At 68.7% G+C, this 227,759-nt stretch carries 218 protein-coding genes and 1 pseudogene (1 of these 219 running past the window's edge); 96 read left to right on the top strand and 123 right to left on the bottom strand.

Annotated features, from left to right (window positions below):
- Positions 1-180, bottom strand: the start of a protein-coding gene (locus AC0662_RS01095) for a hypothetical protein (protein WP_452195791.1). It extends 270 nt beyond the left edge of the window; the window shows 180 of its 450 coding nt (coding positions 1-180); its start codon is at positions 178-180; its stop codon lies beyond the left edge, outside the window.
- 36 nt (positions 181-216) lie between these two features.
- The gene (locus AC0662_RS01090) at positions 217-528 is read right to left on the bottom strand and encodes an STAS domain-containing protein (RefSeq protein WP_452195790.1); all 312 of its coding nucleotides are present in this window, start codon (positions 526-528) and stop codon (positions 217-219) included.
- A 184-nt stretch (positions 529-712) separates the two neighbouring features.
- Between AC0662_RS01090 and AC0662_RS01085 the strand changes: the two genes are divergently transcribed.
- The 3 genes from AC0662_RS01085 to AC0662_RS01075 are packed head-to-tail and all read left to right on the top strand — an operon-like array spanning position 713 to position 3,368.
- Positions 713-1,414, top strand: coding sequence for a response regulator (locus AC0662_RS01085; RefSeq protein ID WP_452195789.1), 702 nt, complete (start codon positions 713-715; stop codon positions 1,412-1,414).
- Entirely contained in the window at positions 1,411-2,778 is a 1,368-nt protein-coding gene (locus tag AC0662_RS01080) for a sensor histidine kinase (protein ID WP_478297668.1), read from the top strand. Before AC0662_RS01085 ends, AC0662_RS01080 begins: the two co-directional genes overlap by 4 nt.
- A gap of 5 nt (positions 2,779-2,783) precedes the next feature.
- The gene (locus AC0662_RS01075; RefSeq protein ID WP_452195787.1) at positions 2,784-3,368 is read left to right on the top strand and encodes a GerMN domain-containing protein; all 585 of its coding nucleotides are present in this window, start codon (positions 2,784-2,786) and stop codon (positions 3,366-3,368) included.
- Between the two features lie 13 nt (positions 3,369-3,381).
- On the opposite strand, the gene AC0662_RS01070 is transcribed toward AC0662_RS01075, so the two are convergent.
- The 3 genes from AC0662_RS01070 to AC0662_RS01060 are packed head-to-tail and all read right to left on the bottom strand — an operon-like array spanning position 3,382 to position 6,201.
- Positions 3,382-3,900, bottom strand: a complete 519-nt coding sequence (locus AC0662_RS01070) for a MarR family winged helix-turn-helix transcriptional regulator (protein WP_452195786.1) — start codon at positions 3,898-3,900, stop codon at positions 3,382-3,384.
- Between the two features lie 55 nt (positions 3,901-3,955).
- A complete protein-coding gene (locus tag AC0662_RS01065; RefSeq protein ID WP_452195785.1) occupies positions 3,956-4,414 on the bottom strand; it encodes a nitroreductase family deazaflavin-dependent oxidoreductase in 459 nt (152 codons plus the stop codon).
- Positions 4,411-6,201 carry a chloride channel protein gene (locus AC0662_RS01060; protein WP_478297665.1) on the bottom strand — a complete coding sequence of 597 codons (1,791 nt, stop codon included), beginning with the start codon at positions 6,199-6,201 and terminating at the stop codon, positions 4,411-4,413. The genes AC0662_RS01065 and AC0662_RS01060 overlap by 4 nt, the downstream gene beginning before the upstream one ends.
- A 200-nt stretch (positions 6,202-6,401) precedes the next feature.
- Between AC0662_RS01060 and AC0662_RS01055 the strand changes: the two genes are divergently transcribed.
- Positions 6,402-6,737, top strand: coding sequence for a hypothetical protein (locus tag AC0662_RS01055; protein WP_478297663.1), 336 nt, complete (start codon positions 6,402-6,404; stop codon positions 6,735-6,737).
- Positions 6,738-6,823: 86 nt separating this feature from the next.
- On the opposite strand, the gene AC0662_RS01050 is transcribed toward AC0662_RS01055, so the two are convergent.
- The 4 genes from AC0662_RS01050 to AC0662_RS01035 all read right to left on the bottom strand — a co-directional run bounded on the left by AC0662_RS01050 (position 6,824) and on the right by AC0662_RS01035 (position 11,054).
- A complete protein-coding gene (locus AC0662_RS01050) occupies positions 6,824-7,141 on the bottom strand; it encodes a hypothetical protein (RefSeq protein ID WP_478297661.1) in 318 nt (105 codons plus the stop codon).
- 240 nt (positions 7,142-7,381) lie between these two features.
- Positions 7,382-8,938 carry an ABC transporter permease gene (locus tag AC0662_RS01045; RefSeq protein ID WP_478297659.1) on the bottom strand — a complete coding sequence of 519 codons (1,557 nt, stop codon included), beginning with the start codon at positions 8,936-8,938 and terminating at the stop codon, positions 7,382-7,384.
- 41 nt (positions 8,939-8,979) lie between these two features.
- A complete protein-coding gene (locus tag AC0662_RS01040) occupies positions 8,980-9,912 on the bottom strand; it encodes an ABC transporter ATP-binding protein (RefSeq protein WP_478297657.1) in 933 nt (310 codons plus the stop codon).
- Positions 9,909-11,054 carry a TetR/AcrR family transcriptional regulator gene (locus AC0662_RS01035; RefSeq protein WP_478297655.1) on the bottom strand — a complete coding sequence of 382 codons (1,146 nt, stop codon included), beginning with the start codon at positions 11,052-11,054 and terminating at the stop codon, positions 9,909-9,911. The genes AC0662_RS01040 and AC0662_RS01035 overlap by 4 nt, the downstream gene beginning before the upstream one ends.
- Positions 11,055-11,212: 158 nt before the next feature.
- Here AC0662_RS01035 and AC0662_RS01030 point away from each other — a divergent pair, with 158 nt between their 5' ends.
- Genes AC0662_RS01030 through AC0662_RS01020 form a run of 3 tightly spaced genes read left to right on the top strand, consistent with a single transcriptional unit; the run spans position 11,213 to position 14,150 of the window.
- Complete coding sequence (locus AC0662_RS01030; protein ID WP_478297653.1) at positions 11,213-11,659, top strand: CBS domain-containing protein; 447 nt, start codon at positions 11,213-11,215, stop codon at positions 11,657-11,659.
- Between the two features lie 19 nt (positions 11,660-11,678).
- Entirely contained in the window at positions 11,679-12,968 is a 1,290-nt protein-coding gene (locus AC0662_RS01025) for an ArsB/NhaD family transporter (RefSeq protein WP_452195777.1), read from the top strand.
- A gap of 12 nt (positions 12,969-12,980) precedes the next feature.
- Entirely contained in the window at positions 12,981-14,150 is a 1,170-nt protein-coding gene (locus AC0662_RS01020) for a cation:proton antiporter (protein ID WP_478297651.1), read from the top strand.
- Between the two features lie 114 nt (positions 14,151-14,264).
- Here AC0662_RS01020 and AC0662_RS01015 read toward each other — a convergent pair whose 3' ends face one another.
- The 3 genes from AC0662_RS01015 to AC0662_RS01005 form a co-directional block, all read right to left on the bottom strand.
- Positions 14,265-15,863 carry an ABC transporter permease gene (locus AC0662_RS01015; RefSeq protein ID WP_478297649.1) on the bottom strand — a complete coding sequence of 533 codons (1,599 nt, stop codon included), beginning with the start codon at positions 15,861-15,863 and terminating at the stop codon, positions 14,265-14,267.
- Positions 15,860-16,774: an ABC transporter ATP-binding protein gene (locus tag AC0662_RS01010; RefSeq protein WP_478297647.1), complete on the bottom strand. Its 915-nt coding sequence runs from the start codon at positions 16,772-16,774 to the stop codon at positions 15,860-15,862. Before AC0662_RS01010 ends, AC0662_RS01015 begins: the two co-directional genes overlap by 4 nt.
- Before the next feature lie 81 nt (positions 16,775-16,855).
- Positions 16,856-17,536 (bottom strand): TetR/AcrR family transcriptional regulator, encoded by a 681-nt coding sequence (locus AC0662_RS01005; protein ID WP_478297645.1) that lies wholly within the window; start codon positions 17,534-17,536, stop codon positions 16,856-16,858.
- 85 nt (positions 17,537-17,621) lie between these two features.
- Between AC0662_RS01005 and AC0662_RS01000 the strand changes: the two genes are divergently transcribed.
- The 3 genes from AC0662_RS01000 (at position 17,622) to AC0662_RS00990 (ending at position 20,029) form a co-directional block, all read left to right on the top strand.
- Positions 17,622-19,073 carry an amino acid permease gene (locus tag AC0662_RS01000; RefSeq protein WP_452195775.1) on the top strand — a complete coding sequence of 484 codons (1,452 nt, stop codon included), beginning with the start codon at positions 17,622-17,624 and terminating at the stop codon, positions 19,071-19,073.
- A gap of 15 nt (positions 19,074-19,088) precedes the next feature.
- Positions 19,089-19,520, top strand: a complete 432-nt coding sequence (locus AC0662_RS00995) for a hypothetical protein (RefSeq protein ID WP_478297643.1) — start codon at positions 19,089-19,091, stop codon at positions 19,518-19,520.
- 158 nt (positions 19,521-19,678) lie between these two features.
- Positions 19,679-20,029: a hypothetical protein gene (locus AC0662_RS00990; RefSeq protein ID WP_478297641.1), complete on the top strand. Its 351-nt coding sequence runs from the start codon at positions 19,679-19,681 to the stop codon at positions 20,027-20,029.
- Between the two features lie 377 nt (positions 20,030-20,406).
- Here AC0662_RS00990 and AC0662_RS00985 read toward each other — a convergent pair whose 3' ends face one another.
- On the bottom strand, positions 20,407-21,135 hold the full coding sequence (locus AC0662_RS00985) for a sulfite exporter TauE/SafE family protein (RefSeq protein WP_452195772.1): 729 nt from the start codon (positions 21,133-21,135) through the stop codon (positions 20,407-20,409).
- Positions 21,136-21,362: 227 nt separating this feature from the next.
- Here AC0662_RS00985 and AC0662_RS00980 point away from each other — a divergent pair, with 227 nt between their 5' ends.
- The gene (locus AC0662_RS00980) at positions 21,363-21,668 is read left to right on the top strand and encodes an NAD(P)/FAD-dependent oxidoreductase (protein WP_478297639.1); all 306 of its coding nucleotides are present in this window, start codon (positions 21,363-21,365) and stop codon (positions 21,666-21,668) included.
- An 83-nt stretch (positions 21,669-21,751) separates the two neighbouring features.
- On the opposite strand, the gene AC0662_RS00975 is transcribed toward AC0662_RS00980, so the two are convergent.
- Both AC0662_RS00975 and AC0662_RS00970 read right to left on the bottom strand, forming a co-directional pair.
- Positions 21,752-22,921 (bottom strand): MFS transporter, encoded by a 1,170-nt coding sequence (locus tag AC0662_RS00975; protein ID WP_478297637.1) that lies wholly within the window; start codon positions 22,919-22,921, stop codon positions 21,752-21,754.
- A gap of 62 nt (positions 22,922-22,983) precedes the next feature.
- Complete coding sequence (locus AC0662_RS00970; RefSeq protein ID WP_452195768.1) at positions 22,984-24,384, bottom strand: FAD-dependent oxidoreductase; 1,401 nt, start codon at positions 24,382-24,384, stop codon at positions 22,984-22,986.
- Positions 24,385-24,488: 104 nt separating this feature from the next.
- Here AC0662_RS00970 and AC0662_RS00965 point away from each other — a divergent pair, with 104 nt between their 5' ends.
- Positions 24,489-24,851 carry an ArsR/SmtB family transcription factor gene (locus tag AC0662_RS00965; protein ID WP_452195767.1) on the top strand — a complete coding sequence of 121 codons (363 nt, stop codon included), beginning with the start codon at positions 24,489-24,491 and terminating at the stop codon, positions 24,849-24,851.
- A 5-nt stretch (positions 24,852-24,856) separates the two neighbouring features.
- A complete protein-coding gene (locus AC0662_RS00960; protein WP_478297634.1) occupies positions 24,857-25,897 on the top strand; it encodes an ArsO family NAD(P)H-dependent flavin-containing monooxygenase in 1,041 nt (346 codons plus the stop codon).
- Here the strand turns inward: AC0662_RS00960 and AC0662_RS00955 are convergent, their stop codons facing one another.
- From AC0662_RS00955 to AC0662_RS00940, 4 genes are read right to left on the bottom strand one after another with little or no spacing between them, the layout of a single operon-like run.
- Positions 25,898-26,305, bottom strand: a complete 408-nt coding sequence (locus tag AC0662_RS00955) for an arsenate reductase ArsC (RefSeq protein ID WP_452195765.1) — start codon at positions 26,303-26,305, stop codon at positions 25,898-25,900.
- Entirely contained in the window at positions 26,302-27,051 is a 750-nt protein-coding gene (locus AC0662_RS00950; protein WP_452195764.1) for an aquaporin, read from the bottom strand. The genes AC0662_RS00955 and AC0662_RS00950 overlap by 4 nt, the downstream gene beginning before the upstream one ends.
- Entirely contained in the window at positions 27,048-27,719 is a 672-nt protein-coding gene (locus AC0662_RS00945) for an arsenate reductase ArsC (RefSeq protein WP_478297632.1), read from the bottom strand. Before AC0662_RS00945 ends, AC0662_RS00950 begins: the two co-directional genes overlap by 4 nt.
- Positions 27,716-28,408 (bottom strand): arsenate reductase/protein-tyrosine-phosphatase family protein, encoded by a 693-nt coding sequence (locus AC0662_RS00940; protein ID WP_452195762.1) that lies wholly within the window; start codon positions 28,406-28,408, stop codon positions 27,716-27,718. Before AC0662_RS00940 ends, AC0662_RS00945 begins: the two co-directional genes overlap by 4 nt.
- A gap of 128 nt (positions 28,409-28,536) precedes the next feature.
- Between AC0662_RS00940 and AC0662_RS00935 the strand changes: the two are divergent.
- Positions 28,537-29,438 (top strand): annotated as a pseudogene (locus tag AC0662_RS00935) (IS3 family transposase); the annotation flags it as partial.
- 329 nt (positions 29,439-29,767) lie between these two features.
- Here AC0662_RS00935 and AC0662_RS00930 read toward each other — a convergent pair.
- From AC0662_RS00930 to AC0662_RS00920, 3 genes are read right to left on the bottom strand one after another with little or no spacing between them, the layout of a single operon-like run.
- Positions 29,768-30,577, bottom strand: coding sequence for a rod shape-determining protein (locus AC0662_RS00930; protein ID WP_478297630.1), 810 nt, complete (start codon positions 30,575-30,577; stop codon positions 29,768-29,770).
- Positions 30,547-30,912: a TraR/DksA family transcriptional regulator gene (locus tag AC0662_RS00925; protein WP_478297628.1), complete on the bottom strand. Its 366-nt coding sequence runs from the start codon at positions 30,910-30,912 to the stop codon at positions 30,547-30,549. Before AC0662_RS00925 ends, AC0662_RS00930 begins: the two co-directional genes overlap by 31 nt.
- Positions 30,913-30,941: 29 nt before the next feature.
- A complete protein-coding gene (locus tag AC0662_RS00920) occupies positions 30,942-31,283 on the bottom strand; it encodes a TraR/DksA family transcriptional regulator (RefSeq protein WP_452195759.1) in 342 nt (113 codons plus the stop codon).
- Positions 31,284-31,474: 191 nt separating this feature from the next.
- Here AC0662_RS00920 and AC0662_RS00915 point away from each other — a divergent pair, with 191 nt between their 5' ends.
- From AC0662_RS00915 to AC0662_RS00905, 3 genes are all read left to right on the top strand, one after another.
- Complete coding sequence (locus AC0662_RS00915; protein ID WP_452195758.1) at positions 31,475-32,431, top strand: HAMP domain-containing sensor histidine kinase; 957 nt, start codon at positions 31,475-31,477, stop codon at positions 32,429-32,431.
- On the top strand, positions 32,421-33,083 hold the full coding sequence (locus AC0662_RS00910) for a response regulator (RefSeq protein WP_452195757.1): 663 nt from the start codon (positions 32,421-32,423) through the stop codon (positions 33,081-33,083). The genes AC0662_RS00915 and AC0662_RS00910 overlap by 11 nt, the downstream gene beginning before the upstream one ends.
- A 176-nt stretch (positions 33,084-33,259) precedes the next feature.
- A complete protein-coding gene (locus AC0662_RS00905) occupies positions 33,260-34,216 on the top strand; it encodes a tyrosine-type recombinase/integrase (protein WP_478297624.1) in 957 nt (318 codons plus the stop codon).
- 145 nt (positions 34,217-34,361) lie between these two features.
- Here AC0662_RS00905 and AC0662_RS00900 read toward each other — a convergent pair whose 3' ends face one another.
- Both AC0662_RS00900 and AC0662_RS00895 read right to left on the bottom strand, forming a co-directional pair.
- A complete protein-coding gene (locus AC0662_RS00900) occupies positions 34,362-35,570 on the bottom strand; it encodes an acyl-CoA dehydrogenase family protein (RefSeq protein WP_452195755.1) in 1,209 nt (402 codons plus the stop codon).
- Positions 35,570-36,874: an acyl-CoA dehydrogenase family protein gene (locus AC0662_RS00895; protein WP_452195754.1), complete on the bottom strand. Its 1,305-nt coding sequence runs from the start codon at positions 36,872-36,874 to the stop codon at positions 35,570-35,572. The genes AC0662_RS00900 and AC0662_RS00895 overlap by 1 nt, the downstream gene beginning before the upstream one ends.
- An 82-nt stretch (positions 36,875-36,956) precedes the next feature.
- Here AC0662_RS00895 and AC0662_RS00890 point away from each other — a divergent pair, with 82 nt between their 5' ends.
- From AC0662_RS00890 to AC0662_RS00880, 3 genes are read left to right on the top strand one after another with little or no spacing between them, the layout of a single operon-like run.
- Positions 36,957-37,937, top strand: coding sequence for a LacI family DNA-binding transcriptional regulator (locus AC0662_RS00890; protein ID WP_478297622.1), 981 nt, complete (start codon positions 36,957-36,959; stop codon positions 37,935-37,937).
- Positions 37,938-37,995: 58 nt separating this feature from the next.
- Entirely contained in the window at positions 37,996-39,003 is a 1,008-nt protein-coding gene (locus AC0662_RS00885) for an alcohol dehydrogenase catalytic domain-containing protein (protein ID WP_478297620.1), read from the top strand.
- Positions 39,000-39,977, top strand: a complete 978-nt coding sequence (locus AC0662_RS00880; protein ID WP_478297618.1) for a Gfo/Idh/MocA family protein — start codon at positions 39,000-39,002, stop codon at positions 39,975-39,977. Before AC0662_RS00885 ends, AC0662_RS00880 begins: the two co-directional genes overlap by 4 nt.
- On the opposite strand, the gene AC0662_RS00875 is transcribed toward AC0662_RS00880, so the two are convergent.
- The 8 genes from AC0662_RS00875 to AC0662_RS00840 form a co-directional block, all read right to left on the bottom strand.
- Positions 39,964-41,199, bottom strand: coding sequence for an RNA polymerase sigma factor (locus AC0662_RS00875; RefSeq protein ID WP_478297616.1), 1,236 nt, complete (start codon positions 41,197-41,199; stop codon positions 39,964-39,966). The two genes, AC0662_RS00880 and AC0662_RS00875, sit on opposite strands and share 14 nt — an antisense overlap.
- A 127-nt stretch (positions 41,200-41,326) precedes the next feature.
- Positions 41,327-41,734 (bottom strand): TIGR03668 family PPOX class F420-dependent oxidoreductase, encoded by a 408-nt coding sequence (locus AC0662_RS00870; RefSeq protein WP_478297614.1) that lies wholly within the window; start codon positions 41,732-41,734, stop codon positions 41,327-41,329.
- Positions 41,731-43,323 (bottom strand): phytoene desaturase family protein, encoded by a 1,593-nt coding sequence (locus AC0662_RS00865; RefSeq protein WP_452195748.1) that lies wholly within the window; start codon positions 43,321-43,323, stop codon positions 41,731-41,733. Before AC0662_RS00865 ends, AC0662_RS00870 begins: the two co-directional genes overlap by 4 nt.
- Positions 43,324-43,332: 9 nt before the next feature.
- Positions 43,333-44,160 carry an HpcH/HpaI aldolase/citrate lyase family protein gene (locus tag AC0662_RS00860; RefSeq protein ID WP_452195747.1) on the bottom strand — a complete coding sequence of 276 codons (828 nt, stop codon included), beginning with the start codon at positions 44,158-44,160 and terminating at the stop codon, positions 43,333-43,335.
- A gap of 28 nt (positions 44,161-44,188) precedes the next feature.
- Positions 44,189-45,376, bottom strand: coding sequence for a CaiB/BaiF CoA transferase family protein (locus tag AC0662_RS00855; protein ID WP_478297612.1), 1,188 nt, complete (start codon positions 45,374-45,376; stop codon positions 44,189-44,191).
- The gene (locus AC0662_RS00850) at positions 45,373-47,361 is read right to left on the bottom strand and encodes an SUMF1/EgtB/PvdO family nonheme iron enzyme (protein ID WP_478297610.1); all 1,989 of its coding nucleotides are present in this window, start codon (positions 47,359-47,361) and stop codon (positions 45,373-45,375) included. The genes AC0662_RS00855 and AC0662_RS00850 overlap by 4 nt, the downstream gene beginning before the upstream one ends.
- Positions 47,358-48,269 carry a ribokinase gene (locus AC0662_RS00845; protein WP_478297608.1) on the bottom strand — a complete coding sequence of 304 codons (912 nt, stop codon included), beginning with the start codon at positions 48,267-48,269 and terminating at the stop codon, positions 47,358-47,360. Before AC0662_RS00845 ends, AC0662_RS00850 begins: the two co-directional genes overlap by 4 nt.
- Complete coding sequence (locus tag AC0662_RS00840; RefSeq protein ID WP_478297606.1) at positions 48,259-49,554, bottom strand: ADP-ribosylglycohydrolase family protein; 1,296 nt, start codon at positions 49,552-49,554, stop codon at positions 48,259-48,261. Before AC0662_RS00840 ends, AC0662_RS00845 begins: the two co-directional genes overlap by 11 nt.
- A gap of 80 nt (positions 49,555-49,634) precedes the next feature.
- Between AC0662_RS00840 and AC0662_RS00835 the strand changes: the two genes are divergently transcribed.
- Together AC0662_RS00835 and AC0662_RS00830 are read left to right on the top strand one after the other, a co-directional pair.
- Positions 49,635-51,200, top strand: a complete 1,566-nt coding sequence (locus tag AC0662_RS00835; protein WP_478297604.1) for an alkaline phosphatase D family protein — start codon at positions 49,635-49,637, stop codon at positions 51,198-51,200.
- Between the two features lie 12 nt (positions 51,201-51,212).
- The gene (locus AC0662_RS00830) at positions 51,213-52,025 is read left to right on the top strand and encodes a discoidin domain-containing protein (protein ID WP_452195741.1); all 813 of its coding nucleotides are present in this window, start codon (positions 51,213-51,215) and stop codon (positions 52,023-52,025) included.
- A 3-nt stretch (positions 52,026-52,028) separates the two neighbouring features.
- On the opposite strand, the gene AC0662_RS00825 is transcribed toward AC0662_RS00830, so the two are convergent.
- The 8 genes from AC0662_RS00825 to AC0662_RS00790 form a co-directional block, all read right to left on the bottom strand.
- Entirely contained in the window at positions 52,029-53,177 is a 1,149-nt protein-coding gene (locus tag AC0662_RS00825) for an ADP-ribosylglycohydrolase family protein (RefSeq protein ID WP_478297602.1), read from the bottom strand.
- Positions 53,177-54,457: an ABC transporter substrate-binding protein gene (locus AC0662_RS00820; RefSeq protein ID WP_478297600.1), complete on the bottom strand. Its 1,281-nt coding sequence runs from the start codon at positions 54,455-54,457 to the stop codon at positions 53,177-53,179. The genes AC0662_RS00825 and AC0662_RS00820 overlap by 1 nt, the downstream gene beginning before the upstream one ends.
- A gap of 8 nt (positions 54,458-54,465) precedes the next feature.
- Positions 54,466-55,299, bottom strand: a complete 834-nt coding sequence (locus tag AC0662_RS00815) for a carbohydrate ABC transporter permease (RefSeq protein WP_478297598.1) — start codon at positions 55,297-55,299, stop codon at positions 54,466-54,468.
- A complete protein-coding gene (locus AC0662_RS00810; RefSeq protein WP_452195737.1) occupies positions 55,296-56,219 on the bottom strand; it encodes a carbohydrate ABC transporter permease in 924 nt (307 codons plus the stop codon). The genes AC0662_RS00815 and AC0662_RS00810 overlap by 4 nt, the downstream gene beginning before the upstream one ends.
- A complete protein-coding gene (locus AC0662_RS00805; RefSeq protein WP_478297596.1) occupies positions 56,216-57,205 on the bottom strand; it encodes a LacI family DNA-binding transcriptional regulator in 990 nt (329 codons plus the stop codon). Before AC0662_RS00805 ends, AC0662_RS00810 begins: the two co-directional genes overlap by 4 nt.
- 117 nt (positions 57,206-57,322) lie before the next feature.
- Positions 57,323-58,273, bottom strand: coding sequence for a potassium channel family protein (locus tag AC0662_RS00800; protein WP_452195735.1), 951 nt, complete (start codon positions 58,271-58,273; stop codon positions 57,323-57,325).
- Complete coding sequence (locus AC0662_RS00795; RefSeq protein ID WP_452195734.1) at positions 58,245-59,354, bottom strand: GNAT family N-acetyltransferase; 1,110 nt, start codon at positions 59,352-59,354, stop codon at positions 58,245-58,247. The genes AC0662_RS00800 and AC0662_RS00795 overlap by 29 nt, the downstream gene beginning before the upstream one ends.
- 82 nt (positions 59,355-59,436) lie before the next feature.
- Positions 59,437-59,838 (bottom strand): hypothetical protein, encoded by a 402-nt coding sequence (locus AC0662_RS00790; protein WP_452195732.1) that lies wholly within the window; start codon positions 59,836-59,838, stop codon positions 59,437-59,439.
- A gap of 375 nt (positions 59,839-60,213) precedes the next feature.
- Between AC0662_RS00790 and AC0662_RS00785 the strand changes: the two genes are divergently transcribed.
- The 7 genes from AC0662_RS00785 to AC0662_RS00755 all read left to right on the top strand — a co-directional run bounded on the left by AC0662_RS00785 (position 60,214) and on the right by AC0662_RS00755 (position 68,538).
- Complete coding sequence (locus AC0662_RS00785) at positions 60,214-60,819, top strand: hypothetical protein (RefSeq protein WP_452195730.1); 606 nt, start codon at positions 60,214-60,216, stop codon at positions 60,817-60,819.
- A gap of 421 nt (positions 60,820-61,240) precedes the next feature.
- The gene (locus tag AC0662_RS00780) at positions 61,241-62,008 is read left to right on the top strand and encodes an ABC transporter ATP-binding protein (RefSeq protein ID WP_452195728.1); all 768 of its coding nucleotides are present in this window, start codon (positions 61,241-61,243) and stop codon (positions 62,006-62,008) included.
- Positions 62,005-64,659, top strand: coding sequence for an ABC transporter permease (locus AC0662_RS00775; RefSeq protein WP_478297593.1), 2,655 nt, complete (start codon positions 62,005-62,007; stop codon positions 64,657-64,659). The genes AC0662_RS00780 and AC0662_RS00775 overlap by 4 nt, the downstream gene beginning before the upstream one ends.
- Positions 64,660-64,705: 46 nt before the next feature.
- Complete coding sequence (locus AC0662_RS00770; RefSeq protein ID WP_478297591.1) at positions 64,706-65,428, top strand: hypothetical protein; 723 nt, start codon at positions 64,706-64,708, stop codon at positions 65,426-65,428.
- A gap of 112 nt (positions 65,429-65,540) precedes the next feature.
- On the top strand, positions 65,541-67,319 hold the full coding sequence (locus AC0662_RS00765) for a glycerophosphodiester phosphodiesterase family protein (RefSeq protein ID WP_478297589.1): 1,779 nt from the start codon (positions 65,541-65,543) through the stop codon (positions 67,317-67,319).
- 107 nt (positions 67,320-67,426) lie between these two features.
- The gene (locus AC0662_RS00760) at positions 67,427-68,164 is read left to right on the top strand and encodes a HipA family kinase (RefSeq protein ID WP_452195720.1); all 738 of its coding nucleotides are present in this window, start codon (positions 67,427-67,429) and stop codon (positions 68,162-68,164) included.
- Positions 68,161-68,538: a DUF3037 domain-containing protein gene (locus AC0662_RS00755; RefSeq protein WP_452195718.1), complete on the top strand. Its 378-nt coding sequence runs from the start codon at positions 68,161-68,163 to the stop codon at positions 68,536-68,538. Before AC0662_RS00760 ends, AC0662_RS00755 begins: the two co-directional genes overlap by 4 nt.
- Here the strand turns inward: AC0662_RS00755 and pgm are convergent.
- Both pgm and AC0662_RS00745 read right to left on the bottom strand, forming a co-directional pair.
- Positions 68,535-70,157, bottom strand: coding sequence for a phosphoglucomutase (alpha-D-glucose-1,6-bisphosphate-dependent) (gene pgm, locus AC0662_RS00750; protein ID WP_478297586.1), 1,623 nt, complete (start codon positions 70,155-70,157; stop codon positions 68,535-68,537). The two genes, AC0662_RS00755 and pgm, sit on opposite strands and share 4 nt — an antisense overlap.
- Before the next feature lie 40 nt (positions 70,158-70,197).
- Positions 70,198-70,761 carry an HdeD family acid-resistance protein gene (locus tag AC0662_RS00745; RefSeq protein WP_452195714.1) on the bottom strand — a complete coding sequence of 188 codons (564 nt, stop codon included), beginning with the start codon at positions 70,759-70,761 and terminating at the stop codon, positions 70,198-70,200.
- Between the two features lie 151 nt (positions 70,762-70,912).
- On the opposite strand from AC0662_RS00745, the gene AC0662_RS00740 reads away from it, so the two are divergent.
- Both AC0662_RS00740 and AC0662_RS00735 read left to right on the top strand, forming a co-directional pair.
- Entirely contained in the window at positions 70,913-71,296 is a 384-nt protein-coding gene (locus tag AC0662_RS00740) for an SHOCT domain-containing protein (RefSeq protein WP_452195712.1), read from the top strand.
- A 30-nt stretch (positions 71,297-71,326) separates the two neighbouring features.
- Positions 71,327-72,667: a hypothetical protein gene (locus tag AC0662_RS00735; protein WP_452195711.1), complete on the top strand. Its 1,341-nt coding sequence runs from the start codon at positions 71,327-71,329 to the stop codon at positions 72,665-72,667.
- A 67-nt stretch (positions 72,668-72,734) separates the two neighbouring features.
- Here the strand turns inward: AC0662_RS00735 and AC0662_RS00730 are convergent, their stop codons facing one another.
- From AC0662_RS00730 to AC0662_RS00705, 6 genes are all read right to left on the bottom strand, one after another.
- Positions 72,735-74,249 (bottom strand): DUF2252 domain-containing protein, encoded by a 1,515-nt coding sequence (locus AC0662_RS00730; protein ID WP_478297584.1) that lies wholly within the window; start codon positions 74,247-74,249, stop codon positions 72,735-72,737.
- A 135-nt stretch (positions 74,250-74,384) separates the two neighbouring features.
- Positions 74,385-75,971, bottom strand: coding sequence for an MFS transporter (locus AC0662_RS00725; protein ID WP_478297582.1), 1,587 nt, complete (start codon positions 75,969-75,971; stop codon positions 74,385-74,387).
- A gap of 15 nt (positions 75,972-75,986) precedes the next feature.
- The gene (locus AC0662_RS00720; protein WP_478297580.1) at positions 75,987-76,283 is read right to left on the bottom strand and encodes an SHOCT domain-containing protein; all 297 of its coding nucleotides are present in this window, start codon (positions 76,281-76,283) and stop codon (positions 75,987-75,989) included.
- Positions 76,284-76,293: 10 nt separating this feature from the next.
- Positions 76,294-76,740: a DUF6325 family protein gene (locus AC0662_RS00715; protein ID WP_452195704.1), complete on the bottom strand. Its 447-nt coding sequence runs from the start codon at positions 76,738-76,740 to the stop codon at positions 76,294-76,296.
- A 120-nt stretch (positions 76,741-76,860) separates the two neighbouring features.
- Positions 76,861-77,112 carry a hypothetical protein gene (locus AC0662_RS00710; protein ID WP_452195702.1) on the bottom strand — a complete coding sequence of 84 codons (252 nt, stop codon included), beginning with the start codon at positions 77,110-77,112 and terminating at the stop codon, positions 76,861-76,863.
- On the bottom strand, positions 77,099-77,365 hold the full coding sequence (locus AC0662_RS00705; protein WP_452195700.1) for a hypothetical protein: 267 nt from the start codon (positions 77,363-77,365) through the stop codon (positions 77,099-77,101). The genes AC0662_RS00710 and AC0662_RS00705 overlap by 14 nt, the downstream gene beginning before the upstream one ends.
- A gap of 246 nt (positions 77,366-77,611) precedes the next feature.
- Here AC0662_RS00705 and AC0662_RS00700 point away from each other — a divergent pair, with 246 nt between their 5' ends.
- Both AC0662_RS00700 and AC0662_RS00695 read left to right on the top strand, forming a co-directional pair.
- Positions 77,612-80,233: a helix-turn-helix transcriptional regulator gene (locus AC0662_RS00700; protein ID WP_452195698.1), complete on the top strand. Its 2,622-nt coding sequence runs from the start codon at positions 77,612-77,614 to the stop codon at positions 80,231-80,233.
- 43 nt (positions 80,234-80,276) lie between these two features.
- Positions 80,277-80,891, top strand: a complete 615-nt coding sequence (locus AC0662_RS00695; protein WP_452195696.1) for a hypothetical protein — start codon at positions 80,277-80,279, stop codon at positions 80,889-80,891.
- Here AC0662_RS00695 and AC0662_RS00690 read toward each other — a convergent pair.
- The 7 genes from AC0662_RS00690 to AC0662_RS00660 form a co-directional block, all read right to left on the bottom strand.
- Positions 80,888-81,463, bottom strand: coding sequence for a phosphatase PAP2 family protein (locus AC0662_RS00690; RefSeq protein WP_452195694.1), 576 nt, complete (start codon positions 81,461-81,463; stop codon positions 80,888-80,890). The two genes, AC0662_RS00695 and AC0662_RS00690, sit on opposite strands and share 4 nt — an antisense overlap.
- A complete protein-coding gene (locus AC0662_RS00685) occupies positions 81,460-81,678 on the bottom strand; it encodes an amphi-Trp domain-containing protein (protein WP_478297577.1) in 219 nt (72 codons plus the stop codon). Before AC0662_RS00685 ends, AC0662_RS00690 begins: the two co-directional genes overlap by 4 nt.
- Positions 81,678-82,973 (bottom strand): diacylglycerol/lipid kinase family protein, encoded by a 1,296-nt coding sequence (locus AC0662_RS00680; protein WP_478297575.1) that lies wholly within the window; start codon positions 82,971-82,973, stop codon positions 81,678-81,680. The genes AC0662_RS00685 and AC0662_RS00680 overlap by 1 nt, the downstream gene beginning before the upstream one ends.
- Positions 82,974-82,998: 25 nt before the next feature.
- Positions 82,999-83,484, bottom strand: coding sequence for a DUF7144 family membrane protein (locus tag AC0662_RS00675; protein ID WP_452195688.1), 486 nt, complete (start codon positions 83,482-83,484; stop codon positions 82,999-83,001).
- A gap of 116 nt (positions 83,485-83,600) precedes the next feature.
- Positions 83,601-84,104 carry a hypothetical protein gene (locus tag AC0662_RS00670; protein WP_452195686.1) on the bottom strand — a complete coding sequence of 168 codons (504 nt, stop codon included), beginning with the start codon at positions 84,102-84,104 and terminating at the stop codon, positions 83,601-83,603.
- A gap of 2 nt (positions 84,105-84,106) precedes the next feature.
- Complete coding sequence (locus AC0662_RS00665) at positions 84,107-84,610, bottom strand: DUF1269 domain-containing protein (protein WP_478297573.1); 504 nt, start codon at positions 84,608-84,610, stop codon at positions 84,107-84,109.
- 104 nt (positions 84,611-84,714) lie between these two features.
- On the bottom strand, positions 84,715-84,987 hold the full coding sequence (locus tag AC0662_RS00660) for a hypothetical protein (RefSeq protein WP_478297571.1): 273 nt from the start codon (positions 84,985-84,987) through the stop codon (positions 84,715-84,717).
- 206 nt (positions 84,988-85,193) lie between these two features.
- On the opposite strand from AC0662_RS00660, the gene AC0662_RS00655 reads away from it, so the two are divergent.
- A complete protein-coding gene (locus AC0662_RS00655; protein WP_452195680.1) occupies positions 85,194-85,925 on the top strand; it encodes a hypothetical protein in 732 nt (243 codons plus the stop codon).
- Here AC0662_RS00655 and AC0662_RS00650 read toward each other — a convergent pair.
- The 4 genes from AC0662_RS00650 to AC0662_RS00635 are packed head-to-tail and all read right to left on the bottom strand — an operon-like array spanning position 85,922 to position 88,765.
- Positions 85,922-86,278 carry an MmcQ/YjbR family DNA-binding protein gene (locus AC0662_RS00650; protein ID WP_478297569.1) on the bottom strand — a complete coding sequence of 119 codons (357 nt, stop codon included), beginning with the start codon at positions 86,276-86,278 and terminating at the stop codon, positions 85,922-85,924. The two genes, AC0662_RS00655 and AC0662_RS00650, sit on opposite strands and share 4 nt — an antisense overlap.
- 13 nt (positions 86,279-86,291) lie before the next feature.
- Positions 86,292-86,942, bottom strand: coding sequence for a response regulator (locus tag AC0662_RS00645; RefSeq protein WP_452196099.1), 651 nt, complete (start codon positions 86,940-86,942; stop codon positions 86,292-86,294).
- Positions 86,932-88,131, bottom strand: coding sequence for a sensor histidine kinase (locus AC0662_RS00640; protein WP_478297567.1), 1,200 nt, complete (start codon positions 88,129-88,131; stop codon positions 86,932-86,934). The genes AC0662_RS00645 and AC0662_RS00640 overlap by 11 nt, the downstream gene beginning before the upstream one ends.
- 13 nt (positions 88,132-88,144) lie before the next feature.
- Positions 88,145-88,765: a hypothetical protein gene (locus AC0662_RS00635; RefSeq protein WP_478297565.1), complete on the bottom strand. Its 621-nt coding sequence runs from the start codon at positions 88,763-88,765 to the stop codon at positions 88,145-88,147.
- A 238-nt stretch (positions 88,766-89,003) separates the two neighbouring features.
- On the opposite strand from AC0662_RS00635, the gene AC0662_RS00630 reads away from it, so the two are divergent.
- Positions 89,004-89,543: a hypothetical protein gene (locus AC0662_RS00630; RefSeq protein ID WP_478297563.1), complete on the top strand. Its 540-nt coding sequence runs from the start codon at positions 89,004-89,006 to the stop codon at positions 89,541-89,543.
- Positions 89,544-89,659: 116 nt separating this feature from the next.
- Positions 89,660-90,151, top strand: a complete 492-nt coding sequence (locus tag AC0662_RS00625) for a hypothetical protein (protein ID WP_478297561.1) — start codon at positions 89,660-89,662, stop codon at positions 90,149-90,151.
- A 95-nt stretch (positions 90,152-90,246) separates the two neighbouring features.
- Here the strand turns inward: AC0662_RS00625 and AC0662_RS00620 are convergent, their stop codons facing one another.
- Positions 90,247-90,798, bottom strand: coding sequence for a YceI family protein (locus AC0662_RS00620; RefSeq protein ID WP_452195669.1), 552 nt, complete (start codon positions 90,796-90,798; stop codon positions 90,247-90,249).
- 160 nt (positions 90,799-90,958) lie between these two features.
- Here AC0662_RS00620 and AC0662_RS00615 point away from each other — a divergent pair, with 160 nt between their 5' ends.
- The 4 genes from AC0662_RS00615 (at position 90,959) to AC0662_RS00600 (ending at position 92,925) form a co-directional block, all read left to right on the top strand.
- Positions 90,959-91,348, top strand: a complete 390-nt coding sequence (locus tag AC0662_RS00615; RefSeq protein WP_478297559.1) for a hypothetical protein — start codon at positions 90,959-90,961, stop codon at positions 91,346-91,348.
- A gap of 110 nt (positions 91,349-91,458) precedes the next feature.
- Positions 91,459-91,947, top strand: coding sequence for an FBP domain-containing protein (locus AC0662_RS00610; RefSeq protein WP_478297557.1), 489 nt, complete (start codon positions 91,459-91,461; stop codon positions 91,945-91,947).
- A 90-nt stretch (positions 91,948-92,037) separates the two neighbouring features.
- Positions 92,038-92,292, top strand: coding sequence for a hypothetical protein (locus tag AC0662_RS00605; RefSeq protein WP_478297555.1), 255 nt, complete (start codon positions 92,038-92,040; stop codon positions 92,290-92,292).
- Between the two features lie 114 nt (positions 92,293-92,406).
- A complete protein-coding gene (locus tag AC0662_RS00600) occupies positions 92,407-92,925 on the top strand; it encodes an orotate phosphoribosyltransferase (protein ID WP_478297553.1) in 519 nt (172 codons plus the stop codon).
- Here the strand turns inward: AC0662_RS00600 and AC0662_RS00595 are convergent.
- Together AC0662_RS00595 and AC0662_RS00590 are read right to left on the bottom strand one after the other, a co-directional pair.
- Positions 92,914-94,167, bottom strand: coding sequence for an exonuclease domain-containing protein (locus AC0662_RS00595; RefSeq protein ID WP_452195661.1), 1,254 nt, complete (start codon positions 94,165-94,167; stop codon positions 92,914-92,916). The two genes, AC0662_RS00600 and AC0662_RS00595, sit on opposite strands and share 12 nt — an antisense overlap.
- Positions 94,168-94,272: 105 nt before the next feature.
- Positions 94,273-94,905, bottom strand: coding sequence for a hypothetical protein (locus AC0662_RS00590; RefSeq protein ID WP_452195659.1), 633 nt, complete (start codon positions 94,903-94,905; stop codon positions 94,273-94,275).
- An 18-nt stretch (positions 94,906-94,923) separates the two neighbouring features.
- Here AC0662_RS00590 and AC0662_RS00585 point away from each other — a divergent pair, with 18 nt between their 5' ends.
- Positions 94,924-95,079 carry a hypothetical protein gene (locus tag AC0662_RS00585; RefSeq protein WP_452195657.1) on the top strand — a complete coding sequence of 52 codons (156 nt, stop codon included), beginning with the start codon at positions 94,924-94,926 and terminating at the stop codon, positions 95,077-95,079.
- 85 nt (positions 95,080-95,164) lie between these two features.
- Here the strand turns inward: AC0662_RS00585 and AC0662_RS00580 are convergent, their stop codons facing one another.
- Both AC0662_RS00580 and AC0662_RS00575 read right to left on the bottom strand, forming a co-directional pair.
- Positions 95,165-95,656 (bottom strand): metallophosphoesterase family protein, encoded by a 492-nt coding sequence (locus AC0662_RS00580; RefSeq protein ID WP_478297551.1) that lies wholly within the window; start codon positions 95,654-95,656, stop codon positions 95,165-95,167.
- An 11-nt stretch (positions 95,657-95,667) separates the two neighbouring features.
- Complete coding sequence (locus AC0662_RS00575; protein WP_478297549.1) at positions 95,668-96,657, bottom strand: NAD-dependent epimerase/dehydratase family protein; 990 nt, start codon at positions 96,655-96,657, stop codon at positions 95,668-95,670.
- 191 nt (positions 96,658-96,848) lie between these two features.
- On the opposite strand from AC0662_RS00575, the gene AC0662_RS00570 reads away from it, so the two are divergent.
- Complete coding sequence (locus AC0662_RS00570) at positions 96,849-97,160, top strand: hypothetical protein (RefSeq protein ID WP_452195651.1); 312 nt, start codon at positions 96,849-96,851, stop codon at positions 97,158-97,160.
- Between the two features lie 107 nt (positions 97,161-97,267).
- Here AC0662_RS00570 and AC0662_RS00565 read toward each other — a convergent pair whose 3' ends face one another.
- From AC0662_RS00565 to AC0662_RS00530, 8 genes are all read right to left on the bottom strand, one after another.
- Positions 97,268-97,663 (bottom strand): hypothetical protein, encoded by a 396-nt coding sequence (locus AC0662_RS00565; protein WP_452195649.1) that lies wholly within the window; start codon positions 97,661-97,663, stop codon positions 97,268-97,270.
- A complete protein-coding gene (locus tag AC0662_RS00560) occupies positions 97,660-97,905 on the bottom strand; it encodes a hypothetical protein (RefSeq protein ID WP_452195648.1) in 246 nt (81 codons plus the stop codon). The genes AC0662_RS00565 and AC0662_RS00560 overlap by 4 nt, the downstream gene beginning before the upstream one ends.
- A gap of 278 nt (positions 97,906-98,183) precedes the next feature.
- Positions 98,184-99,254 carry a hypothetical protein gene (locus AC0662_RS00555; protein WP_478297547.1) on the bottom strand — a complete coding sequence of 357 codons (1,071 nt, stop codon included), beginning with the start codon at positions 99,252-99,254 and terminating at the stop codon, positions 98,184-98,186.
- A 3-nt stretch (positions 99,255-99,257) separates the two neighbouring features.
- Positions 99,258-99,518, bottom strand: coding sequence for a hypothetical protein (locus AC0662_RS00550; RefSeq protein ID WP_387776346.1), 261 nt, complete (start codon positions 99,516-99,518; stop codon positions 99,258-99,260).
- Between the two features lie 16 nt (positions 99,519-99,534).
- Positions 99,535-100,212: a hypothetical protein gene (locus AC0662_RS00545; RefSeq protein WP_478297545.1), complete on the bottom strand. Its 678-nt coding sequence runs from the start codon at positions 100,210-100,212 to the stop codon at positions 99,535-99,537.
- Positions 100,209-102,959, bottom strand: a complete 2,751-nt coding sequence (locus AC0662_RS00540; protein WP_478297543.1) for an FtsK/SpoIIIE domain-containing protein — start codon at positions 102,957-102,959, stop codon at positions 100,209-100,211. Before AC0662_RS00540 ends, AC0662_RS00545 begins: the two co-directional genes overlap by 4 nt.
- A gap of 107 nt (positions 102,960-103,066) precedes the next feature.
- Positions 103,067-103,462, bottom strand: coding sequence for a VOC family protein (locus AC0662_RS00535; protein ID WP_452195640.1), 396 nt, complete (start codon positions 103,460-103,462; stop codon positions 103,067-103,069).
- Positions 103,463-103,517: 55 nt separating this feature from the next.
- Positions 103,518-103,739 carry a hypothetical protein gene (locus AC0662_RS00530; RefSeq protein ID WP_452195638.1) on the bottom strand — a complete coding sequence of 74 codons (222 nt, stop codon included), beginning with the start codon at positions 103,737-103,739 and terminating at the stop codon, positions 103,518-103,520.
- Positions 103,740-103,861: 122 nt separating this feature from the next.
- Here AC0662_RS00530 and AC0662_RS00525 point away from each other — a divergent pair, with 122 nt between their 5' ends.
- Together AC0662_RS00525 and AC0662_RS00520 are read left to right on the top strand one after the other, a co-directional pair.
- The gene (locus AC0662_RS00525; RefSeq protein ID WP_478297541.1) at positions 103,862-106,933 is read left to right on the top strand and encodes a PD-(D/E)XK nuclease family protein; all 3,072 of its coding nucleotides are present in this window, start codon (positions 103,862-103,864) and stop codon (positions 106,931-106,933) included.
- Positions 106,926-110,480 carry a UvrD-helicase domain-containing protein gene (locus tag AC0662_RS00520; RefSeq protein ID WP_478297539.1) on the top strand — a complete coding sequence of 1,185 codons (3,555 nt, stop codon included), beginning with the start codon at positions 106,926-106,928 and terminating at the stop codon, positions 110,478-110,480. Before AC0662_RS00525 ends, AC0662_RS00520 begins: the two co-directional genes overlap by 8 nt.
- Here the strand turns inward: AC0662_RS00520 and AC0662_RS00515 are convergent.
- A complete protein-coding gene (locus AC0662_RS00515; protein WP_478297537.1) occupies positions 110,477-111,118 on the bottom strand; it encodes a LysE family transporter in 642 nt (213 codons plus the stop codon). The genes AC0662_RS00520 and AC0662_RS00515 overlap by 4 nt on opposite strands.
- Before the next feature lie 188 nt (positions 111,119-111,306).
- Between AC0662_RS00515 and AC0662_RS00510 the strand changes: the two genes are divergently transcribed.
- Both AC0662_RS00510 and AC0662_RS00505 read left to right on the top strand, forming a co-directional pair.
- Positions 111,307-112,161, top strand: coding sequence for a phosphotransferase enzyme family protein (locus tag AC0662_RS00510; protein WP_478297535.1), 855 nt, complete (start codon positions 111,307-111,309; stop codon positions 112,159-112,161).
- Positions 112,162-112,566: 405 nt separating this feature from the next.
- On the top strand, positions 112,567-113,193 hold the full coding sequence (locus AC0662_RS00505) for a DUF6308 family protein (RefSeq protein ID WP_452195629.1): 627 nt from the start codon (positions 112,567-112,569) through the stop codon (positions 113,191-113,193).
- Positions 113,194-113,241: 48 nt separating this feature from the next.
- Here the strand turns inward: AC0662_RS00505 and AC0662_RS00500 are convergent, their stop codons facing one another.
- Positions 113,242-114,771 (bottom strand): LLM class flavin-dependent oxidoreductase, encoded by a 1,530-nt coding sequence (locus tag AC0662_RS00500; protein WP_478297532.1) that lies wholly within the window; start codon positions 114,769-114,771, stop codon positions 113,242-113,244.
- A gap of 76 nt (positions 114,772-114,847) precedes the next feature.
- Positions 114,848-117,877, bottom strand: coding sequence for an AfsR/SARP family transcriptional regulator (locus AC0662_RS00495; RefSeq protein ID WP_478297530.1), 3,030 nt, complete (start codon positions 117,875-117,877; stop codon positions 114,848-114,850).
- A 94-nt stretch (positions 117,878-117,971) separates the two neighbouring features.
- On the opposite strand from AC0662_RS00495, the gene AC0662_RS00490 reads away from it, so the two are divergent.
- Together AC0662_RS00490 and AC0662_RS00485 are read left to right on the top strand one after the other, a co-directional pair.
- Positions 117,972-118,535 carry an NADPH-dependent FMN reductase gene (locus AC0662_RS00490; protein ID WP_478297528.1) on the top strand — a complete coding sequence of 188 codons (564 nt, stop codon included), beginning with the start codon at positions 117,972-117,974 and terminating at the stop codon, positions 118,533-118,535.
- A 13-nt stretch (positions 118,536-118,548) separates the two neighbouring features.
- Positions 118,549-119,088 carry a dihydrofolate reductase family protein gene (locus AC0662_RS00485; RefSeq protein ID WP_478297526.1) on the top strand — a complete coding sequence of 180 codons (540 nt, stop codon included), beginning with the start codon at positions 118,549-118,551 and terminating at the stop codon, positions 119,086-119,088.
- A gap of 62 nt (positions 119,089-119,150) precedes the next feature.
- Here the strand turns inward: AC0662_RS00485 and AC0662_RS00480 are convergent, their stop codons facing one another.
- The 9 genes from AC0662_RS00480 to AC0662_RS00440 all read right to left on the bottom strand — a co-directional run bounded on the left by AC0662_RS00480 (position 119,151) and on the right by AC0662_RS00440 (position 130,052).
- A complete protein-coding gene (locus tag AC0662_RS00480) occupies positions 119,151-120,515 on the bottom strand; it encodes an FAD-binding oxidoreductase (protein ID WP_478297524.1) in 1,365 nt (454 codons plus the stop codon).
- Positions 120,516-120,707: 192 nt separating this feature from the next.
- The gene (locus AC0662_RS00475) at positions 120,708-121,376 is read right to left on the bottom strand and encodes a GntR family transcriptional regulator (RefSeq protein WP_452203140.1); all 669 of its coding nucleotides are present in this window, start codon (positions 121,374-121,376) and stop codon (positions 120,708-120,710) included.
- Positions 121,377-121,422: 46 nt separating this feature from the next.
- The gene (locus AC0662_RS00470) at positions 121,423-122,331 is read right to left on the bottom strand and encodes a D-2-hydroxyacid dehydrogenase (protein ID WP_478297522.1); all 909 of its coding nucleotides are present in this window, start codon (positions 122,329-122,331) and stop codon (positions 121,423-121,425) included.
- Positions 122,328-123,149: a carbohydrate ABC transporter permease gene (locus tag AC0662_RS00465; protein ID WP_452203144.1), complete on the bottom strand. Its 822-nt coding sequence runs from the start codon at positions 123,147-123,149 to the stop codon at positions 122,328-122,330. Before AC0662_RS00465 ends, AC0662_RS00470 begins: the two co-directional genes overlap by 4 nt.
- Positions 123,149-124,045, bottom strand: a complete 897-nt coding sequence (locus AC0662_RS00460) for a carbohydrate ABC transporter permease (RefSeq protein ID WP_452203146.1) — start codon at positions 124,043-124,045, stop codon at positions 123,149-123,151. Before AC0662_RS00460 ends, AC0662_RS00465 begins: the two co-directional genes overlap by 1 nt.
- On the bottom strand, positions 124,042-125,337 hold the full coding sequence (locus AC0662_RS00455; RefSeq protein ID WP_478297519.1) for an ABC transporter substrate-binding protein: 1,296 nt from the start codon (positions 125,335-125,337) through the stop codon (positions 124,042-124,044). The genes AC0662_RS00460 and AC0662_RS00455 overlap by 4 nt, the downstream gene beginning before the upstream one ends.
- 10 nt (positions 125,338-125,347) lie before the next feature.
- Positions 125,348-127,168, bottom strand: a complete 1,821-nt coding sequence (locus AC0662_RS00450; protein WP_478297517.1) for an alpha-amylase family protein — start codon at positions 127,166-127,168, stop codon at positions 125,348-125,350.
- Positions 127,165-128,013: a 2-hydroxy-3-oxopropionate reductase gene (locus AC0662_RS00445; RefSeq protein WP_452203149.1), complete on the bottom strand. Its 849-nt coding sequence runs from the start codon at positions 128,011-128,013 to the stop codon at positions 127,165-127,167. The genes AC0662_RS00450 and AC0662_RS00445 overlap by 4 nt, the downstream gene beginning before the upstream one ends.
- On the bottom strand, positions 128,010-130,052 hold the full coding sequence (locus tag AC0662_RS00440) for an alpha-amylase family protein (RefSeq protein ID WP_478297514.1): 2,043 nt from the start codon (positions 130,050-130,052) through the stop codon (positions 128,010-128,012). Before AC0662_RS00440 ends, AC0662_RS00445 begins: the two co-directional genes overlap by 4 nt.
- An 81-nt stretch (positions 130,053-130,133) precedes the next feature.
- Here AC0662_RS00440 and AC0662_RS00435 point away from each other — a divergent pair, with 81 nt between their 5' ends.
- Complete coding sequence (locus tag AC0662_RS00435; protein WP_452203151.1) at positions 130,134-130,931, top strand: hydroxypyruvate isomerase family protein; 798 nt, start codon at positions 130,134-130,136, stop codon at positions 130,929-130,931.
- Here AC0662_RS00435 and AC0662_RS00430 read toward each other — a convergent pair.
- Positions 130,906-131,820, bottom strand: coding sequence for a LysR family transcriptional regulator (locus tag AC0662_RS00430; protein WP_452203152.1), 915 nt, complete (start codon positions 131,818-131,820; stop codon positions 130,906-130,908). The genes AC0662_RS00435 and AC0662_RS00430 overlap by 26 nt on opposite strands.
- A gap of 78 nt (positions 131,821-131,898) precedes the next feature.
- Here AC0662_RS00430 and AC0662_RS00425 point away from each other — a divergent pair, with 78 nt between their 5' ends.
- A complete protein-coding gene (locus AC0662_RS00425; RefSeq protein ID WP_478297511.1) occupies positions 131,899-132,837 on the top strand; it encodes a DMT family transporter in 939 nt (312 codons plus the stop codon).
- A 108-nt stretch (positions 132,838-132,945) separates the two neighbouring features.
- Here the strand turns inward: AC0662_RS00425 and AC0662_RS00420 are convergent, their stop codons facing one another.
- Positions 132,946-133,656 carry a hypothetical protein gene (locus AC0662_RS00420; RefSeq protein WP_478297509.1) on the bottom strand — a complete coding sequence of 237 codons (711 nt, stop codon included), beginning with the start codon at positions 133,654-133,656 and terminating at the stop codon, positions 132,946-132,948.
- A complete protein-coding gene (locus AC0662_RS00415) occupies positions 133,653-134,006 on the bottom strand; it encodes a hypothetical protein (protein ID WP_478297507.1) in 354 nt (117 codons plus the stop codon). Before AC0662_RS00415 ends, AC0662_RS00420 begins: the two co-directional genes overlap by 4 nt.
- Before the next feature lie 155 nt (positions 134,007-134,161).
- Here AC0662_RS00415 and AC0662_RS00410 point away from each other — a divergent pair, with 155 nt between their 5' ends.
- Both AC0662_RS00410 and AC0662_RS00405 read left to right on the top strand, forming a co-directional pair.
- Entirely contained in the window at positions 134,162-136,114 is a 1,953-nt protein-coding gene (locus AC0662_RS00410) for a sensor histidine kinase (protein ID WP_478297505.1), read from the top strand.
- Entirely contained in the window at positions 136,111-136,773 is a 663-nt protein-coding gene (locus AC0662_RS00405) for a response regulator (protein WP_478297503.1), read from the top strand. The genes AC0662_RS00410 and AC0662_RS00405 overlap by 4 nt, the downstream gene beginning before the upstream one ends.
- Before the next feature lie 85 nt (positions 136,774-136,858).
- Here the strand turns inward: AC0662_RS00405 and AC0662_RS00400 are convergent, their stop codons facing one another.
- Entirely contained in the window at positions 136,859-137,869 is a 1,011-nt protein-coding gene (locus AC0662_RS00400) for a helix-turn-helix transcriptional regulator (RefSeq protein WP_478297501.1), read from the bottom strand.
- A 55-nt stretch (positions 137,870-137,924) separates the two neighbouring features.
- On the opposite strand from AC0662_RS00400, the gene AC0662_RS00395 reads away from it, so the two are divergent.
- The 7 genes from AC0662_RS00395 (at position 137,925) to AC0662_RS00365 (ending at position 145,302) form a co-directional block, all read left to right on the top strand.
- Complete coding sequence (locus tag AC0662_RS00395; protein ID WP_478297499.1) at positions 137,925-139,055, top strand: epoxide hydrolase family protein; 1,131 nt, start codon at positions 137,925-137,927, stop codon at positions 139,053-139,055.
- 158 nt (positions 139,056-139,213) lie between these two features.
- On the top strand, positions 139,214-139,579 hold the full coding sequence (locus tag AC0662_RS00390) for a hypothetical protein (RefSeq protein ID WP_452203160.1): 366 nt from the start codon (positions 139,214-139,216) through the stop codon (positions 139,577-139,579).
- 60 nt (positions 139,580-139,639) lie between these two features.
- A complete protein-coding gene (locus AC0662_RS00385) occupies positions 139,640-139,987 on the top strand; it encodes a hypothetical protein (protein ID WP_478297497.1) in 348 nt (115 codons plus the stop codon).
- A 95-nt stretch (positions 139,988-140,082) separates the two neighbouring features.
- Entirely contained in the window at positions 140,083-140,442 is a 360-nt protein-coding gene (locus AC0662_RS00380) for a hypothetical protein (protein ID WP_478297495.1), read from the top strand.
- 32 nt (positions 140,443-140,474) lie between these two features.
- Positions 140,475-141,035 (top strand): hypothetical protein, encoded by a 561-nt coding sequence (locus AC0662_RS00375; RefSeq protein WP_478297493.1) that lies wholly within the window; start codon positions 140,475-140,477, stop codon positions 141,033-141,035.
- 93 nt (positions 141,036-141,128) lie between these two features.
- Positions 141,129-144,227, top strand: coding sequence for a DEAD/DEAH box helicase (locus AC0662_RS00370; protein WP_478297491.1), 3,099 nt, complete (start codon positions 141,129-141,131; stop codon positions 144,225-144,227).
- A gap of 97 nt (positions 144,228-144,324) precedes the next feature.
- Complete coding sequence (locus AC0662_RS00365; RefSeq protein WP_478297489.1) at positions 144,325-145,302, top strand: aldo/keto reductase; 978 nt, start codon at positions 144,325-144,327, stop codon at positions 145,300-145,302.
- A gap of 177 nt (positions 145,303-145,479) precedes the next feature.
- Here AC0662_RS00365 and AC0662_RS00360 read toward each other — a convergent pair whose 3' ends face one another.
- A complete protein-coding gene (locus AC0662_RS00360) occupies positions 145,480-146,367 on the bottom strand; it encodes a LysR family transcriptional regulator (protein ID WP_478297487.1) in 888 nt (295 codons plus the stop codon).
- Positions 146,368-146,724: 357 nt separating this feature from the next.
- Here AC0662_RS00360 and AC0662_RS00355 point away from each other — a divergent pair, with 357 nt between their 5' ends.
- From AC0662_RS00355 to AC0662_RS00280, 16 genes are all read left to right on the top strand, one after another.
- Positions 146,725-147,615, top strand: coding sequence for an SEC-C metal-binding domain-containing protein (locus tag AC0662_RS00355; RefSeq protein WP_478297485.1), 891 nt, complete (start codon positions 146,725-146,727; stop codon positions 147,613-147,615).
- Between the two features lie 40 nt (positions 147,616-147,655).
- Positions 147,656-148,042 (top strand): hypothetical protein, encoded by a 387-nt coding sequence (locus AC0662_RS00350; RefSeq protein ID WP_478297483.1) that lies wholly within the window; start codon positions 147,656-147,658, stop codon positions 148,040-148,042.
- A 242-nt stretch (positions 148,043-148,284) separates the two neighbouring features.
- Positions 148,285-148,857 carry a GNAT family N-acetyltransferase gene (locus AC0662_RS00345; protein WP_478297481.1) on the top strand — a complete coding sequence of 191 codons (573 nt, stop codon included), beginning with the start codon at positions 148,285-148,287 and terminating at the stop codon, positions 148,855-148,857.
- 236 nt (positions 148,858-149,093) lie between these two features.
- Positions 149,094-149,708 carry a L,D-transpeptidase family protein gene (locus tag AC0662_RS00340; protein WP_478297479.1) on the top strand — a complete coding sequence of 205 codons (615 nt, stop codon included), beginning with the start codon at positions 149,094-149,096 and terminating at the stop codon, positions 149,706-149,708.
- Positions 149,709-149,737: 29 nt separating this feature from the next.
- Positions 149,738-150,082: an effector-associated constant component EACC1 gene (locus AC0662_RS00335; protein WP_452203170.1), complete on the top strand. Its 345-nt coding sequence runs from the start codon at positions 149,738-149,740 to the stop codon at positions 150,080-150,082.
- On the top strand, positions 150,072-151,097 hold the full coding sequence (locus AC0662_RS00330; RefSeq protein ID WP_478297476.1) for a caspase family protein: 1,026 nt from the start codon (positions 150,072-150,074) through the stop codon (positions 151,095-151,097). The genes AC0662_RS00335 and AC0662_RS00330 overlap by 11 nt, the downstream gene beginning before the upstream one ends.
- 40 nt (positions 151,098-151,137) lie before the next feature.
- Positions 151,138-151,479 (top strand): DUF2200 domain-containing protein, encoded by a 342-nt coding sequence (locus tag AC0662_RS00325; RefSeq protein WP_478297474.1) that lies wholly within the window; start codon positions 151,138-151,140, stop codon positions 151,477-151,479.
- Between the two features lie 344 nt (positions 151,480-151,823).
- Positions 151,824-153,101: an ABC transporter substrate-binding protein gene (locus tag AC0662_RS00320; protein ID WP_478297472.1), complete on the top strand. Its 1,278-nt coding sequence runs from the start codon at positions 151,824-151,826 to the stop codon at positions 153,099-153,101.
- The gene (locus AC0662_RS00315) at positions 153,101-154,057 is read left to right on the top strand and encodes a carbohydrate ABC transporter permease (protein WP_478297470.1); all 957 of its coding nucleotides are present in this window, start codon (positions 153,101-153,103) and stop codon (positions 154,055-154,057) included. The genes AC0662_RS00320 and AC0662_RS00315 overlap by 1 nt, the downstream gene beginning before the upstream one ends.
- A gap of 9 nt (positions 154,058-154,066) precedes the next feature.
- The gene (locus tag AC0662_RS00310; protein ID WP_478297468.1) at positions 154,067-154,936 is read left to right on the top strand and encodes a carbohydrate ABC transporter permease; all 870 of its coding nucleotides are present in this window, start codon (positions 154,067-154,069) and stop codon (positions 154,934-154,936) included.
- 7 nt (positions 154,937-154,943) lie between these two features.
- Positions 154,944-156,887: a family 43 glycosylhydrolase gene (locus AC0662_RS00305; protein ID WP_478297466.1), complete on the top strand. Its 1,944-nt coding sequence runs from the start codon at positions 154,944-154,946 to the stop codon at positions 156,885-156,887.
- Positions 156,888-156,965: 78 nt separating this feature from the next.
- Complete coding sequence (locus AC0662_RS00300; protein ID WP_478297464.1) at positions 156,966-158,033, top strand: LacI family DNA-binding transcriptional regulator; 1,068 nt, start codon at positions 156,966-156,968, stop codon at positions 158,031-158,033.
- Positions 158,034-158,121: 88 nt separating this feature from the next.
- The gene (locus tag AC0662_RS00295) at positions 158,122-159,864 is read left to right on the top strand and encodes a glycoside hydrolase family 35 protein (protein ID WP_478297462.1); all 1,743 of its coding nucleotides are present in this window, start codon (positions 158,122-158,124) and stop codon (positions 159,862-159,864) included.
- A gap of 105 nt (positions 159,865-159,969) precedes the next feature.
- Positions 159,970-160,470 (top strand): hypothetical protein, encoded by a 501-nt coding sequence (locus AC0662_RS00290; protein ID WP_478297460.1) that lies wholly within the window; start codon positions 159,970-159,972, stop codon positions 160,468-160,470.
- A gap of 111 nt (positions 160,471-160,581) precedes the next feature.
- Entirely contained in the window at positions 160,582-161,061 is a 480-nt protein-coding gene (locus AC0662_RS00285; RefSeq protein ID WP_452203180.1) for a CBS domain-containing protein, read from the top strand.
- A 42-nt stretch (positions 161,062-161,103) separates the two neighbouring features.
- Positions 161,104-163,488, top strand: a complete 2,385-nt coding sequence (locus AC0662_RS00280; protein WP_478297458.1) for a glycoside hydrolase family 65 protein — start codon at positions 161,104-161,106, stop codon at positions 163,486-163,488.
- Here the strand turns inward: AC0662_RS00280 and AC0662_RS00275 are convergent.
- Complete coding sequence (locus tag AC0662_RS00275; protein WP_452203182.1) at positions 163,458-163,694, bottom strand: DUF5652 family protein; 237 nt, start codon at positions 163,692-163,694, stop codon at positions 163,458-163,460. The two genes, AC0662_RS00280 and AC0662_RS00275, sit on opposite strands and share 31 nt — an antisense overlap.
- Before the next feature lie 92 nt (positions 163,695-163,786).
- On the opposite strand from AC0662_RS00275, the gene AC0662_RS00270 reads away from it, so the two are divergent.
- On the top strand, positions 163,787-164,953 hold the full coding sequence (locus tag AC0662_RS00270) for an ROK family transcriptional regulator (protein ID WP_478297456.1): 1,167 nt from the start codon (positions 163,787-163,789) through the stop codon (positions 164,951-164,953).
- A gap of 122 nt (positions 164,954-165,075) precedes the next feature.
- Positions 165,076-166,869, top strand: coding sequence for a bifunctional metallophosphatase/5'-nucleotidase (locus AC0662_RS00265; protein WP_478297454.1), 1,794 nt, complete (start codon positions 165,076-165,078; stop codon positions 166,867-166,869).
- Between the two features lie 35 nt (positions 166,870-166,904).
- On the opposite strand, the gene AC0662_RS00260 is transcribed toward AC0662_RS00265, so the two are convergent.
- The 8 genes from AC0662_RS00260 to AC0662_RS00225 all read right to left on the bottom strand — a co-directional run bounded on the left by AC0662_RS00260 (position 166,905) and on the right by AC0662_RS00225 (position 175,732).
- A complete protein-coding gene (locus tag AC0662_RS00260; RefSeq protein WP_478297452.1) occupies positions 166,905-168,275 on the bottom strand; it encodes an amidase in 1,371 nt (456 codons plus the stop codon).
- 82 nt (positions 168,276-168,357) lie between these two features.
- On the bottom strand, positions 168,358-169,119 hold the full coding sequence (locus AC0662_RS00255) for an SDR family NAD(P)-dependent oxidoreductase (RefSeq protein ID WP_452203186.1): 762 nt from the start codon (positions 169,117-169,119) through the stop codon (positions 168,358-168,360).
- Positions 169,120-169,130: 11 nt separating this feature from the next.
- Positions 169,131-170,588, bottom strand: coding sequence for an aldehyde dehydrogenase family protein (locus tag AC0662_RS00250; protein ID WP_478297450.1), 1,458 nt, complete (start codon positions 170,586-170,588; stop codon positions 169,131-169,133).
- Positions 170,585-171,448, bottom strand: a complete 864-nt coding sequence (locus tag AC0662_RS00245; RefSeq protein WP_478297448.1) for an ATP-binding cassette domain-containing protein — start codon at positions 171,446-171,448, stop codon at positions 170,585-170,587. Before AC0662_RS00245 ends, AC0662_RS00250 begins: the two co-directional genes overlap by 4 nt.
- The gene (locus tag AC0662_RS00240; RefSeq protein WP_478297446.1) at positions 171,441-172,394 is read right to left on the bottom strand and encodes an ABC transporter ATP-binding protein; all 954 of its coding nucleotides are present in this window, start codon (positions 172,392-172,394) and stop codon (positions 171,441-171,443) included. The genes AC0662_RS00245 and AC0662_RS00240 overlap by 8 nt, the downstream gene beginning before the upstream one ends.
- A 76-nt stretch (positions 172,395-172,470) precedes the next feature.
- Positions 172,471-173,289 (bottom strand): ABC transporter permease, encoded by an 819-nt coding sequence (locus AC0662_RS00235; RefSeq protein WP_478297444.1) that lies wholly within the window; start codon positions 173,287-173,289, stop codon positions 172,471-172,473.
- On the bottom strand, positions 173,286-174,233 hold the full coding sequence (locus AC0662_RS00230) for an ABC transporter permease (protein ID WP_452203191.1): 948 nt from the start codon (positions 174,231-174,233) through the stop codon (positions 173,286-173,288). The genes AC0662_RS00235 and AC0662_RS00230 overlap by 4 nt, the downstream gene beginning before the upstream one ends.
- Positions 174,230-175,732 (bottom strand): ABC transporter substrate-binding protein, encoded by a 1,503-nt coding sequence (locus AC0662_RS00225; RefSeq protein ID WP_478297442.1) that lies wholly within the window; start codon positions 175,730-175,732, stop codon positions 174,230-174,232. Before AC0662_RS00225 ends, AC0662_RS00230 begins: the two co-directional genes overlap by 4 nt.
- Before the next feature lie 251 nt (positions 175,733-175,983).
- Here AC0662_RS00225 and AC0662_RS00220 point away from each other — a divergent pair, with 251 nt between their 5' ends.
- From AC0662_RS00220 to AC0662_RS00210, 3 genes are read left to right on the top strand one after another with little or no spacing between them, the layout of a single operon-like run.
- Positions 175,984-176,715: a FadR/GntR family transcriptional regulator gene (locus tag AC0662_RS00220; RefSeq protein WP_478297440.1), complete on the top strand. Its 732-nt coding sequence runs from the start codon at positions 175,984-175,986 to the stop codon at positions 176,713-176,715.
- Between the two features lie 53 nt (positions 176,716-176,768).
- Positions 176,769-178,418 carry an NAD(P)/FAD-dependent oxidoreductase gene (locus AC0662_RS00215; protein WP_478297438.1) on the top strand — a complete coding sequence of 550 codons (1,650 nt, stop codon included), beginning with the start codon at positions 176,769-176,771 and terminating at the stop codon, positions 178,416-178,418.
- Entirely contained in the window at positions 178,418-179,803 is a 1,386-nt protein-coding gene (locus AC0662_RS00210; RefSeq protein WP_478297436.1) for a sensor histidine kinase, read from the top strand. The genes AC0662_RS00215 and AC0662_RS00210 overlap by 1 nt, the downstream gene beginning before the upstream one ends.
- A gap of 108 nt (positions 179,804-179,911) precedes the next feature.
- On the opposite strand, the gene AC0662_RS00205 is transcribed toward AC0662_RS00210, so the two are convergent.
- Both AC0662_RS00205 and AC0662_RS00200 read right to left on the bottom strand, forming a co-directional pair.
- The gene (locus tag AC0662_RS00205) at positions 179,912-180,493 is read right to left on the bottom strand and encodes a hypothetical protein (protein WP_478297434.1); all 582 of its coding nucleotides are present in this window, start codon (positions 180,491-180,493) and stop codon (positions 179,912-179,914) included.
- A 138-nt stretch (positions 180,494-180,631) separates the two neighbouring features.
- Positions 180,632-183,202 carry an MXAN_6230/SCO0854 family RING domain-containing protein gene (locus AC0662_RS00200; RefSeq protein ID WP_478297432.1) on the bottom strand — a complete coding sequence of 857 codons (2,571 nt, stop codon included), beginning with the start codon at positions 183,200-183,202 and terminating at the stop codon, positions 180,632-180,634.
- A 398-nt stretch (positions 183,203-183,600) separates the two neighbouring features.
- Here AC0662_RS00200 and AC0662_RS00195 point away from each other — a divergent pair, with 398 nt between their 5' ends.
- On the top strand, positions 183,601-184,872 hold the full coding sequence (locus AC0662_RS00195; RefSeq protein WP_452203198.1) for an MFS transporter: 1,272 nt from the start codon (positions 183,601-183,603) through the stop codon (positions 184,870-184,872).
- Positions 184,873-184,917: 45 nt separating this feature from the next.
- On the opposite strand, the gene AC0662_RS00190 is transcribed toward AC0662_RS00195, so the two are convergent.
- Positions 184,918-185,106 (bottom strand): DEAD/DEAH box helicase, encoded by a 189-nt coding sequence (locus AC0662_RS00190; protein ID WP_452203199.1) that lies wholly within the window; start codon positions 185,104-185,106, stop codon positions 184,918-184,920.
- A 299-nt stretch (positions 185,107-185,405) separates the two neighbouring features.
- Between AC0662_RS00190 and AC0662_RS00185 the strand changes: the two genes are divergently transcribed.
- Positions 185,406-186,590: a GGDEF domain-containing protein gene (locus AC0662_RS00185; protein ID WP_452203200.1), complete on the top strand. Its 1,185-nt coding sequence runs from the start codon at positions 185,406-185,408 to the stop codon at positions 186,588-186,590.
- Here AC0662_RS00185 and AC0662_RS00180 read toward each other — a convergent pair.
- A complete protein-coding gene (locus tag AC0662_RS00180; protein ID WP_478297430.1) occupies positions 186,580-187,536 on the bottom strand; it encodes a zinc-binding dehydrogenase in 957 nt (318 codons plus the stop codon). The two genes, AC0662_RS00185 and AC0662_RS00180, sit on opposite strands and share 11 nt — an antisense overlap.
- Positions 187,537-187,641: 105 nt before the next feature.
- On the opposite strand from AC0662_RS00180, the gene AC0662_RS00175 reads away from it, so the two are divergent.
- Positions 187,642-190,464: a DEAD/DEAH box helicase gene (locus AC0662_RS00175; RefSeq protein ID WP_478297428.1), complete on the top strand. Its 2,823-nt coding sequence runs from the start codon at positions 187,642-187,644 to the stop codon at positions 190,462-190,464.
- Positions 190,457-191,719 (top strand): SWIM zinc finger family protein, encoded by a 1,263-nt coding sequence (locus tag AC0662_RS00170; RefSeq protein ID WP_478297426.1) that lies wholly within the window; start codon positions 190,457-190,459, stop codon positions 191,717-191,719. Before AC0662_RS00175 ends, AC0662_RS00170 begins: the two co-directional genes overlap by 8 nt.
- 290 nt (positions 191,720-192,009) lie before the next feature.
- Here the strand turns inward: AC0662_RS00170 and AC0662_RS00165 are convergent, their stop codons facing one another.
- From AC0662_RS00165 to AC0662_RS00150, 4 genes are all read right to left on the bottom strand, one after another.
- On the bottom strand, positions 192,010-192,369 hold the full coding sequence (locus tag AC0662_RS00165) for an iron chaperone (protein ID WP_478297424.1): 360 nt from the start codon (positions 192,367-192,369) through the stop codon (positions 192,010-192,012).
- Complete coding sequence (locus AC0662_RS00160) at positions 192,362-193,015, bottom strand: maleylpyruvate isomerase N-terminal domain-containing protein (RefSeq protein WP_452203205.1); 654 nt, start codon at positions 193,013-193,015, stop codon at positions 192,362-192,364. The genes AC0662_RS00165 and AC0662_RS00160 overlap by 8 nt, the downstream gene beginning before the upstream one ends.
- Positions 193,016-193,121: 106 nt before the next feature.
- Complete coding sequence (locus AC0662_RS00155) at positions 193,122-194,102, bottom strand: GDSL-type esterase/lipase family protein (RefSeq protein ID WP_478297422.1); 981 nt, start codon at positions 194,100-194,102, stop codon at positions 193,122-193,124.
- A 55-nt stretch (positions 194,103-194,157) separates the two neighbouring features.
- The gene (locus AC0662_RS00150; RefSeq protein ID WP_478297420.1) at positions 194,158-194,949 is read right to left on the bottom strand and encodes a TrmH family RNA methyltransferase; all 792 of its coding nucleotides are present in this window, start codon (positions 194,947-194,949) and stop codon (positions 194,158-194,160) included.
- Positions 194,950-195,231: 282 nt separating this feature from the next.
- Between AC0662_RS00150 and AC0662_RS00145 the strand changes: the two genes are divergently transcribed.
- From AC0662_RS00145 to AC0662_RS00125, 5 genes are read left to right on the top strand one after another with little or no spacing between them, the layout of a single operon-like run.
- A complete protein-coding gene (locus AC0662_RS00145) occupies positions 195,232-196,422 on the top strand; it encodes a hypothetical protein (protein WP_452203208.1) in 1,191 nt (396 codons plus the stop codon).
- On the top strand, positions 196,419-197,063 hold the full coding sequence (locus AC0662_RS00140; RefSeq protein ID WP_478297418.1) for a hypothetical protein: 645 nt from the start codon (positions 196,419-196,421) through the stop codon (positions 197,061-197,063). Before AC0662_RS00145 ends, AC0662_RS00140 begins: the two co-directional genes overlap by 4 nt.
- Entirely contained in the window at positions 197,056-197,721 is a 666-nt protein-coding gene (locus tag AC0662_RS00135) for a hypothetical protein (RefSeq protein ID WP_452203210.1), read from the top strand. Before AC0662_RS00140 ends, AC0662_RS00135 begins: the two co-directional genes overlap by 8 nt.
- Positions 197,718-200,831, top strand: coding sequence for a coiled-coil domain-containing protein (locus AC0662_RS00130; RefSeq protein ID WP_478297416.1), 3,114 nt, complete (start codon positions 197,718-197,720; stop codon positions 200,829-200,831). Before AC0662_RS00135 ends, AC0662_RS00130 begins: the two co-directional genes overlap by 4 nt.
- 31 nt (positions 200,832-200,862) lie before the next feature.
- Positions 200,863-201,780, top strand: a complete 918-nt coding sequence (locus AC0662_RS00125; protein ID WP_478297414.1) for an SAM-dependent methyltransferase — start codon at positions 200,863-200,865, stop codon at positions 201,778-201,780.
- Positions 201,781-201,785: 5 nt separating this feature from the next.
- Here AC0662_RS00125 and AC0662_RS00120 read toward each other — a convergent pair whose 3' ends face one another.
- The 3 genes from AC0662_RS00120 to AC0662_RS00110 form a co-directional block, all read right to left on the bottom strand.
- Positions 201,786-202,013: a hypothetical protein gene (locus tag AC0662_RS00120; protein WP_452203212.1), complete on the bottom strand. Its 228-nt coding sequence runs from the start codon at positions 202,011-202,013 to the stop codon at positions 201,786-201,788.
- A 69-nt stretch (positions 202,014-202,082) separates the two neighbouring features.
- Positions 202,083-202,286, bottom strand: coding sequence for a KTSC domain-containing protein (locus tag AC0662_RS00115; RefSeq protein WP_452203213.1), 204 nt, complete (start codon positions 202,284-202,286; stop codon positions 202,083-202,085).
- Between the two features lie 62 nt (positions 202,287-202,348).
- On the bottom strand, positions 202,349-202,702 hold the full coding sequence (locus AC0662_RS00110) for a helix-turn-helix domain-containing protein (protein WP_452203214.1): 354 nt from the start codon (positions 202,700-202,702) through the stop codon (positions 202,349-202,351).
- 141 nt (positions 202,703-202,843) lie between these two features.
- On the opposite strand from AC0662_RS00110, the gene AC0662_RS00105 reads away from it, so the two are divergent.
- Positions 202,844-203,137 carry a hypothetical protein gene (locus AC0662_RS00105; RefSeq protein WP_478297412.1) on the top strand — a complete coding sequence of 98 codons (294 nt, stop codon included), beginning with the start codon at positions 202,844-202,846 and terminating at the stop codon, positions 203,135-203,137.
- A 74-nt stretch (positions 203,138-203,211) separates the two neighbouring features.
- Here AC0662_RS00105 and AC0662_RS00100 read toward each other — a convergent pair whose 3' ends face one another.
- Complete coding sequence (locus tag AC0662_RS00100; RefSeq protein WP_478297410.1) at positions 203,212-204,291, bottom strand: hypothetical protein; 1,080 nt, start codon at positions 204,289-204,291, stop codon at positions 203,212-203,214.
- 222 nt (positions 204,292-204,513) lie between these two features.
- Positions 204,514-205,143 (bottom strand): hypothetical protein, encoded by a 630-nt coding sequence (locus tag AC0662_RS00095; protein WP_452203217.1) that lies wholly within the window; start codon positions 205,141-205,143, stop codon positions 204,514-204,516.
- A gap of 199 nt (positions 205,144-205,342) precedes the next feature.
- On the opposite strand from AC0662_RS00095, the gene AC0662_RS00090 reads away from it, so the two are divergent.
- Entirely contained in the window at positions 205,343-206,167 is an 825-nt protein-coding gene (locus tag AC0662_RS00090; RefSeq protein WP_478297408.1) for an aldo/keto reductase, read from the top strand.
- Positions 206,168-206,247: 80 nt separating this feature from the next.
- Here the strand turns inward: AC0662_RS00090 and AC0662_RS00085 are convergent, their stop codons facing one another.
- The 3 genes from AC0662_RS00085 to AC0662_RS00075 form a co-directional block, all read right to left on the bottom strand.
- On the bottom strand, positions 206,248-209,187 hold the full coding sequence (locus AC0662_RS00085; protein WP_478297406.1) for a vitamin B12-dependent ribonucleotide reductase: 2,940 nt from the start codon (positions 209,185-209,187) through the stop codon (positions 206,248-206,250).
- 135 nt (positions 209,188-209,322) lie between these two features.
- Positions 209,323-209,817, bottom strand: coding sequence for a transcriptional regulator NrdR (gene nrdR, locus AC0662_RS00080; RefSeq protein WP_452203220.1), 495 nt, complete (start codon positions 209,815-209,817; stop codon positions 209,323-209,325).
- 279 nt (positions 209,818-210,096) lie between these two features.
- Positions 210,097-211,683, bottom strand: a complete 1,587-nt coding sequence (locus tag AC0662_RS00075) for a GH39 family glycosyl hydrolase (protein ID WP_478297404.1) — start codon at positions 211,681-211,683, stop codon at positions 210,097-210,099.
- A gap of 88 nt (positions 211,684-211,771) precedes the next feature.
- Between AC0662_RS00075 and AC0662_RS00070 the strand changes: the two genes are divergently transcribed.
- Positions 211,772-212,722 (top strand): nucleoside hydrolase, encoded by a 951-nt coding sequence (locus AC0662_RS00070; protein ID WP_478297402.1) that lies wholly within the window; start codon positions 211,772-211,774, stop codon positions 212,720-212,722.
- Here the strand turns inward: AC0662_RS00070 and AC0662_RS00065 are convergent.
- Positions 212,715-213,305 carry a TetR/AcrR family transcriptional regulator gene (locus tag AC0662_RS00065; protein WP_478297400.1) on the bottom strand — a complete coding sequence of 197 codons (591 nt, stop codon included), beginning with the start codon at positions 213,303-213,305 and terminating at the stop codon, positions 212,715-212,717. The two genes, AC0662_RS00070 and AC0662_RS00065, sit on opposite strands and share 8 nt — an antisense overlap.
- A gap of 74 nt (positions 213,306-213,379) precedes the next feature.
- On the opposite strand from AC0662_RS00065, the gene AC0662_RS00060 reads away from it, so the two are divergent.
- A complete protein-coding gene (locus tag AC0662_RS00060) occupies positions 213,380-213,949 on the top strand; it encodes a GNAT family N-acetyltransferase (protein ID WP_452203224.1) in 570 nt (189 codons plus the stop codon).
- 12 nt (positions 213,950-213,961) lie between these two features.
- Here AC0662_RS00060 and AC0662_RS00055 read toward each other — a convergent pair whose 3' ends face one another.
- Positions 213,962-214,543 carry a LysM peptidoglycan-binding domain-containing protein gene (locus AC0662_RS00055; RefSeq protein ID WP_452203225.1) on the bottom strand — a complete coding sequence of 194 codons (582 nt, stop codon included), beginning with the start codon at positions 214,541-214,543 and terminating at the stop codon, positions 213,962-213,964.
- A 369-nt stretch (positions 214,544-214,912) separates the two neighbouring features.
- Between AC0662_RS00055 and lexA the strand changes: the two genes are divergently transcribed.
- Together lexA and AC0662_RS00045 are read left to right on the top strand one after the other, a co-directional pair.
- Entirely contained in the window at positions 214,913-215,743 is an 831-nt protein-coding gene (gene lexA / locus AC0662_RS00050; protein WP_452203226.1) for a transcriptional repressor LexA, read from the top strand.
- 48 nt (positions 215,744-215,791) lie between these two features.
- Positions 215,792-216,301: a glutathione peroxidase gene (locus AC0662_RS00045; protein ID WP_452203227.1), complete on the top strand. Its 510-nt coding sequence runs from the start codon at positions 215,792-215,794 to the stop codon at positions 216,299-216,301.
- Positions 216,302-216,475: 174 nt separating this feature from the next.
- Here AC0662_RS00045 and ligD read toward each other — a convergent pair whose 3' ends face one another.
- From ligD to macS, 6 genes are all read right to left on the bottom strand, one after another.
- Complete coding sequence (ligD, locus tag AC0662_RS00040; protein WP_452203228.1) at positions 216,476-217,453, bottom strand: non-homologous end-joining DNA ligase; 978 nt, start codon at positions 217,451-217,453, stop codon at positions 216,476-216,478.
- Positions 217,450-219,447, bottom strand: coding sequence for an ATP-dependent DNA helicase (locus AC0662_RS00035; RefSeq protein WP_452203229.1), 1,998 nt, complete (start codon positions 219,445-219,447; stop codon positions 217,450-217,452). The genes ligD and AC0662_RS00035 overlap by 4 nt, the downstream gene beginning before the upstream one ends.
- Positions 219,448-219,558: 111 nt before the next feature.
- Positions 219,559-221,859 carry a protein translocase subunit SecD gene (gene secD, locus AC0662_RS00030; RefSeq protein ID WP_478297397.1) on the bottom strand — a complete coding sequence of 767 codons (2,301 nt, stop codon included), beginning with the start codon at positions 221,857-221,859 and terminating at the stop codon, positions 219,559-219,561.
- A 512-nt stretch (positions 221,860-222,371) separates the two neighbouring features.
- Positions 222,372-222,956 carry a dihydrofolate reductase family protein gene (locus tag AC0662_RS00025; protein ID WP_478297395.1) on the bottom strand — a complete coding sequence of 195 codons (585 nt, stop codon included), beginning with the start codon at positions 222,954-222,956 and terminating at the stop codon, positions 222,372-222,374.
- Between the two features lie 190 nt (positions 222,957-223,146).
- Positions 223,147-223,788 (bottom strand): response regulator, encoded by a 642-nt coding sequence (locus AC0662_RS00020; protein ID WP_478297393.1) that lies wholly within the window; start codon positions 223,786-223,788, stop codon positions 223,147-223,149.
- On the bottom strand, positions 223,785-224,909 hold the full coding sequence (gene macS / locus AC0662_RS00015; protein ID WP_452203233.1) for a MacS family sensor histidine kinase: 1,125 nt from the start codon (positions 224,907-224,909) through the stop codon (positions 223,785-223,787). Before macS ends, AC0662_RS00020 begins: the two co-directional genes overlap by 4 nt.
- A 187-nt stretch (positions 224,910-225,096) precedes the next feature.
- Between macS and AC0662_RS00010 the strand changes: the two genes are divergently transcribed.
- Positions 225,097-227,466, top strand: coding sequence for an immune inhibitor A domain-containing protein (locus tag AC0662_RS00010; RefSeq protein WP_452203234.1), 2,370 nt, complete (start codon positions 225,097-225,099; stop codon positions 227,464-227,466).
- A 69-nt stretch (positions 227,467-227,535) separates the two neighbouring features.
- Here the strand turns inward: AC0662_RS00010 and AC0662_RS00005 are convergent.
- A partial coding sequence (locus tag AC0662_RS00005) for an IS30 family transposase (protein ID WP_478297390.1) occupies positions 227,536-227,759 on the bottom strand: 224 nt, incomplete at its 5' end.

The following is a 227,759-nucleotide window of genomic DNA, read 5'->3' as shown; positions in this document are numbered from 1 at the left end:
CTCCGACCAGGCGGCTTCGACCAATGGGTCCGCCAACGCAGCGACATCGGTCCCGGGGCGTGGTGTCAGCAGATATCCGATCCCGGTCAGGGGGTCGAGGTAGGCGGTGTGGGCCGCGAACTCGACGATTGTGACGTCGACGTACCGCGGCGCGGCCTGTTCGTTGTCGGGCGGGTTCATGTCCTCAGCTGTTCTTGGTCAAACGGAGCGTGTTGATCAGGCGGCTTCGACGTCGAACACTCGGTCGAGGCCGGTACGACGCAGGACGTCGCCCATCTTCTTGCTCGCGTGCCGGATCACCACGCCGCCGCCACGTCGGCGGCACACGCGATGCGTGTCGAGCAACGCGGCCAGCACTGTCGAGGAGATCTGGTCGGCATCGGACACGTCCACGATCACCAGGCATACCCCGTCCATCACCAGATCACGCAAGCGCCAGCGAAGCGACGCCGGCCCACCGGCCAGCTCTGTGTCGGACAGCGTCACGATCGCCCGCTGCGGATGTGGGCTGTGAGCTGTGTCGGTCATCGGGGTCCTTCGTGCCGGCTGCAAGGGTGCTCTTACCACTGTGGTGCCCCGAGTTTGAGATCGGAGCTGCGCGCAGTTGACGATCGGATGACGGACCACGCACGGCCGCCACGGTTCTTTACGATCGGATGACTTGAGCGACCCCGAGGTCACGACCCGGCGGCGGGGTTGCCAAGATGGGATGATGCCGATGCTGGTCCTGGTCGTCGAGGACGACGACCGTATCCGTACCGTGCTGCGGCTGGCCCTGGAGGACGAGGGGTACCGGGTCGCCGAGGCCGCCGACACGTCCACCGCGCTCGAACTGGCCCGGGCCGAGCTGCCGGATCTGATGATGGTCGACCTGATGCTCGGCGAGGTCGACGGGTACACCTGCATCCGGGAGGTACGGCGGATCAGCGACATCCCGATCGTCATCGTGAGCGCGCGTTCCGACACGCACGACATCGTCGCCGGCCTGGAGGCGGGCGCGGACGACTATGTCACGAAACCCTTCCAGGTGAAGGAGATCACCGCGCGGCTGCGGGCGTTGCGCCGCCGGCTGCGGACGAGTACGGACGCGGTCGAGCCGGACATCGTGCTCGACCGGGACCCGGAGCACTACCTGGTGCTGTCCACCGCGCGCGGTGCCGCCGTACTCGAAGGGAAGGATGTCCCGCTGACCGTCACGGAGTACCGGCTGCTGGCTGAGCTCGCGCAGCCGACCGGGCGGGTGCTCAGCCGGCCGTCGCTGCTGGAGTCGGTCTGGGAGCACGGGTACTACGGTGACGAGCGAATCGTCGACGTCCACATCCGGAGGCTGCGCACGAAGATCGAGCGCGACCCGGGCAAGCCGCAGATCGTTGTCACGGTCCGCGGGATGGGTTACCGGCTGGATCCCCGATGAGGCTCGGGTTGCGCCGCCGGTTGACGCTCGCCTTCGGGTTGATGGCGTTGCTGGTGTCGGCGGTGTTCGCGACGAGTACGTACCTGCTGGCGCGCGGGTACCTGCTCGCGCAGCGCGAGCGCGTCGTACGGCATCAGGCGTTCGAAGACGCAATCTTCGTCCAGCGCCGGCTGGAGAGCGCGGGCGCTGACGTGTCGGACATCCTGACCGCGTCCGGTACGCCGGCGGGGCACACAATCATCCTGCAGTGGCGCGGGCAGTGGTACGCGTCGGCGCTCGATCAGGGACGGGACGTCGTACCGGCCGGTGTACGGCAGCAGGTCGGGAACGGACAGGCAGCCGTGCAACGGTTCCGGAACAGCGACGGCCCGGCGATTGTGATCGGCGTACCGGTGCCGTCAGTGGATGCGGGCTTCTACGAGATCGCGCCGTTGACGGAGCTGGACGGAACGCTGCGGTTGCTCTCCAGCATCCTGATCGGCGGTGCGTTGCTGGCCACGACTGCCGGTGCGGTGCTGGGTGCGTGGGCCAGCCGGTCGGTGGTGACGCCGCTGAATCGGGTGGCGGTGACGGCCGCGTCGATCGCGGGTGGTGAGCTGGACGATCGGCTGTCGGCGACGGACGATCCGGAGCTCGCGACGATCGTTGGTTCGTTCAACAGCATGGTCGACACGTTGCAGCAGCGGATCAATCGGGATGCACGGCTGGCGGCGGATGTGAGTCATGAGCTTCGGTCGCCGTTGACGACGCTGGTCGGAAGCGTCGACCTGTTGAACGCGCGACGCGACGAACTGTCCGAACGCTCGCAACGGGTCCTCGACCTGGTAACGGCTGATCTGCAACGCTTCCGGCGCCTGCTCGACGACCTCCTGGAGCTCGCCCGCGCCGACGCCGGCCTCGACCGCCGGCCGACCACCCTCGTCGATCTCGACGAACTGCTGCGACAGGTACTCGGCGAGGTCGGCGGCAATCCATCGGCCCTGGACGGGGCTGGGCAAGTCTTCGTGGCCGCGGACAAACCACGCCTCAGCCGTCTGTTCCGCAATCTCTTCGAGAACGCGGCAACTCACGGCGGCGGCCTCACTAGCGTGCAGGTCACCCGAGCCGACAGCGACGTACTGATCCTGGTCGACGACTCCGGTGCCGGAATCCGGCCCGACGATCGCGAGCGCGTCTTCGAGCGTTTCGCCACCGGTGCTACCCAACGCCGTTCCTCGTCGGGCACGGGCCTCGGTCTGGCGCTGGTCGCGGAAACCGCGGCCGCCCAGGGCGGAGCCGTGTGGTGCTCCGCCGCGCCCGGAGGCGGGGCCCGGTTCGTCGTACGACTCCCCGAGGCTCAGCCGCTGCCGGAGGCGACATCATGAGAGCCGTGTCGCAAGCGGTCGCCGGCTTGCTCACAGCGATCCTGACACTTGCGGCCTGCGGCGTTCCCGTCCAGTCGGGGCCCGAGCCCATTGAGCCCGGATCTGTCCCGTCGCAGCTACGCGACAGCGGACAGGCCCCGTTGCCACAGCCAACCGCAACGACCCGCAAGTTCCCGCTGCAGGTCAACTTCGTCCGCAACGACCAGCTGGTCAGCATCCGGCGAGATGTGCCGGCTGGGACACCGGCCGATCGCCTGTCGACCGTGATCGACGACCTGATCGCCGGTCCGACGAAGACCGAACAAGCCAACGGCATCACCACCGCCTTGCCGCCCGGCCTCACGCTTTCGATCGCCAAGATCCAGGGTACCCAGGTCGTCCTCGAACTTTCCGGGGACACAGAGGGACGCTCGGCAGCCGAGAACGTCCTGGCAGTCGGTCAGATCGTGCTCTCTGCAACCGCGTTGCCGTCCGTCGACGAGGTCACGTTCTCCAGAGACGGCGTGCCCGTCGAGGCACTGCTCGCCGACGGCGCGCTGACGACCGATCCGTTGAGGGCAGCCGACTATGCATCGCTGCGCGCGCGGTGACGGACCAACGGAGTTACCAGCCGAGGCGGCTCGCGGCCTCCGCAACGACGGCCGGCTCGTCTGCGGCACCCGCGAACGACAGCAGCGCCCGGACCAGCTCTCGCCGTCGGCCGACGGGCATCCCGAGCACGATTCGCTCGATCTCCGTCCGGCGTTTCCTGGTGACCTTGCGTACCAGCTTCCGCCCCTCGGCGGTCAGGTCGATGACGACCTCACGGCGGTCCTGCACGTTCTCCCGGCGGTCGACCAGACCGGCCGCGATCAGCCGGTCGACCATACGCAGCGCGGTCGACGCAGTGACGTCGAGCCGTTCCGCCAGCAGGTTGAGCCGGCTCGGTCCGTGACCGTCGAGGACGACGAGGGTACGGAACTGGGTCAGCGTCACCGACTCCTCGACCTGAGCCAGCGACCTGGCCGAGACACCGACCAGCACGCGTGACGCGGTCAGGACAGCGGCCACCACCTCGTCGACTGTCTCTTCGGACGCAGCATGGGACGCAGCGTCGGCCGCCCGGTTGGCTGCACCGGTCACGGATCCACCTCCATGACTCGTTCTGGCTGATCCTTGCAGAGGCTAATCGATCGGCTCACCGGGTTCCGAACTCGATCCGCACCAGCGGCAACCTCGACCCGACATCTGCGGGCACCGGGCCGTCACCCGCGAGATCCGGTAGCTCAAGGGTCCGCCCGAGCGCCTTCGCCGCTCGCCGATGGTGCTCGCGATACCGCTCCAGCCGCACCGGGACCTCATCGGCGGGTACCGGTTCACCGGTCGCCTGCGCTCCACGTCGAAATCCGGTCCACACCCGCACCCCTGGATGCGCCAGGACGTTGCGGTACCACTGCGAGTCGCGGCCGTACCCGGACACGATCACCAGCCCGTGCGCATCGCGTTCCAGCACCTCGAGTACGACGTACCGCCGCAACCCGCTGCTCCGTCCGACGTGCTCCAGCATCATCAGCCGCCGCCCGAACACGAAACCGAACCCGGCCCGGAACACCGGGATCGGCGACCGCGCGAGTCCGCGAGGAATCCGCCGTGTCATGGCTGCACCTCGATCGTCTTCGTGACCGGTCTTGTTCGTATCCTCGCCAGCGCGACACGGTAGCTGATCCACCCGGCGATCCGCCGGTCCTGGAGAACCGGAACAGCGGCACATCCACTACCGTCGAGCGCCTCTATCGCCTGGTCGAGGTGATCGTCGGGGGTGACCACGATCGGCAGTTCGAGTACCAGCGACGCCGGCGCGGTGTCGTGGCGCCCGTCGGCCAGCGCCTCGGCGACCACGCGTGCCGTCACGATGCCGACGTACTCACCGCCGTCGTCGACAACGGGCAGCACACCGGACACCGAACGCGCCAGTACTGCCGCGACGTCCCGCAGCGGGCTGTCGCCGCGGACAGCGTCGGGTACGTCGGTCATCACGTCGGCGACCACGATCCGCGGCGCCGCGGAGATAGTCTCGGAGCGGCCGAGGTCGACACCCCGACGGCGCAGCTTCAACGTGTAGATCGTGTCGCCCGACAGCAGATGGCTGACGCCGGTGGCCAGCACGATCGCGGTCATCAGCGGCAGGATGATCGAGTACTCGCCGGTCAGCTCGAACATGATCACCACCGCGGTGATCGGAGCCCGCGCCGCCCCCGCGAAGACCGCACCCATCCCGATCAACCCGTACGCGCCGGCGGCCCCCGCCGTCCCCGGCAGCGCCTGGTGCGCCACCGCACCGAAAGCCGACCCGACCATGGCGCCGACGAACAGGCTCGGCGCGAACACACCGCCCGACCCGCCGATCCCGATCGTCAGGCTGGTGGCGACCATCTTCCCCACCGCCAGCAGCAGCAGGAACGCCACGCCGTACACACCCACGATCGCGTGCCCCAGCACCGGGTAGCCCACGCCGTACATCTCGGGCAAGGCGATCAGCAGCAACCCCAGCAGCACACCACCGACCGCCGGCCGCAGCCATTCCGGACCGCGCCACAGCGCATCGCAGATGTCCTCGATCTGATAGAGCACCCGCGTGAAGATCACGCCGACCACTCCGGCGACGAGTCCGAGGACTGCGAAGAGCCCGTACTGCGCGACGTGGTCGAGGTGGAACTGCGGCAGGGCAAGGAACGGCACGTCACCCAGCACCGCCCGGCCGATCGCAGCCGACGTGACCGCGGCGATGACCACCATCCCGAACGACTGCGCGGTGAAATCGGCCAGGATCAGCTCCATCGCGAAGAACACGCCCGCCAGCGGCGCGTTGAAGGTCGCCGCGATCCCGCCCGCCGCACCACACGCGACCAGCACCCGCAACCGCGGCTCCGGCACCCGCACCAGCCGACCGATCGTCGACCCGAGCGCCGAACCGATCTGCACGATCGGTCCTTCCCGGCCCACCGATCCCCCGCCGCCAATACACAACGCCGAGGCCAGCGCCTTCACCGCCGCCACCTGAGGCGGGATCCGGGCGCCGTTTCGGCTCACCGCATACATCACCTCCGGCACACCGTGCCCACGCGCCTCCCGCGCGAAGAAGTGCACCAACGGCCCATACAGCAGCCCGGCCAGCACCGGTACAACCAGCAGAAACCAACGCCCCAGCCCGAGCAACCCAGGATGCGCCGCACCCGGTGACGCCGCGTAATCGGCGTGCCCGGTCGCGAGTGTCGTGAAGGTCGTGATCAACCAACGGAACAACACCGCGAAGCCCGCCGCACCAGCACCCACCACCAGCGCCAGCACCAGCACCAGCAGCCCCGAGTTCTCGACCCGCAACGACTGGCGCAGGCCGGCTCGGTACGACGCACCACGGGCAACGGTCAACATATCGGCGGACATGAATTGCATTATGCAACAGTTAGCCCTACTAACTCCAACCGTCTCGCCCCTGGCCTGAGTTGGCGACGACACTGCGGTGACTTTGAGATCAGATGACGTTCGGCGCCGGCAGCGGGACCGAACACGCCGGCCGGGCTAGACAGATGGCGAGAACATCGTGGGAGCGGTCTCAGGCACAGGCGGGAGCAGTGGAGCGGAAGATGGGATCTCGCCGTACGATTCGCTCGAGGCTCGCTGCGGCGACCCGGTCGCTGATGCGAGGACGCCCCAGGCGGCCTCAGGCCGACCCGTCGAAATACGGCGTACTGTCGGACTGGACGGACGCGGAGCTCTACAAGGTCTGGTGCGCAACCGCGGCGGAGCTTCTCAAGGCGTTGCGCACCGAAGAAGCCGACCACACCGACACGGCCGCCGAGGCTCGGCGGTACCTACTGGCCGAGATCGAACACCGCCATCCCGCGGCAACGGCTGCCTGGCTCGCCTCCGACGCCATCCTGTACGGCGAACCGCCGAAGTTCCTGCTGCACGACAGCTGAGCACATCCAGAAGACCCGGACCGGCCGCTACGGGGAAACGCGGCCAGCCTGGGCAGCCAGAAACCGCTCGTGCCGGAGGTCGGCACTCACATGCAGACACAGGGCCAGGCGACCTCGATGAACCAGTCATCAGGAGCTGCCACATCCGTGTCAGGTCGGGGCGCCACGAGCAGGCCGATTCCGGTCTCCGGCTCCAGATAGGCAACGTGCGCAGCGAACTCAGCTACCGTCACGACTGTTTCCGCCCGCATGCCGTCGAAGGTCACACAGACGGTACGCCGGCGCCCGGCGATCTGCGCTCCACGACTGGGCGCAGCGTCGCCGGTCAGGTTCCGCCGGTAGTAGTGCGTCAGCGCGGACAGCGGAATCCTGCACGTCGACAGACTGTGGACACGCTCCGCCATCAACATCCTTCCGTTCGAGACCCCTCCAACCTTCTCCACCGCGCTTTGAGATCGCCCGGTCACGCTCTTTACGATCCGATGACTCCACGTGGCCGCGGCTGCCGGTGAATTGGCCTGTGGAGCATCGACCGCCACCGGTATCGAAGCCCTCACCGATATTGCCGGCCTCTCCCGTTCCGCAGCCGCCGCTCTGATGCGCAGTTCAGCCCGCGCTCTACTACGCGACGCTCTGCGCCCGGACTAGGCCTGGGGCATGTCGCGGCGATTGAAGGTGATGAAGCCGAGGTACAGAAGTGCCGCGGCCACGATGGTCAGCGCGGACATACCGCCGGCGTCGATCGTGCCGAGCGGAGGGTTTCCGACGTGGGCCGTCGGTGCGATGTCGAGCACCCACTGCGAGAGCTTGAGTCCCGGCCCCAGGAAGGCGATGAAGGTGACGACGGCGTACGCCGCCCAGGCGAGCCCGAAGCGGCGGGGCCATGATCCGAACAGGAACAGTGCGAGACCTGCGAGGACGAGTTCGGCCGGCAGATAGTCGAGGCCGGCCGTGATGAACGCGCCGATATCGTGGGTGTCCCCAACGGACCAGGCAGTCGTGAACGCGAGCATGCAGGACCCAACGACGACGATGAGTACGAGTCCGGCTGCGACGACGGCGGCGTGGACGGTCAGCCAGCGGATCCTGGACAGTGTGCCGGCGAGACGCGTCTCCAGGCGTCCGTCAGCTTCTTCGGCACGGAGTGTCCCGACGGCCTGGATCACGTACCCGCCGGCGAGGACGGCCAGGTACAGCTGAGTCGCCGCGATCAGACCGTCGAGGTGGCGGCCGCCTTGGACGCCCATGGACTCGGCCAACGCGGGATTCCCGGCCATTGCTCCGAGCAACTGGTTGGCCAGGGAGCCCATCATCGCGGCCAGCAGGACGCCGCCGGCCAGCCAGCCCAGCGCCGCCGGGCGGTGGATCCAGATCGCGAGACCGGCCGGCCGCCGCAGCCAGGTCGCCCGGGCAGGCCCGGCACCTTCCCGCAGCAGGGCGCTACCGAGGTCGCGTCCGGCTGCCAGCCACACCGCCGAGCCGCCGAGTACGACCCCGACGAGCAGTGGAATCGCGAGCGCCCACCACCGCTGGACTCCGAACGGCGCCGTCTTCTCCGCCCACCCCAGCGGAGACAACCAGGTCAACCAACTCTTGGTCACGTCACCGATGCCCCGGAGCACATACGCGACGGCCAGCACGATCAAGCTCCAGAGATAGACCCCACGCGAATGCAGTACGAGCTGCGCCACCAGTGCGGCGAAGCCTGCGAACACGAAGGCCAGTCCGCCGAGCGCCGCGCCGTACAGGATCGCCCTGGACTCCTGCACTCCCGCGAGAACGAGTCCGCCCGCGAACAGCATCGCCGTCGCCAGGATCCCGCCGGTCGCGAGCCCGAGCGCTGCGAGCGTGGGCTGGTAGCGCGCGATCCGGCCACCGAGCGTGGTCTCCAACCGGCCGGACTCCTCCTCACGCCGCGTCGAGCCGACGACCAGCCCGATACCCAGCAGCGGCAGCAGGAAGGACGCCAGGAACCCGAACTCGTCCTGGATGACGCCGCCCAGGCTGTCGATGCCCTCGACGTGCCCGTTGATCGCGGCCAGTGCGCTGCCCGCGGTGACCGCCGCGGCGTAGGTATGGATCTTGGCCGGAGTGTCGTACATGCCCGCGACCGCCGCGGCCGTCGCGACCATGCCGGCCGCCAAGGCGATCACCCACACCAGGATGCTTCGCCGGCGTGTACGCCAGACGATCGCAGTCATCACGCCCAGGCCGCCGCGACGGGCCGGTCGGCCGGCGACGTTCATTGCGCTGCCCCGGCGAGCTTCTCGCCGGCCTCCACCGTGTCCGCATAATTGCGCAGGAACAGTGCGTCCAGACTCGGCGGCGTGACGGTCAACGTGTGGATGCGCGCGGCGTGCAGCAGGCCGATCGCCTCGTCCAGGTGATCCGCGTCGATCGTGAACCGGGTGTCGGTCTGTTCGGCCACTCGCTCCGAGACGCAGTCGGCGACCCCGGCAGCGCTGGCCAGTCCGTCGGGTTGAGCGCCAGTGACCGCATGGACCGCCGTACGGGTGTGACGTCGCAGGTCCGCGAGACTGCCGGTGGTGACCGTACGCCCGCGCCGGACGATGCTGACTCGGTCGGCCAGCGCCTCGACCTCACCGAGGATGTGACTGGACAACAACACGGTCACGTCGGCCGCTCTCCGCTCGCGCACACACTGCTGGAAGGCCTGCTCCATCAGCGGATCCAGCCCGGCCGTGGGTTCGTCGAGGACGAGCAGTTCAGCCTCCGCAGACAGTGCGGCCACCAGGGCGACCTTCTGCCGGTTGCCTTTGGAGTAGTCGCGGATCCGCTTCGTCGGATCGAGTTCGAAGCGCTCGATCAACTGTTCGCGGCGCTTCAGGTCGACGCCGCCGTAGGTCGTACCGATCACGTCGAGGCACTGACCCCCGGTCAGACCGGGCCACAGCGCGACATCCCCGGCGACGTACGCAAGGCGCTCATGAAGACCGGCAGCTGCTCGCCAAGGATCGGCGCCGAACAGTTCGACGTGGCCGCTGGTGGCCCGGATCAGGCCGAGCAGGATCCGGATGGTCGTCGACTTGCCCGCCCCGTTCGGACCGAGGAAGCCATGCACCTCCCCCGGCCGAACAGTCAGGTTCAGGCCGTCGAGAGCGCGCACTTTCCCGAAGGTCTTGGTCAGTTCGCGGACCATGATGACGTCGCTCACGACTTCTCCTTCTCAGGTACAGCCAGGAACACGCCGTCCTGGTAGATGGCGGCCACCTCTCTGGCCCAGCGGGACATCCCCTCCGGGGTGAGCGGGTCGACCCCGATCGCGGCGGCGACGTGATTGCGCAGCAGCAGTACCGCCAGATCGTTGGCCAGCAGAAACGCCGCACGAACCGCCGGATCCTCACCCGGCCGGGTGGCACCGAGATCGGCCATGGTGTCCATCAGTTGGCACGTCTGCGCGAACCAGCGTCCGAACAACGCCGCACCCGCCGGATCGTTGGTGAGCAACAGACGACCCAGGTACGCCGGCAACGGCGAACCCGGCGGGAACGCACGAGCGAACATCTCCGCAACCGACGTCCAGTTGTCGCCGGTCATCGCGTCGACCAGGTCCCCCTCGTCCATCGCGAACAACGAGTCGAAGGCCCTCCCGGCATACTCGTCCACGGCGGCCCGCAACCCTTCCTTGCTGCCGAAGTGATGGACGACGAGGGCCGGCGAAACGCCCGCCGCGGAGGCGATCTCCCGCATCGTGACGGCATCGTGCCCACGCTCGGCGAAAAGCCGCAGCGCGGCGTTTCGGATGTTCGCCTTGCCAGTCAGATCACCGTCATCCATGACTGAACTCATGTTCAGCACACTAAACACATGAACAGCTTCGGTCAAGGGATCAGCGGCCCGCACCGGTGAGCTCACCCCGATCAGTCGCCGGCCCGGGGTGGCGCCAAGGCGTTCAAGGGTTCGGCATGTGTTGCGTCGGCGGAGCGCAGCAGCAACACCGCTTTTGTGATGAGCGCGTGGAACACGCCCAGGCTCACCGAGCACCAGAACGACTCGCCGTACCACCACCTGAACCGCACCGCGAGCAGCAGCGCAACCGCACTCCGTCACCAGGCTGAGCCGGATCCGCTGGACTGTCGTCCAGTCGTACGACGTGAGACCCGCGAGCCACAGTCCGCCCTGGCTGACGCGGAGTGCGACCTTGGGCAGGTGGCCATCGGTCCAGACCTGGCATCGCGCAAGCGCTGCGAAACACTTGCCGCTGACAACGGCCACCGCAGCCACGAGAAGCAACCGCACCGCCGTCAGGACAGGCAACTCGTCGCTGCGGAGCGTTCGGATCGTTTGCGCTCGCACCGGCCCATGAGGGAGGCTTGGGCCCGGTGCGCCGGGAAGTCTGGTCGGCAGTGCCCGTCTCCGACCGGGGTGCGGGCTGGTCGACGACCCTGGAGGCGGCGTGGCGCTGACGTGCGGCAAGTCAGGTTCCCGGCCCGGCTCCGGCGTATCCTGCCAGTGTGCATGCAGAGCAGATGGCCGAGGACTACCCGGTGGTCAGCCTCGACACCACCGCTCAGGAGGCTCTGGAGCAGCTGGCGTCCCGGCGTCTCCCGGGCCTGATCGTCGGGGACGAGAAGGGCAAGCCGCATTCGGTCCTGCCGGCCTCGCAGGTTGTCCGTTGCCTCGTGCCGACGTACGTGCAGGACGACCCCTCGCTGGCCCGGGTCATGGACGAGACGCTCGCCGACGAGACCGCGAAGAAGCTGGCGGCCGTCACGGTCCGCAAGCTGCTGCCGTCCGAGCCGGTCGAGCTGCCGGTGGTGGAATACGACGACACGGTGATCGAGGTGGCCGCGATCATGGCCCGGCTCCGCTCACCGCTGGTCGCGGTCATGAAGGACAACAAGATCATCGGCGCGATCACCGCCTCCCGGCTCCTGGAAACGGTCAGCGCAACGAACTGAGCTCCAAGTCGGTGATCGCGTGACCGTGATCGCCGTGGCGGTCTTCGTGGTCGCGTACGTGCTGATCGCGACCGAGTGGACGCACAAGCTCATCGCAGCGCTGGGCGGCGCGGGTCTGCTGTTCGCGCTCGGCGTGACCGACACCGGCCACGCGTTCTACTCCGAAGACACCGGGATCGACTGGAACGTCGTGTTCCTGCTGCTCGGGATGATGATCATCGTCGGCATCCTCCGCCGTACCGGTGTCTTCGAGTACGTCGCGATCTGGGCTGCGAAGCGCGCGAAGGGATCGCCGCTGCGGGTGATGATCCTGCTGACGCTGATCACCGCGACCGCGTCGGCCTTCCTCGACAACGTCACCACCGTCCTGCTGATCGCCCCGGTCACCCTGCTGGTCTGCGACCGGCTCGGCGTCAAACCCGTACCGTTCCTGGTCGCCGAGGTGATGGCATCGAACATCGGCGGCGCCGCGACGCTGATCGGTGACCCGCCGAACATCATCATCGCGAGCCGCTCGGGCCTGACGTTCAACGACTTCCTGATTCACATGACGCCGCTGGTGGTCATCGAACTGGTGGCATTCACGCTCGTGCTGCCCAGACTGTTCAAGGGCGCGTTCGACGCCGACCCCGACAAGGTCGAGGACGTCCTGCGGCTGAACGAACGCGAAGCGATCCACGACACCCAACTGCTGATCAAGTGCGGAGTGGTGCTGCTCGCGGTCTTCACCGGCTTCATCGGCCACGCCCTGTTCCATCTCGAGCCCGCTGTCGTGGCATTACTCGGTGCGGGGGTCCTCGTACTCATCTCGCGCGTCCCGACGAAGGACTACATGGGCAGCGTCGAGTGGCAGACGTTGCTGTTCTTCGCCGGGTTGTTCGTGATGGTAGGCGCACTCGTCAAAACCGGCGTCATCGCCGAGCTCGCCGACCTGGTCGGGGACGCGACCGGCGGCAAGCCACTGCTCGCGGTGCTGCTGATCCTCGTGGTATCGGCCCTGCTGTCGGGCATCGTCGACAACATCCCGTACGTCGCCACCATGAGCCCGATCGTCTACGACCTGACCAAGACCATGACCGACCCCGCGCATGCGCACGCGTTGTGGTGGGCACTTGCCGCCGGCGCGGACTTCGGCGGCAACGCGACGGCGATCGGCGCCAGCGCCAACGTCGTCGTGATCGGCATCGCGTTGCGCGCCGACCATCCGATCAGCTTCTGGGAGTTCACCCGCAAGGGTGTGGCGATGACCGCCGTCACGATCCTCGTCGCAGCGCCGTACCTCTGGCTGCGCTACTTCGTCCTGGCCTGAGGGAGGGTCCTGATGTTGCTGATGAGCTTCGCCGCGGTCCTGCTGCTCGCGGTTCTGGTTTCCAGCCTCGCGCACCGGACGATCCTGTCAACCGCGGTGCTGTTCCTCGTCGCCGGCTTCGTTCTCGGTCCGGAAACCACCGGCGTCCTCCACCTGGAGCCGGGCTCGCCGGTGGTGTCCGTCCTGGCCGAGCTGGCGCTGTTCGCCGTGCTGTTCACCGATGGCATGCGCGTGGGCTGGACCGACCTGCGCTCGGCCTGGCGATTGCCTGGTCGCGCGCTCGGCTGGGGCCTGCCTCTGACGCTTGTGATCACGGCGCTCGCCGCGCATTTCATCGTCGGTCTCGACTGGCCGGCCGCCCTGTTGATCGGCGCGATCCTGGCCCCCACCGACCCGGTTTTCGCCTCGGCCCTGGTCGGTAACGAGAAGGTGCCGGCCCGGCTGCGGCACCTGCTCAACGTGGAATCGGGCGTGAACGACGGCCTCGCGCTCCCCTTCGTGATGGTCTTCCTCGCAGTCGCAGCCCACCACGACAGCCTCCACCTCGGTGAGCTCGCGCTGGAGCTGGGCGTCGGGATCATCATCGGCGTCGCGGTACCGTGGATCGCCATCCGGCTGGAGCGCACGCGACTGTTCGCGGCGTCGACGAAGTACGAACCACTGAACGCGATGGCGATCGGCCTGCTCGTGCTGGCGCTGGCCATGACCCTGCATGGCAACCTGTTCCTGGCTGCCTTCGCGGCCGGTATCACCGTCGCCACGTTCGGTCCGGCACAGCGCACCGCGTTCGAACAGTCCGGTGAATTGATTGCCGAAGGCCTCAAACTCGCCGCGCTGCTCGTCTTCGGCGCGCTGATCTCGGTGGAGTTTCTGGGCGAGATCAGCTGGCAGGGTTGGGTTTTCGCGCTCGTCGCACTGCTCGTCGCCCGCCCGGCCGCCCTCGCCCTGTCCTTCCTGCGTTCCGGCTTGGGCGCCCGCGAGCAACTCGCCGCAATGTGGTTCGGGCCGAAGGGCTTCGCGTCGGTCGTCTACGGCCTGCTCGTCCTCGAGTCAGGCATCCCGGCGGCTGACCAGGTCTTCCATCTGGTCGCTCTGACCATCGTCGTATCGATCGTCGCCCACTCGTCGACCGACATCCTGGTCGCCCGCTCCTTCGAACACGCCGACCTGTCTGTGCCGTGACAACGGCCCGGCCGCCACGGGGACAGCGACCGGACCGATCACGACCGTAAACGAGCCGTCGGCACAGTCCCAACAAGCCGCCGAGCATTGTGATCCGACACCAACACTCCGACCTCAGGACAGGTCGAGGTCCCGCCGCTCGAAGTTCATGCTTCCGGCAACAGTCAGGAGGGCCGCGATCGCGGTCAGCACGATCAGCGGGAGTACGCCGATACCGGACACGGGCATCGCGGTGGTGTGACCGAAGGGCGAGAGCTTCACGAAGACGTCCGGCAGGTCGAGCAGTGGCCCGAACATCCCGAAGAAGAACGCGTACGCGACCACCAGCCAGGCCCACGTGGCCGCCGCGGGCCGTACGGCGAACAACACGGCGGCGACCCCGACGACCACCAGTATCCCTGGCAGGTAAGCGAGCATCGCGACCGTCACGTCACCGATCACACTCGGGCCCTCCGCGCCGGTCGCCGCGCCCAGTCCGACGCCCAGCCCACTGATCACGAGCAGGACGGCGGAGGCCAGTACCGTGAAGCCCAGCCACGCCATGATCCAGCGACGGCGGGCAACGGCGGTCGCCAGCGCGGCCTCGGTGTGACCGGAGCGCTCCTCGGACTTCAAGCGCAGTACGGACGTCACGGCGAAGGCCGCGATCGTCAGTGAGAAGAACAGCGCCATCGCGGCGAAGAATCCGTCCGTCGGCTGCTGTCCGTTCGCGGCGAACATCACGCCCAGATCAGGGTTCTCCTCGACAGCCTTCGTCACCGAGTCGCTCAACGAGCCGCTGGCCAGCGCGAAGACGAACAAGCCAACGCTCCAGCCGATGACACTGGTGCGCTGCTGGCGAGCGGCCAGTCCGAACGGGGTCGACAACGACGGCGCAGCATCAGCCCTGCCCAGCCGTGCAGGCAGCAGCCCCGCCCCCACGTCTCTCCGCCCGGACAAGGCGTACGCGGCTGCCACCGCAGCAAGCACCACGCCCGCCGACAGGAGGAGCGGCCACCAACGCAGTTCCACGAACGGGCGCATCTGTTGCGTCCACGCCAGCGGCGACAGCCAGGACAACCAATTGCCGCCACGCTGTGCCGAATCGCCTATAGCACGGAGAAGGAAGGCCGCACCGACGACCGCCATCGCCAGACTCGACGCCGATCGCGCATGCGCTGTCAGTTGAGCCGTCATGGTTGCGACGGCGGCGAACACCAAGCCGGTCAGCCCCAGTCCCAGGCCTACCGCGAAGGAGTCCGCGGCGGACAAGCCGCCGCTCATCATCGCCAGTGCGGTCAACAGCGCGACGCCGACGTTCGCGATCACGGCGACGATCAATGCCGCTAGCGGAGCGGCGTACCGCCCGACCACTGCCGATCGGACCAGCTCGGCCCGGCCTGTCTCCTCTTCGGCTCGAGTGTGTCGTACGACCAGGAAGATGCTCATCATCGCGGTCGGTACGGCGAGCCACAGCACCATCTCGTTCGTGATCATCGCGCCGAGCGTGTAGTCGTCCAGACCGTAGCCCGGGCCTGACATCATCGTCGCTGCGGGCGAGTCCATCAGGCGTGCGCGGACCTGCCGCTGCTCCGGCGTCGAGTACACGGTCGGCAGTGCGCTGACGGCGTACAGCATGCCGAGCCCAATCCCACCGACCCAGACCGGCAGCTTCACCCGGTCGCGGCGCAGCGCGAACCTGGTCAGATCAGCGGTCGCGGTGAACCGCCTCATGATTCCGCTCCGACCAGTTCGTCGCCGTACTGGCGGAGGAACAGTTGCTCCAGCGAAGGCGGAGCGCTCGTCAGACTCCGTACACCGAGACCGCCGAGCACCTGTACTACGGATGCGAGCTCGTCATGGTCGACGTCGAACGTGACGACGCCGCCATCGGTCCGCAGGTCATACACACCCGGAACTGCGGCCAACCGTGCAGAGCCACCGTCGAGCGACGCCGTGATCGTCGTCCTGGTGAGGTGCCGCAACTCGGCCAGTGTGCCGGACTGCACCGCGCGACCGGCGCGGATGATCGTCACCGTGTCACACAGCTTCTCCACCTCCGCGAGGATGTGGCTCGACAACAGGACGGATCGGCCGGCGGCCTTCGCCTCCGCAATGCATTCCTGGAAGACCGTCTCCATGAGCGGATCGAGTCCCGACGTCGGCTCGTCCAGCACCAGCAGGTCGACATCGGCTGCGAGCGCAGCGACCAGGGCAACCTTCTGCCGGTTGCCCTTACTGTAGGTGCGGCCCTTCTTCGTCGGGTCAAGTTCGAAACGCTCCAACAGCTCGGCCTTGCGGGTCTTCGAGGCACCGCCGCGCAGCCGCGTCAGCAAGTCGATCGCCTCACCCCCGGTCAGGTTCGGCCACAGGCTCACGTCACCTGGGACGTAGGCGAGACGCCGGTGCAGTTCCACGGCGTCGTGCCATGGGTGCATTCCGAGCGCCTCGACGTGCCCGGAGTCCGCGCCCAGGAGGCCGAGAACGATTCTGATCGTGGTGGATTTGCCGGCGCCGTTCGGGCCGAGGAAGCCGGCCACCTGGCCTGTCCCGACGGTCAGATCGAGACCGTCGAGCGCCGTCACCTGGCCGAAGGACTTGTGCAGTTGCTGGATCGTCAGAGCATTTTCACAGGCAGCAGTCATCGCTGAACCTCTTCGAGATAATCCGGGATGATCCCGGCGTGATGTCGTACTGGAAACAGCACACGGAGGCGCGTGGTCGGCTTACGGCTTCGCGTCGCCGGCCGGCGGATCGCAGACGTACATCAGGTACTCGTCGAGCATCTTGCGGTCGGTGAACAATCCCTCAGAGAAGATCTCCAGCGCGGGCAACGTGATCTCGTTCGAGATCTGCCGCAACTCCTTGCGGAAGTCGTCGATCTCGCGGAAACCGGGATGCAGGGAGAGCCACAACAGCAACGACCCCATCGCCTGGGACGCCAGGTACCGCGCGCGGGCAGCCGGGTCCCGGCTCGGTCGGATCAGCCCACTCGCGACGCCGGCCTCCAGGTACTCCTGAGCGTCGCGATACATCTGCTCCATGAATTCGCCCGCAAGCTCACCGCCGGCCTGCAGGCTCCGCAACGAGTACAACGCCATCGGCGCGTACGCCTCCACCTCGGCCAACTGCGCGATAGCGGCCGCCGGACCATCTGTCGCCGCCTTGAGCTTCGCCGAGCGGATGACACCCAGCACGTACTCGTCACAGGCCTTCCGCAGCCCGTCTTTCGACCCGAAGTGATGCACCACCAGCCCAGCGGTCACACCGGCATCCGCCGCAACCGCCCGCAGCCCCACCGTGAACCCGTCCCGCCCGTACCGCCGGATCGCCGCATCCCGAATCCGCGCAGTCGTGCCCCGCCCAGCACCCTCAGCCGGGCCGACGGGGTCGTCCTTTGAACGCACGTTCAAAGCCTAAACACCCGTTCAATCCTTGCGCAAGTAGTGGGTGCCGGCGGGTCGTGCGGGGGGTGTAGCGTGTCCTGTTGGTGTGCCGGGAAGTCTGGTCGGCGAGATGCACATCCATGCCGAGTGTCAGGATCTTGTGATGCCCAAACCGCCGACGTCCGCTACTGCCGCAGCCGAGGTGCCGGTACGTAAAGTGCCACCCCGCTGGGTGCTGTTCTTCGCTTTCGCATTCGCAGTGATCGCCGACCCGGTCTCCTCTGTGGCTTACGCCATCGAAGCGGCGCTGCGGGCACTGCATGGTGACTTGTCGCGCCTGCTGCCGACGATGATCCTGGTCGTCGCACTGGTGACGGTGGTGACGGCCAACTACTGGCAACTCGTCGCGCGCTTCCCGCGGGGCGGGGGCGCCGCCGCGGCGGCGGGCCGTGCGTTCGGGCCCCGATGGACCTTCCTGCCGATCGGCGCGCTGGTCGTCGACTTCGTGCTGACCATCGGTATCTCCATCTCGGCCGCGGCCAGCGCCGTCATCGCGCTGGCACCGGCCTTGGCTCCATGGCGCATCGTCTTCGCCTTGCTCCTGCTGGTGGTGGTGGCCGGGCTGACCTGGTTCGGGCACGGCGGACGGCTCCTGTTCGCCCTGATGACCGCCTTGTTCGTCCTCGTCGCACTGGCTGTGCTGGTGATGGGCTTCGCTGCCCCACACTCCATGGGGCACGCCCCGGCGACCCCGCACCCCGGCGCGCACTCGGCGACGCTGGCCGTACTACTCGCATTTCCGGTGGCGATGGCCTTGGCGACCGGCGTGGAAGCGCCCTCAACCGCCATCGCGCAGCTCGGCCAGCTCGACAACACCGCTCGACGGCGCTTCGGGCGAGGCACGCTCGCCCTGTTGGTCGTGATCGTCGGTGGCCTGACTCTCGCACTGACCGCGCTGGCCGGACGGCTGCACATCGGCATACCCGCAAACGACTCCACGCAGATCGCCGACATCGCCCACGCATCAACTGGGCCTGGCTGGTTGTACGCCGCCTTCCAGCTCACCAGTTCTCTGCTGTTGCTCGCCGCCGCCAGCTCGTCATTCCAGGCCGGTCCCGGCCTGCTCAAAGCCCTTGCCGGCAGCAAGCAGCAGCCCGGCGTCCTACCCGCCTGGCTGGGACGAACCAACCAGCACCACACGCCATATTTCTCGGTGGTGGTCTATCTCGTGGCCGCAGGCCTGATCATCGTGGCTGCGGCCGGGCAGGAACAGGAACTCGTCCTGTTCTATGCGGTCGCCGTCTTCGTCAGCTTCCTGGTTGGCCTGGTCGCCATGACGCACTTCGCCCGAGCCGAGCGCAAGCCCGCTCTCGCGATCGTCAACGCGACGGCTGCGGTCGCGGTTGCGTTCACGCTAGCCGTCAATCTCACCCGTGGCTGGCCGATCCTCTCGCTACTGAGCACGGTTCTGATCGCCGGCGCTCTCTATTTGCGGTGGACGCGCGCCGGCCGGCCCAGCGGACTCGAGGATGTCGAGGCCAGAGCTGAAGCCGACTGAGTACTGTCCTGGATCATGAACGACGGCATCATCACCACTCCGGAGCCGGAGAAGGTGCTGCCCACGACTATTGACACGATCCAGGACGCCACGGGTGTGGACGTCGCTCGTAACCAAGCCGCGTACGATCTCGTCGCCGCCCGCCTGCGTGTTGATCCAACCGGCAAGGTCGCGGCCAGCCTGAAACCCGAGCTACTGGAGCGTCACGCGAGCGGCGGACTCCACTTGAAGGAACTCGCACGCTTGACCTCGAATCAACGGGAGGCGCGTCAGACCTGGGCCGTCCACGCCGCGGGTGACAGCTATCTCAGGGACTACACCACTTCTTTCGGCAATTACTACACATTCGCCGAGAGGGTGAAGAACGGGCCCGAGGCGTTCCGGAACTATGTCAACGCACCCACCAGGACTGAACCAGTGACGAGTCAGGGGACCCCAACACGATGAGGACGGCCTCCTCTTTCACAATCATGGCGGCTGTAACAGGGTCGACAATCTTGGCGGTCGCTGGATGCACCTCGTCCGGCGCAGATCATCCTGCGACGCAGCAGCCGGCAAGTTCGACCACCCCGTCGCCCAAGTCGACTGCGTTGATCCCCACGGCTGTGACTGTGGAGATCCGGCCGACCGGCGGAACGCTGGCTCCCCGTCAGGAGCAAGTCCTGGCGGCCTTCTCCGAGTTCATCAATGCGCAGTTTCGGCACTGGTCGCACCCTTGGGTCATTGATCCTGTCTACGCGCGCAGCGTGCTCCCCGATTCCCCCTACACGCCGCTGGCGACCGACAACATCGGCCAGACCGGACCAGTTGTCGTCCAACTCCTGTCTGTAGACGCCGACACGGCACAGGACGCGAAGGTGACCTACTGCCTCGATGCGCGGTCGGTTCGCTACCTCGGCCGAGACGGTGCAGTCGACGTACCCGGCCCGCCGGCGACCGGCTGCGTGGCGCGGTGACACTCGAAGAGACAGACTTGTCGGGATTGATCTCCGAAGGGTGGCTGATGGCCGACCGAGGCTGGGCGCCCCGGCCGGCCCAGAGAGGGTGCGTTGGTCACTGACCGCCGGTGGCGATCGTGCTGGCCTGGCGGTTCTTCTGGACTGCGGTGGCCGCATTCGCCAGGTCGGTCTCGATGGCCGATGTTCTTCTGGCACTGCGCCCAAGCCTGCCGGAACTCGTTTGCGTGCTTGCCGGTCCACTGAGTGCACCTGACCTGCGGCTTTCTCGCTCGTCGGTGATCAGCGGTGATCATGGTTTGCCAGCGACTCACGGAGCAGGGACGGAGCATTTAGTTGCTTCCAGCAACTTTTACGGACGAGCGTGGATTGGGGTTTTAGAGGCCGACGAGAAAGAGTACGCCGGCGACGAGGAGGCCGGCTTCGACGAGTACGACGAACACGCGGTCGCTCATCTTTCCGACGAGGTGTTTGCCGGTCCATGCTCCGAGCAAGGTTGCCGGCGTGAGCGCCAGGCCGTACAGCAAAACCCGGCGGGTGAGGAGGTCGCCGGTTCCATACGCAGCCAACTTGGTGAGATGCATGATCAGTGCGCTGCACGCCTCGGTTCCGATGTAGGCGGCGCGGGTCAGCCCGTACGCCAGGAAGAAGGGCGCGGTTAGCGGACCGACCGACCCCAGGAGCGCCGACCCGAGGCCCGAAGCGGCGCCGACAGCCGCGAACGCGGGATCGGACGGCTTGGCTGTTGTCGGCGTGAACCGGCGCCAGACCACCACGATGATCAGAAACGCTCCCAGCACCCGCTTCAGCGGAGTCAGCGGCGCGTGAGACAGCAACAGACCACCGCCGGCAGCCAGCGGGACCGCACCCAGGGCGAACCATCCGATCAAGCGCCAGCGCAGGTGCCCGCGATTGAGCCAGGCCCGAGCCCCGTTGCTCGTCAGTTGGGCGACTGTCAGCATCGGTACGGCGGCCTTGAGGCCGAACAGCGCCGTGAACACCGGCAGCAGTAACACCCCGCCGCCGAACCCCGCCACGGCCGACAGTACGGCGAGACAGTACGCAGCCGCAGCGGCGAACAGAAACGGAAGGGCGGCGATCAGCACGAGCCCAGCTTGCCCTACCTGCCACAGATCTCGCCGAGCACCTGGCCGACGCTACAAGCGCCGTCCCGGCATGCGGTGGTCTGTCTGTCGCCGATGCCCACCGGGTGTAAAACGCACATGTCGTTGCAGTCGATGCCGGCCGGCCTGCTCATCCTGATCGCCGCCGCGCTCGCAGCCAATCACCTGGGAGTGATTCCTGCGTCCCACCTCCCGAGTGCGGTGTCGAAGTGACCTGCGGTACGACGGTCACCGAGGTCGTTCGCGGCGGCGATCGGCTCGCGGTCGTCGCCGACGACGGCAAGCGGACTGCGGACTGCGGACTGGTCGTAAGCGGGGTCACCCCGTCGAGCTCACTGGCCGCGTCGGCCGGCGTCGAGGTGAACGGCCACGGCGCGATCGTCGTCGACCGCAGGATGCGCACCAACCTACCTGATGCGTGGGCCGCCGGTGACTGCGTCCACACGCATCACGCCCTGCTCGCCGAACCGACGTACGTCCCGCTCGGAACCACCGCGCACAAGCGGGCCGGGTGACCAGGGCGTCGGATGCCACCTCAGTCCCCGCCTGGGGGACGCGGACTTCTCCAGACACCACGACGCGTTGCCGCCGTCATCCTTCACGAACGAGATGCCGACCGAGCAGTAGGCAGGCGGGCAGCTGCCAACAGCAGCAGGCCTGCGAGCACACATGCCGACGCGACCAGTACGACGAGGCGCGCGTAGCCGACAGCTGCGGCGATCACGGCTCCGCCGAGCGGCGCCGAAGCTCTGGCAACGAGAACCGGTGCGGCCAGCGTTCCCGCGATGGTGCCGTAGCCGGTGGCGCCGTACCGGTCGAGCAGGATCGCGGGTGTCGCGATCGAGGCGATCCCGAAGCCGAGACCGAACAGCACCAGGCACACGATCGCCCCCGTCAGCTGCCGCCCGACCACCGGCAGCAACGACAGTGCCGTCCCCTGAACGATGAAGATCGCCCCAGCGATGGTCGTCATCGGCAACCATCGGGTGGACAGCGTGCTGACGATCCGCCCGGTGACCGACAAGATCCCGAGCAACCCGGCAAGCGTCGCGGCCAACGCGGCCGAGTGGCCGAGGCTGGTCAGATACAGCACCAGGTGTACGGCGATCACCGCCAGCGCGGCACCCTGCAGCACAAACGTTGCTGCCAGCAACCAGAAGGCCGGATCGCGGAGCGCCCGCCGCGGTGACGGGCGTTGGCGCCGCCCCACTCGCTCACCTGCCGGCCCCGCATGCCGCAACGCCAGGCCATGCAGCGGCACCGTGATGACCGCAAGCAGAACCGCCAGCACAAGCAGCGAGGACCGCCACTCGAGCCGAGCCACCAGCTGGCCGGTCAGCGGGATGAAGATCGAACTCGCGAATCCCGCGACCAACGTGATACCGAGCAGCGCCTTCGCACGCCGAGCCGGCTCGGTGACGGCGACGACCACGGCGAACGCCGGCTCGTAGAGCACCATCGACGAGGCGACACCGATCAGTACGAACACGGCGTACAACTGTGTCGCGGTCTGCACCTGCGACCAGGCCAGCACGGCCGTCGCGCCCAGGGCCGAGCCGACCGTCATCAGCGCATGACCGCCGCGGGCGTCGAGCCATCGGCCGACTGGGATGGACAGTAGGCCCGACACCAGGACGGCGGTGGTCAACGCACCGGCGGCCATGGCGTTCGAGATGTCCAGGTCCCGGCTCATCGGTCCGAGGATCACGCTGAAGGCGTAGTACAGAACGCCGTACCCGACGGTCTGTGTGACGGCGAGGGCTCTCACCAGCCGCCGTGGTCCAGGCCTGGCGGCGACCATTCGAGCCGCCAGACCTGAACTGAGCGACATCAGTTGCAGCAGCCCGACTGGGTGGCAGGCTTCGCGTCGACCACGGTCAGCAGCCCGCCGCTGATACCGGTGGCCAGACCACGCCCGGCAGGCGCACCGATCGTGACAGCCTGCGGAGCCGGGCCGCAGCAACCACCCGCGGACTCATCGGCAGAGTCGCCATAAGCGAGGTTCGACGAACACACGCCGGTTTCTGGCAGGTTCAGCTGTACGTCGCGGGCCGCGTCCCAGTCACCGGCCAACGCAGCCACCACCGATCGAGCCTGCTCGTAGCCGGTAGCCAGCAGGAACGTCGGCGCCCGTCCGTACGACTTCGCACCGACGGCGTAATAGCCGGGCTCCGGATGTTGCAGCTCGTCGACGCCGTGCGGCGGGACCGTGCCACAGGAGTGCTGGTTCGGGTCGATCAGCGGAGCCAGCGCCCGTGTGGAACCGAGGATCGGGTCCAGGTCGAGGCGCAGCTCGCCGACGATGTCGTGGTCCGGCCGGAAGCCGGTCGAGTTGACGATCGTGTCGGCCACCACCCGGCGCTCCCCCGCGGCCAGCTCGACCCGGCCGTCCGCCGTACGGGCGATCGACTCGATCCGGAAGCTGCTCACCAGCTCCACCCGGCCGGACTGCACCAACGCCTTCAGGCGGCTGCCCAGCGCGCCGCGCGCGGGGAGTTCGTCGGCATCACCGCCGCCGTAGGTCCGGGCCTGGTCCGCACCGCGCACCACCCACAACACCTCGGTGCCAGGCTCCTGAGCGACCAGATCACCTAGCTCCAACAGCGTCGTCGCAGCCGAGTGACCCGCACCGACAACCGCCGTACGCCGACCCGCGAAACGCTCACGGTCCCTCACGAGAACATCCGGCAGCGCAGACGAGATCGCGTCCGCGACCTCCGCCTCGCCGCGGGCGGGAATGCCGGAACCGCCTAGGACGTTCGGACGCCGCCAGGTACCAGCCGCGTCGATCACGGCCGCGGCGAGCAGCTCGTCGCCGCCTGCCAGCCGGACCAGGAAGGGCGCGTCCTCGCGGCCCGTCGTACGGATCCGGTCGAATCCCACCCTGGTCACCGCGGTCACCTCGGCGCCGTACCGGATGCGGTCCGACAACTCCTTGGCCAACGGTGCGAGGTAGGAGTCGATCAGGTCGCCACCGCTCGGCAGCTGGTCCAGGTCCGGCTCGATCCACTCGGTCCGCTCCAGCAGACGGCGCGCGGCACCGTCGATGTCGTAGCGCCAAGGGCTGAACAGCTTGACGTGCCGCCACTCCTCGATCGCCGCGGCCACGCTCGGGCCGGACTCGAGGACGACGAAGTCCAGGCCACGGTCGGCGAGGTGAGCCGCGGCCGCGAGGCCGACCGGCCCCGCCCCGATCACGACGACCGGCAGATCCTTCGATCCAACGCTCATTGCTTGTCTCCAAAACTCTGCGAAGCCCTGAGGGCTGAGTTGACGTTCATCTAATCAGCGACACCCACCTTGCCTCCTGATTAGACATAAGTCAAGATAGACGTATGTCAAAACAGGACGTCGTCATCGGGGCCTCGAGTGGCTGTTGCACGCCGATCATGGATGCCGCACTCGACAGTGCCGGCGCGACCGAGGGTGCGGCGGTGTTCAAGGCGCTCGGCGACCCGATCCGGCTGCGCCTGTTGTCGATGATCACCTCGGCCGGCGAGGAAGTCTGCGTCTGTGACATCACCCCGCAGTTCGACGTCTCCGGCCCGACCATCTCGCATCACCTGAAGGTGCTGCGCGAGGCCGGCCTGGTCGACTGCGAGCGCCGCGGCACCTGGGTCTACTACTGGCCCCTGCCCGAGCGCCTGACCTGGCTCTCGACGCTGCTGGCCGTCCCGGCGCCCGCGACCGTCAACTGAACGACGTGCGGGTAGTGATCGTCGGCGGTGGCCAGGCGGGTCTGGCCACCGGGTTCTACCTGCGTCGCGCCGGGCTCGTCCCGGGCCAGGACTTCGTGATCCTCGACAGCGCCGAGCAGCCGGGCGGCGCCTGGGCGCGGATGTGGCCGACGTTGCGGACGTTCTCTCCGACCCAGTACTCCTCACTGCCAGGCTGGATGATGCCGCCCTGGACCGGCGACCGCGGTTACCCGTTGGCCGCGCACGTCGTCGACTACCTCACCCGCTACGAGCAGCGCTACGACCTCGTCGTACGGCGAGACACGCAGGTCAACGCAGTACGACGAGGCGACGACGGGCGGCTGCTCGTGAAGACCGGAGACGGCGATTGGTCCGCAGAACACGTCGTCTCCGCGACCGGAACCTGGAGCCGGCCGTTCGTTCCGGCGTACCCGGGCTCCTTTGCCGGCAGGCAACTGCACACCGCCGGTTACCGCCGCGCGTCCGACTTCGCCGGTCAGCGGGTGCTGATCGTCGGAGGTGGCAACTCGGCCGCACAGATCCTCGCCGAGGTCTCGACCGTCGCCGACGCCACCTGGTCCACCCTGCGACCGCCTCGATTCCTGCCCGACGAGGTCGACGGCCGGGCGCTGTTCGAGATCGCCACCAAACGGCACCAGGCCCGCGAGGCCGGCGAACCCGACGACGGCGGAGTCGCCGGGCTGGGTGACATCGTCATGGTCGCGAGCGTCCGCGAGGCCCGGAGTCGCGGAGTACTGCAGGCTCGCGGTCCGTTCCGCCGCCTGGTCGATCACGGAGTCCGCTGGCCGGACGGCCGCGAGTCGTCGTACGACGTGATCATCTGGTGCACCGGTTTCAGGCCGGCCCTCGGGCATCTCGCCCCGCTCGGCCTGCGCGGACCCGACGGACTCATCCCGACCAACGCCACCCACGCCATCAAGGAACCCCGTCTGCACCTCATCGGGTACGGCGACTGGACAGGGCCTGCCTCCGCTACGCTCATCGGCGCCGGCCGGACCGCCCGCGAGCTCGTCGCGCACCTGTGATCAGGCAGGACCAACCTGCAGTTCGCCGACGAGCTTCTCCACCCGGCTGCGGATCTCGTCACGGACCTGGCGGACGACCTCGATCGGCTGACCAGCCGGGTCGGTGAGCTCCCAGTCCTCGTACCGCTTGCCCGGGAAGATCGGACAGGCGTCGCCGCAGCCCATGGTCACGATGACGTCGCTCTCACGAACGGCCTCGGTCTCCAACAGCTGCGGAACCGCCCCGGTGATGTCGATGCCGATCTCGTGCATCGCCTCGATCGCGACCGGGTTGATCTGGTCGCGCGGCTCCGAACCGGCCGACCGGACCTCGACCGAATCACCCGCCAACTGCCGCAACCACCCGGCAGCCATCTGAGACCGGCCGGCGTTGTGGACACAGACGAACAGGACACTTGGCTTGCTCACTTCGATGCTCCAGTACTCGCAGTGGTGTCGACATGAGGTGTGACAACTTCGTCCGCGGCCCGTCCGGCTCGCGGGTACAGCAGCGCCAGCAGACCCACTCCGACAGCGGCACCGACGAGCTGCGCGATCATGAAGCCCGGCAACGACGCGGGCGCGATCCCGGCAAAGGTATTGCTGAAAGCGCGCCCGATCGTGACCGCCGGGTTGGCGAACGAGGTCGAAGAGGTGAACCAGTACGCCGATCCGATGTACGCGCCGACCGCGGCCGGAGCCAACGCGGCCCGCCCCGCCGATGCGAGCGCGAAGATCAGCACGACCAACCCGCCCGTCGCAACGACCTCACCCAGCCACAGATGCCCGGCGCTGCGGTCCTTCGTCGACCACGACACCGCCGCTTCGCCGTACATGAGATTCGCCAGGATGGCACCGATCACCGCACCGACCACCTGCGCCGGAACATAGGCGCCGAGATCACGCGCGGTCAATCCGCTGCCGCTGCTCCGGCCGAGCCACCAATCGACCGCCGAGACCACCGGATTGAAGTGTGCGCCGGACACGGGTCCGACCATCAGGATCAGTACGGCGAGTCCGAGTGCGGTGGCGAAGGCGTTCTCCAGCAACTGCAGCCCGACATCGTTCGGTGACAGCGCCGCAGCCGCGATGCCGGAACCGATGACGACCGTCACCAGCAGCCCGGTACCGATGCCTTCGGCAAGCACCCGCCGCCACAAGGGAACCGTGGTCACGCGCGCCCACCAGCAGCCGGTACGGCGAGCTCGTCGAGCAGCACACGAACCCGACGCTCGATCTCGTCGCGAATCGGACGCACGTCGGCGACATCCAGGCCGGCCGGGTCGTCAAGGACCCAGTCCTCGTACCGCTTGCCCGGAAAGATCGGACAGGCGTCACCGCACCCCATCGTGATCACCACGTCCGCGGCCCGAACCACCTCATCGGTCCACGGCTTCGGGTACTCGGTCGAGATATCGATCCCCCGCTCGGCCATCGACGCGACCGCGGCGGGTTTCACCTCGATACCCGGCTCAGAGCCACCCGACCAGGCGATCGCACGATCGCCCGCCAGCCGCTCGAAGAACCCCAGCGCCATCTGACTGCGGCCGGCGTTGTGGACGCACAGAAACAGTACGACCGGCTTCCCATCATCGTGATGTCCCTCAACGCGCGCGAGCGCGCTGAGACGTTGCCGCGCGAAGCGCTCCGCCAGCAGCGGCAGGAAGTTCGGCACCGTGCTCCCGGTGGCGAACTGGTCGTAGCTGGAGTGCAGGAAACGTTCGATCGTCACCGGCCCGAAGATCCCGGCGAACTGCTCGCCCAATCGCGATGCCGCCGTACGCAACGCGAGCTGCTGATCGATGGACAGGTCTTCACGGTGATACCCGGCAACCTCGGTCATGCGCCCCTCCCCTTCTGTTCTGACACCAGTGGCACCAAGCGATCGATACGGCCGGCGATCTCGTCGTACGCGGCCTCGAATGCCGCATCCGTGTCCACCGGCGCCGGATCCGGCACCGACCAATGCACCCGCGGCCTGGCGTCAGCCGGCAGATGCTCGTACGCGATGTCGCACACGGCGATCACCAGATCCTCCGGCCGGACCACGTCGCTCACCTGAGCCGTCCGCCAGCCATCTGGATCCAAGCCACGCCGCCGCGCCACCTTCACCGCTCGCGGATGCACCCGCTCCGCAGGCCGCGTCCCCGCCGACACCGCCGGCACATGACTCCGCCGCGCCCAGATCGCCGCCGCCAACTGCGACCGCGCCGAGTTGTGCGTACACACGAACACCACCCGCGGCACCTGGCTCAACGAGGGACTCGCGATCTTCGCCAACATCTCCGGCACCAGCCGCACGTACGTACGCCGGTGATCCCCCTCCGACCTACCCCGCACCACCAACCCGGCGTCCTCCAGCACCTTCAGGTGGTGAGCCACCAAATTGGTCGGCATCTCCAGAATCGCCCCCAACTCCCCCGGCGCCGCATCCCCCACCCCCAGCGCATCCACAATCGCCAACCGCGCCGCATCCCCGAGCGCCGCGTACGCCCGAGCCCGCTCCACCAGTGACGTACGCTCAACGTTCATTGCCTCAATAATCACTGAGCTATCCCGAACTGTCAACCACAGGCGCCCCGCACCTCGGGCAACAACGGCCACACCACTGAACCACCCCGGGTTTGATGCACACCTCCTTCGTTGGGAAGGTGGCATTCATGCCGAGCAAGTACGACGAGCAGACCCGCGCGAAGGCGGTTCGTCTGGTCCTCGATCATGTTGATGACTATGACTCTGAGTGGGCGGCGATCAAGGCGGTCGAGATCTTGAAGGCGGCGACAAGTTTCTTCGCGCGGGAGAGCGACCCGCGACAGCGGTGATCTGCCGGTTCATCGCCGAGCACAAGACTCGGCTCGGGGTCGCTCCGATCTGCCGTGCGCTGTCCGCGCACGGCAGCACGATCGCCCCGAGAACCTACTACGCCTGGGCCACCCGGGCGCCGTCGAAACGGGCCTTGTGGGACACCACGGTCACCGAGTTGCTGGCCGGGTACTACGAACCCGGCCCCGACGGCCGGCGCCCGCCGGAGTCGCCGTACGGGTCGCTGAAGATGTGGGCCCACCTGCAACGGCAAGGCATCCAGGTCGCGCGCTGCACCATCGAGCGGCTGATGTGCACCAACGGCTGGCGTGGTGCGACCAGGGCCAAGAAGGTCCGCACCACCATCGCGGACCCGGCCGCGACCCGGGCACCGGACCTGGTCAACCGGCAGTTCGCCGCCCAGGCACCGAACCGGCTCCTGGTCGCGGACTTCACCTACGTACGCCTGGCCGCCGGCACGTTCGCCTACACGGCCTTCGTCATCGACGCCTTCGCCGGGCGGATCGTCGGCTGGGAATGCTCCACCAGCAAGCACACCACGTTCGTCGAACGCGCCATCGCCCAGGCCGCCGCCTTCCGCGCCAGACAAGGCAACCCTGTGAATGCCCCGCAAAACAAGGCGATTCACCACTCAGACGCCGGATACGCTCACTTCAACAGCCCGGTGTTGCATCGACCGGTTGAACTCGCCCAGTACACCTCGCTGCACTTCGCCGAGACCCTGCAACTCCACGGCCTCAGCAACCTCGAGGCCATCACCGCCGACTGGGTCCACTGGTACAACACCACCGACACGGTGTCGGAAAACGACAAGCGGAGATCCCCCGACGACCCGCGCTCCCGTCCAACGTCCCCGGACAACCGCGTTCGACGACGGTCTACTGAGCTCGGAGCACCAACTGGCGCCGGCGGTCGGTGCCGACCGGCAAACTGGCAGGTTCGCGCGCGTTCCCGTGTGAGCGCGCGCCTCGTCTGTCCCGACGGGGCCGCCAGGAGTTCCCCGCCGTACCTTGGCGCCGGCCCCTGCTATCACCCCGCACCGCCGACCCGGGCGACGGCTGCTCCGAGTCACACAGCACCTGGGTGTCGGCGGGCGGACTGGAGGACGGCTCCGGCGCCACGAAGCGCCGCCAGGTGTGGGGCGGGCGCGGGCTGGACGGTCGCACCCAGCTGTGTCGATAGTTTGAGGGTGATTTCCGGACGGAGTGCACCGCCGCCGGTCAAGAGTATGCCTCGATCAAGCGCGTCGACCATTTGCGGACCGTCGTCTCCACGCATGAGGTCGATGATCGACTCCGCCACTTCTTGGATGAGCTGCGAGGCCGGAAGGTTACGTCCTAGGTCGCTGACACCCAGCGCCGTACTGCGAGCGCTACTCAAAGCACCGCTCGCCAACAGAGCGATCTCAGTCAGCTCGGCGCCCACGTCCACGACCAGGAGCGGCCGCGCCAGGTCGGCACGGGCTCCCAGCGCGGCGGCCTTGACGCTGGTGATCGTCATTACGGTTTCGGGGTCGAGGACTTCCAGTACGGAGAGGAGTTCGAGGCGGTCAACCTCGTCGCAGGCAACCGGGATCGTCGCCACAACAGTAGGACGCCCGCGTCCACGCGCTCGAGGACAGACAAGGTTACCGAGAACGTCTGCCATCGCATCCGCGTCGATGATCTTGCCTCGGTGCACCGGCTTCCTCGTCGGACCGCGGGCCACCGTGGGCGCATCGACTACCACACCGTGCTCCGGCGTCCAAGCCCTGGTCCGTGCGCTGCCCACATCGATGGCAATGCCCGCGGTAGTCCGTGCGGTCAAGTCGTTCAGCCGCCGCGACCGAACGACGGCGGGCAACGAAGTCACCGACCGGATTCCCGCAGTCGGTGACATTCGCCGCAGTACAGGCACTGTGGGCAGATCCGCAGCCGTTGCACCTCAACGGTACTGCGACATCCGTGGCACCGGCCGTAGTGGCCGGTATCCATCCGGTCGAGAGCGGCTTCGACGTCCGCCAGGACTAGCCGCGCCGCGACAGTAAGTTGGTCCTGCACCTCGACCAGCGCCGATCCCCGACCACCGCTCGACTGCTTCGGCCGGGCCGACCGGCGGATGGCGCTCAGCTGTTCCCGGCGGAAGGCTCGCTGCTCGAGTAGGTTCACTCGCAGGGTCGCCAACTCCTGCCGAGACAGTCCGGCATTGATGACGGTGGCCGCATCGATCGTCATGGGCTCGACTCCTCGATGATTCGCCGATGTCAGAGTGCCAGCTGCTGACAGCGCACGCAGTAACGCACGTAGGGCAAGATCTCCAGCCGTCCAACCGGGATTCGCCCCTCGCAGCGGTGACAAACGCCATACGTACCGTCGTGCACGCGAGCCACGGCTGCATCGATCTCGGCCAGGACCTTCCGGATCGCCGTGGTCTGTACGGTCACCAGGTCCTTGTTCGCGTTGGGCTTGTCCGATTCCATGGCTGTCACCTGGGCGAGACGGGTGTTTCGCTCGTGCTGCAGCCTCTGCAGGATCTCGTGCTTGCGCGCCAGGCCGGGCTGACCGGCCGAACCGCCGCTGCTGGAGATCGTCCGTGGTGGGTTCATGCCTCCACCATCGCCACTGGCGCTCGCATTTCCCATCGGGACCAGCACCCATCTTTGCCTCTGGTCCTCAGATGGGTGTCAGCACCGATCGACATCCTGGCGGCAAGGGAGCATCCTGACGGCGTGGGCAGCAGACTCGACGGACTCGCGAGATAGTGGAGGCTGTTGGTCAAGAAGAAGGGATCCTGGCGGTGTCGTTGTTCTGGCGGATCTTCGCGCTGAACGCCATCGTGCTCGGAGCGGCGACCGCGTTGCTCCTGTTGGCGCCCGTAACGGTTTCTGTACCGGTTCTGCTCACCGAGGCCGGCGTTCTGATCGGTGGCCTGGCGGTCATGCTCGTCGCGAACGCGGCGCTACTGCGGATCGGGCTCGCCCCGCTCGCGCGGCTGACCCGTCAGATGTCAACCGTGGACCTTCTCCGCCCCGGTCAGCGCCTCTCCGTGAGCGGCCACGGCGGAGTACCCAACCTGCTCCGCGCGTTCAACGCCATGATCGAGCGACTGGAGCGCGAGCGAGCCACCAGCGCTGCCCGAGCCCTGTCGGCGCAGGAGTCCGAACGTCGGCGGATCGCCCGGGAGCTTCATGACGAGGTCGGCCAGAGCCTCACCGCCGTGCTCCTCGACCTCAAGCGCGCGGCGGACCTGTCAGTCGATCATGCTCTGCGTGTCGAACTCGCACAGGCTCAGGAGACCACCCGATCCAGCCTGGATGAGGTACGCCGACTCGCCCACCGTCTGAGGCCCGGCGTACTCGAAGATCTCGGACTGGTCAGCGCACTCACGGCCCTTACGACCGAACTGTCAGACCACACTGGTCTGCTCATCCGCCGGCACTTCGAAGCCGGCCTTCCGAGGCTCGACGAGCAGACCGAGTTGGTCCTCTACCGGGTCGCGCAGGAGAGCATGACGAACGTCGCCAGGCATGCCGGTGCCGAACGCATCGATCTGTACCTCACCGGCCACGAGGACGCCGTGGTACTGCGGGTCAAGGACGACGGGCGCGGGATCGGCCTGGCGCACGAAGGCGCCGGCCTCCGCGGGATGCGCGAACGTGCCCTTCTGATCGGAGCGTCCCTCGAGCTCGCCGCTGCGCCGAACGGCGGAACAGAGGTCAGCCTGACAGTGCCCGTGCAAGGAAGTGAAGCCTGAGATGCAGCCCACCAAGATTCTTCTCGCTGACGATCACGCGCTGGTACGCCGTGGGATCCGGCTGATACTTGACCGCGAGCCCGATCTGGAAGTCGTCGCGGAGGCATCTGACGGCAGTGAGGCCGTGTCGCTCGCCCGCAGTCAACCGGTCGACCTGGCGATCCTCGACATCGCGATGCCGCGGATGACCGGGCTCCAGGCTGCCCGTGAGCTGTCCGTCGCACGCCCCGACCTGCGGGTGCTGATGCTGACGATGTACGACAACGAGCAGTACTTCTTCCAAGCACTGAAGGCCGGCGCATCGGGGTACGTCCTGAAATCAGTCCTCGACCGCGACCTGGTGGAAGCCTGCCGGGCAACGATGCGCGGGGAGCCGTTCCTCTACGCCGGCGCCGTGACCGCGTTGGTGCGCAGCTACCTGGACCGCGTCCGTCAGGGCGTCGACGTGCCCCAGCAGATCCTCACAGCACGCGAGGAAGAGGTGCTCAAACTGGTTGCGGAGGGCAACTCGTCGAAGGAGATCGCTGAGCTCCTGACGATCAGCGTCAAGACCGTCGAGCGCCACCGCTCGAACATGCTCCAGAAGCTCGGACTCCGCGACCGCCTCGACCTCACCCGCTACGCCATACGCGCCGGTCTGCTCGAGCCGTGACGTGGCGCGCCACAGCCCGATCGCTGACCCCGACCTGGTCGCTTCCATGCTCAGCACTGGCGAGTTCCCAGCCGCGCTACGCGCGCAAAGTCTCGTCTGCTCATGCGTTGAGCACGGCTGTAGTTCTGAGCCGGAGGTTGGGCGTGACGTTTGCGAAGGATCAGTGGACTCGGCCGGTGACGCTGCCTGACGGCGCGGTGAAGCGGGAGCGGAACGAGAAGCGGTGGGGCCGCGGGAAGCGGTGGTTGGCGGTTTGGACCGATCCTCATGGAGCAGAGAGGTCGAAGGCCTTCGATACGAAGACCGCAGCGCTCCGGTACGCCAATGGGCAGGAGACCGATCGGGATCGTGGGGACTACCTCGATCCGAACGCCGGCAAGGTGCGACTCGCGGAAATCTGGCCGCGGTGGATCAAGTCGCGGAGGGTAGACCCTGCGAGCGAGATTCTGTACGAGTCGAAGTGGCGGCTTCACGTCGCGCCGGTGTTCGGGCGGCGGATGGTCAAGAGCATCCTGCCGTCGGAGGTCGCAGTCTGGTTGACCGATCTCATGGGTGCCTATGGCCCGTCGACGGCCAGGAGCGCGTTCTTGGTGCTCAACGGCTGTCTTGAACTCGCCGTGGCGGACGAGCTGATCAAGCGCAATCCGGGTCAGTCGAAGATCGTCAGGAAGCCGAGTAGGCGGCTCGCCAAAGTTGTTGCCTGGCCGGACGAAACGGTGGAGCGCATCGTCGAGGCTCACCCTGAGCGGTTCAGGCTGCTTCCGACGATCGGATCGGCAGCCGGCTTGCGACAGGGCGAGATGTTCGGACTCTCGGTTGACGATTTCGACTTCAGCCTGATGCTCATCAGAGTCCGTCGCCAGGTGAAGCGCCTTGGCAAGAAGTTCGTCTTCGCGCTCCCCAAGAATGACAAAGAGCGCTTCGTTCCGATGGCACCCGTGCTCGCAAGCGCCGTCAGGAGCCACATCGAGCGGTTCGGAACCACCACCATCTCGCTGCCGTGGGAGCGGCTCGACGGCTACCTACAGTCGCATGACCTGATCTTCAGCTGGACAGACGGCCGGCACCTCACGGCGCGTCTACATGACGAGCTCGTCTGGAAGCTCCTACGACCGTGCGCGGCACGCAGTTGATCGTCGGCTGGAGCGACTTGCCCTGCGGCTGACGGAGCAGTCACGGAGCAGGGCCGATCGGAGCTCGGACTTCGATGACATCGATCGAGGTCCCGGCTTGCTCTGAGAGCAAGTCAGGGCAAGCCGGAAGCCGTTATAAACAAGGCTATTTCAGCTCGGCCGAGGTCTTACCGAGCAGGCGCCGCGCCACGATCAGCTGTTGGATCTGTTGGGTGCCTTCGAAGATGTCGAGGATTTTGCTGTCTCGGGACCACTTCTCGAGGAGTTCGTGTTCGGAGTAGCCGAGGGAGCCGGTTAGTTCTACGCAGCGGAGGGTTATGTCGTTGGCGGTGCGGCCTGCCTTCGCCTTGGCCATGGAGGCTTGGAGGGAGTTGGGGTGGCCGTTGTCGGCCATCCAGGCGGCTTGGAGGGTGAGGAGGTGGGCGGCTTCCCAGTCGGCTTCCATCGCGAGGTACGTCGCGGCGGCCGCGGGCTGCTGGTGGACGGGGCGGTCGTAGTCGATCTCGACACCTGCCTCGGCCAGCAGGTCTCGCGTCACCTCCAACGATGCGCGGGCGCACCCGACGGCCATGGCGGCGACCAGGGGGCGGGTGTTGTCGAAGGTCTGCATGACCCCCGCGAACCCCTTGTCCGCATCGACCTCGGGCGATCCGAGGAGGTTATCGCGGGGGACGCGGCAGTTGTCGAAGCGGAGCGTGGCGGTGTCCGAGGCGCGGATGCCGAGCTTGTGCTCCAAGCGCTCCACGGTCATGCCCGGCGTGTCCTTCATGACCACGAAGGACTTGATCGCGGCGCGGCCGAGGGTCTTGTCCAGGGTTGCCCAGACGACGACGGCGTCGCAGCGGCCGCCGGCGGTGACGAAGATCTTCTCGCCGTTGAGGACGTACGCGTCGCCGTCGAGCCGTGCGGTGGTCTGGATGCCGGCGGAGTCCGAGCCGCAGTCGGGTTCGGTGATCGCCATCGCAGCCCAGACACCGTCGAAGCGCTGCAGCTGCTCGTCCGACGCCACCGAAGCGATCGCCGAGTTGCCGAGGCCCTGGCGCGGCATCGAGAGCAACAGCCCGACGTCGCCCCAGCACATCTCCATGATCGACAGCACCGAGGACATGTTGGAACCGTTGACGACTCCGTCCTCGGCGGCAGCGGTACGCCGTACCCCGGACGCGCCCGCGCCGGAACCGGTGCCTGAGGCCCCTAATCCGTCGACCATCGCGGCGAGCATGTCCAGCTCGACCGGATACTCGTGCTCGGCGAGGTCGTAGCGCCGCGAGTTCGGCCGCAGCATCTCGGCGGCGACCTGATGCGCCTGGTTGACGAAGGCGCGGAACTTCCGGGGCGTCTCCAGGTTGATCATCAGACCAGCACCGCACCTTCCATCACGCCGATCGCCCGCAGGTCGCGGTACCACCGTTCCACCGGATGCTCCTTCACGAACCCGTGCCCGCCGAGCAGTTGTACGCCGTCAGTCCCGATCTGCATGCCTTTCTCGGTGCACAGCCGCCGCGCCAGCGCCACCTCACGAGCGAACGGGAGCCCTTGCGAGGCACGCGATCCGGCCCGGTACGTCACCAGCTTCATGCCCTCGAGTTCGATCCCGATGTTCGCGACCATGAACGCCACCGACTGTCGATGACTGATCGGCTCGCCGAACGCCGTCCGCTCGTTCACGTACGGCGTGACGTAATCGAGCACCGCCCGCGCCGTACCCAGGGCCAGCGCGCACCACCCGAGCCGCGACAACCGAACGCACTCGGTGTAGTCCTCGACCGTCCCCAACGGAACCGCCGGTACGTCGGTCAGGATCATCCGGCTGAGCGACGCCGCCCGCAACCCCATCGACGGCTCGGCCTCGATCGTGACGCCGGGGTGGTCCGGCTCCACCACGAACAGGCGCGGCCCCGCGTCGGTCTGCGCACCGATCACGAACAGCTCCGCGTCGGCGGCCCGCGGTACGAGCGACTTCACGCCGTTCAGCAACCCGCCCGTGCACTTCGTCCGCAACTCGAACGGGTCGAACAACGCGCGCGGCTCGAGCAGCGCCAGCGCGGCCGCCGGGACCGACGACCCCGTGAAGGCCGGCAGGTACGTCGCCTGCTGCGTCTCGTCACCCCACAACGAAATCGCCGTACTCACCGCCGACGGCGCCAGGCATGCGACGGCCTGGCCCATGTCGCCGTGCGCGAGCGCCTCGGCGACCAGTACGCCGGTCATCTCGGACCGCTCGGTCACGATGCCGCCAAGTTCCTCCGGCACCTCGATCAGACTCAGCCCGAGCTCGGCGGACGACTCGAGCACCTTGCCGTCGGTCGCGCACACCACATCGGCGGCGGACGCGGCCGGCCGCAGTACATCGGACGCGAAGGACCGGACGACATCGACCATCATCTGCTGGTCCTCGGTCGGCGTCAGATCGAACCGCCCGGTGGCGCGGGCCGCGGGCAACCGGGAGGGCGCCGCTTGCTTCGAACCCGCCGTGAACCGCCGGGAGAGCGCTCCCGCCGCCCGGAACCCGGTCTTCGTTGCCTCGAACACCGCTCGCTCGGTGGGCTTGCGCAGTCCGAGGCGGTCGATCGCCCGCGACCGCGCCAGCCGGTTCAGGAAGGCGACTCCGACGCCGATCGCGTCCCGCCGCCCCCGCGTCCGCTCGTCAAGGCTCATGCGGCTACTGTAAACCGAAGTTACAACTCAGGTCACGCCCCGCCCGTTGTAACCTGACGCATCTCGGCAGAGGGAGGGTGCGGTGGTGGCGGTCAGCATGTCCGACGTGGCGCGCCACGCGGGCGTGTCACAGCGGACCGTCTCGAACGTGGTGAACAACTACGTGCACGTCTCCCCCGCGACCCGCGCCCGCGTCCAGGCCAGCCTCGACGCCCTCGGATACCGCCCGAACACCGCCGCCCGCCGCCTGCGCACCGGCCGCACGGGCACCGTCACGCTGGCCGTCCCGACCTTCCGCGAGCGGTACTTCGCCGACCTCGCGGAAGCAATCGTCGCCGCCGCCCGCGACCGCGGTACGACGGTCCTCGTCGAGACCACCGGCGGTCGCCGCGAGACCGAACTGGAACTGCTCCGCGGCGGCGGCGAGATCCTCACCGACGGCGTGATCATGAGCGCGGTATCGCTCGGCCGCACCGATCAGCGCAGTACCCGCCCGGTCGTCCTGGTCGGGGACCGGGAGCCGGGCAGCGCGATCGACCACGTCGGGATCAAGAACCGCGAGGCGGCGCAGGCCGCGGTCAACCACCTGCTCGACACCGGCCGCCAGCGCATCCTCCTGCTCGGCGCAAACCACGGACCGAAGCGCTCGTACCAGCTCCGCCGCCAGGGCTACCAGGCCGCACTCAAGAAGCGCGGAATCACCGAGGCGCTGCTGGTCGACTGCGACTGGACGACTGCCGCGGCCGCCGAGGCCGTCACGCGGACCTTCAAGGACATGCAGCCGGACGGCATCTTCGCGATGAACGACTCGGCCGCCCTCGGAGCGCTCAGGGCGCTGCAGCGCGCCAAGATCGACGTACCGGGTGATGTGTCGGTCGTCGGGTTCGATGACATCGTCGAGTCGGGTCTGTCCACGCCGACGCTGAGCACGGTCGCTCCGCTGCTCGGTGAGATCGCGGTCAACGCACTCGACCTGCTCGAGGAGCAGCTCGACGAGGACCACGTGCCGCAGCACCGGATGGCCGGCTACGAACTCCGGATCCGGGAGAGCAGCACCCGCTGAAACCTGCTCGCGCCGACCTCTTGTGGCGCAGATTTGCTACGTAGTAAATTTCGGCGGCATGACACGTACCGCTCTCGCCCCCAGGTTCACCGGAGCCGGAAACATCGAGTTCGCGGATCACGAGTACACCGATCCCGGACCGGGTCAGCTCCTGCTCTCCGTCCAGGCCAACGCCCTCTGCGGCACCGATCGCCATCAGTACTTCGACGGCTCGTCCGTCGTCCCCGGCCACGAGGCCGCCGGCACGGTGCTCCAAGCAGGTGCAGGCACCAGCACCCCCGTCGGCACCCGAGGCGCCGTCTTCCTGATGGACTACTGCGGCGAGTGCCGCAGCTGCACCTACGGCGCCACCAACCAGTGCTTCGCGAAGCGCGCCGACATGGGTTTCAGCCACGACGGCGGCTACGGCCCGTACGAACTCGTCCACGAGTCCAACTTCTTCCCCGTCACCGACGACATCGAGATCGGCAACGCAACGATGCTGCTCGACGTGATGGGCACCAGCACGCACGCCCTCGGTCGCGCGGCGCTCGTCCGCCAGGACGTCGAAAGCGTGTACATCGCCGGCGCCGGCCCGATCGGCCTCGGCCTGACCGTGATGAGCAAGCTGAAGTACGGCGCCGACGTACCGGTCTACATCTCCGACGTCTCCCGCTGGCGCCTTGACTTCGCCGAGACGTTCGGTGCGATCCCGCTGCTCGCCGACGACATCTCCGCAGCCGGTAACCCGGACATCGCGTTCGACGCCTCCGGCAAGGGGTCCGCGCGCCGCGCCGCCCTCGACATCATCAGCAAACGCGGCGCGCTGATCTGCGTCGGCCACGGCGAGGGCGTGACGCTGAACGCCTCCGACGACCTGATCAGCCCCGAGCACGCCGTCCTCGGCAGCGAGTACTTCCGGTACGACGAGATGCCGGGCAACCTCGCGATCCTCTCCGAGCACCAGGACCTCATCTCGCGGGTCATCAGCCACCGTTTCCCGGTCGAGGAGATCAGCGACGCGTTCCGCCTGTTCATGGCCGGCGAGACGGGCAAGGTCGTCATCACACAAGAGGGCGCCCAGTGACAGTCCCAGTGAAGGTCGCGGTCGTCGGCGCGGGCGGTTGGGGTGAGCACCACGCGCGCATCTTCTCCCGTCGCCCCGACACCGACCTCCGCGCGGTCTTCGGCCGCACCCCCGAGAAGACCCGGCAGCGGGCCGAGCGGTACGGCGCCACGCCGTACACGGATCTCGATCTGATGCTGGAACGGGAGCGCCCCGACCTGATCACGGTGTGTCTGCCGAACGAGGACCACTACGACGTCACGCTCAAGCTGGTCCGGACCGGCGTACCGCTGCTGGTGGAGAAGCCGCTCGTCTTCGACCTCGCCGAGGCCGACACGCTCCTCAGCGCGGCAGGCGATCAGTTCTTCGCGATCAACTTCAACCACCGGTACGCCGAACCGGTCCAGCGGGCGAAGGCGCTGATCGACGCCGGTGAGCTGGGCGATCTCGTCTTCGCGACCTGGCGGTTCGGTGGCGAGGCGAACCGTGGCGGATCGCCGCACGCGGGTCTGATCGAGACGCAGTGCCACGGGTTCGACATGCTGGAGCACCTGGCCGGCCCGATCACCGCGGTCTCCGCGCACATGACCGACAAGACGTACGGCGCCTTCAGCACGGTCGCTCTCGCGCTCGATTTCGAGAACCGCGCGGTCGGAACGATGCTCGGGACCTACGACTCGTCGTACGCCTATCCCGACACGCAGCGCATCGAGATCAACGGGACCGCAGGCCGGCTCGTCATCCACGACACGGTCCGCGCGCTGACGTTCAGCAGGGCCGGCGATCCGGTCGAGCAGCGCTGGCACTCGACGTACTTCGACGACGAAGCCCGCAACTTCGCAGGTACCTTCGACCGGCACGTCGACGCCCTGCTGGACGCTCTCCGCGCCGGCGAGCAGCCCCCGGTGCACGCCCGCGCGGGACGGCGAGCGCTGCAACTCGCGTACGCAGCCATCGAGTCACACGAGACCGGACGAAAGGTCAGTACCGGGTGATCGCGTCGGCCTTCGCCTGTAGGTAGCGCTGCTCCGGGAGGCTCGTCGTACGGCGGGCCGCCGCAAGGTAATGCTCCTGAGCCTTGGCCGGATCGCCTGCTCGTTCGTAGAGGTGGGCGCGGACGGCGTCCAGGCGGTGGGTCTCGGTGATGTTCTTGTCGTCCTCGATGGTCGCGAGCAGGTCCAGACCCGCCTGCGGACCTTCGAGCTGGGCGAGTGCGATCGCGCGGTTGAGCGTCACCATCGGGTTCGGGGCGAGGCGCTCGAGCAGCAGGTACAGCGAGTAGATCTGCCGCCAGTCGGTCTCGTCCGCGCTCGGTGCCTCGGCGTGCACCGCGGCGATCGCGGCCTGCAACTGGTACGGCCCGACCGCGCCCTGCTTCAGCGTCTCTAAAGTCAGGTCGGCGCCCTCGGTGATCTGCGCGCGATCCCACAACGCGCGGTCCTGCTCGTCGATCGGCACCAGCCCGCCGTCGGCGGTCGTCCGCGCCGCGCGCCGCGAGTCGGTCAGCAACATCAACGCCAGCAGACCCGCGACCTCGCCGTCGCCGGGCAGCGCCGCGCGCAACATCCGCGCCAGCCGGATCGCTTCCGCCGTCAGCTCGACGCGCTGCAACTCCTCCCCCGAGCTCGCGGTGTAGCCCTCGTTGAAGATCAGGTACAGCACCTGCAGTACGACGCGGAGCCGCTCGGCCTGCTCGGACTCGGGCGGCATCTCGAACCGGCTGCCGGCCGCCTTGATGCTCTTCTTCGCCCGGCTGATCCGCGGCGCCATCGTTGCCTCGGGCACCATGAAGGCCCGGGCGATCTCCGCGGTACTCAGACCGCCGACCGCACGCAACGTCAACGCGACCTGCGAGGCCGGCGTGACGGCCGGATGGCAACACAGGAAGAGCAACGTCAACGTGTCGTCGGTGTCCGGCGCCTCGCCGATATCGGAGCCCGGGGCAACCAATTCCTCCGGCCCGGCCATCGCCGCGACGTTGTCCTCCCGGCGCCGGCGCGCGTTCTCGCTGCGGAACGCGTCGGTCAGCCGCCGCGTCGCGACCGTGATCAGCCACCCGCGCGGGTTCGCCGGTACACCGTCCATCGGCCACTGCGTCGCCGCCGCGAGCAACGCCTCCTGCACGGCGTCCTCACACAGATCGAACTGCCCGTGCCGCCGCACCAGAAACCCCAGCACCTGCGGCGCGAGCTCGCGCAGTACCTCCTCGACGTTCACCCCGCCGAGCCTACGCGCCGAACAATCGGCATTTCGACAGGACGTATACGTCCACTGAACCCGATCGGCCGGGTCGCTGAGCGTGAACGCAGGCGTGCCGAGCCGACACCTCCTGTCGAACTGCCGATCACCGGTAAGCCCACCCCGACCACCGCTCCACCCGAACCACGATCACGGGCCCGCGCGGCGGATCCCCGTCGTACTGCGGGTACTTCGCCACCAGCAGGTCGACCGCTGCGGCGTGCTCAACCGCCACGCGCGCGACCCCGTCCACGCGGACCCACCACAGGTGCGTCCAGTCCTCCTCGTACTCGTCGACCAGCACCGCGACCCGCTCGTTCGCCTCGATGTTCCGCAGTCGCTGCAGAGCGGTCGTCGTCTTCGGCTTCTGGTCGATCGCGATGAACAGCTCGTCACCGTGAACGGCGTACGTCACCGGCACGAGGTGCGGTCGCAGATCCTCCCCGACCGTCGCCAGCCGTCCGACCCGCGCGGCTGCCACCCGGGCCCTGCAGGCAGCCTCGTCGAGTTTCACCGCTGCAGGTGTCGGAGGGCTGCGGTCGGGATCCGGCGGGTGATCGGGCCGATCACTGACGCGTCGCGCAAGGCGGTCCGCGCCGCCAGGTGTCCGCAGGCGCCGTGCACGCCACCGCCGGGGTGAATCGCGGAACTGCCGAGGTACAGGCCGTCGACGAACGTTCGCGCGCTGCCCAGCCCGATCGTCGGCCGGAACACCAACTGCTGGTGCAGCTGCATCGTGCCGCCACCGAGCGCGCCGTACCCGAGGGCAGCGTTCCCCGACTCCAGCGTCGACGGCCGCTGCAGGTCGCGGCCGACGACCAGGTCGCCGAACCCGGGCGCGAACCGCTCGATCGTCCGCTCCATCCGGCCGGCCAGCTTCTCCGCCGACGCGTCGTCGGCGATACCGCGCGGCAGGTGCGCGTACGCCCAGACCGCCTCGGTGCCTTCCGGCGATCGCGACGGATCCGCCTTCGTCGTCTGCCCGATCAGCATGAACGGCTGCGACGGCACCCGCCCGGTGTCCAGATCGGCCGACAGGTGCACGAGCTCATCGGCGGTCCCACCGAGGTGGACGACGCCCGCCGACCGCGCCTCGACCGCCTTCCACGGGATCGGGCCGCTGAGCCGGAAGTTCAGCTTGACCGTCGGGTAGTCCCATTCGAACCGCTCGTCCAGATCGCGCCGCAGCCCTGCCGGGATCAGTGCCTCGGGCAACAACTCGCCGTACAGCACCGGTGCGGACGTGTCCGCGACGACCGCTCGCTCGACCGCGACCGTCTCCCCCGACGCCGTCTGTACGGCGGTCACGCGGCCCGCCGAAACGTCGACGCGGGTCACCGGCATGCCCGAGACCAGCAACGCGCCGGCCCGCTCGGCACGGCGCACCATCGCTCCGGAGAACGCGGACGAGCCACCGGTTGCGACCGGGTAGCCGACGTCCTGGGCCATCATCGCGAGCAGCCAGCCCATCGTCCCGCTGACGCTGCCCGACAACGGCGCATCCGCGTGCAGGGCGTTCCCGGCGATGATCGCGGGACCGTGCTGGCCGGCGAACAGCTCCTGACCCATCCGGTGCATCGGCATCGCCATGAACCGCGCGAAGCGCATCAGCTCACCGACCGACCCGAGCTTGCGGGCCAGCTTCACCCCCGGAACAACCGGCGGCCAGGTGGTGAGCAGCGCGTTCAGCAACGGCTCGCGCACCGACACGTACTGCTGGTACAGCCGCAGCCACGCGTCACCGTCGCCCGGGTGCTCGGCGCCGAGCGACTTCGCGGTGTCCTCGGGGTCCGGGTGGATCGCGGCTGCGGCGCCGTCCTCGTCGAGCAGGTGCACCAGCGGCAGCGGTGCGTGCGCCCACTTCAGGCCGAACTTCTCCAGCTCCAGCGCGCGGATCACCGGTGACGCGACACCCAGCGGGTAGTTCGAACTGAAACGATCGCTCGTCCAGCCGCCGTCCTCGGTCGACCGGACGGCCCCGCCAAACGTATCGGCGGCCTCCAGCACCAGGACGTCCCAGCCCGCGTCGGCGAGCGTGATCGCGCTCACCAGACCGTTCGGCCCCGAACCGATCACCACGGCATCAACACTGCGCGGCAGCATGCTTCGAGCCTAACGTGACCGGGACTCGATCTCCCGCATCAGGGTGCTGAGCTCGCGGGCGCGCCCGACCATCGCCGGGTCGACCATCCGGCCGTCCGGCAGCACGATCACTCCCCCGTCGGCGACGCCGGCCTCGTCGACCGCCGCCAGCAGCGCCTCCGCCGCGGCCACCTGGTCCGCGGACGGCGTGAACGCCTCGACGATCGTCGGCAACTGCCGCGGATGGATCGCCGTCCGGCCGACGAACCCGAGGCCGCGGCCCTCCTCCGACGTACGGCGGAGTCCGTCGACGTCCTGCACGTGCGGGAACACCGACATCATCGGCGCGCCCAGCCCGGCCGCCCGGGACGCCGAGACCAGCCGGCCACGGGCCCAGCCGAGCCCCGCCGGACCGTCCACGCCGAGCGCGCTGGACAGGTCCGCCTCGCCGAGCCCGATCGCGACCACCCGCGGGTCCGCGGTGGCGATCTCGAACGCCCGCTCGACCCCGAGCGGCGACTCGATCAGCGCGGTGATCCTTGCCGACGGCACCTTGTCCAGCACCGCCCGGACGTCGTCCGCGCTCTCCACCTTCGGCACCCGGATCCGCACCGCTGGTACGGCGGAGATCGCGGCCAGGTCGTCCTCGATCCAGGGCGAGGTCAAGGCGTTCACCCGGATCTCCACCCGGCCGTTCACGTTCGCCGCGAGCCAGGCGACCGCCCAGCCGCGGGCATCCGCCTTGTCCGCGACCGGGACCGCGTCCTCCAGGTCGAACACCACCAGATCAGGGCCCGCGGCAACAGCCTTCGCGAACCGGTCCGGCCGGTTGGCCGGAACATACAGTGCCGTCAGCACTTTCGAGGCCCCCTCCAGGCGAAAGCTTCTACACCACACCCGCGGCACGCAGCGCCGCGAGCTGGTCCGGAGTCACGCCGATCTCCGCGAGCACCTCGTCGGTGTTCGCGCCGTGCGGCCGTCCGGCCCACTTGATCGACCCCGGCGACTCGGACAGCCGGAACAACACATTCTGCATCTCGACCGGTCCGCCGAGTTCGTCGTCGTCGACGCTCACGATCGTCCCGAGCGCGGCGTACTGCGGATCGCCGACGATCCCGCGGATGTCGTGCACCGGACCGACCGCGGCCTCGGCCTTCTCGAACTCCGCCATCACGAGCTCCAGCGACCGCTCCGCGATCCACGACCCGACCGCGTCGTCGAGTTCGTCGGCGTGCTCGGCCCGCTCCCGCCCGGTCGCGAACCACGGCTCCGCGACCAGATCGGCGCGGCCGACCAGCGTCACCACCCGCTCGGCGATGCTCTGCGAACTCGTCGACACCGCCACCCACCGGCCGTCAAGCGTCCGGTACACGTTCCGCGGGGCGTTGTTCGACGACCGGTTCCCGAGCCGCGGCTGCACGTACCCGGTCTGCTGGTACGCCGTGATTCCGCCACCGAGCATCATCAGGATCGGCTCGATGATCGCCATGTCGATCACCTGGCCCGACCCGGACCGGTCCCGCTCGCGCAACGCCACCAGCACGGCGTACGCCGTCGCGAGCGCGGTGATCCCGTCGGCGAGACCGAACGGCGGCAGCGTCGGCGGGCCGTCCGGCTCACCGGTGACCGCCGCGAACCCGCTCATCGCCTCGGCTAGCGACCCGAACCCGGGACGCCGCGACCACGGCCCGACCTGCCCGAACGCCGTCACCCGCGCGATCACCAGCCGCGGGCTCGCCTCGAGCAGCACGTCCGGCCCGAGTCCCCAGCGCTCCAACGTGCCGGGCCGGAAGTTCTCGACCAGCACATCGTTCTGCTTGACCAGGTCCAGGAACACGTCGCGCCCGCGGGACAGGTCCAGCGTCGCGAGCCGCTTGTTCCGGCCGAGGGTCTTGAACCAGAGCCCGACCCCGTCCTTGGAGGCGCCGTGCGTGCGCGCGGCGTCCGGGCGGGACGGGTGCTCGATCTTCGTCACGTCGGCGCCGAAGTCACCGAGGAAGGTCGCCGCCAGCGGTCCCGCGAAGAGCGTCGCCGCCTCGAGCACCTTCACACCGTCAAGGGCTGCAGGTCTCATCCTGCGCACCTGAAGCCGATGCTTGCCGAGCGGTCGAGACCGCCACCGGTGAGCACCAGTTTGAAGCTGACCTCCGGCTCCTGCGGCCCGCCGTCGGCGTACCAGTCGGAGCCCTCGGCGACGTAGTGCGAGCCGCCCTTGAGGATGCAGAACCGGCTGCGGCCGTCGCGGTGCTCGCTCTCGGTGAGGTTCCACACGAGCGGTTCCAACCGACGGAACCCATCGACCCCAGCCGCGACCTGCCACTCGTCCTCGGTGGGCAGCCGGCCACCACGCCAGGCGGCGTAGGCCCGCGCGTCCGGCAGGTCGACGTACGTCACCGGCTGGTCCTCGGTGCCGGCCGCGGGCGCGCCGTCCACCCAGTGCTTCAGGAACCGGTTCGTCACCAGCGGCCGGTAGTCCGTCGCGGCCAGGAACGCCGCGTACTCCGCATTCGTCACCTCGGTGATCGCGACCGAGACCTCCGGCAGCGACACCTCCCGCGTCACCGTCTGGATGTCGTGCAGGCGAGGCGGCAGCGGCTTCCACTCCTCGACGTACGGCGCGGTGTCGTACAACCCGGTCTCGCGCCGCCGGTGCTTCACGGTCAGCGTCCGCTCCCCCGCCGGTACGACGACGGTCGCGCCGATCTCGGCGGGTCCGGACACTGCTGTCACCGAGACCCGCTCGGCCGGCCGCATCGGGAACGCGGACTCGTCGACATGCGGCCGCGGCATCGTGCCCAGCCGGCGGGCCGTCGCCCGGCACGAGGCGCCGGCGGTCGCGCCGACCCGGACGATGCCGGCCACGCCACGGCCGGGGACGACCAGGTGGACGCCCTCGTCGTCCGCGGTGATCGGCACGCCCGTGGTCACGTCGTACCAGTCGCCGACCTGGTCCTCGGAGCGCAGCACAATGCCGTCGAAGTCCTCCTCGTCGCGGTTGATCAGCGTCCAGAAGGTGATGTCGGCCAGGTCGAAGCGCGACCCGTACACACCGTGCTCACGCGCCTTCTCCGGGATCTCGGGCGTCAGCTGGATCCAGTCGCCGTTGATCAGCACCGGCGCGAACGCGCGCTGGGCGGCGACCATCCGGCGCAGCGTCGCACGGTCGCGGGCGTTCCAGCCGACCCACGCCGAGAACACCGACTCCCAGATCAGCATGCCGACGCCGTTCACCCAGGCCGACTGCAGCTCGTCGCTGTGGTCGCGGTTCCACCGGCGGGTGTGGTGCATCATGTGCCGGCGCTCGAACAGGTGCGCCCGCAGGACACCGGGCGCGTCGGTGTCGGCGAACCACTGCGCCCAGGACAGCGCGTGGTCCCCGATCCTTGCCATCGGCAACCGCGACTCGCCTTCGAGGGCGATCGCCGGGTTCGCCTGCCGGATCGCCCGGGTGAAGGCCGGGTCGCCTTCCTTCAGGGTGTCCAGGAAGACGCCGTCGACGGCGTAGTCGCTGACCAGGGCGGCGAACTCGTCCGCGTCCGAGCGGGCCGCGCGGCGGGTGCCGACGTCCCACGGGTTGTAGTCGAAGAACACCTTCAGACCGAGCCGGTGCAGGTCGTCGATCAGCGCGCGCAGGCCGGGGACGTCACGGTAGAAGTCGAACTGGTTCCGGTCGTCGATCCCGATCACCGGGTACGCGTGCCACAACACGATCGCGTCGTGCCCGCCGAACTCGTCGACACCGTGCTGGACGAACTTGTCCGGCGTGAACTTCCCGGTCGCGACGTCGTACAGCAGGTCGTCCCACAGCCAGACCAGCGCCACGGAGTACGCCGTCTGCGTCCATGCGCGGCCCGGTTCGTCGTAGTGCGAGCCGTCGTACCGCGTGCGTTCGAAGGCGCCGAAGCGCCACTCGGCGAGCTTGGCACGCCACCGCGGCAGTTCGGCCGGGTCCTCCGGCGCACCGAGGATCTTGGCGTCGTCCAGGAAGGACAAGTCGGCCCCGGCCCCCAGATCCACCCGGGCGGGTAGGTCGATGGGCCGCGGTTCGAGCGGGTTCACAGGTATACCTCCGCATAACGCGCGTCGATTGCATCCCCGTGCGGCACCGAGGGAATCGCCCCCGCCACCTGAACACTCAATGAAGCAGCAACGTTAGCGCGTCGGACCGCGTTCGTCAGGTCGCCTGCCGTGATCGAGTCGTTAGCTGACGCCGCAGTCAATTGGGTAGCCAAAGCTGCCGCCAGCACACCGCAGAAGGTGTCACCGGCTGCGGTCGTGTCGACGACGTCCACGGGGACGCCGGGGACCGCGATCTCCTCCGCGTGCCGGGTCAGGATCACCGCGCCGTCGCCGCCGAGCGTGACGATCGCGGCCGGCACCTTCTTCAGCAGCGCCGACCGGTCGGGCCCGGCGATCGCCTCGGCCTCGGTCTCGTTCACCACGAGCAGGTCGACCTCGGCGAGCAGTTCGTCGGACAGCTGGGCCGCCGGCGCCGCGTTGAGGATGAAGTACCCCGACGCCGCGGCCGCCGACCGCACGGTCGGGAACGGGATCTCCAACTGGGCGAGCACCAGGCGCGCGCTCCGAACCGCAGCCAGTGCGTCGGCCGACAGTGTCAGCGCACCGTTCGCGCCGGGAGCGACCACGATCGAGTTCTCACCGCTGTCCTCGACCGTGATGATCGCGGTACCGGTCGGGGCGTCGCCGGTCGTCGCCAGCGACAGGTCCACGCCGGAGTCCTCGAGCGCGGCGCGCAGCAGGGCGCCGCCGTCGTCCGCGCCGAGGGCGACGACCATCGCCGTCCGGGCACCGGCCCGCGCCGACGCGACCGCCTGGTTGGCGCCCTTGCCACCGGGACCACGGGTCATCAGACCCGACAGCACTGTTTCCCCCGGCCGCGGGATGCGCTGGACCGGAAGCACCAGGTCCACATTCGCGCTCCCCACGACCACAACCTCAGACGCCACCCCTGGCCACCTCCACAGTCCGCCGCGCCAGCTCGCCGATCGCGATCTGGTTCATCCCCGGGAGGCTGGTGGCCACCCGGTTGTCAAGTGGTGTGGACCACTCTGCCGGAACCCCGCGCGTCGCGCCAAACACAGCTCCCACCGTGGCGCCGACCGAGTCGGTGTCCCAGCCACCCATCACCGCGCGACCGACCGCGGTGCCGAAGTCCGGCGCGGTCAGCGCGTAAGCGGCCAGGGCGGTGTTGTTCACCGCGTGCACCCAGTGCAGGTCGCCGTACTCCGCGTGCAGCGCGTCGAGGGCCTCGTCGAGCTCGGCGTCGGCGAGCGTCAGCCCGAAACGGACCGCGCGGGTGATCGCGCCCTGGCCGACCACGTCCAGACCGGCGATCGCGGCCTTCACCGGATCGTCGAGGACGAGCGCCGCGGCCGACATCGCGGCCACCCACAGGGCACCGTCGACGCCGGCACCGGTGTGACTGAGCCGGGCGTCGACCAAGGCGAGCCGAGCGGCCGCCGTCAGGTCCCCCGGGTGGGTCCAGCCGTAAACGTCGGTGCGGATCTGGGCGCCGATCCACTCACGGAACGGGTTCCCGACGACGGCCGCGCGGGCCGGCTCGACGCCTTCCAGAAGGTTGCGGTAGGCAACACGCTCGGCGGTGAACACCCGGCCGGCGGGCAGGTCACTCAGCCAGCTCTGCGCCACGTCCTCGGTGCTGAGCCCACGCCCGTACCGCTCGAGCATCAGCAGTGCGAGGATCGCGAAGTTGATGTCGTCGTCCTCGGGCATGCCGTCGATGACCTCGCGCAGGCTGGTCGGCTTCGACCGCCGGTTCCACGGCCACCGCCGCTGCACGTCGTCCGGTACGCCGATCGCGGTGATGTACTGCGCCAACGGCCACTGACCGGAGCTGGTCAGGATCTCCCGGATGCCTTCGCGCGGGATCTTCTCCACCGGCTTGCCGAGCAGGCACCCGGCGGCGCGGCCGAGCCACGCGTTCAGGGTCCGGGTCTCGAGGTCGACCGGCGCACCCAGCGAGGGCAGTTCCGGGATCTCCGGCTCGGTCCACCGCGCCGTCCGGGCATCGAGTACGTCGAGCAGCTCGCGAGCCAACGCCCGCAAGGCAGGCGTCGCCGGCTCGCCCGAGGCACCGGACACCGGCGCGTCCGTCGTACCACCGGCGGCCAGCCAGCGGGCCTGGACGTCGGTGACGTCGACCCCCTCGGAACGCGCTTGGACCAGTTGGTGCGGGAGGAGGTCCTCCGGCTGCACCCAGGTCAATCTCATCGAGGCTCTTCCTTCCCCTGTTGCGCCAGGCGAAACACACACCTGGATCGTTGCGTCGGCGCGGGCCGATACTTCCGGCCATGGTCACCCGCCGCGGTCTGCTGACCGCCACCGGCGCCGCCGCCGCGCTCGCTCTGACTGGAAACCTCCCCGACCTCGCCGATGCAGTAGGAATACCGCACCGCACCGACAGCAGGCCGCTGTTCACGCTCGGGGTCGCCTCGGGCGACCCGCTCCCCGACGCCGTGGTGATCTGGACCCGGCTCGCTCCCGGACCACTCGAACCGTTCGGCGGGATGGACGACCGCGCGGTGGACGTCGAGTGGGAGGTCGCCGAGGACGCTGCGTTCCGCACGGTGGTACGACGCGGTACGGCGCACGCCCGGCCGGAGTACGCGCACACCGTGCACGTCGACGTCCGGGGCCTGCGCCCGTGGCGGCACTACTTCTACCGCTTCCGCGCCGCCGGCCAGATCAGTCCGACCGGTCGGACGCGGACCGCGCCGGCGCCGTCCGACGAGCCCGCGGTGACGATGGCGGTCGCGTCCTGCCAGGCCTTCTACGACGGCTTCTACACCGCGTACCAGGACGTCGTACGCCGGGACCACGACGTCGTGCTGTTCCTCGGCGACTACATCTACGAGGTCGGCGTCGGTCCGACCGCGGGCGTCCGTAACCAGGCCGTCCCGGTGGACTTCGCCGGCGAGATCTTCACTCTCGACGAGTACCGGGCCCGCTACGCCCTGCACAAGACCGACCCCGACCTTCAGGCCGCGCACGCGGCGGCGCCGTGGATCGTCACCCTCGACGACCATGAGGTCGAGGGCAACTGGGCCGGGTACGTGTCCGAGGACGGCCTGCCGTACGACGAGTTCCTGGTCCGTCGCGCGAACGGATTCCGCGCGTACTGGGAGCACATGCCGCTGCGTCTCGACCAGTCCCCCGACGGCCCGTCGATCCGCTTGCACCGGCACCTGCGCTACGGCCGCACCGCCGACCTGAGCGTCCTGGACACGCGGCAGTTCCGCGACGACCAGACCAGCACCGGTGGCTGGCTGCCGCCGGACGCTGTGTCGACCGACCCGGCCCGCACCATCACCGGCGCCGCACAGGAACGCTGGCTGCTGGACACGCTCGGCAAGTCGACCAGCCGCTGGAGCGTGGTCGCCCAGCAGGTCGCGATGGCCCAGCTCGACCGCAAGACCGGGCCGGAGCTCGAGCTCCCGATGGACACCTGGAACGGATACGCCGCCTCGCGCGACCGCGTCCTGTCCGGGGTCCGCGACCGGGACGTGCGGAACTTCGTCGTACTGACCGGAGACCTGCACCGCAGCGTCGCCTCCGACCTGCGCGTCGACTTCGCCGATCCGTCCACGCCCGCGGTCGGCACCGAGTTCGTCACCACGTCGATCTCGTCCGGCAAGGACGGCGTCGACGCCGACGCGACCGGGCGCGCACTGCTCGCCGAGAACCCGCACGTCAAGTTCCAGAACGTCCAGCGCGGCTACCTCAGCTGCCGCCTCGACAGTACGCACTGGACCTCCGAGTTCCGCATCGTCGACCGCGTCACCACACCCGGCGGTACGGCGTCCACCCGCGCCACCCTGGTCGTCGAGGACGGCCGTCCCGGAACCCACCTGGCCTGAACGGACCCGCTGATGAAACGCGCCGCCCTGCTGCTCCTGCTCGCCCCCGCCACTCTCGTTGCTGCCAGCAACAACAGCAACCCCATCGAGATCAGCGCTGCCCCGCAACCGGTCGAGGTCGTCCCGCTGCCCTGCTTCCCGTCCGGCAAGCTCGCCGTCGGGATGACCAACACCGGCCGCAAGGCCACGGTCGCCGACATGCGCGTCTCCGGCGACGCCGCACTGACGCTGTCCAGGCACCAGTTCTCCAGCTATCTGCCGGTCGGCCAGCTGGTGAAGGCGCCGCTCGAGATCACCGTCCCGCGCGGCACCGCACCCGCGACCCACTCCGTCGACCTCAGCGTCGGTCGCGACCACCTGAAGGTCCCGGTCGTCATCAAACCCGTCCCCGCGCGCGACAACGTCCTGCTCGGTGAACAGGCCGTCGCGTCCTCCACCAACGGCAACATGCGCCTGTGCGGTGGTGTCGACGGCAACGCGGACTCCGCGCAATGGGGTGCCAGCGGTTGGCACGACAACACCAAGGGCGTCTTCCCCGACACGTACGGCGTCGACTTCGTCCAACCGACGACCGTCGGGCGCATCGTCCTGCAGACCCTGGACTCGACCACCTACCCGGCAGCCGTGATGGGCATCCGCGACTTCGACGCCCAGGTCCTTGTCGACGGCAACTGGACGACGGTCGCCGAGGTCCGCGGCAACGTGCAGGGCCGGGTGACCCTGACCTTCGCACCGCGCCCGGTCGACGCCGTCCAGCTCGTCATCCGCGACTCCAACGACCACGGGTACTCCCGCATCGTCGAACTCGAGGCCTACAGCAACTGACATTCAGACCAGCGCGTCCAACGCGGCCGCCCGCCGGGCCCACCGCTCGGCGTCGGCCGCCCGGATGTCCCGCACCACCGAAGCCATCACCCGACCCGGCTCGTCGAGGTCGGTCTTGCTCGCCTCGGCGATGTCCGCGGCCCAGTCCTCCGGTACGCCGTCCCGGCCGCTCAACGCACCGGTGATCGCACCCGCCATCGACGCGATCGAGTCCGCGTCGCGACCGTAGTTCGTGCCGCCCAGGACGGCCCGGCGTACATCTCCCTCGGAGACCAGCACGAAACCGAGCGCCACCGGGAGCTCCTCGATCGCCTTGGTACGGCTCGGACGGCGGGCGTCCATCGACAGCTCACGGTAGTTCGGACCGACGGTGTCGTAGGGCTCGATCGCCTTGCGCAGAACAGGAATCGCCTGCTCCCAGTCGGTGACGCCGTCAGCTGCCTCGGCCACCGCCTCGACGGCCCTCCGCGTGCCGTCCTTGGCCAGACCGAGCGCGGCACCGACCGCCGACGCGGGCGTCGCGCCGGGGATCATCGCGGCGGCGACGGCGGCCGCGAACACGCCGGCCGCCTCCCGCCCGTAGCTCGACTGGTGCGCGCCGGCGACATCGAGCGCCTCGGCGTACGCGCCCTCGGGGTCGCCCGCGTTGGCGATCCCGACCGGCGCCATGTACATCGCCGCACCGCAGTTGACGATGTTGCCGACGCCGGCCTCGCGCGGATCGACGTGCCCGTAGTGCAGCCGGGCGACCAGCCATTTCTCGGCGAGGAAGACGCGCTGCAGCAGCAGCGCGTCCGCCTCGAGCTCCGGGACCCAGCGGGTCCCGTTCAGCATCTTCGGCACCAGCGACTCGGCGACCGCATAGGCGTCCAGGTGGGCCCGGCGCTCGTCGTACACCTCGACCAGTGCGTGCGTCATCAAGGTGTCGTCGGTGATGTGGCCGTCGCCCTTGTGGTACGGCGCGATCGGGCGCGCCGTCCGCCAGTCCTCGTACCACGGACCGACGATGCCGGTCACCCAGCCACCGTGCCGTTCCCGGATCGCCTCCGGCGTCCAGCCCTCGACGGCTCCACCGATCGCGTCACCGACCGCGGAACCGACGAGGACTCCTCGTGCCTTCTGCTCCAACGTGGTGTTGGCTTGTGCAGGCATCAGCTGTTGACCTGGCCCCATCCGTCGCTCAATTTCTTCCCCAGTGCCGCGGCGTCGGTCTTGTTCGCCAGGAACTCCTGGAACGCCGGCGTCGCGATCTGGTCCTTCCACTTCGGGTAGTTCTCCACACTCTGGAACGGCGCCTTGGTCAGCTCGGTGCCGCTGGCAAGGATCTGCTGCCAGCCGTTCTTGCCGCCGGTCGCCGTCTGGATCGCGTCCCGGGCCGCCTGGGTGGTCGGGATCAGCCAGTCGCCCTGACCGACCGCGGCCAGGTTCTCGGCCTTCATGAAGTAGTCGATGAACTTCGCCGACTGCTCGACGTGCTTGCCCTCGGCCGGCACCGACAGCGTCTGCGGGTTCGCGGCCTGCTTGCTGCTGGTCCCCTTCAGCGGCGGCAGCACCTCCCACTGGAAGCCCTTCGGCGCCTCTTCGGCGATCTGCTGCGCGACGTAGTTACCGGCCACGATCATCCCGTACTTACCGGCGTAGAACCCGGGCAGGACGTCGGAACCGCTCTGCGTCAGCGAGGTCGGGTCGATCGACTTGTCGTCGTAGGCCATCGCGTGGATCCGCTTCGGCACCTCGAGCTCGGCATCGCCGACGGTCGCCTTCGCGTCCTGGCCGCTGCCGTCGAAGAACTTCGCGTCGAAGTTCAGGCCGAGGTTGAGCATCGTCGCGGTCGGGCTCTTCAGGCCCCAGCCGAGACCGTACTTGCCGCCGGCGGTGAGCTTCTTCGCGTTCGCGGCCAGGTCGTCCCAGCTCAGCGAGTCACCGGCCGCGGTCACGCCGGCCTGCTTGAGCAGCGCCGAGTTCGCGAACACGACGTACGACTGCAGCAGGGTCGGGGCGGCGTACACCTTGCCGTCCTTGGAGACCGTGTCCCAGACACCCTGCGAGACGGCGTCCTTGGTCCCCTGGCTCAGGTACGGCGAGAGGTCCGCGAGGTACCCCTGGTTGACGAACCCGGTGATGTCGGCGGACTCGTCCTGGATCACGTCCGGCGCGGTCCCGCCCTGGAACTGGGTGACGAGCTGGTCGTGCACCGAGTCCCAGCTGCCCTGGACGTACTCGACCTGGATGTTCGGGTTCGCGGCGTTCCAGTCGGCGACGATCTTCTTCGTCGCGGCGACCGTCGTCTTCTGGAAGGCGAGACTCTGGAACTTCAGCGTCACCTTCTCGTTCGGATCACTCGATCCCGAACTGTCGTTGCTGTTACCACCGCAGGCCGCAAGCGTCACCAGGGCGCTTGCCGCGAGCAGCGCGGTCACTACCTTCTTCATTACTTCTCCTAACCCTTGACTGCGCCGCTCAACAAACCGGAGGTCAACCGGCGTTGGAGGAAGGCGAAGAACACGAGACTTGGCACGGTCGCCAGAACAGACGCAGCGGCGAGCGGGCCGAACTGCACCTGGCCCTCGGCACCGACGAAGCGGGCGAGTACCAGCGGAAGTGTTTTGAGCTGTGGATCCTGCAGGAGCACCAGGGCGAAGAAGAACTCGTTCCACGCCGAGATGAAGGTGAACATCGCGGTCGCGATCAGGCCGGGCCGGAGCAGCGGCATCACGATCGAGACGATCGTCCGCAACCGACTGGCACCGTCCACGGACGCTGCCTCTTCCAGCTCGCGCGGCACCGCGGCGACGTACCCCTGCAGCATCCAGAGCGCGAACGGCAGTGACCAGACCATGTACACGATCACCACACCGGGGATCGTGTTCGTCAGGTGCAGCGGCCGCAGGATCATGAACAGCGGGATCACGATCAGGATCACCGGGAACACCTGGCTGACCAGGATCCAGCCGTTGGTCAACGGGCGCAGCCGGCTGCGGAACCGGGCCAGCGCGTACGACACCGGCAAGGCGACGATCAGCACCAGGATCGTGCTGTAGATCGAGATCTGCAGGCTGTTGCCGAGACCCCGGACCAGGCCCTGCTCGTTCATCGCGTCGGTGTAGTTGGACAGGTCGAAGTGCTTCGGCAGCAGGCTCGGCGAGATGCTGGCGAACTCCTGCGGCGACTTCAGCGAGCTGGAGATCAGCCAGAGCAGCGGGAAGCCGAGGAAGACGAGGTAGCAGATGACGGCGACGTACTGCAGGAAGCGGGTGGCCGGACGCGTTCTCATGCCTCGCTCCTCAGCCGGTTCCGCAGATAGAAGAAGAGGAACACGATGATGATGACCACCATCACGTCACCCATCGCGGCGGCCATCCCGAAGTTCCCGTACCGGAAGGCCTCGTTGTAGGCGAACAGCATCGGCAGCATCGTCTTGCCGCCCGGACCGCCCGCGGTGAGCACGTAGACCAGGCCGAACGAGTTGAAGTTCCAGATCATGTCCAGGCTGGTGATCGCCACGATCACGGTCTTCAGCTGCGGGAGCGTGATGTACCAGAACTGGCTCCACGCGCCCGCGCCGTCGACGGCGGCCGCTTCGTACAGCGTTCGGTCGATCCCTTGCAGGCCGGCGAGCAGGGTGACGGTCGTCATCGGCATCCCGACCCAGATCCCGACCACGATCACCGCCGGGAGCGCCGTACTGAAGTCGCCGAGGAAGTTGATCGGGTGGTCGGTGAGGTGCAGCTTCTGCAGGATCTCGTTGACCGGGCCGTTGGTCGGGTGCAGCAGCAGCCGCCACATGATCGCGACCACCACCGGGGGCATCGCCCACGGGATCAGCGCGAGGGTGCGGGCGACACCGCGGAACTTCAGGTCCGCGTTCAGCAGCAGCGCGAGGCCGAGGGCGGCGACGAACTGCAGGATCGTCACCGACAGCGTCCAGATCACGCCGATCCGGAACGAGTCCCAGAACAGGTTGTTGTGCAGGAGTTTGCTGAAGTTGTCGAAGCCGACGAAGTTCGTCTGGACGTGCAGACCGGCGCGGGCGTCGGTGAAGCCGAGCGCGATCCCGCGGATCAGCGGGTAGACGCTGAGGATCAGTACCGGAAGCAGTGCGGGCAGGAAGAGGAAGATCGCCTCGCGGTTCTGCTTCGGCTTCCCACCGGGCTTCTTCTTCAGCTCGGTCGGCGCGGTCAGGGTCGCGGTCACGGGGTTGACCTCCGGATGCTCAAGGAGGGTTGTACGACGATGCGCCGGGGCGTCCGGTCGTTGTCCTCGATGCGGGCCAGCAACAACTCGGCAGCACGCCGCCCGCGCTCCGCCGACCCCAGGTTCACACTCGTCAACGGCGGGAAGCTCTGCTCGGCCAGCTCGCTGTCGTCCATCCCCACCACGGCCACATCAGCCGGTACGTCGAGTCCGGCCGCCGCGAGCTCGTGCATCAACCCGACGGCGAGCAGATCGTTCGCACAGACCACCGCGTCGAACCCGCCGGTGGCGAGCAGGTCGGCGGCTGCGGCGCGGCCGGCTGCGAAGGTGAAGTCGGCCGCTTCGGCGACCGCGACGGCCTGCAGGTCGTGAGCCTTGAGCGCCTCGGTGAAGCCCTTGGACCGGGCGGCTCCGGGGACAGTGTCGGCGGGGCCGTTCAGGAAAGCGATGCGCTTGCGGCCGCAGGACAGCAGGTGGTCGACGGCGAGCAACATGCCCTTCGGCGAGTTGGCGCGAACCGTGTCGACACCGGCCTTCGCGGGCACGCTACCGGCGACGACCACCGGGACCTCGCACTCGCGGATCGACTTCACCAGGTCCTCGTCGACGCGCAGCGGGCTGATCAGCAGACCGTCGGCGTACCCGCGCGCCATCCCCCGCACCAGCGCGACCTCGTCCACCACGTCCGGCCCGGTGGTGGTGACCACCAACCGGTACCCGGCTGCCGCAACGACCTCCTCGACCGCCCGCATCATCGTCACGTACACCGGGTTGCCGACGTCCGCGACCGCCAGCGTCAGCTGGAACGTCCGCCCGACCTTCAGCGACCGGGCCCGCGCGTCCGGCACGTACCCGAGCTCGGCAACCGCCCGCTGGACGCGCTCAGCCATCTCGTCGGTGGCCGGCAGGCCGTTCAGCACGCGCGACACCGACGCCACCGAGACACCGGCCGCCCGGGCCACCCCGGCGATCGTCGGACGACTCACGCCGACCTCCTGTAATCGTTCTTGTAATCGTTTACAAGCGAGACAGTAAGGCGCCGTCGGCCAGCGGTCAACCTCAGGACGGCCGGATGGCCAAGCTGTTATCTACGGTGTGACGAACTACTCGTCGTCTTCCTCGGCGCCCGGGCGCTCGGCCCACGGCGTCTCCTTGGCCGGCCGGACCACGATCAGCTTGTCCCCGGCCGCCAGCACCGACACGTTCGAGTCGTAGTACCGGTGCACCTTGCCGTCGCGGACGACCGACACCACCCGGTCCGGTACGGCGGACGGCGGCTTGCCGACCTCGCGCCCGAGCACCGGCCGCTCGGCGACCTCGAGACCCTCGCCGTACGTCAGCAAGTCCTCCATCACCTCACCGAGGTTCGGGCTGACCGCGGACAGGCCGAGCAACCGGCCGACCGCCTCGGACGAGGTGACGACGGCGTCGGCGCCGCTCTGCCGCAGCAGCGGCACGTTGTCCTCCTCGCGGACCGCGACCACGATGTGCGCGCTCGAGTTCAGTTGCCGGACCGCGAGCGTGACCAGCACCGCCGAGTCGTCCCGGTCGGTGGTCACGATCACCTCGCGCGCGGTCATCACCTCGGCGCGCCGCAGTACCGTCCGGTTGGTCGCGTCACCGTGGAACGCGGCCATCTGGTCGTTGCCGGCATCACCGATCGCCTGCGCCCGCGGGTCGATCACCACGATGCTGTCCCGCTTCACCCCGTTGCTGAGCAGCGTCTGCACCGCGGACCGGCCCTTGGTTCCGTAGCCGACGACGATGGTGTGGTCCTTCATCCGTTTCCTCCAGCGCGTGTCGCGCATGATCCGGCGACCCTCGTTGGCCAGCACTTCCAGTGTCGTACCGACCAGAACCACCAGGAACGCGATCCGCAGCGGAGTCACGATGAAGGCGTTCACCAGCCGGGCAGCGGGCGTCACCGGCGTGATGTCGCCGTACCCGGTCGTGGTGAGCGTGACGGTTGCGTAGTAGATGCTGTCGATCAGGTCGACTTTGCCGTCGTAGCTGTCCCGGTACCCGTCACGGTCGACCACCACGATCAGCACCATCACGGTCAGCAGTCCCAGCGCGACCAGAAATCGGCTGAAGAGCTGAAAGAGCGGCGAGCGCGTGCTCGCGGGCAGGTTGACCAGCAGACCGTGTGGGTTCCGACCGGTGGGAAGGGGTGGCACGGGTACGACGATATTGCACGGACGGCCGATCCATCGCATATGACAGGCTCCGGTCGGACAGTGCGACACTCACCATCAGACTGTCGCCGTCCCGCACCACCCTGGACCGCATCCGCAACCGCTCGAGGGTCCGGAGCATCGCGTGGTTCTCCGGCTGCACCATGCAGACCACCCGGTCGGCGCCGAGCGTACGGGCGGAGTCGACCACCTGGCGCAGCAGCCGCAGTCCGAGACCCTGCCCCTGCCAGCCGTCCTCGACCAGGACCGCGACCTCCATCGTCGTGCTCCCGAGCTCCTCCCACGGCGCCGCGGTCGCCATCCCGATCACCGCGCCGTCGAGGCAGGCGACGATCGAGACGCCACCGGCCGGCGCGGACAGGTGCCGCGCGGTCCGGGCGGTGAGTTTCGGCATCGGGACGTGGTACCGGCGGGTGCGGCTCTCGTACGAGCACCGCTCGTGCATCGCCACGACGGCGTCGGCGTCCTCGACGGTCGCCGTCCGCAGCACGGGCACGCCGCTCCCGGGCCGCGGCCCCGCCGGCGCCTCGAAGCGCTCGGACAGCCGCCCGGCGATCTCCACCAGCACATCGGCGCGGGCCCATTCGGCGGGCGTGTACTCCTCGAACCCCTGCAGGTTCCCGAGTTCGTCGTCCACCGACACCGGGTCGTCGATCAGCCGCAGTACGGCGCGCAGGTACCGCGTCGGGGCATCGTTCAGTACGTCGGCCTGGCACGGGCGCACCGTCGTACCGACGCATCCGGCTTCCGCGACCAGGGCCGCCAGATCGTCAGCGGTCCAGCCGACCCCGGTGGAGACGACCAGCTCGTCGATCGCGCCGGTCTCGGCGGTGAAGACCTCCAGGTGGAGGATGTTGATGTCGTCCGCACCACACCGTGCAGCGAGTTCGGCCAGGGCACCGGGCCGGTCGGCGAGTTCGGTCCTGATCTTCCAGAGCATGCGGACGCCCTCCCTCGTGGAAACGTCCTTCTACTCTCCGTCCGGCCTGTTGCTCCGCCGGGTCCGGGATGTTACGCCCGCGTCAACGTTTCCGGCGGACCTTCGGCAGGTGCGGTGTGATCTTCACCTTCCGCGCGGCCAGCACCACCGCGGTCACCCGCTGGTCCAGGTCGGCGTGCCGGAGCAACTCGGGATAGCTGCTCTGCGGCACCGGCGGGTACGTCGTCACGATCGCGTCCCCGGAGAACACGAAGAAGATCGCCGCGCCGTCCTTGATCACCTTCAGCAAGGAACCGTCGCGCACGGTGAGAGCATGTTCGACCGCCTTGCGCCGCGCGGACCGCTTCGCCCACGCGGCCTGCACCGCCTGCTGCGCCGGCTCCCGCCCGTGCCGGACCGCCTCGATGACCAGCGGCCCGTACCGCACGCCGTACTTGACGACGTTCTTGGCCAGCTTGCTATTCGGTTTCCCCGCACCCGCCATGGGTCGAGCGTACTGACCTCAGCCGGTCAGAGCGTATGCAGTTTGTCGAACGGCGACATGACGCGTAGCAGCCGGCCGCCTCCCAGGTCGACCACCACCGCGCGAGTGCCCTCGACAGCGCTGATGCGGCCGATGCCCTCCCTGTCGTGGGATACCCGGTCACCAGTCTCGAATGTCTTGATCGGGGCTGCGGTCCGGGCGGTGAAAGGACTCGTGGGCAGGTGACGACGCGTCGTCGCGCGAGAAGACTCCATCAGGACACCAGTATGCGCTCAGCTTCGTCACGTCGCTCATTTCGCACCCTCGCCGGCGCATTTCGGGGCTGCCTGTCGCGTCGGCATGCGGACGTTCGCCGCGTCAGGCACCATGGAGGCCGTGACCTCCCCCAATCCGCGTCGGCCGATCCTGCCCGGCAACAAGTTGTTCGAGTCGCTGCCCGGTGCGGCCGACCCGGCGACCGTGACCGAGGCCGCCCACCGGACCGCCGAACTGCTGGTCCGCGGCGTGCGGAAGTCCGAGGACTCCGAGGTGCACGCCCGGGTGGTCAAACTGGCCGACGAGTACGGTCTCGACGAGCTCGCCGAGCTCTGGTCCGACTCCCCCGCCGACTCCCTGCCGGGCGCGCTCTGGCGGCTCTACGTCCTGCGCTCCTGGGTGCACTCGAACGCCGAGGCCGTCTCCCGCGAGTTCGCCACCGGCCGCAAGTACGCCGAAGTCCACGCCGTCGTCGCCGGTGTCGCCGAGCCCCCCGGCCCGACCGAGGTCCGCGAGATGGTGGACGCCGTACTGCGCGGTGTCGCGACCGGTGACTTCGCGATCACCCTGGACCGGGCGGCGGCGTTCGCGCGGATCGTGGCGACCGGGCGCGCGCACCTGGCCGACGACGGGCACGACCAGGTCCTGTCCGCCTCGAAACTGGTCGAGACCGCTGACCAGCTGGAGACCGCGGCCCGCGCCGAACGCGCCGGACAGCTCTGGTAGTTGCGCCCGACGCGTCCTGGTGTTATAGCGCGTGATCGCCGTCTCGGAGCCCGAGATCTCAACAGGACAAGGGGTTTGAGCACCCGCTACACTGTTCGAGGTGTCGGGCCGGTGCAAGCCCCGGGTCCCAAAATAAGCCGCTACGAGCGGCCACGCGCCGTGAGGCGCTTCCCGGTCCGACGCCGTCACTCTTCCCCAGGCAACTGTTGCCAGTAGCAACCACGTCTGGGTTGCCTGCGGCAACGGCGAACCCATGCGCTGCAGTCCCGTTCACGGACCGCGTCGGAGTATGCCCGCCGGGTCAACGCGCCGTTCGGTCGCCGCCCGCGGGGGGGGTGGGTAGATCTGATCGCCGAGGAGGCGCACACTCGAAAGAGGTGACCGATCGGCCGGGGGGCCGCTGATCCGCCGGGGAGGGCGCATGGTCTCCGTAAATGGGCAGACAACTGATTCCGCGCGGCCGACCGAAGTCGTCCGCGCGGCCGACATCGTCCGCGTGTACGGCGAGGGGGACACCGCCGTCCGGGCGCTGCGCGGCGTGAGCGTGCAGATCGAACCCGGACAGCTCACCGCGGTGATGGGACCGTCCGGCTCGGGCAAGTCCACGCTGATGCACATCCTCGCCGGCCTGGACCGCCCGACCTCGGGCTCGGTGCGGATCGACGGTACCGAGATCACGACCCTCGGTGACGACGCGCTGACCAAGCTCCGCCGGCAGCACATCGGCTTCATCTTCCAGTTCTTCAACCTGCTCCCGATGCTCAGTGCGCGGGACAACATCGTGCTGCCGCTGACCATCGCCGGCGAGAAACCGGATCCGGAGTACTTCGACGACCTCGTCGAACGGGTCGGCCTCACCGACCGCCTCGGGCACCGCCCGGCAGAACTGTCCGGCGGCCAGCAGCAACGGGTCGCGATCGCGCGCGCCCTGGTGTCGCGGCCGACCGTGATCTTCGCCGACGAACCGACCGGCAACCTCGACTCCCGGACCAGCGGCGAGATCCTCACGCTGATGCGGTCCTCGGTGGAGAAGTACGGGCAGACCACGGTGATGGTCACCCACGACGCCCGCGCGGCCGCGATGGCCGACCGGGTCCTGTACCTGGCCGACGGCGAGATCGTGAAGGAGACCGGACGCTCCGACCAGCACGAGATCCTGCAGATCATCGACACGCTGGACCTGCAGTGATCCGCTTCGCCCTGCAGGGCCTGCTGGCGCGCAAACTCCGCACCGCGCTGACCGCGATCGGCGTCGTGCTCGGGGTCTCGCTGATCTCGGGAACCTACGTCCTGACGGACTCGATCACGTCCGCGTTCCACTCGATCTTCACCCAGAACTACAAGAACACCGACGCCGCGATCACCGGCAAGACCGCGTTCGAGGCGGGGCAGAACGGATCCGCCGCGCCGTCGTTCTCCGACACCCTGTTGCCGAAGGTCCGCGACCTGCCCCAGGTCGGGGCGGCCGGTGGTGGGGTCAGCGGTGAGGCGCAACTGATCGGTAAGGACGGCAAGGCGATCGTCTTCGGCGGCGCGCCGAACCTCGGCTTCAGCGTCGATCCCGCGCTGCCGCAGTTCAACTCGCTGACGCTGATCAACGGGTCCTGGCCGCATCCCGGCGAGGTGGTGATCGACACCCAGACCGCCCAGAAGAAGGGATTCCACTCGGGCGACGCAATCGGCGTACAGGCGCGTGGCGCGGAACAGCGGATGCGGATCTCCGGGCTGGTCGAGTTCGGAGCGGTGTCGTCGATCGGCGGCGCGACGCTGGCCGGGTTCGACCTCGGGACCGCGCAGCGACTGTTCGACAAAACGGGCAAGCTCGACCAGATCCTGCTCGCCGCCAAGAACGGCACCAGCGACCAGGAGCTCGTCAACGCCGTCCAGCAGGTCCTGCCGCCGGGGACCCAGGTCCGGACCGCCGAGCAACAGGCGGCCAACGACGCCTCGGACACCACGAGCTTCCTGAACTTCCTGCAGACGTTCCTGCTCGTGTTCGGCGCGATCGCGCTGTTCGTCGGGTCGTTCGTGATCGCGAACTCGTTGTCGATCACGATCGCGCAGCGCACCCGCGAGTTCGCGACGCTCCGGACCCTCGGCGCCTCCCGCCGGCAGATCCTCGGGTCCGTCGTCCTCGAGGCGTTCGTCACCGGACTGCTGTCGGCCGTCGTCGGGCTGTTCCTCGGGCTCGCGATCGCGACCGGGCTGTTCAACCTGTTCGACTCGATCGGCTTCACGCTGCCCAACAACGGGCTGGTCTTCAAGACCCGGACGATCGTGGTCGCGCTGGTGGTCGGCGTCGTGGTGACGATCCTCGCCAGCCTGCGGCCGGCCTGGCGGGCGACCCGTGTACCCCCGATCGCCGCGGTCCGCGAAGGCGCGTCGATCGCGCCCGGACGGTTCCACCGGTACCGTCCGCTGGGTGCCGCGCTGCTCGCCGCCGTCGGCATCGCGCTGGTGGTCGTCGGTCTGTTCGCCAACGGGTTGAAGACGCGCACGCTGCTCATCCTGCTCGGAGCCGGGGTCCTGTTGCTGTTCATCGGGATCGCCGCGTTCTCCTCGCGGCTGGTCCGTCCGCTGGCGGCCGTCGCGGATCCCGTCGCGCGCTGGTCGGTCGTCGTCCTCACGGCGCTGATCTGGCCGATCATCCTGGTACCGTTCTGGGCGATCCGGCGGCTGTTCGGCAAGCATCCCGAGTTCCCCCGCGTCCTCCCGGACCGGCCGGCGGTCGGGATCGGCGGACAGAACAGCCGGCGTGATCCGCACCGGACCGCGTCGACCGCGGCGGCCCTGATGATCGGGCTCGCCCTGGTCACGCTGGTGGCCATGCTCGGGGCCGGCCTGATCAAGCCGTTCGAGGACGCCGTCGACCGGATCTCCACCTCGGACTACGCGATCACCGCGCAGAACAACTTCAGCCCCTTACCGCCGACGGTCGCCGCCACGGCAGCGAGGGTGCCGGGGGTCCAACAGCTGACGAGTGTCCGCGGTGGTGAGGCCCATGCCTTCGACAAGACCATCCAAATCACGGCCGTCGACCAGGACGCATCCGGGTTGCTGAACTTCGACTGGCAGGCCGGCTCCCAGGCGTCGCTGTCGGCGCTGGTGCCGGACGGCGCGATCGTCGACTCCGCTTACGCCAAGGCGCACTCGCTCAGCCTGGGTTCGCCCATCAGCCTGAAGATGGTGACCGGCAAGACGGTCCCGTTCACCGTGCGCGGCATCTTCAAGCCGCCCGCGGGCGGATCGCCGTTCGGGAACGTGACGATCGCGACGGCCACCTTCGACGCCGTGAACCCGCAGCCGCAGAACATCTACACCTTCCTGAAGATGCAGGGCGGGGTCACGGCGGCCAACACGGCCACGCTGAACGATGCCTTGGGTTCGTTCCCGAACGCCAAGGCCGTGACGATCGCGGAGTTCAAGAAGGCCCAGACGGACAGCATCAGGAGCCTGCTGAACGTGCTGTACGTCCTGCTCGCGTTGTCGGTCCTGGTCAGCCTGTTCGGCATCGTGAACACACTGGTGCTGACCGTCTTCGAGCGGACCCGCGAGCTCGGCATGCTGCGCGCGATCGGCCTGACCAGGGGCCAGGTGAAACGGATGATCCGGCAGGAGAGCGTGATCACGGCGCTGATCGGCGCGGTGATCGGGATCGTCCTGGGCATGGTGCTCGCCGCGCTGCTGGCCTCCCGGCTGGAGGAGATCGCGTTCACCGTCCCGGTCGGGCAACTGGTGATCTTCGCGGTCCTCTCGGTGGTCGTCGGAATCTTCGCCGCGATCTGGCCGGCTCGCCGTGCGGCACGACTCAACCCGTTGGAGGCACTGCAGTACGAGTAGTTCTACGCAGGAGCACTAACCCCACGCGCTGCTAGCTTCGCTGCTCGTGAAACGGATTGCCGCCCTCGCAGTGCTGCTCGTCCTCGCCGGGTGCTCCACGGTCGAGTCCAAGGACATCCGCACCAGTGGAATGACGGCCACCTACGTGGTCACGCTGCCCGAGTCCACCGAAGCCGCGAAGGTAAGTGCCTCGTTCCGCGTCGGGACTCTGACGTTCGTCGAGCTCGGTGACAAGGAGTCGATCAAGGCCTCCGGTGGCGGGAAGGACGCGGGCCTCAAGCATCACCGTGCGGCCGGAGTCACGGAGTACACCGGTCAGCTCGACGGAGTGGTCGATCCGGGCACCGAGATCACGTTCGACCTGACCCGTGGCAGCAACGACGACGCGGCACCGCAGTCCACCGTCAAACTTCCCGAGCGAGTCCGTCTGGTCGCCCCGCTCGCGGCCACGACGTACTCGCGCCGCGCGGCGATCCCGGTGCGCTTCGAGAGCCAACCGTCGGAGACACCCACGATCCTCACCTGGACCGGAGGGTGCATCCAGGACGGCAGCCTGCAGCTGGAGCCCGGGCGTACGTCGGCCAGTATCCCGATCGGCTCCATCAAACCCGTCGCGGGCACACCCTCACCTGGCACCAAGCAGACGACCACCTGTCCCGTCGACCTCACGTTGACCCGGCGTACCGAAGGCACGCTGGACAAGGCGTTCAAGAACGGCGCGATCACGGCCGAGAGCCAGTCGGTACGGCGGATCACCTCCGCACCGTAGTTGTCTGGTCACCAGTGGGCCGCTTGTCGGTTACCTTCACGAGGACGTGGGTACTCCTGCGGCAGCCAGCCTCGGGGGCGTCCGCCCACCACCCCTCCGGAAGGAACCCCTCATGCGCCGCCTTCCCCGCGCACTGCTCCCGTGCGCGCTGATCGCCGGACTGCTGCTTCCGGCCGCCCCGGCCGCCGCTGCTCGCGGCACCTTCGACATCCAGGGCCACCGCGGTGGCCTCGGGCTCACGGTCGAGAGCACGATCGCGTCGTTCTCACACGGTCTGCAGCTCGGCGTCAGCACGCTCGAACTCGACGTCCAGATCACCCAGGACGGGTACGCCGTGGTCACCCACGACCGCAAGGTCGACGGCAAGAAGTGCCGCGACACCGCGCCGTACACCGCGGGCGACCCGGAGTACCCGTACGTCGGCAAGTTCATCAACACGCTGTCGCTCAAGCAGGTCAAGCAGCTCGACTGCGGTTCGCAGCCGCTCTCGAACTTCCCGCAGCAGCAGCCCGACCCGGGCGCCCGGATGCCCGAACTCAAGGACGTCTTCGCGCTCGTGCACCGCTACCACGCGAACGACGTGAAGCTGAACGTGGAGACCAAGGTCGAGGCCGGCGCGCCGTCCGAGACCGCGCCGCGCGAGCAGTTCGTCCAGGTCGTCGCGAGCGAGATCCGCAAGGCGAAGATCGCCAAGCAGGTCACGATCCAGAGCTTCGACTGGGGCTCGCTGATGCGGATGCGCCAGGTGATGCCGGAGCTGCCGCTGGTCGCCCTGGACAACTACGACTTCCTGCAGGTCGGCAAGCCGGGCAAGTCGCCGTGGCTCGGCGGCATCGACATCGACGACTTCGGCGGCGACCCGATCAAGGCCGTGAAGTCGTTCGGCGCCTCGGCGATCTCACCGGTCGACGGGTTCCCGCAGGGCGGGAAGATCAGCGACCCGGCGTTCCGCCCGTACTTCACGAAGGACACCGTGAAGGCCGCCCACGACGCCGGTCTGAAGGTGATTCCGTGGACCGTCGACGACCCGGCGACCCTCCAGTGGTTCGTCGACCAGGGTGTCGACGGCATCATCAGCGACTACCCGGACCGGGTCCGCGACGTCGTCCGCGCCAACGGGTTCCGGCTCCCGAAGGCGTACGACGCTCCGGCGGTCCGGGCGCTGCCGTCCGCGCACGCGCACAACGACTACGACCACCGCCGCCCGCTGCAGGACGCGCTGGACCGTGGGTTCAACAGTGTCGAGGCGGACGTCTGGCTGGTCGACGGTGAACTCCGCGTCGCCCACGATCTCGCCGACGCCGAACCCGGCCGCACGCTGGAAAGCCTGTACCTGAAGCCGCTCGCCGACCGGGTCCGCGAGAACCACGGGCAGGTGTACCAGCACGGGCGGGACTTCCAGCTGCTGATCGACATCAAGAGCGACGGACCCTCGACGTACGCCGCGCTCGACAAGGCGCTCGCGAAGTACCGCGGGATCAGCACCGCCTTCGTCGACGGACGGGTGCACAAGGGTGCCGTCACCTCGGTGATCAGCGGCAACCGCCCGCTCGACGTCCTGAAGGCGCAGAAGATCCGCTACGCCGGGTACGACGGACGCCTCGCCGACCTGCAGTCCGGGATGCCGGCGTCGCTGATGCCGCTCGTCAGCGACAACTGGACGAACGCCTTCACCTGGCAGGGCGTCGGCCCGATGCCGGCGGCCGAGAAGACCAAGCTGCACGACATCGTCACCACCGCCCACCACGCCGGCTACAAGGTCCGCTTCTGGGCCACCCCGGACACCCCCGGCGCGGCCCGCGAGGCGCTCTGGCGTGAACTCACCGACGCCGGCGTCGACTACCTCAACACCGACGACCTCCACGGCCTCGAAGACTTCCTCCGCGGCTGAGGACCGCCAGGCCATCACAATCCGCTCGCCCGGCCGGTCTGCCGCGTGCGCACCGGCCGGGTGGGTGATTGTGATGGCCTGGAGGTCCGCGCATTAAGCTCTGCGGCGTGAGTCTGCCTGTTGTCACCGCGACCCGGTACGTGCTGCCGCTGCGTGAGGGTGGGTCGTTGCCTGGTGTTGTCGAGGGCAACGACCTGGGCACGTACGTGATCAAGTTCCACGGCGCCGGCCAGGGGCCGAAGGCCCTCGTCGCCGAGGTGATCGTCGGCGAGTTGTTCCGCCGCCTCGGCCTGCGGGTGCCGGAGCTGAAGCTGATCGAGCTGGACCCGGCGATCGGCCGGTCCGAGCCGGACTTCGAGATCCAGGAGCTGCTGATCCGCAGCGCCGGCCTGAACCTGGCCGTCGACTTCCTCCCGGGCTCCTTCGGGTACGACGGTTCGGCCGGCAACCCCGGTGACGAGGGCATGGCGCGGATCCTCTGGCTGGACGCGTTCGTCGCCAACGTCGACCGGTCGTGGCGGAACACCAACCTGCTGGTCTGGCACAAGAACCTGTGGCTGATCGACCACGGCGCCGCGCTGTACTTCCACCACTCCTGGATGCCCGCGGAGAAGTTCGCCGGCCTCCCGTACGACGCGTCCGACCACGTCTTCTCGGTCGCGGCCCCCGGTGTTCCCGCGGTCGACGCCGAGCTGGCCGCCGCGATCACGCCGGAGTTGCTGAAGGAAGTGATCGGGCTCGTGCCGGACGAATGGATCGAAGAGGGCGACCGCGACCGGTACCTCGGTCATCTGCTGGCGCGTCTGGACAACCGGCCCGCGTGGATGCCTGGAGGTGCCAAATGACGGCGCCGTTCGACTACGTCATCCTGCGCGCCGCGCCGCGTATCCAGCGCGGTGAGTTCATCAACGTCGGCGCGGTGCTCTACTGCCGCGCGCTCGACTTCCTCGCGGCCGGGTGGGACGTCGACCCGGCCCGGCTCCGGGCGCTCGACCCGGCGGTCGACGTGGACGTGGTGTGCGCGTCCCTCGACCAGATCCGGGCGATCTGCGCGGGCGATCCGGCCGGCGGACCGGCGGCCGCCACCACGATCAGTGAACGGTTCCGGTGGCTGGCCGCGCCACGCAGTACCGTCGTCCACCCCGGCCCGATCCACAGCGGGCTGACGAGCGATCCCGCCGCGGATCTGGACCGGTTGCTCGACGCGTTCGTGCGTTAGGCGAGGGCCTCGGACACGACGTCGCGGGCCTGGGCGAACACCTGCTCCAGGTGCGCGGCCCCCTTGAACGACTCGCCGTAGATCTTGTAGAGGTCCTCGGTTCCGGACGGTCGCGCGGCGAACCACGCCGACTCCGTGGTGACCTTCAGCCCACCGATCGCGGCGCCGTTGCCCGGCGCCTTCGTCAGCCGGTCGACGATCGGCTCACCGGCCAGCTCGGTCGCGGTGACCGCATCCGCGGACAGGGCGGCGAGCTTCGCCTTCTCCTCGCGCGTGGCCAGCGCGTCCACCCGCGAGTACGCCGAGGCGCCGAACCGCTCTACCAACTTGGCGTGCGCCAGCGACGGCGTCTCCCCCGTCACCGCTGTGATCTCACTCGCCAGCAACGCCAGCAGGATGCCGTCCTTGTCCGTGGTCCAGACCGTGCCGTCGAAGCGCAGGAAGCTCGCACCGGCCGACTCCTCACCACCGAAGCCGACGGAGCCGTCGACCAGCCCGGGCACGAACCACTTGAACCCGACCGGCACCTCCCAGAGCCGACGCCCGAGGTCCGCGACCACCCGGTCGATCAGCGACGACGACACCAGCGTCTTGCCGACCGCGACGTCAGGACCCCACTGGCGGTTGCTGAACAGGTAGGAGATCGCGACGGCCAGGTAGTGGTTCGGGTTCATCAGTCCGGCGTCCGGAGTGACGATGCCGTGCCGGTCCGCGTCCGCGTCGTTGCCGGTCGCCACGTCGTACCGGTCCCGCTGCGCGACCAGCGACGCCATCGCGTACGGCGAGGAGCAGTCCATCCGGATCTTGCCGTCGTGGTCGAGCGTCATGAACGACCAGGCCGGGTCGATCCGCGGGTTCACCACGGTCAGGTCGAGCCCGTGCCGCTCGGCGATCGCGGCCCAGTAGTCGACGCTTGCGCCGCCGAGCGGGTCCGCGCCGATCCGCACGCCGGCCGAGCGGATCACGTCAAGGTTCAGCACCGACGGCAGGTCGTCGACGTAGTGGCCGACGAAGTCGTAGTCCCCCGCGTGCTGACGGGCCTGTTCGAACGGCTTCCGGCGTACCTCGCGGTTGCCGGCGACGATCAGGTCGTTGGCGCGGTTCGCGATCCAGCTGGTCGCGTCAGAGTCGGCCGGACCACCGTGTGGTGGGTTGTACTTGATGCCGCCGTCGCGCGGCGGGTTGTGCGACGGCGTGATCACGATGCCGTCGGCGTCCGCGCCGGCGCCCCGGTTGAGCCGCAGGATCGCGTGCGAGACGGCCGGGGTCGGCGTGAGCCGGTCGCCGCTGTCCACCAGCGTTTGTACGTCGTTCCCGGCCAGCACCTCGAGGACGGTGCGCCAGGCCGGCTCGGACAGACCGTGGCTGTCCCTGCCGACGAGCAGCGGGCCCGTCGTCCCCTGTCCGGCGCGATACTCGCAGATGGCCTGCGTGATCGCCAGGATGTGCGCCTCGTTGAACGCGCCGTCGAGACTCGAGCCGCGGTGTCCCGACGTACCGAAGACGACCTTCTGGGCGGGGTTCCGCACGTCCGGAGTGATGTCGTCGTACGCCTTCAGCAGGGCGTCGACGTCGACGAGGTCCTCGGGCTGTGCGGGCTGGCCTGCGCGTGGGTGCATGACCACATGCAACCACAACAGACGGTGGCGCCGAACGGTCCTAGGCCGGCGCCGGGCTGGCCGGGGCCGCCGGCGTGGGGTTGCGACGCAGCAGGAAGCCGGTGACGACGAAGACGAAGCCCCAGCAGAGCGCGATCAGACCGAGCCAGACCGCGATCCCGACGACGCCGCCGCCCGGGTTGGCGACGAAGAACACGCCCAGCAGGATCGACAGTGCGGCGCCCAGCAGGATCAGCCAGCGGGGCGTGAGCCGGTAGCTGCTGAACGCAGTGAACACCTCGAACACGCCGCGGATGATCAGCCAGAGACCCACGAGCCAGGTCAGCGTCTTCGCCGTCACGCCCGGGTGGAAGATCGCCAGCAGCCCCACGACCAGCGCGATCAGCCCCAGCACCGCGCGCAGTGGCCGGCTTCCCTCCGTGCTCGACCGGAACGCCTGCGCGATCAGGCTGACGCCTTCGAACAGCGCCCAGAAGCCCCACAGCAGCATCAGCGCGAGCGCGGTCTCGATCGGCCAGGCGATCGCCAGGATGCCGAAGACGATCGCGATCGCCCCGCGGAGCACCATCATCTTCCAGCTCGACCCGAACAGCTCCCGGTCCATCGCCAGCCCCTTCCGGCCGCCACCCCGCGCTAAGACCTCATGATCGTCCGGGTCGGCGGCCAGAAGATCATCCGGTAGAGGTGAGGACGCTCCGGGATTCGGACACCACGGTTGATACACGTGTTCCGCGCTCCGAGAAAGGACGCTCGCAATGAGTTTCTGGGACATTGTGTGGTTCATCATCATCAGCTTCGCGTTCGTCGCGTACCTGATGGTGCTGTTCTCGATCATCGTGGACCTGTTCCGCGATTCCGGGACGTCAGGATGGGTCAAAGCCATCTGGCTGGTCCTGCTGCTGTTCATCCCGCTGCTCACGTCGCTCGTCTACGTCATCGTCCGCGGCAAGGGGATGGCGGACCGGACCATGCGCAGTCACGCCGATGCCGTGCAGCAACAGGAGGACTACATCAAGCAGGTCGCGTCGTCGTCGGCCAGCCCGGCCGACCAGATCGCCCAGGCCAGTGCACTGCTCGAGAAGGGAAAGATCTCGCAGGCCGAGTTCGACACCCTGAAGGCCAAGGCGCTGGCGGCCTGACCTGTCACCCACAGCGGAGGAGGACCGGCGGTGAGTGAACGCGACGAGGTAGCCCGGCTGCGCGAGCGAGTGGCCCAACTCGAATCCGAACTGGCCACCGCCGAGCAGCCGGCGACTCGCGATCGGGCGAGCCGCCGGGGCGCCTGGCGGACCGTCGTGGCCGCCGTACTCATTACGCTGGCCTGCCTGCTCGCGCCCTTGTCGGTCACGGCCGTCTGGGCGAGCAGGCAGGTCTCGGACACCAACAGGTACCTCGCGACCGTCGCGCCGCTGGCCGACGATCCCGCGGTCCAGAAGACGATCTCGGACGCCGTCACCCGCGAGATCTTCAACGCCGTCGACATCCAGGGGATCACCAACGACGCGCTGAACGCGATCTCCCGGCAGGGCCTGCCGCCGCGGGTCACCTCCAGCCTGCAGGCGCTCAACGGACCGCTCGTCAGCGGTATCCAGGGCTTCATCCAGGGCCAGGTCTCGAGCTTCGTCGCCAGCCCGGAGTTCGCGACCGTGTGGCGGCAGGCGAACGAGACCGCGCACGCCTCGCTGGTGAACATGCTCGAAGGCAAGCAAGGCGGCGCGCTCAGCGCGCAGAACGACACCGTCACGCTCAATCTGGCGCCGATCATCGCCCAGGTGAAGCAGCGACTGGTCGCGAACGGCTTCAGCCTGGCCGACAAGATCCCGGTGGTGAACAAGTCGATCGTGCTGGTCAAGTCCGACAGCGTCACCAAGGCCCAGGGCTTCTACCGGCTGCTGAACAACCTCGGCGTCTGGCTGCCGATCATCTCCCTGCTCCTGCTCGCCATCGGGGTGTACGTCGCCAAGAGCCATCGCCGGGCGCTGCTCTGGGGCGCGCTGGGATTCGCCGCGGCGATGCTATTGCTGGGTGTCGGCCTGACACTTGCGCGCATCTTCTATCTCAATGCCCTACCGACGGATGTGATCTCCCGGGACGCCGGCGGCGCCATCTTCGACACATTGGTCCGGTTCCTGCGCTACGGCCTGCGGGCCGTCGGAGCGCTCGCGCTGATCGTCGCGGCCGCGGCCTTCTTCACCGGCCCGTCGGTCACCGCGGTACGAACCCGCGCCGGGCTCGGCAACGGCATCGGATACCTGCGGAACCGGTCGGAGTCCGCGGGACTCAGCACGGGCCGCGTCGGAAGCTGGACCTACGCGCACAAGCGGCTGCTGCTGGTCCTCAGCGTGGTTGCCGGCGCGCTGGTCCTGACGCTCTGGTCGCAGCCGACCGCGGCCGTCGTGATCGTCACCGCGATCATCGTGGTGTTCGTCATCGCCGTGATCGAGTTCATCGGGCGTCCCCCGGCCCCGGCCGGCGGACCCCCTGCCGACCCGCCCGCTGACGCTGCCTGACGCCCGACTGACAACCGACCCCGCCCGCCTGACCAGGCGGGCGGGGTACCGGTTTCAGAGCCCAGTTTCAGAGCCCGGGCTCGGCCTCGAGGCGACCGCTCTTGATGGCCGCCAGGAACGCCTCGTAGTCGCGTTCGTTCTGGTCGGCGTACGCCTCGGCGTACTCCACCATCGCGTTCGGGAAGTCGTCATTGCTGTTCAGGTACGTCGCCAGCGCGATCCGGTCACCGCTGCGCGCGTGCGCCCGGGCCAGCGTCCAGCCGCAGAGCTGGCCGTACAGCGTCATCGTGGGCGGGTCCAACTTCTCCACCACCGCCGAGCCCTTCATGTCCCGCAGCTGCCGGACGTAGAAGTCGCGGGTCTGACCATCGATCCCCTCGACCCGTTGCCAACCGAGGAAGATGTCACTGGCCGCCTGCATCAGGCGCTGCCCCACCACCACGCGCTCGCCCTCGTTGCGGGGCGCGGACCGCGGCTTGAGCGCGCTCGGCACGTTCGCCTTCAGCACCGACGGGCCGGCCTCCTTGACCTGCAGGAAGAGCGGATCGCCGTCGTCCCGGCCGCGCATCAGTACGATCCAGCACCGGGTGCCCACGCTGCCCACGCCGACGACCTTGCGGGCCAGGTCGACGAACTCGAACTGGTCGAGCAGCACCCGCCGCTCGTTCGGGAGCGACCGGCGGTAGAGCGCGAGCAGGTTCTTGAACTGGGCCTCGAGCTCCTCGCGGCCGGCGTCCGGCAGCAGGTCGGCGATCGGCATCACCAACGGCGGGTCGGCCTTGATCCGGACCCCGTCCTCGGTCATCTCGGTGAGCTTCCCGAAGGCCTTCATGCTGCCGCTCCCCCGGGCCTTCAGCAGCGTCCGGTCGACGTTCTTACGCCGGCTCCGGGACATCTTGGTGCGCAGCGTGTCCTCGAGTTCCGCGACGTCGGCGCGGGCGTACCACACGTCGAGGGCGCGCATCGTCCCGAACTCGGCGCAGGCGTCGCGGTATCGGCGTACCGTCTCCAGGACGTTCGCCTTGCGCTCCTTGCGCGAGAAGCCGTTCCCGCGGCCGGCCACCGAGATGCTCGCGACGAGCCGTTTGACGTCCCATTCCCACGGCCCCTGGTACGTCTCGTCGAAGTCGTTGACGTCGAACAGCATCCGGCGTTCGGGAGATCCGAACAGCCCGAAGTTCGACAGGTGCGCGTCACCGCACAGCTGGGCGGCGAGGCCGGAGACCGGTGCCGCGCCGAGGTCGACCGCCATCCCGAGGGCGTTGCCCCGGAAGAACGTGAACGGTGACACCATCATCCGGCCGTGCCGCACCGGCACGAGCTCGGGCACGCGGATCGCGGCCTGCTCCTCGAGCAGCGCGACCGGGTCCGGACGATCCGGTGGCAGCACCAGCTCACCCTGATCACGCGGCGCCAGCGCCACGCGGGCCGCGAGTCCCAGCCGGGCGCGGTCGGCCGGCGCCAACCGGCGTACCGCTGATGTCAGGCCGGCATCGGCGCGCGTCGCTCGCGGCCGGGGCGCGGCCTTCTTCACGGCGGTTGTGGATTTGCGGGTCGTCACCGTCGTGCTCCGTGGGGACATGCTGCCCTTCCCTTCCGTATGGTCGATCCGGGCCCGTGCAGACTCCGATCCAGGGGCCCTCAGCAAACACCGGGAGCGACCAGGCAACATCACCCCCGCTGGATGAACCGTCCGGCAGGGGCGCGTGCGATGGTCTCAGCCGCCCGGTGGAACCTGTACCTTCCTCGGATCCTGCTGGCGCGCCATCCGTAACGAAGTGATCAGACCCGCGAGTCCGGCGAGCACCGGGATGCCCAGCGCGACCTGAAGGGCGATCGGCCGCGCGGTCGTGTTGATCCGGATGATCTCGTCCTGGGTCTGCGGCGGCTGTCCGTCGAGCACCTTCTCGAGATCGGTGTTGCTCATCACCTGCGCGTCGTCCTCCAGTGCCTGGGCGACCTGGGTCTGCTCGTCCGGGCTCAGCACCGTGCTCGCATCCGACTTGGCGGTGAAGGTGAAGGACAGCGTGGCCAGCATGATGGCGCCGGTGAACGCCAGCCCGAACGACAGCCCGAACGAGCCGGCGGCCGAGTTGACGCCGGCCGCTTCGCTCACACGTTCCTCCGAGATCGGCCCGAGCGTGTAGTTGTTGAGCTGCGACACCAGCAGACCCAACCCGGATCCCGCGATGATCAGCGGCGCGATCAGCGCCCAGCCGGAGTGCACCCGCGGCACGATCGGGATCAGCAGCGCGAGCCCCACGAGCAACAATGCGAAGCCGGCGCGGATGATGCTGCTCGGGCGCCGTCGTCCCGCTCGGCGCTCGGCCAGGATTGCCATCCCGAACATGCTCAGCGACAGCGGCGCGAGGGACAGGCCGGCCTGCATCGCGTTGTACTCGAGGACCATCTGCAGATAGATCGGCAACGCGATCATCGTGCCGCCCAGCGCGATCTGCTGGAGCGTCTGACCGGACAGCCCGAGCCGGTAGACGACGGACTTGAACAGCCCCGGGTCGAGCAGCGTCGCCTTGCCCTGCCGCTTGCGCCGTACCAGCCACCAGACGAACGCCGCCATCGCCAGCGCGCCGACGGCGATGGTCAGGCCGACGTACTCCCCGCCTTCCTGCCAGACCAGGATGCCCAGCACGATGCCGCCCATACCCAGCACGGACAAGATGGCGCCGACCACGTCCACCTGCCGGGATCCGGTGTACGGCACGTCGTGCACCAGCCCCTGGCCGGCCAGCACGACCGCGATCACCACGACCTCGAGCAGGAAACCGATCCGCCAGGACAGGTACGTCGTGATGAAGCCGCCGAGCAGCGGTCCGACCGCGGCCGCCAGCGCGGCAGCGGCCCCGACCACGGCGTACGCCTTGACCTGGGCCGCTCCCTCGAAGTTCCCGTGGATCAGCGACTGCATCGCGGGCAGCAGCATGGACGCGCCGAGGCCGCCGACGAACGCCCAGAAGACGATGATCGCGGTCAGGCTCTGCGCCAGGGTCATCGCGATCGCGCCGACGGCGTACCCGAGCAGCCCGAGCACGTACGCGCGTTTGCGCCCGATCAGGTCACCGACCTTGCTGCCGATCAGGATGAACGCCGCGGACACCAGCGCCTCGAGCGCGATGGCCGATTGCACGCCGCTGACCGTCGTGTCGAGGTCGCGGACCACCGACGAGATCGAGACGTTCATCAGTGAGGTGTCGACGACGAGCACGAACATCGCCATCGCCAGCAGGACGGCCAGCTTCGGACTGGCCGTCCGCCCGGCCGACCCCTGACTCGTCTCCTCGGTCATGGCGCGGGCGCCAGGTCAGCCGGCGAGGATCTTGGCTTTTTGCGCCTCGAACTCGGCATCGGTGAGCACGCCGGACGACTTCAGTTCACCCAGTTGCTTGAGCTGGTCCAACCGGTCCGCAGTGGCGTCAGCCGGCGCCTCCGGAGGCGCCACCGGCGCGGGCTGCTGTGCGTACTGCGGGTCGTCCGCCGCCGCATCGGCGTCCTGCTGGGCGAACTTCTGGTCCTGATGCCGCCGAACGCGACCCGCGACAACCGACGCGGTGCCCGCGACGGCGGCGGTCCTTGCTATTCCTCGCAACAGTCCCGGCATGTCAGGCTCCTCAACTCGTCGATTCCATGCTTTCCAGGGCGTCGAGTGCTTCCATCACGTCCTCGGCGGGAATCCGGCCGCCGGCGACCAGCTCGCCGCCGGACTCCAGCGCCGCCGCGATGAACGGGATCGCCCAGGTGTTCTCGTAGACGATCAGCGCCGCCAGCGTGCCGGGCCGCATCGCGTTCGCCGCCTCGGCGAGGTCGTCGTCGGCGAGGATCCCGGACCGGGCGCCGCCGAGAGCCGCGAAGCTGCCTGCCTCACCGGTCGCTTCGGCCAGGTCCACGCCGTAGACGGTGCCGTCGGAGTTCTTACCGACCAGCATCACGTCGTACACCTGGACGATGCCGCGTTCGACGAGGCTGACGACTTCCTCGGCCGCCCGACCGGTCAACTTGTTGCCGGTGAACTCGAGGAGCACGTAGTCGATGGGGCCATGAACCTCTACGTCTGACATGGTTTCCGTCCCTCCACCAGGATCCCGGCGACCCCTGTACGCCGTCAGCCTGCCGCGCTGCGGTGACGGCGCCATCCCCCACGTCGGATGAAGTCAGTCGGATGAACTCACGCGCTGAAATCAGCCGGGCAGGACGGCGGGCGCCGCGGCGTCGGCCGGGGTGAGCTGCCGGATGCTCAGGATCATCAGGCCGGCGGACTGCAGCATCGCGACGAGATCGGCGATGCCCTGCCCCTCACGGACCCGCAGCCGGATCGCTCCGAAGGTCTCGTGCTCGGCGAACGGGCCGGCGCAGAACGCGAGCACGGCCGGCCGCAGATCCCCTTGCACGACCACCTGGTACGACGGGCCGCGACACTCACGTGGTTTCATCGTCTTCCCTCTCCGGATCGATATCGATCCGTTCCGTCGACGACGAGGGCGCGTCGAGCACCCGGCGTACCTCGATCACCTCGATGCCCAGGGCCCGCAGTCGCGCCAGCAGACCGTAGAGCGCGGACTGGTCGGGGATGCCGTACACGACGGTGTTGACCTGGTCGACCGCCAGTGTCTCCGCGCCCATGTCCTGAAGGTCCTGATCGGGTACGGCGCCCGCCACGCGGATCTCGTACGTCGCGTCGGCCATCGCCCCACTCCGTTCCCAACGTGTCCGTTCGACGCTCGCAAAGCTCGGGATCGGCGGCGTCATCCCTGCGGGGTGAACTGCCTTCGCAGCTTGGGGAAATCGGCCGCGGGCCGTCTCCGAATGTCCGGCAATCGGGCGGAGAACGCTGGTTTTACCAGACCTGCCGTGTTTTCGTCGAAGAGTGTGGCCTCGCCGGACACCGCTCTGCCAGCGGTAGGCGAAGGCCGCGCATTGCAGGAGGGGGCAATGCCGAGCGATCAGCAGTCAGGGGCGGGGAACACCAGCACCAGTCGAGCAGCAGCACCGTTCGAGGATCACCTCAGGAACACCGCGAAGCACTGGGTGATGCCACCGGGGACGGTGCCGCGGCCGCGTCTGGTCGAACGCGTGAGCGTCGGGGTCGAGACGTCGCTCACGCTGGTCAGCGCGCCCGCGGGCTTCGGGAAGACCATGGTGCTGAGCGCGTGGACCGCGCTCTACCAGGGTCCGGCCGTGGTACGGCGGATCGCGCTGGACGCCGGCGGTGACCAGCCGGCCGTCGTACTGGACACGGTCCGCGACGCCCTGCGCGGACGCGGACGCGACGTACTCGTGCTGGTGGTGGACTGCGGCGCGTCGACGATGACGCCGGAGTTCGGGACCAGCCTGCATCGCCTGATCCGGGGGAACTCCGGGCGCGTCCGGGTGATCCTGGTGACGCGCACCGATCCGCCGTTGCCGCTGCACCTGTACCGGCTGGCGGGCACCATCGCCGAGATCCGCGCCGACGACCTGGCCTTCACGCTGGACGAGGCGGCCGAGCTGATGCGCGGGCACCATGTCGACCTCAGTACGTCGGAGGTCGCGGACCTGCATGCCCGGACCAACGGATGGCCGGCCGGACTGATGTTCGCAGCGATGAACCTGGCCGGGAAGACCGATGCGGAGCGGGTCATCCGCGAGTTCCGCGGCGACACGGGGAACGTCGCGGCGTACCTGATGACCGAGGTGCTCGAGACGCAGCCTCCGGAGCTACGCGAGTTCCTGCTCCGGACCAGCGTCGTCGACGAGGTCAAGCCGGGGTTGGCCGAGGCGCTGACCGGTCGTCCGTGCAGCCCACGGTCGCTGGAGATGCTGTCGCACGGCAACTCGTTCATCCAGCCGGTTCCGGACACCGTCGACAGCTACACCTACCAGCCGTTGTTCCGCGAGTTCCTGCGCGCCCAGCTGCTGTACGAGCGTCCTGCCGCCGTCCAGGCCCTGCACCACTCGGCCGCAGGCTGGTACGCCGCCAACGATCGGCCGGTGGACGCGATCCACCACGCGATCGCTGCCGGTGACTGGCGGAGCGCGGCGCGGTACCTGGTGGAGGACCTCGACGTCGCCGATCTGCTCGTCGGACGCCGGCGCCGGCAACTGTCGTCGTTGTTCGCCGGGTTCCCTGACGACCTGGACGACTCCGAGGCCTCGGTCGTCCGGGCTGCCCGGGCGCTGGCGACGTTCGACGTCGACCAGGCGCGGTCGAAGCTCGACCAGGCCAGGGATCGGCTGGACGCTCAGGTGTCGTCGCGAAGCCGGGCGACGCAACTGGCGATCAGTGTCCTGCAGGCAGTCTGCGGGAGCTTGGACGAGGACACCGACACGGGGTTGAGCGCCGTACTGAACGCGGAGGCGGATCTGCGCGCGGCGTCCTGGGACTCGGCCGTCACACACCCGGAACCGCGGCTCCTGGTCGCCAGTGGGAAGGGCCGGGTGCTGCTGGAGCGTGGCGACTTCCCGGCCGCCCTCGCGGCCTTCACCGACGGGATCGCGATCGCGGAAGCGGCCGCCGCGCACGAGACCCTGGCCGACCTGCTCGGGATGGCAGCTCTGGTGGAGGCGGTCTGGGGACATCTGCGGCGAGCAGCCGAGGTCGTCTCGCACGCGACCGCCCTGGCGGAGTCCGTGACGGAATCGGTGACCGAGGTGCCACAGTCCGCGATCGTGGCCGACGCCTGGGTGCAGACCGCGCGGGGCAATCTGCCGAGCGCCGAGGAGCTCGTCCAGCGTGCTGCCGACGCGGCGCCGACCCACGACTCACGCGTACTCGCTGCCGCGCTCGCGCTGGTACGCGCCCGGTTGCTGCGGGCCAACGGCGACATCGACCTTGCCGCTGCCGAGCTGCGCGCGGCCGGAACGCGGTACGGCGCGCAGGGCGGTTGGCTCAGCCAGGCGATGGTCGTCGACGAGGCGAAGATGCTCGTCGCGCAGCACCAGCCGCGTGAGGCCATCTCGGTCATCGAGCAGTCCCAGGGGCGCGACCAGACGGGGTCCCTCCTGGTGCTGCAGTGCGCCACGGCCGAGGCCGGCGAGCAGCCGCCGACGCCGGCACCGGCGTTCACGGACCGCGCTGTCCCGTTGGAGACCCAGGTGGACGGCTGGTTGGTCCAGGCCGCCGAGTCGCTGCGCAGCGGCGACACCACCCGCAGTGGTCTCTACCTGGAGCGCGCGCTCAGACTGGCCGCTCCTGAACAGCTCCGTCGCCCGTTCGCGGAGGCACCCCCGCCACTGCGCAACCTCCTGCAACCGAGCAGCGATCTGCTCCGGCAGCACCCGTGGCTCCGGGTGCCGAATACCTCGGACGGACGCGACCGTGCCGCCAGTCGTTGGGGTGTCCCACGGTCCGAGCTGGTGGTCACCGCCTCGCTGACCAGCAAGGAGCACGAGGTGCTCGAGTACCTCGCCGAACTGCTGACCACCGAAGAGATCGCGCGCACCATGTACGTCTCGGTGAACACGGTGCGGAGCCATGTACGCAGCATCCTGCGCAAACTGAGCGCATCCCGCCGGAACGAGGCCGTCCGGCGCGCCTGGGAGCTGGGACTGCTGCCCTCACGCCCGGAGCCGTGATCGGTCTCCGGGCGCCGGGTACGTCGGACAAGGGGGGATCGCCATGTGGCGATCGGTGTTGCTGCACGAGTTTCCGGACCATCAGGTCGAGACCCTGCACGGTTTACCAGGACGCTTGGCGCCGAACTCGCTGGTCCTGGAGCCGTCCGCCGGCATCGTGCTGATCGCACCGGGCCGCAGTCTCCACTACGTCCTCGACACTCCGCTGACGGAGGTCGTCGGGGTCAGCTGCCGCTTGCGGTTCGAACGCCCCGGGCTGGCGGTGAGTTCGTCCGTACCGATCCTTCGGCTCGGGAACGCGGTCGAACTGAGTCTCGAGCCGCTGACCACCTATCAGGCCTTGGTCCGGGTCCAGGTGCACCGCAAATACCACGACCTCGGCCAGCTGCCGAACGCCAGTACGCACTTCGTGGAGCTGCGTCTCGACTGGCACACCAACGGCAAGACCTATCTGCGCGCCGACGGGCGGCTCATCGGCTACCACGACGCGTTCAGCCGCGGTTCCCGGCTGACGATCGAGGACGTGACGTTCGGGCGCCCCGGGTCCGTCCCCACCGCCACCGACGCACGCTTCCAGTTGGGCGAGTTCTTCATCCGCGCGCTCAACCGCCGTACGTACTGGCCACGACGGAACGCGCAGCCGGCCGTGACGGCCTAGCGCCTGCGCCGGCCCGGCCTGCGCGGAGTGGCCACCAGACCGGCAAGGCGACCGCAGGCGGCTCCGAGCGTCGCGCCGACCAGAACATCACTCGGGTAGTGCACCCCGGTGTACACCCGGGAGAACGCGACCACGGCCGCCGCGATCCGCAGCGGCGGCCGCAACGCCGGTACGACGTGCCCGACCGCGACCGCGAAGGCGACTGCGGAGGCGGAGTGCCCGGACGGAAAGGACCCCGACTCCGGCATCCGCACCCATCGTTGCGCGGGCACCCCGAGCCCGCGCCGATCCGGCCGCGTACGTTCACCGCCGGTCTTCTTGAGCGGCTGATTCACCACCAACGACACGGCTCCGATCGCCGACAGCCCGGCGACCGCGGCACGGCGTCCCGACGGCCCGCCGAACAGCGCGAGCCCGCCCGACACCAGGAACCAGGGCTTGGAGAAGTTGGCGAAATCGGACACTCGCCGCAGCGGTTCGTCGAGCGCGGGCGTGGAGAGGTGGGCGACCGCTCGGTACAGCGCGCGGTCGTACTCCGTGAGCCGCTGCGTCGCCCGACGGATGCGCGTCACCAGGTCAGCTCGACCTCGAGCTCGCTCCCGTCGTCCCCGAGCTCGTACTCGAGCTTGAGGAACACCTCGTCGGGAACGTGCACCCGGACCACCAGGCCGCCCTGGTCGAACTCGACGTCGTTCTCCCTGGTGAGCGTGTCGGCGATCGCGTGCAGGCGAGCGGCCGCGGCCTCGCGGCTCATCGGCTCCTTCTCGTGGATCTCGATCAGATCCATCAGTGCCTCCCAGGGATCGAAGGTACGGCGTGAGCCTCGCGGCCGAGAGCGATCCGGACCAACGCGGCCAGGCCGTCACGGAAGCCCTCGGGAGCCATCGCCGACGGCGACGAGCCCGGATGCTGATGCGCGATCCGAACCCGCAGTACGCCGGGCCTGGTGGTGAACCGCAGCGGCGCGTCGAGGACGAGCGCCTCCCCGTCGATGCCCGCCGGCAAGGGGCGATCCGCGTCGACCTCGAAGGTCTTCGCCGTCCACTCACGCATCGGACGCAGCTGACGGTCCTCGCCGTCGGCCGGCGCGCCCACGACGGTGATGCCGAGCAGACCGTCGTCGATCCGCGGGCGAGTGCCCGAACCGACGGCGCGACCGAGGCGGTAGCGGTTATTGGAGATCAGTACCGCGGCGCCCCCGCGGTGTTCGTCGCCGCCCGGCCCGTCCCAGCGCAGATCGAGATCGCTGCCGCCGGCACCGAGGGCATCGGGCACGGTGTCCAGGATCGTGCGCAGTTTCGCCTCGCGGTACCCGGTCCGCTGCACGGCTTCGGCATACAGGCCGAGCGACACGTTGTTGACGAAAACCCGGCCGTTGACGTCGGCGAGATCGACCAGCCGCTCACCACCGTCGACGAAGGCGTCCAGCGCCCCGACGACGTCGTCACGGTCGACCCCGAGGTCGAGCGCGAAGTGGTTCCGGGTGCCGGCCGGTATGCAGGCGTACGGCAGTGAGCGTTCTGCTGCGATCGCGGCCACGATCGCCTGCGAACCGTCCCCGCCGGCCATCGCGAGCGCGTCGGCACCCCGCTCGACCGCGCCCCGGACCAGGGTCTCCAGATCGTCGCCGCGCTTCAGCTCGATCGGCTCGATCCCCCGGGCCCGCGCCTCCTTGGCGAGTTCGAACTTCTGCGCCTTGCCGCCACCCGAGAGCGGGTTGAAGAACAGCACCGCCCGCTTCGGTGCGGGAGCCGACGGAAGATCCATGTGCGAGGCGAAACTTGCGCGGGTCGCCGCCAGAGTGATCAGCAGGCCCACCACGACCAGGAGATCAGCGCCGAACGAACCACGGACGATCAGGATGATCACCGCGGCGATCACTGCCGCGGCGGCCACCGCCAGCCCGACGATACGGACGACTCCACGATGAAGTACGCCGTACCACGCAGCGAGCGCGGCGATGACCGCACACCCCAGCAACACCAGGCCGCGAGGGAACTCGCGCACCGAGACGACGACGCCGAGCACCAGCGTCGCCGCCCCCACCAGCAACGCGACCACCGCCGCGAGCCGCTGTCTCACAACTCACCCACCGACGCCGGCGCACTCAGCGCTGGAGCGGAGGCGTGGTCCGCTGCGGCGGTGTCGCATCGGCCATCTGCTGGCCGTCCCACGGAGCCTCACCCGTGTCCCCGAGCTGCTCGCGGACGCCCGACCACCGCGCGGTCAGCGCGAACAGGATGAAGACGTCCAGCGCGATCATCAGCAACGCCCACACCGGGTACGCGCCGATCCAGGCGACCTGGATCACTGCGTGCAGGCCGACCAGGATGATGGCAGTGATCCGCGCCCACGTCTGCGCCACCAGCAGGCCGGCGCCGACGCCCATCAGGAGCAGCCCGGAGATCAGCAGAACCCATCCCCAACCGGTGGTGTCCACAACGACCAGGTGGTTCCGCGTCAGCACCAGACGCTCATCGGAGAACAGGGCGATGAATCCCTCGAAGATGTTGATCAGCCCGATCACCAGCATCAGGCAGCCGGCGAACACGACCGTACCGGTCATGACCGGACTGCTCTCTTTCGCGGCCATCGTGGTACTCCTCTCATCGGCCGCCGCGGATTCGGCGGCACGCATCTGAAAGCTTGTTCCGGAAGGCACAACTACGCCTCACCCCGCGCGGATGAGCCCGCCGGAGCGATGGTCGATCAGCCCTGGCCCTTGCAGCTCTGGGTCAATGTCGTCGCGAACGACGACGTCGCGGTGCCGAGCTGTCTGAGCGCCGCGGTGATCTGCGGCGCCTTCTGTTTGAGCGTGTCCGCGGTCACTCCGCTCGCGGCCGTCTCCAACGCCATGAACGCCGTCTTGACGCCTTCGATGGCCGGCTGCAGGGCGGCCGACATGGCGGCGCTCGCAACGGCCAGGTTGTTCTTCACCGCAGACAGCGCGGCGTTCAGCGCGGTCAGGCCGTCCTGCGCCGGCTTCACGTTCGAGAGGTCGTCCAGCGAGGACTTCAGGGCCTGCGCGGTCGTGCAGGCCTCCGAAGTACTCCCCGTCGCCGGCGCCGAGGCGTTCCCCGACGGAGTCGACTGACCGGACGTCGAGTTGCCCGAGCAGGCGACCAGTACGACGAGCAGGGCAAGGGTGACCAGTGCGCTGGCGACCGATCGGCGTACGCCGAGGCGTGGCATGGTGTCCCCCGTCGGCTGCACGGCTACTTCGCGGTGGCGTTCTTGACCTCCGACGCGCTGTCCGCGTCGACCTCTTGCTTGGTCACCTTGGTGGCGTGCGCCAGCGCCTTGTCGACGTCCTTGACCCACACTTCCTCGAACAGCGCCACGATGCCTGAGCTGTCGGGCGGCAGCGTGTCCTCGACGTCGGCCTTGATCTCTTTCCGCTCGTGGTGCGACTTGAGGCCGCCGATGCCGAGCCCGGCGCCCGCGCCGACCAGCGCGCCCGCCAGCAGGCTGGGCGGGAAGATCAGACCGATGACCGCGCCGCCGACCGCGCCCCAGGCCGCACCCTTCCGGGCGGTGTGGAAGTCGTCGTCCACGTGGATCTTGCCGTCGGCGGCGCGGCTGACGAGAACCAGGCCGTCGACCTTGATCACGTCGTCCGACGCGGCTTGTTTGATCGCGTCCCAGTCCTGACGCGCCGCGTCCGCGTCCATGTAAGCGGCGATGTACAGGTCGACGGGAGCTTTGATGTCGGATGCCACGGGTCTGTCCTCCTGATCGGGCGTGCGCTCTCGCCCTCACGATGCCTCCGGCCGCGGCCGGAACACCTCACCCCGTGCGGACTACTCAGGACGGCGTACCGGAGTCAGTCGGCGAGCCTGCGACCGAGGCTGGCGAGATCGCGGGTGGCACCCGCGCGTACCAGTTCTGCCGACAAGGCGTCGACCGAGCAGCCCAGGCAGTCGGCCAGCACGAGCAGGAGCAGGCCCGCCTCCTCGATGTCGAGGTGGTGATAGCCGGCCAGCACTACGGTTGCTTCGTCCCGGAGCGTGGCCGTCCGGAGACTGTCGATGAACGGATCGCGGGAGGGGTCGGGTCGGCGATCGCCGCCACGGTGGTCAGCATGGTGGTCAACCATGATCTCAAGCCTTCTGACTCTTGCTCGGCCAACGGACTGTTCCCCCGAACTGTCCCTGTGCAGCGGCAGCACTTCGACTGTACTCCGCGTCGGCGATCCCGCCAGAGCGAGTTTCACCCCGGACGGAGGAGGCGCGGCCGGGCCCGCGTGGGCATGCTGGCGACCGCGGCGGCGCTATCGGGACCCCGGGGTAAAGGACTGAGAACGTGAGCGAGACGTGGCGATCATCCGACGCCGATGGGCCAGAGGCCCGGTCCTCCTACGTCGGCACACTGCAAAGTGTCCGGCTGTACTGCCTGTACCTGACCACCATCGCCGGACTGATCTGCGCGATCGGCAGCTGGGGAATCGGCGGCACTGCCATCAGCGTGGTCGTGATCGGGATGGCGGCGGGTGTCATCGCGGCGTCGGTGGCAAAGACCGAGGGGAGCGGCGAGTTCCGCCGGATCGCCCGGGTCACGTTCGCCACCGCGCTGGTCGCGCCGGCTGCCATGGGGCTGATCGCGGTCTTCGGCTTCACCGGCGTGCTGATCGTGGGGCTTCTCGCGATCACCACACCGGCCCTCACCTCGAAGCTCCCGAGGAGGCGGCCGAGGACGAAGGCCCCTCCCGCTCCACCACCGCCGATGCCGCTGCCCCCCAATCACACGGGCACCTACACGGCGGCACCTGGCGCCGACGCCCCGTCCCGTCCGGCGCGAGAACTCGATGCCCTCGACGACCAGGCGTTGTGCTGGGCCTGGCGCCGGAGCTTCCGCTTGCTGGAGGCCGCGCCGTCGGCGATCGAACGGCTCTCCGTCGTCGTCCAGCGACAGCAGTACCTCGACGAGCTCCACCGGCGGTCCCCGGAGGGACTCGCGGCCTGGCTCGCCTCCGGGGCGCGAGCCTCCGGCAACCCACTCCCGTACGTCGAGGACGCCCGCCGCCGAGCGAACTAGACCTCGTCCAGACGCGCGATCAGGGTCTTCGGCGCGACCTGGCGGAACGCGTTCTCGACCAGGTCCTCGAAGTGCTCCCAGTCCACGTCGACGTCCAGGTAGACACCGAGCCAGCCGCGATGACCGACGTACGGCGGCCGGTAGAAGTGCTCCGGATCCGTCGCGACCAGTGACTCCTGGACACCCGGTGGCGCCGCCATCCAGACGCCGAGACGGTCGTCGTGGTGATGGTCGGCGTACATCACGAACGTCTTCTTGTCGCGGACGAACCAGGTCGGCTCACCGTGGCTCGGCCGCTCGGTTGCTTCGGGCATCGCCAGGCACAACCGGCGTACCCGCTCCAGGACGTCCATCGACTCACCCTCCTCAGTGCCGCGGACCCGGTACGACCACGCCCGACTCGTAGGCGTAGACCACCGCCTGGGCACGGTCCCGCAGGTCCAGCTTGGTCAGGATGTTGCTGACATGCGTCTTCACGGTCTGTTCCGCCAGCACCAGCTCGTCGGCGATCTGCCGGTTCGACAGTCCGCGCGCGACCAACCGCAGTACGTCGGTCTCTCGCGGCGTCAGCCGGGCCGGCGCGAGCGGTACGACGGGTTGCGCGCGAGCGAAATCCTCCACCAGACGACGGGTCACGGACGGGGCCAGCAGTGCATCACCGGCGGCCACGACCCGTACGGCGGCAGCCAATTCGTCGGGTGTCGAGTGCTTGAGCAGGAACCCGCTCGCACCGGCACGCAGCGCGGCGTACACGTAGTCGTCGAGGTCGAACGTCGTCAGCATCACGACCCGCGGCGGCTCACCAGGAGTGGAGCCGGCGAGGATGCGCCGAGTCGCCGCGAGACCGTCGAGAACCGGCATCCGAACGTCCATCAGGATCACGTCCGGCTTCAGCGCGGTCGCCAACTCGACCGCCTCGGCACCGTCGCCGGCCTGACCGACCACCTCCAGGTCCGGCTGCGCGTCGAGCAGCGCACCGAACCCGGCCCGCACCATCTCCTGGTCGTCAACCACCATGACCGTGATCGCCACGCACCGCCTCCTTCACGACCGGAATGAACGCCTGCACCAGATAACCGCCTTCGGGGGTCGGTCCGGCGCTCACCGTCCCGTCGACGAGTGCCACCCGCTCGCGCATCCCGACCAGCCCCTGCCCACTCCCAGGCGCCGGTACGACGGCCCGCGGCGGCAGACCGTTCTGCACGGTGACCTCCAACCGTCCCGCGCTGTGCTGCACGCGCACTTCCACGACAGCATGCGAAGCGTGCCGCACCGCGTTGCTGAGCCCTTCCTGCACCACGCGGTACGCCGTCAGCTCCACCGCCTGGTCGAACCCCGTCGGCACGTCACCAACGAGTCGTACGTCCGCACCTGCGCGTCGCGTGCTCTCCACGAGCTCTGTCAGCTGCGCCAACCCAGGCTGCGGTCCGATCGGCGGCTGGTCGACCGGCTCACGCAGCAGGCGCAGTACCCGACGCATCTCCGTCAACGACGCCCGCGCCTCATCAGCGATCCCCGTGAACTCCGCCCGTACGTCATCCGGTACGCCGGACAGCCGGTGCGGCGCACTGTCTGCTCGGACCACCACGACGGACAAGTGGTGCGCCACCACGTCATGCAGCTCGCGAGCGATCCGGGCCCGCTCCTGCAGACGCTCTCGCTCAGCACGCTCCGCCTTGCTGATCGTCTCCTGCTCGGCCAGCCGGCGGTTCGTGTCGCGGCGCGTGTGGATCAGATCGCCAACCACCACAGCGACCGCAGACAGCACCGCCATCGTGATCAGACCGCGCCAACTGCCACGGTCCGGCGCCAGCGCGGTGGCGACCACGCCCAGAGCCTGCGTCGCCACCCACCACGCGACCTGCTCCCGCCTACCGAGCCCGCGAGCGCCCGCGATCGCGACGACGAACGCGTGGCCGAACGCGGCCGTCGTACCCCACGGCCAGGGTTCGCTCGAGCTCACCGGTGTGGTCAGCGCAGCAGTGACGGCGGTGGTGGCCAACGAGACGACCACCGCCGCGCGAGGCCGCAGCCACGCCAGACTCAGGGCCAGCGCTCGAGCGATCGCCAGCGCCAGCACAGCCCCGAGTTGTACGTCGTAGTGCTGCGCGAGATCCATGACGGTCAGCACGAGCAGCGTCGCGACGCCGAGCGCCGCCGCCCAGGCCCACCGCCCGCGGGGCCACCCGTTCGCTTCACCCGTCACGGTTGGACCTTACTCACACCTGGTGAAGCCAGGCCCAGAAGAACACCAGGGCACCGGCCGCCAACACTATGGTTGCCGGGAGCACCCACCAGCGCGAGGTCGCTCCGTAGAGCGGCCGGACGAGCTGCGACTGCAACGCCGCGATGCCTCGCAGCGCGAAGAGGAAGACGACGACGCACGGTACGGCGATCAGGCCGTGCACCGTCCATGCGCCTGCTCGGGTTGGGCCGCCCCAGGTGCCTGGCTGGACCGGACCGTGCTCGACGAAGCCCCAGAACGGCCCGCGCACCACGCACAGCACGACGAGGAACATCACGAACAAACTCGCCAGGCCCATGAGTGCGCTGATCACTCCGTAGCCGAGGACACGGGCACGGCTCGCCGGGCGCTCCTCCATTGCGGCGAGGCTGTCGGTCCCCTGCCGCCGGCCCACCACTCGCCCGTTCGCGACTCGCTGGTTCGCCAGGCGGTGCCAGCGCCGGCCGGCGGTGCGTGGATCGCGGAGGACCGCGTCCCCGATCGTCAGTACGCCGACCGGCGCGAGCAGAGCGTCGTACGCCAGCGACCTGGCCAGCCGGCCGATCCGTGCCTGCGGGCTTCGGTCCGCCCCGGGGCGGGTGAGCGTGTCCGTCATCGTCTCTCCTCAGTCTCAAGTCCTGAGATCGAGAGTAGGAATCAGGCGCGGCCGGGACATCCAGCCGCGGAGCCAACCGCGGACCAGTACTCCAGTAGGGGGTCGGGCGTGATCCAGGTCACAGTGACCACGGAGCGTTTGCTGACGTTACACGGTCAGTGCCGGACAGCCTGCACGGCTCGCTGTTGGCACCCACGGGGAACCCGCGCCCAACAGGAGGTACTCGATCATCATGCGGATGCGAAACCTGGCCGTGACCGCCACGCTGCTCCCGGTTTTGCTGCTCCCCGGCTGTGGCACCAGCGGCACCGACGTCGCCGCCGCGGCGCCCGCCGCCCACAAGGCGACCTCGACCGCCACAACCGACGAAGCGGCCGCGGACACCGGCTCGGACGACCCGGTGCTGAACGCGTACTACGCCTACCGGGTCGCGCTCGACGTGATGATGCGCAGCGGCGGCGGCAAGATCGAGCAGCTCGAGCCGGTGATGACGCCCGCGATGTTCCAGGCGATCAGCACCCAGGCGAAGTACTTCCGGACCCGGAAGCTGCACAACACCGGGGTCACCAAGGTGCTCTGGGCCAAGCGCACCCTCGCGGCGAACGGCGTCATCGTCAGCGCCTGCTACGACACCTCCGCGGCCCGCACGGTGAACGCCCGCGGCCGCGGCGTCCTGCCGAACACCACCCCGACGCGCTGGCTCGACCAGATGCGCGTCCTGCCCCAGCAGTCCCGCTGGATCGTCGACGGCGGCACCACCACCCCCAACGCCTGCTGACAACGCCTGCTGACAAGTTTGTGGCGGTGGGATCACGATTGCGTGCCCACCGGATTCCCGCGCACCACCCCGGGCACACTCTCGACCGAGTGCCGAACAGGTCTGGGGGTCCACCGATGATCGACACGCAGATCCGGCGTTGGCTGCCGGAGTGGCTCGGCGGCCGTCGTACGCCGGAGTCCTTCCGGCCACGCGGTACGAGTTCCCGGGTCAGTCGCCTCGCGGCGCAGTACGACGCCGATGTCGACGCGGCACTGCAACGCCTGTGGCCGAAGGCGCGGATCTACCACGACCGCGAGTTCACCCGGGACCGCGCCGACTACCTGCTCGTCGTGCGCGGCCGCGGCGTGATGATCGAGACCAAGGTGAAGAGCGATCCCGGGCTGTTCCGCGGCTCGACGCTGCCGCCACTCCTCGACCGACTGCAACGGGACGGCCGGCGGCTCGTCGTACTGCTCAACCAGGGCGACCCGGCGCCGGCGCGCGACCTGATCAGCACGAAGCTCGGCGACAAGGGCCGGATCGTCGTCTGGTCCGGACCGCACCACGACACCGAACTGCGCCAGGCGGTCGAGTCCCTGCTGCAGCAGACCACCCGGCACGCCTGAATCCCTGAACGCGTTCGTGGGTGCGACCGGACCCCGGCCGCACCCACGAACGTCAGCTGTTCTTGAGACAGCCCCAGCTGGTTACTGATGAAGCCTCAGGCGTTCTTGATCGCCGAGACCTCGAGCTCCAGCGTGATCTTGTCGCTGACCAGCACGCCGCCGCCCTCGAGCGCCGCGTTCCAGCTGACACCGAAGTCCTTGCGGTTGATCACGACCGAGCCCTCGATGCCGAGCCGCTGGTTGCCGAACGGGTCGGTCGCGGTGCCGGTGTACTCGAACTCGACATCGACCGGCTTGGTGACGCCGCGGATGGTCAGGTCGCCGGACACCACGAACTCGGCGTCGCCGCTCTGCTTGATCGCGGTCGACACGAAGGTGATCTCCGGGTGCTCGTCCATCGCGAGGAAGTCGTTGCTGCGCAGGTGCTCGTCGCGCTGGCCGTTGCGGGTGTTGATGCTCTTGGCCTGGATCGTCACCTTCCCCGACGAGTTCGCCGGGTTCTCGCCGTCGATGTGGAACGAGCCCTCGAACTCGTCGAACGCGCCACGGACCTTGGTCACCATCGCGTGCCGGGCACTGAAGCCGATCCGGGTGTGAGAGGCGTCGAGGGTGTAGTCACCGCTCAGGGCGGCGTACTCGTTGGACATCGCGGATCCTTCCGAAAGACTAGTTGAACTTTGCACAGTAAAGAGTTCACCCTTCTCGCTCAGAAGTCCACCCCCTACTCGGCGTGTCCGGCCCCTGGACCCTGTGTCGACGGACAATGGACCGGGCGTGACCGGTATCCGGTGTCAGGAGAGGTGTGGAGTGCAGCGGAAGGTGTTCTGCAAGTCGGGACCGAGCGACGTCTACCGGGCCGTCAGTACCTGGCACGGCCGCGAGCGGTTCTGGGCCACCGCGGCGCCGGAGACCGATGGTGTGATCTCGTTCCGGCTCGGCGACGGCCGCACCGACCAGAGCTGGATCGAGCGGGCCATCCAGGACGAGCTCTACCAACTGCGGTACTTCGGCCGGACGCTGACCTTCAGACTCACCGCCGGCGCCGCCGGCGGCACCGACCTGACCCTCAGCTCGGACGACCCCGCCGACTGCCCCGAGGTCGTCTCGCTGCTGCTCCGCCTCAAGGCCTCGGTCGACTTCGGCGTCGACCTGCGCCACCACGACGAGCACCGGACGACCGGGTACGCCGACAGCTGACCGTTGGCCCTTGGCCGTCTGCTAGCCGTTGCCCGCAGCAACGGAGTTAACGGGTTGCGCCGCGGCGCCGCAGCCGGTCTGATGGGTGGTCGAAGATCGGAGGGACCGTCGTGGAACCGCTCAGCGCCGAGGACATCAGGCGCTCGTTCGTCAACTCGTCCAAGAGCCAGGTCAAGGCGCTGGCGCTGCCGGGCCGCTTCCCCGAACTGCCCTGGGAGTCGCTCGACTTCCTCGGCTGGCGCGACGCCAAGGCTCCGAACCGCGGCTACCTGGTGGTACGCCGCGACACCGGCGTGACCGGGATCGCGGTCAGCACCCAGACCTCGGGCGCCGCCCGCCGGTTCGCGGGGCTGTGCGACCTGTGCAACACCGCCCACCACATCAGCGACGTCGCCCTGTTCGCCGCCCGCCGGGCGGGTTCGGCCGGCCGCAACGGGAACACGGTCGGGATGTACATCTGCGCCGATCTGGCGTGCTCGCTGTACATCCGCGGGCTGAAGGAACTCGACGTACCGCAGGGCGAGACCGCCACCCCGGAGGTCCGCGCGGAACGCCTCGCGACCCGCCTGGAAAGTTTCGTGCAGCGAGTCCTGGCGTGACCTCCCGGGACGCGCCCTAGGCTATCTCCCCTGAGCCGGAACCTCGGCTCCGCACAACCGGCCCGCGGGGGACAAGGAGAGCGAGTCGCGATGACCGAGTTCCGCATCACGCACGAGATCCACCAGGCCCACCCGGACATCCGCGAACGACTCACCGCCACCACCATCGAGGCGATCAACGAGTCCAGCGCCCGGTCCGCCGAGGACGCCGCCCGCGTCCTGCGCCACAAACTCGCCGAGATCGGCGTCCAGATGAGCGACCCCGCCTGCCTCGCCGCCATCGAACGCATCCGCTCCGGCAAACAACTCCGCTTCGAAATAGAACCCCTCCCCGAAGGCGACTGACCCTCCCCCGGGTTGCCCCCGGAGTTGGTGGGTTGCCCCCTCAGGATTCTCAGGGGGCAACCCTCCAACTCGCGGGGCATGCACTCGCGAGGGCGGGGAGATAGGGTTCCGGGCGTGGATCTTGCAGACTTGGGGCGGCGTGTGTACGCGACCGCGCATCTGACCGGTGAGTTCGTCCTGCGATCGGGCCAGACGACGACGGAGTACTTCGACAAGTACCGCTTCGAGGCCGACCCGGCGCTCCTCGACGAACTGACCGCGGCCATGGTCCCGCTCATCCCGGACGGCACCGAGGTCCTGGCCGGTCTGGAGATGGGCGGCATCCCGGTCGTGACCGCACTGGGCCGCCACACCGGCCTCCCGTGCGCGTTCGTCCGCAAAGAGGCGAAGACCTACGGCACTTGCCGCCTCGCGGAGGGCGCCGAAATCACCGGCCGCCGCGTCACGATCGTCGAGGACGTCGTCACCACCGGCGGCCAGATCGTCCTCTCGACCAACGAACTCCGCGCCCTGGGCGCCACCATCACCGACGCCCTCTGCGTCATCAACCGCAGCCCCGAAACCCCCGCTCCCCTCACCGAAGCCGGCCTAACCCTCCACGCCCTCCTCACCCCGGCCGACCTAACCCCCTAACCTGCACCCTGGGTTAACCGGCTTTGCGTTCGCTGGTGGGAGCAGGCGACGGAAGTCGTCGGTGGAGATGATCGGTACGTCGAACTCGCGCGCCGCCCGTGCCTTGACCGACAGGCTGTCGACGTCCGCGGCGACCACGAAGGTCGTGTCGGGGCGCACCGCCTCCTGCGGCATGAAACCCGCGGCGACCGCCCGGTCCCACCAAGTCTCCCGCGGCTCGACCATGTCACCGGTGAACACCAGCGTGCTCCCCGGCGGAAACCCCCGCGCACCAGGACGATCGGGTACGACGTACCGTCCGCCGCTCGCCCGCGTCAGCGCATCATCGACGTCCGCGGCGCGATGCCCGAGCATGACCGCGACTCGGTCCAGATCGCTGCGCTGGTCCGGCGTGATCGCTCCATCGCTCCACGACGCGGTGGCCAGGGCGGAAACGTAGTACCGATGAAGATGGTCGACCTGCGGGCGGGTCAGGCCGAGGCCGGTTGCCACCTGCACCAGTTGGTCGGCGTCGGCGGCAGTGATCTCGCGGTTGGCGAGGATCGTGTCGAGCAGAACGAGATACGAGTCGGCTTGCGGGGGCTCCGGGACGCGGGGCAACTGGTCGACGAGCCGACTCATCCAGCCATGGCGTCCGCCGGCGTGCACCGGTCGCACGGTCGGCGCGACATCCGTCCCCGGCAGGTCAGGCCACGGCATCCGCCGCACCTCTTCGTAGGCCCACTGCCACGGCGGCGGCGCCGCGAAAGCGCCCAAATACAAGGAAAACAGCTCGGCGGTCGCTCGGGTGTCGGCCAGCGCGGAGTGCCAGCCTTCGATCGAGATCCCGGCGGCCGCGCAACACGCGCCCAGCGTTCGTTTCGCACCCGGGAACAGGTAGCCGGCCAGCGCCATCGTGCACATCGACCGCTCGGTGATCAGCGGGACCGTCACGCCGAGCCGCGCGAACTCCGCCCGCAGGAACCCGAGGTCGAATTCGACGTTGTGCCCGACAACCATCCGGCCGGCGAGCAACTCCCCCAACTGCCGCGCGATGTCACCGAACTCCGGCGCCGCGAGCACGTCGGCGGTGAGGATGCCGTGAATGTGTTGCGGACCCAGATCGCGCTGGGGATTCAGCAACGTCACCCACTCGCGCTCGACCTGCCCGCGCGCGTCCAGCAGCACCACCGCGATCTCGATGACCCGATGCCGATGGCTCGGCAACAGGCCGGTCGTCTCGGTGTCGATGACCGCATACATCACGGGCCTCCTCCGGCTCGATGACCGACTGGAACAACCCAATCACACGCCGCCGACAGTTTTCGTCGCCTCAACAATCATCGCCCGAGCGGCATCGCCAATCGGTCAGGAATCCGGCAGGTCGACAGCGATCTCGGCGCCGAGTTTCGCACCGTGCGCGAGCTGCAGTTCGTCGCCGCTCCAGAACCGTCCCGGGTCGTACCAGTTCGGCCGGCGCCCCCGCAGCAGCCCCATCGCCTCGTACGTCACGGCCACCACTTCAGCGCAGTACGCCGACTCGAGTTCGAGCTCCCGGGAACCCTTCCGGAACGCCGGCACCCGGCCGCGCACCCAGCGCGACGCGAGTCGGGCCGTCGACGGGAACGGCGTACCGTCCAGCCGTGCCACGGTCTGCAGCACGGCGTCTTCCATCGCGCGCGTGACCGGGTGGTCGAGCTGCCGCAGCCACGCCTGCTGCCCGTACTTGCGGCCCCACACCAGCACCGCGTCCCGCAGGTCATGCAATTGCACGCCGCGATGGTGCTTCCCGGTCCAGACGTCGGGCAGCGAACGGCCGAGTTCGGCGTGCCACATCAGCGGTGGCAGGTCCTCGATGACGATCGCCATCCCGACGTGGTTGACCGGGCTGTTCGTGGTCAGCTGGATCGCGCGATCCGCCGCACTCGCACCGCGAAACAGCCAAATGTCACCTGTTCGTGTCAGTTCCGTAGCGTCATCCAGTGAAATCCGGCTGGTCACATCGCTAGGTTAGACCGCATGAAGGTATGGAAGGTGGTAGGGCTTGCGGGTCTCGTCGGCGTTGCTGCGACGGGTGTCGTGGTCGCGCGCGGTGAGCGGAAGCGCCGTGCGTACACGCCGGAAGAGGTCCGCGATCGCCTCAAGGACCGGGTCAAGGAAGCAGCCAACGCCTGACCCGGCGACGATCGGCCGGGCAGCGGGGTACGCCGTAACTCGGTGGTACGGCGTTGATACCGCCTGCCCGGACCGACTCGTGACCCTAAAGGTTGTGTAGGGCAACTTCTTCGAGACGGCCCGCGGTGATCGTGGCGGTCTGGTACGTGCAGTACGGCTGCCGTCTGCGGTCCGTCGGCGAGCCCGGGTTCAGTAGCCGCAACCCACCCGGACTCGTGGTGTCCCACGGGATGTGACTGTGCCCGAACACGAGCAGATCCACCCCCGGGTACGCCGCCTCGCACCGCTGTTCACGTCCCTTCGCCGACCCGGTCTCGTGGACGACGGCGACCGACAACCCGTCCAGCGTCACCCGCGCGACCTCCGGCAACCGCGATCGCAACTCGGGGCCGTCATTGTTGCCCCAGCACCCGATCAGTCGCGCCGCGCGGCTCTCCAGCTCGTCCAGCAGTCCGACGCTCACCCAATCGCCCGCATGGATGACCACGTCGGCACGCTCGACCGCATCCCAGACCGGCGCGGGCAGCTTCTTCGCCCGCACCGGCAGATGAGTGTCCGAGATCAGCAGCAGCCGCATGGGCCAACTCTCTACGCCTGCAGCGCCTCGATCAACTCCTTCTCCTTCGCCGCGCTCAGGCCGGCGCGACGTTCGCGCTCCACACCGAGTTCCCGCTCCCACGCCAGCGCGTCCACCACGAACTCGCGCCGCGACCGCTGCGTCAACCCGGCCGCGGCCGCCGCCGCACCGCTGCGGGACGACCAGCCCTCGTACCCCGGCTCGGTGATCCACATCGCCAGCGACTCCGGCCCCATGTACTGCTCGACCTTGCTGTCCTCCAGCCACTTCTGCGGCGCGAGCACCACCGGCCCGGTATGACCGCCGACGTCGCGCACCAACTCGATCCACTCCCCGAACGGCACCACCGGACCGAAGGTGTCGAACGTCCCCGTCCGGCCCTGCGTCGCGTTGTCCAGCAGCCAGCTCGCGAGATCCCGCACGTCGATAACCGCGGTCGCCAACTCGGGCGTGTCGGGCACCAGCATCGGCTCCTCGGGGGCACGCGCCGCCCGCGCGACCCAGGCACCCGCCCGATCGCTGCGGTCCCCCGGCCCACCGATCAGGCCGGCGCGGGCGATCACCAGGCGGTCCCCCACCACCTCTCGCGAGGCGAGCTCGCAGGCCACCTTGGCTTCGCCGTACAACTCCTGCTCGACGACATCCAGCTCGGTCGGCTCCCGCAACTCCGCGGACTCGTCGGCGCCGGGCGTGTCGTACTTCGCGTACGCGTTGCAGGACGACACGTACGTCCAGTGCTTCGCGCGGGCGCCGAACGTTGCGAGCGCACCCTTCACGAAGCCCGGCTGCCACGAGACCTCGAACACCGCGTCCCAGTCGCGCTCCGGCACCGCGTCGTACGCATCCGGGCGGCTGCGATCGGTCGCGACCAGCGTGGCACCGTCCGCGATCGCGCCGCTCTCGCCGCGGGCCACACAGGTCACCGAATGCCCGCGCGCGACCGCCTGCGCCGCGATCTCACGACCCAGCCATGCCGTCCCACCGAGGATCAGAATCTCCATGTGGGCAAGCCAATCAGGCCGGACCGACAAAACCCAGAGACCTTTGCCGAGGGCAGAATCGACGGCCAGTGATCCGCTGCCCCCGTCAGGTCACCGTAACCGTCCGACCCTTGCCAGGCAGGCGATCCGGGAGCAGTGTCGAACCAGTAGGACACCCAGGGGTGAGTGTCTGTGAACCACAGGGGGAAGTGATGGCTGGTTTCGTTCAGATCATCGAGTACCGGACGTCGAAACCGGACGAGATCGCGGCACTGATGGAAGACTTCGCCGCGAAACGCGCCGCCGACGCCGACGGCGCCTCGCCGGCGCGGGGCATCACCTGCGCCGACCGGGACGTGCCGGGACGCTACTTCGCGATCATCGAGTTCGACTCCTACGAGGAGGCGATGGCGAACTCGCAGCGCACCGACACGTCCGAGTTCTCGGCCAAGATGATGGAACTGTGCGACGGGCCCGGCACGTTCTACAACCTCGACCAGGTGGCCCTGATGGACTACCGCTGAGGGCCCCGGTACGGCGTACACCGGCTCGCCCGGGCGTACGCCGTACCGAGGGTTGCCGGTGCTTGGAGGGGTAGCCGGCACCGGCGGATCAGGTGGTTCTCAGCAGCTCAACGGAAGACGCGGTACGACGACCAGGTCGACGGCGGCGCAGCGCCCTGCGGCCCGAGGTCGCGATCGGAGTGCAGTGGATCGGGGTCCTGAGGCTCGGGCGCGGAATGCAGATCCGGCCAGGGCCTGGCGGTGAGGGTCTCGCGGGGCGGCAGCCTGAGATCGGGATCGGGACCCGCTTCCGGATCCAGCCACTCGATCACGGTCGCTCCGCCGTGGCCGTGGATGGCGACGACTGACTCGACGCTGTCCCAGACGGTCGTGGTCGGATAGTCGCCGTACCAGCGGAGCGCGACCGCCCCGTCGGCGAACTGGACCCCCTCGGCGACGGGTCCGGTGCCGCTCACACCGGAGACGTCCTGATGACGGATCAACCGGAAGCGCCGGGAGCTCATTTCGGGGCTACCTCCCACAGCCGCTCCCCCGGCAGCCTCCGCTGTGGTCCTGGATCGTGGTCCGGGATCGGGTCACTCGTCACCCGCAGCCCGGCGAATCTGCGCGACATGGCCTCGGCGTACCGGTCGGCCACCTCCGCCTCGGCCCGGTAGTCGGCGACCACGTGGTCCCCGAACCAGACCCGCACCCGACGACGCTCCACCCGGACCGCGGCCGGGCCCGGATCACCATCGTCGCCCATCTCAAAGCACCCGACGCCCAGTCGAGCCGGTTCCCATCAGCGACCTCGCAAGACAACCCTTCACGGCAATCACTTCCACTTCCCTGTGGGGATGGGTTCACAGGGGTGACGAACGCCGCACCACTTCATGACGCAACTTCCCCAGATTTTTCTCACAGACCGTGATCTGACGGCAGGTCGACAGGTAGAGCACCCTGAGACGCTGTACACAAAACCCACATCACGCTCAGGTGCACTACCCCCACTCCCGACACCTCCTGTCGACCTGCCGATCGCGGTCAGTCGGTACGTCGGTCCTTGGGCAGGTCGGCCTGCGGGCCTGGGACCTCCATCGGGTCCGGTTCGGGAGTGTCCTCGGGTGGGGTGTGGTTGAGGTCGGGGAGTTCGACGGTGACGACACGCGGCACGGGGAGGGCGTCGGGGTAGTCGAAGGTGGCTTCCAGGTGGTCCGCGGTGATGGTGAGTGTCGCGTGGTCCCACTGCTGGTCGTCGGACTCGGCCATGGAATCGCGCCATGCCTTGACCGCCTCGGCCAGATCTACCCCGATCTCGAAGTCCCGCTGCAACCGCTCCGCGCGCTCCTCCTCCGCCTTCTCGTCCCGCTCCTCGGCCTCGGACTCCTCCGAGTCCTCCCGCTCCACCCCGATCTCGAAGTCACGCGACAACCGCTCCGCCCGCTTCTCGTCTTCCTTCTCGTCGGGTTCCTCGAGCTCGAATTCCTCGGAATCCTTGCGGTCTACCTCGAGCTCGAAGTCGCGGGACAGGCGTTCGTTGCGCTTCTGGTCTTCCTTCTCGTCGCGCTCCTCGAACTCGAGGTCGCCGGTTTCTGCGACGGTGATCTCGAGTTCCAACAGGCGCTTGTCGTCGCGGTCCTCGTCCTCGGCGTCCTTCTCGTGGTCCTTGCGGAACTTCTCGAAGGCCTCGCGGGCGACCGTGACGACGGGCGGCTCGTTGTCCTCGGCAACTTCCACGTCGTCGTAGTCGAAGCTGAGGCGTTTGGTCCGCCCCTTGTGGTCGATGTCGACGGATCCGCCCGTCGCCTTGTTGCGCTTCGCCGAGTCCGACGAGGGACGGTTCGTCGACGGACCCGACGTACCGAGGAGTCCCTCGGCCCATCCGCGGGCCTTCGGTGGCGTCATCGACAAGAAATGAGCGGCCGTCTCGCAGGCCCGCGCGGCCGCGTCGAGCTGTTGTGCCGCGACGGTCGCCTGGCCGCGGGACGCGATCAGCGCGACCTGTGCGTTCTCCCGGCAGCGCGCGGCGGTGCGCTGGAGCTGCTCGACGACCCGCGGGATCTCGTCGAAGCAGTCGACCAGACCGCGCGCGACCCGCTGCAGCTCGGAAGGCAAGGGTCAGATCTGGTCGGCGTAGCTCTTGCAGCCGGCGGAGGCGATCTCCAGCGCCTCGGCGGCCTGTTCGACCGCCTTCCCGGCAGCTTCCAGGATCTCCGTGATGTCGCGGTCGATCCCGGTCGCGGTGCCCGCGATCAGGCTCTCCACGAGCTGACTGTGCTGGGTGAACCGGAGCTTGAAACCGGCCAGCCCGCCGGCCGCCTGCTTGGCCTCCATCGAGACCTGGTGCAGTTGTTCCTTGAGCCGCAGTACGTCGGACACCTCAACCACTCCCAAACTAGTTGCGCTTCTTGGGCAGCGCGATCGCCGTACCCGTCACCACGACCGGCACCAGGATCCCGAGCCACCACGGCAGTCCGGCCGCCATCAGGACGAACACCAGCACCGCACCGCCCCAGCCCCACCAGCGCGCTCCGGGCAGCCGGGGCAACCCGAGCAGCCGTGATGCGGCGAGCATCGTGACAGCGGCGATCGCCGCGGCCTCGACCCCGGCCAGGAACGACCCGGTGAAGACCCACACCAGCACGAACCCGACCAGTGCCAGGACCGCGCTGATGGTACGCCGCCTGCGCTGCTCCTGGAGCGCCCGGGCCGTCGTGCGGAGCTCCTCCAACTGGTCGACGCTCTCGGCGAGCTGCTTGGTGATGCGTGCGGCAACGGTCTCGATGTCGTTCAGCGCGCGGATCTCGGGCAGCGTATGGTTCGCCCGCGTCCCCTCGGCTGGCAGCCCGGCCCGCTCCAGACTGGCGGCCGCCTTCTCAGCGAGCGTGTTCAGCCGCGTCTGCAGCTTCCGTCCGCGCTCGGCCATCGCATCGGCCTCGGCCGCCGCGGTCGCCTCGGCCTTCGACTTGTTCGCGGTCAACCGGTCCTGCGCCTGCTGCGCGTCCGCACGCGCCATCGCGACCGTCCGTACGGCGCGCACGTACTCGGACCACTCTTGCTCAGGAGTCTTCATCGCCGCATCAGCTCCACAGCACGATCCACCTCGTCGGACCGCAAGGCGGCGTACGGTACGACGACCTGCGCCTCGGGATGCAGCCCGTCCCACAGCAACGCCCGATGCGGCTCGGAGGCCCACCGCACCAGCGGCCCGGCCACCGCGCGTACGCCGTCCTGTGGGTGGCGCAGGAACAGATGCGTCGCGACGTTCGCGCGACCGAACCCGAGCTGCTCCGTGCACACGTGCAGCCGGTTCCACCACCCGAACGTGATGAGTCCGTGCGCAGGCCCGTCGCGCACGATGTCCTGCAGCACGCTCGCCGGACTCTCGAAGAGCCCCTCGGCATGCAACTGCATCCGCGGCACACCATGGAACCCGAACCCGAGCAGATAGGTGCCCGTGGTCTGACCGTTCCGCATCGCGTCCCGCAGCGCGAACAACCGCGGTGCGATCTCGTCGTGCTTGTCGACCGTCTCGACCTCGCACCCGAGCTGCCGCAGTACCTGGACCAGCGCGTCCTTGCCCTCAGCAACAGCCGGCGCCGAGTTCGTACCGTCGACGAAGAGGAAGCGTGGCGGTTCCAGCGCAGAGGCCGCGGTCGACACCGCTAGCCCGGTCAGTACGCCGAGTGCGTCCGCCGGACCGTCGCCGAGCACGAGTACGCCGGCCCCGGGCTCGGGCCGTACCTCGACCTGCACCGGCTCCTCGGTGACCGCGATCGGCAAACCGGTCCACGGCCGCCCCACCTCGGGCTTCACCGCGGCGGCGGTCTCCGTCAGTCGCGCGGGCTCGGCCAGATGGAACACCCGCGGCGGCCGTACCTCGTCCCCCGCGCGCGACCACAGGTCGCTCCGCAGCGAGTCCAGCACGACCTTGTCCGCGAAGCTCACCAGCACATGCTGGTTGTCGTCGGGCGACCCGAAGTTCGCATTCAGCACCGCCTCACCGCGGAACTGCAGCTCGGCGGCGGCCGTGTTCCCGCTCCGCAGAATCGCCTGCGAGTCGGCCGGCGTGGTCTTCAGCGCGATCCGGTACGGCACCTGACCGAAGATCGAGTCCCGCCGCGTCGACAGCCGCTTCACGCCCTCGATCGTCTGCGTCGCGAGCACTACATGGACGCCGTACGCACGACCCAGCCGAACGAGTCGCTCCAGCAGTTTCGCCGCCTCGTCCGCGAGCTCGTCGTCGTCCTCGAGGAGCACCTGGAACTCGTCCAGTACGACGAGGATTCGCGGCGGCCGATCCGGTCCGGGGGTGAGCTCGGCGATGTCGGCGACGTTCCCGTGCGACTTGAAGATCTCACTGCGTCGCGCGAGCTCGTCGGACAGGTGCCGCAGTACGGCGAGACCGAACGCGCGATCGCTGTGCACGCCGAGAACGCGGATCTGTGGGAGCCAATGTGGCCGGTCCGGGCCGGGCCCGAGGGCCGAGAACTCGACGCCGTGCTTGAAGTCGAGCAGGTACATCTCCAGGTCCGCCGGGGAGTACCGCGCGGCGAGGCCGTGGATCAGCACGAGCAGCAGGTTCGACTTGCCCTGGCCGACCGCGCCGCCGACGAGAACGTGCGGAAGGGCGGGGTTGCCGCTGCGCAGCCGGATCAGCGCCGGCGTGCGGTCGTCGTACCCGATCACCGTGCCGATCTCGTCCTTGACCGGCTGCCACCAGGTCGAGCGGTCCGGCAGCGTGCGCTCGAAGTCGATGGTCGGGAGGACCGCGATGTCGGCCTGTTCGGCGATCACGTCACAGATGCCCGCGGCAACGGTCGCGTCGAACGGCGGGTCGAGTTTCGCCGGTACGCCGGTGAGTTGCGCGACCTCCACCTTGTCGCCCGTGATCACGACGGGATCGAGAAGATCGAGCAACTGCTTCGAGTCGACGTCGAGTTCGGCGGCCGTGGACTGGTCGTAGTGCACCAGGAAGCAGATGCCGCGTTTGCCCGCCGTCGCGGCCAGCCGGAGCAGGTCGCGCTGGGCGAGCGTGTCGATCCCGAACGGGTAGTCGAACAGGATGACCAGCCGGTACGGATCGGTGACCTGACCCGTCTCCTTGAGCAGGTCCTCGAACCGCTCGTGACCGAGTTGCGCCTGGCGGCTCGCGCGCAGCGAGGACACGTCGACGAGCCCGGACAGCACGGTGTGCAACTGCTCCGCCGTATGCGTTGCCCTGGGCACCAATTGTGGGTACTTCGTGGTCAGGTGACCGAGCAGACCCATCATCCCGGTCAGCTTCGGATCGAACGCGTCGATGCGCAGGCGGAACGGTTCCGCGGCGGCGACGAGGCGCAGCGCGACACTCTGCAGCAGCCGCCGCGCGGCCTCGCCACGGTCCGCGGTGACCTTCCAGCCGTTGGTCCGCAGCAGCGGCGCGACCACCGGCGTACCGGCGTCGAGTTCACCGACCCGCACGTACGCCGGGACTCCGGCGCCGACCAGTTGACGCGAACGCCAGCGGGCGTCGTTCGGCGGAATCGATCCGAGACCGGGCGCCAGGCGATCGGCGAGCAGGCGGGCCTTCGGCTCGGCGTCGGAGAGCGCCTCCGAGGTCTTCGCGTCGACCAGCGACCGGGACTCGCGGCGTGCCGTCGCGGTCTGCTCCTGCAGTTGACGATGCAGCCGTACGGCCCGCTGATGCTCGCCGTACGTCAGTCTCCGCGCGTTGTCCAGCAGCTGCCCCAGCGCGTGCTGCAGACCGCGGATCCGCGCTTCCAGGAGCTCCGGTGAGGCCGGTCCGGGCACAGTTCCCCCGTCAGGCTTCTCCGTCACGAGCACCGCCCTTTCACACTTGCCCCGTGACCCGTATTGATTGCCTGGAGTAACCATGTCACATCTGGAGTCCCATTCGTCACTCCAGGCATCTGCAGTCTCACCTGCTAGGCGGGGGCCACGATCTCGAGTTCGTAGCCGTCGGTGTTGTGGAGGAAGGCGGCGAAATGCTGGGGGCCGCCGGCGTACGGGTGGCGGTCCGCGAACATCAGGGTCCAGCCGTGCTCGGCGGCCTCATCGACGATCGCGTCGACCTCCGCCCGGGTCGCGGCGTTCAGCGCCAGATGGTTCATACCGGGGCGCATCCGGTCGTGCTCGGTGGACGACATCGCGGGGCTCTGCTCGACCACGACGTAGGAGCCGTCGGCCGCGGTCCAGGTCATCCCGCCGGGCCAGCCGTCACCGTCCTTCCAGCCCAATCGGTTGAGGACCCAGCCCCAGCTCGTTACGGCCCGGGACAGGTCCGGGACCCAGATCTCGACGTGATGCACAGCGGCGACCATCGGAGCATTATCCGCGCTCTTCATCTGTACTCGTCAGCTGCTGTCGTCGGTGCCGTCATCGGTGCTGTCGTCTGTGCTCGTTCGCATGGTTCGACAACGTCGTCGAGAGCCATCCGGCGAGCGCCCCCGAGACCAGCAGCCAGACCAGTGCCGCGACCAGCCACGGCCACCACGGACGCGCCTGCGCGGCCTCGGCCACCGCCTTGCCGAACAACCCGCCGGCGGGCGCGAGGACCAGCACGAGCAGCACCCGCGCGAACCTCGATTCCCTGGTCATTCTTTCATTGTGCGAGGCCGCCGCCGACACCGCAGAAACCTTGGCGTTTCGCGCCCCGTCACCTTTCTGTCCGTGGCAGGGTTTACCGTCTCCGGTGACAGTCGACAGATCGGGGGTTCGTGGTGGGTACCACGCGGATCGAGAGCACGGCGTACGGCGCCGCGGCGTTGGAGCGCCTGCAGACCGTCGTGTCGCGACTCAAGGCCGACGATCCGATGACGCCCGTGACCTTGCTGCTGCCGAACAACCTGGCCGGCGTGATCGCTCGTCGCGATCTGGCGGTCCGCGGCATCGCCGGGCTCTACCTGGCGACGCTCGAGCGCCTTGCCGAGCAGGTCGCCGCCGGCCTCCTGTCGCCGCGACGCCCGGCCACCCGACCGATCGTGGCAGCCACCTGGCGGACGGCGCTGGCCAAGGCGCCCGGCATCTTCCACGAGGTGGCCGAGCACCCGTCGACCATCCAAGCGCTTGCCTCCGCCCACCGCGAGCTCCGCGACCTCACCGATCCGGCGCTCGACAACGTCGCGCACGCGTCCGCGCTCGGTCCCGACCTGGTCCGGCTGCATCGCCACGTCACCACCGAGCTCGCCTCGGACTGGTACGACGAGACCGATCTGCTCCGCGCCGCCGCGTCCCGGATCACTGCGTCACCGGAGATCGTCCGCGAGCTCGGCGCCCTGGTGCTGTATCTCCCGCAGGAGCTGACGCAGTCCGAGGCCGCGTTCGTGGCGGCGCTCGGCGATGCCGCCGCGGATCTGACGGTAATCGTCGGACTGACCGACGTACGGCGCGCGGACCGCGCGGTGCGGCGATCGCTGGAGCGGATCGGGATCGATCTGCCGCCGTCGATCTCGAAGAACTACCCGGTCGCGACCGAGATCCTGAACGCGTCGGACGCCGACGACGAGGTGCGGTGCGTGGTCCGCGACGTCGTCTCGGCGCTGGAGCACACACCGGCGCACCGGATCGCGGTGCTGTACTCGGCCGCCTCGCCGTACGCGCGGCTGCTGCACGAACACCTCGGCGAGGCCAAGATCGAGGTCAACGGGCCCGGCACCCGGCCGGTGCACGAGCGGGCGATCGCCCGGACGCTGCTCGAAGTGCTGGGGCTCGTCGACCAGGATCTGCCGCGCGCGGATGTCTTCCGGGCGCTGGCGAACGCGCCGACCCGGGATTTCGCGGGTGACCGGATCCCGGTGCCGCAGTGGGAGCGGATGTCCCGCGCGGCCGGGGTCGTGCGGGGCGACGACTGGGATACGCGACTGGCGCGGTACGCCGAGTCCGAGCGCCGGACCGCCGATCAGGAAGAGGCTGCCGAGGATCCGCGACCGGCCGCGGTGCGACGCGCGCAGTACAACGCGTCCACGGCCGAGCGGTTGCACGCGTTTGCCTCCACGCTTCGGCGTCGGTTGGGCGCGCTGGCGCTGTTGGAGAGCTGGTCCGAGCTGTCGGCCGAGGTGCTGCAACTGTTCCATGATCTGCTGGGCGACTATTCGTCCTTGCCGATCGAGGAGCAGTACGCCGCGGCTGCCGTCGAGGGATCGCTGACGGGTCTGTCGACGCTCGACGAGCTCGGGACTCCGGCGAGTCTCGCGGTGCTGCGCGACGTACTGGATCTTGAGCTGCAGCAGTCGCTGCCCCGGGTCGGCACGTTCGGGACAGGTGTCCTGGTGGCGCCGATGTCGGCGAGCGTCGGCCTGTCGGTGGACATCGTGTACGTCGTCGGTCTGTCGGAGGACCTGTATCCCGGGCGGGTGCACGAGGACGCCTTGCTTCCGCATCGGGTGCGCGAAGCGGCCGCGCCCGAGTTGGCGTCGTTCCGCGATCGGCTCGACGAGAAGCAGCGCCACTTGCTGGTCGCGTTCTCGGCCGGGGCGCGAGTAGTGGCGTCGTTCCCGCGCGGCGACCTGCGGCGGTCGTCACGGCGGTTGCCGACGCGCTGGCTGCTCGGATCGCTGCGCGAGCTGACCGGCGACCACGCCCTGCCGGCGACCCAGTGGGACAGGTACGACGGGGTGCTGCAGACGTCGGCGTCGTACGCCGGTTCGTTGACGACGGCAACGATGCCGGCAACCGAGCAGGAGTGGCAGACCCGTGCCGCCGCGGCGCGGTTGTGGGTCAACGACGGCGTACTGGTCCGGGCTCGGGAGCTGCTGCGCGGGCGGGGGTCGAACGCGTTCACCCGGTTCGACGGGGATCTGTCGGGGGTGTCGGGGCTGCCCGAGTTCGCGGTGCAGGACCGGATCGCGTCGCCGACTTCGCTGGAGTCGTATGCGACCTGCCCGCACGCGTACTTCGTCGAGCGATTGCTGCAGGTGGAGCCGCTCGAGGCGCCGGAGGATCTGCTGGTGATCTCGCCGGTCCAGATCGGGAACCTGATCCACAACAGTCTGGACGCGTTCGTCTCCCGGCTGGCCGGCTCCCTCCCGGGGTACGGCGAGCCGTGGACCGAGGAGCAGCGCTCGCTGCTGCTGGCGATCGGCGCGGATCTCGCGGACCAGTTCGAAGCGGAAGGCCTGACCGGGCATCCGCGGTTGTGGCAGCGGGAGCGGTTGCGGATCCTCGGCGATCTGATGGTGCTGCTGACCGACGACGACCGCTGGCGCGCGGAGCGGTCCGCGTCGGTGGTCGCGAGCGAGCTGCGGTTCGGTTTCGACGGTGAGCCTCCGGTGGAGATCCCGGTGCCGTCGGGCCGGGTGCTGTTGCGTGGATCGGCGGACAAGGTCGACCTCGGCGCGGACGGCACGATCTACGTCACCGACGTGAAGACCGGCGGCTTCTCGCGGTACGAGGGCATCGAGTCGGATCCGGTCGCGGGCGGGACGAAACTGCAGCTCCCGGTCTACGCGTACGCCGCGCGGGCCCGCCTGGGCGAGGCGTCCACGCCGGTCGAGGCGTCGTACTGGTTCGTGCGCCGCGGCGGCAAACGGATCCCGGTACCACTGACTCCCGAGGTCGAGGCCCGGTACGTCGAGACGCTCGACGTGATCGTGTCGTCGATCGCGGCCGGGTACTTCCCACCGAAGGCTCCCGAGGTCCCGGACTTTCTGTGGGTCCAGTGCCCGTACTGCAACCCCGACGGCATCGGTCACAGCGAGGTCCGAGCACGCTGGGACCGCAAACGCCACGATCCGGTTCTGGATCGGCTGGTCCGCCTCATCGATCCCACCGCCCTGGAGGCTGCTGATGAGTGAGCAGTTGCTCGACAGCGTGGCCAGGGATCGGATCCGGTCGGACACCGACACCACGCTGTTCGTCGAAGCCGGCGCCGGCTCTGGGAAGACCCACGCCCTGGTCGACCGCGTCACCACGCTGGTGCTTCGCGACGGCGTACCACTGCGGACGATCGCGGCGGTCACGTTCACCGAGAAGGCCGGCGCGGAGCTGCGTGATCGGTTGCGGGTCGAGTTCGAGCGGGCGCGCAAGGGCGACGATCGGCAGCTCGCCGACGCGGCGCTGGACGACCTGGACTCCGCGTCGATCGGCACGTTGCACGCGTTCGCCCAGCAGATCCTGCTCGCGCACCCGATCGAGGCCGGGCTGCCACCGCTCATCGACGTGCTCGACGAGGTCGGTTCGTCGGTCGCGTTCGAAGAGCGCTGGGCCGAGCTTCAGCAGCAGCTCCTCGACGACGACTCGATCGCCGAACCGTTGCTGCTCGCAATGGCAGTCGGCGTCGAGCTCAAGCATCTGCGGTCGCTCGCGCGTCTGTTCGGCAACGACTGGGACCTGATCGCCGAACGCGTGCTGGTCGATCCACCCGATCTGGTCGCGATGCCGGATCTGTCCGGCCTGATCGCTGCGGCCGCGCAGATCGGCGCTGCGGCCGAGACCTGCCTGGATCCCGAGGACCGGCTGCTGCCGAAGGTCGTGCAGCTCCGCGAGCTCGGGCTGATGCTGGACGCCGCCTCCGATCAGGAGACCCAGCTGGCGATCCTGCAGACGTTCCGCGGCCTGAAGGTGGGCCGGATCGGCCGCAAGGAGAACTGGCCGGACATCACCAAGGTGCGCGGCGACTGCACCGAGGTCGTCGAGGTTGCTGGGTCGCTGGTCGAGCTGCTGCTTGATGCTTGCCTGCGGCACCTTTCGCATTGGATCGCCGAGCGGGTGCTGGAATCCGCGGAGCTGCGACGCGCCGAGGGGCGGCTGGAGTTCCACGACCTGCTGGTGCTGGCCCGCGACCTGCTCCGTCGCGACGCGAGTGTGCGGGCCGATCTGCAGGAGCGGTTCGGGCGGTTGTTGCTGGACGAGTTCCAGGACACGGACCCGATCCAGATCGAGTTGGCGGTGCGGATCGCCGGCGGGGCCGCGGCCGACGCAGAGGACTGGCGCGAGGTCGAGGTCCCCGAGGGGCATCTGTTCGTGGTAGGCGATCCGAAGCAGTCGATCTACCGGTTCCGGCGGGCGAACATCGCAACGTACCTGACCGCTCAGGACCTGTTGGGCGAGACCGTTGCGCTGACCACCAACTTCCGGACGGTGCCGCCGATTCTGGGCTGGATCAACACGGTGTTCGACACGCTGATCCAGGCGCACAACTCGGCCCAGCCCGCGTACCAGGCGCTCGCATCGCACCGGACGAATCCGACTGCCGGCGCTTCGGGAGGCCAGCGCTCCGGCAGTGCATCGCGCGAGTCCGGTCCTCGGCCCGGCTCGCCGTCAGGCGCCAGCTCGCCGTCCCGCCACGGCTCTCCGTCGGGCGCCGGGTCGTCGTCCCGTCGTGGAGCGGCTTCGGATGCCGAGGCCGCCCCGGTGAAGGGCGATCAGCTCTCCATCTTCGACGAACCGGCGTTCGACGAGCCCGACTCCTCCTCTGCCGAACCGGTTGCCGATCTGGCGGCGATTCTCCCGTTCCGTCGCCGGGACGACGCCATCGACGTACCGCTCGACGAAGAGCCACCGGACGACGAGCCCGCCGATCCGTCCGCCGGTCCGGCCGTCACCGTCCTCGGCGCTGAGCCGCACAACGACCTTCCCCGCGCGCAAGCCTCCGTCCTCCGCGAACGCGAAGCGACCGACGTGGCCTCCGTCGTCGAGGAGGCGCTCCGCGAGGGCTGGCTGGTGTACGACGACCGCGCCGAAACCTGGCGTCCCGCGGAAGCCGGCGACATCGCAGTCCTCGTGCCGGCCCGCACGTCCCTCCCGTTCCTGGAGGACGCTCTCGACCGCGCCGACATCCCGTACCGCGCTGAGGCCAGCTCGCTCGTCTACCAGACCGCCGAGGTCCGCGACCTGCTCGCCTGTGCCCGCGCCCTCGGCGACCCGAGCGACCAGCTCGCGCTCGTCACCACCCTGCGCTCCGCGCTCTTCGGCTGCGGCGACGACGACCTGTACACCTGGAAGCGCAACGGCGGCGCGTTCACCCTGACTGCCACGGTTCCGGACCAACTCCTCACCCACCCGGTCGGCGAGGCGATGGAGTGGCTCCGGCGTACCTACTACGCCGCACGCTGGCTCACCCCGAGCGAAGTGCTCGCGAAGATCGTCGCCGACCGCCGCATGCTGGAAGTCGCCGCGATCGGTCCGCGCGCCCGCGACGCCTGGCGCCGGGTCCGGTTCGTCGTCGACCAGGCCCGCGCCTGGTCCGAGGTCGAGCACGGCGGCCTCCGCTCGTACCTCGCCTGGGCGGCCCATCAAGGCGAGGAGACCTCCCGCGTCGCCGAGGCGGTGCTCCCCGAGACCGATGCCGACGCGGTCCGCGTGATGACGATCCATGCCGCGAAGGGTCTCGAGTTCCCGATCGTCATCCTCTCCGGCATGACCGCCTCCCCGAACCGGCAGCGCGGCGTCCAGGTCCTCTGGCCACCGGACGGCGGGTACGCGGTGAAGCTCAAGTCCTCCGTCCAGACCGAGGACTTCGACCTCGTCCAGCCGGTCGACGAGCAGATGGACGACTACGAGCGCCGCCGCCTGCTGTACGTCGCCGCGACGCGCGCCCGCGACCACCTGATCGTCTCGCTGCACCGTTCCGGCAACCGCCGCCACTCCAGCAACGCCGAGCTCCTCGCGACCGCCGGCGGCGTCGAGGCACCGCACACCACCCTGTTCACCAGCCCACCGGTCCCCGAACGCGAACCGTCCGGCAGCCCCGACGTCACCCCGCCGATCTCCCGCACCGAGTGGGAGTCCCGGGCCGCCGCGGCGCAGGCCGCAAGCCGGGCGCGTTCCGCCCAGAGCGCCTCCGGCCTCGAAGGCACGGGGCCCGACGTCGCGCTCGCCGAGATTGATCCCGGCACGGCGAAGGCGGCACGCGACCTCGAGCTGCCCCCGTGGTCGAAGGGCCGTTACGGCACCGCGATCGGCCGCGCCGTCCACGCCGTACTGCAGGTTGTCGACCTGTCCACGGGTGCCGGCCTCGAAGCCGCAGTCGCCACGCAGTGCCTGGCCGAGGGCGTCCTCGAGTACGCCGATGTCGTCACCGCGCTCGTCCGCTCCGCTCTCGCCTCCGAGGTCGTCCAGCGAGCCGCCGCGCGCGAACACTGGCGCGAGTCGTACGTCGGCACCGTCCAGCCCGACGGCACGGTCCTCGAAGGCTTCGTCGACCTCATCTACCGCGAAGACGACGGCCGCCTCACCATCGTCGACTACAAGACCGACGTCATCCCCGCCGCAGCTCTCGACAGCCGCGTCGCCTACTACACGCCCCAACTCCAGGCGTACGCCGCGATCCTGCCGAATACCGCTCCCCCGATCCTGCTGTTCCTGAACCCGAGCGGAGCGGTGGAACGCCAGGTGCCCTAGGCAACGAGCCGTGCGGCCAGCACGACGATCACCGCGGTCGACGCGAGCGCCGTCACCAACCGGCCGACATGCCCGGTCAACAGCCGCCCGAGCAGAGCGCCACCACCGGCGAGCAACAGTTGCCAACCGGCCGATGCTGCGAACGCCGCGACCACGAAGACGATCCGCTCACCGACGCCGGTGACGCTCGATCCACCGACGACCAGCGCCGCGAAGTAGATCACCGTCCACGGGTTGAGCATCGTCATCCCCAACATCCCAAGGTACGCCGTCCACACGCCGACCGGTGTCTCGTGCTGCAGTGCGACGAGCCGCTGCGCGCGATACCGCCGTACCGCCTTGACGGCACCGAGCGCCGCGAGTCCGATCAGCACCACGACGGACACCCACCGCAGGGGCCCCACGATCGGCACCAGCAACGGCGCCAACGCCGTACCGGCGATCGCAGCCACCGCCGCGTACAACCCGTCGGCCGAAGCCACTCCGAGCGCCGCGAACACCCCGATCCGCAAGCTGCTCCGCGCGGTCAACGCAACCAGGTAGGTCCCGACAGGCCCGACCGGCATGGCAACGCCGAACCCGGCCAAGAGCCCCGCGACCGCGACCCCGATCACGACTGACCGAGCATCGACCCCCACCAACGCCGCGCCTGCTGCTGGCCCCGGGCCCCAACGGCCGCAGGTCCCACCAGCATCACATCAAGCGTCAGAGTCATACCCACATGATCAGCACTCCCCCAGGTCCCCTCAACCCAATTACTCCTCGCGGGCTGTGCTCGAGGTAATGCGAAGGACAGGGCCGGATCACGGAGGTAGCGTGACCGGTCATGGAGATGCCCGAGATCAAACGCGCGATCGCGGCCGCGACATCGATCGCCGCGTCGCTCGACCTGCCGGCCGACGACGCGATCGTCCTCCACAACTCGAACAAGCTGGCGCTGCGACTCACGCCGTACGACGTCTTCGCCCGCGTCGCGCCCGTGGGGCAGGAAGTCGCCCAGTTCGAGATCGAGCTCGCTCAGCGGCTCGCCGAGATCGGATCCCCGGTGGCCGCCTTGGAGCCGCGAGTGGACCCGCGCGTGTACACGCGCGACGGCTTCGCTGTGACGCTGTGGACCTACTACGAGCCCGTGTCCCCTCAGGTCGCACCGGCCGACTTCGCCAACGCACTGGAGCGGCTGCACGCCGGCATGCGCAAGGTCGACGTTCCGAGCCCGCGGTTCACGGATCGAATCACCGAGGCGCAAGAAATCGTCGCCGACCCGGACCGCTCACCGGCTCTCGACGACGCAGCCCGCGCGTTCCTCGCCAGCAGACTGGACAGCGTGCGCCGAGCGATCGCCGTCCGCGACGCCCCTGAGCAGTTGCTGCACGGCGAGCCGCATCCCGGCAATCTGCTCAGCACGAAGTACGGGCCGCTGTTCATCGATTTCGAGACGTGCTGCCGTGGACCGGTCGAGTTCGATCTCGCCCACGTACCTGTGGCGGTCTGCGACCACTACCCGAATATCGACCGAGAACTATTGGACGACTGCCGCCAGCTCGTCCTCGCGATGGTCGCGGCGTGGCGCTGGGACGCCGACGACCAGTTCCCGAACCGCAGGCAGATGGGCGAAACCCTCCTCCGCCTACTCCGCGAAGGCCCACCCTGGCCAACCCTCGACGCCATCCCCAACCTGTAGCACCCACGCCACACCGGGCAGTCAGCTCTTAGGTGCGACGTAGATCCGCAGCGTCGGCTCCGCAACCTCCGCTCCAACTGCACCCGCCCAAACTTGTCGAGTTTGGGGTTGGGGGGAACGGTTACGGATTGGGGTGGGTGGGCTTGGGGTTCGGTAGGTTTTTGCGCGGCTAGTGGTTGAGCTGTCAGGTGTCGCGCCTGCTCTCAGTCGTGGGGTTGTTACTGAGAGTCTATGACGCTTGGTGGCTCTGGGGGGTGGATGGTTACGGGTTGTGGATAACGGGAAGTGGCCCTGGCGTGCGGGTGGCTGCGGAGTCGCTACCATCTGCGGAAACAGTGTGAGGAACGTTCGAATGATGGTCCGCCCGCTGGCGGGTTTGCCACCACGAGTGTGAGGGTGTGGCTCATGAACATCGGTACCCGGAAGATCGTCGTCGACGAGGCGATCGCGCAGTTGCGGCTGTACGCCGAGACGAACGGCGCCGTGCTGCAGTACTACGACGGGTTGCCGGGGATGACCACCGCCGGTGGCTCCGACCCGAACCAGGTGACGCTCGAGGATCTCGGCCGGCTGATGGTGATCGGTGCCGACCTGCGGGCGATGGACATTCCGTGGCTGCTCGAGGTCGAGGCGGAGAAGGAGCTCGCCGCGATCCCGGTGGACGCGCGGCTCGAGGACGCGGCGCCGGGCAGCGAGCTGTTCGACGCGGCGATGGCGCTGGACGACAAGTTCACCGGCCACCGCGGGTTCGGGCACGCGAAGAAGTCGAAGCTCCTGCACCTCAAGCGCCCGTACCTGTTCCCGGTGACCGACAGTTTCATCCGGATGACCTACGGCACCGCGTCGGCGGGGGCCGCGTTCCTGTCCGCCGTCCGCGACGACCTGGTGAACCCGGCGAACGTCCGGGACTTCAAGACGTTGCAGGTCCGCCTGATCGGTGAGCCGGCCACCAGCGCGGCCCGGCTCCTCGGCGAGGTCCCCACGCTCCGCCTCCTGGACATCCTCGCCTCACTCCTGGGCGAAGCGAAGTAGCCGGTGAGGCGAAGCAGCCCCAGCCCAAGCAAAGGCGAGGAGCCGGTCCTACAGCACCCCGAGCCGCGCCAGCGGCTCGACCAATTCGCGCTCCTCGTACGACAGGTGCGACAGCAACGTGTCGTCCAACAGGTCGACCGCCGAACGCAACCCGTCGATCGTTCCTGACCCGTCAACCAACGCGACCAGTGCCTTGTCGACACCCTCGAGTACGTCGTGAATGACCTTGTGCTCCTCCTGCAACCGGTCCACCACCGGGGCGAGCGCCGAATCCGCCCGGCGTAGCTGCGGGAAGAGCGACGCGTCCTCGATCGAGTGATGCGTCGTGACCAGTCGGCAGTACGACTCGCAGTACGTCCCCAACGTCCAGTTGTTCTGCCGCATGGTCATCGTGTTGATGTGCGAACGCGCCGCCCCGACCCCCAGCGTCCCCGCAGCGACCTGCTCGACCAGATCCCGCACCTGCTCGAGCTCACCCCGCAGATGGTCGTGTACGTCGATCAGATGCTGCCCCGACTGCAGCTGGTACGGCGTATAAGTCCGCGACGGGTCCACCGCCGGACCAGTCGGCCGCTCCGACTCGTCCAGCAGCCGTACGGCGCTCCGTCGTACAGCCGGAGGCGGAGTCGGTACGACGCTGAACCCGCCCGCAGGCACCGAAGCGGCCACCTCCACCACCGCATCTGACCCCACTGCAGCACCCGACCGCGGCGCCTCGACCGCCTCGCGGACCCCTGCCGCAACCTCGGCGAACCGCCGGATGTCGTCCGGGTTGTCAGAGGCAAGGATGTACGTGCTGATCCCGTCCCCCAGCGTCAGCTCGGTCAGCTGCTCGATCCACTGCTCCTCAGGCCCCTGCAGGAACCCGCCACCACCGCCGAACTGCCCGCCCACGTTGTACAGCCGCCGGATCGCCGCCGGATCACGCCCAGCCTCCACCGCGGCCTCGTCGATGATCTTGTTCATCGCGGCCAGCTGGTCCGGACCGGCGTACCCACTGCTCGGCAGCCAGCCGTCGGCGAGCCGCCCGGTCAGCGCGAGCATCCGTGGCTTGTACGCACCCAGCCAGATCGACACGTCGTGCGCCGGCGCCGGGCCACGCTTCGCACCGGCGATCGTGTAGTGCTTCCCGTCCAGCCGGATGCCGCCGCCCGTCGGCGTCCAGACCTCGCGCATGATCGCGATGGCCTCCTCGAGCGCGGTGATGCTCTCGCCCTTGGTCAGCCGCGGCCCGCCGTTCGCCGCGACCGCGTCGAGGAATCCGCCGGCGCCGAGTCCGAGTTCGACCCGGCCGCCGGTGATCAGGTCGAGCGTGGCGACGCTGCGCGCGAGTACGACCGGCTGTCGGAGCGGGAGGTTGGCGACGTTCGTGGTCACCGTGATCCGCTGCGTCTGGGCGGCGACGACCGACAACAGCGTCCAGGCGTCCATCAGCCGCGGCTGGTACGGGTGGTCCTGGAAGCTGACGAGGTCGAGACCGGCCTGCTCGGTCAGTTGTGCCAGCGCGATGACGCGGTCCGGGTTGTCGACAGCGGGGGTCAGGAACGTCCCGAAGACCAACTCGTGGCCGTAGTCCATGCTTCACCTTCACCTGTAGAAGTTCGCTCGCGAGCCAAACTACTTCGCTGGTCGAATAATCTCAACTACAGAACATCTACTCGCGGACGAGCAGCGCGAAGGCCTCCGCCGGCCCGAGAGCGGCGCCGCGGGAGTACGCCTCCTGGTACGCCGTCGCACCCAGCGCGGACTCCGCGGCGGCGACCGCCCGATCGACGTCCTCGGTCTCGGTCGCGGCCATCAAGTAGTTCTTAGTGGCGCGCGTGGCCGCGGCGCTGCCGAGGAGCGTCGCCGCGAGGGTCTTGTCCGGGTGACAGCCGGAGATCCCCTCCAGCGACCAGCACATGCCGCGCAGCGAGTCAAAGTCCTCCGAGACCCTGAACGCCTCGACGTGCAGCTCCAGCGCGTCGTCCAAGCGGCCCTGGAGCTCCCGGACGAACCCGAGCTCCTCCAGCACGATCGACAGGTAGAGCACGGCCTCCTTCTGCCGTCCGGCCGCGGCTATCAACCCCTCAAGCCGTTCCGACGCCTCCTCCAGCGCACCGGTACGGCGGGCCGCGAAGCCGAGCACGAGTTCCGCGAGAGCCTGCGTCGAGCGCTGCCCCTGTTCGGTGGCGAACCGCAGCGCGCGTTCGCCGTACGTCCGGGCCGCGTCGAAGCGGCCTTGCCGGATCGAGGTCCAGCCGAGCATGCCCAACGCGCTCGCGACCTCGGGCCACAACCCGATCTCCTCCGCGGCCTGCGCGCCTTCGAGGTGCAGCCGCTCGGCCTCGTCGAAGTCGCCGACGAGTTCGGCGTGCGCACCGAACCAGCCCGTCGCCTGCAGGACGCCCCACCGGTCCCCCAGCGCCCGGAAGATCCCGATGCTCTGGCACGCGTCGTCGTACAGGGCCGGCAGGTCCGCCCGCACGTGTGCGTGCTTGGCCCGGGCCGCCAGCACGGCCGCCGTACCCCACTGGTTGCCATCGGCCTCGAACTTCTTCAGTGCCCGATCGAGCAGCGCCTGGCAGGCTGCGAGGTCTCCCGCATCGGTGGCGGCGTAGCCGATCCACCACAGGCCCATGGCGTCGGCTGCGTCGGCCCAGCGGTCCCGCTCGTCGGCAGCATCCGCGTGCCCGAGCAGGTACCTGAACCCGACCCGCCACGCTCCAGCCCGAGCAGAACCCGGCACAGCCTCCAGCGACCGCAGCGCCTCGACATGGCGGCCACGCAGGAACCAGTACCACGCCAGCGCATCGACAAGCCGCTCAGCGAGGTCCGATTGACCTGTGGCCACCGCACGGTCCAGTGCGGTGCGGAAGTTGGCGGAGTCCTCGTCCAGCAGCTGCAGCCACCGACCCTGCTCACCACCGAACAAGCCGGGCCGAGCCTCCTCAGCCAGCGACACGTAGTACGACAGATGCTGCTGGCGAACGGACTCGAGCTCACCGGCGGACCGCAGCTTCTCGACGCAGTACGCCGCCACCGACTCCAGCAACCGGAAGCGAGACCCATCGACAGGTACGACGAGCGACCGGTCGACCAGCCGCACCAACACATCCAGTACGTCGTCCTCGCCACACACAGCCGCCGCAGCCTCCGCCGTACAACCATCCGCGTGTACGGCGAGGCGCCGCAGAACGGACTGCTCCTCGGGGTCGAGCAGCTCCCAGCTCCAGTCGATCATCGCGTGCAGGGTCTGCTGTCGCGGCGCAGCACCCCGATGCCCTGTCGCCAGCAACCGGAAGCGGTCGTCCAGCCGCGCAACCAGCCCACGCACGCCGAGTGCTCGCACCCGTGTCGCAGCGAGCTCCAAGGCCAGTGGGATCCCGTCCAGACGCCGACAGAGCACCGACACATCGGCCGCCGTCTCCTCGGTCAGCGCGAAGCCCCGCGACGCCGCAGCGGCCCTGGTGACGAACAGCTGGACCGCACTGCACTCGCCCACCGCGTCGAGCCCGGCAGCAGCCGACGGCACCGTCAGCGGTGGAACACTCCAGACGACCTCACCAGCCAGGCCCAGCGGCTCGCGGCTCGTCGCCAGCACACGCAGACCGGGAGCGGCAGCCAACAGGCGGTCGATCAACAGAGCAACCTCTTCGACCACCTGCTCGCAGTTGTCCAGCACGAGCAGCCGCGAGCCCATGACGGCGGCCAGCCGGTCCACGACCGCACCGGAGTCGCCGGCATCGCGCAGATCCAGTGCGGCCTGCACAGCGTCCGTGAGCGCGTTGCTGACCGACAACGCGTCAGGAGTGACGGCAGCAAGCTCAACCAGCACGACGCCGTCAGCAAACCGGTCCGACGACATAGCCCCCGCAGCGAGAGCCAGACGCGTTTTGCCGACACCACCGGGACCAGTGAGCGTCACCAGCCGGGAGGACGTCAGACAGGAGTCAACGTCAGTCAGCGCCTCGGAGCGCCCGATCAGGTCGGTCAATTGGGCAGGGAGGTTGCTGCGCGCGTGCGGCAGCTCCTGCGTGAGAATCGATTGCTGCAGCGCCACCAGCTCGGGACCGGGATCGAGACCGAGCTCGTCCAGCAACAGCTGCCGCAGCTGTTCGAAACTCTCCAGAGCCTCGCTCTGCCGGCCAGTCCGGTAGAGCGCCTTCATCTGCGCAGCCCGCAGCCCCTCGCGCAACGGATGGTCGCGCACAAGCTCAGCGAGGTCGCCCACCGACAGGTCAGCTCGCTCACACGCACTCAACCGCTCATCCGTCAGCCGGGCCACCGCTGTCTCCGCAAACGCGTCGTCAGCGAAGTCTGCGTACGCCGGGCCTCGCCACAGCGTCAGCGCCTCGTCGACCGAGCCGGCCGTGAGCAGCTCGCGGAAGCGGAGCGCGTCGTAGGTGGAGCTCTCGACCGCGATGGAGTAGCCGGCCGGGCCGGACCGCACCAGCGAACGGCTGCCGGACTCAGCGTCCTCGAAGGCTCGTCTCAGTTGGGACACCTTCGCGGACAGCGTCCCGGGCGGGTTGCCGGGCAGCTCGGAACCCCACAGGTCGTCGATCAACCGGTCCGCGGGCACCGGCCGCCCCTCGTGCACCAGCAGGTCCGCGAGCAGCGCCCGCACTTTCAGCCCCTGGATGACCACAGGTGTCCCCGCGTCCGTCCAGGCCGTCACCGGTCCCAGCACCCCGAAACGCATGTCCGCACCCTATTCCGCCCGACGGCCCGTCGACCGGAAAGAAACCGTAAACCACCTACGGCAGAGTCTGGGTCAGACGGAAGGAGGACGGACAATGCGACTGGCAGTGATCATCGGCAGCACACGGCGTGGCCGGTTCGGCCCGGTTGTCGCGCACTGGCTGGCCCGGCAGGCCGGCAAGCAGTTCGAGGTCGACCTGGTCGATCTGGCCGCGGCGAACCTGCCGACCACGCTGCCCGACACCGACGACGAGACGCCATCCGCAGTCGCCGTACTCGCGCCGCGACTAGCGAAGGCGGATGCGTTCGCAGTGGTCACGCCAGAGATCAACTGCAGCTTTCCGGCCTCGTTGAAGACCGCACTGGATTGGTACTACGCCGAGTGGCACGCCAAACCGGTCGCGATCGTCAGCTACGGGCGGGAGTCCGGCGGGTGCTACGCCGTCGCGCAGCTCCGCCAGGTGTTCGCCGAGCTCCAGGCCGTCACCATCCGCAACACCGTCACACTGCCCCGCTACTGGGAGCAGTTCACCGCCGACGGCGACTGGCCCAGGCCTTCCGCCGGCTACGAGGCGGACGCCAAACTCATGCTCGACCAGCTCGTCTGGTGGGCCAAAGCACTGCAGGACGCCCGAGACAAGCGTCCCTACCAACCCTGAGAGGAACAGACCCATGAGGAAGCTGATCGAATCCACGTTCGTCACCCTGAACGGCGTCATCGAGGAGCCGCAGCGCTGGAGCCCGCCGTACTGGGACGACGAGCACGCGGCGTACGCGCAAGGCCTGATGGAGGGCGTGGACGCGCAACTGCTCGGCCGCGTCACCTACGAAGGCTTCGCGGACGCCTGGTCGCAGCGCAGCGGTGACCCGTTCACCGACCACTTCAACGCGATGCCGAAGTACGTCGCCTCGCGCACCGTCACCGAGTGGAAGTGGAACGCGCAGCCGCTCGAGGGCGACGCGGCCGACGCCGTCCGCAAGCTCAAGGAGACCGACGGCGGCAACCTGATCAAGTACGGCACCGGCTCGTTCTCCAAGACCCTGCTGGAGAACAAGCTCGTCGACGAGTACCACTTCTGGATCTTCCCGGTGGTCGCCGACGGCGCGAACATGTTCGCCGGCGACGCGATCGACCTGACGCATCTCGCACTACTCGGGACGACGACCTTCAAGTCCGGCATCGTCGTCCACAAGCTGGCCCCGAAGGCCTGAGCACAAAGGACACAGACCCGCGGGCCGGTACGACGACGTACCGGCCCGCGGGTTTTCGTTGCCTACGGCATGATGTTCTGGTTGAGGTGGAACACGTTGTCCGGGTCGTACCGGCGCTTGGTGTCGGCGAGCCGGTCGTAGTTCTGCCGGTAGTTGTCGCGGATCCGGCCCTGGTCGTCGCCGGCCATGAAGTTGATGTAACCGCCGGCCTCGGACAGCGGCGAGACGTCGTCGTAGTACGAGCGCACCCACTCGATACCGGCCTCGTTCTGTGCCGTGTCCGGCCACATGCCCGCGATCACGGTGGCGAAGTTCGCGTCCCGGTAGGCGAACGCGGTCGCGTCCGGCGTGACCCGGTGCACGGCACCGTTGATCGGGTAGATGTGCACGGTCGAGTTCACCGCCGGCAGGCCGGCGGCGTGCCGCAGGTGCGCCTGGATCGCCTCGTCGGTCAGCTCGGTGACGAAGTTCGCCTTCCAGTAGTGCTGCAGCCCCGGCGGTACCAGGTCGTCGAACAGGGAGTTCAGCACCGGGTACGGCATCGGGCCGACCATCTCCGCGATGACCGGCGCGAACTCGCGGAACTTCGCGAGCTGCGCCTCGCCCTGGTCCAGGTCGCCGGCCCAGCAGCCGACCATCGCTGCGAACGGCTCACCGACCCGGTTCTCCGGGATGAAGGGCAGCGGCGGTGCGATCTGGAACGCCGGGAACGCGCCGAGCTGCTCCGGCGCGTCCTTGATCAGCTCGCGGTACCCGGTCAGTACGGCGGCCGCGTCGGACAGCTCGTAGAACATCGCGCCGGCGTAGACCGTCGACACCGGTGCCAGCCGGTACTCGAGCGCGGTCACCACACCGAAGTTGCCGCCGCCACCGCGCAGCGCCCAGAAGAGGTCCTCGTTGTCCTTCTCGCTGGCGACCAGGAACCGGCCGTCCGCGGTCACCACGTCCGCCGAGACCAGGTTGTCGCAGGACAGCCCGAGGCCGCGCGCGAGGTACCCGATGCCGCCGCCGAGCGTCAGTCCTCCGATGCCCGTGGTCGAGATGATCCCACCCGTGGTGGCCAGACCGAAGGCATGTGTCGCCGCGTTGAAGTCGCCCCACGTCGCACCGCCGCCGGCCCGTGCCGTCCGGGTCAGCGGATCGACCCGGATGTTGCGCAGCGCGTGCAGGTCGATGACCAGTCCGTCGTCGACCGTGCCGAACCCGGGCACGCTGTGCCCACCACCGCGCACCGCGAGTTCGAGGTCGTTCGTCCGCGCGTACTCGATCGACGCCATCACGTCGCCGGCGTTCTCGCAGCGGACGATCACCTGCGGCCGCTTGTCGTGCATCCAGTTGTTGACCCGGCGCGCCGCGTCGTACTCCTCATCGCCTACGGTGATGACCTGTCCGCGCGTGCGTTCCCTGAAGTCCTCGATCGCGCCCATGATGTGCTCTCCGAAACGTGTCGCCTGTCGCAGAGCGGCGTACGCGCAGCGCACACCGCGCAGACCGGTCGTCGCCGACGAGCGCAGCGCGATTGTTCCACCCCAGAGAGCAGCTGGACCCCCGACGGGCGACGCGATCCTCCCCCAGACCCGCCCGTTCACCCCCGACCTTCCCAACCCGGGGCAGATTCGTCAATCCCTCTCGGACAAGGTGCTGAGCAGCCGGCCCTGGGCCTGTTCGAGGTGGTACGCCAGGTGGTCGGCCGCGCTCGCCGGGTCGCCGTCCTCGATCGACCGCAGGATCGCCGCGTGCTCCTCGGCGACGGTCGACGGCGCGGCTTTCCGATGCGCCTGGTACTGCCCCATCGTCAGGTGCACCTCGCCGATGATCAGCTCGTGCATCCGGGTCAGCCGCCGGCTGCCGACCGCCGCCACCAAAGCGGTGTGAAACGCGATGTCGGCCTCGACCTGGTTCTCGAACACGTGGTCGCGCGCCGCGTACTCGATCGCGACCTGCGCCCGGGCCGCCTCGGCGGGCACCGCGCCGGTCGCGGCGAGCGCGGACACGGCCGCCTTCTCGATCGTGATCCGGCTGAAGAACAGATCCCGGATCTCGTCCTGGTCGAGCACCGGGACCACCGCGGTCTTGTGCGCCGTCCGCCGCAGCAGGCCGAGCGCGGTGAGCCGCTCCAGCGCGGCCTTCGCGGTCGGCCGGGCCACGTTGTACTCCGTCGCGAGCCGTACTTCGGTGAGCTTCTCCCCCTGCGGGATCTCGCCGTTCACGATCCGCTTGCGGACCGACGCGTAGAGCGCGTCGGTCAGCGAGGACGGCCCGAGCTCCAGGCGCGCTTCGGTCGGCACGGCACCCCCTCCAACAGGATGAAACTGGTCTGGCAAGTGTACGTGCCTAATAACCCGCGGCCTTGTCAACCACGTTGTGCAGCGGTTCGCCGGCGACGAAGCGGCGGATGTTGTCCGCGACGATCTCCTGCGAACGCCGCAGCGTCCCGTCGCTGGTGGCGCCGTTGTGTGGTGTCACGACGACGTTCGGCAGCGACCAGAACGGGCTGTCCGGCGGCAACGGTTCGACACCGTGCGCGTCCAGCCCGGCGCCCGCGATCTGCGCGGATGTCAACGCCTCCAGCAGCGCCTCGTCGTCCGCGATCCCGCCACGCGAGATGTTGACGAAGTACGCCGTCGGCTTCATCCGGGCGAACGCGGCGCGGTCGAAGACGCCAGTGGTGGCCGGCGTCCGCGGTGTCGTCACCACGACGAAGTCCGACTCCGCGAGCAGCTGGTCGAGATCGCACAGTACGTCGACGTTCGGCGACGGCTGGTCCGGACGCCGCCGTACGCCGAGGACGCGCATGTGGAACGCCTTCGCCTTGAGCGCCAGGTCGAGCCCCGAGTTGCCGAGACCGTAGATACCGACGGTCCGCCCGGCCAGCTCGCCGTGCCGGTAGTGGTCCCAACGGTGCTCGGCCTGCGCGCGCATCCACCGCGGTACGTCGCGGTTCAGCATCATCATCAGCAGCATCGAGTGCTCGGCGAGCGAGATCCCGCCGTTGCCCGCGCTCGAGGTGAGGACGACCGGCGACGCGATCATCTCCGGCGTCAGATCGGAGTCGACGCCCGCCGACGGGCTGTGCACCCACCGCAGCTCCCGCGCCTTGACCAACACGTCGGGCGGCAGGTGCCCGATCACCGCGTGCACCCCGTCGAAGGTCTCATGCTCCAGCGAGTCGACGAACCGCACCGGTACGTCGCCCGCGGCGTCGACGTACGCCGGGTTCTCTTTGCCTACGACAACGATCATTTCAGCCCCGTGGTGGCGATGCCGCGGATCAGGTACTTCTGGGCCACGGCGAAGAAGATCAGGATCGGGATCAAGGACAGCAACGACATCGCGAACAGCATTCCCACTCCATCCTGGGTCTCGGAGTCGACCATCGAGTTCAGCGCCACCGGCACGGTGAACGCCTGCGTCCTGGTCAGGTAGATCAACGGTACGAAGAAATCGTTCCAGGTCCAGATGAACGTGAAGATCGTGGTCGTCACCAAGGCGGGTCGCATCAGCGGCAGGACGACGTACCAGAAGGTCAGGAACGGGCCGGCGCCGTCGATCCAGGCGGCCCGATCGAGCTCGCGGGGCAACGTCCGGATGAACTGCACCATCAGGAACACGAAGAACGCGTCGGTGGCCAGGAACTTCGGGATCAGCAGCGGCCAGTAGGTGTTCACCAGCCCGAGCTGCGAGAAGAAGATGTACTGCGGGATGACGAGCACGTGGAACGGCAGCATCACCGAGGCGAGCGTGATGGCGAAGTACACCGTCCGCATCCGGAACTGCAGCCGGGCCAGCGCGTACGCCGTCAGCGAGCACGAGAACAGGTTGCCGGCGATCGACGCGAGCGTGACGACCAGCGAGTTCACGAAGAACGCGGAGAACGGCCGGTTCAGCGCGTGCCAGCCGTCCTTGAAGTTCTGGAACGTCAGGTCGTGCGGGATCAGGCCGGGTTCGGTGAGGATCTGCTCGGGTGGTTTGAACGCGCTCACCACCATCCAGACGAGCGGATAGATCATGAACCCGACGAAGGCCAGCAGACCGAGGTGTTTCAGCACAGAGCTCTTCATCAGCTGTCTCCGTAGAAGACCCAATACTTCGAGACCAGGAAGTGCAGCGCGGTGACGACGGCGATCGCGACCATCAGCACCCAGGCGAGCGCGGACGCGTAGCCCATGTCGAACGCGACGAAACCCTGCTGGTAGACGTACAGCGTGTAGAACAGCGTCGAGTTCGCCGGACCGCCGGTGCCGCCGCTGATGATGTGCGCCTGGGTGAAGGTCTGGAACGCGCCGATCGTCTGCAGGATCAGGTTGAAGAAGATGATCGGTGTCAGCAGCGGGATCGTCACATGGGTGAACTGTCGCCAGGTCCCGGCGCCGTCGACGCGCGCGGCTTCGTACAGCTCGTCGGGGATCTGCCGCAGCCCGGCCAGGAAGATCACCATCGGCGATCCGAACGTCCACACATTCAGGACGATCAGTGTCGCCAGCGCCGTCCGCGGGTTCTGCAGCCAGCTCTCGCCGTGGATCCCGATCAGCGCCAGCCCCTTGTTGACCAGGCCGTCGTCGCCGAAGATCTCCCGCCACAGGATCGCGATCGCCACGCTCGACCCGAGCAGCGACGGCAGGTAGAACGCGCTGCGATAGAACGCCAGCCCGCTCAGTCCGCGGTCGAGAATCAGCGCGAGCAGCAGCGCGAACGCGAGCTGCAGCGGCACCGAGACCAGGACATAGATCAGCGTGACCTTGACCGACGCCCAGAACTGGTCGTCGTGGATCATCCGCTGGAAGTTCTCCAGCCCGGTCCACTCCGGCGGGTTGAGGATGTCGTACTTCGTGAACGCCAGGTACAACGAGGCCAGCAGCGGTACGGCGGTGATCAGCAGGAACCCCAACTGCCAGGGGATCAGGAAGACGTGCGCCGCCCGCCCCTGGCGGTTGAGGTGGAACCGCGTCCTGGTCATGCGGCCCGCTTGATCCCGGCGCCGATCTCGTCGACGAGCTTCTTCGCGCCGTCCGGTACGGCGGTCTTCCCGAGCGCGATCTCCTCGCAGATCCGGCCCATCGTGGTCCGCCAGGTGCTCGAGCCGGGCGGCGCCTCGTACCGCGGTTTGCGCTCGGCGGCCCGCTCCTTGGCGACCACCGCGAGCATCTCCTTCTCGTCCGGACTCGCGAACTCCGCCGCCTGCTCGGCGACCTTCGGGTTCGTCGGCGCACCCATCGTCAGCCGCACGGTCTTCAGCATCTCGGGGTTGTTGACGTTGTAGTCGAGGACCTTGCCGGCCGCCTCCAGGTTGCCGTCGTCGATCCGCTGGTAGATCGCCATCCGCGGGAAGTACAGGTACTTGTGACCGGCCTCCGCGTCCGCCGCGACCGGCGCCGCGCGGAGCCGGAACTTCTCCTTCGGGAACATCTTCGCGTCGTCGATGATGTGGTTGGAGTTGCCGAAGTTCACCAGGACCTTCTTCCCCACCTGCGCCCAGTCCGGGCCCATCCCCTCCTGCTCGCTGAGCGACAACGCACCGCCGGCCTTGCGCAGCTTCTCCCACCAGTCGAGCCAGCTGCCCAGTCCGTCCACGGTGAACCCGACCTGGCCGTCCTCGGTCCACAGCTGCTCACCACGCTGTCGGAGCCAGGCCTCGAACGTGAGGTCGTGGTCGGGAAGGTACGGCGTACCTTTGCGCTTGCCCGGATTGTTCTTGCTGTAGGCAACGAGGAGCTCGGCGAGACCGTCCCAGGTCCAGGCCGTTCCCTCCGCGGGGATCGTGACGCCGTCGGCCTTCGCGACGGTCTCGTTGTAGCGAACCACCGGGGTGAAGATCGCGAACGGCAGCGTGTTCAGCTGGCCGCCGAGCTTGAACGTCTCCAGTTCGTCCTTGCTGTAGTCGTCCCACTTCAGCGTCGGGATGTCGTCCAGCTTCCGGTACAGCTTGCTCTTGTTGTACGTCAGCACCTGCGGCGACGCGATCCAGAAGATGTCCGGTACGTCGCGCGCCGCGATCTGCGTCGTCATCCGTTCCTGGAAGGCCGTGTAGTCGGCGAACTCCGGCTCGATCGTGATCGACGGGTTCGCCGTACTGAACTGCTTCAGCGCCTTGGTGTAGTTCTGCTGGCGGATGCTGTTGCCCCACCACGCGTACCGCAACGTGACGTCGCCGCCTCCGCCGGACGGTCCACCGCCGCTCCCGCCGCACCCTGCCAGCCCGGTCGCGGAGCCGGCCACCAGCGCGGCCTTGAGAAACCCTCGTCGATCCATCTCGCTCTCCTCACGCACAGACGAGTACTTCGAACAACCCGAGTTCCGGTACCTGCACCCACCCGTCGTCGACCGGCAGGCGCTCCCCCGCGTTGAGTGCTTCGACTTCCTGTACGCCGTCGGGCACGCGCAACCGCCCTGGCCCGATCGGCACCGGCGGCGCGAACCGCTGGTCGGTGTCGCCGGAACGGTTCAGCAGATGAACGACGTACCCCGCCGCCGACCGCCCCACGACGACCTCCACCTGTTCGGGCAGGTCCGTCTCGATCGCGCCGCCCACCTGCTCGACGAACAGATCGCGGTGCACCGTCAGCCCGACCTCGCGATACGCCTGCCCGATCGTCCACGGGAACAGCACCGCGTTCCCGCGCCGAACCATCCCCGGATGTTGCAACAGCTGATGCCCGTGACATTTCTCCGGCGGCCCGTACGGCGCCCGCGAGTACGCGAACAACCCGACCTCGTCATCCACGTCCGGCTCCACCACATGAAAGGCCCCGACCACCGGGACCCCGCCCTCGAGATGCAATCCCCGCGTCGTGCTCTCGGTCGCGTACGACGCCAGCCGCCGTACCGCCACTCGCGCCACCTCGGTGGTGCCCGTGGCAACAATGCGGCCGTCGTACTCCCCGAGCTCGACCCGCCCGAGGTCAGGCAGCACGACCACTCGATAGCGACTCAAGTCCACCTCACCGAGCCGCTCCACCGGCAGCACGTCGAACGGCACGTGCCGCTGCAGAAGCGCGAGGTAGAGGCCTTCGAACTCGGCCCGCGAGTGCACTGGTCTGACCAGTAGCGTCTCCGCGGCCGGCACCAGGTCCCGATAGACCTCCGCATGATCGCGGTGGAACCGGGTGAGCTGGCCCGCGACCTCCAAGCAGGCGTACGGCGTGGTCGCCGGAGTGCCCATGATGTACGTCGACGGATTCGCACCGCGGGCGATGGCTTGCAGGAGATATTGGGCGAAATGCTGCGGGTCCTCGCTGGCCAGCCGATAGGGCATGTCCACGAAGCCGACCGAGTTCGTCAGCACCGGAACCGACGGGCGATACGTCTTGGCCGCGCTCACGCTCTCGCTGGTCCGGTGATGCCACAACCGGCGCCCCACCGCGTTGTTCGCCTCGTGGAACACGATGTCCGCCCGATCGCCCAACACCAGCGGCGCTTCCGGTCGGCGGCTCGCCAGGTGGTCCCGGATCCGGCCGGTCAGCTCGGCCAGAACGCCGTTCGCGAAGCTCTGCCAGTCGGCGTATCCCGGCGAGTCACGGTCGTTCGGCAGCACACCGTCGTACCGCTGCTGACAGGCGACGCAGTGGCAGATCCCGTGGTAGACGCGGCTGTAGTCGACCTCGTTGAACGACATCCAGTTGCAGAAGAAGCCGTCCAGCGGATAGCGATCGAGTACTTCGTCCAGGACGTCGAACAGGCGGGCCTGGTAGTAGTCGCCGCTCGGACAGACGCTCGTCAGTCCGTTGTAGACCTGCCGCTCGCCACCAGGACCGACGAAGCACCACTCGGGGTGGGCCTCGGCCCGCCGCTCGTCGATCTTGGAGAAGTCCATCCGGCCCATCACCCGGATCCCCCGGCGCGCCGCGGCCTTGACCGCGTCGCCGACCAGGTCACCGGACGGCCGCTCCGAGAGGTACGGATTGCGCGTCTGGAACTCCAGGTCCGTCGGATAGTTGGAAAGGATCCCGCCGACGCTCAGCAGCCAGGTGTCGGCACCGAACTCCTCCAGATAGTCCAGCACGGCCTCCACATCCAGCCCGGCGTCGATCTCGCGCAAGTTGGTCTGGAACATCCGGAACGGGTCCTGCCACCAGAGCTTCATCGATGCTCCCGCCGCAGGGTCCGGTACAGCGCGGAGTGATCCAGCTCCCCGTCGCCGTCCGCGATCGCGGCGTTCATCAACTGCTGCGTCGCGGCCGTGTTCGGCAACGCCAGGTCCAGCTCGGCCGCGGCCTGCACCGCCAGCCCGAGATCCTTGCGGTGCAGCCGCAGCCGGAACCCGGGCGCGAACGCCTCCCGCACCATCCGCTCGCCGTGCACCTCGAGGATCCGCGAGCTCGCGAACCCACCCATCAACGCCTGCCGTACGACGGCCGGGTCCGCGCCCGCCCGCTCGGCGAACAGCAGCCCTTCGGCCACCGCTTCGATGGTCAGCCCCACGATGATCTGGTTCGCGACCTTCGCCGTCTGCCCGGCACCGGCGCCGCCGATCAGCGTGACGTTCTTCCCGAGTACGTCGAGGATCGGCCGGGCCCGCTCGAACACCTCCGGCCGGCCGCCGGCCATGATCGTCAGCGTCCCGTCCCGGGCGCCGATCTCGCCACCGGACACGGGCGCGTCGAGGTACTCGCAGCCCAGCTTCCCGATCAGCTGCGCGAACCCGATGGTCGCGGTCGGCGAGATCGAGCTCATGTCGATCACCAGCGAGCCCGCCCGCAGACCTTCCGCGACGCCGCCCGGCGCGAACAGCGCCGACTCGACGTCCGGCGTGTCGGGCACCATCAGGATCACGACGTCGGACCGCTCGGCGACCTCCTTCGCCGAGCCGCACACGTGCGCGTCGAGGTCGGTCCGGCCGCGGTGCACGGACAGTTCGTGGCCAGCAGCCAGCAGGTTGTCCGCCATCGGGCGACCCATGACACCGAGGCCGATGAACCCGATCCTCATGCCTGGCTCCAATCCACATGCACGACCTCGAGCAGCCCGGCGGTCGGGACCACCACCTCGGCGCGACCGTCCACGACAGTCGTCTCGAGGTCGACCCCCGACACCAGCAACCGGACCCGCGCCCGATCCGCCGGAACCGCGACCGACACGGTCTGCGGCGGCAGCGGGAGGGTCTCCCGGATCGGCCCGCGCATCGCCATCGGGTTCGTGAGGTTGACCAGGGCAACGGCCACTTCCTGCTCGCCCCGATGCACGGCGACGTCCACCAGCCCGGCGCCGTCGACCGTCACTTCGGGCGCCGTTCCGAGGGCCCAGGCGACCGCGTTCGCGATCAACCGGCCGTGGTCGGTTTGCAGCGCCTCCCAGAAGATCGCGCCGACGTTGAACGGGAAGTACACCGTCCGACCGCCCTGCGCGTTCTCGGTACAGACGACGGCCGGCTTGTCCGGCGCCTCCCGCTGGTAGACCTCCTCCATCGGGAGATCGGGGAAGTCCGGGATGAACCGGAACGGCGCCACCGCGTCCGACTCCACCCCGATGATGTGGGTCCCGCCAATGATCCGCGTCGTACCGTCGAAGCCGGCGTTCAACGGATGCCCGTCGGTCAGTGCAATGTAGTTGTTCTGCACCTGTCGACTCGGCGCGGTCAGGCGGACGTTGAGGACTCCACCGAGCCCGAAGTCATCACGAGCCGCACCGTTCTCGTCGTACAACGAGCTCTGGTACGCCGCCACCAGCGACCCGCCGCTCCCGACGTACTCGGTCAGTACGGCGCACTGCGCGTCGCTCAGCTGCTCGGCGTTCGCCAGCACGATCACCTTGAACGCGCGCAATCGCTCCAGCGACATCAGCTGATCGGAGACGAACTCGAACGGGACGCGGGCCTCGACGAGCGCGTGGTAGAAGCCGTCCTCGTGATCGTTGTCCCCGGCCCGTAGTTGCCCGATCCGGGTCGGGTCCAGCAATGCGACCTCCGCGCTGATCCGCAGCTTCTCGAGCACCGGCTCGACCGTCGCGTGCAGGTTGAACGCCTCGACGACCGGCTGCACCCACCGCTCGTCCGGGACACTGGCGTTGAACTTGGTGAACCAGGGCAACGCACCGTGCGCGAACCCGTCGACGATCCAGGTCTTCGTCTCCTCGCCCGGCGCGACGGAGTCCTTCCAGCGGTACTTGTGTTCCGGCCCGACCGAAGTGATCAGCCGAACGGGCTTGTCCGGGAACACGGCGCGGTTCCGCTTCCCGTTCCGCCCGGCCGCCCACGGTGCCTCGATCCCGTGCCGCCCCTGCTTGTCGATGATGAACAGCGGCGCGACCGGCTCGGCCAGGTCCTGAGCGAGGTCGCGCGCGGCGAGCGCGCCCATGTTCGGGATGAACCGTGCGTCCGGTCGCAGGTCCCGCACCGCCTGGTCCCAGATCCCGACCAGCTCACCGAGCCGCCGGCGCCGCCACCCGACGTACTCCGGCCACCCGTCCGCGTGCTCCTCGAGCGGCAGCTCCAGACCCGTCTCGTCCCGGAACGACTTCCGCGCGGCCTCGCTGTACGAGATCCCGTAGTACCCCTCCCAGCGGTTCGCGAAGACCGCGTCCACGTCGTACTCCCGGACGATCTCGCGGATCACCTCGGTGACGAACTCACTGTGGTACGGCGTGAACGCGCAGGTCAGCCAGATGCCGGGATAGGCCCAGTGCTCGATCGGGTTGCCGTCCCGGTCGCGGGCCAGCCACTCGGGGTGCGCCGCGGCGGCGTCGGCGTGGATCGCGTGCGGATCGACCCGGGCCATCACGCTCATGTCGAGTTTCCGGGCGCCGTCCACGAGGGTGCCGAACGGGTCGGTGCCGGCGAGGTACTTGCTGCGGTAGTGGTACTCGAGCTGCGTCGGGTAGTAGGCGACGTACCCGCCGGCGCTGATGCAGGTCGCGTTCGACTTGCTGTCGCGCATCAGCCGGAGCCAGAAGTCCGCGTCGAAATGCGCGGGATCGTCCTCGGCCAAGGTGATCTGGGCCCACCGGGTCGCCGCCAACGGCCAGTTCTGCATTGCGCCTCCGGAGTCGTCGGTATGCAGAAGATTGTTAGACAAGATTGCACGACTGGCAAGAGCTGCTGTTAGTCTTCTTTCATGGAGTACCGCGGCCACGAGCTGAGTGCGAACGTGTCGATGCTCTTCACCGAGCTGCCCTACCCGGAGCGGTTCGCCGCCGCGGCGGAGGCCGGGTTCCGGGTGGTGGAGTCGTGGTGGCCGTTCGCCGTCCCCGATCCGTCGACGGCCGAGATCTCGTCGTTCGTCCGGGCCGTCGCCGATGGCGGGGTCTCGCTCGGAGCGCTCAACTTCTACGGCGGCGACATCCCCGCCGGCGAGCGCGGAGTCGCGTCGCACCCCGACCGGCAGGACCAACTCACCGCGAACACCCGCGCGATCGTCGCGATCGCCGAGCAGACCGGATGCCGGCTTTTCAACCTGCTCTACGGCCAACTCGACGATCGCTGGTCGCCCGAGGAGCAGGCAAAGACCGCCGAAGTCGCGGTGCGCTCGGCCGCGTCAGCAGTTGCCGCGATCAACGGCACGGTGCTGATCGAGCCGCTCACGGAAGGGCTGAACGGCCGCTATCCGTTGCTCACCGCGGACGACGTACTGCGGTTGCTCAACGGCCCGTTGCATGACGTCGAGAACCTCTCGCTGCTGTTCGACACCTTCCACCTCGGCAGCAACGGTGTGGATCTGCTCGCCACGGCGGCGTCGGTTCCGGTCGCGCATGTCCAGCTTGCCGACAGCCCGGGCCGCGGCGAACCGGGATCCGGATCACTACCGATCGACGCGACGCTCGACGCCCTCAAGGCCGCCGGCTACCAGGGCGTCGCCGCCTGCGAGTACAAGCCGACCACGGACACTCTCACAAGCCTGGCTTGGCTCGACTAGCCGCGTCGCTCAGCGCGTTCGCAACCGCTTCTACTGCAGGAGTTCGCGCCCGGCGGGTGAGGAGGAAGACCTCCCGTCCCACGCTGCCTTCGGCGGGTCGTCGTACGGCGACACCTGGCGCACCGTTGGCGAGCACCAGATCCGGAAGCAGTGCGCCGGCGCCCGTCGTACGGACGAGCTCGAGCAGGATGAGGAAGTCGTCCGAGCTGTAGCGGACATCGGGCTCGAAGCCGCCGAGCTCACGGCAAACGCGGACGTGCATCTCGCGATGCCCCGTGCCCGGCTGGCAGGCGGCCCACGCCATCCCGGACAGGTTCGCGATCGGGACCTTGTCGGCCGCGGCCTCGGGGTGGTCCTCGGGGAGAGCGACGCGGATCTCCTCGCGCAAAACGTGCTCACGGAGCAGGTCGGCGTGGACGGCGCGCGGCTGACCGTCGTACTCGTCGCCGACCATCACGTCGAGCTGCTGCAACCGCAGCGCCGGCGCGGCCTGCTCGACCTCGAGCTCCGACGCCTCGACCCGGATCTCGGGGTACGTCGCCGCGAGGCTGCGGATCGCCGGCGCGACAACGCGAATGAAGGCCGACTGGAACGACGCGATCCGGACCACGCCGGCGACCCGGCCCGCGGCGACTGCCGCCACCTCGGCCTCGGCCGCTTCGAGACCCTCCAGCAGCGCCGTGGCGTGCCGGACCAGGACCTCCCCGGCCGCGGTCAACCGCACGTTGCGGCCGATCCGCTCGAGCAACGGCGTACCCGCTTCACGCTCCAGGACGGCCAGTTGCTGGGAGATGGCGCTCGGCGAGTACCCGAGGGCTCGGGCCGCGCCGTGCACGGTGCCGCGGCCGTGCACCTCACGCAGGAGGCGCAGCCGATGCAGATCCATCATTCGTTCAGCTTAGCTTCACGATGCTGTGCGTGAAGCCGTGATGGACGTGAACAGTCTCCGGCCCTGACCATCGATGCCGTGGGACGCCTCTTCTGCCTTCTTTCCGCCGCCACCTTCGGGGTCATGGCCGTGTTCGGCAAGCTCGCGTACGACGCGGGCGTGTCCGTGGACGCCTTGCTCCTGGTCCGCTTCGGCCTCGCCGGCGCACTGATGCTCGTCATCGCGCTCGCCCGCGGCGCACTCCGCAACCTGCCCCGCCGAGCGGTCCTGACCGGACTCGGCATGGGCGTCTTCGGATACGCCGCCCAATCCGGTCTGTACTTCTCCGCGCTGGCCCGCATCGACGCCTCGCTGGTCGCACTGATTCTTTACCTGTACCCGGTCCTGGTGATGGTCGGCGCGATCGCGCTGCGCCGGGAGCCGGCGTCGCGTCGGCGGATCGGCGCGCTGGTGACCGCGCTCGTTGGAATCGCGCTGGTGCTCAGCGGGGCGATGTCCGCGCACTTCGACTGGGTCGGCATCCTCCTGGCGTTGGGCGCACCAATCGTCTACACCTGCTACATCCTGGTCGGCGACTCGATCGGCGGCGAGGTACCGCCGCTGGCGCTGACGGCGCTGGTCTGCACAGGCGCGTTCGGGACGTACGTCGTCCTCGGGTTCGTGCGCGGCGGCGCCGACTTCCACTTCGCGCCGGTGGGGTGGTTGTGGCTGGTGTTGGTCGCGCTGGTGAGCACGGTCGCCGCGATCGTCTTCTTCTTCGCCGGGATGGCTCGCGTCGGGCCGTCCGTGGCGTCGATCCTGTCGATCTTCGAGCCAGTCGTGACCGTCGGTGCGGCGGCGCTGGTGTTCCGCGAGCACCTGACCGCGCTGCAGTGGCTCGGCGCCGCGCTGGTCCTGTCCGCAGTACTGATCGTCCAGTGGCCCGCTCGCCGACCGGCGCCGGTTGCTCCCGAGATGGCGGTCCTTCGTACCGAAGAACGGGTAGTGGTGGAGGCGGCGCCGCACTCCCCCGCCTGACCGCATCCCCGGATCGGCGATTCTGGCGACTACTACCCGTCCTTCGGTCCGGCGATCGCGTTCAGATTCGCGGCCGGCGCCAACTGCTCGAGCGCATCCCCCGAACGGTTACGGCAGCGGCTGCCATTCGTCGTTGGACATCCGCAGGATCGCCCACCCCACCGCAGCGAACCCCACCGCCTGCAGCCCCCAGCCAATCAGGTCCAGCGTGTGACTGCTGACCACGATCGCGGCCACGAAATGGATCGGCTGCGAGACGATCACCGCCAGCGCGGCCCACCGTCCGCCGACCCGGGAGCGCCACATCGCGATCCCCAGCAGGATCGTGCCGAGCACGTGACCGACCACGAACACGACGCCGGCCAGGTTCATCGAGCCGTGCGTGACCTCGGCTGCCCCGGTGATCGTGGCCGCATCCAGACCGGCCTTCCCCGCCGACCACGTGAACAGATCGCTCGACGCCGTCCACGGCAACGACAGATACCCGGGTACGACGAGCAGCATCGCAACCGCGGTCAACCAGGGCACCCGGCGCCGCGTCAGGCGGCCGACGAAGTAGACAGCCGGCACGAGCGTCAGGAATGCGACATACGCAAGCCAGATGACCAGCGAGCTGCGATCCAGGTGTCCGACGATCTTCTGGGTGATCGTCGGTGTGTCGTCCACCGTGTCGTACGGCAACAGGAACCGCAGCAGGGCGACCGCGGCCGGGCCGATCGGCAGGATCAACGCTGCCGTCCACCGCCACGCCGGCCGGATGTCGGCACGCGGTGTGCTCCGGCTGCTCGCCTGCGCCTGTGTTGTCGCCGGCGTCGTCATCGGGCACCGACCGGTTCACGACTGGGAAGCAGTACGGCGATCACGCCGAGCACCGTCGCCGCTACCCCGACCCCGGCGGCCGCGACCGCCGCTGTCGGTACGTCGGACGCGAAGAAGGCCGGTACGGCGAGCAGCGCCGACGCCAGTCGCAGCGTGATCAACGGCGCGAGTGCCCATCGCCTCCCACGCCACGCGAACACGACCAGTACCAGGCTGATCAGCCCGATCACCGACGTTCCGATCGCGACGCTCATCGGCGGGTGATCGCCGTCCGTCAGCAGCGGCGTGGCCAGATCGGTGAGCGCGAGCAGCCCGAGCAGCACCAGGCCGAAGCGATTCCTTCCAGACATTTCCTGTACCCCCTTGTTCCGGTTGTGCGACAACCGTCACCCGCGGGCCGTCGTACCCACCTGGGCGTGCGATCCCAGCGGACCAGGCGGTTCCCCGGCCGGCCCGGGAACCCGATCCCGAGACACCGGGAACCATTCGGGCGCACACTGCGGCTATGACGACCTCCGCGAACCGGCGCGTTCTCGTCGTCCTGCTCGCCGGCCTGCTGATCGCCGAGCTGGCGGTCGCGGTCGTCCACGCCATCACCATCGACGCCAGCTGGCATCAGCTGGTGGATTCGTTCCTGCTGACCAACGGTCTGATGGGCCTCACGTTCGGGATCTGTGGCGCGGTCATCGCCTGGCACCGACCGGCCAACCCGATCGGCTGGCTCTTCCTCGCCGACGGGATCGGCCACGCCACCACCCCGTTCGCCGACGCCCTCGCCCACGGTGGTGTGGCGCAACGAGTGTTCGTCACCCTCTCGATGGGGGCGTGGCCGTGGTCCATCGGCCTTTTCCTGCCGCTGGCGCTCCTCCTCTTCCCCACCGGTCGGCTGTTGTCGCCGCGCTGGCGGTGGGCAGCGCTCGGCATCGTCGTGACCGCGCCGCTGTTCGTGCTGGAGATGGTCGGCAGTGGCGACACAGTGTCACCCGGTCTTCCGCGCGGCTACCTGAGCATCCCGTCGTACGACTCCCTGCAGCCGCTGTGGACGATCGCCGAGGTGCGCAACCTGGCAGCGATCCTGCTCGCCGTCGGCTGTCTGGGGATCAGGTACCGGCGCGCCGACGAGACGGGCCGCCGGCAACTCCTGTGGTTGCTCCTGGCCTCCGTCATCGCGATCCTGTTCGTCACCCCGTGGGCCTTCGTCGCCGGTACGCCGATCCTCGTGCTGCTGGCGATCCCGTTGATCCCGATCTCGGTCGCCATCGCCATCGTCCGCTACCAACTGCTCGACATCCGGCTGGTGGTGTCCCGCGCACTGACGTGGGCGCTGCTGTCACTGGTTGCCATCGGCATCTACGCCGCGCTGGCCGGACTGCTCGGTTCGCTGATCGCATCGCAGGTCGGCAGGTCCGCGGTAGTGACGGTGGCCCTCGCGTTGATCATCGCGCCGGTGCTCCCGCGGCTTCAACAACTCGTCGATCGGGCGTTGTACGGCGATCGGAACGACCCGGCGCGGGTGGCGTCACGGGTCGGCGAACAGCTTTCCGCGGGCCTGCCCGGCGTCGTGGCGGCGGTCCGGTCCGCGCTGCGGCTGCCGTACGCGGCGTTGACGGTCGACGGGCAGGTGATCGCTGCCGATGGGACGCCTGGACGGGTGGTGCCACTCGAGCTTGCGTACGGCGGGGAGGTTGTCGGAGCGCTCGAGGTGGGCGTGCGGTCGGGTGACTCCGGGTTGTCGTCGGCGGACCGGAACGTGCTCGGGCTGGTCGCCGTACCGCTGGCGGTGGCCGTGCACGCGACCCGGTTGTCGGCCGAGCTGCAGTCGTCGCGGGAGAAACTGGTCTCGGCGCGCGAGGAGGAGCGGCGGCGATTGCGGCGTGATCTGCACGACGGGCTCGGCCCCACCCTCACCGGCGTCGCGTTCTCCGCGGACGCGGCGGCCAATCTGGTCAGGACCGACGCTCCGCGAGCAGTCGAGCTGCTCGCCCGGTTGCGCACCGACACCCGGGTCGCGATCGCCGACGTACGCCGCCTCGTCGACGACCTCCGCCCACCCGCGCTGGACGAACTCGGCCTGCTCGGCGCCCTGCGGCAGCGCGCGGACCAATTGTCGTTCCGCGCTGACGGCGCCACGATCCACGTCGCGGTCTCGGCCAACGGATTGCCTACCCTTCCGGCCGCTCTCGAGGTCGCCGCCTACCGGATCGCGACCGAGGCGCTCACGAACGTGGTACGGCACTCGCGCGCGACCTCCGCCGTACTGGCGGTGCGTTGTAGCGCCGAGCTGGAGATCGAGGTGACCGACGACGGCCCGCCGAACGGCGCGTGGCGTCCCGGCGTCGGCCTCCAGGCCATGCACGAACGCGCGGCCGAACTCGGTGGCAAGTTCGAAGCCGGCCCGACCCCGCACGGCGGTCTGGTCCGGGCCCGCTTCCCGCTCGCCGCGACCGGCCCATCATGACCACCAGCAGCGAGGCTCCGATCCGCGTCGTGCTGGCCGATGATCACCCGGTCGTCCGAGCGGGTCTGGAAGCCCTGCTCACCTCCCTGCCCGGCATCGAGGTCGTCGGCGTCGCGTCCAACGGTCGCGAAGCTGTCCGCGAGGTTGTCACCACCCGGCCGGACGTCGCCGTCCTCGACCTGCAGATGCCCGACCTCGACGGCTTCGCGGCCACTCGCGAACTGGCGCGCTCCGCCCCCGAGGTCGCCGTACTCGTCCTCACCATGTTCGAGGACGACGACTCGGTCTTCGCGGCGATGCGGGCCGGGGCTCGCGGGTACCTGGTCAAAGGCGCGGAACAGGAAGAGATCGCCCGGGCGATCCAGGCGGTCGCCGCCGGCGAGGCGATCTTCGGCCCCGGCGTCGCCCGCCGCGTCCTCACCTTCTTCTCCGCACCGCCACCGGCCGCCGAACCGTTCCCCCAGCTCACCACCCGCGAACGGCAGATCCTCGACCTGATCGCCGCCGGCCTGTCCAACACCGCGATCGCGACCCGGCTCGAACTCGCACCGAAGACCGTCGCCAACAACGTCTCCACCATCTTCACCAAACTCGGCACCGCCGACCGCGCCACCGCCATCGTCCAGGCCCGCAACGCCGGCCTCGGCGACCACTCCTGACCTGTACCGAAGAACGGGTAGTAGTGCGCACAACGCCGCCCCCTCCCGCCTGGCCCCTTCGCCACAGCTGCGGATCTGCCGACCTCTACCCGTTCTTCGGTCCGGAGATCGCGTGCAGGTACCGGGTACCGACCGTCTCCAGATGGGTGATGAGCTCGGGAGGGCCGTCGAGATGGAAGTCGAGGCCGAGCATGCCGATGTACACGGCGATGATCTCCAGCGAGTCGGCGCCGGTGACGAGGATGCAGGTGTTGTCGTCGACCGATTCGACGATGCCGACGGCGGCGTGGATCCGCGACAGCACCTCCCGCGCGGGCGCGTGCACGGTGATGCGCGCGTGCACCTTCCACCCGGTCGTTGCGACGTCCCGCAGTACGAAGTCGGTGTAGTTGCCGTCGGTCATCGGCCTCGGCTGATACCGGCGGCCCGTTGCCATCCGCAACGACATCCAGTCGACGCGGTACGTCCGCCAGACCGCCTGCTCGTCACGCGCCACCAGATGCCAGTACCCGTGCCAGCTCACCAACCGGTACGGCTCGACCAGGAGCGGCAGGTCCCCCGCGACACCTGATCCCGCACTCCGCAGCGAGACGCCTTCCGGTACGACGTACTCGAACCTCAGGAAGTGCTCGTCGCGGATACACGCCGCGATCGTCGCGAGGACCCCGGACGGGATCTCGGGCGCCTCCACATTTGAGCCAGTGTTCTCCGGGCCCTTCTCCATCGCCTTGTTGATCGCGTTGACCTGCCGCTGGAGGCGATGCGGGAGCACCTGCTCGAGCTTGGTCAGCGCCCGCGCACTGCTCTCCGCTATACCGGCGACGCCGACGCCGGCCCGTAGACCGATCGCGACGGCGACCGCCTCCTCGTCGTCGAGCAGCAGCGGCGGGAGCTTCGCGCCGACGCCCAGCTGGTAGTGCCCGGCCGGGCCGCGGGTGGCGTCGACCGGGTACCCGAGTTCACGGAGCCGATCGATGTCGTTGCGGACCGTCCGCGTCGTGACCTCGAGCCGCTCGGCCAACTCCGCACCGGTCCACGCCGGGCGCGTCTGGAGCAGCGCGAGCAGGGCCAACAACCGCTGCGAAGTCTCGAGCACAATCAGTCCTTTGTTTAGGAATCTAATGTTCCTATATGGATCCTACGCTGAAGCTATGAACACGAACGAGAACATCCGGCCCTTCACCGTCACGATCGACCAGGCCGACCTGGACGACCTGAACACCCGCCTCGCACGCACGCGGCTCCCCGAGCCGGCCCCCGGCGACAACTGGGACCTCGGGACGCCGAACCACTACCTCCGCGAGATGGTCGACCACTGGCAGAACGGCTTCGACTGGCGAGCCCAGGAAGCGCGGATGAACTCCTTCCCGCACTACCTCACCGAGATCGACGGCCAGACCGTGCACTTCATCCACGTGCCGTCCGCCGTCGAGGGCGCGACCCCGCTGCTGCTGACCCACACGTACCCCGGTTCGTTCGTCGACTTCCTCGACATGATCGGCCCGCTCACCGACCCGGTCGCGCACGGCGGATCCGCCGAGGACGCGTTCTCGGTCGTCGTACCGTCGATCCCCGGCTTCGGGTTCAGCACCCCGCTCGTCGACCGCGGCTGGACGATGGCCCGCGTCGCCCGCACCTTCGACACCCTGATGCGCCGCCTCGGCTACGACTCGTACGGCGCCCACGGCTCCGACGCCGGCGCGATGATCGCGCGCGAACTCGGCGTACTCAACCCTCCCGATTTCCTCGGACTGCACGTCCTGCAGCTCTTCTCCTTCCCGTCGGGCGACCCGTCCGAGTTCGAGAAGTTCACGCCGGAGGACTACGCGGCACTCGAGCACCTGAAGTGGTTCCAGTCGGTCGGCGGCTACAACGCGATCAACGCCACCCGCCCCCAAACCGTTGCCGTCGGCATCTCCGACTCCCCCGTCGGGCAACTCGCCTGGAACGAACTCTTCAACAACTTCGGCAACGGCACCAGCCTCGTCACCCGCGACCAGATCCTCACCGAAGTCACCCTCTACTGGCTAACCAACACCTCAGCCACCGCCGGCCGCTACCACCACGAAGAAGCCAACTCGGGCGCCGATCCCCAACAGAATCACGCCCGAACCGGCGTAGCCGTCTTCGCCGACGACTTCAAAACAATCCGCCCCCTAGCCGACCGAGACAACACCCAGATCGTCCACTGGTCCACCTTCAAAGACGGCGGCCACTTCGCCGCCCTCGAACGCCCCGAAGAGGTCACCGCGGACCTCCGCACCTTCTTCCACTCTCTCTGACAATCCTCACAGCACCACCGATCGCCCACGGCCCGGCTCGCCAAACGCGAGCCGGGCCGGCACACGTCCGAGCAGCAGCCCTGTGGACAGTTCGGCTCACTGGTAACACGCGGGTCATAGTCTGTCGGGATCGCTCCCCCGTCGGAAGGATCTCGTAGATGGACCCCGAGGAAACGCAGTACCTGCTGCCGGACGGGACCACAGTCTGGGTCATCTCCGCCTCCGAAACGTCGAAGAATCTCGCCGGTGTCCTCAACCTGTTCCGCTCCGGCAGCGCCGAGCCAGTGTTCTTCGGCGCGGCCGGCCAGCCCGAAGCCGCAATCGTCCCGTTCGAAGTCTGGCGAGCTCTCACCGAGACCGCCATCGACGAAGAAGGCTTCGACTCGAGCTACTCCGTTGTCCGCCACCGTCTGAAGAACCCCGCCGGCCGCTCGGTCCCCATCGAAGAAGTCGCCGCCGAACTCGGCTGGGATCTGAACGAGCCCATCGACGACTCCGACTTCAAACCACGTCCCCGAGAGTGAGGTCTGTGGACAATGCCGCACTCGTCTAGGCTGCGGCCGGTAGCCGGCGAAGGAGTTCGGATGTCCACGCAGACGCCACAGGACCGCGCCAACGGAGATCGGGTCAACGTCATCGACACCGGGACCGCGGCGCACAACCTTCCGCGCATGCTGCAACGGTTCCGTGCAGGACAGGCCGAGCCGTTGATCTTCGGCGACGACGGTCAGCCAGAAGGCGTGGTCGTCCCCTTCGACCGGTGGGAGCACCTCGAGGAGATCGCCGAGGACGCCGAGCGGACCAGGGAGATTCGCGAGGTCACTAGGCGGCGCCTGGCAACGAACCGCACCGCGGACTACGTTTCCGCCGACGAGCTCGCCGCGGAGTTCGGCTGGAACCTCGACAGCGACAGCGAACCGCCAAGGCGCTAGTACTGCGCGGCTGTGGCCCTGTGGATAAGTCAGCGCAGAGTCTTAGCCGATCCTTCTATTCTGATGAGGAGTACTCCTACATCGGAAGGATCACGATGGACTCCGAAGAAACGCCGTACCTTCTTCCCGAGGGCGATCGTGTTTGGGTGATCAAGACGGCCACCGCGGCCGGACTCCTGCCCGAGATGCTGGAGCGCTTCCGCGCCGGCAACACAGAGCCGCTGTTCTTCGGTGATGCTGGTCAGCCGGAAGGCGTGATGATTCCCTTCGAGCTCTGGCGACGCCTGGATGCGCTCGCTACCGACGAGGACGGCTTCGACGCCACGTACGACGTTGCACGTGACCGCCTGCAGAACCCGGCGCCATCGATTCAGTTCGACGCCGACGTGGCCGCCGAATTTGGGATCGACCTCAGCAAGCCTGTCGACGACTCCGACCTGCCGAAACCGCAATGACGCAGTACCGCCTCCTCGTCCGTGAGGAGGTGATGCGACAACTTGCCGAGCTACGCCGTGCTGCCGCGGCCCAGCCGGGCGGCTTACGTGACCGCGAGTACCAGATGCTCGATCGCGGTCTCCGAGCTCTGGCCAACGGCCAAGAGGAGCACTTCTCCGGTAAGCGCCTAGGCATCGCCGCCCACGATCTCCGCGACTGCGCCGAGATCAAGCTCGCAGTCATCCCCGAGTCCCGTGGCGACCGTGAACTCGGTCCGTCGCACCGTCTGATCTACCGCGAGTTCGAGGCCGAGGACGGTGGGCCGCCGTACCGACAGATCATCGCCTTCGAACCGCGCAAGAACGACCGCCCTTTTGACGTGGCCGCCACCCGCCTCGGCCGCGACCGAGGCGTCCGTCTCCGCGACTTCAGACCAGTCACGTACACCGCACCCCCAGCACCACTGCGCATGACACTGCCCCACGACCTCCGCACCGCCCTCGCCGCAGCATCCGGGGTCGCACCAGCGTCAGGCGCAGTACCAACGAAGCCAAGTGCCCATCAGCGCCGAACTGGGCCATCCGACCGAAGTACCGGCGGCAGAGGACTCTGACGAGAGTGGCACCGAATTCTGCCTACGGCACACCTTCAACCGGCTTTTGTCGGTCGAGTCTGGCAGGCTCATCCGGGAGAGGGTGATAAGTGCATGAAGCCGGGGATCTACGACGCGCTGGTGACGAACAGGTTGTTGGAGGTGGTTGGGCAACCAGGCGAACTGGAGCCGCTGCTGCATAAGGTTGATCAAGCTGATCAACCGGAGGTTCTTGCGCGGCATGTTCGCGATGCGGTACTTCGTGTCCTCAGCGGAACTAGCGATCCGGCGCAGCGCGTGACGGTCGTTAATGACCTACTTCGGCAATTGACGGCGCAGGAAGACATGCTGCCGGATGAGTTACCCAGGCAATTGCACTCCCTTCGCATGCCTCCGGCTCCAGGCGTGGTGGGCTATGGGAATGTCCGGCCGAGCACACCGCTGTCCGAGGCTGCGCTACTGACCAACTCGATTGGTGAGCCATCGCTTGGACCCGAGCTACGTACCGAGATCGACACCTCGGACGAAGTCGACCTGATCTGCGCCTTCGTCAAGTGGTACGGCTTGCGCGTGCTCGAACCGGAACTGCGCCGATTGAGGCAGCGAGCGGCACCATTCCGAGTGATCACCACAACGTACCTTGGCGCCACCGACCGCGCGGCGTTGGATCGACTCGTCAATGACTTCGGTGCCGAGGTCAAGATTCAGTACGACGCCCTCCGCACGCGTCTGCATGCCAAGGCGTGGCTCTTCCGTCGCGACTCGGAGTTCGATACGGCGTACGTCGGCTCGTCGAACCTGTCCCAGGCTGCCCTGTTGGATGGCATCGAGTGGAACGTGCGTCTCTCACGCATTGCCACCCCCAGCTTGCTCGACAAGTTCCGTGCAACGTTCGACACGTATTGGAATGACGCAACCTTCGAGTCGTACGACCCTGTCAGAGACCGCGATCGGCTCGATGATGCACTGGCGCTGCACGGCCACCGGACGTCCGGAAACGTCAGCGTCTCGCTCGCCGGTCTCGAAGTCCGCCCGCGTCCCTATCAGGCTGAGATGCTCGAAGAGATCGCGGTTGAGCGCGAGGTCCACGACCGGCATCGCAACCTCGTGGTCGCCGCGACCGGAACTGGTAAGACGGTCGTTGCTGCGCTCGACTACCGCCGGCTGCACAACGCCGCCACAGCCCGAGGTGAGCAGGCACCGTCTTTGCTGTTCGTCGCGCATCGAGGCGAGATCCTGCAGCAATCGCTGCGCACCTATCGGGAGGTCCTCGCAGAGGCGAACTTCGGCGAAGAGTACTTCGCTGGAGCCCGACCGGAGCGCTGGGACCACGTCTTCGCGTCCGTCCAGGCTCTCAACAAGTACGACATTGCGTCGATCCCACCAGAACATTTCGATGTGGTCGTCGTCGACGAGTTCCACCACGCGTCTGCGCCCACGTACCAGCGAATACTCGAGCACCTGCAGCCTCGTGAACTGCTCGGCCTGACAGCGACGCCAGAACGTACCGATGGTCTTGACATCAAGCGCTACTTCGGTGGTCGAACGGCAGTTGAACTGCGGCTCTGGGATGCCCTCGCTGCCGATCTCTTGTGCCCGTTTCACTACTTTGGCATCGCCGACGACACGCACCTCGAGCAATTGCAATGGACCCGCGGACGGTACGACGAACATCAACTCGAGAACCTGTACACAGGTAACGACGCGCGTGCAGCGATCGTGCTGCGAGAGGTGCGCGATAAGCTCACAGACCTCAGCACGATGAGGGCCTTGGGCTTCTGCGTCTCCGTTGCTCACGCCGAGTACATGGCCAGAGTCTTCACTCAGGCAGGGATCCCGGCTCGTGCGGTCTCTGGCCAAACTAGTTCTCATGAGCGAGCGGCGGCGCTGGCGGACTTGCGTAATCTGCGGGTCAACGCCTTGTTTGCGGCGGATCTGTTTAATGAGGGACTCGATATTCCAGCGGTGAACACCGTCCTCTTCCTCCGCCCCACCGAAAGCCCGACGGTCTTCCTCCAGCAACTTGGGCGCGGTCTCCGTCAGGCGGAAGGGAAGCCCGTGCTGACAGCCCTTGACTTCGTTGGCCATCAGCGGAAGGAATTCCGCTTCGACTTGCGCTTCCGGGCGATCACTGGCGACACCCGAAAGGGCTTAGAACGTCAGGTAGAGAAGGGCTTTCCGCACCTTCCGTCAGGTAGCCAGATCGTTCTCGACAAGTACGCCCAAGAGATCGTTCTGTCGAATCTGCGCAGCCAGATCGCCGGACGGTGGCGTGACATGGTGAGCGACCTGAGAGCGCACGGCGAGCAGACCCTGCCCACGTTCCTCGACGAAGCCGGAGTCGAACTCGGCGATATCTATCGCAACAACCACAGTTGGACCGAGTTGCGACGCCTCGCCGGCCTCCCGACGCGCGATGGCTCCGACCAGGAGTCTGCACTGCTGCGCCGCGTGAAGGCGCTGGCGCACGTCGACGATCACGATCGATCCGCGGCGTACCAACGTCTGCTCCAGGACGACGGGCCGTCGTACGACGATCTGTCGGAGGCGGATCAGGCGTACGCACGGATGCTCTTCTACTCGCTCTGGCCTAACGCCGGCGGCTTCACCTCGTATGCCGATGGACTCGAAGCTCTCCGTCGAGAGCCGGCTGTCCGAGACGAACTACTCGAGGTCACTGCTCTTGCGATGAGGAACGCCCGGCACCTAGCAGTGCAACTCGAGGGCCGCCTCGGTGCGTTGCCCCTTCGGGTCCACGCTCGCTACCAGCGGGAGGAGATTCTCTCCGCGCTCGACTACGTGCGTCTGGGAGGGAGCAAGCCCAGCACCTTCAACGCTGGCGTTCTTCATTCACAGGTCAACGACGCTGACGCGTTCCTGGTGACCGTCGTGAAGAATGAGGCGGAGTTCTCGCCGACGACCATGTACCGGGACTACGCGATCAGCCCGACACTCTTCCACTGGGAGACCCAGAGCCGAATCGCCGTCAGCTCTCCCACCGGTCAGCGGTATCTCAATCACCGCGCTCGCGGCAGCGAAATCTTCATCTTTGCTCGCCAGCACAACCAGGACGACGTTGGAACGTCGGCGTACCTCTTCCTCGGTCCCGCTAGCTACACCAGCCACACCGGCGATCGGCCGATTGCCATCACGTGGACGCTGAGGCACCCCATGCCGGCGGACGTCTTCCAGGCCGCGTCGGTCGTCGCTTGATGAGTGACGTCGCCTGGAGGACTCAGAAGTCTGAGTGATCGGACCAAGCGGAATCTTCTGTTGGAAGGATCAGCGGGGGCGAGGGAGGGTGGGACGCATGGACTTTACTCAGCTTGGGCGGACTGGACTTAAGGTTAGTCGGATTGTTTTGGGGACCATGAACTTTGGGCCTCTGACCGAGGTGGGGGATGCGCACGCGATCATGGATCGGGCGCATGCGGAGGGGATCAACTTCTTCGACACCGCGAACGGGTACGGGCGGGCGATCTACCCGGGGCGGACCGAGGAGATCATCGGTGAGTGGTTCGCCAAGGACGCGCAGAACCGGGAGAAGACGGTGCTGGCGACCAAGGTGTACGGCGACATGGGTGACGGGAGCTGGCCGAACACGGGGCGGCTGTCGGCGCTGAACATTCGCAAGGCGCTGGACGCGTCGCTCAAGCGGCTGCAGACGGACTATGTGGACCTGTACCAGTTCCACCACATCGACCGGTTCACGCCGTGGGAAGAGATCTGGCAGGCGATGGAGGTCGCCGTACAGCAGGGGAAGGTGCTGTACGCCGGGTCGAGCAACTTCGCGGGATGGCACATCGCGCAGGCGCAGGAGGCTGCGGCGCGGCGGAACTACGTGGGTCTGGTGAGCGAGCAGTCGCTGTACAACCTGATCCAGCGCGACATCGAGCGTGAGGTGCTGCCGGCGGCCGAGGCGTACGGGCTCGGTGTGATCCCGTGGTCGCCGCTGCACGGTGGGCTGCTGGGTGGCGTGATCCGGAAGGAGAACGAAGGGGTACGCCGGCTGGAAGGCCGCTCGAAGGAGACCCTGGAGGAGCTGCGGCCGCAGATCGAGCAGTACGAGGCGTTCGCGGACGAGCTCGGGCACGAGCCGGGTGAGCTGGCGCTCGCGTGGCTGCTGCACCAGCCTGCCGTGACCGGCCCGATCGTCGGGCCGCGGACGATGGAGCAGCTCGAGTCGGCCGTTCGCGCGGTCGAGATCAAGCTCGACGACAAAGCCCTCGCCCGCCTCGACGAGATCTTCCCGGGCTACAAGACCGCCCCCGAGGACTACGCCTGGTAGGACCTCCGGCCAGCCGATCGCCCAAAGGCGTCGGGCGTCGCGGAGGACAAGAGGCAGTCGGCCGTCGCGGGTCCCGAGCGGCGGCAAATCGCCGAGGCAGCCGACCGTCGCAGGGCGCGGACGTCGGGCGAAGGACCCGAGGCAGCCGGCCGTCGCAGCAGTGCGGCGGTCGGCTGTTTAGTGGTGGCCGGCGGAGGTGGGGAGCATGCCGATGAGGGCGTCGGCGGCGAGGGACGCGGCGGGGCCTGTGGGGACGGCTACCGATACCTGCCAGTCGGAGGCGGCGCCGGGGGCCAGGGTGATGGTGACGTGGTCGCCGTGCTTGGCGGCGATGCGTTCGGGGACCAGGGCGACGCCGAGGTCGTGGGCGACGAGGGCGAGCAACGTGTGGACGTCGTTGACCTCGATCGTGACGGGATGCGCGACGCCGCCGGTGGCGAAGGCGCGGTCCGAGATCGCGCGGGCGCCCCAGGTCGGGTCGAAGTCGACGAAGGACTCGCCGGCTAGGTCGTCGAGGCTCACGCCGGACGCCTTGGCGAGCCGGTGGTCGGGGGCGCAGACGAGAACCATCGACTCGCGGGACAGCGGCCGCAGGTCTAGACCGTCGACAGGGCTGCCATCGGTGGCGACGAACGCGACGTCCAGCCGCCCGGACGCCAGCTCGTCGAGCATCGGCGTGGAGCCGCCCTGCCGGACCTCGATCTCGACCCCGGGGTACGCGGACCGGAACTTCGCGAGCAACGCCGGTACGTCGACCACGCCGAGGCACTGCTCCAACCCCACGGTCAGGTGCCCACGGAGCAGCCCTTGGACCGCGGCGACGGCGTCCTTGGCGGCTTCGGCGGCGGCGAGGGTACGACGTCCCTCGCACAGCAACGCCCGTCCGGCCTCGGTCAGCTCCACGCTGCGGGTATTGCGGACGAACAGCGAGGCCCGCAGCTCACGTTCGAGCGCGCGGATCGAGGCGGACAAGCCGGACTGCGAGATCGACATCGCCTCGGCGGCCCGGGTGAAGTGCTTCTGCTCGGCCACCGCCACGAAGTGTTCCAAGTGCCTCAGCTCCATGACTCAGAACTGTAGTCGATCGAAAGAAATCGATTCACCTGTCCCGCATGTTGTCGATCCACCCCGGCGTACCTGCAGGCCATCACAATCACCTGGGCGGCCACGGGCCACGCGGGCCGACGCCGCCGTACCGGGATTGTGATGGCCTGCAGAACCGGACCTGTGTCACCCATCAAGCCGACCTCACGCCGCGCAGGCACGCTCAGCAGTGCCGGGCGACAGGGGCGCCGGGCGGGTTGGTGAGTGTGGCGTGTCCGGAGCGCTCCCCCCAATCCGGACAGTCGGTCGCGGGGTCGGTTTTCCACAGGCTTGAAGAAGGCGTCCGATGGGAGGGGTGATCCGAATACGTTCCAGGGCATGGACGATCCCCTGGCGGACGAACTCCGCAATCACCGGACAGATGACGGCCTTGGCCGTACCGACTACCTACTCATCATCGCCGACGAGCACGTGCGGGCCCGACGGCCTGAGCGGGCGGTAGCAATCTGGCAGCAGCTGATCAGCGAATGCGGTCCACCCGCCGACGAGGCTCGGGTGGACTATGCCGACTTCCTGTTCGACGAAGGCCGCGACAAAGAAGCCCGGGACGAGTTCGAGGCGGTGATGGCCGGCGGGAGCATCTACAGCTTCGCTTGGGGCCGTGCTGCCGAGATCCATGAAGTACGCGGGGAGTTCGACGAGGCTCTTCGGTGGTACGAGCTCGTGGCCGACCGCATGACTGCCGCGGACGTGATCGATACGCACCGAGTCCGGGATCTGCTGAGTGGCAGGCGGCGGGTGAAGTGGAAACTGCGGTTGCCGTTCGACGGTATCGATCTGCTCGTGCCGGCGGGGGAAGAGGAGGAGCGGGAGAGGGCTGCCGAACTGCGTGACCTCCTGCGCACGCCGGCAGTGAACGAGGGCCGGATCCAGGTCTGGGACCGCAGCGAGTTCGACGAGTCGGTGCCGTGGCGCGGGCTGTTGATCGGCGAGGATGCGAACCTGTACTGCCGCCGGGTCGAGCAGGTGCTGCGCGCCCAGGGCCATCGGGCGACGATTGCGACGTGGACGTATGTAGGCCTGCTCGAGTGCCTGCGAAACGTCACGATCCGTCACGATCACCTGGATGACGGTAGGCGGGTCGAGTGGCCCCCACAGCGTAATCAAGCGTGCTGGTGCGGATCTCGTGTCAAGTACAAGAACTGCTGCGGCGGACCGTTGCCGCCGGCCGGTCCTGCCTTCGTACCTGCGGCGGCTCGCGGTGGGTAGGGTGTCGTGCATGGCGGATGAGGAGTTTCGGGTTGAGGTCGTGCTTGGGAAAGAGGAGCACGGGTTGACGTTCTGGGAGCGGTTGCGCGCATTGGATCTGGACGACGACGCGCAGAAGCGGCTCGGGGGTCAGGTGACGGTGACCCGGGACGGGAACCGGATGTTGATGTACACGCACACGCTCGACGACGCGCAGGAGGCCGAGCGGACCGCCATGGACCTGGTCGCGCACGACCACCTCGAGGCGACGTACACGATCACCCGGTGGAACGCGGCCGAGCAGGAGTGGGCCGACCCGAGCGAGCCGGTCGGCCCGCACGACGCGGACAGTGACGCGGCGAAGAACGCGAACATGGAGGTCCCGGACCCGCGGTACGTCGTGATGCAGGCGTACAAGCCCGAGTTCCTCCGCGACCTCGGCCTCTGAGACCCGGAGCCCTGAGACCCGGGCTCGAAAGACCCGGAGCCCTAAGACCCGGAGCCCTAAGACCTGGGGATCGCAAGAGTTGAGGTACGACGCCCGCGCGTTCCCAGATATCGTTGGCCGCTCGCTGATTCGCGGCCGACCCAGCGAGCTGGTTGTTGTCGGCAACAGACCCGTGCTGCGGTGGCTCGGTGGCGCGGGCCACCGAGCCGAAGGTGGTACTTCGGGTCCTTAGTCTGGCAGTCATGGATGTTGTGTTGAGGCCTGTCGGTGCGGACGATGTGCCGTTGTTCCAGCGGTTCGCGGTGGAGCCTGGACTGATCGGGCTGGACTGGAACGGGTTCCGGGACGCGCAGAAGCCGGCCCGGAGGTACGTCGAGGACGGGTTCCTCGGGGCGGAGGACGGGCGGTTGATCGTCCGGTCCGGGGCCGAGACCGCGGGGTTCGTGAGCTGGCGGTCGGGGTCGTTCGACGGGCGGACGAAGTACTGGGAGATCGGGATCGCGCTGCTGCCGGAGTACCGCGGGCGCGGGATCGGGTGGCGGGCGCAGGCGCTGCTGACGGCGTACCTGTTCGAGCACACGCCGGTCTACCGGGTCCAGGCGGCGACGCATCCGGAGAACGTCGCGGAGCAGAAGGCCTTGGAGAAGGCGGGTTTCCGGTTCGAGGCGGTCATCCGCGGGTGCGAGTTCCGCGGCGGCCGGATGCGGGACGGGTATCTCTACAGCAGGTTGCGGGACGACCCTGAACCCGCGCTCGGCAACGGTTCGGTGACGGGATCCGATCAGGAGGCGATCCGGGAACCTCTCGCGGACTAGTCTCGGCGGGTCGCTGCGCGCTCACCAGGCGTGTTCCTGCGACAGTGAGGAAGCCGAGGGAGAGGGGTCCGCCCGTGTCGCGTCGACGAGGTCTGGTTGCCGGTGCCGTCGTACTGTCGTTGGTTCTGGCTGGATGTTCCGATGTGGCCGCGAGCGAGACGAGCCCTTCGAACACACCAGCTTCCACGAGTACGTCGTCCGCCAAACCGACCGCAACACCATCCGCGACCCCCACGGTGAAGCCGACGCCCACCGCGAAGCCCAAGGTGAAGCAGAAGCCGGCGTACTACGCCCTGCGCGTCGAACGGCAGCTCGACAAGCTCGGCTACCCGGTCGGCGACATCGACGGTGACATCACCGCGCGCGCCAAGCAGGCGCTCTGCGCGTGGCGCGAGACCAACGGGCTGCCGGTCAGCCGCGGCGGGCTGACGCTGACCGACGCGTACTCGGTGCTGAACGCAACCAAGCGCCCGACGCCGACCCGCTCCCCCGGCCTGTACGTCAACAAGACCTGCCAGATCCTGTACCAAATCGTTGGCAACTCCTACAAGCGGATCGTCTGGATCTCCACCGGCGCGCCCGGATACGACACCCCCAACCGCACCGGCAAGGTCTGGCGCAAGTGGGCCGGCGCGCACGAGAGCAGCCTGTACGACGACGCGTACATGTACGACTCCATCTACTTCCTCAAGGACCGCCCCGGTATCGCGCTGCACGGCTCCCGCGTCAACTCCCTGATCAAGCCGTACCCCGCCAGCCACCGCTGCGTCCGCGTCATGCGCCCAGAAATCCACCAGATCTACGCCGACACCCCCATCGGCACCAAGGTCCAGATCTACGGCGACTTCTAGAGCCCAGCAGCCGACAAGGAACGGTGGGTATGGACGCACAGATTCGCATCGCGGACGGAAGCACGGACGATCTGCCGGCGCTGTACGACTGGCTGCGCGAGGAGGACGAGTTTCGCGGGCGCGTCCGGGTTGTGACCGCACCGATCGGTGAGACCGAGCTGGGTTCGGTACCGGAGCTGTTGACCGTCATGCTCGGCGCGGGCGGCGCCGGAACCGCCCTGGTCGCGTCGCTGACGACCTGGCTGAAGACCCGTCGTACGACCGCGAAGATCACCGTCGTGACCGCGGGACGATCGGTCACACTCGAGCTCGAGACCGTGGACGACGTCAAGCCGCTCCTCGAAGAGATCCTTCGGTCGGGCGATGCGAGCTGATCGACCGGACGGCTCTCGCGCGGTGCTGATCGGTGTCTCGGACTACGACCACGCCGAGTTCACGCCGATCCGCGCAGCCCGCAACAGCCTGGAGGCCATGGAGGAACTGGTCCTGGATCCGGCGCTGTGCGGCTGGACCCGGGATCAGCTCACGGTCATCTCCAACCCGCGGTCAGCCTCCGACCTCGGCATCAAGCTGATCGAGCTCGCCGAGGCGACCACAGGGGTCTTCCTGCTGTACTACGTGGGCCACGGCAAGGTCACCGAGCGCGGGGAACTCTGCCTGACGGTGAGCTCGACCCACCCGGCACACGCCAACATCAGCGGGCTGAGATGGGACACCGTCCGGCACGCTTTCCTCAGCTCCCCCGCGCAGGTGCGCGTCGCCGTTCTGGACTGCTGCTTCGCCGGCCGGGCCATCGAAGCTCTCGCAGGAGACGGCGGCCAGGGCCTGGCCGACCTCGCCGATATCCGCGGTTCGTACGTTCTCACCGCGGCAAGGAGCACCGCCACCGCGCATGTACCGCCCCCGCACGAGCAGCAGAGCGCCTGCACGTCCTTCACCGCCGAACTCCGCGATCTTGTCCGTGGCGGGATTCCTGGCAAGCCCGAATGGCTCACCTTCTCCGACATCTACCCTGAGTTGCGGACACGCCTCCGGGCCCGAGGCCTACCAGCACCTGAACGACGCGGCACCGACACGGCAGACCTATATCGCTTCACCGTGAACGCGGCAGGTCGACGTACGACGACCACGGCTGTCCCGTCGCAACCCATGCGAAGCATCACCAACGCCCAGCAAGCCCCTCCGGCGAAGCTGATAGAGCGCGCCGTCGCGCTCACCGTGCAGCTCCAAGAGGCCGTGGACGACGCCGAGGCCAACCTGCACAAGGCCCGTATCGCCGGCGACCATACCAGGGTCACCGCCCTGGAGAAGGAACTCGCCGGCCGCCAGGCACTTCTCGAAAACGCACACAAGACTCTTCAGGCCGCTCGGCGGCTGTCGTCGAGCTAAGGTCAGCCATCATCGGCCGGCGGCGTATTACCGTGGGTGGATGAGTCGTATCTTCAGTGTCAGTCTTGCCTCTGTGTATCCGTTGTACTTGACGAAGGTCGAGAAGAAGGGGCGCACGCAGGCTGAGCTCGATCGGGTGATCGAGTGGCTGACCGGGTTCGACGCGCCTGCATTGAAGGGGCATCTCGCCGCGGAGACGACGTTCGAGGACTTCTTTGCCGACGCGCAGCTCAATCCGCGTGCGGTGGCCATCACGGGAGTGGTCTGCGGCGTGCGGGTCGAGAACATCGATGATCCCCTCATGCAGCAGATCCGGTACCTGGACAAGCTGGTCGACGAACTGGCCAAGGGCAAACCCATGGACAAGATCCTCCGCCCATAGGCACCCCGTAATCCTGCGCGCCTATTCCACACCCAGCCGCGTTTACGCAAACAGTTCGGTCGTCACGGATCATGGCGCCACTGTGGCTCCGCCGTCAAGACGACAGCGTTGTCAGGACCGGATCTGCCGCGCCCCAACTCGAGCTGAAATGCCAGGACCCCTTGCAAAGAAGGGGATGCACGCCGCACAGGACGGCCTTCGAGCTCTTCGAGGCTGACCTCTTGACTCCGCGCCGACCGCACGCTCTAATCGTCCCGCCGCTTCTGTTCACGTAAACATTTCTACGCGGCTCTCACTTGCTCCGGCGCACCGAGTCGACGCGCGCCTGCCCTCAGGAGGTAACAATGACCCCGCCTGCCTTTGTCTCCCGCCGCGCCGTTCTGGGCGGGGCGCTCGGACTGGCCGCCGCAGGAGTGCTGGGCGCCTGCGGTTCCAACAAGGGAGCCGGTGCCACCACCGGCGGCAGTACGGCCAAGGCCTCGCTCAGCCAGTGGTACCACCAGTACGGCGAGAAGGGCACGCAGGAGGCGGCGAAGAAGTACGCGGCCGAGTACACCGGCGCGACCGTTCAGCTGCAGTGGATCCCTGGTGACTACCCGGCCAAGCTCTCCAGCGGACTGTCGTCGGGCAACGGACCGGACGCATTCGAGGGCCACCTCGAGCGCTCGCTCGTCAGTTCCGGGCAGGTCGTGCCGCTCGACGACCTGATCGCCGACGTCAAGGACGACTTCGCCCCGGGTGACCTCGCGGCGAACTCGATCGACGGGAAGCTGTACTCGATCCCGATGATCAACGACCCGCAGATGCTCTACTACCGCAAGAGCCTGTTCGAGAAGAAGGGCATCAAGCCGCCGGAGACCATCTCGGACTTCGTGGCGGCCGCCAAGGAACTGTCCGACGCGTCGGTGAAGGGACTCTTCGCCGGCAACGACGCCAACAACACCGGCGGCGGCCTGTACCCGGCCGCGATCTTCGCGACCGGCGGACGGCTCCTGACCCCGGAACACAAGGTCGGGTTCGACTCGGCGAAGGTCGCCGAGGTGCTGGTCGAGCTCCGCAAGCTCGCCACCGACAAGAGTCTGCTGCTCGGCGCGCCGACCGACTGGTGGGACCCCTCGGCGCTCAACCAGAACCTGTGCGCGATGCAGTGGATCGGCATGTGGGCCGTGCCGGGCATGTCGGCCGCGCTCGGCGAGGACGAGATCGGGGCGTTCCCGTTCCCCGCCGCGGCCGGTGGCAAGCCGGCTGTCATCTCCGGCGGCTGGTCCGCGTTCGTGAGCGCGAAGTCCAAGAACGTCGACGCGGCCAAGGCCTTCACGAAGTGGCTGTGGGTGGAGAAGACCGATCTTCAGGAGGACTGGTGCCTGAGCTACGGGTTCCACATCCCGCCCCGCAAGAGCCTGGCCGCGAAGGCCGCGAAGCTGCAGTCCGGAGCCGCTGCCGAGTCGGTGTCGCTGAACACGCAGTACGGCGTACCGGGCGACCCGAACTGGACGCCGGCGATGGACACCGCGCTGAAGGACGCGGTGACGCGCGTGCTCGGCAAGGGTGCTGATCCCGAGGCCGAACTCGCCGGAGCGGTCAAGAAGATCACCACCGAGCTCGACAAGATCTTCGGCTGATGTCCGAGCGGACCGCCGCGACCGTCCCCCGCATCGGTCGCCTGCGCACGTCGGCAGCCCGCAAGCCGCGGGCGATCCACGGGCAACGCCGGTCGTTCTGGCTGTTCGTCGGACCGTTCCTGCTCGGCCTGGCCGTCTTCGTCTACTTCCCGATCGGCTGGAGTGCGTTCCTCAGCTTCTTCGACGCGCAAGGCACCGTGACGCCGACCAAGTTCGTGGGCCTGGGCAACTACGTCACGATGCTCAGCGACGAGGCCTTCGTCTCGTCATTGCTCACGTTCAGCGCGTTCGCACTGTTGATCGTGCCGACCACGTTCGTGATGTCGCTCTTCCTGGCGGTGCTGGTCAACCGGGTGCGGTTGGCGCGCGCGTTCTTCCGGTCGGTGTTCTTCCTGCCGACGGCCTGCTCGTACGTCGTCGCCTCGCTGATCTGGAAGTTGTCGATCTTCAACGGCGTCCGGTTCGGGATGGCGAACACCCTGCTCGGCTGGATCGGTGTGGAGCCCGTCAGTTGGCTCGCGTCGCTCGATCCACCGTGGTACTGGCTCGTCATCGTGACCGCACGGCTGTGGCTGCAGGCAGGGTTCTACATGATCCTCTTCCTGGCCGCCTTGCAGAACATCAATCCCGAGCTGTACGAGGCGGCGTTCGTCGACGGGGCGAAGCCGGGCTGGCAGGTCTTCCGGCACATCACGCTGCCGCTGCTGCGCCCGACCTCGATCTCGGTGCTGTTGTTGTGCCTGATCGCGGCGTACCAGGCCTTCGACGAGTTCTACAACCTGCTCGGCGCCGTCGAGTACGCGCGCCCGCCGCTGGTCTACCTCTACCACCTCGCGCTCGGCAGCCAGCAGAACTTCGGCCTCGGCAGCGCCGGATCACTGATCCTCGCCGCGATCATCGCCGTCGTCACGCTGCTGCAGGGCAGGATCCTCGGCTTCGGCAGACCGAGCGACTAGGAGATCGTCATGGATGCCCATCAGCCGCACGCCGTCGGTTACCGGCGCACACTCACCAGCAGGATCGCGAACGGCGCCGGCCTCGCCGTACTGCTCGTGATGACCGTGCTGTTCCTGATCCCGTTCTATCTCCTGATCCGGAACGGTCTGGCCAGCACCGAGGACATCACCGCGCCCGGCTGGACGCTGTTCCCGCGGGACGTGCAGTGGCACAACGTCGTGGACCTGTTCAACGATCCCGAGATCCCGATGCTCAGCTCGCTGCGGAACTCGGCGATCGTCGCGATCCTCACCACCGCCGGCACGCTCGTCGTCTGCTCGCTGGCGGGGTACGCGCTGGCCCGGATCAACCATCCGCACAGCAACAAGATCTTCTACGCGGTGCTCGCCACGCTGATGATCCCGGGCGCGGTCACGTTCGTCCCGAGCTTCGTCATCGTGTCCTGGCTCGGCTGGGTCTCGGACTACCGCGGCCTGATCATCCCGGCGCTGTTCAGCGGGTTCACCGTCTTTCTGTTCCGGCAGTACTTCCTCTCGTTCCCGAAGGAGCTCGAGGAAGCCGCCCGGATCGACGGCCTCGGGTACGGCGGGACGTTCTGGCGGATCGTCGTACCGAACTCGGGGAACTTCATCGCGGCGATCGCGGTGATCACCTTCATCCAGAGCTGGAACGCGTTCCTCTGGCCGCTGGTGGTCGCGCAGGACGAGACCGCCTGGACGGTGCAGGTGACCCTGTCGACGTTCGTCACCGCGCAGACGATCAACATCCCGCAGCTGTTCATGGCGGCGGCCGTCTCGATCGTGCCGCTCGTCCTCGTCTTCGTCTTCCTTCAGCGCTACCTCGTCCAGGGTGTCGCCCAGTCAGGTCTGAAAGGTTGAGAACCCTATGAACCGAAGAAGCTTCAGGGCCGTCGCGGGCGTCCTGCTCGCCGCGGTCGGCATCAGCCTGGTCACGCTTCCCGCCAGGTCGGCCGAGCCTGCGGCGAACAGCTCCTTCCGTCCGGGCCAGCCATGGCTCGACACCAACGGCGCAGTGATCCAGGCGCACGGCGGCCAGGTCGTACCGGCGAAGGACGAGGACGGCCGAAGCATCTACTACTGGTACGGCGAGGACCGGAGCAACGGCTACTACAACAGCCCGGGTGTCCATCTGTACTCGTCGTACGACCTGTACAACTGGAAGGACGAGGGACTCGCACTGCGCGCGATGAGCTCGCTCGACCAGTTCGAGAACGACAAGTACTTCGCCAAGCTGTACAAGCACTACTCCCCCGCGCAGAAGGACGTCGTCTGGCGGGATCTGTCGACCAACAACGTCCGCACGGACGGCTGGGCGACCTCGTCGATCCTGGAACGCCCGAAGGTGATCTACAACAAGTCCACCGGCAAGTGGGTCATGTGGGTGCACTCCGACGGCCCGTCATCACCGACCAGCACGTCGAACTACGCCCGCGCCGAAGCCGGTGTGGCGATCGCGGACTCCCCGAAGGGACCGTTCCGCTGGATCGACTCGTACCGGCTGAACCGGGTCCCGAGCGACTCGGTCCCGTGGTGCGGTAGCGGATCGTCGTTCGATCCGGCCGGCGGGATGGCGCGGGACATGAACCTGTTCGTGGACGACGACGGGACGGCGTACATCATCTACTCCTCCGAGGAGAACCGGACGATGTACGTCTCCAAGCTGAACAAGTCCTACACCTACCTGTCTGCCTCCCCCGACAAGGCGGTTCAAGGCAAGGACTTCACCCGGACGCTGGTCTGCAACCAGCGCGAAGCGCCCGCGATGTTCAAGTCCGAGGGCACGTACTACCTGCTGACGTCCGGCGCGACCGGGTGGGACCCCAACCCGCTGCACTACGCGACCTCGCAGAACATCCTCGGCCAGTTCACCGACCGCGGCGTCCCGATCGCCGGCGCCGGAGCGGCGAACACGTACCGGTCGCAGAGCACGAACGTGATCCCGATCGACCAGAAGCACAACAAGTTCCTCTTCATGGGCGACCGCTGGACCCCGAGCGATCTCGCGAACGCGCCGTACGTCTGGATGCCGATGAGCTTCGGCGAAGGCGGCAGCCTGAGCGTCGGCCCGGACTCCGAGTGGACGCTGAACGATCTGGCGCCGTACACCCGCTGGACCGTGTCGAGCACCATCCCCGACCAGGTCTGGCTCAACGACACGAGCACCCTGCCCAGCACCGTCGACGTGACGACCACACGCGGCGTACAGCAGGTGGCCGTCACCTGGGATCCGGCGAGCATCACCCAGCCGGGACCCGGGAGCCTGCGCGGCACGTTGGCCGACGGCCGGACCTTCACCCGCTCGGTCGTGGTCGTGCCCCACGGACTGCGGTACGCCGTGAACGCGGGCGGTACCGCGACGCCGGACTGGACGCGTCTCGTGCAGGCCGCGGCGACCGAGAAGCCACTACTCAGCTCGGCTCCGGAACAGCCGTTGGGAACCGACCCGGCCACCGGCACGATTTGGGGTTACACCGGTTCGAGCGCACCGGCGGGTACCGGTGATCTCTACACAACCCTCCGCTACGCGAAGAATCATGAGCCGCTCGTCTACACCTTCGGGAACCTCGAGCCCGGGACGTACACGGTGCATGCCGGGTACTACGACCCATGGCCGTGGGCGAACCGCGCGGCGCAGGTGAGCATCAACGGGTCCGTCGTCGACCAGCAGCGCCTGTTCACCGCGACCGGCGTCGCCGCGTCGTACGGCGGAATCACGGTCGGCGCCGACGGCAAGATCACCGCGTCCATCACACCCACCCGCTCCCCCGACATCCAGGTGAGCTGGCTGATGATCTCCCGGGACAACTAGGTACTCCGGTCGACGTGTGCTGCTCCACAAGGTGTGGAGCAGCACACGGTGCGCACACCGCGAACCTATGCTGATGCCATGTCGAACCAGGCCAAGCCGTCCCGCCGCGGAGTCAAGGGCCACCCGAAGTCCGGGCCGTCCATCGGCGACGTCGCGCGCTTGGCCGGTGTCTCGGCGCAGACGGTCTCCCGCGTGTCCACAGGCTCGGAGCCGGTCCGTGCCGAGACGAAGGAACGCGTCCTGGACGCCATGCGGCAACTGGGCTACGCACCGAACCACGCGGCCCGGGCGCTGCGCCGCGGCAACTTCCGATCGATCGGGCTGATCGCTCACCAGGTGATCCGCACCGGCGAGTCGAAGACGATCGAGGCGGTGATCGAGGCCGCGCGCCGGGAAGGTTTCTCGGTGAGCCTGGTTGACGTGGAGAGTCCGTCGTCGAGTGACGTCAGCGAAGCGGTCCAGCACCTCAGCCACCAGGCCATCGACGGACTGATCATCATCCGCGCCGAGACCGCGACGCCGACGACGCTCGCCCTCCCACCGACCTTGCCGGTCGCCGTGTCGGACTCGCGGTTCGTTGGACATCACCCAGCGATCGGAGCCGACCAGGTCGGCGGCAGCCGGGCTGCCGTCCGGCACCTGATCGAGCTGGGCCATCGAACCGTTCACCACATCGCCGGCCCGGACGACTCGGGTCCCGCGGACCTGCGCGCGACCGCCTGGCGCGAAACCCTGTTGGATGCCGGCCTTGAGGTCCCGGCGATCATCAGAGGCGACTGGTCCGCGAACTCGGGCTACCGGATCGGGAAGGAACTCGCCGAGCGGAAGGATGTCACCGCGGTCTTCGCGGCCAACGACGAGATGGCCTGCGGGCTGATCCACGCACTGCACGAGGCCGGCCGCGACGTCCCGAACGACGTGAGCGTGGTGGGCTTCGACGACATCGACGTCGCCGAGCACTTCTGGCCGCCGTTGACGACCGTCCGGCAGCAGTTCCACCAGATCGGCACCGAGCTCGTAGACCTCATCCTGCGGCAGATGCGGGAGCGGATCCAGCTGATCGACTTCCACGGCACGGTCGCGGCTCCACTGGTCGTCCGGCAGAGCACGGCGGCGCCGCGCAAGCGCCGTACCGGCGGCCGCTGACGCCCCCAGCCCCTTCGGTGGACAGGTCCACCGGCGAGCTATTACCGTCACGACAGCAGATGTTTGCGTAAACAGAATGGTAGGTCCCATGACCGGCTTCGCGATCGGTGAGTCCGACTTCCTCCTCGACGGCCGCCCCTTCCAGATCATCTCCGGCGCCCTGCACTACTTCCGGGTGCACCCGGACTGCTGGGCGGACCGGATCGAGAAGGCCCGGCAGATGGGACTCAACACGATCGAGACCTATGTCCCGTGGAGCCTGCACAGCCCGCGGCCCGGCGACTTCGACACCGCCGGGATCCTCGACCTCGGCAGGTTCCTCCGCGAGGTCGCCGCCGCCGGGCTGTACGCGATCGTCCGGCCGGGACCGTACATCTGCGCCGAGCTGGACAACGGCGGTCTGCCCGCCTGGCTGCTGCGCGACGAGGGCATCGGGGTCCGCCGGTTCGAGCCGCGGTTCATGTCCGCGGTCACCCAGTACCTGCGCGACGTGCTCGAGATCGTCCGGCCGCTGCAGATCGATCAGGGCGGGCCGGTCCTGCTGGTCCAGGTCGAGAACGAGTACGGCGCCTTCGGGGACGACCAGACCTATCTGAAGGCGCTGGCCGAGGCGATCCGGGACGCCGGCACCACGGTTCCGCTCGTCACGGTGGATCAGCCGACCGACGCGATGCTGGCCGCGGGCGGGCTGGACGGCGTACTGCGGACCGGGTCGTTCGGCTCACGCGTCGTACCGCGGCTCGAGACCCTGCGGAAGCACCAGCCGACCGGGCCGCTGATGTGCATGGAGTTCTGGGACGGGTGGTTCGACTACTGGGGCGGGCGGCACCACGTGACCAGCGCGGCCGATGCTGCCGCGGAGCTCGATGCGCTGCTGGCGGCCGGGGCATCGGTCAACATCTACATGTTCCACGGTGGTACGAACTTCGGACTGTCGAACGGGGCCAACGACAAGGGTGTGTACCGCGCGACGGTGACGTCGTACGACTATGACGCACCGCTCGACGAGGCGGGCGATCCGACCGAGAAGTACCACGCTTTCCGGGACGTGATCTCGCGGTACGCACCGGTGCCGGACAGCGTGCCGACGGTGAAACCGGCCGCACCGGAGTTCACCGTTGAGCTGTCCGATCCGGTGGGGCTGCTCTCGAGCTGCGGCGGGGTCTGGTCGGAGCATCGCGAGCTGCCGACTCTCGACGACCTGGACACGCGGCTCGCCGTCTTCCGCACGGAGCTGACGCGAGGCGGGCCGGCGTTGCTCACCTTCGCGGAGGTCCGTGACCGCGTCCAGGTGTTCCTGGACGGCGCGCCGGTGGGCGTCCTGGAACGCGAGCGTCACGAGCGCGCGATCATGCTCCCGCACACCCGGGGACGGCTCGAACTCGTGGTCGAGGACCAGGGCCGGGTCAACTACGGGCCGCGGATCGGTGAGTCGAAGGGCCTGATCGGACCGATCCGCCTCGGCGGCGACGAGCTCACCGACTGGTCTGCGTGTGCGATCGACCTCGACCAACTCCCGCGGCTGTGGCGCTCGGCCGGCTCCACGCCGTCCGCCGTCGACGTCGGCCCGACCGTGTGGCGTGCGACGTTCGAGGCCGACGGCCGGTCCGACCTGTTCCTCAGGACCGATGCCTGGGGCAAGGGTTTCGCCTGGATCAACGACTTCTGCCTGGGCCGCTACTGGCGCCGCGGACCCCAACAGACTCTCTATGTCCCGGCGCCCGTCCTGACCGCGGGCAGCAACACGCTCGTCGTACTCGAACTGGAGACTCTCGAAACCCCTACCGCCACCTTCGCCAGCGCCCCTTGGCTGGGCTACAGCGACCTGTAGCGCACGGCCTGCCGATTTCGGTACGTCGGTCACTGGCGGGTCGCGCGGATCGGACGGAAGCTGGAGTCGGCCACTCCGACGGACTCGACCAGTGGAATCGACATGATGACAACCCCAGTTCCGCGTCCACTGCGAGCCGGTGCGGAGATGACCGCGCTGGCTCGCTTCCACCGGAACGTCCGCTGGACCGGGAGTATCCAGCCGGGGGCGATGGGGCCGGACAGTCCCGCGATGACCGCCGTCGGAGAGGGAATCCACCGTGTCGTCCAGGACGGGCTCTGGATCGTCGGCGACTACAAGCAGGACCAGTACCTGCTGGACGGTACGTTCGTCCTTCGGTGGGAACTGCACTGGACCGCCGGATGGTCGCCGCAGGACGGCGAGTACCGGGCCGCTATCGCCGACAACTACGGTCACCTCGAGATCCTCGCGGGACGTATCGAAGGCGATCTGCTGACCTTCCAGAGCACCGGCATGCCACCGGTCCGGATCCGCCTGCACTGGGAGATCACCGGCGACGACACGATGATCTGGCGCAACGAGGCCTCGGTCCAGGGCGGCCCGTACGAACTCGTCGAGCGTTACGTCTGTACGACGATCACGTAGGTACCGCCAAAGGTCCCGTCCAGAAGAATCCCTTCAGGTCTGGAGGAGCACGGGGCATCGGTCGGATACTGAGGAGAGGAAACCAGCGGGGGGTCTGGAGGGGTGAGGATCATGCTGGTCCGGGAGGCCATGACCACACCGGCGGTCACGGTGACGACGCAGTCCTCGACGGAGGTCGCCGCGGGGTTGATGCGCGACGAGCAGCTCGGTTCACTGCCGGTCGTGGACCGCCGCGGAGGTCTTGTCGGAGTCATCCGCCGAGCAGACCTGACGCGGGGCGCGGCACGCGCGGACGTGAGTCGGCGGCAGGGCGTTGGTGACACGATGTGCCACCGGGTGATCACCGTCGGTCCGGACGATGAGATTGAACTCGCACTCGACCGGATGTGCAGCGGCCTGGTGGAAGACCTGCCCGTCGTCGACCACGGGCGTGTGGTCGGCACAGTGTGCCGTAGAAACCTCGCTGGGCTACTTTCCGCGCCGTGCCAACCGTGCGAGGTGGAGTTCTCCTCCGGTACGGCCCGCGACGCAGACGCCGAACAGGCCGCTCTGCCGGTCAGGCCGCTCGCGCGGGAACCGGCCGCGACGTAACGCCGGACGACAGGAGCAGCGGATGCGCGCCGGCGTCGGGCCATGAACGACTGGACCCACAGCTTCCACGGCTACGACTCCGAGGACGAACGCCGGCGCGAGGCGCTCTGCACGGTTGGGAACGGGTACTTCGCCACGAGAGGTGCCTGGGCGGGCGCGGTCGCTGGACCGCACCACTACCCGGGCACCTACGTGGCGGGCTACTACAACCGGCTCACGGACCAGGTCGACGATCACGAGGTCGAGAACGAGAGCCTCGTGAACCTGCCGGACTGGCTGCCCTTGACGGTGGCCGTCGACGACGGCGACTGGCTCACTCCCGACAACTGCGAGGTACTGGAGCACGACCAGGAACTGGATCTGCTCCGCGGCGTGCTCACTCGGCGCTCCCGGCTCCGCGACGCGCTCGGCCGAGAGGTCGCGGCCGTCGAGCGCCGTTTCGTGAGCATGGCGGAGCCACACCTGGGCGGGCAGACGCTGGCCGTCACCGTCGCCAACTGGAACGGTCGCCTCCGGCTCAGGACAGCCGTGAATGCCGATGTCCAGAACGCTGGGGTCGAGCGGTATCAGAAACTCAACGGCAAGCACCTCACCGACCTGAGCACCACCGCGGCGGACGGCAATCTCCTGGTGACCGCGTCGACGAGCCAGTCACGCCACCGCGTCGCCATGGGAACCCGGACCACTGCCGCGCGCAACGGATCACAGCTCACCGGATGGACCTTCGGGAGCAGCGCGTACGCCGAACTCGTCGTACCCGTCCGCACCGGCGACGTCGTCACCGCTGAGAAGGTGGTCGCGGTCCACGGATCGCGCGATCCCGGAATCTCCGAACCGCTGCTGGCCACTCGCGTCGCGCTCGCGAACGCTCCAGGTTTCGACCGGCTGCTCGAAGCTCACGTGCTCGCGTGGGCGCACCTGTGGCAGCGATTCTCGCTGCAGCTCCTGGACGGCGGGATGCTGGCCGCGGTTCGGCTGAACCTGTTCCATCTGCTGCAGTCGGTTTCGCCGCACAGCACCGAGACCGACGCCGGCGTACCTGCTCGTGGACTGCACGGCGAGGCGTACCGGGGTCACGTGTTCTGGGACGAGCTGTTCGTCTTCCCGGTCCTGACGCTGCGGATGCCGGCTCTGACGCGGGCGCTGCTGCACTACCGGTACCGACGCCTGCCGGCCGCGAGACAGGCGGCGCGGGCGGCCGGCTACCCCGGAGCGATGTATCCCTGGCAGTCCGGGAGCGACGGCCGCGAGGAGAGCCAGCGGCTGCACCTGAACCCGTTGTCCGGGCGCTGGACCGAGGACGCGACGTACCGGCAACGTCATGTGGGTCTGGCGATCGCGTACACGATGTGGCAGTACGTCGAGATGACCGGCGACCTGGAGTTCCTCGGTGATCACGGCGCCGAGGTCATCGTCGAGGTGGCCCGGTTCTTCGCGGGTCTGGCGGAGTACGACCAGGGCCGCGATCGCTACGTGATCCGCGGCGTCGCCGGACCGGACGAGTTCCACACCGGCTATCCGGACCGGCCGGCCGCCGGGATCGACAACAACGCCTACACGAACCTGCTGGCCGTCTGGTTGTTCGGCGTGGCCGCGAAGGCTCTCGACCGGCTTCCCGGGTGGCGTCGGATCGAGCTGACCGAATCGCTCGGCCTGCGCGCCGAGGAACTCAGCCACTGGGACGAGCTGACTCGCCGGATGTTCGTCCCGTTCCACCACGGCGTGATCAGCCAGTTCGAGGGGTACGAGGATCTGGCCGAGCTCGACTGGGAGCACTACCGGACCAGGTACGGCGATATTCGGCGGCTGGACCGGATCCTCGAGGCCGAGGGACGCGACGTCACGGCGTACCGGGTGTCCAAGCAGGCCGATGTGCTGATGCTGATGTACCTACTGCCCCGCCGCGAGTTGCGCCAGCTGATGGAGCGGCTCGGGTACTCGCTGACCGCCGAGGATGTCCGCGCGACTATCGAGTACTACCTCTCGCGTACCTGTCATGGATCGTCGCTGAGTTCCGTGGTCCACGCGTGGGGGCTGGCGATACTCGATCCCGACCGATCGCTGGGGTTCCTCGAGCAGGCGTTGCACAGCGACGCCGGCGACCCGCGCCGGACCGGTACGACCGCGGAAGGCATCCACCTCGCCGCGATGGCCGGCGGCGTCGACCTGATCCAGCGCTGCTTCACGGGTCTGAGCGCGGCGGACGACGTCCTCCGCCTCCACCCGCACTGGCCCAGCAGGCTCGGCACGCTGCGGATGGTCCTGCGCTATCGCGGCCACCGGATCGTCGCGGAAGTGGCCACCGCCGAGGTGACTCTCACCGTCGATCCGGGCCCCGGCCCGGCCATCGCCGTCCGCTGCTTCGGCCGGACGCGCGTCCTCCGACCGGGCGAGTCTCACACCTGGTCGGGCTTCTCGCGGCCGTAGGCGAAGTACACGATCGGCAGCAGGCCGGCCGAGTTGGTCACGGCCAGGGCGGTCGCCCACCACACCTTCGAGCCGCGCACCTCGGTCGCGGGCCGCCGCCAGAGATCGACCAGCGCGGCGATCTTCAGTACGCCGTCGACCGCGCCGCCGACAACCACCATCCGGCGCTTCCGAGGACTCATCTCCTGCCATGTCGTCCTGGCCATGTCTCCACGATGCCCGCACCGCACTCCGGACGCAAGCAAGGTGCCGGGCGACGCGCTGGCCCGCGCCAGATACGGCCTAAGCTGGGCCGATCATGGGGTCGACGACATCCGAGGCCGGCGATCAGTCCCGGCTTCGTCAGCTCAACGAGCGGGCCGTGCTGGCCGCGGTGCGGTCGGCCGGCGAGCTGCGGGTGGCGCAGATCGTTGAGCACACCGGCCTCGGACGGACCGCCGTCGAGGAGGTGTTGTCCAGCCTCGTGACCCGTCGATGGCTGGCCGAGAGCAGTCCGGCTGTTCGAGGTCGCGGCCGTCCGGCCCGCAGCTACCGGTTTCGTACCGAGGCCGGATACATCGTCGGGCTGGACATCGGCGCGTACTCCGTGCGCGGCGTGCTCGCCGATCTCGGCGGCCGCATCCTGGCGAGCGCCCGGCAGTCCGTGACCCCTGAGGCGTCGCGGCGCAAGAGACTGGCAGCGGCCGACCGGGTGATCGCCGATTGCGCTGGTGAAGCAGGGATCGCGGCGAGCCGGGTCTGGGCAGTCGGCGCCGGCACCACTGGACTGATCGATGCCTCCGGCATCGTTGTGCAGGCCAACGCCATCCCGGACTGGGCCGGCGCGAACCTGACCGAACACTTCGCCCAGGGCCCGGCGCAACTCGTTGTCGTGGACAACGACAGCCAGCTCGCCGCCCTGGCCGAACAGCGGCGCGGCGCGGCGGCCGATGTCGCGGACATGGTGCTGCTGCACGCGGGCCGGCGTACTGGTCTGGCCCTGGTTCTCGACGGCCGACTGCGGCGTGGCGCCCACGGTGCCGCCGCGGACATGTCGGCGCTGCCCGCGGTCGCCTGGGAAGTAGCGATCGAGCACCTGCACGCGGTCGTATCACCGGAAGTCCCGATCGCCCAGCGTGCCGAGCAAGCCTTCGCCGCCGCCCGCGAGGGGAACCGAGCAGCGCAACGAGCGGTACGGCGCTATGCGCAGGCGATGGCCGTCGCAGCCGCGACCGCGATCGCGGTCGTCGATCCACGACTGCTCGTTCTCGGCGGTGCGTTCTCGCAAGCGGCCGACGTACTGATGGACCCGCTCGCCGCCGAGCTGGCTCGGCTCTGCCCGCGCCTGCCCGAGCTGCGGGCGTCGTCGCTCGGGGACAGGTGCGTGGCGATCGGCGCGGCGTGCCTCGCGCTGGATGCGGTCGACGAGCGGCTGCTCGCGCCGGCTCGCGGACCGCTCCCGGTACTCACGGCCCGCAGTATCTGACGTTCGCTTTTTGTTCAGCAGGCGATTGACGCGCATCCGCACCGGCGGTTATTAATGTCGGGAAGAGGCAATAATGAACACTAATGCGCGTCCCTCCCTCCCGCTCAGGAAGTAGGTCTGCAGTGAACAGTCGGATCCGCCGCCGGACGTTCCTCACCGCCACCGGGGCAGTCGCCACCGCAACCGCCGTCGGCGACATCGCCTACGCCACCCCGGCGGCACTCGACGACGCTTCGGAGTACGTCGACGTACAGCTGCTGAACATCACCGATCTGCACGGTTATCTGCAGCCGACGACGCCGAGCCAGGGCAGCGTCATCACCGGCGCCGGCGGGGTCCAGGTGACCGTCGGTGGCGTCGGCTACATGGCCACGCACCTCAAGCGGCTGCGCGAGGGCCGGCCGAACTCGCTCTTCTTCTCGTCCGGCGACAACTTCTCCGGCTGGCCGTTCGAGGTCGACGCGCACGCGAACGAACCGACCGTCGAGGCGCTCAACGCGCTCGGGCTGCAGTTCAGCACGGTCGGCAACCACGAGCTCGACCAGTCGGTCGACTTCCTGATCGATCACATGGAGCACGGCAAGCCGTACGCGGTCAGCGGTCGCGACGACAACTTCGTCGACTCGACGGGGCATCGCTTCCGGGGCGCGAACTTCCGGTTCTACACGGCGAACATGGTGCATGCCGACTCCGGCCGGACCATCCTGCCGCCGTACAACATCGAGTGGGTCGACGCCGGGCGCGGCCGCAAGCTGCCGATCGCCTTCATCCACCTGACCGTCGTCGGCACCGAGGTGGGATCGACGTCGTACCAGCCTGGTCTGCGCTCGTTGTCCGACCTCGAGCAGGCCAACAAGCTGGCGGCGCAGCTGAAGAAGCGCGGCGTGAACGCGATCGTGATCAACATCCACGACGGCGGCGTCGCCGGTAACGACTACAACGCCGGTACGAATCCGTCCGGACCAGTGTTCCAGCTCGCCGCGAACGCGTCGCCCGACATCGCCGCGATCGTCACCGGGCACTGGCACTGCCGCTTCAACATGATGGTTCCCGACCCGAACGGCGTACCCCGTCCGGTGGTCGAGGCCGGCAACCACGGGTCGTTGATCAGCGAGATCAACCTGAAGCTCGATCCGCGCAGCGGAGAGGTCATCCGCGAGCTCACCACTTCGACCAATCACGCCAACAGCCGCGACGTACCGGTCGACCCGGAGCTCCAGTACATCGCCGACTACTGGAGTGCCCAGGGCAAGAGGCGGTACGCCGCCCCGCTGGCGCGCGTCACCGGCGACTTCACCCGGACCCCGAACGCGTCGGGCGAGAGCACCATGGGCAACCTGGCCGCGGACTTCGCGTACTGGGACGCGAACCAGAATCGCGACGGCCAGGCCGACCTGGCGCTGATCTCGGTCAAGCCCGTCTCCGGTTCCAACGCGCTGACCGGCGATCTCCTGTACGCCAAGGGCACCAACGCGTCCGACACCGACGGCACCGTGCTGTTCGGCGAGGCCTGGAACGCCTTCGGGTACGGCAATCCCGTGCTCACCGTCACGCTGCCCGGGACCCAGCTGCACGCCGCGCTCGAAGCGCAATGGGTACCGCAGGCCAACGGCACCGAGAAGTTCGCACCGTTCGCCGTCTCACACAACGTCAGCTACCGCTACGACACGTCCAAGCCCGTCGGTCAGCGCGTCGACGCGGCCGACGTACTGATCGACGGCAAGCCTCTCGATCTCACTCGCAACTATCGCGTAGCGGCGCTCGCTTACACCCTGATCGGTGGCGACGGGACAACGGTGTTCACGGGCTTCACCGACCCGGTCCGCAACGACCGCGACCACGAGGGCTTCATCGCCTACCTCCGCGCCAACCCGGTACTCACCCCAGCGCCACTCGATCGCGCGCAGCCGGTCTGACAACGCCCGAGCGATCGGTACCCGCCGACTACCCCTCACCGCATCGGCCAGCATCGCTGCTCGGTGCGGTGGGTGGCGAGGTAGTCGGCCAGTGCGAGCGCCCGCAGGTCCTGGTGATGCGGTACGGCGAGTTGGGCCCCGATCGGCAAACCCGCGCTCGACCACCCGGCGTTGACCGTCATCGCCGGGTGCTGGGACATGTTGTACGGCACCGTGAACGCGATGTGCTCGAAGGGCTTCGCCGGATCGTTGGTCGGATAGGCGAGCTCGGCCGGGAACGCGGTGATCGGCGCGACCGGCGACAGAATCACGTCGTACGTCGTGAACACCTGCCCGACCGCCGCGGCCATAGCGCCCATCTGGCTGTGACCGTTGAAGACGTCGAACGCGGACAGATCGCCGGCCGTCGCCACCCACTCGCGGATCTGCGGCAGCACCTTGGCCCGGCGATCCTCGGGCAGCGCCGCGATGTCGCTTGCGGACCGCACCCGCCAGAAATGGTCCAGCCCGTCGAGCATCTCGCGACTGATGATCGGCGCGATCGGCTCCACGATCGCGCCCGCCTGCTCGAGGAGCGCGGCCGTCGACGAGACCGCGGCCGTGACCTCCGGATCGACCGGCAGGCCGGCGCCCGCGTCGAGCAGCAACGCGATCCGCAGACCCTTGAGCTCGACCTCGAAGGCGTCGGACGCGCGCGGGATCGACGTGTGGTCACGCGCGTCGTACCCGGACATGACGGACAACGCCAGCGCCGCGTCGGGCGCCGTCCGGGTCAGGGGCCCGATCGCGCGACCCGGGTACGGGTTCCCGACCGCGATGCGCCCGTGGGTCGGCTTCAGCCCGACCAGTCCGCACCAGCCGGCGGGCAGCCGGATCGACCCGCCGATGTCCGTGCCGACGTGGATCGGACCGTACCCGGCGGCCGCTGCGGCCGCTGCGCCGGCGCTCGATCCGCCCGCCGTCCTGGACAGATCCCACGGGTTCCGCGTCAGGTGATGGAACGTGGACACCCCGGACGAGAGCATCCCGTACTCCGGCATCGTCGTCTTGCTGAAGATCACCGCGCCGGCGGCCCGCAACCGCGCTGCCGCCGGTGCGTCCTCGGCCGCCGGGATCAGCTCGGTCGCCGCGGTCCCCTGCGGCACCGGCGTACCCCGGGTCGCGATGTTCTCCTTCACTGTCACCGGTACGCCGTCCAGCGCGCCCGCCGTACCCTCGCGCCAGCGGCGCTCCGACTCCTGGGCCGCGACCCGGGCACCCGACGGGTCGAGGGCGTACAGCGCGCAGATCCGCGGCTCGACCTCCTGCACCCGCGCGAGCACGGCGTCGACGACCTCGACCGGCGAGACCGACGCATCGGCATAACGGGACAGCAGTTCGGTGGCCGTCAGGTCCGCGAGGTTCATGCAGCGCTCCCTAGTCCTGGGTCGAAGCTGGTCCTGGGGTCGAAGCTGGTCCTGGGGTCGAAGCCAGTTCGGTGGGTCGAGGCTAGTTCGGTGGGTCGAAGCGGCCGTCGACCGCGGTCCAGCCGCCGTCGACCGCGAGCACGCTCCCGGTCACGAAGCTCGCCGCGTCCGAGGCGAGGTACACGACCGCTCCGGCGAGCTCACTCGGTTGGGCCCAGCGTCCCAGAGCACCCTTGCGCGCGTAGGCCTCGTACCAGCTCTGGTCGGCCTTGATCTGCGCGGTGAGGGGTGTCTCGACGACACCGGGCGCGATCGCGTTCGCGCGGATACCGGACGGACCGAGCTCGGCGGCTGCGGTACGCAGCAGCTGGACGAGCCCGGCCTTGGTCGCGGCGTACACCGACTGCCCCGGTTCCACGGTCGTCCCGCGGATCGAGCTGAACCCGATGATGCTGCCGCTCCCCCGCTCGGCCATCCCCTTCCCGAACAAGCGCACCAGCTGGAACGACGCCCGCAGGTTCAGCGCCACCACCCGGTCGAACTCCGCGCTGCTGTAGTCGAGAATCCGCTTCCGCACGTTCGTGGCCGCGGTGAACACGAGCACGTCCACCGGCCCGAGCTCGGCCACAGCCCGCTCGATCGCCGCATCGTCCAGCACATCCAGCTCGTACGCCGCCAGCTCGGTCCCGGCCGTCTCACGGGCAGCGGCGAGATCCCGATCCGCACAGGTCACCCGAGCACCGTGCGCGGCCAGCGCGAGCGCACTCTCGCGCCCGATCCCACTCCCCGCACCGATCACGACCGCATGCTTCCCGTCCAACCGGAACAAGTTCGCGTAATTCATCGGGTCACCTCTCACGGGCGCGGGCGGATGATGGCCATCCGGGTCGTGGTGAGTTCCTCGATCGCGAAGCGCGGGCCTTCGCGGCCGGTGCCGGAGTCCTTCACGCCGCCGTACGGCATCACGTCGGAGCGGAAACCGGGGACCTCGTTGATGACCACGCCGCCCACGTCGAGCCGGTCGATCGCCGCGAACGCGGTGTCGAGCGACGACGTGAAGACACTCGCGTGCAGCCCGTACCGCGTCGCGTTCACGGCCCGCAACGCGCTGTCGACGTCCGGCACCGACCGCACCGCGATCACCGGCCCGAAGATCTCCTCGTCCCACGCCGGCAACCCATCGGGTACGTCGGTCAGCACGATCGGCCCGAGGACCTCGCCCAGAGAATCGTCCAGAGAATCGCCCGGCGCCTCGTACGCGATCGAGGCGCCGGCGTGCACCGCGTCCCCGACCCACTGCCGCACGCGATCGGTCGAGGCGGGGTTGATCAGCGCCGACACCCGCGTCTCCGGATCGCGCGGGTCGCCGACGACCACGCCAGGCAGACGCGCGCCGAGTTTCTCCAGCAACTGCGAGCGGATCGACTCGACCGCGATCACCCGTTGGACCGAGATGCAGGCCTGCCCGGACGCGTAGTACCCACCGCGAACGATCGCGTCCGCCGCCGCGTCCAGGTCTGCGTCGTCGGCGACGACCAGCGCCGAGTTGGACCCGAGCTCCAGGAGAGTCTTCGTCGGCGCAGCGTCCCGAGCGATCTGGTGGCCGACCGCGGCGGATCCGGTGAACGACACGGCGCCGATGCGGCCGTCGGTGGTCAGCGTGGCGCCGACCTCCGGGCCGCCGGTCACCACCTGCAAGGCGCTCTCTGGTGCACCAGCTGTCCGGAGTGCGGAGCGCATCAGGTGGGCGAGCCAGAGCGTCGCGAGGGGCGTCTGCGGCGCGGGCTTCACGATGATCGGGCACCCTGCCGCGAACGCCGGTGCAATCTTGTGTGCCGCGAGCAGCAGCGGATAGTTGAACCCAGTGATCCCGACGACCACGCCGATCGGCTTCCGAACCCAGAAGCCCTGCAAACCCTCACCACTCGGCAGCAGATCGAGCGGCACGGTCTCGCCGTGCAGCCGGGCGACTTCTTCGGCGGCGGTCTCCAGCGTGAGCAGCGTCCGATCGATCTCGACCCGGCAGTCGACCAACGGCTTGCCGGTCTCGAGCACCAACAGCTCCACGAACGCGTCCCGCTCGGCCAGCACAGCGGAATGCACACTCTGCAAGACCTTCCGCCGCAGGTACGACGGAAGCCGGCCGACCGTCTCGCGAGCAGCGACCGCATGATCGAGTGCCGTCCGCGCCAGCTCAACGTCACCGACCGGCGCGTCCGCCACCACGGAACCGTCGTACGGGAAGATCACCGGGGTCGTGGCCGGTGCCGCGATCCAGGATTCGCCGATCGGCAGGCCGGTGGGGAACTTCATGCCGGATCTCCCTTCGCGAGCAGGTCGGACGTGGTCGCGCCGGAGAGGGCACGCTGGAGGGTCGGGATGGCCGAGACCAGGCGCTGCGTGTACGGGTGCTGCGGGGCGGCGTACACGTCGCCGGTGTAGCCGGTCTCGACGATCTGGCCGGCGTTCATCACCGCGACGCGATCACAGACGTGTTTGACCACCGACAGGTCGTGCGAGACGAACACCAGGGTCAGGTCGAGCTCGTCGACCAGGTCCGAGATCAGGTTGAGCACCTGGGCACGGACCGAGACGTCGAGCGCGCTGACCGGCTCGTCCGCGATCAGGATCCGCGGGCGTGGCGCGAGGGCGCGGGCGATAGAGATGCGCTGGCGTTGGCCGCCGGAGAACTGGTGCGGGTACCGGTCGCCGGCGTCCGCGGACAGGCCGACGGCCTCCAACAGCTCGCGGACGCGCTCGCCGGAGGCGGGATGGCCTTGGGCGACGAGCGGTTCGGCGATGATGTCGCGGACCCGCATCCGAGGGTCGAGTGAGCTCATCGGGTCCTGGAAGACGAGCTGGAGGTTCTCCCGGAGGAATCGCAGCCGCCGCTCCGGGAGGCGGGTGATGTCGGTGTCCTCGACGATCACGTGACCTGAGGTGGCGCGGTCGAGGGCGGCGATGATCCGGAGCAGCGTCGACTTGCCGCAGCCGGACTCGCCGACGATGCCGAATCGCTCGCCCTGCTTGACTTCCAGGCTCACGCCCCGCAGCGCGTGCACGACCGGGGCAGGCCGTAGCACCGAGGTCCGGGGGCGTGGATAGTCGCGGACCAGATCGACCACCTGGATGGCAGTCGGTGTCTCGTGGGTCGCGGTCATCGGGTCAGGCATCGACGCTCCCGGCTGGGTGATGGCAGGCGAAGCCGTCGGTCCCCGAGCCGGTCCACTGCGGCATCTCCTCGCACAGGGCGGTCGCGTTCGCGCAGCGGGTGCGGAAGACGCAGCCGGTCGGGAAACGCCCGGCCGGTGGGACGTTGCCGGGGATCGTGGTCAGTCGGCGAGACGTGGTCTCCAGGTCGGAGGCCGCCAGCAAGCCTTGGGTGTAGCGATGGCGGGGGCGCGTGAACACCTCGGCGACCGGACCCGACTCGACTACGCGGCCGCCGTACATCACCAGGACGCGTTCGCAGACCGTGGCGACGACGGCGAGGTCGTGGGTGATGAAGAGGAGCGCGGACGACCGGTCCACGACGCCGCGAACGATCAGGTCGAGAACGAGGGCCTGCACGGTGACGTCCAGCGCGGTGGTCGGCTCGTCGCAGATCAGCAGCGCCGGATCGTTGGCCAAGGCAAGGGCCAGGACGACGCGCTGACGCTGGCCGCCGGACAGTTGGTGCGGGTACGCCCTGGCCGTCTCGGGCGGCAGTTGCACCCGTTCGAGGAGCTCGGCAGCGGCAGTCTGAGCCGCCGACTTCGTCTTCGTCTTGTGGATCAGCATCGACTCGGCGATCTGGTCGCCGACCCGCATGGTCGGGTTCAGCGCGGTCATCGGCTCCTGGAAGACCATCGCGATCTCACGACCGCGGACCCGGGACATCCGCCGCTCGTCCGCCGCGACCAGCTCGTGGTCAACGCCGTCGAGCCACACCGAGCCGTCGGCGCGGACGTCCTCCGGCAGAAGCCCGAGAATGCTCAGCGCGGTCAGCGACTTGCCCGACCCCGACTCGCCGATCAGGCCGACCCGCTCCCCCGCACCGACCGTCAGGTCGACATCGGACACCAGCGCGGTGTCCCGCACCGACACCGACAGCCCGCGCACCGTGAGTACGTCGTTCATCCACGTCCTCGCTTCGCTGCGGGCGCGGATGAACGACAGCGTTCGCGGTCTTGAATGATGAACTCGCTGCGCTCCTTCATCTGCGGTCCTCCAGCTTCGGATCGAACCGGTCGCGCAGGCCGTCACCCAGCAGATTGAACCCGAGGACGGCGACCGCGATCGCGACACCCGGGAAGATCGCCAGCCGTGGCGCGCTGAACAGGAACTCCTGGCTCTCCTGCAGCATCCGCCCCCACGACGGAGTCGGCGGCGGCGTCCCGTACCCGAGGAACGAGAGCGCTGCCTCGGCCAGCACCGCGATCGCGAACGACACCGACGCCTGCACGGTGATCAGGCTCGTCACGTTCGGCAGCACATGCCGTACGGCGATCGGCCACGGCTGCCGTCCCGCGGCGCGCGCCGCGAGCACGTACTCGGTCCGCATCACCTGCAGCGCCCCGCTCCGGATCACCCGCGCGAAGCTCGGCACCGAGGCGATGCCGATGGCAACCATCGCGGTCAGCGTGCCGGCCCCGAACACGGCACCGAACATGATCGCCAGCAGCAACGCCGGGAACGCCAGCAACAGGTCGTTGGCGCGCAGGATGAACTCGCTCGGCCACCGGCGCACCATCGCCGCCAGGATCCCCAGCGGTACGCCGATCAGCGCGGCGACACCGACTGCGACGACTCCGACGAACAGCGTCGTACGCGACCCGACCATGACCTGGCTGAGCACGTCCCGCCCGAACTTGTCGGTCCCGAACCAGTGCGACCACGAGGGCTTCAGCAACCGCGACGCGGGGCTCACCAGCGTCGCGTCGTACGGCGTCCAGACGAACGACAGCAGCGCCATCAGCACGATCACGCCGACGATCACGCCGCCGACGACCAGGCTCGGGTTCAGCCGCTTCATGCTGCCGTCCTCAGTCGCGGGTCGAGAGCGGCGTACAGCAGGTCGACGAGGAAGTTGACCAGCAGTACGGCGATCACGAGGATCATCACCACGTCTTGGACGAGCAGCAGGTCGCGGTTCGACACGCCGTCCAGCAGGAGGCTCCCGAGGCCTGGGATCACGAACACCCGCTCGACGACGACCGCCCCGATCAGCAGGGTGGCCAGCTGCAGCCCGAGGACCGTCACGACGGGCACGGCCGCGTTGCGAAGGCCGTGTTTCCACAGGGCCTGGAACGGGCGGAGGCCTTTCGCGCGGGCGGTTCGCAGGTAGTCCTCACGCAGTACGTCGAGCACCGCGCTGCGGACGTAGCGGGTCAGGACGGCGCCCTGGACCAGACCGAGCGAGAGCGCGGGCAGGATCAGTTGCTTCAGGAACATCGCCGGGTCCTGGGCCGGTGGCGTCCACCCGTTGGCCGGCAGCCAGCCGAGCTTCACCGCGAACACCACGATCAACAGGATCCCGGCGAGGAACGCCGGTACGGCGACACCGAGCTGCGAGACCGCGGACAGTGCGAGCCCGGAGACCTTGCGATGCCGCGCCGCCATCACGGTCCCGGCCGGCACCGCGACCAGCAGCGCGACGATCATCCCGGCGACGACCAGCCACAGGGTCACCTGCAGCCGGTCGAACACCTGCGGACCGATCGCCACCTTCGAGATGTACGACGTCCCGAGGTCACCGTGCAGCAGTCCGCCGAGCCAGTCGAAGTACTGCGTCGGCAGCGGCCGGTCGAGGCCGAACTGCTGCCGCAGCTCGGCCACCGCCGCGTCCGAGGCGTTCACGCCGAGCGCGACCCGGGCCGGGTCCCCGGGCAGCACCGCCATGAACGCGAAGACCAGCACCGAGCTCACCACAAGGCTGACCAAGAACACTGCCGCGCGCTCGATCAGGCGGAGAATCATCGCGCGAGCTTGGAGAGATCGAAGTTCTCGGTGATCGCGTTCGTCGGCAGGCCCTTGATGTTCTTGTCCGCGACCACCAGGTTCGGCAGCAGGAACAGCCAGTCGCCCGCGGCCTGTTCGGACAGCCGGCGCGCCGCCTTCTTCATATTGTCGACCTGCGCGGCCTCGTCCCCGGTGTCCGCCGCGGCCAGGTAGCCCTGCAGCGTCGGGTCGTCGTACCGGGTGTAGTACTTCGCGTTGAAGACCGCACCGAGGTCGCGCGGCTCGACGTGCGCGATGATCGACATGTCGTAGTCGGCGTTCTTGAAGACCGTGGTCAGCCAGGCCGCCGGGAACTCGAGCTGGTCGATCTTCACCTTCAGCCCCGCCTGCTCCAGCTGGCTCTTCACCACCTGGCCGCAGGACGTTGCGTAGGGCAACGTCGGCAGCCGGAGCCGGAGCGTCTTCCCGGCCGCACCCGACGCCTGCAGCAACGACTTCGCCTTCGCCAGGTCGTACGGCGCGACGCCGGTGAGGTCCTCGTACCACGGGTCGGTCGGCGGGACCATGCTGCCGATCAGCTTGCCGCGACCGGCCCAGCAGGTGTCCAGCAGCGCCTTGTGGTCGATCGCCATCCGGATCGCCTGCCGGGTGCGGAGGTCCTTGAACACCGGGGCCGCGTTGTTGAAGGACAGCAGCACCTCGCCGTTCGTCGTCCCCTCGATCACCTGGTACTTGGCGTTGCTGGTGAACTGGCTCAAGGCCTCCGGCGCCTGCACGGTGCCGATCACGTTGATCGTGCTGGTGAGCAGCGCGTTGTTCAGCGCGGTCGCGTCCTTGAAGTACTTCAGCGTGATCTGCTGGAAGAACGGCTTGCTGCCCCAGTAGGCGTCGTTGCGGACCATGACGATCGAGTCGCCGCGGTTCCACTTCGAGAACTTGAACGGGCCGGTGCCGATCGGGGCGGTCGCCAGCGTGCTGACGCCGCTCTCCGAGAACATCGCGCCGATCCGGGTCGTCATCCGGAACAGCCAGTCGTTGCTCGGCTTGGCGAGCGTCACCTGCAGCTGGGTCGGCGACAGTGCCTTCGCCTGCGCGACGACGTCCATCGCCGACTTCAGCGACGTCGTCCACGCCGTCTTCACCCGGTTGATGCTGAACACCGCGTCGTTCGCGGTGAACTGCTTGTCATCGGTGAACTTCGCGTTGTCGACCAGGTCGAACGTGTACGTCTTGCGGTCCGGCGACACCGTCCACGACTTCGCCAGCGACGGCACGATCTTGCCGGAGTCGTCCTGCTTGACCAGCGTCTCGTAGACGTTGCCGAGCAGCACCTGCGGGATCGCGGCACCGTCGGTGGTGGTGAAGTCCAGGCTGGCCGGCTCGGCCACCAGGCCGATCGACAGGTTCTGATCACCACCCGGGGAGCTGCCGGACGACGTACTCGACCCGGCCGAACAGGCGCTGACGGCCAGCAGCGCCGCCGCGGCGAATGCGACCGCACGGGTGGGAAACTTCACGCGAACTCCTCCAGTGCTTCGGACTGTCGCCGCATTCTGACGAGCCACCCCCGCCGGGCCGACCCCGGCCACGCCGGTACGGCGGACTTCGCCGTCCAGCTGTGACTGGTCAGACCAGTGGACTAGGTATCAGTGGGCCACTAGGTTTGTCGCACCACACCGCGCTGTCAAGGCGATTGGGGGCGCATCGGATGACAAACAATTCACACAGCACTTCACGGGGCAGTTCTGAGGGCCCGCGGTTCGAGCCCGTGCAGCCTGTGCGCGCGTACCAGCGGATCGTCGAGCAGGTCGAGGACGCGCTCGCCCGCGGCGTCCTGACCCCGGGCCAGCGACTGCCGAGCGAGCGGGAGCTGGTCGCGCAGTTCGCGGTCAGCCGGTCGACCGTCCGGGAGGCGCTGCGGGTGCTGGAGAGCAACGGCGTGGTCCGGTCCCGGCCCGGCGACCCGAACGGTCCGGAGGTCCTGCCGTTCTCCCAGGCCGCGTTGCGCAAGCAGATGGTCCGGCTCGCCCGGGTCGACGAGCTGACCCTGAGCGAGCTGATCGGCTTCCGGATGATCATGGACGGCGCCGCCATCCAGGTCGCCTCCCGGCTGCGCACCCCGGAGCAGCTGGACGAACTCGAGGCGACCCTGGTCGCGATGCGGGAGGCGATCGACGTCGACTTCGACGCGTTCAGCCAGGCCGACCTGGCGTTCCACGAGCTGATCGCGCAGATCAGCCGGAACTCGCTGATCCAGATCTGCAACGAGGTGGTCCGCGGCGTCGTCCTCGGCCTGATCTCCGACAAGATCGCGCACGCGCCGAACGGCCGCGCCCTGATGCTGGAGTCGCTGCACCACCACGCCGAGGTCGTCGATGCGATCCGGGCCGGCGACGGTCACGCCGCCGCCCGGCTCGCCCGGCAGAACATGCTCGACTACTACGCCGGGTATGTGCCCGACTCCGAGCAGGAAACCTTGCGTGCGCTCGTAGAGGACTGACGAAGACCGTGGCATTCTGACGGAATTCGGTTCACTGCTGTGGGGGGCACCGCGTGAGCAAACCTGCGATTCTCACTGTCGACGACGACCCGATGGTCTCTGCGGCCATCTCCCGGGACCTGCGCCGCCGGTACGGCGACGACTACCTGGTGGTCCGGGCGACCTCGGGCGATCAGGCGCTCGCCGCGCTCACCAAGCTCGCCCTGCGCGGCCAGGCGATCGCGCTGATCGCCACCGACCAGCGGATGCCCGGGATGACCGGCATCGAGCTGCTCGAACGCGCCCGCGAGCACGCCCCGAGCGCGAAGTACCTGCTGCTGACGGCGTACGCCGACACCGAGGTGGCGATCCGGGCGATCAACGACATCGGCCTGGACTACTACCTGCTGAAACCCTGGGACCCGCCAGAGGACCAGCTGTTCCCGGTCGTCGACGACCTGCTCGGCGACTGGCAGCACGCCAACCCCGAGCACACCTCCGACGTCCGTGTGATCGGCAACCGCTGGTCCGACCGCGCCCACGACATCAAGACCTTCCTGGCCCGCAACCACGTCCCGTACCAGTGGTACGACGTGGACCGGGACGCCGAGGGCAGGCGCCTCAAAGACCTCGCCGACGCCGCGGACACCGACCTCCCGCTGATCCTCACCCCGGAGGGCGACACGCTCCGCTCCCCCGCCGTCCTCGACCTTGCGTCCGCGCTCGGCCTCCGCACCCGAGCCGAGCAGCCGCTGTACGACGTCTGCATCGTCGGCGGCGGACCGGCCGGACTCGCCGCCGGCGTGTACGCCGCGTCCGAGGGCCTGAGCACCGTGATCGTCGAGCGCGAGGCACCGGGCGGCCAGGCCGGCCTGAGTGCCGCGATCGAGAACTACCTCGGCTTCCCGCGCGGACTCACCGGCTCGGATCTCGCCCAGCGCGCGGTCGCCCAGGCCTCGCGGTTCGGCGCCGAGATGGTGCTCGCCCGAACGGTCGTCGGTCTCGAGTCCCGCGGCCCGGTGCACGCCGTACTGTTCGAGGGCGCCGGCGAGATCGAGGCCCGCGCGCTGATCGTCGCGACCGGCGTCTCGTACCGCAGCCTCGACGTCGAGGGCCTCGGCGACCTCACCGGGCGCGGCGTCTACTACGGCGCGACCGCCAGCGAGGCCAGCCAGGTCCAGGGCGACGAGGTGTACATCGTCGGCGCCGCGAACTCGGCCGGCCAGGCGGCGCTCAACCTCGCCCGCTACGCCAAGCGGGTCGTCCTGCTGGTGCGCGGTACGTCGCTGGAGAGCTCGATGTCGCGGTACCTGGTCGACAAGATCAGCAAGGCGACCACCATCGAGGTGCGCTGCCGGACCGAGGTGACCGGCTGCCGCGGGGACGACCATCTCGAAGGCCTGACGCTGACCGACCGCGCTTCCGGCCGGGTCGACGAGGTGCCGGCTAGCTGGCTGTTCATCTTCGTCGGCGCGATCCCACACACCGACTGGCTCGGCGACGCCGTCGCGCGCGACGCCAAGGGCTTCGTCGTCACCGGCCCCGACCTGGTCACGCTCGGGCGGTGGCCGCTGCCGCGCACGCCGTACGCGCTGGAGACCAGCGTGCCCGGGGTGTTCGCCGCCGGTGACGTGCGGCTCGACTCGATGAAACGGGTGGCCTCGGCGGTCGGCGAGGGCGCTATGTCGATCTATCTGGTCCACCGCTACCTTGCGACCGTCTGATGCGCGCCGCGGACCTGCGTGACATCCCGCTGTTCGCGGGCGTGAGCGACGCGCAGCTCGAGGAGCTGATCGCCGGGAGTACCGCCGTACCGATCGAGCTCGGCACGGATCTCTTTCACGAAGGTGAGCCGGCCGACTTCTGGTGGGTGCTCGTCGACGGCGCGATCGCGCTGCACCGCAAGATCGGCCGCGAGGACACCGTGATGGGCAAGATGGACGTCCCCGGCCGCTGGGCAGGCGGGTTCCGCGCCTGGGACGAGCACGGCCTGTACCTCGCGAGCGGCCGCGGGGTCGCGGAGGGCCGGGTACTGCGGGTTCCCACCGACCTCCTGCGGGAGCGGATCGACGCCTGGTTCCCGCTCGCCGGGCACCTGATCAAGGGCGTGTACGGGACCGCCCGCGCGATCGAGTCGACGGCCCGGCAACGCGAGTCGCTGATCACGCTCGGCACCCTGGCCGCCGGACTCGCGCACGAGATCAACAACCCGGCCGCGGCGGCCTCACGGTCCGTCAGTGCGCTGGACACCGCCTGCGTCGCGCTGCTGTCGGCGCTGCGCCGGCTCGCTGAGGGCGACGTGACAGCCGCGCAGTTCAGCGCGCTGGACGAGCTCCGGCTCGAGCTCGGCTCCGGTACGGCGGTGCCGGACCCGGTCGATCTCGCCGACTACGAGAACCTCATTTCCGACTGGCTCGACGACCGCGGCGTCGGGCAGTCGTGGTTCATCGCGCCGGCACTCGCCGCGGCCGGTGCGACCACCGAGTGGTGCGAGCGCGCCGCCGACGTACTCGGAGACGCGCTGGAGGCGGGTCTGGCGTGGGTGGCCAGCACCCTGTCCGCGGCGACGTTGCTCGGAGAGGTCAAGGAGTCGACGCGGCGGATCACCGAACTGGTCGCCGCGGTCCGGTCGTACTCACAGATGGATCGCGGCTCGATCCAGACCATCGACGTGACCGAAGGCATCGAGAGCACGCTGGTGATGCTCGGGCACAAACTCCGCGGCGGCGTCGAGGTGGTCCGCTGGTACGGCGCCGACGTACCGCGGATCGACGCGTACGCCGGGGAGCTCAACCAGGTGTGGACGAACCTGATCGACAACGCCGTCGACGCGATGGACGGCACCGGCACGTTGCGGATCGCGACCCGGACCGAGGACGACCGGATCATCGTCGAGTTCACCGACACCGGCGCGGGGATGCCGCCCGAGGTCGCGGCGCGCGCGTTCGAGCCGTTCTACACGACCAAGGACGTCGGCAAGGGCACCGGTCTGGGGCTCGACATCGCGCAGCGGATCGTGGCCGAACACCACGGCGGCACGATCGCCATCACCTCACGACCCGGTGAGACCACGCTGCAGGTGCGGTTGCCCCGGCAGCCCGCCGGCTGACCGGTACCGAAGAACGGGTAGTGACGGCGAACGACAGGAGGTAGCGCCGGTCTGCCAGGAGTCCGCCCACTCCGGCGTCGCACTACCCCCCGTCGTTCGGTACCGGCCTCAGGTGTCGTGCTCGAGGATCCGAACCCTCGGCACCTTCAGCAGCTTGCGGGCCTTCGCGATCCAGTCCGAGCACAGGAAGGCCGCGGCGGTCTCAGGCCAGGCCACCACCACGACGTCGTGGCTCCCGGTGGTCTTCACCATCTGCATGAGTGCCAGCAGCACCTCGCCGTGCGTGATGGAGACGTGCACCGGACAGCGGCTCGCGTCCCGGAGCCGGCGGGAGCTGTGCTCGATCACCGAGGCGAGGTCGACGTCCGGGTCGGCGAGTGTCGCCGTCGGTGTTCGGCTCGGTGTTCGGCTCGGTGTTCGGCTCGGTGTTCGGCTCGGTGCCGGCGGGCTGACCCGCGCCGACGGGCCGGTCGCGGAGCCGACCACGGACGCCGAGCCGGTGAGACCGGCAACGTCCGCGAACGACGAGCCGAGCAGCGCCATCGGGCCGCCGAACCCACGCTCCGGATGGCTGGAGACCAGCAGGTGGTACTCCACAGGTTCTTCGAGTTTCGCGTGCAGGGCGGCAACGCGGCGCGCGTCGCCCTCACTCATCTCCCGCTCGATGAGTACCACCACGTCGTACGTCATGCGTGGCTCCCTTCGCAGTCAATTCCGTTGTACTCCTGCACCGGACCGCGCCAAAGGAAGGCCCGCGCGTCCGTCACGGAATTGTCAAAGTCCTCTCAGGTTCTCCCCAGACTCGCCCGGCCGCAGGTGACGGGTCGCTCAGGCCGCGCCGACACTGGCGCGGGCGCGGCTGTCAGGCGCCAACTCGGCCAGCAGATGCGGCGCGTCGATCAACGTGAGGCTCGCGCCGTCCAGCAGGCGCGGATGCAGCGCGTACACTTCCGCCCCCGGTCGCGGGGTGACGTCGCCGGCCAGCACCGCGACGAAGTCGGACCGGTGCGCGGCGTCCTCGTCCCACCGCCGGTCGGGCTCGCGGCGGGCGATCACCCGGCGCGCGAACGTCGTCAGGTCCTCGGCCGGGTCGCGCAGGTAACCGACCACGGACCCGTCGGCGCAGCGGACCGCGATCTCCTTGGTGCGCGCGGCGGCGTGCCAGCAGCACAGCTCCCACAGGCTCACCCGGTCCCCCGCGCCGTGGACCTCTTCCAGAGTGGCGGCCATCAGCCCGAGCTGACCGCCGTACCGCGCGATGTTGTGGCCGTAGCCGGCGGCGCCGAGGTTCACGTCGTACCAGCGGAGTTCCTTGGTGTGGAGGTCGACACCGAACGGCATCAGGATCTTCGCCGGCCCGGACAAGTCGAACCGGTCCGTAACCGCGGCCGGGTCGAAGAGGCCGTTCGGTTGCCGCATCACCCCGACGATCCCCCGCTCCAACTCCTCGAACGGTACGTCGTTGTAGCTGAACACCACCGGCAGCACATACCGACCGCCGACCCGGCGCACCGCGCGCAGATCGAGGTCCACGAACTCCGTCGACCCGTCCGGCCCGGGCGCCGACGTCAGGTCGCCGGAGTGCACCAGCGCGTCCTCGTCGAAGCGCAGCCGGGTGTAATCGCAGAGCCCGACGAACGCCCACTCCTCGTCGAACACCGCGACCGAGAGATCAAGATCGACTCGCCGGCCGCGCGGCTCGATCCAGTGCAGGAACAGCCGCAACAGCTCGTCCTGCGGAATCGGCACCGCGCTCCCGCGCGTCATCCGCAGCCGGCTCGCCGAGGAACTCCGCTCCGAACCGGGCGCCGCCAGCCGGACCAGCTCCTCGTCCAGGAACGCGCGCCGGCACCGCGGCAGATCCGTTGCCCGCCGCAACATTTCCGTGGTGAGCACCCCGGCCAGCTCGGACCCGAGCTCGGCCGGCAACGGCTCGCGGTCGTCGACCGACGTCCAGATCCGCGTCGTCCCGCCGCGCGGGAAGAACAAGCGCAGATCGCCCGGCGGCGTCCGCACCTGGCCGAGCGCGGCCGTGACGACCGCCGGTGAAACGTCGGAGACCACGGTCGTCAGTGCGTCGACGAGCGCGGCATGCTGCTCCGGCGGCAGGGCACGTGCCAGGTGCACGAGGCGGCGCACCAACTCGCCCGGCCGCTGGCGCAAGAGGTCCAGCGCCTGCTCCGGACGCCCGGAGGCGAAGGCACCCTCGACCCGCGCGGCGTAGGTGCTCATCACCAACCGCCCACTCTCCACCCGGACCAGTGGATGCCGCGACGCCTCCCCGGCGACCGCCCGCCCCGCCGCGCTCCCCAGATCCAGATCGGTACGGCGGAGGATCGCGAACGCCAGCGCGGCGACCGGGAACCGAGTCGCGAACTCGAAGGGATGCAGGTTCTCGCCGATCCGCTTCCAGGCACGCTCGTGGCGGAGCATGTCCTCGACCAAGGTCTCGACCGGGAACCGGTCCAGCCGCCGCAGCACCAGCCGACGCGTTGCCCGGGGCAACGACTTGCGCTGGGCCGGCGGCGTCCGCAACCCGGGATCGGCATCCATCAGCGCGTAGACCACTCGCAGGACGTCGGTCGCGGTCGTCGCGCGCTCGAGCAGCTCCGGATCGTCGGCGAGGAAATGAGCAAGCACCAGCGCCCGGGTCTCCCGGACCGGGATGTCCTCCGGCAGCCACGCCGGGGTCGCGCCGTGCAGCAGCACCTGCAGATCTGCGCGGTCCGCTGCAGACAACGGCGCGCGCCGAGCCAGCAGCCCGTCGATGGTCTGCCGCAGCGAGTCGGCTGTTGCCAGCGAGAGCAGCCGCAGCCGCTCCGAGCGGACGTGGGCCGGGTGCTCCTCGTCGGCGGCCGGCTTGAGGAACGGGTCGTCCGGATCGATGCGCCGCAGGCACAACGGGCAGGCGCTGAGGTCGCTGCCGTCCCAGCACGTGCGGCAGACCAGATGCGCGCAGGGCGAGACGGCGTGCACGGAGGTAGTGTCACCGCAGAGCACACAGGGCTGGTCGGGCTCCTGCAGCAGGCGGGCGAAGACGCGGTTCACATAGAAGGTCTCAGTGTTGCCCGGGACACCCTCCGGGAAGCCGCGGAACAGCGGGGTGTGCTCGGCGTCCTGACCGGACTCCGCGTCCAGCAGGTCGAGCAGCGTGGTGCCGAACCCGGCCAGTGCGGGGGCCGACAGCGCAGCGCAGTACCTGTAGAGGCCGACCGAGAGCAGGAAGCCGCGCTGGATCAGGTCGGCCTGGAGCGCGGACAGGCCCGCCTGGATCGTGAGCGGGCGGCGCAGCCACTGCCAGGCGGAGCGTCTGACGGGTGGGGTCAGTGCCGTAGCGTCGACGAGCCGGCGGCGGCGCAGCAGAATCGCGGCTTGCGGGTCCGCTGACTCGTTGGGCATGGCGTCGTCCCCCTTGGGCGGTGGCGTCATCGACGAAGGCGCCAGGGGCGGAGAGCGGACGCGCTACTTGGCCTGGTGAAGGAGAAGGAAGCACGTCCAGGAGCCGCCCCTGGCACTGAGAACGCTACCGGGAGCCACCGACAGTTTCGGACGGCCCCGGGGCCGGATCGGCCCCACAAAGAAGAGCTCCGGTAGCAGGGTCGGGGCCGCCCCGCCCAGACCCCGCTACCGGAGATCTCCAGAGTAGAGCGTTCATCCAAATAGTGCTCCACCGGGTCCCCTGATCCGGCCCGAACTGGCACAGATGCGCCGCAGGCAAACCCTTGAACCAGGTTTCGACACCCTTGTGATCACAGCCGGGAGGTGTCACGCGACAGATTGTGGTTACGGTCGTGAGTATGTCGGTTGGGGTGAGCGAACGGGCGCGGTGGCGCGACGTCTTCGGGCACGGGGAGTTCCGGGCGCTGTTCCTGGCCGGAGTGCTGTCCGTGGCCGGCGACCAGCTCGCCCGCGTGGCCCTGTCGGTGCTGGTCTTCGACCGGACCAAGTCCGCCGGACTGACCGCGATCACCTACGCGCTGACGTACGTACCCGATCTGCTGTTCGGGCCGCTGCTGGCCGGGATCGCCGACCGGTTCCCCCGCCGTGGCGTCATGATCGTCACCGACCTCGCGCGGGCGATTCTCGTTGCAGCCATGGCGATCCAGGCCCTTCCGCTGGTCGTGGTGATCCTGCTGTTGCTCGCGTTGCAGGCGTTCGGCTCGCCCTTCAACGCGGCGCGTGGAGCGACGCTCCCCGCCGTACTGCCGGGTGACCACTACGTACTCGGCAAAGCCGCCAACGACATGGTCGTGCAGTTCAGCCAGGTGCTCGGGTTCGGGTTCGGCGGCGCCGTGGTGGTCGCTGTCGGTACTTCCGGCGGCCTGCTGCTCGACGCGGCGACCTTCCTCCTGTCGGCGGCTCTGATCGCTTTCGGGGTCCGAAAACGACCCGTCCCGACAAGTGGCACAGATGCGCCATCGACCGGCTACCTGAGCGACCTGAGGTCCGGCATCTCACTGGTCGCACGGACGCCGAAGCTCCGCGCGCTCGTCTTCCTCGCGACGATCGCCGGGTTCTACGTGACCGTGGAGGGCCTGGCAGTCCCGTACGCGCACCAGATCGGCCACGGCACCACAGCCGCAGGCATCCTGCTCGCTGCCAGTCCGGCCGGCTGTGTGCTCGGGATGTGGCTGATCACGCTGTGGACGCCTGAACGTCGGCTCCGGCTGATCGGACCGCTGGCGGTCGCGGCCTGCGTTCCGCTGGTGTTCTCCGTGCTCCAGCCGGGGCTGGCCGTGACTATCTGTCTCTGGGCACTGTCCGGAGTCGCCTCGGCGTACCACCTGCCGACGAGCGCGGCCTTCATCCAGGCAGTGCCCGATCACCAACGGGGCAAGGCGTTCGGCGTGGCCGGCACCGCGCTGAAAGGCAGCCAAGGCCTCGGCATTCTGCTCGCAGGCGTGCTGGCAGAGCCGCTGGGCGCCGCTGACGCACTCGCTGTGACCGGTGCCGCGGGTGCAGTACTCGCGGCCCTGGCGGGCGCCGCCTGGGCGCGCGCCCGCCGAATCGGCGGCGATTCCGGGAATCCCGGTACGGTAAATTCTCCGGCTCCCGGGTTTAACTCGTGAGCGAGTTCTCCGGAATGTAAGACACAGGTAAAGATTTACCTTTCGTCACCAATCGTTGCCGTTGGTGGCGGTCCGCGGCGCGAACCAGTCGTTACCGCCGGTGAACCAATCGTTGCCACCGCCGGTGAACCAGTCGTTACCCCCGGTGAACCAGTCGTTCCCGCCGCGGAACCAGTCGTTGCCGCCGGTGAACCAGTCGTTGCCGGTGCTGTTGACGCGCGCTGCCTTCTGCATGATTTCTCGACCCTTCTGAAGTGACCAACTGGTGGAATACCCCGACCATCGGGGTGACCTGACGTGAACAGGTCGTTACTATGAACGCATAACCGCTCAGATCGACTGCGTGTGAGGCTCAAATGATTCTGATCGGTCGGAGCAGTTGGGTGCCACCCCGGCAATGGAAGCTCTGGTCGCTACCGAGGTCTGCGCTCGGTTATGTGCTCGCGATTGATGTGATTGCGGTCACGATTACCACACTGGCGGTGCGGGGCACGCTGAGCGGGCCGAATTCCGGCGTCCGACACTCGGAGTGGGTGGCGTTCGTCGTGCTGGCCATCGCGTCGACCCTGCATCTGGAGTGTGCCCGCGGAATCGAGCGCCGACGCGAACTGGCAGCCAATACTTCTCCGCACACGAATCTCAAGTGCCTCTGGATCTTCGCGGCCCTGTTGCTGCTCCCGCTCTCGCTAGTGATCCCGCTGGTCGTGCTGGCCTACGCCTACTCGTGGTTCCGGGTGTACGGCCGGACCGTCGCGCACCGCAAGGTCTTCTCCACCGCGACCTACATCCTGGCCAGCGCTGCCGCTGCCGCCGTGCTGCGTGCAGGTGGTCTGCTGACCGAGCCACGGGTGCCGACCGGCCTCTGGTCATTGCTGGTCGTCCTGGCGGCGGCCGCGACCTGGTGGCTGGTGAACTACGCGCTGGTGATCGGCGCGATCATGCTGTCGAGTCCCGAGGCCACTGCGCGTGAAGCGCTCGGTGAGCTGTCGGACCAGCTTGTCGTTTGCGCCGGCCTGGGGCTCGGCGTAGCGATCGCTGCGGTGCAAACGTCGTACCCATGGGTCGTTCCGGTGCTCATGGTGACGGTCCTGGCGCTGCACCGCGATCTGCTGCTTCCGCAGTACCAGCGGGCGGCTGGCACGGATTCGAAGACCGGGCTGGCCACCTCGTCGTACTGGGCGACCGCAGTGCCCGCGGAGCTTGCCCGCGCGGACACTCTGCGCAGCACTGTGGGTCTGCTGATGCTGGACCTCGACAAGTTCAAGGAGATCAACGACACCTACGGTCACCCCGCGGGTGACGAGGCGCTGCGTGCGGTCGGTGCGGGCATCCGTGCGGAGGTCCGGCAGGGCGATCTGGTCGCCCGCGTCGGCGGTGACGAGCTGGCGGTGCTGCTGCCGGGTGCGTCCGAGGGCGAGGTGCTGGAGATCGCGGAGCGGATCAGAGAGCGGCTGGTGAGCCTCACGGTCGCAGTCAGTACGACGAACGGCGGCTCTGCTGCGATCACCGGCGTACCCGCATCGTTCGGTACGGCGATCTACCCGCACGTCGCGACGACCATGGACCAGCTCATCCTGGCGGCCGACGACGCACTGCTGACGGCCAAGCGGTCCGGGCGCAACCAGATCGTCGCCGCGCGCCCGCTTCCGCCGGCTGTCATGGAGCAGCCGGAGCAGTCGGACCGCACAGACCACTCCGGCCACCCGGTCACTGACTGACGCTGATCAGGGCCTTCCCGCGCAGTGTGCGGTTCTCCAGCGCCCGATGCGCGTCGGCGACGTGGTCGAGGTCGTAGACCTGGTCGACGACCGGTCTGAGATCGCCCGCGACTGCACGGGCGATCACGGCGGCGCCGCTGACCGTCGTGGTCGTCGTGTCGGCTCGGAGGTCCATGATGCCCTTCACCGTGACGCCCCGGCGCTCGGCCTCGGCCGGGTCGAAGGAAGCGAAACCGCCGCTCGGTGCACCGTGAGCCGAGAACCATCCGCCGTCCTTCACCACGCTGAACGCGGCCGCTCCCAGCTCGCCCCCCGCGCCCTCGAAGACGATGTCGGCACCGTTCACCAACTTCTCCCAAGACGGCTGCCCGTAGTCGATGAGTACGTCGGCACCTTGTGCCCGGCTCAGCTCAAGCTTCTCCTCGCCGCGCGCGGCCGCGATCACCCGCGCTCCGGCCGCGTGCGCCAACTGGATCAGTAGCAGACCCATACCGCCGGCGGAGGCCGTGATCAGCACGTCCTTGCCCGCCATCGACGGTGCGAGCTCCTCGAGCATGAGGGCCGTGAAGCCGTCGCCGTACACCGCGACCGCGGTCTGGAGGTCAAGCTCGGCCGGCACCTCGACAACGTCGGTGCTGGTCAGGGCCAGTTCGGCGTGACCACCGAAGCTGATCGTGCGGCCGACGACCGTCTTGCCGATCCACTCCGCCGGTACGCCAGGACCAACCGCGCGGACCCGGCCGCCGACGGTGTTGCCGGGCACGTACGGCGGCTCGACGTCGAAGAACTGACCGTGCTGACCGCGGCGGATTGCGGTCTCGACGAAGATGACGTCCGCGGTGTGAACCTCGACCAGCACCTGGCCGTCGGCCGGCTCGGGATCCGGCAGGACACGGGTCTCGATCACGTCGGGGCCGCCGAACGCGGCGACTACTGCTGCGCGCATATCTGAACTCTTTCTCGTGGTTCCCTCGGATCTCCGAGAGTGCAACCTCAACGTTGGTTCAGGTCAAGCCCGGGATTGTCGGCGGTCCGGCGTACTGTGCAGGGCATGCTCGACGCCGTCTTCGTCCCCGCCGACCCGCCCCGCGCGGGCCGGCTGGCGCTGTACGGGGACCTGACCGCCGCGGGCGAGACCGCGGACGGGACGGTGGATCTCGTCCTCCCGCGCGGCAGCACGGTCCGGCGTACGACGGTTCCTGCGCGGCTGCTCCGGATCTCCGAGGTCCTCAGTCGGCTGACCACGCTCGATGGAGTAGAGGGGAGCTTCGCGGCCTGGCGGGCGGCGGGGCTGGCTGGGCTGGTGTTGATCGGGCGTGGGCGTCTGGTGCCGGATCAGAGCGCGGAGGGGTACGGCGCTTGGCGGGTGGCACCGCTCGATCCGCTCGACCGCGCTTGGCTGCGCAACCTGAGCGCCGCGATGCCGGCGTACGGGCATGCCCTTCCCATCGAAGGCACCCGCCCGGTGCGGCTCGTCGATCCGGAGCAGCTCGTGCGCGCGTTCTGGGACGCGCTCGCCGACGCTCTGGTCCGCACACCCGCCGCAGCCGTCGCCACCCGTCCCGGCGCCACCCCCTTCGCCGCCATCGACCCCACGCCCCTCCCCGACCCCACCACCTGGCTCGAAGAAACCGCCCTAGCCGAAGAAGCCGGCGCCCGCCTCGTCCTCCGCATCGAGCCGCCCGACTCGCCTGATGAGGCCGTCGAGGTGCAGGATGTGGAGAATTTTCGGGCGGTGTTGCAGTTGCGGAGTGGGGTGGATCCGAGTCTGTTGGTGGATGTCGCGGACCTGTGGAACGCGCCCGCCGCCGTCCTCACCGCGCTCGGTGAACGCGCCGAAACCGACCTCCTGCTCGCGCTCCGCCGCGGCGCGCGAGTTTGGCCGCCGCTCGGTTCCGCCCTGCGCGACGCCGCCCCCGAAGAGGTCCCGATCGACGACGAGGCGCTCGAGGAACTCGCCGAAGGCAGCACGGCCCTCGAAGGCGCCGGCATCGAGGTCCTCTGGCCGACCGAGCTCTTCGCCGGCGAACTCGCGGTCCGCGGCACCGTCGCCACTCCGACCCCCGGCGCGATCACCGGCCCCGATTTCAGCCTGAACGATCTCGTCGCGTTCCGCTGGCGCCCGACTCTCGACGGCGCCGACCTGACCGAGGCCGAGGTCGCCGCGCTGGCCGAGGCGAAGCGCCCGATGATCCGGATGCGCGGCCGCTGGATCCGCGTCGACCAGGACGTCGTACGACGACTCCGCGCCGGCTCCACCCGCGAGCTCACCGGCGCGGAAGCGCTCGGCGCCGCCTTGACCGGGACGATCGACATCGACGGCGAGCTCATCCCGTTCGACGCCGACGGTTCGCTCGCCGCGATGCTCGCCCGGCTCCGCACCACCGAGGAGCCGGCGCCGTTCACCGACCCCGTCGGCCTCCGCGCCACTTTGCGCGACTACCAGCGCCGAGGCGTCGCCTGGATGGCGCAGCTCGCCAACCTGGGCCTCGGCGGATGTCTCGCCGACGACATGGGCCTGGGCAAGACGATCCAGGTGATCGCGCTGCACCTCCAGCTCGAGCGCCGCGGCCCCACGCTCGTCGTCTGCCCGTCCACATTGCTCGGCACCTGGGAGCGCGAGTTCGAGCGATTCGCGCCCGACGTACCGACCCGGCGCTACCACGGCGCCGGCCGGACCCTCGGTGACCTGGCCCCGGACGAGGTCGTGCTCACGACGTACGGCGTGGTGCGTCAGGACCACCGTCTGCTCGGTGAGGTCGCGTGGGGCCTGGCCGTCGCGGACGAGGCCCAGCACGCGAAGAACCCGTTGTCGCGCACCGCCCGCGCACTCCGGACGTTGCCCTCAGCAACCAGAATCGCGCTCACCGGGACCCCGGTGGAGAACCGGCTCTCCGAGCTGTGGTCGATCCTCGACTGGTCGGCGCCAGGTCTGCTCGGGACCCTCGACCGGTTCCGCCACGACGTCGCCGTACCCGTGGAGCGGTTCCATGACGAGGAGGCGACCGCGCGGCTCGCCCGGGTGACGCGGCCGTTCCTGTTGCGCCGCCGGAAGAGCGATCCGGGGATCGCCCCGGAGCTGCCGCGCAAGTCCGAGCACGACGTCGTCGTACCGCTCACGACCGAGCAGGCCACGCTGTACCAAGCGGTCGCGAAGGAGACGCTCGCCAAGATCGAGTCGGCCGAGGGGATCGCCCGGCGCGGGCTGGTGCTGAGTCTGCTCACGCAGTTGAAGCAGGTCTGCAACCATCCGGCGCAGTTCCTGCACGAGCCCGGTCCGCTGGAGCGGCGGTCGGGCAAGCTCGCCGCGCTCGACGAACTGCTCGACGTGATCCTGGCCGAGGGCGAGTCGGTGCTGATCTTCAGCCAGTACGTCGAGATGTGCCGGCTGATCGAGGCGCATCTGGCAGCGCGGCAGGTGAAATCGTTGTTCCTGCACGGCGGGATCGGGGTGCGGAAGCGCGAGCAACTCGTCGAGGAGTTCCAGTCCGGCGCGGCGCAGGTGTTCCTGCTGTCGTTGAAGGCCGGCGGAGTCGGGTTGACGCTGACCCAGGCGACGCATGTCGTGCACTACGACCGCTGGTGGAATCCCGCGGTCGAGGATCAGGCGACGGACCGCGCGTACCGGATCGGCCAGGACCGACCGGTGCAGGTCCATCGGCTCGTCACCGAGAACACGTTGGAGGACCGCATCTCGACGGTCATCAACGCGAAGCGCGACCTCGCCGACGCGGTCGTCGGGTCGGGCGAGGCGTGGTTGAGCGAGCTGTCGGACGCGGAGCTCACCGAGCTGGTCGAGCTGTCGACCGGTCCGGCCAAGTCGGGGTCGGCGAGTGCGTACAACCCTTCTGCCGTTGGGAAATCCGATGCCTGACGAGGAACGGATGCCCTGGCAGGGCTGGCGACGGAAGGGCGAGGACGCGGGGTTGCCCGCCGCCAAAGGTCCGGGCAGCAGGCGGACGTTCGGAGCGACGTGGTGGGGGCGCGCGTGGTTGGAGGCGCTCGAGCAACGGGCCCGGCTTGATCCGGGGCGGCTGTCGCGCGGGCGGTCGTACGCGCGGCGCGGCAGTGTGCTGGAGTTGACGGTCAAGCCTGGCGAGGTCGAGGCGGTCGTCCAGGGCAGCCGCGTCACGCCGTACCAGGTGACGGTCCGGATCCGGGCGTTCGATCGCGACGAGTGGGACGCCGTACTCGCGATCGTGTCGGCGCAGATCGGGCGGGTGGCGGCGTTGCTCGACGGGGAGCTGCCGCCTGAGGTCGTGGACGATGTCCGCGCTGCTGGGTTGGACCTGCTGCCGGGGGCCGGTGAGGTTCTGACGCACTGCACGTGCCCGGACTTCGCCGTACCGTGCAAGCATTCCGCGGCCGTCTGCTACCTGATCGCCGATGCGTTGGACGACGATCCGTTCGCCCTCCTACTCCTCCGCGGCCGCCGCAAGGACGAACTCCTCACCACCCTCCGCTCCCGCCGCGCCACCACCTCCGCTCCTCCGTCGGCACCCCGCACTCCCGCCCCACCCGGCATCCCAGCCATAGCCGCCTTCGCCCGCCACCCGCCCACCAAATCCACCGAGCAGGTTGCCGGTGTGGTGCCGGTGCCGGCGCCACCGCGTCCGCTGGCCGCGCCCGGTGTGCCCGCAGCGGTTCGGGTCCTGGACCCACCCCGCTCCTCCGGCGTCGACGTACGCGACCTCGTCGCCCTCGCAACCGACGCCGCCCGCCGATCCTGGGAGCTCGCCTCCGGCGACGGCGACGGAGGCCTGACCCTGACCTTCGAACAGGACCTCGCCCGCCGAGCAGCCGACGTCCTGGGTACGCCGACCCTCGCCGACCTCGCGCACCGCGCCGGCATCTCGGCCCGTCAACTCACCACCTGGGCCACCGCCTGGCGCCAAGCCGGCCGCGGCGGCCTAGCCGTCACCGTCGACGCACCCCACGACGTCGCGCCCGAAGCCCTAACCGAAGCCCTAGAAGCCCTCCCCACCGCCACCACCGAAGCCAACCGCGTAACCACCGGCAAGCTCCAACTACGCCTCGGCCACGACAACCTCTGGTACCGCTTCGACCAACAATTCAACGACTGGACCCTCACCCGCCCACCCACCCCAAACCCCCAAGACCTCCTCTGAGCACCCCCAGCACGCGCCAAACCTCAGGTCCCGCAGCGGCCGCGTCACCCGCACCGCCCGCCTGGCACCAGTCACCCGCCACATCCGCCGAAACAGTCGTCAGCTCTCGGGACCGGAGACCCCCAACGGTGTCCGGACACAGGCAATAACAGGTCCCCAGACACCATTTCCTGTCCCCAGTCACCACATGCGGCGGCCGTAGGAGGTCCAGGCCGTAGGACGAGATGCGCCCGATCCCTATCGTGGTGCTCGCGCGCGCCATCCCTCCGGCTTACTCCTGAGCCGCTGCCTTACTCCTGAGTGCTGCGGGCGGTGACGAAGGCGTGGGTTATGCGGGTGATGAGGGCGTACGGGATGGGCTGGGTGAGGGGGAACTTGAGGGTGCCTTTGCCGGAGCGGTAGGGCTCGAGGGCGGCGGTCAGGGGCTCGTCGGCGGGTGGGATCGGGTAGAGGGCGATGTGGGACTTCCAGCCGCTGAAGTGGACGAGGGCGGTGCCGTCGAGGGTGATCGTGGGGATCTGGTAGCTGATCTTCTCCCCCGCACCGGGTGCGGCCGCGTGGATGGTCCGCCGTACCTCCTCCAGTACCTCGCGGACTTCCGGAGGGTACGACGCGATGTACTCGTCGACCGTCTCGAATTTCTCAGCCATTCGACTGTCCTTCCGTCAGCGGAACGAACGGCATCGGTTCGGGTGTCGGGGACCCGTCCCAAGGCTCGTCCAAGGGTGTCGGCCGCCATTTCCACGAGTCTCGCGCGGGAGTGCCCGGGACCGCAGCGCGACCGGTGAGCCGCCGAAGTTCCAGCCACGCGTCGTCGGCCACCCGCGGCTCGTGAGGGAACAACCGTGTCAGCACTCGCTCACACACGTCGGTCGGCGGCGACAGCGTGCAATCGAGACCGGTCGCAAGATCCTCGCCATGCACCAGCATCTCGACACACCCCATCCCGGCGAACCCTTCCGGATCGCCGTATCCAAAGGGATGGAAGGCCCGAGTATCAGGCGAACTCGCGTAAACCACGCGTGCGAGGATCCTCCCCGCCGCCTCCACGAAGTCGAGTACGCCGGCCGGTGGAGCCAGCTCCTGCGGCCGGGCGAACCACCGCACGTACTGCGTCCGCGCCCCCACCACGAGCTGCGACGCCCAGTGCAGTTGGGCCTGACCGATGTGCTGAGCCGTGTCGCGGCAACTCCACTCGATCGAGCCGGCCCTGACGTGCCAGTCCGCGTCCGTCGCCGGCCGGAGCGCCTCGACCACACAGTCGGTTGCCGCCTCGAGGTCTTCCGCCGTCACCATTCCTGGTCCCTTCGCCGGATTCGCCACTCAGTGTGACGGTCCGGCCGGACGAAAAACAGTCTGTTGCGCGGCGCCCCTTTTTGTCATAGATAGAAGGAAGGGCGGGTTACCCCCGACGGCGCAGCGAGGTGTGCTTCTCCAGCTCGGCGACCAGGTGCTCGGCGATCGTCGCGTGACCGGCGACTGTCGGGTGGACGAGGTCGGTGCAGTCGTCCTCGCTGATCCAGCCGGTCGAGTCGATGCAGACCAGGTTCGGGTCGTCGAGGGACTTCACCGCGGCGTGGATCGTCTCCGCGTGCTTCCCGTTGAACGGCGTGAGCGACACGATCGTCGTCCCCGGGTACGCCGCGCGCACCCGGCGTACGTAGTCGGCGTACTCCTCGATGTCCAGCGTCGGGTCGTTCACCCCGAGGTTGATGACGACGACGTCGGACGCCTCGACCCGCTCGGCCGGTGAGCCGGCGAAGTTCCAGCCGAACGAGTCCACACCGGCCGGCACCTCACCGTTCCCCGGCTTGCTGATCCCCTGACTCCCGAACCCGACCTGGTACGACGTCGCGCCGAACGCCCGCGCGGTCAGATACGCGTACGACGTCGTACCGTCCGCGCCCTCCGACTCGGGATGCGTGCTGAGCGACCGCACGCCCTGCGTGATCGAGTCGCCGTAGAACTCCAGCCGCGGGCCGCTCGGCCGGCCGCTCAACCGCAGTACCGACCTCGTGTCGAGGACCAGCCCGGCGAACACGACCGCGCACCCGAACGGCGGGGTCCACCGGTTGGCGTGCTCGTTGACGTCCTTCACCACGACGGTCACGTGGTGCCGGCCGTCCGCCGCGGACAGCTCGACGACCGGCTCCTCGATGACGTGCAGCTCGGGCTCGCCGTCGTCGACCGTGATCCACAGGTGCGGCGCGACCGTCAGACCGTCGGTGTCGAACAGCAACTGCAGCCGCTCACCCGCGTACGAGAACGAGATCCGCGACCCGGAGTTCACCGTGATCGCGACCCCGGGCTGGTGTCCCCACTGTCCTTCCAGGACGATGCGCGGATCGGACGGGGCGACGACCTCGCCAGGCTCGAACGGCACGAGATGCTCCTCTTCTTCGACGGCGGCGCCAATCCCAGCCATTCTGCCTGGCGCCTCACCAACCTTCCTTCCGAGCCCGCGCCTCGAACAGCAGGATGCCCGCGGACAGCGCGACGTTGAGCGAGTCGGCCTGCCCGAGCATCGGGATCGACACCGCGTCGAACCCCTCCGCATGCCACTGTCTCGACAGCCCCGAGCCCTCCGACCCGACCACGAAAGCCGTCGGGCCGTCGTACTGCGGAACTCGGTAGGTACCGGTCGCCGCGGGGTCCGCGAGGTGGACGCGGAAGCGGTGACTCCGCAGCCAGTCCGCCGCGGCCGGGATGTCGTCGAACTCCACGATCGGCGTGGACAGGACGGTGCCGCGACTCGCGGAGTACACGGCCGGATGGGTCGGGCGGGCGCGGCGACTGGTCAGGACGAGACAGTCGACGTTGGCGGCGTCCGCGGTCCGGATCAGGGTGCCGAGGTTGCCGGCGTACTCGACGCCGTCCGCGACCAGGACCAGGGACCGGCTGGTGAACCGGAGCGCCTGCGGCCGCCATTCCGGAACGCGGGCGATCGAGATCAGGCCGTCGGACCGCGTCTTGCGGGACAGCCGGGCGAGCAGCTTCTCCGAGATGCGGTACACCTCGGTGGCTCGGGCGGCGATCCGGTCGATGTCCGTCGTACCGGCCTCGGGACACCAGAAGAACGTGTCGATGGTGGTTGCCGTGGTGAGCAGGCGGTCGTGTTCCCAGGCTCCTTCGACCATGATGCGGCCGGGTGAACCGTCCTTCCGCAGGGTGAGCAGGTCACGGACACGGGGGTGTTGCGCGCCTACGGTGCGCGCGTGGTGCACAGTCATGTGCAGAGCTCCGAACGGAGAGAATCAGCAAGCGCGCCGGGGACCCCGCGACAGGGCCCGCACCGGCGGGGCGACGCCTGAACGGCGCCGTGGTTCTGACGCGGCCTTCCCGACCGCGTCAGCCAAGGATTCTCATCACACTCCGGATGCTAGGCACCCGCGACAGTGCCGTCACCCGGTTTTCCACAGGCGGGCGGGGCGTGAGTTTTGGTCTGTCGGCGGCGGTGGTTAGAGTCCTTTTCTCTGGTAGCCCCGGTCGCTATCACACGGGAGGGAGTGCGGATGGACGCGACACTGCTCGACGCCGAAGCCGAAGCGGCTGTGCTGCGCGTCTACCGTCAGGTGTTCGCCGTGCTCGCCCGCGAGGCCGGCGCGATGATCGTCGATCCCGACCTGCTGGACGTCGACCAGGCGATCCTGGACGCGTTCGCCGAGGCCGGCAGCGACGGTCTGACCGTGGAGCAGGCCACGCTCGCCTGCCGCGCGTATCCGCACGACGTGATCGTCCGCCGCTTCGACGTCCTGCGGCAGTACGGCGCGATCACCAAACTCGTCGACCGTCCGAACGAGCTGCGGCACCGCGCGGCGTTCGCGCCGTACGTGATGCTGATGTTCCTGCGCCGGATGTCGGTGCAGGGCGGTCAGGCCGAGTTGCACCAGCTGCTCACGCTCGAGGCGCACAGCGTCAGTGACCCGCAGGCGACCGCCGACGACGGCAAGGCCTCGATCGGCCGGCTGACCAAGGTCTTCCGCCTGCTCGGCAACGAGCTGGCCATCCTGGTCTCGACCAGTACGACGGCGCAGCTCCGGGAGAACGCCCAGCTCGCCTGGGGCAACGAGCGCCTCATCGAGCAGGCCGAGAAGGTGCACCGGCTCGTCCTCGGCCGCTGGCCCGAGCTGCATCGCGACTGCACCTCGCTCCGGATGGCCCTGGCCGCGTACGCCGACGCCGTCCAGCTCGCCGCGGGCCGCCTGGTCGAGCGAGCCGGTACGACGCGGGCGCTCGGTCTGCTCCCGATCGAGACGTGGCTGACGTTCAGCCGGAGCAGCGAACCAGAGACACTCGCCGCCGTACTCGACGGTCTGCTGTTCGATGCCGCCGCGCCGGACTTCTCCGCGCAGACGATGGTCGAGGCGGTGGAGACCGGACGCCGCAGCGGTACTGCGCGGATGGCGCCACCACGACCAACAGCCGACGCTGAAGCGCCTGAGTCCGCTGCCGCGACGGACCGCGAGGACTTGCGCGCCGAGGCCGACCGGGTGCTGGCCGGTCGACCAGCGGTGGACATCGTCGAGGTCATCGACGCGGCCGGCGACTGGATCACCGCGCGCCGCGTGCTCGCCGAGCTGACCGCAGCACATCTGCACGACGAACTGGACTACGAGCTGGTCTGGTCCGACGGAATGCGGATCGACCCAACGGCAGGAACGCCGTGGGCCACCGAGGGCGTGTTCCGCCGGGTGACCCGATGAGCGAGGCGGTCGAGCGGCGGCTGTACAACGCGATCTGGTGGGCCAAGGTGCAGTCCTCCGGCCCGCTCGAGGTCGACCCCGATACTCCGGCCGTCGCCGGTCTCACCCGGGCCGCGGCTCCGGACGGCGCGACCGTCTGGCTCGTGCCGACGCTCCCGTCCGGCGCGGGTCACGGCGTCCTCGAGGAGCTCGGCGCTCCCCCGGTCGCCGTCGAGCAGCCGAACGAGACGGCCCGTTTGCTGGCGATCTGTGTCGCCTGCTGCTGGACGGACCGCAGCGCGCCGGCCTGGCCGGGCACGACCGGCACCCTCGCGCAGGTCAGGTCCGTGTACGCCGGGATGCGCGGGCGCGCCGAACAGTCGAGCGATCTCACCCTGATCATCGGCAGCCTGCGCCGCCTGCACGCGACGCATTGGATCCGCTGGGACGAGAAGAACGCCGAGGTCCGGCTCGGCCCGCGAGTCATCACCTGGACCGCAGCCGACCTCTCCACCCTCCGCGACCTCTGCCGCCACCTCCCCGACCCGCCCACCCCCATCCTGTCGACCCACCAGGCGGAACCGCCCCCGGCCGACGCGCTCCCCGACGCCGCGCTCGCTGACGGTGTCTCCTCCGATGAGTTGGAGGTGCCGGATGAGTGAGCAGCATGCGTTGTTCGATTCGTTGCTCCAGGACCTCAGCGATCGGTCCCGCGACGAGGTGCTGGCCGCGTTCAGCGCGGTCCAGTACGCCGCGCACCCGGTCCCCGAAGTACAGCTCGCCGGCCTCCGCGACGTGACGTTGCGCCGCCAGGTCCAGCGAATGCTCAAACTGATCGGCCGAACCCTCGTCCACGTCGACGGCACCCACTGGACCGCCGGGTACGACGACGACATCGCCGCGACCCTCACCGCGCAGGGCTGGCAGCCGTTGTCGGCCATCGATCGCGCGGTGCTCGTACTCGTGCTGATCCATTCAGTCGCGATCCCGCGCAGCGAAGGCATCCTGACCGGCGACAGCTGGAAGTCCGCGCGCCCGACCACTGTCGACGAGCTGCGAACCACAAGGATCAGCGGCGAGGAGCGGCGCCTGGCGCTGCAACGGCTGCGCGCCGCCGGCCTGATCCAGCTGTCCGGCGACCACTCCGGCGGCCCGTCGTACATCCCGGGTCCGCAGCTGCAACGCCTCACGCCGGCCGCGCGCCGCCGGTTACAAGACCAGTTGATCCTCGCGGCCGCCCCGGCCAGCCCGATCGCGGAAGCCATCCGCGCGCGGAACGGCGGTCCAGAACCAGCTACGACAACGGGAGACGACGCGTGAGCGCTGCGGAAGACGGGCCGTTCGACATCCTCGGGTCGAAGGTGCTGCTCGGCGTCCAGGTCGTCGACCTGTCGCGGCTGTCCACGCACCCGATCCCGATGATCGGCCGCGGCCTGATCACGGTCGCCGGTCAGGGCCCGACCGACTCCAACGGTGCCGGCAAGTCGTCCTGGATCGCCGCGCTCAGCCTGCTGCACGCCGACGACCAATGGCGCCTCACCAGCGGCGCCCCGGGCGCGGCCGAGCTGCTGTTCACGGCCGAGGCAGCCGGCCAGGAAGGCAACTGGTCGAACGTCGACCGCGGCTACATCGTCGGCGTCTTCTCCGACCCCGACCTGACCGACCTCGACGAGATCGAGACGGCCGCGGTGACCGTCTGGATCCGCATCAACCGCAAGGCGTCGTATCTCGATCTGCGCTGGAAACAGGGCCTGCACATCCCGTACGGCGCGACCGAGGCCGAGCGCGCCGCGGGCGCCGACGCGCTGTGGGCCGCCCTCCCGCACTCCAACGGCCGCACGGACTTCCACGCCAACAAGCTCTCCCAGGTTCTGTACGGCGGTCAGGTCCGCTGCGTCTCGTTCCTGTCCACGTCGGTCCGCTCCAGCCCGACCGCGAACCTCCTCGCCGAGCCGCTGAACGAACTCGGCCCGGCCCGGATCTTCAACGCGATCGCGACCCTCACCGGTCTCGACCACGAGCTGGAGCAGGAGCAGGCGCACCGATCCGCCGAGCACACGCAGCGCGAAGCGACCAAGCAGGCGGCCGCGGACCTGCAGCGCTGGGAGCAGGAGATGGCGACTGTCGAGGCCGGCATCCTGCAGCGCGCCGCCGCCCGGGAGGCGCTCGCCGCCGCCAAGGAGTCCTGGCAGGCGCGCTCCGCCCGCCACCTCATCGACGGCGCCGCGCGGAACGACGAGATCGTGCAGGAGCTTGCCGTCCTCGACGGGCGGGTCGCCGAGCAGCAGGCCCGCAAGGAAGCCATCGAGACCGAGATCGATGCCTTCGGCAACGAGGAGGGCATGCTCCGGGACGTGCAGCTGACCCGCCAGGAGCGGGACAAGCTGGACGCCCGCGACCGCGAGCTCGACCTGGCGCAGCGTTCGGTTCGCGAGCAGCTGGAGCGGCTCGGGCAGGAGCATCGGCGGCTGCTGGAGGCGGGTCGTTCGGCGGACGGCCGCGACCTCGCCGCGGCCGGCGAGGAGCAGGCCGAAGCGCGCGTGGTCCTCGAGGAGCACATCGGCCAGGACCACGCCGCCCGCGTCGCTGTCCAGCACGCGACGGCCGATCTTCGGGAAGCAGAGAGCGGACAGACGGTGTCCGCGCCCCAGCAGCAGGTCCTGGAAAACGCCGGCATCGAGTGCGGCGCCCTCACGGACATCACCGAGCTGCCCGAATCCGATCGCGCCGAATGGGAGCCGCGGCTCGCGCCGTACCGTGAAGCCGTTGTCATCGACGCCGGTGACGCGACCGTGGCGTCGACCGCGCTGGCCGACGCCGGGTACTCCGGATTCCTTCTGGTGCTGGCGAATCGGCCCGGTGCGACGAAGAAGGCCTCGACGAAGCGCGGGCCGAAGTCGGCCGACAAGCGGTTCGTGCTGGAAGCGTTCTTCGCGACGATCGGCGAGCGGGCGACCAAGGACAGCATCGACGACGTCGCCGGTGTGGTCGCGGTCGGGCAGTTCGACGAGCCGATCACCGGCCGGACGGCGCGGATCGAGGCCGCGCGCCGCCGCGTGGAGGGCGCCGTCGAAGCCCGCGCCGAAGCGTCCGCCGCGCTCGATCAGGCGCGATCCCGGGTCGATCAGGCAGAGCGCCGTACGGCGGCCGCTCGCGCACTCGCCGACGCGGAATCGGTGCAGGAACGGATCCTCGCGCTGCGCGAGACCGTCGACCGGCACGAGTCGGATCGCGATTCGCTCGCTCCGCAACTGCAGGCAGCCAAGGACTCCGCCGAGACGGCCGCCGGGCAGCAGCTCGTTCGTGACGAGCGGCTGAAGAACCTGGAGGCGACCCGGCGCGACCACGACCGGATCCTCGACGAGCTGACCGGTCGCCGGCTCACCCTGCTCGAGGAGCAGACCGCGCTCGACCTCACCACCCGGACCACGGCGTGGGGCGGAACACCCGCGGAGGCCGAGGAGTTCATCGTTGGTCTCCCCGACGATTCCCAGCGCCGGACGACGGCCGACTGGAACCACCAGGCGTGCACGCAGCTCGACGACGTCATCCGCCGCTGCTTCCCGAACGCCCGCTCCCGGGACGAGATCCCGACCGAGCTGTGGGAGATCCTGAACGGACCGGACGGCTGGACGAACGGCACGCTCGGCGACCGCGTCGGGTTGGTGCCGGCCCTGCACCGGACCCTGAGCAGTCACCGCGCCCAGCACGAGACGTTCGACAGTCTGCAGCAACAGCAGATCGCCAGCCAGCGCGCCGAGCGGAACGCCGCGCTCGAGCGCGCCCGCGAAGGTCTCGGCGAGGCGGAGAGCACCGCCCGCGCCCACCGCGCGTCGCTTGCCGACGGCATCACGGCGCGGCTTCGCCTGGTGTCACAGGAGTTCGACCGCCTCGACCAGCAGTACGGCGGGTACGGCGCGAAGCTCGAGTTCCCCGAGCCCGACCCGCCGGCCGAGCCCGACAAGCCGTGGCGCTGGACGGTCACGCCGAAATGGCGGCGCTCCGAGGGTGGTCCGTTCTCCGCATTCAACGTGAAGGGCAACACCGCCCAGATGGACGAGAAGGCGGTCAAGCTGGTGTGCGCGGCCGCGCTCGCCGGCGGATCGGACCGGCCGCTGTTGCTGATCCTCGACGAGCTCGGCCGCAACCTCGGCTCGCAGCACCGGCGCGAGGCGGTGGCACTGTTCGAGCAGATCGGCCGTGACCGCAACATCACCGTCATCGGCGCGCTCCAGGACGACATGGAGCGGTATGCGCTCGCGTCGTCCCGGCTGTACGTGAAGCTCCGGCGCAGCTCCGACACGATGCCGTACAACCAGGCTCCGGTGGTGAAGGGCAATGAGGACAACGCGTCCCGGGTCGAGCTGCTGCGCGAGTGGATGACGTCGTACCGCGGTTCGACGCCGACGCTGGAGCCGACGCTCACGTAGTTGTCGGAGGTGCCTTCTAGAGTGCGTGCACATGACGTCCAGCAGGCACGACGGAGACACCTGGGATCTCGCATCCAGCGTCGGATCGACCGCCACCATGGCGGCCGCTGCTCGAGCGATCGCGACCCGTACGGATCCTCGGCTCATCGACGACCGGTTCGCGGCGCCGCTCGTCCAGGCCGTCGGCCTCGATCTCCCCACCAAGCTCGCAACCGGTGAGGTGCCGCACGACGGGCTGGTCGAGCAGATCTGGATCGACATCGCCAAGATCCGCACGAGGTTCTACGACGAGTTCTTCCGCGATGCCACGAACGCGGGCATCAGGCAGGTCGTGGTTCTGGCGTCCGGGCTGGATTCCCGCGCGTACCGACTCCTCTGGCCGACCGGAACGGTGGTGTACGAGCTCGACAAGCCGGAGGTCATCGAGTTCAAGACCCGGGCGCTCGCCGAGCTGGGCGCCGTACCCACTGCCGACCGTCGAGTGGCCGCAGTCGATCTGCGCGACGACTGGCCCGCCGTACTGCGCGCCGCGGGATTCGACCCGGCAGCGCCGACCGCGTGGAGTGCAGAGGGTCTGTTGGGCTACCTGCCTCCGGAGGCACAGGACCGCCTGCTCGACACCATCACCGAGCTCAGCGCGCCGGGCAGCCGCGTCGCCACCGAAAGCAGGCCCAACCCACAGTCGGGGGTCGAAGACAAGACGAAGGAGAAGCTGAATCGCCTGTCCGAACGCTGGCGTGCGCAGAACTTCGACTCCGATGCGGCAAGCCTGCGCTACTTCGGCGAGCGCAACGAAGCAGCTCCCTACCTGGTCGACCGCGGCTGGGCGCTGAGCGGGATCACCATCCGCGACTTGCTTGCCGCCAACAACCTGCCGGCGCTGCGGGACGACGCGATGCGGATGGGCGACATGCTCTACGTCAGCGGCACTCTGAACCCCGCGCAGTAGCTGGGCTACCGCGACGGCTGCGGTGTCGAGCAGTCGATCTTCGGGTTGGCTCCGATGTAGTTCAGCGGGCCCGCGACGATCGTGACTAGCACCGTGCCGACCTTGGCACAGGACGTCCGGGAGCTCTCGAAGTAGTTCCGCTGCGCCGCGGCCGCGAAACCGACAAGGAGCCAGACGACTAGGACGATCGTGAGTGCACGGGAACGCGTCGCGGAAGCTCTACGGGTGCTCATGTCCATCTCCTGTTTCGGTGGACCCCCGTGCAACGCACCTCAAGTGCCCGCGGCGAAACGGCCAGAAACTCAGACCTCCCGGAACTCGTAGTACGGCTTGATGTGCGCGTTCACGTACGCACCGATGCTTGGTGCGGCCAACAGCGCCGCGTACGTCGGTTGCGGGACGTCGAGGTACTGGTAGATGTAGCCGTTCGCGTACTCGAGTTCCAGGGTGCCGTCGGACCATCCGATCGATCGGATGCTCGACGAGTTCACCGGGCGTCGCCGCACTCGTGACTCCTTCCGTGATCGAGCTGAGCGATCCAGTCTGCCGGTGCTGTCAAGGCGATCTCTCAGGGCGATGAAGACCTCTCCGGATCCTCGGTCTGCAGGCGCGCGAGCGCCCGGGCGAGATCGCCGACGGCGGTGTTGAGCTGGGTCAGCACGGTGTGGTCGATCGGCACCCGGCGCTGGTCGAGACCCAGGTTGGCGGTGAACCGGACCAGGGCGTCCGGCGGCGCCTGGTTGAGGTAGGTGTCCAGGGCCTCCTGCAGGTAGGGGCTGGGAACGACGTCCGGTTTCTCCCGCCACTTCGTCAGCGTGCGCGGCGATATCCCGAGCCGCTCGGCGAAGGCCTCGTTGGTCAGGCGGAGCGCCGTACGCAAGGCATGTGCGTGCCGGCCGGTCCATTCGTCGATGACTGTCATCCGTGTCGCTCCCTTGCGGCGTCGATTACTCCCTGCAATGAGAATATGGCGATTTGGTGATCGCCGGTGGGCAGAATTTGTGCGCTGTGGATACCGGTTGAGTTCCTGGTGAGGACCGCGGGCTGCGCGTTGACTTGGGCCATGGACGAGATCAGCGGGACAACCGCGACGCTGCCGCGGACCACCCGGCGGCGTCATCTGAAGGTCGCGAGCAAGTCCGGAGCACGCCGCTTCCAGCTGCACCGCCGCGTCGACGTCTCCGGAGTCAGCGGGACGGGTGTGATCGCCGAGGGCGTCGAGTGGAGCGACCGGACGGTCGCGCTGCGCTGGGGCGGGAAGTACCCGACGACCACCGTGTGGGAGGACGGCGTCGAGGCACTGCTGGCCATCCACGGACACAGCGGATCGACCACGATCCGCTGGCTGGACGAGTGATCACGCGGCCCCGATCCCGGCGGGGTGGGCCGACCCTGCAGACACCCCACCCCGCCGGCCTACTCGGTTCCGGCCTACTCGGAGAAGAACTGCTCCCGGTACGTCGCCTGCGCGGGCGACTGCGTCGAGCCGTTCACCCCCGAGCCGTTGACCCCCGACCCGTTCGGTCCGGTCTCATGGCGCACGTCCGTCGCGCCGCCCGCGTGGCGCGGCACCGGACGCTGCTGCGCCTCGTCGCTCGGGCTCTTCGACTCCACACCGTCGGGGCCGTCGGGACTGTCGGGGCTGTCAAGGCCGGCCGGATCGGCGAGTTCCTCGATCGCCGTGCTGAAGGCGAGTTCGGCACGGGTCGGCCGTTGGCGTTCGATCTCCTCTGCGGCCACACGCCGTACGGGGAGGTCGTTCGCCGCGGCCGAGAGTCCGGCGAGGGTGTCGAGGAGGCCGAGGGCGGTCTCCACCTCGCCGGGGTTGTTGACCAGCCACCAGACCGCCGCCGAGCCGGGCGTAGAGAAGACGTCGTCCTTCAGATACGCGCGTTTGTCCTGCTCCATGCGGCGCTCGAGCAGCGTGGTCTGTTCGCGGCGGTGCAGCGCCGCCAGATGCTGAAGGTGCTTCTGGTCCGCGTCCGGCAGCCGGAGCCGGATCTCGGTCGCCCACGCCCGGACTTGACCTTTCTCGTCCAGCGCAGGTTCGCCCAGAAGCGCGGCGAGGCGATGCTGATTCAGCGACTCGTCCGTCACCTGCTGGCGCGCGGTGAGCGATCGCGCGCGCTCCAGCAACGCGTCGACGGCCACCGCGCCGAGGTCCGCGTGCCGGGAGCCCGACAGGACGGTCGACCACTGGACCACGGCCGAGAAGCTGAACTGGAAGTCGGGCGACGCGGACGGCAGCCGCACGTCCGCGACCGTCCGGGACGGCGGCCCAGAGAAGACTGGCTCTGGGTCCGGGAGCACGACGGACGGCCGCGCAGCCTGCTGCTTCGCGACCACCGGCCACTGCTCGTCCGGCTGTTTCCACACGACCGCGAGCAACACCAGGAGCACCACGGTGAGCAGCACAGCCGCCCACGCCGGCAGTCGGATGACCAGCGAAACGAGGTACAGCACCAGGACGATCGCGGCAGCAGTCAGGAGCGAGTTCCTGTGGAGCTTCATGGTGGCGTTCCTTCACCGCGTAGGGCGGAGGTCAGCAGGTCAGCCAATGCACACCCGACGGCTTCCCCGACGTCACACCACCCGAGCCACCGGCCACCCAGACCACAGACTGCGCCACACGACGAGTCCACAAAAAGTCTCACACGCCTCACCCAAAGTAGTCGAAACCTGCGTGTCGCCGCTCAGCCAGTGGGACAGCGGCTCGACCGGCCGCGCGCCGGCTCAGCCGGTGAGGGAGCGGAGGGCTTGGCGGGAGGGGGTGAGGAGGACTGGTTTGTAGGGGCAGCGTTGGTCGGTGAGGGTTTCGTAGGCCTGGACGGCTCGGTTGGCGGCGTCCCAGCCTTGTTCGGCGGGGGTGCGGCCGAGGCCGCGGTTGCGGACCAGGGCGCCGTAGAAGGCGGAGCAGAAGACGGTGGCTTCGTACCACCCGATGACCGCGCTGGTGCCGATGTAGGTGACGTCGTCCTGGATGCAGTCGCGGATGGCGCGTTGCCACTTGCCGATCCCGGTCTTGCAGCCGTCAGCGATGACGACGCCGCTGGCGATCCCCCACTGGTGATCGAGGAACCAGTCGGCCAGCGACTTGAGCGAGACCTGGGTCTCGCCGTCGGTCGACAGGAAGGACGGCTCCTCGCTGTGGTCACCGTGTGCCATCACGTGCAGCACGGTCGACGGGGTGGTGAGGGCGGAGAACGCGGTCTCGTGGTCGCGGGTCCGGACGAAGTTCACATCGATGACCGGCTGGTCCCAGCCCGCGTTGATGTTGCCGGTGATGCCCTGCACGAAGGTCATCGACGCGTCGAAGGAGTTGTCCAGACCGAGGTCCACCAGAGTGATCAGCCGATTCCGCATTCGCCCATCCCTCCCAAGCTTTTCAAGCCCTGCGGGACCATGATGAGGCACGGATCCGACAGTTCGCGCCCCGGTGTACCAACGATGAGACCGGCCGCCCGGACCGTACGCCGTACGGCCGGTTCGTGGGCCGGTCCGACGAGTTCGGACGGTGACCGACGTACCGTGTTCGGGCAGCGGTTGACGAAGGAGGAGACGGATGAGCCACGTTCCAACGGTCACGTTGAGTCACCGATCCAGGATGCCCCGGGTCGGGCTCGGAACCTCACCGATGAACGACGCGGACGCCGAACGGGCGGTGAGTACGGCGCTCGAACTCGGCTATCGCCTGATCGACACGGCGGAGAACTACCGCAACGAGACCGGCGTCGGGCGGGCGTTGCGCGGCGCCCCGCGGGACGAGCTGTTCGTGACGTCGAAGTTCAACAAGCGCTGGCACAGCGTCGACGGCCCGTGGACCGCGTTCGAGGCGAGCGCGGAGAAACTCGGCGTCGAGTACCTCGACCTCCTGCTCATCCACTGGCCGAACCCGACCCAGGATCGGTACGTCGAGGCATGGCAAGGACTGATCGCCCTGCGCGAGGCCGGGCTGGTGAAAGCGATCGGTACGTCGAACTTCAAGCCCACGCACCTGCAACGGCTGATCGACGAGACCGGCGTGGCGCCGGAGGTGAACCAGGTCCAGCTCAGCCCGGTGTGGACGAAGGCCGCCGAGCGGGAGTTCCACGAGCAGCACGGCATCGTCACAGAGGCCTGGAGCCCGCTTGGCAAGGGCACGGAGCTCCTCAGCCACCCAACGGTCCAGGCGATCGCCGAAGCCCACGACCGCTCCCCCGGCCAGGTCGTCCTCCGCTGGGAGACCCAGCAGAACGTCGTACCGATCCCGAAGTCGGCCGACCCCGGCCGGCTCGCGCAGAACCTGGCGATCTTCGACTTCGACCTGACCAGCAACGAGCTGGCCGCGCTGGACGAACTGGACGGCACCGCGAAGCCGCCGGCGGACTCGGATCGTTCCGGCCACTGAACGCACCTCGGCCCCCGGGGGAAGTGGGAAGTTCCCGGGGGCCGTGGCGCTATCAGCGCGGGTCGGTTGCAGCTACTGGATCAGCTGCAGCCGGAGGTGCTGCCGCAGCCTTCGCAGACGTAGCAGGAGCCGCTGGGCCGCATCTTGGTGCCGCAGGTGAAGCAGAGCGGGGCGTCGACCGACGTGCCGGTGATGAGTTCGAGCATCTCGGCGGTGGTGTGGGCCTCGCCCTTGACCGGCTTGGCTGCTGCCGCGTCGGCCGGCTTGACGGTGGCTTCGGCGGTGTCGGCGGTGTCGGCGGTGTCGGCGGTGTCAGCGGCGTCGGCGGCCGGCTCGATCGACTTCAGGGACTCGGCCTCGGAGACCTCGACCGGAGCCGCCTCGTAAGAACCGGTGTCGAGCTGGCGCGACCGCTCCTCGGCGGAGTAGATGCCCAGCGCGGCCCGGTCGTCGAACGGCAGGTAGTCCAGAGCCAGGCGCCGGAAGATGTAGTCCATGATCGACTGCGCCATCCGGACGTCCGGGTCGTCGGTCAGACCGGCCGGCTCGAACTTCAGGTTGGTGAACTTCTGGACGTAGGTCTCCAGCGGTACGCCGTGCTGCAGCGCGATCGAGATCGCGATCGAGAAGGCGTCCATCACACCGGCCAGCGTCGAACCCTGCTTGCCCATCTTCAGGAAGACCTCGCCCAGACCGTCGTCCGGGTAGGACCCGGCGGTCATGTAGCCCTCGGCGCCACCGACGCTGAACGACGTGGTCCGCGACGGCCGCGACTTCGGCAGGCGCTTGCGCGTCGGCCGGTACTCGATGACCTTCTCGATGATCTTCTCGGCGACCGCCTCGGTCTCGGCCTCGGCCGCCTCGGCGGCCTTCTTCGCCTTCGCGTCCGCCAGCGGCTGACCGACCTTGCAGTTGTCGCGGTAGACCGCGAGCGCCTTCAGGCCGAGCTTCCAGCCCTGGAAGTAGACGTCGGCGATCTCCTCGACCGTCGCGGTCTCCGGCAGGTTCACCGTCTTCGAGATCGCGCCGGACAGGAACGGCTGCGCCGCCGCCATCATCCGCACGTGACCCATCGGCTTGATGGCCCGCTCACCCATCGCGGTGTCGAAGATCTCGTAGTGCTCCGGCTTCAGGCCCGGCGCGTCCACGACGTGACCGTTCTCCGAGATGTACTCGACGATCGCCTCGATCGTCTCCTCGGTGTAGCCGTACTGGCGCAGCGCCCGCGGGACCGTGGTGTTCACGATCTGCATCGAGCCGCCGCCGACCAGCTTCTTGAACTTGACCAGCGAGAAGTCCGGCTCGATGCCGGTGGTGTCGCAGTCCATCATGAAGCCGATGGTGCCGGTCGGCGCGAGCACCGAGGCCTGCGCGTTCCGCCAGCCGTTCTTGGCGCCGGTCTTCAGGACGCTGTCCCACGCGGCGGACGCGTGCTTGTGGACGTCCTTGTCGATCGGGTGCAGGGTGCGGATCGCGTCGTTGGCCGCCGCGTGCTTGCGCATCACCCGGGTGTGGGCGTCCTTGTTCCGCTCGAAGCCGTCGTACGAGCCGACGATGCCGGCCAGCTCGGCGGAGCGCTTGTACGACGTCCCGGTCATCAGCGAGGTGATAGCGCCCGCCAGTGCGCGACCACCGTCGGAGTCGTACGCGTGACCCGTCGCCATCAGCAGCGCACCGAGGTTCGCGTAGCCGATCCCGAGCTGCCGGTAGGCGCGGGTGGTGTCACCGATCGCCTCGGTCGGGAAGTCGGCGAAGCAGATCGAGATGTCCATCGCGGTGATGATCAGCTCGACGGCCTTGGCGAACTTCTCCGAGTCGAACAGGTCGTCGTCGCGGAGGAACTTCATCAGGTTCAGCGACGCCAGGTTGCAGGACGAGTTGTCCAGGTGCATGTACTCCGAGCACGGGTTCGACGCGGTGATCCGGCCGGTCTCCGGCGTGGTGTGCCAGTCGTTGATCGTGTCGTCGTACTGCAGGCCCGGGTCGGCGCACGCCCACGCCGCCTGGGAGATCTTGTCGAACAGCTCACGGGCGTCGACGGTCTCGATGATCGAGTTGTCCATCCGCGCCCGCAGGCCGAAGTCGCCCTTCTCCTCGACCGCGCGCATGAACTCGTCCGAGACCCGGACCGAGTTGTTCGCGTTCTGGTACTGCACGGAGGTGATGTCGCGACCGCCGAGGTCCATGTCGAAGCCCGCGTCACGCAGGACGCGGATCTTCTCCTCCTCGCGCATCTTGGTGTCGACGAACTCCTCGATGTCGGGGTGGTCGACGTCCAGGACGACCATCTTGGCCGCGCGCCGGGTGGCGCCGCCGGACTTGATGGTGCCGGCCGACGCGTCCGCGCCGCGCATGAACGAGACCGGGCCGGAGGCGGTGCCACCGCTGGACTGCAGCAGCTCCTTCGAGGAGCGGATCCGGGACAGGTTCAGGCCGGCGCCGGAGCCGCCCTTGAAGATCAGGCCCTCTTCCTTGTACCAGTTCAGGATCGAGTCCATCGAGTCGTCGACGGCGAGGATGAAGCAGGCCGACACCTGCTGCGGCGAGGACGTCCCGACGTTGAACCAGACCGGCGAGTTGAAGCTGAAGTACTGGTGCAGGAGCATCCAGGTGAGCTCGTGCTCGAAGACCTCCGCGTCGCCCGGCGTGGCGAAGTACCCGTGGTCCTCGCCGGCCTTGCGGTAGGTCTTCACGACCCGGTCGAGCAGCTGGCGCAGGCTCCACTCCCGGTTGTCGTGGCCGACCGCGCCGCGGAAGTACTTCGTGGTGACGATCGTCGAGGCGTTGACGCTCCAGAAGTCGGGGAACTCCACCCCGCGCTGCTCGAAGACCGTCTCACCCGTCTTCCAGTTCTGCTGTACGACGTCGCGACGCTCCCACGTCACCTCGTCGTACGGGTGCGCGCCCTCGGTGCTGAAAACGCGCTCGATGGTGAGTCCCGTGGGCGCGTTCTTCCGCCCGCGGAACCCGGCCGCCGACCGCTTGGTCGACCCCGAGTGGCCGGTCACCGTCTCTGTCATGGTTGCTCCTCGCCCTGTGTCTGCATACCGCGGTCTGTCGGGACCGCCCCGTTGGTGTACTGCGTAACGCCGTACCGCTGATACCGCTGATACCGCTGATACCGCTGGTGTTTCTGGAACTACCGTTCCCCCGGTTTACGTTTGCTGGGTCGGCTTCAGGCGGCCGGGCTCCGTGCCCTGCGGCTCCTTCTCGGCCCGCAGCAGCGCGATCTCCGTCTCGAAGTCGTCGGCCGACTCGAACTGCCGGTAGACACTCGCGAACCGCAGGTAGGCGACCTCGTCCAGCTCCCGCAGCGGCCCGAGGATCGCGAGTCCGACCTCGTGCGCGGGAATCTCCGGCGAGCCGCTGCCCTTGAGCGCGTCCTCGACCTTCTGACCCAGGCGTGCGAGCTGGTCCGCGTTCACCGGCCGGCCCTTGCACGCCTTCCCGACCCCGTTGATGACCTTCTCCCGGCTGAACGGCTCGGTCGCGCCGGAGCGCTTCACGACCGTGAGCTGCATCTGCTCGACGGTGGTGAATCGCTTCTCGCAGACCGGGCACTGCCGGCGGCGGCGAATCGCTCCGCCGTCCTCGGCCACCCGGCTGTCGACCACTCGGGAATCGGCGTGCCGGCAATACGGACAGTGCACGACGAATCACTTCCTCCCGTGACCGCCGAAGGGGCGGCCTGTGGATCAGCCTGGGGACAACTTGTGTAGAACCTGTGTGCAACTAACCACTACCTGTGGAAAATTACACCCGTGTAACCACTACATCTAGGGATCTTAGGTCCCTGCTCCGACAGTTTGCAAGCAGGCTCGGATCGCCCGCGCGTGTCTAGGTTTCAACACTGAAGCGGACCCGTGTACTCCCGCGTGGCGCCACCCGAATGACCCTTCGGAGGCGCAAACTACGGCCTCCCTGACGGGTCAGGGCTGACGGGTGAGGACGACCAGACTCAACGCCGGGAGCGGCAGGTCAAGGGGCAGACAATAGCCCGAATTCACGTCCACCGGCGTGTCGTCGCAGAGCCGTTCCAAGCCCTGACGCGCGGTGATCTCCGCCAGTTGTTCGGCCGTCGGGTCCTGCGGTGCGCCGAGCCCCTGCCAGATGGTGTGGCTGTTGCTGTGCGCGTGGTCGATGCGGAAGTGCTCGACGGCCCATCGCCCCTGTTCGAGCCCCTCGATCTCGAGATCGACGCGGGTCGTGGCGGTGTCGGCGGCGTACTGGTCGTCGGTGTGCCGCCAGACGAGGATCGCGACCTTGTCCGCGTCCCGCCCGGCCAGCGCGTCGATCTCGCCAGAGCCGGCGGCCTCAACGCGCCGGTCGCCGAGGTGGGCGAAGGCGCGGTACGCGTTCATCAGCGGCTTCTCGATGCCGGACGCGGTGACGAAGCTCCGGGTGCCCTCGAAGTACCGCTCGCCCTCCATCGAGAAGCTCCAGGTCGTCGCCTCGCGCACCTGCGCGGTGTGCCGCTCGTTGAGGTCGAGGATCTCCTTCATCAACTGCGCCTGGAAGACCGGGTAGTACTCCGTGTTGCGGTAGCCGAAGTTCGCGTTGTCGTAGATCCCCCAGTGCGCCGGTACGGACGCGTCGCACTCGTCCACGATCACGGGCTTCCCGGCGTACTGCGGGAACTCGTCGATGACCGTCAGCGCGGTGTCGATCTCGCGGAGCATCTTCGCGGTCGACGGAGACTCCTGTGCGGGCGCCGGCGCGCCGATCGGACCGTAGGTTCGCCAAGGGGTGAAATGCGCGCCCTTGGTGTGGAACGACACGAAGTCGACCGCGAGGTCGCGATCGGCGCAGGCCTGGAGGAATCCGCGGAGGAAGTCGTCACCGCCACCGGTCACCGCTGGGCCGCCCACCTTCGCGTCCGGGTAGACGTCGCGGATCGCGCTCACGGTCAGCTCGTACAGGTCGTAGTACTGCTCCGGCGTCCCGCGCCAGTAGGTGATGTCCGGCTCGTTCCACAGCTCCCAGAGCCAGTGCTGGACCTCGTCCTCGCCGTACCGCTCCAGGGCGTGCTCGACGAGTGATGCGACCAGCCCGGCGAACTTGCGGAAGTCCTTCGGCGGATACGACCACCAGCCCGCCTCGTACTCGCTGTACAGACTCGGGCTGCCCTCGTACGGGAAGTCGGTCTTGGCATGGTCCGGCACGAGCGCGAGCGGGGTGAAGCCGAGCTCGACCAGCGGATGGTGGCCGGCGTTCACGATCGCGTCGTACGTCAGGTCCGCGATCGTGAAGTCGTAGTACGGCGTCCCGTCCGCGTGCTCGTGATAGACGTTGCCACTCCCCCAGTGCGGCAGGCCGAGGCCGGTGCCGCTGGTGAAGATGTTGTGCGGCCGGACGTGGTACGGCGTCTCCGCGAACGCACCGATCGCCTCGAGCGTGCGACGGCCCTGTGCGGTGTAGGTCCAGTTGATCTCGTCGTACCCGAGGCTGGCCCACAGGCGATGCAGCACACCGAGGTCGTGGGCTGCGTTGACGGTGACGCGCGCGTTCCGGCTCATCCTGGCCCCTTGATCGCTGTATCGATAAACAGCCAGGACCGACCCTACCGGGAACCCGCGGCCGGCGCGGGATGTGAGGATGTCGCCCATGAAGCCGGTGATTCTGGACGTCGACACGGGTCTGGACGACGCCTGTGCGCTGCTGCTGGCCGCTCGGCACCCCGAGCTCGACCTGAAGGCGGTCACCTGCGTCGGCGGGAACGTCGGGCTCGACGCGGTGGTGCGCAACACGCTGACCGTGCTCGACGCGGCCGGCCGGCCCGACGTACCGGTCGCGCGGGGTGCCGCCGTACCGCTGATCCAGCCGGTGCGGGAGGCGCGGCATGTGCACGGGGACGACGGGCTCGGGGATCTCGATTGGCCGCGGTCGACCCGGCCGACCGACCCGCGGCATGCCGTCGAACTGCTGCGCGACGTACTGCGGGAAGCCGCGGCGACCGGTGAGTTGATCACGCTGATCCCGCTGGCGCCGCTGACTAACATCGCGTTGCTGCTGCGCACCTATCCGGACGCGGCGGCGGGGCTGCGGGAGATCGTGTTCATGGGCGGCGCGGCGGGGATCGGGAACGCGACCGCGTCGGCCGAGTTCAACATCTGGACGGATCCGGAAGCGGCCGCGATCGTTCTCGCGGCCGCCGGCGATCTCGGCGTACCGCTGACGATGTACGGACTGGATGTGTTCTACGACGTCGTGGTCTCGCTGGAGCAGGCCCGCGGGCTCGACGGATCCCCTTCCGCGGACCTCGCGCAGAAGCTGATCGCCAAGCGCAGCGAGCTGTACCAGTCGGACGGCGCGACGATCGGCGACGGCGGGGCCGTGTGCGCGGTGATCGATCCGTCGGGGCTGACGACCCAGTCGTACCCGGTGCGCGTCGAGCTGTCCGGGAGCTGGTCGCGCGGGCGGACGATCGTCGACACGCGCGACTGGTCCGCTGATCTGACCAGCGACCCGCACGGACAGGCGCCGACGACGGTCCGCGTCGCGACAGCGGTCGACGGCAAGCGGTACGCCGAAATGTGGCTGGCGACCGTTAGGTAAGCAGCTCGATCAGGCGGGCGCGAACGCCGTACAGGAAGAGATCGAGGCCGTCCGCGAAGAGATCCGGACCGTCAGCGGAATCGGCGACGACGGCCGCGAGAGTCCATCGCGCGGTGACCTCGAAGACGTGCCGCGCCGCATCCTCCGGTACGCCGAGGCGCGCGAGGGCCTCGATCTGGGCACGGACCAGTTCGGCGCGGGAGCCGTCGCCCCGGTCACGATCCGGCGTGGCCTTGGACTGGATCAGACCGGCAAGACCGGGGTGGTCGCCGTAGAACGCCCGCAGCTCGAGCGACCCGGATCGCGTCAGGTCGATCCACTCGTCGACGGTCCGCAGCTCCCGGTACGCCGCATTGTCGGCCGTGAACTGGTCGAACGCATTGCGGGCGACGAGGTCGAGGAGCTCGGACTTGTTGTGGACATGGTGATAGAGCGACGGAGCGCGGACTCGCAGGCGCTCGGCGACCGCGCGCATGGTGAGGCCGTCGACGCCGTCCGCGCGGATCACCGCGAGGGCCGCGTCGGCGATCGCGGCGACGGTGACACCGGCCGCGGCGTGGGACGAGGGGTCGCGTGTGGTCATGAAATCTCGTTGTCCGGCGGGCTGGTCGGGATTACTGTCTAACGTTATTAGACAGACTGGCCGAGGATGGTGCCGTGACCGGATTCCGACCCGCCTACCCGCTGCTGACCGAGCGGCTGGAGCTGCGGCCGCACCGCCGGGAAGACCTGGATGACCTGTTCGCGTTCCACTCGCGGCCGGAGGTCGTGCGGTACACACCGTGGCCGGTACGGGATCGCGAGCAGACCCGGATCGCGCTCGAGCGGAAGCTGCCGCAAGGAGAGTTGACCGAGGCGGGTCAGTGGCTGGTGCTCGCGATCGAGCTCCGCGAGACCGGGACCGTGATCGGCGAGGTGCTGCTGAAGTGGGCCAGCGAGGCGGACCGCCAAGGTGAGATCGGGTTCGCGCTGCACACCGACTACCAGGGCAAAGGACTCGCGGCGGAAGCGGCGCAGGAGATGCTGCGGGTCGGCTTCGACGAGTTGGGGCTGCATCGGATCGTCGCGGTCCTGGACGACCGGAACGTCGCGTCCGCCCGGCTGCTCGAACGACTGGGGATGCGGCGCGAAGCGCACCATCTGCACGCCCAGTGGTTCAAGGGTGAGTGGGGCAACGAATACGTCTACGCGCTGCTCGAGGACGAGTGGCGCGCGGCGCGCTCCTGATCAGCCGAGGACTCAGCCGACGACGGGGATCTGCAGGGTCTGGCCGGGCGTGATGGCAGCCGGGCCGGACAGCTTGTTGAGGTCGGCGATCTTCTCCACGACCGTGCCTGGGTCCTGACCGGGGTTGGTGGACTGGGCGATCGACCACAGGGTCTGACCGGGAGCCACCTGGACCGGCACGGTGTGGGTGAAGTGCGGGCCGGGCTCGAGAACGCCGGCCACGCGGAGGCCGAGGACCAGGATCGCGGAACCGAAGACCAGGACCGACAGCGTGGTCACCAGCAGACGGCCGCGACGGGTCAGGCGGAGCGGCGCCGACTCGTGACGCTCCTGTGTGCGGCGACCGACAACCTCGCCGGAGCACCCGCGAACCGACAGCGGATCAGAGCCACCGACCCGAGGCCGGCGGCGCCGCGGGGCGGCAGGTGACACGGCGGGCGACGGGGTCGCAGCCGGCGACGCCGCTCGGGCGGTCGGAACCGCCGTCAGGTGCCGGGCCGACCGGCCCGTCCGGGTGGATGGCGTGCGTGGCGGCACAGCCTCGGGTGCGCGGCGGGATACAAGTGCGTCGGCCGCCAGAGCTGCTGTGCTCATCGGATCCTCCAGACCTCGGTCGGTGCGCGTCCTGCGGTGTCGGTTCCTGTCTATCGGTCGCCTCCGACAGTTTCCGGAAGAGCGCCCCGTTCGACCGGACCGAACACCTGTTCGATCGAACGTCTGTACGAATGATTAACCGACGGCCACCGTTCGCGCAACCACTACCAACCGCGACACGCCCGGGAAATTCCCTGCCGCCGCAGCACCCCGCGCACGCCTTATAACCCGACACGCGAACAGACGTGCGAACCGACACGCCTTCGAACAGATGTTTGAAGAATCTCAGAATTCGGTCTACGGTCATCTCAGTCGAGCAAGCTTCGGCCGGTGGTGCGATCGCCGGCCCGACCCGAGGAGCAACCAGCGATGGCCAGGACGCCGAGCGGTTCCAGCAAGGACGAGCGCACAGGCGTGGAGAAGGCCGCGGGCAAGGCCGCTCCGAAGGCTCCGGGGAAGAGTGCCGAGAAGGCCGGGAAGGCCGACCGGACCGTCTCCGAGCTGCCCGACGGCCCGGCCGACGCGACCGGTCTGACGCCGCGCCAGCGCCGCGTGCTGGACGTCATCCGCGACTCGGTGGACAGCCGGGGCTACCCGCCCTCGATGCGCGAGATCGGTGAGCGGGTCGGCCTGACCAGCTCCTCCTCGGTGTCGCACCAGCTCCGCGTGCTCGAGCAGAAGGGCCTGCTCCGCCGCGATCCGAACCGCCCGCGGGCGATCGAGGTCCGCTACCCGGGCGAGGTCGACGCCGCCGCCCGGCGTTCCGCGCTCGGCTCGGTCCGGCAGACGGCGTACGACGAGACCGGTGCCGGTGACGCGCACCCGGACGCGGCGTACGTGCCGGTCGTCGGCCGGATCGCGGCCGGTGGCCCGATCCTCGCCGAGCAGGAGATCGAAGAGGTCTTCCCGTTGCCCAAGGCAATGGTCGGCGAGGGCACGCTGTTCATGCTCCGGGTCAAGGGTGAGTCGATGATCGAGGCGGCGATCTGCGACGGCGACTGGGTCGTCGTCCGGCAGCAGCCGACCGCGGAGAACGGCGACATCGTGGCCGCGATGATCGACGGCGAGGCGACCGTGAAGACGTTCAAGAAGACCAAGACCGAGATCCTGCTGCTGCCACACAACCCGGCCTTCGAGCCGATCGACGGCAAGGACGCCATCATTCTCGGAAAGGTCGTAACAGTTCTGCGGCGTGTCTGACATCGCAGACACCGAGCAAAGTCCGGCGGGACATGTCAGCATTGAGTCATGACGACTGTCTATGACTTCAGCGCGCGGCGGATCGAAGGCAATGAACAGTCTCTTGCCGATTTCCGCGACCAGGTGCTCCTGGTGGTGAACACGGCGTCGCAGTGTGCCCAGACACCGCAGTACACCGGCCTGCAGAAGCTCTACCGGACCTACCGCCGGCAGGGCTTCACGGTGCTTGGCTTCCCCTGTGACCAGTTCGGCCACCAGGAGCCTGGTGACGAGAACGAGATCGCGAACTTCTGCTCGACGATCTATCACGTCACGTTCCCGATGTTCGCCAAGATCGACGTCAACGGATCACGCACGATCCCGTTGTACAACTGGCTGAAACGCGAGCAGGGCGGCCTGCTCGGCGGCCGGGTGAAGTGGAACTTCACGAAGTTCCTGGTCGGCCGCGACGGCGGGGTGATCTCGCGCTACGCGCCCACCCACTCGCCCGACAAACTGGCCGACAAGATCGAGGCAGCACTGGCGGTGCCGGCGCCGTCGCGGGAGACGAACGACTGACCCGGCACACGGCTCAAGGCCGTGCGCAACCAGCCGTTCACGTGAAAGCACCACGATTCACTGTCGGCGTTGGCGAAATTTCGTTGTTTTCTGCGACAGCTGAACATCATCCGTCGCAGCGCAACAGCAATTCGCACCGCATTCCGAACAATTCCCCCGCGGATCTGCCTGTCGCTATTCGCTGTCGACCAGGACCGCATCCGGGGTGATGTCGAGACGCAACCCGCGCCAGACGGGATGGCGGAGCCGGCCGTCGCCGCCCCACCCCGAGTAGGTGATCTCGGCGACCAGCACCGGATCGAGCCAGTGCGCGCGGCGCCGGTCGGTCATCGGGATCCCGGCCGGGTCGAAGGCCGGCCGATCGATCTCCAGCCCGGTCAGCTCGGCGCTCAGCATGTCGAGGGTCGCGAAGTCGAGACCCGACCCGACCTTCCCGATCAGGACGAGCTCGCCGTCCGGTGCGTAGGCCCCGCAGTAGAACGAGCCGATCTTCCCTTCCCGGTTGCCCTCCCCCGGATGCCAGCCGCACAGTACGACGTCCCGCGTCCGCACCGGCTTGATCTTGATCCAGTCGGCGCTCCGGCGGCCCGGCAGGTACCGCGACTTGCGCCGTTTCGCGACCACTCCCTCGAGCCCTTGCTCGGAGGACTGCTTCAGGGCTTCCTGACCGTCGCGCAGCGCCGGCGGGATCTCCCAGAACGGGTCCCCGATCTCCAGCGAATCGAGCAGCCCCCGACGGTCGTCGTACGTTGCATCCAGCAACCACTGGCCGTCGAAGCGGAGCAGGTCGAACAGCCGCACCGAGACCGGCACCTCGGTGATCAGGTGCCGGAGCTGGCGCGGGTCGCGGACATGCATCCGTCGCTGCAGCAGACCGAACGAGGGTGCGCCGTTCTCGTCGAGTGTGACGATCTCCCCGTCCAGTACGGCGGGAAGCCGCAGCCCCGGCGCATCCGCCAGCCCGACCAGCTCCGGATAGCCACCGGACACGTCGTGGCTGTTGCGCGACCACAACCGGCAGACGCCGTCGTCCACCTCGGCGATCACCCGGATGCCGTCCCACTTCATCTCGTACGACCAGCCCGCGCCTGACGGCAGCTCCCCGAGCGCCGCCATCATCGGCAGCACCGGCGGACCGGTCACGGGACTCATGACGACTGCAACCGCTTCAGCGCGCCGAGCACCTTCTCCCGGTCGGCGGTCGGCCACATCGGCGGCAAGGAGGCACGCAGGAACCCGCCGTACCGCTGGGTGACGATGCGGGGGTCGAGGATCGCGACCACGCCGCGGTCCGAGCTGCGGCGGATCAGCCGGCCGGTGCCCTGCGCGAGCAGCAGCCCGGCGTGCGTGGCCGCGACTGCCATGAACCCGTTCCCACCCGCTTCGTCGACGGCGCGCTGACGAGCCGCCATCAACGGCTCGTCCGGCCGCGGGAACGGGATCCGGTCGATGATCACCAGGTTGCACGTCGAGCCCGGTACGTCGATCCCCTGCCACAGCGACAACGTCCCGAACAGGGAGGTCTCCGGGTCCTCCACGAACTCGCGGGCGAGCTCACCGAGCTGCGCGTCGCCCTGGCACAGCACCTTGAAGTCGGTCGCCTCCCGCACCGCGGCGGTCGCTGCCTCGGCCGCCCGGCGGGACGAGAAGAGGCCGAGGGTCCGGCCGCCGGCGGCCGTGATCAGGTCGACGATCTCCTCGAACTGCTTCTTGCCGAGGCCGTCCCGATGCGGCGGCGGGAGGTGCTTGGCGACGTACAGGATGCCCTGCTTCTCGTACTCGAACGGGGAGCCGACGTCGAGCCCGCGCCACGGCAGCGGGCCGGTCTCGGAGTCGTCGTCGAGCTCCGGCATCTCGTCGGCGTCCTCGAGCTTGTCGGCGGGACGCAGACCGACCTGGCGGGCGATCGCGTCGAAGTCGCCGCCGAGAGTCAGGGTCGCGGACGTGAGCACGGCCGTCCGGTCCCGGAGGACGAGCTCGCGGAGCAGGCCGGCCACGGTGAGCGGCGCGATCCGGAGCTCGCGGCCGAAGCGGTCGCGGTCGATCATCCAGACGACATCCAGGTCGTTCAGCGCTGCGACGCGTTCGGCGACGTCGAAGATCTCTTTGACCGCGCCCTTGGACTGCCGCTTGGCGCCGTCCGGGTCGTCGTCCTTGTCGTCGGACTTCTTGTTCAGGTCGGAGTACAGCCCGCGGGCCGCGTCGCGGACCAGGCCGGCGGCCTCCAGGACCGGCGTGTTGGACGGCTCGATCCGGCCCTCGCGGGTGCCGTCGAGGGCGGCACGGAGGGCGTCGGAGGCGTCGATCAGGTCGTCGGCCTTGTCGTCGTCGACGAACCGGCGGGCCCGCTTGGCGGCACGCTCGACCATCTGCGGTGACAGCTCGTCGCCGGCCGCGCCGGTGACCCGGGCGGGCAGCTCGTGCGCCTCGTCGACGATGACGACGTCGTGCTCGGGCAGGACGGTCCGGTTCTCGAAGGCGTCGATCGAGAGCAGGGCGTGGTTGGTGATGACGATGTCGGCCTTGCGGGCGTGTTCCTTGGCCTTCTCGGCGAAACACTCCTCGCCGTACGGGCACTTCTGGGCGCCGAGGCACTCGCGCGCCGCGATCGCGACCTGCTGCCACGCCTGGTACTGGTGCGAGGGCGCGTGGTCGCGGTCGCCCGCCTCGCCGTCCAGCAACTGCTGCTCGGCCCACTCGCGCAACTCGATCACGGACCGGCCGATCTCGCCGGCGGGCGGCACGTCGATGAGCATGCCGTCCTCGTCCGGCGCGCCTTCGCGGATCCGGTGCAGGCAGGCGTAGTTGTTCCGGCCCTTCTGGATCGCGTACTTCGGTCTGCGGGGCAGCAGCTTCTCGGTCGCGTCGAGGAGCGCCGGAACGTCCCGATCGACCAGCTGCGACTGCAGCGCGAGCGTCGCGGTGGACACCACCACCCGCCGGTCCTCGATCGCGTGCACGAGGGCGGGAACGAGGTACCCGAGGGACTTTCCGGTGCCGGTGCCCGCCTGCACGAGGAGATGCGACCCGTCGTGCATCGCGGTGTCCACGGCTTGCGCCATCTCCACCTGTCCTGGCCGCGTCTGACCACTGATCCCGGACACGGCAGCTTCGAGCAGTTCCCGCACATCAACACCCACCGCCACACCCTAGCCCGCCCGGCGGACAGATTTCCGATCCGGCGGGCCAGGCTGTGGACAAGCTCCCGCGCGACGCTTTTCGGAGCCGTTTTTTCGGAGCCGTTGGTGAACCGGGAGTCAGACCACCGCGCCGCGATCCGGCTGGGCGTCGCGGTCCACCTGCTGGCGCTTGGGGCGTGGTGGCGGCGCCGGGTAACGACGCTCCAGCTCCAGCAGCAACGGTGCCGCGGTGAGGTTGGAGGAGTACGTGCCGACGAGGATGCCGAGCAGCAGCGCCAGCGCGAAGTCGGCGAGCGAGTCACCACCCAGGAACAACAGCGCGGACAGGATGAACAGCGTCGAGATGCCGGTGTTGATGGTGCGTGGCAGCACGTTCACGATCGCGGTGTCGATGATCTTGCCGAGACTGTCGGTCGAGCGGGCGCTGCGCGTCTCGCGGATCCGGTCGAACACCACCACCGAGTCGTTCACCGTGTAGCCGATGATGGTCAGGATCGCGGCCAGGAAGATGCCGTCGATCGGCTTCCCGGTCCAGGCGAAGACACCGACCACGATCGCGACGTTCTGCAGCAACGCCAGTACGGCGCCGGCGCCGAAGGTCCAGCGGAACCGCACGGCGAGGTACGCCAGCTGGGCGAGCAATGCGATGCCGAGGGCAATCAAGCCCTTGTTCCGCAGCTCTTCGCCGAGCGACGGGCCGATGCTCTCGTTGCGGATCACCTCGGCGCCGCCACCGATCCGCGACAGCGACTCCTTGATCTTCTCCGCCTCGTCGTCACTGATCGTCGACGTCCGCACCGTGATGTCGTCGGCTCCTGACGCCTGCACGACCGCGGTCGGATACCCCGCCTCCCCGACCGCTGCCCGCGCCTGGTCCGGCGTGATCGGCTGCGTCGTGCTCACCTCGAGCAGCCGGCCGCCGGTGAACTCGATCCCGAGGTTCAGACCGCGGACGGCGACCCCCGCGAGGCTGATCACGATCGCCACGACCGTGATCACCAGCCAGCGTCGGCTGTGCTCCATCAGCGACGGTTGCCGAGCCTCGAGCCAGGTCCGGACCCGGCCGTGGCCCGCGATCCCGCTCAGGCCCGGACGGCGCAGTACGAACCCTCGGGACACCGCGAACTCTGCGAACACCCGGGTGACGACGAGCGCCGACAGCACCGACGCGATGACACCGATCGACAGCGTGACGCCGAAGCCGCGGACCGGACCGGCGGCCAGGAAGAACAGCAGCCCCGCGGCCAGCAGAGTGGTGATGTTCGAGTCGGCGATCGCGGACAGGGCGTTCTGGAAGCCGCTGCGCAGCGATCTGCGGAGGCCGTCGGTACGGCCCGCTGTGTAGTCCTCGCGGGCGCGTTCGAAGACCAGGACGTTCGCGTCGACCGCCATTCCGATCGCCAGCACGAAACCGGCCAGGCCGGGCAGTGTGAGGGTGGCGCCGATCGCGGTCAGGGCGGCGTACGACATCGCGGCGTACCCGATCAGGCCGAGGACGGCCATCAGACCGACGAGGCGGTAGACCACGACGATGAACAGCGCGGTCAGCGCGAGACCGATGATCGCGGCCAGCGCGCTCGCCTGGATCGCGTCCTGGCCGAGCGACGGGCCGACCGTCCGCTGGTCGATGACCTGCACCGGCACCGGCAGCGCTCCGCCGGAGATCAGCGCGGCCAGGTCCTTGGCCTGCTCCTCGGTGAAGGTACCCGAGATCGTCGTGGTGCCGCCGCCGATGCCGACGTTGCACAGCTGGTTGCCGCCGTTCGGGTCGACCTGCGGCGCGCTGATGACCTCGTTGTCCAGCACGATCGCGATCAGCCGCTGCGGCGTACCGACCGGCTGGCAGGCGGCCTTGCCGGTGATGTTCGCCCAGGTCTTGCCGCCGTCGCCCTTGAAGTTCATCTCGACGAACCAGCCCTGCGCGACCTGCTGCGGGTCGAGCCGGCCCTCGGCGCCGCTGACCAGCTCACCGGTCATCGCCGGCTTGGCGAGCCGGAGGAAGCCCTGACCGCCCTCGGCCGGCAGGTACGTCTCCCCCGCGGCCGGTTTGGCCGGCTTCGTCGCGACCTGGTCGAGCACCTCGTGGAAGGTGAGCTGCGCGGTCTTGCCGATCACCTTGGCGGCCTCACGCGGGTCCTGCACGCCGGGCAGCTCGACGATGATCCGGTTGTCGCCCTGGCGGGTCACGTTCGGCTCGCTGACGCCGAGCGCGTCGATCCGCCGGTGCAGCACCTGGGTGGCCTTGTCGGTGGTGTCCTTGGTCGCTTTGACCGTCGGCGAGTCCTTGGCCTCGAGGACGATCTGCGTCCCGCCGCGCAGGTCGAGACCGAGTTGTGGTTTCGCGGTCAGCGTGACGTACGTCGACGCCGCCAGGACGAGGAATGCGAGCAGGGCACGGGCTAGGGACGACCGGTTCACCGAAGCCTCCGGAGCTGGGCACCCGCAGTACGGGTGTCGTGACAGAGAGCACCCACGCGGGTGTGAAGGCACAGTGTACGAAGCCGTTCAAGCCCTACGGGGAACAATCGCAGAAGCGACCGGGTCGCGGAAGTTCGCCGGACCGCCACTGACTGTTGCCCAGGGCATGCTTTCGGAAAACGGGATTGCCTTGAGATCGAATCGTTCGGGTGGCTTGCGAACGCGGCACCAGGGTGACGAGGTGTTGCATAGGGCAACGAGCTGACCGATGCGAAAGGTTGATGCTTGATGAGATCGATCGGGCGAATGGTTGCGATGGGCGCGGCGGCGGTGGCTGGGGTTGCCGGCGGGGCTCCGGTGGCGCAGGCGCAGGCGCCGACCCAGAGCGCCCACACAGTCACCTGTGCGAACCAGGACGAGTGCGTTCGGAAGCACAACATGTACCGGCACGGCGGGTGGCATCCCCTCTCGGAGGTGGGATGCCCTCTCGGAGGTGGGATGCCACCCGCTACTCAGTTGCGCAGGGTCGGGCGGTAGATGAGCTCCTGGGTGTGGCCGTCGAGGATGCGGCTCTCGAGCAACTCCAGGTCGAAGTCGCCGGTGCCGTCGAAGATCCGGTTCTCTGCCGTTTGGCCCCGGCTGTTGATCACCGGGAACACCGTCACCTGTACCCGGTCGACCAGGCCGGCGGCCAGGAGTGCCCGGTTCAGCGTCAGGCTGCCGTGCGAACGCAGCGGCAGATCCGACTCCTCCTTGAGCCGCCCGACCGCCTCGACCGGGTCGCCGCTCAGGACCGTCGCATCCGGCCAGTCGAGCGGTCCTTGGAGTGTGTTCGACACCACTGTCGTCGGCAGGTTCGTCATCCGGCTGACCCACGAGTCGTGCACCTCCGAGCCCGCCGGGTGCGACGCGAGCATCGACGCCATCAGCCGATAGGTGTTGGCGCCGAGAACCAGCCGCTGCTTCTCGCCGAACTGGTCGAGGCGGTGCTCGAGGAACTCCGGCCCCTGCTTGCCCCAGTACCCGCCGAACGTGCCGGTCGGGGAGCCGTAGCCGTCGAAGCTGGAAAAAATGTCAAAGGTAAAGCTGGCGCTCACTTCGGTCTCCTTGAGTTCAACAGGCGCCGTCGTCGGCAACCCTTCACCCCTGCTACGAACACTTCGCCGCCGATACGACACGGCACCGCATCAAATGCTGACAGCTACTGGGACCAGCGGTAGACCGGAATGGATGTGCCGCGGTGAGCCCGGGGGTGGGTGGGACGAACCACACGTACCCCATCACCGGTCACGGCCAAGTGTCGAGGCCGTTTTCGATGGCGTAGCGGACCAGTTCGGCTCGGTTGTGGAGTTGGAGTTTGCGGAGGGTGTTCTGGACGTGGTTCTCAACTGTGCGGTGGGAGAGGACGAGGCGGGTGGCGATCTGTTTGGCGGTGAGGCCGCGGGCGACGAGGCGGAGTACTTCGGTCTCTCGGTCGGTGAGGTGCGGGACCTCGGGGCCGGTGGTGGCGTCCAGTCGGCGGTACTCGCCGAGCAACAGTCCGGCGAGGCCCGCGCTGAAGACGGCGTCGCCCTCCGCGGTGCGCCGTACGGCGTCGTCGAACTCGTCCAGTGACGCCGACTTCACCAGATACCCGGAGGCGCCGTTCTTCACCGCCGCGAGTACGTCGTCCTGCTCGGCACTGGCCGACAGCACCAGAACTCGGGTGTCGGGGAGTGCCGCGGTGATCTCGCGGGTCGCGTCGACCCCGGATCCGTCGCCGAGCTGGAGGTCCATCACCACCACATCCGGGCGGGTCGCCAGCGCGATCTTGACCGCGCTCGCGACGTCCGCGGCGGTCGCGCAGACGTCGTACCCGCGGCTCCCGAGGTCGCGTGCCACGCCCTCGCGCCACATCGGGTGGTCGTCGACGATCATCACGCGAGTCATGCGGTCACCACTTTCAGCTCCCATTCGGTTCCTTCGCCTGGCGCGGTGCGGACCGTGACAGTGCCGCCGAGGTCGGCGATCCGGCCGCGGATCGACTGGCTGACGCCCAGGTGCCCGTCCACGCGGGCCTGTTCGAGCCGCGCGGGCGTCGTACCGACTCCGTCGTCCCGGATCGACACCACGATCTCCTCCCCCAGGTCCTCGACGACGACCCAGCAGCGGGCGTCCGGACCGGCGTGCTTGATCACGTTGCTCAGCGCTTCCTTGACCGCGGCAACCAGTTCGGCCGCGGTGGCCGCGGGCAGCAGGACCTGACCGGCCGGTACGACGACGTCGACCCGAGTCGTGGCCAGCGGCAACAGCAGGCCACACAGATCGGCCTGATCACCTTCGGTGGCAACCACGCGTGTGGACATCAGGGTGCGCAGCGCCACTTCCTGTTCGGCCGCCAGCTGCGCCAGTTCGAGCGTTTCGCCGCCGATCGCCGTACCGCGTCGCTGGACCTGGGCCAGCACCTGCAGTACGCCGTCGTGGATCGACCGACTGAGCCGCAGCCGCTCGGCCGTCGCGCTCTCGGCAGCGATCGCCTCATGCAGCCTGGCCCCTGCCCGCCGCAGAGTCGAGGCGGCGTACCCGACGACCAGGCCGGCGACCAGGAGCAGTTGGACGTTGGCGAGGATCTTCGACGTGTGGTCAACGCCGCGCAGCGCCAGCAGCGCCAGGCTGATCGTGGTGGCGCCGAGCAGGCCGCCGTCCCGGCCGCGGGAGATCGCCAGCGCGAGCACCGGCCCGGCCGCCCACACGGAGGTCAGGACCGAGGCGCCGGCGCGGATGTCGAGCAGCGGCTGGGCCCACAACGTCGCAAACATGCAGCCGACCGTGACGCCCAGGTCCACGAAAGCGAGCCGGGTGTTCCGACGCCCCCAGCGCCGGCTGTAGCCGTACGACGAGATCAGCGTCCAGACTCCCATCACGGCCAGCTGGAGCACCGCGCCGGACGGCCGGACGATGCCGTCCCACCGGGTCCACACGCCGAAGCAGGCGAACACCCAGGTGATCACGCGAAAGGCGACGAGTGCGCGCCACAGCGGCTGCAACAGATCGACGGTCTCACGCTCCACGCGCCATAGTCTGCCAAGCCGCGGGGCTGCTCTGCGTGAGGCTTACTACTCAGTCCGCAGGATTCCCCGCACCTTCACAGGATTTCCTCAGTTCCACTTCAGCTGGGCGGGTTTTCCCCGTACTCTCGCGCCAAACACGCTCGGGGGAGCTTCGAACACAGTGCGTTATGAGACACGGAGGGGAATCGTGCGCAAGCTACCCGCCGGGCTGTTCAGCCTGGCCTTGGCGGCGACGACCGGGCTGGGCATCGCCTCGGCATCGGCCGGAAACGCCGCCACATCGCCCACGCAAGGGTCGGCGCCGATCGCCAGCGAGGCCGCGCCGGCGCCGGACGAGCTGTCCAGCCCGCTCGAGGACAAGCGCCGCGATCTCCGCCAGGAGGCGTTGACCAAGGTCCTGAACGGTCAGGCCACCCCGGAGAAGCGCGGTACCAGCACGGTCGTCAACCTGGGCGCCAAGGCCGCCGGGGCCAAGGGCGTGAAGAACGCCAAGGGCAAGGTCGACCAGTACGTCGAGCTGTCCCGCGAGAAGACCGACAAGATCTTCGTCGTGCTCGCGGAGTTCGGCAACGAGCGGCACCCGAGCTACCCCGACCAGGACACGTCGCCCGCCTTCCCCGGTCCGGCGCGGTTCGACGGCCCGCTGAACAACCAGATCCCGGCGCCGGACCGCTCGGTGGACAACTCCACCGTCTGGAGCCCGAACTACGACCGCCAGCACTTCCAGGACCTCTACTTCGGCGCCGGCAACTCGGTGAAGAAGTACTACGAGAAGCAGTCGTCCGGCCGGTACAGCGTCGACGGCGAGGTCACCGACTGGGTCAAGGTCAAGTACAACGAGGCGCGGTACGGACGCTCGAACGGCTACCCGTGCACCGGCAACGTCTGCAACAACACCTGGTACCTGATCCAGGACGCGGTCAACCAGTGGGTCGCCGACCAGGAGGCCAAGGGCCGGACCAAGGCGGAGATCACCGCGGACCTGAAGTCGTTCGACCAGTGGGACCGCTACGACTACGACGGTGACGGCAACTTCAACGAGCCGGACGGCTACATCGACCACTTCCAGATCGTGCACGCCGGTGGCGACCAGGCCGACGGCGACCCGTGGCAGGGCGAGGACGCGATCTGGTCGCACCGCTGGTACGCCGGGTTCCCGGGCGGCCCCACGACGAACCCGAACGGCGGCGCGCAGATCGGTGACACCGGCATGTACGTCGGTGACTACACGATCCAGCCGGAGAACGGCGGCGTCAGCGTCTTCGCGCACGAGTACGGCCACGACCTTGGTCTGCCGGACCACTACGACACCGCCGGCGGCGAGAACGGCGTCAACTGGTGGACGATCATGGCGCAGAGCCGGGTCGGCAAGCCCAGTGACGGCGGGATCGGCGAGCAGGCGGCCGACTTCGGCGCCTGGGACAAGCTGCAGCTCGGCTGGCTGGACTACGAGATCGTGAACGCCGGCCAGAACCGGACCGTCGAACTCGGCCCGCACGAGTACAACTCGAAGAAGGCCCAGGGCCTGGTCGTACCGTTGCCGAAGAAGTCGGTCACGCACCAGCTCGTCGCACCGGCCGCCGGGACGAAGTCCTGGTGGAGCGGTCAGGGCAACAGCTTCACGCACACGATGAGCCGCCAGGTCGCGCTGCCGGCCGGTCAGCCCGCGAGCCTCACGTTCCAGGCCAACTGGGACATCGAGGACTGCGGTACGACGGCCTGCGACTACGCCTACGTCGACGTGAACGACGGCAGCGGCTTCAAGACGATCAAGGGCAACATCACCAACGACGCCGAGGGCAACGGGATCGACGGCACCAGCAACGGCTGGAAGCCGGCCACGTTCGACCTCTCGTCGTACGCCGGGAAGACGATCACCCTGCAGTTCCGCTACGCCACCGACCCGGCGGCCGGCGGGATCGGCTTCTTCGCCGACGACATCAAGGTGACGTCCGGTAGCACCGCGCTGGTCACGTCGGGGGCGGAGACTTCGCCGGACGGGTGGACGTTGAACGGGTTCAGCGCGATCGGCGCGTCGTACACGAGCCTGCACGACAACTACTACCTCGCGTCGAACATCAACTACGTCGACCACGACAAGTACCTGCAGACCGGCCCGTACAACTTCGGTTGGGCGAGCACGCTGTCGGACAAGGTGGAGCACTTCCCGTACCAGGACGGTCTGCTGATCTGGTACTGGGACACCTCGCAGTCCGACAACAACACCAGCGCCCACCCGGGTGCGGGCCTGGTCCTGCCGATCGACTCGCACCCGACGCCGATCAACCGGATCGACGGCCAGCTCTGGCGGCCGCGCGTCGGTGGGTACGACGCTCCGTTCGGGCTGGAGAAGGCGGACTCGTTCACCCTGCACGTCAACGGGCAGGCGAGCTACGTCCGCGGTCAGAACGCCGTACCGACCTTCAACGACGGCTTGTCCTACTGGTCCGCGGACCAGCCGACGAGCAGCGTCAAGGTCCCGAACAACGGCGTGAACATCAAGGTCGTCTCCAAGACCGGCACCTCGATGAAGGTCCAGGTCAGCAAGCGCAAGTAACACCCCGAAACACAGAACAGCCCCCGAGAAGGGCGGTTTCAAGGGGTCGTCGCAACACCGCCTTGGGTTCTAGGTGGTGAGTAGATCACGCAAACGCTCGGCTGGGGTGTCCCAGTCGAGCGTTTTGCGTGGTCGGTGGTTGAGTTCCTGGGCGACGTGTTGGAGGTCTTCGGGTCCGTGGAGGCTGAGGTCGGTTCCCTTGGGGAAGTACTGGCGCAGGAGCCCGTTGGTGTTCTCGTTGGTGCCGCGCTGCCAGGGTGAGTGCGGGTCGCAGAAGTAGACGGCGATGTCGG

The organism is Kribbella sp. NPDC043289, assembly GCF_056436705.1.
This window is presented reverse-complemented; position numbering and strand designations above follow the sequence as displayed.

What these genes read in the sequence shown, in the direction of transcription:
- AC0662_RS00710 (WP_452195702.1), bottom strand. Translation starts at nt 77,112, where the DNA reads ATGAAACCACGTGAGTGTCGCGGCCCGTCGTACCAGGTGGTCGTGCAA.
- AC0662_RS00840 (WP_478297606.1), bottom strand. Translation starts at nt 49,554, where the DNA reads ATGAGATTGACCTGGGTGCAGCCGGAGGACCTCCTCCCGCACCAACTG.
- AC0662_RS00925 (WP_478297628.1), bottom strand. Translation starts at nt 30,912, where the DNA reads ATGACGATCGATGCGGCCACCGTCATCAATGCCGGACTGTCTCGGCAG.
- AC0662_RS00795 (WP_452195734.1), bottom strand. Translation starts at nt 59,354, where the DNA reads ATGCTCTGGAAGATCAGGACCGAACTCGCCGACCGGCCCGGTGCCCTG.
- AC0662_RS00830 (WP_452195741.1), top strand. Translation starts at nt 51,213, where the DNA reads ATGAAACGCGCCGCCCTGCTGCTCCTGCTCGCCCCCGCCACTCTCGTT.
- AC0662_RS00055 (WP_452203225.1), bottom strand. Translation starts at nt 214,543, where the DNA reads ATGAGCACAGCAGCTCTGGCGGCCGACGCACTTGTATCCCGCCGCGCA.
- AC0662_RS00390 (WP_452203160.1), top strand. Translation starts at nt 139,214, where the DNA reads ATGGACCCCGAGGAAACGCAGTACCTGCTGCCGGACGGGACCACAGTC.
- AC0662_RS00740 (WP_452195712.1), top strand. Translation starts at nt 70,913, where the DNA reads ATGAGTTTCTGGGACATTGTGTGGTTCATCATCATCAGCTTCGCGTTC.
- AC0662_RS00605 (WP_478297555.1), top strand. Translation starts at nt 92,038, where the DNA reads ATGACCGAGTTCCGCATCACGCACGAGATCCACCAGGCCCACCCGGAC.
- AC0662_RS00675 (WP_452195688.1), bottom strand. Translation starts at nt 83,484, where the DNA reads ATGGCCGCGAAAGAGAGCAGTCCGGTCATGACCGGTACGGTCGTGTTC.
- AC0662_RS00885 (WP_478297620.1), top strand. Translation starts at nt 37,996, where the DNA reads ATGACACGTACCGCTCTCGCCCCCAGGTTCACCGGAGCCGGAAACATC.
- AC0662_RS00455 (WP_478297519.1), bottom strand. Translation starts at nt 125,337, where the DNA reads ATGGATCGACGAGGGTTTCTCAAGGCCGCGCTGGTGGCCGGCTCCGCG.
- AC0662_RS00275 (WP_452203182.1), bottom strand. Translation starts at nt 163,694, where the DNA reads ATGGCCAGGACGACATGGCAGGAGATGAGTCCTCGGAAGCGCCGGATG.
- AC0662_RS00780 (WP_452195728.1), top strand. Translation starts at nt 61,241, where the DNA reads ATGGTCTCCGTAAATGGGCAGACAACTGATTCCGCGCGGCCGACCGAA.
- AC0662_RS00995 (WP_478297643.1), top strand. Translation starts at nt 19,089, where the DNA reads ATGAACGACGGCATCATCACCACTCCGGAGCCGGAGAAGGTGCTGCCC.
- AC0662_RS00200 (WP_478297432.1), bottom strand. Translation starts at nt 183,202, where the DNA reads ATGCCCAACGAGTCAGCGGACCCGCAAGCCGCGATTCTGCTGCGCCGC.
- AC0662_RS00385 (WP_478297497.1), top strand. Translation starts at nt 139,640, where the DNA reads ATGTCCACGCAGACGCCACAGGACCGCGCCAACGGAGATCGGGTCAAC.
- AC0662_RS00210 (WP_478297436.1), top strand. Translation starts at nt 178,418, where the DNA reads ATGCGCGCCGCGGACCTGCGTGACATCCCGCTGTTCGCGGGCGTGAGC.
- AC0662_RS00585 (WP_452195657.1), top strand. Translation starts at nt 94,924, where the DNA reads ATGAAGGTATGGAAGGTGGTAGGGCTTGCGGGTCTCGTCGGCGTTGCT.
- AC0662_RS00295 (WP_478297462.1), top strand. Translation starts at nt 158,122, where the DNA reads ATGACCGGCTTCGCGATCGGTGAGTCCGACTTCCTCCTCGACGGCCGC.
- AC0662_RS00575 (WP_478297549.1), bottom strand. Translation starts at nt 96,657, where the DNA reads ATGGAGATTCTGATCCTCGGTGGGACGGCATGGCTGGGTCGTGAGATC.
- AC0662_RS00790 (WP_452195732.1), bottom strand. Translation starts at nt 59,838, where the DNA reads ATGGCGGGTGCGGGGAAACCGAATAGCAAGCTGGCCAAGAACGTCGTC.
- AC0662_RS00325 (WP_478297474.1), top strand. Translation starts at nt 151,138, where the DNA reads ATGAGTCGTATCTTCAGTGTCAGTCTTGCCTCTGTGTATCCGTTGTAC.
- AC0662_RS00685 (WP_478297577.1), bottom strand. Translation starts at nt 81,678, where the DNA reads ATGGATCTGATCGAGATCCACGAGAAGGAGCCGATGAGCCGCGAGGCC.
- AC0662_RS01045 (WP_478297659.1), bottom strand. Translation starts at nt 8,938, where the DNA reads ATGACTGCGATCGTCTGGCGTACACGCCGGCGAAGCATCCTGGTGTGG.
- AC0662_RS00120 (WP_452203212.1), bottom strand. Translation starts at nt 202,013, where the DNA reads ATGAGCACCCGTAGAGCTTCCGCGACGCGTTCCCGTGCACTCACGATC.
- AC0662_RS00290 (WP_478297460.1), top strand. Translation starts at nt 159,970, where the DNA reads ATGACAACCCCAGTTCCGCGTCCACTGCGAGCCGGTGCGGAGATGACC.
- AC0662_RS00235 (WP_478297444.1), bottom strand. Translation starts at nt 173,289, where the DNA reads ATGAAGCGGCTGAACCCGAGCCTGGTCGTCGGCGGCGTGATCGTCGGC.
- AC0662_RS00085 (WP_478297406.1), bottom strand. Translation starts at nt 209,187, where the DNA reads ATGACAGAGACGGTGACCGGCCACTCGGGGTCGACCAAGCGGTCGGCG.
- AC0662_RS00855 (WP_478297612.1), bottom strand. Translation starts at nt 45,376, where the DNA reads ATGAGACCTGCAGCCCTTGACGGTGTGAAGGTGCTCGAGGCGGCGACG.
- AC0662_RS00490 (WP_478297528.1), top strand. Translation starts at nt 117,972, where the DNA reads ATGCGACTGGCAGTGATCATCGGCAGCACACGGCGTGGCCGGTTCGGC.
- AC0662_RS00190 (WP_452203199.1), bottom strand. Translation starts at nt 185,106, where the DNA reads ATGCAGAAGGCAGCGCGCGTCAACAGCACCGGCAACGACTGGTTCACC.
- AC0662_RS00410 (WP_478297505.1), top strand. Translation starts at nt 134,162, where the DNA reads ATGACGACCTCCGCGAACCGGCGCGTTCTCGTCGTCCTGCTCGCCGGC.
- AC0662_RS00635 (WP_478297565.1), bottom strand. Translation starts at nt 88,765, where the DNA reads ATGACGGACACGCTCACCCGCCCCGGGGCGGACCGAAGCCCGCAGGCA.
- AC0662_RS00485 (WP_478297526.1), top strand. Translation starts at nt 118,549, where the DNA reads ATGAGGAAGCTGATCGAATCCACGTTCGTCACCCTGAACGGCGTCATC.
- AC0662_RS00835 (WP_478297604.1), top strand. Translation starts at nt 49,635, where the DNA reads ATGGTCACCCGCCGCGGTCTGCTGACCGCCACCGGCGCCGCCGCCGCG.
- AC0662_RS00370 (WP_478297491.1), top strand. Translation starts at nt 141,129, where the DNA reads ATGAAGCCGGGGATCTACGACGCGCTGGTGACGAACAGGTTGTTGGAG.
- AC0662_RS00970 (WP_452195768.1), bottom strand. Translation starts at nt 24,384, where the DNA reads ATGAGCGTTGGATCGAAGGATCTGCCGGTCGTCGTGATCGGGGCGGGG.
- AC0662_RS00650 (WP_478297569.1), bottom strand. Translation starts at nt 86,278, where the DNA reads ATGGACGTCCTGGAGCGGGTACGCCGGTTGTGCCTGGCGATGCCCGAA.
- AC0662_RS00150 (WP_478297420.1), bottom strand. Translation starts at nt 194,949, where the DNA reads ATGACTGTGCACCACGCGCGCACCGTAGGCGCGCAACACCCCCGTGTC.
- AC0662_RS00480 (WP_478297524.1), bottom strand. Translation starts at nt 120,515, where the DNA reads ATGGGCGCGATCGAGGACTTCAGGGAACGCACGCGCGGACAGGTCATC.
- AC0662_RS01085 (WP_452195789.1), top strand. Translation starts at nt 713, where the DNA reads ATGCCGATGCTGGTCCTGGTCGTCGAGGACGACGACCGTATCCGTACC.
- AC0662_RS00100 (WP_478297410.1), bottom strand. Translation starts at nt 204,291, where the DNA reads ATGAAGCTCCACAGGAACTCGCTCCTGACTGCTGCCGCGATCGTCCTG.
- AC0662_RS00900 (WP_452195755.1), bottom strand. Translation starts at nt 35,570, where the DNA reads ATGATCAACCTGGAGACGCCCCGGAAGTTCCGCGCCTTCGTCAACCAG.
- AC0662_RS00765 (WP_478297589.1), top strand. Translation starts at nt 65,541, where the DNA reads ATGCGCCGCCTTCCCCGCGCACTGCTCCCGTGCGCGCTGATCGCCGGA.
- AC0662_RS00380 (WP_478297495.1), top strand. Translation starts at nt 140,083, where the DNA reads ATGGACTCCGAAGAAACGCCGTACCTTCTTCCCGAGGGCGATCGTGTT.
- AC0662_RS00180 (WP_478297430.1), bottom strand. Translation starts at nt 187,536, where the DNA reads ATGCGCGCAGCAGTAGTCGCCGCGTTCGGCGGCCCCGACGTGATCGAG.
- AC0662_RS00820 (WP_478297600.1), bottom strand. Translation starts at nt 54,457, where the DNA reads ATGAAGAAGGTAGTGACCGCGCTGCTCGCGGCAAGCGCCCTGGTGACG.
- AC0662_RS00365 (WP_478297489.1), top strand. Translation starts at nt 144,325, where the DNA reads ATGGACTTTACTCAGCTTGGGCGGACTGGACTTAAGGTTAGTCGGATT.
- AC0662_RS00705 (WP_452195700.1), bottom strand. Translation starts at nt 77,365, where the DNA reads ATGGCCGACGCGACGTACGAGATCCGCGTGGCGGGCGCCGTACCCGAT.
- AC0662_RS00580 (WP_478297551.1), bottom strand. Translation starts at nt 95,656, where the DNA reads ATGCGGCTGCTGCTGATCTCGGACACTCATCTGCCGGTGCGGGCGAAG.
- AC0662_RS00940 (WP_452195762.1), bottom strand. Translation starts at nt 28,408, where the DNA reads ATGAACGTTGAGCGTACGTCACTGGTGGAGCGGGCTCGGGCGTACGCG.
- AC0662_RS00825 (WP_478297602.1), bottom strand. Translation starts at nt 53,177, where the DNA reads ATGCCTGCACAAGCCAACACCACGTTGGAGCAGAAGGCACGAGGAGTC.
- AC0662_RS00170 (WP_478297426.1), top strand. Translation starts at nt 190,457, where the DNA reads ATGCCTGACGAGGAACGGATGCCCTGGCAGGGCTGGCGACGGAAGGGC.
- AC0662_RS00095 (WP_452203217.1), bottom strand. Translation starts at nt 205,143, where the DNA reads ATGCGGAATCGGCTGATCACTCTGGTGGACCTCGGTCTGGACAACTCC.
- AC0662_RS00140 (WP_478297418.1), top strand. Translation starts at nt 196,419, where the DNA reads ATGAGCGAGGCGGTCGAGCGGCGGCTGTACAACGCGATCTGGTGGGCC.
- AC0662_RS00445 (WP_452203149.1), bottom strand. Translation starts at nt 128,013, where the DNA reads ATGAGGATCGGGTTCATCGGCCTCGGTGTCATGGGTCGCCCGATGGCG.
- AC0662_RS00105 (WP_478297412.1), top strand. Translation starts at nt 202,844, where the DNA reads ATGGACGAGATCAGCGGGACAACCGCGACGCTGCCGCGGACCACCCGG.
- AC0662_RS00430 (WP_452203152.1), bottom strand. Translation starts at nt 131,820, where the DNA reads ATGATGGATCTGCATCGGCTGCGCCTCCTGCGTGAGGTGCACGGCCGC.
- AC0662_RS00335 (WP_452203170.1), top strand. Translation starts at nt 149,738, where the DNA reads ATGGACGCACAGATTCGCATCGCGGACGGAAGCACGGACGATCTGCCG.
- AC0662_RS00070 (WP_478297402.1), top strand. Translation starts at nt 211,772, where the DNA reads ATGAAGCCGGTGATTCTGGACGTCGACACGGGTCTGGACGACGCCTGT.
- AC0662_RS00240 (WP_478297446.1), bottom strand. Translation starts at nt 172,394, where the DNA reads ATGAACGACGTACTCACGGTGCGCGGGCTGTCGGTGTCGGTGCGGGAC.
- AC0662_RS00360 (WP_478297487.1), bottom strand. Translation starts at nt 146,367, where the DNA reads ATGGAGCTGAGGCACTTGGAACACTTCGTGGCGGTGGCCGAGCAGAAG.
- AC0662_RS00920 (WP_452195759.1), bottom strand. Translation starts at nt 31,283, where the DNA reads ATGAACCCACCACGGACGATCTCCAGCAGCGGCGGTTCGGCCGGTCAG.
- AC0662_RS00695 (WP_452195696.1), top strand. Translation starts at nt 80,277, where the DNA reads ATGTGGCGATCGGTGTTGCTGCACGAGTTTCCGGACCATCAGGTCGAG.
- AC0662_RS01010 (WP_478297647.1), bottom strand. Translation starts at nt 16,774, where the DNA reads ATGACTGCTGCCTGTGAAAATGCTCTGACGATCCAGCAACTGCACAAG.
- AC0662_RS00440 (WP_478297514.1), bottom strand. Translation starts at nt 130,052, where the DNA reads ATGCAGAACTGGCCGTTGGCGGCGACCCGGTGGGCCCAGATCACCTTG.
- AC0662_RS00300 (WP_478297464.1), top strand. Translation starts at nt 156,966, where the DNA reads ATGTCGAACCAGGCCAAGCCGTCCCGCCGCGGAGTCAAGGGCCACCCG.
- AC0662_RS00660 (WP_478297571.1), bottom strand. Translation starts at nt 84,987, where the DNA reads ATGGTTGACCACCATGCTGACCACCGTGGCGGCGATCGCCGACCCGAC.
- AC0662_RS00520 (WP_478297539.1), top strand. Translation starts at nt 106,926, where the DNA reads ATGAGTGAGCAGTTGCTCGACAGCGTGGCCAGGGATCGGATCCGGTCG.
- AC0662_RS00565 (WP_452195649.1), bottom strand. Translation starts at nt 97,663, where the DNA reads ATGAGCTCCCGGCGCTTCCGGTTGATCCGTCATCAGGACGTCTCCGGT.
- AC0662_RS00310 (WP_478297468.1), top strand. Translation starts at nt 154,067, where the DNA reads ATGGATGCCCATCAGCCGCACGCCGTCGGTTACCGGCGCACACTCACC.
- AC0662_RS01060 (WP_478297665.1), bottom strand. Translation starts at nt 6,201, where the DNA reads ATGTCCGCCGATATGTTGACCGTTGCCCGTGGTGCGTCGTACCGAGCC.
- AC0662_RS00630 (WP_478297563.1), top strand. Translation starts at nt 89,004, where the DNA reads ATGCGAAACCTGGCCGTGACCGCCACGCTGCTCCCGGTTTTGCTGCTC.
- AC0662_RS00745 (WP_452195714.1), bottom strand. Translation starts at nt 70,761, where the DNA reads ATGGACCGGGAGCTGTTCGGGTCGAGCTGGAAGATGATGGTGCTCCGC.
- AC0662_RS00330 (WP_478297476.1), top strand. Translation starts at nt 150,072, where the DNA reads ATGCGAGCTGATCGACCGGACGGCTCTCGCGCGGTGCTGATCGGTGTC.
- AC0662_RS01050 (WP_478297661.1), bottom strand. Translation starts at nt 7,141, where the DNA reads ATGGCGGAGCGTGTCCACAGTCTGTCGACGTGCAGGATTCCGCTGTCC.
- AC0662_RS01090 (WP_452195790.1), bottom strand. Translation starts at nt 528, where the DNA reads ATGACCGACACAGCTCACAGCCCACATCCGCAGCGGGCGATCGTGACG.
- AC0662_RS01080 (WP_478297668.1), top strand. Translation starts at nt 1,411, where the DNA reads ATGAGGCTCGGGTTGCGCCGCCGGTTGACGCTCGCCTTCGGGTTGATG.
- AC0662_RS00595 (WP_452195661.1), bottom strand. Translation starts at nt 94,167, where the DNA reads ATGTATGCGGTCATCGACACCGAGACGACCGGCCTGTTGCCGAGCCAT.
- AC0662_RS00500 (WP_478297532.1), bottom strand. Translation starts at nt 114,771, where the DNA reads ATGGACTACGGCCACGAGTTGGTCTTCGGGACGTTCCTGACCCCCGCT.
- AC0662_RS00505 (WP_452195629.1), top strand. Translation starts at nt 112,567, where the DNA reads ATGAACATCGGTACCCGGAAGATCGTCGTCGACGAGGCGATCGCGCAG.
- AC0662_RS00620 (WP_452195669.1), bottom strand. Translation starts at nt 90,798, where the DNA reads ATGTCCAACGAGTACGCCGCCCTGAGCGGTGACTACACCCTCGACGCC.
- lexA (WP_452203226.1), top strand. Translation starts at nt 214,913, where the DNA reads ATGGCCAGGACGCCGAGCGGTTCCAGCAAGGACGAGCGCACAGGCGTG.
- pgm (WP_478297586.1), bottom strand. Translation starts at nt 70,157, where the DNA reads ATGCACCCACGCGCAGGCCAGCCCGCACAGCCCGAGGACCTCGTCGAC.
- AC0662_RS00270 (WP_478297456.1), top strand. Translation starts at nt 163,787, where the DNA reads ATGGGGTCGACGACATCCGAGGCCGGCGATCAGTCCCGGCTTCGTCAG.
- AC0662_RS00075 (WP_478297404.1), bottom strand. Translation starts at nt 211,683, where the DNA reads ATGAGCCGGAACGCGCGCGTCACCGTCAACGCAGCCCACGACCTCGGT.
- AC0662_RS00415 (WP_478297507.1), bottom strand. Translation starts at nt 134,006, where the DNA reads ATGTCTGGAAGGAATCGCTTCGGCCTGGTGCTGCTCGGGCTGCTCGCG.
- AC0662_RS01015 (WP_478297649.1), bottom strand. Translation starts at nt 15,863, where the DNA reads ATGAGGCGGTTCACCGCGACCGCTGATCTGACCAGGTTCGCGCTGCGC.
- AC0662_RS00110 (WP_452203214.1), bottom strand. Translation starts at nt 202,702, where the DNA reads ATGACAGTCATCGACGAATGGACCGGCCGGCACGCACATGCCTTGCGT.
- AC0662_RS00965 (WP_452195767.1), top strand. Translation starts at nt 24,489, where the DNA reads ATGTCAAAACAGGACGTCGTCATCGGGGCCTCGAGTGGCTGTTGCACG.
- AC0662_RS00195 (WP_452203198.1), top strand. Translation starts at nt 183,601, where the DNA reads ATGTCGGTTGGGGTGAGCGAACGGGCGCGGTGGCGCGACGTCTTCGGG.
- AC0662_RS00700 (WP_452195698.1), top strand. Translation starts at nt 77,612, where the DNA reads ATGCCGAGCGATCAGCAGTCAGGGGCGGGGAACACCAGCACCAGTCGA.
- AC0662_RS00725 (WP_478297582.1), bottom strand. Translation starts at nt 75,971, where the DNA reads ATGACCGAGGAGACGAGTCAGGGGTCGGCCGGGCGGACGGCCAGTCCG.
- AC0662_RS00460 (WP_452203146.1), bottom strand. Translation starts at nt 124,045, where the DNA reads ATGACCAGGACGCGGTTCCACCTCAACCGCCAGGGGCGGGCGGCGCAC.
- AC0662_RS00720 (WP_478297580.1), bottom strand. Translation starts at nt 76,283, where the DNA reads ATGCCGGGACTGTTGCGAGGAATAGCAAGGACCGCCGCCGTCGCGGGC.
- AC0662_RS00205 (WP_478297434.1), bottom strand. Translation starts at nt 180,493, where the DNA reads ATGACGTACGACGTGGTGGTACTCATCGAGCGGGAGATGAGTGAGGGC.
- AC0662_RS00730 (WP_478297584.1), bottom strand. Translation starts at nt 74,249, where the DNA reads ATGTCCCCACGGAGCACGACGGTGACGACCCGCAAATCCACAACCGCC.
- AC0662_RS01065 (WP_452195785.1), bottom strand. Translation starts at nt 4,414, where the DNA reads ATGACACGGCGGATTCCTCGCGGACTCGCGCGGTCGCCGATCCCGGTG.
- AC0662_RS00045 (WP_452203227.1), top strand. Translation starts at nt 215,792, where the DNA reads ATGACGACTGTCTATGACTTCAGCGCGCGGCGGATCGAAGGCAATGAA.
- AC0662_RS00090 (WP_478297408.1), top strand. Translation starts at nt 205,343, where the DNA reads ATGAGCCACGTTCCAACGGTCACGTTGAGTCACCGATCCAGGATGCCC.
- AC0662_RS00510 (WP_478297535.1), top strand. Translation starts at nt 111,307, where the DNA reads ATGGAGATGCCCGAGATCAAACGCGCGATCGCGGCCGCGACATCGATC.
- AC0662_RS00715 (WP_452195704.1), bottom strand. Translation starts at nt 76,740, where the DNA reads ATGTCAGACGTAGAGGTTCATGGCCCCATCGACTACGTGCTCCTCGAG.
- AC0662_RS00435 (WP_452203151.1), top strand. Translation starts at nt 130,134, where the DNA reads ATGGAGTACCGCGGCCACGAGCTGAGTGCGAACGTGTCGATGCTCTTC.
- AC0662_RS00315 (WP_478297470.1), top strand. Translation starts at nt 153,101, where the DNA reads ATGTCCGAGCGGACCGCCGCGACCGTCCCCCGCATCGGTCGCCTGCGC.
- AC0662_RS00375 (WP_478297493.1), top strand. Translation starts at nt 140,475, where the DNA reads ATGCGACAACTTGCCGAGCTACGCCGTGCTGCCGCGGCCCAGCCGGGC.
- AC0662_RS00175 (WP_478297428.1), top strand. Translation starts at nt 187,642, where the DNA reads ATGCTCGACGCCGTCTTCGTCCCCGCCGACCCGCCCCGCGCGGGCCGG.
- AC0662_RS00895 (WP_452195754.1), bottom strand. Translation starts at nt 36,874, where the DNA reads ATGAGCCTTGACGAGCGGACGCGGGGGCGGCGGGACGCGATCGGCGTC.
- AC0662_RS00405 (WP_478297503.1), top strand. Translation starts at nt 136,111, where the DNA reads ATGACCACCAGCAGCGAGGCTCCGATCCGCGTCGTGCTGGCCGATGAT.
- AC0662_RS00260 (WP_478297452.1), bottom strand. Translation starts at nt 168,275, where the DNA reads ATGAACCTCGCGGACCTGACGGCCACCGAACTGCTGTCCCGTTATGCC.
- AC0662_RS00645 (WP_452196099.1), bottom strand. Translation starts at nt 86,942, where the DNA reads ATGGTGGTTGACGACCAGGAGATGGTGCGGGCCGGGTTCGGTGCGCTG.
- AC0662_RS00495 (WP_478297530.1), bottom strand. Translation starts at nt 117,877, where the DNA reads ATGCGTTTCGGGGTGCTGGGACCGGTGACGGCCTGGACGGACGCGGGG.
- AC0662_RS00395 (WP_478297499.1), top strand. Translation starts at nt 137,925, where the DNA reads ATGAACACGAACGAGAACATCCGGCCCTTCACCGTCACGATCGACCAG.
- AC0662_RS00345 (WP_478297481.1), top strand. Translation starts at nt 148,285, where the DNA reads ATGGATGTTGTGTTGAGGCCTGTCGGTGCGGACGATGTGCCGTTGTTC.
- AC0662_RS00125 (WP_478297414.1), top strand. Translation starts at nt 200,863, where the DNA reads ATGACGTCCAGCAGGCACGACGGAGACACCTGGGATCTCGCATCCAGC.
- AC0662_RS00160 (WP_452203205.1), bottom strand. Translation starts at nt 193,015, where the DNA reads ATGGTGACGGCGGAAGACCTCGAGGCGGCAACCGACTGTGTGGTCGAG.
- AC0662_RS00145 (WP_452203208.1), top strand. Translation starts at nt 195,232, where the DNA reads ATGGACGCGACACTGCTCGACGCCGAAGCCGAAGCGGCTGTGCTGCGC.
- AC0662_RS00280 (WP_478297458.1), top strand. Translation starts at nt 161,104, where the DNA reads ATGAACGACTGGACCCACAGCTTCCACGGCTACGACTCCGAGGACGAA.
- AC0662_RS00355 (WP_478297485.1), top strand. Translation starts at nt 146,725, where the DNA reads ATGGACGATCCCCTGGCGGACGAACTCCGCAATCACCGGACAGATGAC.
- AC0662_RS00165 (WP_478297424.1), bottom strand. Translation starts at nt 192,369, where the DNA reads ATGGCTGAGAAATTCGAGACGGTCGACGAGTACATCGCGTCGTACCCT.
- AC0662_RS00065 (WP_478297400.1), bottom strand. Translation starts at nt 213,305, where the DNA reads ATGACCACACGCGACCCCTCGTCCCACGCCGCGGCCGGTGTCACCGTC.
- AC0662_RS00815 (WP_478297598.1), bottom strand. Translation starts at nt 55,299, where the DNA reads ATGAGAACGCGTCCGGCCACCCGCTTCCTGCAGTACGTCGCCGTCATC.
- AC0662_RS00450 (WP_478297517.1), bottom strand. Translation starts at nt 127,168, where the DNA reads ATGAAGCTCTGGTGGCAGGACCCGTTCCGGATGTTCCAGACCAACTTG.
- AC0662_RS00545 (WP_478297545.1), bottom strand. Translation starts at nt 100,212, where the DNA reads ATGAAGACTCCTGAGCAAGAGTGGTCCGAGTACGTGCGCGCCGTACGG.
- AC0662_RS00930 (WP_478297630.1), bottom strand. Translation starts at nt 30,577, where the DNA reads ATGTCACCGACTGCGGGAATCCGGTCGGTGACTTCGTTGCCCGCCGTC.
- AC0662_RS00230 (WP_452203191.1), bottom strand. Translation starts at nt 174,233, where the DNA reads ATGATTCTCCGCCTGATCGAGCGCGCGGCAGTGTTCTTGGTCAGCCTT.
- AC0662_RS00945 (WP_478297632.1), bottom strand. Translation starts at nt 27,719, where the DNA reads ATGACCGAGGTTGCCGGGTATCACCGTGAAGACCTGTCCATCGATCAG.
- AC0662_RS00800 (WP_452195735.1), bottom strand. Translation starts at nt 58,273, where the DNA reads ATGGTGCTGATCGTGGTGGTCGACCGTGACGGGTACCGGGACAGCTAC.
- AC0662_RS00755 (WP_452195718.1), top strand. Translation starts at nt 68,161, where the DNA reads ATGACGGCGCCGTTCGACTACGTCATCCTGCGCGCCGCGCCGCGTATC.
- AC0662_RS00320 (WP_478297472.1), top strand. Translation starts at nt 151,824, where the DNA reads ATGACCCCGCCTGCCTTTGTCTCCCGCCGCGCCGTTCTGGGCGGGGCG.
- AC0662_RS00570 (WP_452195651.1), top strand. Translation starts at nt 96,849, where the DNA reads ATGGCTGGTTTCGTTCAGATCATCGAGTACCGGACGTCGAAACCGGAC.
- AC0662_RS00250 (WP_478297450.1), bottom strand. Translation starts at nt 170,588, where the DNA reads ATGAAGTTCCCCACCGGCCTGCCGATCGGCGAATCCTGGATCGCGGCA.
- AC0662_RS00625 (WP_478297561.1), top strand. Translation starts at nt 89,660, where the DNA reads ATGATCGACACGCAGATCCGGCGTTGGCTGCCGGAGTGGCTCGGCGGC.
- AC0662_RS00305 (WP_478297466.1), top strand. Translation starts at nt 154,944, where the DNA reads ATGAACCGAAGAAGCTTCAGGGCCGTCGCGGGCGTCCTGCTCGCCGCG.
- AC0662_RS00020 (WP_478297393.1), bottom strand. Translation starts at nt 223,788, where the DNA reads ATGACTCGCGTGATGATCGTCGACGACCACCCGATGTGGCGCGAGGGC.
- AC0662_RS00560 (WP_452195648.1), bottom strand. Translation starts at nt 97,905, where the DNA reads ATGGGCGACGATGGTGATCCGGGCCCGGCCGCGGTCCGGGTGGAGCGT.
- AC0662_RS00255 (WP_452203186.1), bottom strand. Translation starts at nt 169,119, where the DNA reads ATGAATTACGCGAACTTGTTCCGGTTGGACGGGAAGCATGCGGTCGTG.
- AC0662_RS00420 (WP_478297509.1), bottom strand. Translation starts at nt 133,656, where the DNA reads ATGACGACGCCGGCGACAACACAGGCGCAGGCGAGCAGCCGGAGCACA.
- ligD (WP_452203228.1), bottom strand. Translation starts at nt 217,453, where the DNA reads ATGAGTCCCGTGACCGGTCCGCCGGTGCTGCCGATGATGGCGGCGCTC.
- AC0662_RS01055 (WP_478297663.1), top strand. Translation starts at nt 6,402, where the DNA reads ATGGGATCTCGCCGTACGATTCGCTCGAGGCTCGCTGCGGCGACCCGG.
- AC0662_RS00245 (WP_478297448.1), bottom strand. Translation starts at nt 171,448, where the DNA reads ATGCCTGACCCGATGACCGCGACCCACGAGACACCGACTGCCATCCAG.
- AC0662_RS00465 (WP_452203144.1), bottom strand. Translation starts at nt 123,149, where the DNA reads ATGAAGAGCTCTGTGCTGAAACACCTCGGTCTGCTGGCCTTCGTCGGG.
- AC0662_RS00470 (WP_478297522.1), bottom strand. Translation starts at nt 122,331, where the DNA reads ATGATCGTTGTCGTAGGCAAAGAGAACCCGGCGTACGTCGACGCCGCG.
- AC0662_RS00285 (WP_452203180.1), top strand. Translation starts at nt 160,582, where the DNA reads ATGCTGGTCCGGGAGGCCATGACCACACCGGCGGTCACGGTGACGACG.
- AC0662_RS00530 (WP_452195638.1), bottom strand. Translation starts at nt 103,739, where the DNA reads ATGACCAGGGAATCGAGGTTCGCGCGGGTGCTGCTCGTGCTGGTCCTC.
- AC0662_RS00865 (WP_452195748.1), bottom strand. Translation starts at nt 43,323, where the DNA reads ATGCTGCCGCGCAGTGTTGATGCCGTGGTGATCGGTTCGGGGCCGAAC.
- AC0662_RS00135 (WP_452203210.1), top strand. Translation starts at nt 197,056, where the DNA reads ATGAGTGAGCAGCATGCGTTGTTCGATTCGTTGCTCCAGGACCTCAGC.
- AC0662_RS01020 (WP_478297651.1), top strand. Translation starts at nt 12,981, where the DNA reads ATGTTGCTGATGAGCTTCGCCGCGGTCCTGCTGCTCGCGGTTCTGGTT.
- AC0662_RS00535 (WP_452195640.1), bottom strand. Translation starts at nt 103,462, where the DNA reads ATGGTCGCCGCTGTGCATCACGTCGAGATCTGGGTCCCGGACCTGTCC.